A 225,471-nucleotide genomic window follows, 5' to 3' on the forward strand; every position below is an offset into this window, starting at 1 on the left:
CTCGTGAAGGCCGTCCACTTCGGCGCCGGCAACATCGGACGCGGGTTCGTCGGCCTCCTCCTGCACGAGGCCGGGTACGAGGTGGTCTTCGCCGACGTGAACGCCGAGCTCATCGACGCGCTCGCGGCATCCGACCGCTACACCGTGCACGAGGTGGGCGTCGGCGCGCGCGACCGGGTCGTCACCGGCTACCGGGCGATCAACAGCCAGGCGGATGCCGCGGTGCTCCTCGACGAGCTCCGGACCGCCGACGTGGCGACCACGGCGGTCGGCCCGACCATCCTGCGCTTCATCGCGCCGCACCTCGTCATGGCGCTGCGCGAGCGGCCGGCGGATGCCCCGCCGCTCGTGATCATGGCGTGCGAGAACGCCATCAACGCCACGAACCTCCTGCGCGACGAGATCATCGCGCTGTCGAGCCCCGAGGAGTGGCCCGAGCTCGAGGCGCGGGCGGTGTTCGCGAACACGGCCGTCGACCGGATCGTGCCCGGGCAGGCCGCCGACGCGGGCCTCGACGTGACGGTCGAGACGTTCTTCGAGTGGGCGATCGAGCGCCCGCCGTTCGGCGACGAGGCCCCCGACATCCCCGGGGCGCACTTCGTCGACGACCTCGCACCGTACATCGAGCGCAAGCTCTTCACGGTGAACACCGGCCACGCCGCAACGGCCTACTTCGGCGCGGCTGCCGGGCACAGCCGGATCAGCGACGCGCTCGCCGACCCGGCCGTCGCCGAGGCCGTCGAGCGCGCCCTGGAGGAGACGTCGGCGCTGATCGTCGCCAAGCACGACTTCACCGCCGAGGAGCAGGGCGCCTATCGGGCCACCATCCTGGAGCGGTTCCGCAACCCCGAGCTGCCCGACACGGTCGAGCGAGTCGGCCGACAGCCGCTGCGCAAGCTCGGCCGGCACGAGCGGTTCATCGGCCCTGCCGCCGAGCTCGCCGAGCTCGGACGCCCGGTGCGCGGCCTCCTGGCGGCCGTCGGCGCGGCGCTCCGCTTCGACGTGGCCGCCGATCCTGAGAGCGTCGAGCTGCATGCGCTGCTCGCGAGCCGGGAACCCGAGGTGTTCGTGCACGACGTCACGGGCATCGAGCCGGGGCATCCGCTCGAACCCGGCCTCGTCGAGGTCGTCGAGGCGGCGCAGCGCGGGGCCTGAGCGGGGCGGTCGCGGGGCCGGTCGGGACGCGGCATCCGTCGCGCGGCATGGTCTGCGCGGCATCCGCCGGCCCGACTGGCGAAGATGCCCGGAATCGCCTATAGTTGACCCTTGGTGTTCTGGCACGCCCGCTTCGGCGTGCCCGACGAGCGATCGTCGATGAGCACATCGCACGACCAGCATCCCAAACTCCAAGCGATAGTGAGGCTATGGCCAAGAAAGACGGCGTCATCGAGATCGAAGGCTCGGTCATCGAGGCACTCCCGAACGCGATGTTCCGGGTGGAGCTCACGAACGGGCACAAGGTCCTCGCGCACATCTCAGGGAAGATGCGCCAGCACTACATCCGGATCCTCCCCGAGGACCGCGTGATCGTCGAGCTGAGCCCGTACGACCTGACGCGCGGCCGCATCGTCTACCGCTACAAGTAAGGGCTGCCGGAAAGTAACGGCCCGCGGCACCCCGCGGGCACGAGGACAGCGAACCCAAGGAAACAACTGTGAAGGTCAATCCCTCCGTCAAGCGCATCTGCGACAAGTGCAAGGTCATCCGCCGCCACGGCCGCGTCATGGTGATCTGCGAGAACCCGCGCCACAAGCAGCGCCAGGGCTAGTCGCACGACTCGCGGGCCGTTCGACGGCCCGCACCCACAACTGAACACCGAATCGGCAACGCCAGAACCCACCGGCGATCTCGATACGCGACTTCGTCGCTACTCGATCAGCGGGATGGGGGACACCTCGGGTCGGAGGCCCGGGCACCGGCGCTGCTCCACACCTCCACTTCGAAACAGGAGATAGCCAACATGGCACGTCTGGCAGGAGTCGACATCCCGCGCGAGAAGCGCGTGGAGATCGCACTGACCTACATCTACGGCGTCGGCCGCACGCGAGCGCTCACCACGCTCGCCGAGACCGGCATCGACGGGAACATCCGCGTGAAGGACCTCAGCGACGAGCAGCTCGTCGCCCTCCGCGACTACATCGAAGGCAACTTCAAGGTCGAGGGTGACCTCCGCCGCGAGGTCGCCGCCGACATCCGCCGCAAGGTCGAGATCGGATCCTACGAGGGCCTGCGCCACCGTCGCGGCCTCCCGGTCCGCGGCCAGCGCACCAAGACCAACGCTCGTACCCGCAAGGGCCCGAAGCGCACCGTCGCCGGCAAGAAGAAGCCCGGCCGCAAGTAACCGCTCGCGCCAAGATCTAGGAGATTTCGAACATGGCAGCACCCAAGGCGGCTACTCGCAAGCCGCGCAAGAAGGAAAAGAAGAACATCGCCGTGGGCCAGGCCCACATCAAGTCGACGTTCAACAACACGATCGTCTCGATCACCGACACCACCGGTGCCGTGATCAGCTGGGCCTCCTCCGGTGGCGTCGGCTTCAAGGGCTCGCGCAAGTCGACGCCGTTCGCCGCGCAGCTGGCCGCCGAGTCGGCCGCCCGCCAGGCGCAGGAGCACGGCATGAAGAAGGTCGACGTCTTCGTGAAGGGCCCGGGTTCGGGTCGCGAGACGGCGATCCGCTCCCTCCAGGCCGCGGGCCTCGAGGTCGGCAGCATCAACGACGTGACGCCGCAGGCGCACAACGGATGCCGCCCGCCCAAGCGTCGCCGCGTCTAGTTCTCCGTCCTGCGGACCGGGGGGCCGCAGGCCGCGCCGAGATCCCCGAGGGATCATCGCGCCGTGCCCGCATCCGGGCCCCCCGGACCCCGCAGCATCCGTTCTCTCAACAACTCAAGATCCTCGACCTCGCAGGTGTCATATAGCGGACACCCTGCCGAAAGGAATCACACCGTGCTGATCGCACAGCGCCCGACGCTCACCGAAGAGAACATCTCGGAGTTCCGTTCGCGTTTCGTGATCGAGCCCCTCGAGCCGGGCTTCGGTTACACCCTGGGCAACTCCCTCCGTCGCACCCTCCTCTCGTCGATCCCCGGCGCGGCCGTGACCAGCATCCGCATCGACGGCGTGCTCCACGAGTTCTCGACCGTCCCCGGCGTGAAGGAGGACGTGACCGAGATCATCCTCAACATCAAGAACCTCGTCGTCTCGAGCGAGCACGACGAGCCCATCACCGCGTACCTCCGCAAGCAGGGCGCCGGTGAGGTCACCGCTGCCGACATCTCCGCTCCGGCCGGTGTCGAGGTGCACAACCCCGAGCTCGTCATCGCGACGCTCAACGACTCGGCCAAGTTCGAGCTCGAGCTCACGATCGAGCGCGGCCGCGGCTACGTCTCGGCCAGCCAGAACCGCAACGAGTACTCCGAGGCCGGCCAGATCCCGGTCGACTCGATCTACTCGCCGGTGCTGAAGGTCACCTACCGCGTCGAGGCCACCCGTGCCGGCGAGCGCACCGACTTCGACCGCCTCGTGGTCGACGTCGAGACCAAGCCCGCGATCTCGCCGCGCGACGCCATCGCCTCGGCCGGCCGCACGCTCACCGAGCTGTTCGGCCTCGCCCGCGAGCTCAACGTCGCCGCCGAGGGCATCGAGATCGGCCCCGCGCCGGTCGACGCCGTGCTCTCGAGCGAGCTCTCGATCCCGATCGAGGACCTCGACCTGTCCGTCCGCAGCTACAACTGCCTCAAGCGCGAGGGCATCAACACGGTCTCCGAGCTCGTCGCCCTGTCGGAGTCGCAGCTCATGAACATCCGCAACTTCGGCCAGAAGTCGGTGGATGAGGTCAAGGACAAGCTCACCGAGATGGGTCTTTCGCTGAAGGACTCCGTCCCCGGATTCGACGGCGCCCACTTCTACACGGGCTTCGACGACGAGAACTGAGTCGTTCCCCGACGTACCGACCCCCCACCACTGGAGATAACGAACCATGCCGAAGCCCACCAAGGGCCCCCGCCTCGGAGGCGGACCCGCGCACGAGCGGCTCCTGCTCGCGAACCTCGCCGCCGCGCTCTACACGCACGAGCGGATCACCACGACCGAGACGAAGGCCAAGCGCCTCCGTCCGCTGGCCGAACGCCTCATCACGTTCGCGAAGCGCGGCGACCTGCACGCCCGTCGCCGCGTCCTCGCCGTGATCGGCGACAAGGCCGTGGTGCACAAGCTCTTCACCGAGATCGCGCCGCAGGTGGCCGACCGTGAGGGCGGCTACACCCGCATCACCAAGATCGGCAACCGCAAGGGCGACAACGCGCCCATGGCGGTCATCGAGCTGGTGCTCGAGCCCGTGACCCCGAAGAAGCGCGCCGCCAAGCCGGCCGCCGCCCCCGTCGCCGACGAGGCCCCCGCCGAGGAGCCCGTGGTCGAGGAGACGCCCGAGGAGGTCGTGACCGAGGCCGAGGCCGCGGTCGACGAGGCCGCCGGCGCCGAGGCGTCGGAGGAGTCCGCCGAGGAGCCCGCCGAGGTCAAGTAGCCTCGCAACACCCGCGAAGGGCCGTGCTGCAGCAGCAGCGCGGCCCTTCGCCGTCCCGGGCCGGCGAGCGCGTCGCCGTAGGCTGGACGCATGTCCGAGACCGAGCCCATCGCCGAGACGGATGCCGCGGCATCCGTCGTGCGCGTGCGGCTCGGCATCGCCTACGACGGCACCGACTTCAACGGCTGGAGTCGCCAGCCCGGGCTCCGCACCGTGCAGGGCGTGCTCGAGGACGCCCTCGCCACGCTCTTCCGCCGCACGGGCACCGCGCCGCGCCTCACGGTCGCGGGCCGCACCGACGCGGGCGTGCACGCGCTCGGCCAGGTCGCGCACCTCGACGTGAGCGAGGACGCCCTCGCCGTCGTCGCACGGCCGCGCCGCGGGCAGGACCCCGACGCCTCGCCCGAGGCGGCGCTGGCGCGGCGCCTCACCGGCATCATCGGCGCCGACGCCGACGTGGTGATCACGCACGCCGAGCGGGCGCCCGAGGGCTTCGACGCCCGCTTCTCCGCGATCTGGCGACGGTACGAGTACCGGGTCGCCGACGCATCCGCGGTGCGCGACCCGCTCGAGCGTCGCCGCACGCTCGCCCTGCCCCGGCACCTCGACGAACGCGCGATGGATGCCGCGGCGGAATCCCTCGTCGGCCTCCACGACTTCGCCGCGTACTGCCGGCCGCGCGAGGGCGCGACCACGATCCGCACGCTGCAGTCCTACCGCTGGGCGCGCGCCGAGGACGGCGTGCTCGTCGCGTCGCTCCAGGCGGACGCGTTCTGCCACTCGATGGTGCGCGCCCTCGTCGGGGCGTGCGTCGCGGTGGGGGAGCGGCGACTCGAGGCATCCGACCCCGAGGGGCTGCTGCGGGCGGGCGAGCGGACCAGCGCATTCAAGGTGATGCCCGCGAAGGGGCTGGTGCTCACCGAGGTCGGCTACCCCGACGACCACGAGCTCGAGGCCCGCGCCGCCCAGACGCGCGCACGTCGCGAATTGCACGTGGAAGGCATCGTCGGCTAAGCTACCTCTTTGGTGCCGCCATCGCTGCTCCCTGAGCCCGTCGACGGGCGGCATCCGAAGTTGAGCCCTCCACCAGGGCGTTCGTCCGCATCGCGGTCGAACACCCATCGGAGTGGGATTCACGAACCCCTCACTCGATCAGAAAGCAGCACTTCCGTGACGCGCACCTACACCCCGAAGGCGAACGAGATCCAGCGCGACTGGGTCGTCATCGACGCCACCGACATCGTCCTCGGCCGCCTGGCCAGTCACTCCGCAGCCCTGCTGCGCGGCAAGCACAAGCCGATCTTCGCGAACCACGTCGACACCGGCGACTTCGTGATCATCGTCAACGCCGACAAGGTGGCCCTCACCGGCCAGAAGCTCGAGCAGAAGAAGGCGTACCGCCACTCCGGCTACCCGGGCGGCCTCAAGGCCGTCGGCTACGCCGAGCTCCTCGAGAAGAACCCCGTCCGCGCCGTCGAGAAGGCGATCCGCGGAATGCTCCCCAAGAACTCGCTCGGTCGCCAGCAGCTCAAGAAGCTGAAGGTGTACGCCGGCCCGGAGCACCCGCACGCGGCTCAGCAGCCCAAGCCGTACACCCTCACCCAGGTCGCCCAGTAAGCCCGGCGAACTCGACCTTCTCGAACTAAGGATTCACAACCACCATGGCGAAGATCGCAGACCAGATCGACCAGGCTCCCGAGAGCTACACGACCGAGAGCACGCCCGCCGCGGCTCCGGCCACGCCCCGCCCCGTCCTCAACGTCTCGGGTGCGGCCGTCGGCCGCCGCAAGCAGGCCATCGCCCGCGTGCGCGTCGTCCCCGGCGCCGGCACCATCACGGTCAACGGCCGTGAGTTCGCGGACTACTTCCCGAACAAGCTGCACCAGCAGCTCATCACCGACCCCTTCACCGTCCTCGAGCTCAGCGGCTCGTACGACGTGATCGCCCGCATCACCGGCGGCGGCCCCTCTGGCCAGGCCGGCGCGCTGCGCCTCGCGATCGCGCGTGCACTCAACGAGATCGACCGCGAGAACAACCGCCCGACCCTCAAGAAGTCCGGCTTCCTCACGCGTGACGCCCGCGTCATCGAGCGCAAGAAGGCCGGTCTCAAGAAGGCCCGCAAGGCGCCTCAGTTCTCGAAGCGCTGATCCGGGTTCCCGGTTCTCCGTATGCCCCGGCTCTTCGGAACCGACGGGGTCCGGGGCCTGGCCAACCGTGAACTCACGGCTGATCTGGCCCTGGGCCTCGCCCAGGCGGCTGCGGCCGTCCTCACGCAGGGACGCCACGCCGACGAACTCCGCGCGGCCGGTCGCCGGCCGACCGCGGTCGTCGCGCGTGACCCCCGGGTCTCGGGCGAGTTCCTGACCTCGGCGGTCGCCGCCGGCCTCGCGAGCTCCGGTGTCGACGTGCTCGACGCCGGCGTCATCCCGACGCCCGCGACCGCGTTCCTCATCGACTCCATCCACGCCGACTTCGGCGTGATGATCTCGGCGTCGCACAACCCCGCGCCCGACAACGGCATCAAGTTCTTCTCGTTCGGCGGCACGAAGCTGCCCGACGAGGTCGAGGACCGCATCGAGTCATACCTCGGCAAGCAGAAGCTCGCCCCCATCGGCGGGGGCGTCGGCCGCATCCGCCGCTTCTCCGACGCCGAGGACCGCTACGTCGTGCACCTGCTCGGCACGCTGCCGAACCGCCTCGACGGCCTCCACGTCGTGCTCGACTGCGCCCACGGCGCGGCCGCCGGCGTCTCGCCCGAGACGTTCCGCGACGCCGGGGCGAAGGTCACCGTCATCGGGGCCGACCCCGACGGCATGAACATCAACGACGGCGTCGGGTCCACCCACCTCGACAAGCTGCAGGCCGCGGTCCTCGAGCACGGGGCCGACGTCGGCATCGCGCACGACGGCGACGCCGACCGCTGCCTCGCCGTCGACGCCGAGGGCAACATCATCGACGGCGACCGCATCATGGCGATCCTCGCCGTGTCGATGCACGAGCGCGGCGTCCTCACGGACGACACGCTCGTCGTGACCGTGATGTCGAACCTCGGACTGCGCCGGGCGATGGCCGAGCGCGGCATCCGCGTGATCGAGACCAAGGTCGGCGACCGCTACGTGCTCGAGGCGCTCTCGGCCGAGGGACTCGCCCTGGGCGGCGAGCAGTCGGGCCACGTGATCATGACCGAGTTCGCCACGACGGGCGACGGTGTCCTCACCGGCCTGCACCTCGTCGCCGAGATGGCGCGCACGGGCAAGTCGCTCGCCGAGCTCGCGTCGGTCATGACCGTGTACCCGCAGGTGCTCGTCAACGTGCGCGGGGTCGACCACCACGCGCTGTCCGACGACGACGTCATCGCCGCCGCGGTCGCCGCAGCGGAGGCCGAGCTGGGCGACACCGGACGGGTGCTGCTGCGCCCGTCGGGCACCGAGCCCATGGTGCGCGTCATGGTCGAGGCCTCCGAGCAGGAGACCGCCGAGCGGCACTCCGCCTCGCTGGCCGAGGTCGTGCGCGAGCGCCTGGCCCTGCCCGCCTAGAGCCTCCGCTGCCCGCCTAGAGCTTCCGCAGCAGCACGCTCGACACGGTGTGGTCGGCGCTCTTGCGCAGCACGAGCGACGCCCGCGACCGGGTCGGGCGGATGTTCTGCAGCAGGTTGGGCTCGTTGATCGAGCGCCAGATCTCGCGTGCGCGCTGGCGCGCCTCGGTCTCGGTGAGGCTCGCGTAGCGGTGGAAGTACGAGCGCGGGTTCGAGAACGCGCCGCGCTGCAGCTTCAGGAACCGCTCCTCGTACCACCGCGCGATGTCGCTCGTGCGGGCGTCGACGTAGATCGAGAAGTCGAACAGGTCGCTGACGGCGAGGCGGTGGCCGGGACCGGGCGGCTGGAGCACGTTGAGGCCCTCGAGGATGAGCACGTCGGGTCGGCGCACCGTGACCTGCGCGTCGGGCACGATGTCGTACGCGAGGTGCGAGTAGAACGGCGCGCGCACCTCGGGGGCGCCGGCCTTCACCTCGCTCACGAAGCGGAGCAGCGCACGGCGGTCGTACGACTCGGGGAATCCCTTGCGCGTCATCAGGCCGCGTCGCTCGAGCTCGGCGTTCGGGAAGAGGAACCCGTCGGTCGTGACGAGCTCGACACGGGGCGTGTGCTCCCAGCGCGCGAGGAGCTCGCGCAGCAGGCGGGCGATCGTCGACTTGCCGACCGCGACCGAGCCGGCCACGCCGATCACGAACGGCGTCGCCTCCATGCGCTCGCGGAGGAACTCGCTCGTCACGCTGTGCAGCGACTTCATGCCGCCCACGTAGAGGTTCAGGAGCCGGCTGAGCGGCAGGTAGACCTCCGCGACCTCGCGGAGGTCGAGGGGCTCGCCGAGCCCGCGCAGCTGCACGATCTCGGTCTCGCGGAGCGGCGACGGCATCGATGGGGCGAGCGCCGCCCAGTCCGCCCGGTCGAGCTCGGTGAAGGGCGAGATCTGCGCGGCGTTCGTCGACGGGCTCAGCGGATCCAGCACCGTGTCAGTCTAGTGAAGGGCCGCCGGCCGGCCCGCGCATGAGGCTCCCAGCCCGCTGCGCATACAATCGAGCGCATGTGTGGAATCGTCGGATACGTCGGGGAGCGCAACAGCCTCGACGTGCTCATGGGAGGCCTTCGCCGCCTCGAATATCGCGGCTACGACTCGGCGGGGGTCGCGATCGTCGACGACGACGGCGTCATCGAGACGGCGAAGCGCGCCGGCAAGCTCCAGGTCCTCGCCGACGACCTCGCGGCCGCGCCGCTGCACGAGGGCAGCACGGGCATCGGCCACACCCGCTGGGCGACCCACGGCGGGCCCACCGACCGCAACGCGCACCCGCACCTCGGCGACGAGGGGCGGCTCGCGCTCATCCACAACGGCATCATCGAGAACTTCGCCGAGCTGAAGGACGAGCTCCTCGCCGAGGGCTTCACCTTCGAGTCCGAGACCGACACCGAGGTCGCCGCCGTGCTGCTCGGCCGCGAGTACCGCCGCATCGGCGAGCTCACCGAGGCGTTCCGGTCCACGGTCTCCCGCCTCGACGGCGCGTTCACCCTGCTCGCCGTGCACCGCAACCAGCCCGGCGTCGTGGTCGGCGCGCGCCGCAACTCCCCGCTCGTGATCGGCCTCGGCGAGGGCGAGAATTTCCTCGGCTCCGACGTCGCCGCGTTCGTCGAGTACACGAAGCGCGCCGTCGCGATCGGCCAGGATCAGATCGTCACGATCACCGCGGAGGGTGTCACGGTGACCGACTTCGAGGGCGCGGCCGTCGAGGTCGAGCCGTTCGACATCGCGTGGGACGCCTCCGCCGCCGAGAAGGGCGGCTGGTCCTCCTTCATGCGCAAGGAGGTGTCCGAGCAGCCCGAGGCCGTCGCGAACACGCTGCGCGGCCGCGTCGCCGACGGACAGGTGCACATCCCCGAGCTCGACGGCCTCGGCGACGAGGAGCTCCGCGGCATCCGTCGTATCACGGTCATCGCGTGCGGCACGGCCGCCTACGCCGGCATGGTCGCGAAATACGCCATCGAGCAGTGGGCGCGCGTGCCCGTCGAGGTCGAGCTCAGCCACGAGTTCCGCTACCGCGAGCCGGTCCTCGACGACGGCACCCTCGTCGTCTCGATCAGCCAGTCGGGCGAGACCATGGACACCCTCATGGCCGTCAAGTACGCGAGCGAGCACGGCGCCCGCACGATCTCCATCTGCAACACGCAGGGCGCGACCATCCCGCGCGAGTCCGACGCCGTCGTGTACACGCATGCCGGGCCCGAGGTGGCGGTGGCCTCCACGAAGGCGTTCGTGGCGCAGATCGCCGCGCTCTACCTCTTCGGCCTGCACCTCGCGCGGGTGCGCGGCACGCTCGACGACGAGGCGCTCGCCGAGAACCTCGCCGAGCTGCAGGCCGTGCCCGAGAAGCTCAGCACCGTGCTCGAGCAGGCCGAGCGCGTCGGGCAGCTCGCGCACTGGATGGCGGACACCCGCTCGGTGCTCTTCCTCGGTCGGCACGTGGGCTACCCGATCGCCCTCGAGGGCGCGCTGAAGCTCAAGGAGCTCGCGTACATCCACGCGGAGGGCTTCGCGGCCGGCGAGCTGAAGCACGGTCCGATCGCGCTCATCGAGCCGGGCCAGCCGGTCTTCGTGGTGGTGCCGAGCCCGCGCGGGTCGGCGAACCTCCACCCCAAGGTCGTGTCGAACATCCAGGAGATCCGCGCCCGCGGCGCCCGCGTCATCGCGATCGCCGAGGCCGGGGATGCCGCGGTGCTGCCCTTCGCCGACGAGGTGATCCGCATCCCGCTCGCCGCGCCGCTGTTCGAGCCGCTGCTCGCGGTCGTGCCGCTGCAGGTGTTCGCGATGGAGCTGGCGCAGGCGAGGGGCCTCGACGTCGACCAGCCGCGGAACCTCGCGAAGTCCGTGACGGTGGAGTGACGACGGGGCGGGAGGTCGTGTCGTGATCGTCGGGATCGGCATCGACGTGGTCGACATCGTGCGCTTCGAGCGCTCGATCACGCGCACCCCGGGCCTCGTCGAGCGCCTGTTCGCCGAGAGCGAACGCGATCGCCCCGCCCGGTCCCTCGCGGCCAGGTTCGCCGCGAAGGAGTCCCTCATCAAGGCGCTGGGCGGCCATACGATCATCCGCTGGCACGAGATGACCATCGTGTCGGACGTCGATGGCAATCCCGACTTCCGGCTCACTGGCGGCATGGCCGAGCACATCCGGCTGCTCGGCATCGACCGCGTGCACCTCTCGATGAGCCACGACGCGGGCATCGCGAGCGCGTTCGTCGTGCTCGAGTCCGATCGGAGCGCCGGGTGAGCGAGACCCCGTCGACGGATGCCGCGTCGCGTCCGTTCCGCGAGGCCGTCGTCGACCTCGACGCCGTGCGCGAGAACGTGGAAGCGCTGATCGCGCGGGTCGCGCCCGCGCGGGCCATGGTCGTGGTGAAGGCGGACGCGTACGGCCACGGCGCCGTCCCGGTCGCCCGGGCGGCGCTCGCCGGCGGCGCGGCGTGGCTCGGGGTCGCCGACCTCGACGAGGCGATCGCGCTGCGCGACGCGGGCATCGACGCGCCGATCCTCGCCTGGCTGCACGACCCCGACGCCGACTTCGCCCGGGCCGTGCGGCGGAACGTCGACGTCGGCGTCTCGTCGATCGGGCAGCTGCGGGCCGTCGCGGCGGCCGCGGCATCCGTCGACGGCATCGCCCGGGTGCACCTGAAGATCGACACGGGGCTCAGCCGCAACGGCGTCGCGCCCGAGGAGTGGGACGAGGCGGTCCGCATCGCCGCCACCCTCGAGGCCGAGGGCCAGGTGCGGGTGCGCGGCGTCTTCAGCCACCTCGCGAACACCTCGCCCGACGAGGACTCCGCGCAGCTCGCCGCCTTCGAGGCCGCGCTGGCCGCGGCATCCGGCGCCGGGCTCGACCCCGAGGTGCGGCACCTCGCCTCGACCGCGGGGGCGCTGCGCCGCCCCGAGTCGCGCTACGACCTGGTGCGCCTCGGCATCGGATGCTACGGCGTGCCGCCGTTCGGCGACGGCACGACGGCCGCCGAGCTCGGGCTCCGTCCCGTGATGACCCTGCGCGGGCGCGTCGCCGCCGTGCGCCGCATCGCACCCGGCACCGGCGTCTCGTACGGACACGTGTGGCGCGCCGACCGGCCCACGACGCTCGCGCTCGTGCCGCTCGGCTACGCCGACGGGGTGCCGCGGCAGGCGTCGGGACGTGCGGAGGTCTGGCTGGCCGGAGCTCGCCGCCCCGTCGTCGGCCGCATCGCGATGGACCAGTTCCTCGTGGAGGTCGGCGATGACGCCGTGGCCGTGGGCGACGAGGTCGTGCTGTTCGGCGACCCGGCGACCGGCGCGCCGTCGGCCGACGACTGGGGCGACGCGGCCGACACGATCGGCTACGAGATCGTCACGCGCGTCGGACCGCGAGTGCCGCGCACCTACGTCGGAGGCGCCTGATGCGTGTCGACGCGCCCGACGCGGCGGCGATGGAGGCGTTCGGCCGGGAGCTCGCCGCCGGGCTCCGCGCGGGCGACCTCGTGCTGCTCACGGGCCCGCTCGGCGCGGGCAAGACGACGCTCACGCGCGGCATCGGCGACGGCCTCGGCGTGCGCGGACCGGTGCAGAGCCCCACGTTCGTGCTCGCGCGCACGCACCCGAACCTCGTCGGCGGGCCTCCGCTCGTGCACGTCGACGCGTATCGGCTCGAGAGCGCGCTGTACCTCGACGACCTCGACCTCGACTTCGACCGCTCCGTGGTCGTCGTCGAGTGGGGCGCCGGGCTGGCCGACGGCGCGACCGACTCGTGGCTCGAGGTCGTCATCGAGCGGCCGGAGGGCATCGCGGTGGCGCCGGCGGATGTCGCGGACGCCGAGCACCTCGGTGCCGACGAGCCGCGCGTGCTCGAGCTCCGCGGGTACGGCCCGCGCTGGGCGGGAACCCCCTTCGAGGCGTCCCAGTAGGCTGGATCCATGCTCCTCGCGATCGACACCTCGACGGGCACGAGTGTCGCCGTCGTCGATCGCGACGGCGGCATCCTGGCCGAAGCCGGCACCGATGACACCATGCGGCACGCCGAGGTCGTGGGCGAGCTCATCCGCGACGCGCTCGCAGGTGCGGGCGTCCGCCCGGCCGACCTGTCGGGCGTCGCGGGCGGCATGGGCCCGGGGCCGTTCACCGGGCTCCGCGTCGGAATCGCGGCCGCGCACGCGTTCGCGGTCGGCATCGGCCGGCCGTTCGTGCCGGTCGTGAGCCACGACGCCGTGGCGTGGTCGTGGTACCGCGCGGGCAACGAGGGCCCGCTCCAGGTGCTGACCGACGCGCGCCGGCGCGAGTTCGCCGTGTCCGGCTACGACGGGCTCGACGACGACGAGCTGCCCGTGCGGGTCGAGGGCCCGGTGCTGTGTCCGCGCGACGACGTGCCCGACGCCGTCGGCACGCGGCTCGAGGCGCACTACGTGCAGGCGGGCGCCGTGGGCATGCTCGCCGAGCTCGCCTTCGCCGCGCGCCGCCTCCCGCTCGCCGAGGACGCGCCGCTCTACCTGCGTGCGCCCGACGTGACGCCGTCGCCCGGGAAGCGGGTGCTGCAGTGAGCGTGTTCATGCGACGGGCGAAGGTCGACGACCTCGAGGCGATCATGCGGCTCGAGCGCGAGACCTTCGTGAACGACGCCTGGCCCGAGGCATCCATGCGCCGCGAGCTCGAGAACCCCGACGCGTACTACCTCGTGGCCGTCGACGACGACGCCGAGGACCCCGAGCGGCGCCTCCTCGGCTACGCCGGCCTGCTCGCGCCGCCCGACGGCGGGCAGGGCGACATCCAGACCATCGCGGTCGCCGAGTTCTCGCGCGGGATCGGCCTCGGCCGGGGCCTCATGCATGCGCTCATCACGGCGGCCCGCCGCAAGCAGGTCGCCGAGATCTTCCTCGAGGTGCGCGCCGACAACCCGATCGCGCGCACGCTGTACCGCTCGCTCGGCTTCGTCGAGATCGGCGTGCGTCGCGGGTACTACCAGCCCGACGGCGTCGATGCGATCTCGATGCGGCTCGAGGTGCCGGCCGCCGTCACGCGCCCCGCGGCATCCGGGACCGGCGCATGAACCGCGCGGCGCCGCTCGTGCTCGGCATCGAGACGTCGTGCGACGAGACCGGGGTCGGCATCGTGCGCGGGACCGACCTGCTCGCGAACGTCATCGCGTCCTCGATGGAGGAGCACGCGCGCTACGGCGGCGTCGTGCCCGAGGTCGCGGCCCGCGCCCACCTCGAGGCGCTCGGCCCGACGATCGACGCGGCGCTCGCCGAGGCCGACGTGTCGCTGTCCGACGTCGAGGCGGTCGCGGTGACGAGCGGCCCAGGGCTCGCCGGTGCGCTCATGGTGGGCGTCGGCGCCGCCAAGGCGCTCGCGCTCGCGCTCGACCGGCCCGTCTACGCCGTGAACCACCTCGTCGGCCATGTCGGCGCCGACATCCTCGACGACGCGGCGCCGCTCGAGACGCCGACGATCGCCCTGCTCGTCTCGGGCGGGCACACCTCGCTGCTGCTCGTGCGCGACCTCGTCTCCGACGTGGAGCTCCTCGGCGAGACGATCGACGACGCCGCGGGCGAGGCGTTCGACAAGGTCGCGCGGCTGCTCGGGCTGCCGTATCCCGGCGGGCCCGAGATCGACCGCGCCGCGATCGGCGGCGACCCGGCGGCGATCCGGTTCCCGCGCGGGCTGACGCAGCCGAAGGACCTCGCCGCGCACCGCTACGACTTCAGCTTCTCCGGGCTCAAGACCGCTGTGGCGCGCTGGGTCGAGCAGCGCGAGGCGGCGGGCGAGCCCGTGCCGCTGGCCGACGTCGCGGCGAGCTTCCGCGAGGCCGTCGTCGACGTGCTCGTCTCCAAGGCGATCGCCGCCTGCACCGACCTCGGCGTGCCCCGCCTGCTGCTCGGCGGCGGCGTCGTGGCGAACGCGCGGCTCCGCGAGGTGGCCGAAGAGCGAGCGGATGCCGCGGGCATCGCGCTGCGCATTCCGCCCCTCTCGCTGTGCACCGACAACGGCGCGATGATCGCCGCCCTGGGGGCGCAGCTCATCATGGCCGGACACGGTCCGTCGAGCCTCGGCTTCGGCGCCGACTCGACGCTTCCGGTCACCGACATCCAGGCGTGACCGCACCGCGCGGAAGGCTGTGCGCGGCCGATCCGGAGCGATAGTGTGTGCAACGTAAGCGGATGTCGCGAATACGCGCGCCGCCGCCGGCGCCCGGGTGTGGCGCGGCGACCATGTGAATCCACAGCACCGAGGGGACAACGACCGTGACCGATCCGAACCTTCCCGAGCAGCAGCCCGGCGGCGCGGTGCCGCCGCCCCCGCCTCCGCCGCCGCCCGCTCCCGCGTACGGCGCGCCGCAGCCGCCGCAGGCCCAGCCGCCCGCGGCTCCCGCCTACGGCCAGCAGGCTCCCGCCTACGGCCAGCCCGCACCGGCCTACGGCCAGCCCGCGGCCGCCTACGGCGGCCCGCCCGCCAAGAAGACCAACGTGCTCGCGATCGTCTCGCTGATCGCCTCGATCGCCGGCTTCGTCATCGCCTGGGGCATCGGGTCCATCGTCGGAATCATCTGCGGGCACATCTCGCTCAGCCAGATCAAGAAGACCGGCGAGGAGGGACACGGCCTCGCCGTCGCGGGCCTCATCGTCGGCTACATCGGGCTCGCGCTGGCGATCCTGTCGGTCATCATCATCGCCATCGTGTTCGGTGCGATCGCCGCCAACGGCGGATTCGACCGGTACCAGTATTGAGCGCCGCCCACTCCGACCGCCGACTCCGACCACACGAAAGGCCGATGACATGAGCGATCCCAAGAACCCCGACGCCCCCGGACCCGAGGAGCCCACGGTTCCGACGCCCGAGGAGCCCACGGTTCCCTCGGAGCCCGAGCCGACGTTCCCGTCGCCGACGGAGCCGTCCGTCCCCGACGCGCCGTCGGCGCCGCCGGCCCCCGAGGCGCCCGGTGCTCCGGGTGCGCCCGAGGTGCCGTCCGCGCCGGTGCCGCCGTCCGCGCCCGAGCCTCCCGCCCCGCCCGCGCCGCCGAGTTACGGCGCCGCGACGCCGCCCCCGCCGCCGCCCCCCGCACCGGGCTACGGCGCGCCCGCGGCGGCGGCCGACCCCGGCTCGCCCTACGGCGCCCAGCAGCCCGCGTACGCTGCCCAGCAGCCGGCGTACGGCACGGGCCGCCCGCCCGGATACGGCGAGCCCGGCTACGTCGCACCCGCCGCGTACGGCACGGCCGCCCCGGCGAAGCCGACGCCCGTGTTCAGCCTAATCTCGCTCATCGCGGGCATCATCGGCGTGGTCGGCGGGTTCGCCGTGGTGTGGATCCCGATCGTGGGCGGCATCATGCAGCTCATCATCCCGGCCGGCGCCGTCGTGCTGGGCTTCATCGGCCGCCGGAAGGAGCCGGCCGCGAAGGGCATGTGGCTCACGGGCATCATCCTGGGCTTCGTCGGCATCGCCATGGCGCTGCTCTCCGTCATCTTCTGGAGCATCGCCTTCGCCACCTTCCCGAACTACGTCGACTACACGTACTGAGGACACCGATGACCGATCGCGAAGGGGTCCCGCCCTCGGGCGGGGCCCCCGACCGTTCTGAGGCCGAGGCATCCCCGGCCGCGGCATCCGATCGCGGCGACGACCGCTACGCACGCCGCGACCCCGCGCGTGACGCCGACCGCGACGCCGAGGCGTTCGTGTCGCCGCCGACCGAGCCGACGCTGCGCGCCGACCCCGCCGTTCGCGAGTTCGAGGTGCCGTTCGACACCGGCGAGCTGCAGCGGGTGCCGACCGGCCAGCTGCTCGTCGTGCATCGGCAGGAACTGCCCGACCGGGCGTCCGCCGACGACGAGGAGCAGGACGACACGCAGCGCCGCGTCTACAGCTGGGTGGCCGCGGTCATCGGCGTCATCGGCGCCGCCGCCTCGCTGTTCGTCGGCTGGATGCTGCCCCTGTCGATCGCCGCGCTCGTCTTCGGCGTGCTCGGCCTGCGCCGCGAGGAGGAGGGCCGCACGCTCGCGTTCGTCGGCATCGGCACCGGCATCGCCGGACTCATCTTCTCGGCCGTGTGGATCGGCTACTACGCCATCGTCTTCGGGGCGCTCCCGCACTGACGGCGGCTCAGACGCGCTCCACCAGGAGCACCACGTGGCGGCCCTCCTCGCGCGTGAGGACGATCGTCGCGCTCGCGTCGCCGCGCAGCTTCAGCCGCGTGCGCAGGCCCGCCGGGTCGACATCGACGCCGCGCTTCTTGATCTCGAGCGTGCCGATGCCGCGCGCCGCCAGCGCCTGACGCAGTTGCCGCTCGTCGGCGGGGAGGCGGTCCAGCACGCGGAAGCCGCGCGCGAACGGCGTCTCGAACGCGGTGTCGGCGGTGAGGTACGCGATGCCGTCGCTCAGCATCCAGGCGCCGTTCGCGCGCGCGAGGTCGCCGATGAGGCGGGCGCGGATGACGGCCCCGTCGGGCTCGTAGAGGTAGTCGCCGAGGGGACCCGTCGGCGCGTCCTCGCTGTCGGCCGGCGCCGTGAGCTCCGCGGCGCGGTCGTCGCGGATGACGAGCGCCGCCCGACCGATGCCGGGACGCGCGACGGCGCCGAGCCAGACGGCGAGCTCCACCACGTCGCCGTCGACCGACACCCACTGCGCCTCGGCTCCCTCGGGGATGACGTCGCGGTCGGTCCCGGGGCCGAGCTTCACGCCGACCGGCAGCCGGTCGGCCAGCCCGAACGCGAAGTCGAGGCTCGGCGAGTAGTCCGCGGCATCCGCGAGTCGTCGGGTCGTGCCGCCCGAGGTGGTGCGACGGGCCGGGTCGAGCCAGGCGCCGCCGATGCCGCCGAGGGGCACGTCCTCGGCGATGGCGTGCAGCACGCGCGCCTTCGGGAACGGCGTGAGGTTGAATGCGGCGATGGCGGCCGTCACCTCGTCGGCCTCGGCCGCCGTGACCTCGAGGTCGACGGCCGCGAGGGCGAGGGCGTCGCCGCCGATGCCGCAGCCGAGGTCGGCGACGTGGCCGATGCCGGCGCGCGCGAAGCGGCCCGCGTGCAGCGCCGCGACCTTCAGCCGGGTGGCCTGCTCGAGCCCCGCCTCGGTGAACAGCATGCGCGACGCGAACTCGCCGAACTTCGCGTGGGCCTTCGCGCGCAGCTTCGACTGGCTGAGCACGGCGGCCACGAGGCCGGGCGGATGCCCCTGCCGACGCAGTTCGGCGACGGTGCGCACGATGTCGGACTTGGAGTCCCACTCGGGGAGCTGGTCGAGGAGCCGCAGTCCCTCGGGGGAGAGGAGTTCGACGAGGTCGGCGCGGTCCACCCGGCCACGCTAGCATCGCGCACCGGGGGGTTCCGAGCACTGGCACTCACGTTGCACGAGTGCCAAATCGCGCCTAGACTCGGCTTAGCACTCTCGCAATGAGGCTGCTAATCAGTCTTCGCAAAGACAGTCACTCGCAAACAGAGAAGGGGTCAACCGTGTCGGTTTCCATCAAGCCGCTCGAGGATCGCATCGTCATCAAGCAGGTCGAGGCAGAGCAGACCACCGCGTCGGGTCTCGTGATCCCCGACACCGCCAAGGAGAAGCCCCAGGAGGGCGAGGTCGTGGCGGTGGGCCCCGGTCGCATCGACGACAACGGCAACCGTGTCCCGCTCGACGTGGCCGTCGGCGACAAGGTCATCTACTCGAAGTACGGCGGCACCGAGGTGAAGTTCGGCGGCGAGGACTTCCTCGTGCTGTCGGCCCGCGACGTGCTCGCGGTCGTCGTCCGCTAGGTCGACACGAACCATCCGAGGCCCGGACGCCCAGCGGCGTCCGGGCCTCGTCGTGTCCGTGGCGGGACGTGGAGGCACGTCGGCAGCCGCCCGGGCCCGGGGCATCCGACGCCGGGCGTAGTCTGAGCGGGTGTCATCCAGCTCCGAGACCGAGACCTCAGCTCCGCCCGCGCAGCACGGCGGGGTGAGTCGTTCGGGGCTCGCGTTCGCGATCGCGGCCTACGCGCTCTGGGGCTTCCTCCCCATCTACTTCATCGCCCTCGAACCGGCCGGACCGATCGAGATCGTCGGATGGCGCGTGCTGCTCTCGCTCGTCTTCTGCCTGCTGCTCCTCACCGTGACGCGCGCCTGGCGACCGTTCATGGCGCTCGTGCGCGATCGACGCGTCCTGTTCACGATGGGGCTCGCGGGCGTGCTCATCTTCGTGAACTGGTCGACGTACGTCTACGCGACCCTCACGGGCCAGGTCGTCGAGGCGGCGCTGGGGTACTTCATCAATCCGATCGTCACCGTGTTCCTCGGCGTGCTCGTGCTCCGCGAGCGTCTGAACGTCACCCAGTGGATCGCCGTGGGCATCTCGATCGTCGCGGTCATCGTGCTCGCCATCGGCTACGGCCAGCTCCCGTGGATCGCGCTGGTGCTCGCGTTCTCGTTCGGCTTCTACGGGCTCATCAAGAAGCGGGTGGGGCCGAAGGTCGACGCGGTGTCGGGGCTCACGCTCGAGACCGCGTGGCTCGCGCCGCTGGCGGTCGCGCAGCTCGTGTTCGTCGCGATGACCAGCGGGCTCACGATGGGCACGGTCAGCCCCTGGCACAGCGCCCTGCTGCTGATGGCCGGCGTGGTCACGGCCATCCCGTTGCTCCTCTTCGCCGCGGCATCCCGGCGCCTGCCGCTCATCTTCATGGGCTTCATCCAGTACTTCGCGCCGTTCATCCAGTTCCTCGTGGGCGTGTTCATCCTCCAGGAGCCCATGCCGCCCGAGCGATGGATCGGATTCGGACTCGTCTGGCTCGCGCTCCTGGTGCTCACGTTCGACCTCATGCGCAGCGCGCGATCGGCGCGGCGCGCCCCGGTCGAGCCGATCTGACGGGCCCGCGCGGACATCGGGCCCTCGTCCGGGGGCCACGCGCGATCTGCGCGTCGCGGCCGTCCCACACGACGATTCCGTGCGCGCCCGCGCAGGAAGGTGTCGGCCAGGTAACGATTCCGAGGGTGTTACACGGTTGTGACCGGGTTCCCTTGTTTCCTCCAGAGGCGGGCAATACTGTCAAAACCACGGCGTCTCCAGACGCTGCTTTGTGTACCAGTCCTTCAGTCCCAAGGAGCAACATGAGCGTATTCGCGAAGGCTACGGCCTCGCGCTCGGCTCGCGCAGTCTGGACGGGGGTCGCCCTCGCCGGCGTCAGTGCCCTCCTCCTCACCGCGTGCAGCTCGGGTGCCCCGGCCCCCGCCGAATCGGAAGCACCGACCGAGTCGGCCGGCGACGCCCTGCCCATCGAGGCCGGCGACCGCGACCTGACCCTCAAGGTCGGCACGATCCTCCCGCAGAGTGGAACGCTCGCCTTCCTCGGCCCGCCCGAGGAAGCCGGTGTGGCGCTCGCTGCGAAGGAGATCAACGAGGCCGACATGGGCATCAACGTCGAGGTCGTCTACCGCGACTCGGGTGACACCACCACCGACATCGCCACCGTCTCGGTGACCGACCTCCTCTCGCAGGACGTCTCGGCCATCATCGGTGCCGCGTCGTCCGGCGTGTCGTTCACCGTGATCGACCAGATCACCGCCGCCGGCGTCGTGCAGTTCTCGCCGGCGAACACGTCGCCCGACTTCACCGACTACGAGGACAACGGCCTGTACTTCCGTACCGCGCCGTCCGACCTCCTCCAGGGTGAGGTGCTCGGCAACCAGATCGCCGAGGACGGCGCTTCGACGCTCGGACTGCTGGTCCTGAACGACCCCTACGGCACCGGCCTCGCGGCCGCGACCAAGGAGGCCTTCGAGGCGGCCGGTGGCGAGGTCGTCGCCGAGGAGCTCTTCAACACGGGTGACTCGAACTTCGACGCGCAGCTCTCGTCGATCAACGCCGCGAACCCCGACGCCGTCGCCGTCATCACCTTCGATGAGGCCAAGGTCGTCGTTCCGGCGCTCGTCGGCTCGGGCTACCCGGGCGACCAGCTGTACTTCGTCGACGGCAACCTGGCCGACTACAGCGCGGACTTCGCGCCCGGCCTGATCGCCGGCGCCAAGGGCACGCTGCCCGGTCCGGTGCTGGAGGACGACTTCCGCGATCGCCTGCTCGAGATCAACCCCGACCTCGGAACGCAGTTCAGCTATGGTCCGGAATCGTACGACGCGCTGATGCTCATCGCGCTGGCGGCCTACGCGGCGAACAGCACCGATGGCACCGACATCGCGGAGTACCTCCGTCAGGTGTCGGGCGGCACGGGTGACGGCGAGGTCGTCAGCAACTTCGCCGACGCTGCGAAGCTCCTCACCGAGGGCCAGCAGGTCGACTACGACGGTGCGTCCGGTCCCATCACGCTCGACGAGCACGGTGACCCGACCGAGGCGACCATCGGCATCTACCAGTACAAGGACGACAACACGTACGAGCGCATCAACTAGTACGCGTCGTCTGGGAGGGCCCCGGCTTCGGCCGGGGCCCTTTCGCGTGCCCGGCGCTCAGCGCCGCGTCTCGTACCGGGTCAGGACCACGCCACCGGGAAACGTCCGCGTCTCCATCAGGTCCAGGTCCACCCAGCCGTCCAGCGCGGTGAAGAACGGCGTGCCGCCGCCCACCAGGACCGGGAAGGTGACGAGCCGGTACTCGTCGATCAGCCCGGCTCGCATGGCCGCCGCGGCGAGCATCGCGCCGCTCACGCTCATCGGGCCGCCGTCCTCGGCCTTGAGCCGGGTGATCTCGGCGACCGGGTCGCCGGTGACGACGCGGGTGTTCCAGTCGACCGTGTCGATCGTCGAGGAGAACACCACCTTCGGCGTGTCCCGCCAGTTCCGCGCGAACTCGATCCGCGCCGGGGTGGCGTCGGGCTGCTGGTCGCCGGTCGGCCAGTAGGAGCTCATCCCTTCCCACACCTTGCGCCCGTACAGCGACAGGCTGCTCGCCAGCTCCTGGTCGAGCCACCACTGGAACAGCTCGTCGTTCGTCCCGCCCCAGCCGATGTCGTCGCCGGCCGCGGCGATGTAGCCGTCGAGGGTCACGTTCATTCCGTAGGTCAGCCTCCGCATGGCGCCAGCCTTCCGTCGGACGCCCCCGAACGCAAGCGTCCCACCACGGCCCGCAGACACGCGAAGAGGGGCGGATGCCGCGGCATCCGCCCCTCTCCGTGATCGATCGGGTCTACTCGTCCTGGCCGAGCGTGCCCAGGTACAGGCCGATGACCTTCGGGTCGTTCAGCAGGTCGCGACCGGTGCCCGTGTAGGCGTCGTGGCCCTGGTCGAGCACGTAGCCGCGGTCGCAGATCTGCAGGCAGCGACGGGCGTTCTGCTCCACCATGATGGTGGTGACGCCGGCCCGGTTGATCTCCTTGACCCGCAGGAACGCCTCGTCCTGGCGCACCGGCGACAGGCCCGCGCTGGGCTCGTCGAGCAGCAGCACGTGCGGGCCCATCATGAGTGCACGGGACATGGCGACCATCTGCCGCTCACCGCCCGACAGCGATCCGGCCCGCTGGCCGAGGCGCTTGCCGAGCTCGGGGAAGATCTCGGTCACGAAGGCGAGGCGATCCTTGAGGCCCTTGGGCTTCTGGAACATCCCCATCTCGAGGTTCTCCTGGATCGTCAGCGAGGGGAAGACGTTGTTCGTCTGCGGCACGAAGCCGACGCCCTTCGCGACGAGCTTGTTCGCCTTGAGATTGGTGATCTCCTCGCCCTGCAGCCGGATCGCGCCCTCGCGCACGCGCACGAGGCCGAAGATCGACTTCAGCAGCGTCGACTTGCCCGCGCCGTTCGGTCCGATGATCCCGATGAGCTCGCCTTGCCTCGCGACGAGGGAGCACGAATTCAGGATGTTCACTCCGGGGAGGTAGCCGGCCGTGACGTTGTCCACCTCGACGACCGCGTCGGCCACGGGGTCGAGCACCGCGCCGGCGGCCGGTTCACTGTTCGTCATCGATGAGCTCCTTCATGGCCTCGACATGGTCGGTGTCGGTGGCACCGAGGTCGGTGTCGTGGTGGGCGCCGAGGTAGGCGTCGATCACGGCCTGGTCCTGCATGACGTTGTGCGGGTCGCCCTCGGCCACGATCTTGCCCTCGGCCATCACGATCACCCAGTCGGCGATGTGACGCACCATGTGCATGTCGTGCTCGACGAAGAGCACCGTCATGCCCTGGGCCTTCAGGTCGAGGATGTGGTCGAGCAGCGACTGCGTGAGCGCGGGGTTCACGCCCGCCATCGGCTCGTCGAGCATGACGAGCGTCGGGTCGCTCATGAGCGCCCGCGCCATCTCGAGGAGCTTGCGCTGACCGCCCGAGAGGCTCGCCGCGTAGTCCTCCTGCTTGGCATCGAGCTTGAACCGGGTGAGCAGCTCGACCGCCTTGGCGTCGATCTCCTCCTCCTGCTTGCGCCAGATGAAGGGCAGCACCGAGCGGAACAGGTTCTCGCCCGACTGGCCCTTCGCACCGAGCTTCATGTTGTCCATGACGGTGAGCAGACCCAGCGCCTTCGTGAGCTGGAAGGTGCGGATGAGGCCCATGCGCGCCACCCGGTAGGCCGGGACGTGCGCGAGCGAACGACCGTCGAACTCCCACTTGCCCTCGTCGGGCTTGTCGAAGCCCGTGAGCAGGTTGAAGAACGTGGTCTTGCCGGCGCCGTTCGGCCCGATGAGGGCCGTGATGGCCCCGCGCGGGATCTCGACGTGGGTGACGTCGACGGCGGTGAGGCCGCCGAACGTGCGCTTGACGCCGTCGGCGATGAGGATCGGGTCGACCTTCTGGACGCCCGGTGCGGCTTCGCCGACGTGGAGGCCGGTGGTCTTCACCGGCTTGGACGTGGGAGTGGTGTCACTTGACAAAGGCCAGCTCCTTCTTGTTTCCGAAGATGCCCTGGGGCCTGAATACGACGAGCAGCATGATCGCCACGCCGACGAGGATGAACCGGAGCTGACCGGCCTGCACCTGCGTCATGAACGGGAACCAACCGGCCTCGACCGCACGGGCGACGAAGCCCGAGAAGAACGAGAGCAGCACCCAGAAGATCATCGAGCCGACGACCGGCCCAAGGATCGTGGCCGCACCGCCGAGGAGCAGGATCGCGTAGATGAAGAACGTGAGCGACGTCTGGTAGTTCGCGGGCACGACCGCGCGCGGCATGATGAAGATCATGCCCGCGAGGGTGCCGTAGACGCCACCGATGATGAGGCTCTGCATCTTGTAGGAGTACACGTTCTTGCCGAGGGCGCGCACAGCGTCCTCGTCCTCGCGGATGCCCTTGATCACGCGGCCCCACGGGCTGCGCATGAGCAGCCAGGTGAGCAGGGCGAAGATCACGACGAGCGTCCAGCCGACGATCCGGATCCACCAGTCGTACGCGTTGTACGTGAACGGTCCGAAGCCGTAGGTGCCCGGCGGGATCGGGTTCAGGGCGGCGAAGCCGTCCTTGTAGCCCTGGAGGCCGCTCGCGGAGCCCGTGATGGCATCGAACGTGTTCGTGGTGAAGATGAGCCGCAGGATCTCCGCCGCCGCGATCGTGACGATCGCGAGGTAGTCGGCCCGTAGGCGCAGCGTCGGGATACCGAGGATCAGCGCGAAGATCACGGATGCCCCGACGCCGACGAGCACGGACGCCCACACGGGGAATCCGAAGCTCAGCGTGGAGATCGCGTAGCCGTACGCGCCGAGGGCCATGAAGCCCGCCTGACCGAAGTTCAGGAGGCCCGTGTATCCGAAGTGGATCGCCAGGCCGAGGGCGGCCAGGGCGTAGGCGGCAGTGGTGGGGCTGATGAGCTCCTGCGCCGCGTTGGAGAAGATCGCAATCCAGTCGATCATGTCGGGTTCCTCCTCAACCGATTCTCTCGCGGCGACCGAGGATTCCCTGCGGTCGGAACAGCAGCACCAGGATCAGCACGACGAGCGCGCCGACGTACTTCATGTCGGACGGCAGCCACAGCGTCGACAGCTCGATGAACAGGCCCACGATGAGGGAGCCGACGAGCGCGCCGAACGCGGTGCCCAGGCCGCCGAGGGTGACCGCGGCGAAGATGAGCAGGAGGATCTGGAAGCCCATGTCCCAGCTGACGCCGGGGCGGAAGTACGCCCAGAGGATGCCGGAGAGGCCGGCGAGCGCGCCGCCCGCGATCCACACGATGCGGATGACGCGGTCGACGTCGATGCCGCTCGCGGCCGCGAGGCTCGGGTTGTCGGAGACCGCTCGCGTCGCCTTGCCGATGCGGGTGCGCAGCAGGAAGAACGCGAAGGCGAGGAGCACCACGACCGAGGTGGCCATGCTCGCGACGTCGATCCACGAGAGCGTGATCGGCCCGATGTGGATCTCCGACGGCAGGGTCGCACCCGGCAGCTGCCGGGTCGCGCCGCCGTAGAAGAACTGGTACGTGTACCGCAGCGCGAGCGAGAGGCCGATGCTCACGATCATCAGCGGGATCAATGCGACCCCTCGCCGCCTCAGCGGTTTCCAGATGACGGCATCGAGGGTGTAGCCGAGTCCGGCGCTGAGGACGATCGCGATCGCGATCGCCAGCCAGATCGGCAACGCCAGGTCGACGCCGAACGTGAGCACCATCAACGCGCCGAACGTCACCATCTCCGCGTGCGCGAAGTTGGAGAGGCCGGTCGTGCCGAAGATGAGCGAGAGGCCGATCGCCGCCAGCGCGAGCAGGAGGCCGAAGTTGAGGCCGTTGACCACGCGGATCAGCACCTGGGCGCCGATGTCGGTCGTCGTGCGGGTGCCCTCACCGAGGAAGAAGTTCACCGCCTTGCGGTTGGTGAGGCCGAATTCGGCGGTCACCGTGGCCTGGCCCTCCTGGACGACGACGCCCTTGGGGAGGGTGTCCTCGTCGAGCGTGAGCTTGTACTCGGCCTTCTCGGGTACGCCGAGCTCCCATCGGCCCTCGGCGTTGGTCTTGGTCGAGGCCTCGTAGCCGTTGCCGTCGACCGTGATCTGCACGCCTTCGAGCGGCTTGTCGTCGAACTTGACGTTCCCGATGAAGAAGAACTCGAAATCTTCCTCGGAACTCGGGCTGGGCGTACTCCCATCCTCCGCCATCGCAGGGGACGCTGCGATGCCGGACAGAGTGAGTGCGGACAACAGAATTCCGAGGAGGATGAGCCACCTCCCGCGAGACCGTCTGGCGACTGTTTGCGTGGGTTCCACTGCACCTCCTGGGGTCCCGGGGGCTGTTGGCCGTCCGGGTCCGGTCTTTCCTGCCGACAACGTCGTCTGACAGTACGTGCCGATTATGTCCCATGTGTTTCGCACACAGGCACAATGGCCCTCGATTGTTATCCGGGGAATGCCCGCCGCGCAAACTCGCTTAACATTGATGCATCCCGGGAGCTCCACCACTCACGGGTGCGCCATGACTCGGAGAGACGAAGGGGAGAGATGGATCAGGCAGATCCGTTCGGATTCACAGGACTGACCTACGACGACGTCCTGCTGCTGCCAGGTCACACCGACGTGATCCCGAGCGAGGCCGACACGACCTCGCGACTGACGCGGCGCATCGACGTCGCGACGCCCCTGCTGTCCGCCGCGATGGACACCGTGACCGAGGCGCGCATGGCCATCGCCATGGCCCGCCAGGGCGGCATCGGCATCCTGCATCGCAACCTCTCCATCCAGGAGCAGGCCGACATGGTCGACCGGGTGAAGCGCAGCGAGTCGGGAATGGTCTCCAACCCGGTGACCACGACGCCCGACGCGACCGTCGCCGAGGTCGACCACCTGTGCGCCACCTATCGCGTGAGCGGCCTGCCGGTCGTCGACGGCGAGGGCGTGCTCGTCGGCATCATCACGAACCGCGACATGCGCTTCGTCTCCGACTTCGAGAAGCCCAGCACCTACGTGCGCGACGTCATGACGAAGGCGCCGCTCATCACCGGCCGTGTCGGCATGGACCCCGACGAGGCGATCGCGATCTTCGCGCAGCACAAGGTCGAGAAGCTGCCGCTGGTCGACGGCGCCGGCCGACTGACCGGCCTCATCACCGTCAAGGACTTCGACAAGTCCGAGCAGTACCCGAACGCCACGAAGGACGCCGAGGGCCGCCTGCGCGTGGGCGCGGCCATGGGATTCTTCGGCGACGCGTGGGAGCGCGCCGAGGCGCTGCGCGACGCGGGCGTCGACGTGCTCGTGGTCGACACGGCCAACGGCGAGAGCGCGGGCGTGCTCGACATCATCCGCCGCCTCAAGGCCGACCCGTCGTTCGCGCACATCGACGTGATCGGCGGCAACGTCGCGACGCGCGAGGGCGCCCAGGCGCTCGTCGACGCGGGCGCCGACGCCGTGAAGGTCGGCGTCGGGCCGGGCTCGATCTGCACCACGCGCGTCGTCGCGGGCGTGGGCGTGCCCCAGGTCACCGCCGTCTACGAGGCGTCGAAGGCCACGAAGCCCGCGGGCGTTCCCCTCATCGCCGACGGCGGCCTGCAGTACTCGGGCGACATCGCGAAGGCGCTCGTCGCGGGCGCCGACACCGTCATGCTCGGCTCGCTGCTCGCCGGCACCGCCGAGAGCCCCGGCGAGCTCGTCTTCCAGAACGGCAAGCAGTTCAAGGCCTACCGCGGCATGGGCTCGCTCGGCGCGCTGCAGACCCGGGGCAAGAAGACCTCGTACTCGAAGGACCGCTACTTCCAGGCGGATGTCCCGAGCGACGACAAGCTCATCCCAGAGGGCATCGAGGGCCAGGTGCCGTTCCGCGGCCCGGTGTCGGCCGTGGCGTACCAGCTCGTCGGCGGCCTGCGCCAGTCGATGTTCTACGTGGGCGCGCGCGACATCCCCGAGCTGAAGACGAAGGGCCGGTTCGTGCGCATCACGCCCGCGGGCCTGAAGGAGTCGCACCCGCACGACGTGCAGTTCGTCGTGGAGGCGCCGAACTACACGCGGTAGCCGGTGATCGAGTAGCGCCCGGCGGAGCCGGACGCGTATCGAGATCCTCCGTGGCGGCTGCATGCGGTCGGTTGATGCCGCGTCTCGATACGCGTCGCCTCCGGCGGCGCTATTCGACGACCGTTCGCGCCTCCGCGAGCCGCGTCACCGCCTCCGCCAGCACCTCCGGGGTGCAGGCGAAGTTGAGCCGGGCGTGGCCGCGGCCGACGGATGCCCCGAACTGGGGTCCGCTGCCGAGCGCGACCTTCGCGTGCTCGAGCGCGTGTGCGGCGGGGTCGTCGCCCCATCCCAGCGCGGACAGGTCGAGCCAGGCGAGGTACGTGGCATCCGGCATCCGATAGCGGACGTCGGGCAGTTCGTCGGCGAGGAGGTCGGCGAGCAGGCGACGGTTGTCGTCGAGGCTCGCGAGCACGCCGTCGAGCCAGTGGCCGCCCTCGCGGAAGGCGGCGATCGTGGCGATCGCGCCGAACTGGCTCATGCGCCACGAGACCTCCTCGGGCATCCGGGCGCGCACCGCGTCGCCGCGATCGCTCGCCGTGACGATGAGCGCCGCCTTGAGTCCGGCGATGTTGAACGCCTTGGTGGCGGCGGTGACGGCCACGCCCCATTCGCGCGCGGCATCCGACACCGTGAGGAACGCCGTGTACGGCGTCGTCGGCTGCGCGAGCGCGCCGTGCACCTCGTCGGACACGATCGTCACCCCGAACCGCGCGGCGAGCTCGGCCAGGGCGGCGAGCTCGGCGGGCGTCGGGTTGAGGCCGAGCGGGTTGTGCGGGTTGCAGAGGACCATGGCGCGGGCGCCGGCCGCGAAGGCCGCCTCGAGGCCGTCGAGGTCGAGCGACCAGCCCTCGTCGATGCCGCCGCGCATGGGCACGTGGACGGCGGCGCCGCCGGCCTCGGCGACGAGGCCGTAGAACGGCGGGTACACGGGTGGCGTGACGACGATGCCGTCGCCCGGCGCGGTGACCTGGCGCAGGACCTCGACGATGCCCATGCTGACGTCGGCGGTGGGGGTGGTGCGGGCCGGGTCGACGTCCCAGCCGAGCCGCGTGGCGGCGAAGCCCTGGAACGCCTCGGCGACCTCGCGCCCGCCCGACGCGTAGCCCGTGTCGGATCGCTCGATCGCGGCGTGCAGCGCGTGCGCGATGGGTTCGGCCAGCGGGTAGTCCATCTCGGCGACGGGCAGCGGCAGCACGTCGGGCGGGAACGTGCGCCACTTCACGCTGGTGCGGGTACGGAGGACGTCGAGGGGCTCTGCGGCGACGCGTTGCATGCGTCCAGCTTGCCGCACGGCGCCGGTCTGGCGTCGGGTCCCGCGGACCGGTAGTCTGATCGGCTGCCCGGCGGGCGGCGCGGCTCGCGCCGCGAACGGATCGGACACCTCCCATGGGCTTCATCGACGTCAACGGCGTCTCCTTCTCGCTCCCCGACGGACGGCCGCTGCTCGCCGACCTCGCGTTCCGCGTGACCGAGGGGCGCACGACCGCGCTCATCGGCGCGAACGGCGCGGGCAAGTCCACGCTGCTGCGGATCATCCGCGGCGACCTCCGCCCAGACGAGGGGAGCGTGCAGGTCGACGGCGGGCTCGGCGTGATGGACCAGTTCGTGGGCACCGGGCGGACGGTGCCGGGCGCCGCGCCGACCGTGGCGGGACTGCTGGTGTCGGTGGCGCCGAAGCGCATCCGCGACGCGGCGCTCGAGCTCGAGGCATCCGAGGACGCCCTCATCGAGCGCGACGACACCGAGACGCAGATGCGGTACGCCTCGGCGCTCGCCGAGTACGCCGAAGCCGGCGGCTACGAGCAGGAGGTCGTCTGGGACCACTGCACGATGGCCGCGCTCGGGATCCCGTTCGAGCGGGCGAAGTGGCGCGAGCTCGCGACGCTCTCGGGCGGCGAGCAGAAGCGGCTCGCGCTCGAGGCGCTGCTGCGCGGACCCGAGCAGGTACTCCTGCTCGACGAGCCCGACAACTCGCTCGACGTGCCCGGCAAGCGGTGGCTCGAGGCGCAGCTGCGCGCGACGCCGAAGACCGTGCTGCTCGTGTCGCACGACCGCGAGCTCCTCGCCCGGGCGGCCGACCGCATCGTGACGCTCGAGCTCGGCGCCGCGGGCAACACCGCGTGGGTGCACGGCGGCAGCTTCGAGGGCTACCACGAGGCCCGCGAGGAGCGCTTCGCGCGGCTCGACGAGTTGCGTCGGCGCTGGGACGAGCAGCACGACGCGCTCAAGACGCTCGTCGCGACGCTGAAGGTGAAGGCGACGTACAACGACGGCATGGCGTCGCGGTACCAGGCGGCCGTGACGCGCCTGCGCAAGTTCGAGGAGGCCGGCCCGCCCGAGGAGCGGCCGCCCGCGCGGACGGTGTCGATGCGGTTGCGCGGATCCCGCACGGGCAAGCGCGCGGTCGTGTGCGAGCAGCTCGAGCTGTCGGGACTCATGAGGCCGTTCGACCTCGAGGTCTGGTACGGCGACCGCGTCGCGGTGCTCGGCTCCAACGGGTCGGGCAAGTCGCACTTCCTGCGGCTGCTCGCGGGCGGCGGCACCGAGCCCGATCGCACGCTGGGCCACGTCACGACGGTGGGGGAGACGCTGGCGCGCGTGCTGCACGAGGGCCGCGCGGTGCTCGGGGCACGGGTCGTGCCTGGTTGGTTCGCCCAGAACCACGAGCACCCGGAGTTCCACGGCCGCACGCTGCTCGACATCCTGCACCGCGGCGACGCGAACCGGGAGGGCATGGCTCGCGAGGCCGCGAGCTCGGCGCTCGACCGGTACGGGCTCGCGGCGGCCGCGCAGCAGCGGTTCGAGTCGCTCTCGGGCGGGCAGCAGGCGCGGCTGCAGATCCTGCTGCTCGAGCTGTCTGGCGCCACGCTGCTGCTGCTCGACGAGCCCACCGACAACCTCGACCTCGTCTCGGCCGAGGCGCTGGAGGACGCGCTGTCGCGGTTCGACGGCACGGTCCTCGCGGTCACGCACGACCGGTGGTTCACGCGCAGCTTCGACCGGTTCCTCGTGTTCCGCTCCGATGGCGAGGTGGTCGAGGCGGATGCCCCGGTGTGGGACGAGGCGCGGGTGGTGCGGGCGCGATGACCGCCGGTGCGGCGCCGCGTGGGGGCATCCGTGTGCCCGTCGTGGCCCTTCGGTAGGGTTGACGGGTGACCCAGGAGATCGAGATCGGCCGCTCCAAGCGGGGCCGTCGTGTCTACGCGTTCGACGACATCGCGATCGTGCCGAGCCGGCGCACACGCGACCCCGAAGACGTGTCGGTCGGCTGGTCGATCGACGCGTACCAGTTCGACATCCCGTTCCTCGCCGCGCCGATGGACTCCGTGGTGTCGCCGCAGATCGCGATCATGATGGGCCAACTCGGCGGCCTCGGCGTGCTCGACCTCGAGGGTCTCTGGACCCGCTACGAGGACCCCGAGCCCGTGCTCGCCGAGATCCGCAACCTCGCGCCCGAGCAGGCGACGTCGCGCATGCAGCAGCTCTACGCCGAGCCGATCAAGCCCGACCTCGTCACCGCGCGCCTCGCCGAGATCCGCGCGGCGGGCGTGACCGTCGCGGGCGCCCTCTCGCCGCAGCGCACGCAGGAGCTCTACGAGACCGTCGTGGCCGCCGGCGTCGACCTCTTCGTCATCCGCGGCACCACGGTGTCGGCCGAGCACGTGTCGAAGAACGTCGAGCCGCTCAACCTCAAGAAGTTCATCTACGAGCTCGACGTGCCCGTCATCGTGGGCGGTGCGGCCACCTACACCGCGGCCCTGCACCTCATGCGCACCGGCGCGGCGGGCGTGCTCGTCGGCTTCGGCGGCGGCGCGGCCTCGACGACGCGCGCGACGCTCGGCATCCACGCGCCCATGGCGACGGCGGTGGCGGATGTCGCGGGCGCCCGTCGGGACTACCTCGACGAGTCCGGCGGTCGATACGTGCACGTCATCGCCGACGGCGGCGTGGGCAAGTCGGGCGACATCGTGAAGGCGATCGCCTGCGGCGCCGACGCCGTGATGCTCGGTGCGGCGCTCGCCCGCGCGACCGACGCGCCCGGCGGCGGGTACCACTGGGGCGCCGAGGCGCACCACTCGAAACTGCCGCGCGGCCAGCGCGTGCAGGTCGGCCAGGTCGCGTCGCTCGAGGAGGTGCTCTACGGGCCGGCTCCGGCCGCCGACGGCACCGCGAACCTCGTGGGCGCGCTGCGGCGGTCGATGGCGACGACCGGCTACTCCGACCTCAAGGAGTTCCAGCGCGTCGAGGTCGTCGTGGCGCCGTACCAGGGGGCCTGAGCACCCGTCGCGTCAGGCACGAGGGCGCGATTCCGGCGCGCTCGTGCTCCCGACTCGTCCTCCACAGCGCGGCGCGTCGCTCCGCGGCTGTGAGACGCCCGCGCGCCCGTTCCAAACGTCCCGGCGCTCGGGTAGCGTTGAAGCCGGATCACGCGGTCTCGCCGTGAAACCGCGGGGATGGGGTACGACGATGGCACGTCTCAAGTCGGTGACGCGTTCGACGAAGCTCGGACCCGAGGAGCGCGAGGCCGCGCTCGCCCGGCTCAAGGAGAAGGAAGTCGACATCCTCGTGGTCGGCGGCGGCATCGTCGGCACGGGCGCCGCGCTCGATGCGGTCACCCGCGGGCTCTCGACCGGCCTCCTCGAGGCCCGCGACTGGGCCTCGGGCACGTCGAGCCGATCGTCGAAGCTCGTGCACGGCGGCATCCGTTACCTGGAGCAACTGGACTTCCGCCTCGTGCGCGAGGCGCTCATCGAACGCGGCCTGCTGCTGCAGCGCATCGCGCCGCACCTCGTGAAGCCCGTGCGCTTCCTCTACCCCGTGCAGAAGCGCATCTTCGAGCGCTTCTACGTGGGCGCCGGCATGATGCTCTACGACATCTTCAGCTACACGGGCGGCCGCCCGCCGGGGGTTCCGCACCACCGCCACCTCTCCAAGCGCCAGGTGATGAAGGCCATCCCGTCGCTGTCGGAGGACGCGCTCGTGGGCGGCATCACCTATTACGACGCGCAGGTCGACGACGCGCGCTACGTCGCGAGCCTCGCCCGCACGGCGTCGTTCTACGGCGCGCACGTGGCGAGCCGGGTCAACGTCGAGGGCTTCGTCAAGGTCGGTGAGCGGGTCGTCGGCGTGAAGGCGCACGACCTGCAGACCGGCGAGCACTTCGAGATCCGGGCCCGCCAGGTCGTGAACGCCACCGGCGTCTGGACCGATGACACGCAGCGCATGGTCGGCGAGCGCGGCACGTTCAAGGTGCGCGCCTCGAAGGGCATCCACCTCGTGGTGCCGCGCGACCGCATCCAGTCCGCCATGGGCATGATCTTCCGCACCGAGAAGAGCGTGCTGTTCGTCATCCCGTGGGGCCGGCACTGGCTCATCGGCACGACCGACACGGACTGGAACCTGGACAAGGCGCACCCCGCGGCCACGGCGGCCGACATCGACTACCTGCTCGAGCACGTGAACTCGGTGCTGGCCGTGCCCCTCACGCGCGAAGACGTCGAGGGCGTGTACGCCGGGCTCCGGCCGCTGCTCGCCGGCGAGAGCGACCAGACGTCGAAGCTCTCGCGCGAGCACATCGTCGCGCACACGGTGCCCGGCCTCGTCGTCGTGGCGGGCGGCAAGTGGACGACGTACCGCGTCATGGCGAAGGACGCGATCGACGCCGCCGCCGACGCGATGGACGGCCGGATCCCGCCGTCGACGACGCAGGACATCCCGCTGCTCGGCGCCGAGGGCTACCAGGCCGCGTGGAACAAGCGCGGCAAGATCGCCCACGCGTTCGGCGTGCACAAGGTGCGCATCGAGCACCTGCTGAACCGCTACGGCACCATGACCGACGAACTGCTCGACCTCATCCGCGCCGATCCAGAGCTGGGGGAGCCGCTGCCGGGCGCCGACGACTACCTCGCCGCCGAGGTGGTCTACGCCGCCTCGCACGAGGGCGCGCTGCACCTCGACGACGTGCTCGCCCGTCGCACCCGCATCTCGATCGAGGCGTGGGACCGCGGCGTGTCGGCGGCCCCGGTCGCGGCGAAGCTCATGGGCAAGGTGCTCGGGTGGGACGAGGAGCGCGAGGCCCTCGAGACGGAGCGCTACCTGCAGCGCGTCGCCGCCGAGCGCGCGTCGCAGCAGCAGCCCGACGACGAGTCCGCCGACCGGGTGCGGCTCGCGGCCCCCGACATCGTGAAGGTCGACTGATCCGGCGCGGATAGACTGGACGGCGGGCCCATCGAGTCCGAGGAGAGCGCGCCATGGTTGATGTCCGCCGGGTCACCCTTCCCGGGGTCGGCGTGCTGCATTCCTTCGAGACGGCCGACGGCGCCGAGGTCGCGGTCGTCGCGCACCGCACCGGCTCCAGCGACCTGGTCAGCCGTCCTGCCGGCGCCCGCGACGACGACGATGCGGTGACGGTGCGCCTCGACGAGGAGGAGGCGCACACGCTCGCCGAGCTGCTCGGCGGAACGCGCATCGTCGAGTCCATCGCCGAGCTCGACGAGCTGCCCGGCGTGCCGATCGACTGGATGACGGTCGACGAGGGTGACGCGATCGTGGGCCGTCCGCTCGGCGAGGTGCCCGCGGCATCCGGCGTCGCGATCGTCGCGATCGTGCGTGACGACCACGCCCACCCGTCGCCCGGCGCCGACTTCGTCGTCGAACCCGGTGACACGGTCGTTGCGGTCGGTCCCACCGAGCTGATCGCCGAGGTGTTCCGCGTCATGAACGACGGCATGTCCCGAGGCGCCGAGGCCTGATGCTCCAGATGATGCTGCGCCCCCGGTGGGTGCTCGCGCTCCTCCTCGCCCTCGGCATCGCCGCCGGCTTCGCGCTGCTCGGCCAGTGGCAGCTCGAGCGCGCGGTCGAGCAGGCCGTCGTGCAGGAGCGGCCGACTGAGGACGTGCGCCCGCTCGCCGACGTCGCCCAGCCCGACGGTCCCACCCAGCAGGCCGCGACGGGCCAGCGCGTCGAGGTCACCGGCACGTTCGTGCCCGGCGACACCGTCATCGTCGAGGGGCGACTCAACGACGGCGTCGCGGGCTACTGGCCCGTTGCGCACCTCGAAGTGACGGATGCCGCGCCGGGCGGCCTGCCCATCGCCCTCGGTTGGGCACCCGACCTCGAGGCCGCGCAGCAGGCCGCCGACCGCTTCGACGCGCAGGCCGGCGGCGAGGTCACCGTGGTCGGACGCTTCCTGCCGAGCGAGGCGCCCATCGCGCCCGATGCCGAGGCCGACCCGAACTCGATGCAGACCGTCGCGGTGGCGCAGCTCATCAACGTCTGGGCGGACTACGACGACCGGCCCGTGTACTTCGGCTACGTGACGTCGGCGGAGCCGGCCGCCGGGCTCGAGGCCATCTCGTCCCCGCCGCCCGAGGAGTCCAAGGAGCTCAACTGGCTCAATGTGTTCTACGCCGTCGAGTGGGTCGTGTTCGCCGGCTTCGCGATCTTCCTCTGGTACCGCCTCGTGCGCGACGCGGTCGAGCGCGAGCGCGACGCGGCGGAGGAGGCGGCCGAGGCGGCCGAGGCGGATGGCACCGGTGCCGCCGCCGGGGCCGGGGCCGACGACGGCGACACCGGCACGGCTCCAGCGACGACCGAGGACGCCGGGACGCCCAGGAGCTAGGGCGCCCGACCGTTCCGCCCGGGGCGAACTCCGCCCTCGCTCGACCACGACGGGCGGATGATCGACGTGTGGACGAAGCAGACCCCCTCGACGCCTACTCGGCGGTGGTCACGCGGGTCGCGGCATCCGTGCTGCCGAGCGTCGCGAGCCTCGCGGTGCGCACGACGCGCGGCGAGGGCGCGGGCAGCGCGAGCGTGATCTCCACCGACGGCGTGCTGCTCACGAGCGCGCACGTCGTCTCGGGTGCGCGGTCGGCCGAGGCCACGTTCGCCGACGGCACGTCGGTCAGGGTCGACGTGATCGGCCGCGACGTGCTCTCCGACCTCGCGGTGCTCCGCGCCCGGGCGAGCGTGCCGGCGCCGGTCGAGCTCGGCGACGCCGCCGGCCTCCGGGTCGGCCAGCTCGTGGTCGCGCTCGGCAACCCCATGGGGCTCGCGGGCAGCGTCACCGCCGGCATCGTCTCGAACCTCGGCCGGTCGCTGCCGACCGCGTCGGGGCGCGTGATCGACGAGGTCATCCAGACGGATGCCGCGCTGAATCCCGGCAACTCGGGCGGCGTGCTCGCCGACGGCACGGGCCGCATGGTCGGCGTGAACACCGCGGTCGCGGGCGTCGGCCTCGGACTCGCCGTGCCGATCAACCGCGCGACCCGGGACATCATCGACACGCTCACGCGCGCCGGACGCGTGCGCCGCGCCTGGCTCGGCATCGTCGGCACCAAGGTGCAGCTCGCGCCCGACCTCGCGGCGCGGATCGGCTCGCCGACCGGACTGCAGGTCGCGGGCGTCGCGCCCGACAGCCCGGCGGATCTCGCGGACATCCACCGCGGCGACATCGTGGTCTCCCTCGACGGCAACGACGTCGTGACCTCGACGTCGATCCAACGCCTCATGGTCGAGGACGCGATCGACCGCCAGGTCGAGATGACGGTGTGGCGCAACGGCGCGCTCGTCGACGTGTTCGTGGTGCCGCGGGAGCTCGTGGACGCGTCGTAGGCGCGGGCGGGGTGCGTCTCGATACGCGTCGCCTCCGGCGGCGCTACTCGACGACCGGTGCGGCGGCGCTGCTCGACGACCGGGGCAGCGCGCGCCACGTAGACTGTTCGCATGCCCCTCGAGCCCAAACTCGCCGATCTGCCGCGCATTCGCGGGGCGCTCCGCTTCTACCAGGTGGCCGCGATCATCACCGGTGTGCTGCTCCTCCTGCTGTGCGCCGAGATGCTCATGAAGTACGCCTTCGGGCTCGAGCTCGAGCTCGGCGGCCCTGACGGCTTCCTCGCCTTCGTGCCGATCGACACCGTGACCGCCGTCAACCTCTCGACCGGCATCCTGATCGTGCACGGCTGGTTCTACGTCGTGTACCTGTTCAGCGACTTCCGCCTGTGGAGCCTCATGCGCTGGCCGTTCATGCGGTTCATCGTCATCGCGCTCGGCGGCGTGATCCCGTTCCTCTCGTTCATCCTCGAGGCCCGCATCGGCCGCGAGGTGCGCGCGTACCTCGAGCGACGCGAGTCCGAGGCATCCGCCGCACCGGCCGCCCCGACGGATGCCGCGACCGACCCCGCCGACTCCATGGAGGCCCAGCAGTGACCGACGCGTCCCCCGAGCAGCCCACCGAGCAGCGTCCCGTGCTCGTCGTCGACTTCGGGGCGCAGTACGCCCAGCTGATCGCGCGGCGCGTGCGCGAGGCATCCGTCTACTCGGAGATCGTGCCGCACACCATCACAGCCGACGAGGTCCGCGCGAAGAACCCGGTCGGCATCGTGCTCTCGGGCGGACCGTCGTCGGTCTACGAGGAGGGCGCGCCGGCGCTCGACGAGGGCATCCTGCAGCTCGGCGTGCCGACGCTCGGCATCTGCTACGGCTTCCAGGTCATGGCGCAGCAGCTCGGCGGCGAGGTCGCGCACACCGGCCACCGCGAGTACGGCTCGACCGCCGTGACCGCGCGCACCGACGACGACAACGCGCTGCTCTCCGGCCAGCCCGAGGCGCAGATCGTGTGGATGAGCCACGGCGACTCGGTCTCGCGCGCGCCCGAGGGCTTCGAGGTGCTCGCCTCCACGGCGACGACGCCCGTCGCGGCGTTCGCCAACGACGAGCGGTCGCTCTACGGCGTGCAATGGCACCCCGAGGTGAAGCACTCGGAGTTCGGCCAGCGCGTGCTCGAGAACTTCCTGCATCGTGCGGCCGGCATCCCCGCCGACTGGAACCCCGACAACGTCATCGCCGAGCAGGTCGAGCGCATCCGCGCCCAGGTCGGCTCCTCGCGCGTGATCTCTGCGCTGTCGGGCGGCGTCGACTCGGCGGTCTCCACCGCGCTCGTGCAGCGTGCCGTCGGCGACCAGCTCACCGCCGTGTTCGTCGACCACGGCCTGCTGCGACAGGGCGAGCGCGAGCAGGTGCAGCAGGACTACGTCGAGGCGACCGGCGTGCGGCTCGTGACGATCGACGCGGTCGACACGTTCCTCGACGCGCTCGCCGGGGTGACCGACCCCGAGGAGAAGCGCAAGATCATCGGCCGCGAGTTCATCCGCGCGTTCGAGCAGGCCGAGCGCGACCTCATCGCCGAGGCCGCGGCCGACGGCGAGCCGATCCGGTTCCTCGTGCAGGGCACGCTCTACCCCGACGTCGTCGAGTCGGGCGGCGGAACGGGCACCGCGAACATCAAGAGCCACCACAACGTGGGCGGCCTGCCCGAGGACCTGCAGTTCGAGCTCGTCGAGCCGCTGCGCACGCTCTTCAAGGACGAGGTGCGCGCCATCGGCCGCGAGCTCGGGCTGCCCGAGGCCATCGTCGGGCGCCAGCCGTTCCCAGGCCCGGGCCTCGGCATCCGCATCGTCGGCGAGGTCACCCGCGACCGCCTCGAAGTGCTGCGCCATGCCGACGCGATCGCGCGCGAGGAGCTCACCGCAGCCGGCCTCGACCAGGAGATCTGGCAGTGCCCGGTCGTGCTGCTCGCCGACGTGCGCTCGGTGGGCGTGCAGGGCGACGGCCGCACCTACGGCCACCCGATCGTGCTGCGTCCCGTCTCGTCGGAGGACGCCATGACGGCCGACTGGACCCGCCTGCCCTACGACGTGCTCGCGCGCATCTCGAACCGCATCACCAACGAGGTGCGCGAGGTGAACCGGGTCGTGCTCGACGTCACGTCGAAGCCGCCGGGCACCATCGAGTGGGAGTAGCGGGCCCGAAGCTCGCAGCGCGAAGGGCGCGGACCGTGGGGTCCGCGCCCTTCGTCGTTCGCGGGCTCAGTCGAGCGCGGCTCAGTCCAGCAACCGGCGGATGGCGCGACGGTGCGACGCGACGTCTACGGGCTCGTCGTGCCGGGCCGTGAGCTGGTGCAGCAGCACGCCGTCGGAGTAGTCCGCGAGCCAGCGCGACCGCTCCTCGGCGTCGTCGATCCCGGCCGCCTCGACCATGGCGCGGGCCACGCCCATGAAGCGGCGATGCCCGCCCACGACCGTCTCGGGATCCGTGAGCGAGAGGACGAACCGCGCCCGCGTGAGGTCGGCCTGCTCCGCCACGAACGCGGCGAGGTAGGTCGCGAGGCGATCGGCGAGCGCACCGGCGTCGGCCGGGGGCGGTGCGTCGGCGCCGGCCGACCAGAGCTCGAGGTCGCGCTGCTCCAGGCGATCGACCGCTGCGGCGACGAGCGCGGCACGCGTGCGGAAGTAGTTCGAGGTCGTGCCCGCCGGCGAACCGGATGCCGCGTCGACGGCGCGGTGCGTCAGCCCCTTCATGCCGTGCGCGGCGACCACGTCGAGGGCGGCATCGGCGACGAGCGTCCGGCGATCCATGCCGCGAGTGTATCGGATTCGACTACAGAAGTAGTGGAACTACTATTTTTGTAGTAACCTCCGCGTATGACCAGTCCGACTCGCATCCGCATCCTCGGCGGCGGCATCGCCGGCCTCGCCCTCGCGGCCTCGCTCGACCCCGAGCGATTCGACGTGACGCTCGTCGAGCAGCGCGGCGACCTGCCCGACGTCCGCACGATCCTGGCCATGTGGCCCGAGGCGGTCGACGCGCTCGAACGCCTCGGCGTGGCCGACCGGCTGCGCAGCATCAGCTCGTCGATCGACCGCTTCCCGCTCCGCAGCAGCACTGGGCGCAGCTGGTCGGAGCTCACGACCCCCGTCGGCGTCCTCGTCGCCCGCGACGACCTGCTCGCCGCCCTCGATTCGGCCGTCCCGGCATCCGTCGACCGCATCACCGAACGCGTCGATCGGATCGAGACCGAGCCGGGGGAGCTCGTCGTCGGTGCCGACGGCGTGCACAGCACCGTGCGGCGGTCGGGCTGGGGCGGTCGGGCGGATGCCGCGCTGACGCCGTTCCTGGCGGTGCGCGGCGTGCTGCCCGAGTTCCCGGCGGCCGAGGCGATGGGCGAGTACTGGGGTCGGGGACGCCTCTACGGCGTCGGACCGCACCGCTCGGGCACCAACTGGTACGCCTCCTTCCGCACCGATCTCGGGCCCCGCCACGTCGACGTCGCCGCCGCGCTCGAGCTCGCGCGCGAGGGCATCGACGATTTGGCGCCGGGCCTCGCCGGGGTCCTCGCTGCGGCCACTCCCGAGACCTCGCTCGCCCAGCGCATCTGGACGACGCCGCGACTCCGCTCCTACGTGCGCGGCCGGCTCGTGCTCGTGGGCGACGCGGCGCATGCCATGACGCCCAACCTCGGCCGCGGCGGCTGCGAGGCGCTGGTCGACGCCGTGACGCTGGGGCGGCTCCTCGGCGAGCTGCCCGTCGACCAGGCGCTCGTCGCGTACGACCGGGAACGCGTCCGCCCGTCGCAACGGCTGCGCGCGGCATCCGCTGCCCTCATGCACGTCGCGCTCGCCGAACGCACCCAGCCGGCGCGCGACGGGCTGCTCGGTGTCGTCAGCCGCGTCGCGGCTCGACGGGCGCGACGAACGCGACAGGATGCCGCGGGGCCGTCGGCCGCCGTTCCGAGCTGAGCGTCGCGACGAACCGGCGCGCGACCCCGCCCCACTGGCAGGATGGGCGCATGGGAGTCGTCGAGAACTCGAAGCTCACGGTCGTCGGCGCGGGCAGCGTGGGCGCCAGCCTGGCGTACGCCGCGCTGATCCGCGGCTCGGCGAGCGAGATCGCGCTCTACGACATCGCGGCCGAGAAGGTCGAGGCCGAGGTGCTCGACCTCGCCCACGGCACGCAGTTCACCGACGCGCGCGTGACCGGCGGCACCGACCTCGCCGTGGTCGAGGGATCGCACGTCGTCGTGGTGACGGCGGGGGCGAAGCAGCATCCGGGGCAGTCGCGGCTCGAGCTCGCCGACACGAACGTCCGCATCCTCGAGGGCCTGCTGCCGGCGCTGCAGCAGCGGGCGCCCGACGCGATCTTCCTGCTCGTGACGAACCCGGTCGACGTGCTGACGGTCGTGGCGCAGCGGATCACCGGCCTGCCGCCGAACCGCGTCTTCGGATCGGGCACCGTGCTCGACACGTCGCGCCTGCGGTGGCTCCTCGCCCGTCGCGCGGGCGTCGCGACCTCGAGCGTGCACGCCGACATCGTGGGCGAGCACGGCGACACCGAGTTCCCGCTGTGGTCGAACGCCCGCATCGGCCCGGTGCCGATCCTGGACTGGCGCGGCGGCGATCCGTTCACGCTCGGGCAGCTCGACGAGATCGCGCACGAGGTGCGCAACGCCGCCTACACGGTCATCCGCGGCAAGGGTGCGACGAACTCCGCGATCGGCCTCGCCGGGGCGCGCATCGTCGAGGCGATCCTCGACGACGAGCACGCGGTGCTGCCCGTGAGCACCGTGCTCGACGGTCAGCACGGGATCGAGGGCATCGCGCTGTCGGTGCCCTGCCTCGTCGGCGGCGACGGGGCGTTCCCGCTCGAGGGCGTGCCGTTCTCGTCCGACGAGGAGGGGCTGCTGCGGGCGTCGGCGGATGCGATCCGCGCGTCGGTGGAGTCGCTCGGGCGCTGACCCGTCGGGTGCGGCGTCGTCGCGGCATCCGCTCGACTGCGGCGCCGCGCCGTGGCATCCGCTCGGTGCACCCGGAAACGCGGAACGGCCGCCCCGAGGGGCGGCCGTCCGTGTGTCGATGCTGTCGCTAGTTCCGCGCGATGGCGAGGAAGCGCAGGATCTCGAGGTAGAGCCAGATGACGGTGACCATGATGCCGAAGGCGCCGGTCCAGCCGTACTTCTTGTGGGCGCGGTTGCGCACGCCGCGCTGGATCATGTCGAAGTCGAGCACGAGCGAGTACGCGCCCATCAGGATGACGAGCACGCCGATGATCAGGCCGAGCGGGATGCCGGCGATCTCGACGCCGCGGAGGCCCCACGGGTCCTGGTTCACGCCGGTCCACATGAGGATGACGTTCACGAGCGAGAACACGACGTAGCCGAGCAGCGCCACCATGAAGATCTTCGTCGCCCGCTTCGAGGCGCGGACCTTGCCGGTCGCGAACAGCGCGAGCGTCACGCCCACGACGGCCAGTGTGCCGATGACCGCCTGCGCGACGATGCCCGACCACTGGGACTCGAACATGAGCGAGATGCCGCCCAGGAACACGCCCTGCGCCGCGGCGTACGCGAGGATGAGGGCCGGCGAGGGCTCCTTCTTGAAGATGTTGACGAGCGCCAGCGCGAAGCCGACGAGCGACGCGACCCAGAACACCCAGGGCGCGGCCGGCGTGATCGTCCAGCCGACTGCGGCGAAGACGACGAGCACGCCGAACGAGGCCGCCGTCTTGGCGATGGTGTTCTCGACGGTGATGACCTCGCGGTCGGGGAGCGTCGCGGGCTGGTTGTACATCTCCTGGAGCTGCTGCGCCGACACGTCTTGTGCGACGGCATTGGCTCCCTGCGATGAGAAGGCGGAATTCCGCGAGAACGCGGGATTGTCGAGAGCCATGGGGTTCCTCTGCTTTCGGCTTTCGTCGGTGCGGGGGACGGGCATCGGATGCGGCATCCGCGCCATGCACCAATCTACCCGTCGTAGCAGTGATAACGCCCAGAGTTCTGCGCGGATTCCCGCGGTTGCGCGCGTCGCCGCCGCTACGCTGGGCCCATGCTGCACGACTCCGGCGCGCGCCCCCTCGTGATCGGGCACCGCGGCGCGTCGGGGTACCGCCCCGAGCACACCCGCTCGGCGTACGAGCTGGCGTTCGCGCTCGGCGCCGACGCGGTGGAGCCCGACATCGTGTCGACGCGCGACGGCGTGCTGGTGCTGCGGCACGAGAACGAGATCTCGGGCACGACGGATGTCGCGACGCGGCCCGAGTTCGCCGCGAAGCGAACCACGCGCGACGTCGACGGCAAGCCGCTCACGGGCTGGTTCACCGAGGACTTCACCTGGGCGGAGCTGTCGACGCTCCGCGCCCGCGAGCGGCTCGGCGCCCTCCGCCAGGCGAGCGCGAGCTTCGACGACCGCTACCCGGTGATCCGGTTGCGCGACCTGTTCGCGCTCATCGACACGGCCGCCGACGAGCAGCGGCGGCTCATCCGCATGGTCGCGGAGTTCAAGCACGCGTCCCACTTCGCGGCGCTCGGCCTGCCGCTCGACGAGCTCTTCGCCGCCGAGCTCGACGACGCGGGCTGGGGACGTGGTGACGAGCGGCTGGTCATGGAGTCGTTCGAGCTCGACGTGCTCGACCGGCTCGGGGCTCGCGGCATCCGTGGACCGAGGGTCTTCCTCGTGGAGGCGACCGGGGCGCCCGTCGACGTCGCGCTCGCGCAGGGCCGCAGCGCGTCGAGCTACGACCACTTCATGACCGAGGCCGGGCTGCTCGGCCTCGCCGGACGGGTCGACGGCGTGAGCGTCGGCAAGGCGCGGCTCGTCGGCCCGTGGAAGAAGGCCTCGCCGCTCACCGGTTCCGACCTCGTCGATGCCGCGCACTCGGCGGGGCTCGTCGTGTACACGTGGACGCTGCGGCCCGAGAACCGCTTCCTCGCCCCGGGATTCCGCCGCGGGTCGGCGCGATCGGCGTTCGGCGACTGGCTGGGGGAGTTCCGCGAGGTGATCGGCACCGGCGTCGACGGGATCTTCGTCGACCACCCCGACCTCGGCGTCGAGGCGCGGCGCGCGGCATCCGGCGTGCGCTGAGGCGGCGCCGCGCCGGCTGCCGGGCCGGCTGCGGAGTCGCCGAGTCACGACTTTCGGTCGCCTGTGTCACACGGATGCGACGAGAACACGTGACTCGATGGCCGTCACGGTCGCCAGCCACGCGACCTGAGGGCCGAGTCGAGCCAGTCGAGCGTCGCGGCATCCGTGGTGCCCTTGTGGATGCGGACCACGAGCCAGCCGTCGCGCGCGAGATCGTTCAGCCGGTCGACGTCGCGGATGGCCTGGCGGTCGTCGGTGCGATGGTGCACACCGTCGTACTCGAGGATCACGCGGTAGCGACGGAAGACGAGGTCGCCGTGCGTGAGCGCACCGGTGGACAGCCGGATGGGACCGTTGAGCTCGGGCTCGGGATACCCGGCCGGGGCACGGAGGACGAGCAGTCGAAGCCCCGTCTCGCGCGGCGAAGCGGATCGGGGCCGCAGCTCGTTGCGAGCTTCACGCAACGAGCGGATGCCGCGTGCCGACCCGAAGCGCTCGAGCGCCCCGTCGATCTCGCCGGCGCTCGCCAGCGGAGACGGCCAGCCGAGGAGCCGGTCGCCCGCCTGGATGAGCTCGTCCAGCGTGAGGCGACGAGTCCTCGACGGGTCGTCCGCCGCCGTCGGCAACCTCACGGCCGCGAGCTCGCACCACGCGTCGCTCGGGGCCACCACGGGAAGGCCCAGGTGGAAGCGGATGTCGCGGATCGCGGTGATCCGGTGCCCGATGACGCCGCGACGCGTCGGCTCGCGGCCGGCGGTGCTCACGTGCAGGCGTGGGTCCGTCCGCAGGCCCCGGGGGAGCGGTAACCCCCAGAGCCGGGCCGCGGTCGTGTGGCTGAAGTACTGGCCGGGCGCCATCACCGTGTCGAGCGCCGAGCACCGGGCGACGAGGTCCGCGGGGGGCGTGCTCGATCGCATCCCGCGGAACGGCGCGTGCAGGTCGGTCGCCCGGAGCCGGCGCGGGGTGATGCCGAGCTGCTCAGCCTCGGAGACGCGGAAGGGCGCCATGCGGAGCAGGTCGGGGAGCGGGCGCGCACGCGGCATCCGTCGACTGTGGCAGCCGGCGGGCTCGCGGGCCGCGAGCTGTCCACATTTCGGATCACAGGGGCATCGACTCACGAGTTCCGGTCGCCCGCGCGATCTGGATGCGACGAGAACTCGTGACTCGGCGCAGAGAACTGGGCGCGGCGGCGCGAAGCGCCCGCCGCAGGGCCGGCTGTCGGATGCCGCGCCTAGACTTGACGGGACATGACGCTGATCCTCGACCCCGACGACCCGGCCGGCTGGCGCGAGGCGCCGCCCGCGTCCGCCGCACCGCCCGCCGCCGCTCCGACCGGCACCGTGCCCTCCGCCGGCGACCGCCTCCTCGACGGGCTCAATCCCGAGCAGCGGGAGGCCGTCGAGTACCGCGGGCAGGCGCTGCTCATCGTCGCAGGCGCGGGCTCGGGCAAGACGCGCGTGCTCACGCACCGCATCGCGAGCCTCATCCAGAGCCGGGAGGCCTGGCCGAGCCAGATCCTCGCGATCACCTTCACGAACAAGGCCGCCGCCGAGATGCGCGAGCGCGTCGAGGCGCTGCTCGGCGAGGCTGCCGGCGGCATGTGGATCTCGACGTTCCACTCGGCGTGCGTGCGCATCCTGCGCCGCGAGGCCGAGTCGCTCGGGCTCTCGTCGACGTTCACGATCTACGACTCCGCTGACACCCGCACCGTGCTGAAGCGCATCATCAAGGAGCTCGACGCCGACACGATGGGCTTCACGCCCGCGAGCGCTCAGGCGAAGATCTCGCGGCTGAAGAACGAGCTCGCCGACGTCGAGACGTACGCGCGCAATGCCAACACGAACGACCCCAACGAGGTCATGTTCGTCGAGATCTTCCGGCAGTACACGCGTCGCCTGCGCGACGCGAGCGCCCTCGACTTCGACGACCTCATCGCCGAGACCGTCTACCTGTTCCGCGCGTTCCCGAAGGTCGCGTCGCTCTACCAGCGTCGGTTCCGGCACATCCTCGTCGACGAGTACCAGGACACGAACCACGCCCAGTACTCGCTCATCCGCGAGCTCACCCAGCCGGTCCCGGCCGACCGGGTGCACGAGATGGAGGGCCATGGCGTGAACGTGGCCGCATTGACGGATGCCTCGGGCGGCATCCCCGGCGCCAGCCTCACGGTCGTCGGCGACTCCGACCAGTCGATCTACGCCTTCCGCGGCGCGGACATCCGCAACATCGTGGAGTTCGAGCGCGACTTCCCCGGAGCGAAGGTGGTGCTGCTCGAGCAGAACTACCGGTCGACGCAGAACATCCTCTCGGCCGCCAACGCCGTCATCTCGAACAACTTCGACCGGAAGGACAAGAAGCTGTGGACGGCCGTCGGCGACGGCGAGCTCATCACCGGCTACACCGGTTACACGGCGCACGACGAGGCGCAGTTCGTCGCCGACGAGATCGAGTCGCTGCACCGCGCCGGCATCGCGTACCGCGACATCGCCGTCTTCTACCGCACCAACGCGCAGACGCGTGCACTCGAGGAGATCTTCGTGCGGTCGGCCCTGCCGTACCGCGTCGTCGGTGGCACGAAGTTCTACGAGCGCGCCGAGATCAAGGACGCGATGGCGTACCTCATCTCGGTGGCGAACCCGGTCGACGAGCTCGCGCTCCGCCGCATCCTGAACACGCCCAAGCGGGGCATCGGCCCGGCCACCGAGACCGCGCTCGCGAGCTTCGCGGAGCAGAACGGCATCTCGTTCCGCGAGGCGATGCGCAACGCCGATGCGCTCGGCCTCGGCCCGAAGGTCACCGGCGCGATCCTCGGGCTGGCCCGCGTGCTCGACGAGGCTGCCGCGATGCTCGTGCCGTCGTCGCGCGCCGTCGCCGAGGGCACCAACGAGGGTGCCTCCTCGGTCTCCGACGTGCTCGTGTTCCTGCTCGAGAGCTCGGGCCTCATCGACGCACTCCGCAACAGCCGAGACCCGCAAGACGAGACGCGGGCCGAGAACGTCGAGGAACTCGTGGCCCAGACCCGCGACTTCGACCGCGAGAATCCGGGCGCGACGCTCGTCGACTTCCTCACCCAGGTGTCGCTCGTGGCGGCGGCCGACGAGATCGACGACGCATCGGGCACCGTCTCGCTCATGACGCTCCACACCGCGAAGGGCCTCGAGTACCACGCGGTGTTCCTCACCGGACTCGAGGAGGGCCTGCTGCCGCACCAGATGTCGGCATCCGAGCCCGGTGGTCCCGCCGAGGAGCGCCGCCTGTTCTACGTCGGCATCACGCGGGCCCGCAAGCGTCTCTTCCTCTCGCTCGCGATGAGCCGCGCCCAGTTCGGCGAGGTCGCGGTGGCGATGCCGTCGCGCTACCTGCAGGAGATCCCCGAGGGGCTCATCGACTGGCGGCAGTCGCCGGGCATGGCCACGTCCCGCGGCGGCACCCAGCCGCGCGCGCTGAACGCCCGCCGCCCAGGTGGCGCCTGGGGCACGCGCGACCGCGACCTCGAGAAGTTCAGCGTGCTGAAGAGCGCCGCGCCCAAGGCCGAGTGGGCGAACCGGGTCACCGGCACCGTGCGCGACAACGGCGACCTCACGCTCGAGGCGGGCGATCGCATCCGGCACGTCGACTTCGGCGACGGTCGAGTGACCCAGGTCACCGGCGAGGGCACCAAGCGCATCGCGCACGTCGCCTTCGACACCGCTGGACAGAAGAAGCTCCTCATCAAGATCGCGCCCATCGAGAAGCTCTAGGGCTCGAGCGGATGCCGCGTTCCCAGCCGGCCCACAGGCGACCCATCGCTCGGCGATAGGGTCCGCCCGCACGATGGCGTCATGGCATTCCTCCTCCACGACGCCCGGCACCTCGAGCGGCCCGCCCGCTCGATGGCCGGACCCGAGCGGGAGCGTGCTCGCCGGCGGCTGTGGCGGAGCGACCTGCTCGCCGCCGGCGCGGTGGCATCCGCGGCGGTGGCGGTCGGACTGTTCCTCGCCGAGGGCGGGGCGAACCGGTTCGGCGACGTCGGCTCGGCACTGACCTCGCTCGGGATCATTGCGGGCCTCGTCGCGACCGACCTCGTGCTCGTGATGCTGCTCCTCGCGGCGCGGGTGCCGCTCATCGAACGCGCCGTCGGCCACGACGCCGCGATGGCGTTGCACGGCCGACTCGGGAAACCGGTCGTGTACCTCCTCGTGGCGCATGGCGTGCTGCTGCTCACGGGCTATGCCGTGGCCGACGGTGTCGACCTCGTCGCCGAGGCGGTGGCGATCTGGTCGCTGCCCGACCTGCCACTCGCGCTGCTGGGGTTCGGCCTCTTCGCGCTCGTCGTCGTTACCTCGCTCGTCGCGGTGCGCCGCCGCCTGCGGTACGAGACGTGGCACCTCGTGCACCTGCTCGCGTACGCGGCCGTGCTCGCCGCGCTGCCGCACCAGTTCAGCGTCGGCGGGCTCTTCGCCGAGGGCACGTGGCAGTACTGGTACTGGCTCGCCGTCACCTGGGGCACGCTCGGCGCCGTGGTCGTCTTCCGGCTCCTCGTGCCGCTCGCCGCGACGCTCCGTCACCGCCTGGTGGTCGAGGCCGTCGAGCCGATCGGCACGAGCGGCCAGGCCGTCTCCGTCACGATGCGGGGCGCGGACCTCGAGCGCCTGCGCGCCACGGGAGGGCAGTTCCTCGTCTGGCGGTTCCTCGCTCGCGGGCAGTGGTGGCAGGCGCATCCGTACTCGCTGTCGGCCGCACCGCGCGGCGGCAGGCTGCGCATCACCGTGCGTGCGCTCGGGGCGGGATCCGCGAGCCTCGCGGGCATCCGGCCCGGCACGCGCGTCGCGATCGAGGGTCCGTACGGCATCTTCAGCGAGGCGGCGCGCAGCCGGTCGCGCATCGCGTTCGTCGCGGCCGGCATCGGCATCACGCCCGTGCGGTCGCTGCTCGAGACGGCGACGTTCCGTCCGGGCGAGGCGACGGTCGTCGTCCGCACGCCCGAGCCCGCTGCCGGGTGGCTGCTCGACGAGCTCGGCGAGCTCTGCGCGGCGCGCGGCGCGACCCTCATCACGGTCCCGGGTCCACGCGGGCGGGGCTGGCTGACGGATGCCGCGGAGCACGAGGGCCTCTCGCTGGCGGCGTTCGTGCCGCGGCTCGACGACACCGACCTGTACGTCTGCGGACCGCGCGACTGGGCGGAGCGCGTCATCGCCGAGGCCCGCGCGGCGGGAATGGCCCCCGAGCAGGTCCATCACGAGAGGTTCGACTGGTGAGACGACGAGCGGTGATCCTGGCCTCCGCCGCCTCGGCGACGGCGATCCTCGGCGGCTGGCAGCTCGGGCTGCTGGGCACGCCCTCGGCGCCGGTCGCCGAGACGACGACGCAGACCGTCGGCGGGTCGAGTGGCGGCGCCGGTGGCAGCGGCAGCTCCGGCAGCGGCACCGGCGGCTCCGGGTCGACGGATGCCGCGACCTCTGCCCCGTCGACCGGCTCGGGGACCGACGCGAGCTCGGGCACGTCGACCGACTCGGGCACGTCGGGCGCTGCCGCCGCGGCCTCCGCCGACGGCACCTACTCGGGATCCTCGGTCGGCACGCGCTTCGGCGACGTGCAGGTGCAGGTCACGATCTCGGGGGGCGCGATCACCGACGTGACGGCCCTCCACCTCACCGATCACGACGGCCGCTCGGTGTCGATCAGCAACCGGGCGGAGCCGATCCTGCGCGACGAGGTGCTGCAGGCGCAGTCGTCCTCCGTCTCGCTCGTGAGCGGCGCCACGTACACGAGCGCGGCCTACCTGCAGTCGCTGCAGGCCGCGCTCGACGCGGCGGGCTTCTGATGGGCGCGCGGCCGACGGTCGAGCTCGCTGGCGGCACGTTCCACGCGATGGGCACGGTCGTCAGCGTCCGGGTGGGCGTGCAGCCGGGCGACGACACGGATGCCGCGGCCGCCGTTGCGGCGGTCGACGCCGTCTTCCGCCGGTGGGAGGCGCACTGCAGCCTGTTCGACCCGGCCTCGGAGCTCAGTCGGATCGGACGCGGCGAACTCGCGCTGCCCGAGGCCGGCGCGGACGTGCGCGACGCCTATGCCCTCGCGCTCGAGTGGCGTACGCGCACCGACGGCGCCTTCACGCCGCATCGCGGCGACGGGGTGATCGACCTGGATGGGGTGGTGAAGGCGCTCGCGATCGCCGAGGCGGGCGAGTTGCTCGCGCACGGCGGGTCTCCGCGGTGGGCGATCGATGCGGGCGGCGACGTGTTCGTGTCGCCGACGACCGCCGACGACGAATGGTCGGTCGGGATCGTGGACCCGGCCGATCGCGCGGCGCTGCTCGGCGGCATCCGCCTGGGTGCACGACGGCGCGCGGTCGCCACGTCGGGAAACGCCGAGCGCGGCGACCACATCTGGACCCGGCCGGGCGAGGGGCCGACCCCGTTCGTGCAGGTGAGCGTGGCGGCTGACGACATCGTCAGGGCCGACGTCATCGCGACGGCGATCGTGTCGGGCGGCCGCTCGAGCCTCGACGCGTGCGCCGACCGGTTCGACGTCGACGTGCTGGCCGTGGAGCACGACGGCTCGCTGCTCGCCACGCCGGGCTGGCCGCGAGCGGTCAGTGCTCCGGCGGCTCCGTGGCAGGCGACTCCGGCAGGCCCGCCGGCCGCGGGAGCCGCGCGATGAGCGCCATCGCGTCGAACGGCGCCCGCACCTTGATGTCGTTGTCGAAGTAGAGGAACGCGTCGCGACCCGAGTCGAGGTGCGCCCGGGTCCAGGTCGCCCAACGGTCGAGCGATGCGTCGTCGTACCCCGAGGCGTAGAGCTCCTCCTCGCCGTGCAGCCGCGCGTACGCGAAGTCGGCGGTCGTGCGGTCGATGCGCGGGTAGCGGCCCGCGGTGTCGGCGGTGACCGAGGCCACGCCGTGCCGGGCGAGCAGGTCGGCCCACTCCTCCTGCCGGTCCTCGAACTCCGGATGCCGCACCTCCACGGCATGGCGCAGCGGCCGGTCGACGATCGCCGCGGCGTCGAACCACGACTTCCCCTCCATCCGCTCGTCGTGCCCGGCCGCGAGCGCCGCGGCATCCGTCGTCGTTCGCGGCAGCAGGCCGAGGAAGCGGTCGGCGACCTCGGGATCGAACCCGAGGTTCGGCGGCAGCTGCCAGAGCACCGGACCGAGCTTCGACCCGAGCGCCAGCACGCCCGACGCGAAGAAGTTCGCGAGCGGCGCCCGGATGTCGCCGAGCCGCTTGATGTGCGTGATGAAGCGCGGGCCCTTCACCGCGAAGACGAAGCCGTCGGGTGTCGCGTCGCGCCAGCGCACCCAGTTCGCGGGCTTCTGCAGGGAGTAGAACGAGCCGTTCACCTCGATCGAGGTCATCCGCTCGGAGGCGTAGGCGAGCTCGTCGGCCTGGCGGAGGCCCGTCGGGTAGAAGCTCCGGCGCCAGTTCGGATAGAGCCAGCCCGAGATGCCGATGCGCGCCTCGGCCATGGCTACACGGCGGTCCCGAGGAGTGCGCCGATGACCCAGGTGACGACGAGTGCGAGCGCGCCGCCGACGACCACGCGCAGCACCGCGCGACCGCGAGGGCTCCCGCCGATCCACGCCGACAGCCAGCCCGTGATGGCGAGCGCGACGATGACCGCGACGAACGTCGTGGCGACGCGCCACTCGGGCGGCGGCAGGAGGATCGCGAGCATCGGCAGCACCGCGCCGACGAGAAACGACAACGCCGATGCCCAGGCCGCGTGCCACGGGTTCACGACGTCGTCCTGCGAGATGTGCAGCTCGGTCTCGAGGTGGGCGGCCAGCGCATCGTGCGCCGTGAGCTCGACGGCGACGCGCTCGGCCGTCTCGGCCGAGAGGCCCTTCGTGCGGTAGAGCGCGGTGAGCTCGGCCAGCTCCTGGGCGGGCATCGTCTCGAGCTCCCAGCGCTCCTTCGCGATCAGGGCGCGCTCGGTGTCGCGCTGGCTCGACACCGACACGTATTCGCCGAGCCCCATCGAGATGGCGCCGGCGAGCACCGCCGCGACGCCCGCGATGAGGATCGCGGCGAGGTCGGTGGTGGCGGCCGCGACGCCGACCACGAGCGCGGCGACCGAGACGATGCCGTCGTTCGCGCCGAGCACGCCCGCCCGCAGCCAGTTGAGCTTCGCGTGCACCGATCCGTCGTGGGGATCGGTGCGATGGATCGGTTCCACTGGGTCGACCATGCGGCCAGTCTCGCAGCGGGCCGGGGCACCCGCCAGCATGGCGAGCCTGTCTTCACCTGCGCTCGCCGCGGCATCCGCTTGCCCTCGCGGCCGTCGGATGCCGCCGCCGCACGTGCTCGCCGGCTGTCGTGCCTGCCCGCGCGCATGTCCGGGACCCCGGACATCCCGGTTCGGACGCCCCACGACGGGGGAGTACCATGGTCGTCGGCCCGCTATCTCGATATCGAGAGAATTCTCGATGTCGAGACAACATCCGGCCGGGCCTCTCATCCCACCATCCCTGCGCGATCACGCGCGGACCGATTGGAAGCAGAGCGTGGATCTTTACGAGTACCAGGCCAGAGACCTCTTCGAGAAGTACGGAGTGCCGGTGCTCGCCGGCATCGTCGCGGACACCCCCGAGGACGTGCGCAAGGCCGCCGAACAGCTCGGCGGCGTCGTCGTGGTCAAGGCCCAGGTGAAGACGGGCGGCCGTGGAAAGGCGGGCGGCGTCAAGGTCGCCAAGACCCCCGACGAGGCGGAGGAGGCCGCGAAGGCGATCCTCGGGCTCGACATCAAGGGCCACGTCGTCAAGCGCGTCATGGTCGCCGCCGGCGCGAAGATCGCCAAGGAGTTCTACTTCTCGGTGCTCCTCGACCGCGCCAACCGCTCGTACCTCTCGCTCACGAGCGTCGAGGGCGGCATGGAGATCGAGCAGCTCGCCGTCGAGAAGCCCGAGGCGCTCGCGCGCGTCGAGGTCGACCCCGGCACCGGCATCACTCCGACCAAGGCCCGCGAGATCGCCGAGGCCGCGAACTTCCCGGCCGAGCTGGTCGACAAGGTCGCCGACGTCTTCGTCAAGCTGTACGACGTGTACGACAGCGAGGACGCGACGCTCGTCGAGGTCAACCCGCTCATCCTCGACGAGGACGGCAACATCATCGCCCTCGACGGGAAGGTCACGCTCGACGAGAACGCCGAGTTCCGCCACGCCGGACACGCGCTGCTCGAGGACAAGGCCGCGGCCGACCCGCTCGAGGCGAAGGCCAAGGAGCTCGACCTCAACTACGTCAAGCTCGACGGCGAAGTCGGCATCATCGGCAACGGCGCGGGCCTCGTCATGTCCACGCTCGACGTGGTCGCCTACGCCGGCGAGAACCACGGCGGCGTGAAGCCCGCCAACTTCCTCGACATCGGCGGCGGCGCGTCGGCCGAGGTCATGGCCAACGGACTCTCGATCATCCTCGGCGACCCGCAGGTCAAGTCCGTGTTCGTGAACGTCTTCGGCGGCATCACCGCGTGCGACCAGGTCGCCAAGGGCATCGTCGGCGCGCTCGCCGAGCTCGGCTCCAGCGCGAACAAGCCGCTCGTCGTGCGCCTCGACGGCAACAACGTGGTCGAGGGCCGTCGCATCCTCGAGGAGGCGGCGCACCCGCTCGTCACCCTCGCCGACAACATGGACCAGGGCGCCGACAAGGCCGCCGAGCTGGCGAACGCGCAGTAAGGGATTCGAGACAAATGACGATCTTCCTCAACAAGGACAACAAGGTCATCGTCCAGGGCATCACCGGCGGCGAGGGCTCGAAGCACACCGCGCGCATGCTCGCGGCGGGCACCCAGGTGGTCGGCGGCGTGAACGCCCGCAAGGCCGGCACCACCGTGCTGCACAAGGACCAGGACGGTCACGACGTCGAGCTCCCCGTCTTCGCGTCGGTGACCGAGGCCATCGAGGCGACCGGAGCCGACGTCTCGATCGCGTTCGTGCCCCCGGCCTTCACGAAGGACGCCGTGATCGAGGCGATCGACGCCGAGATCCCGCTCCTCGTCATCATCACCGAGGGCGTGCCCGTGCAGGACTCGGCCGAGTTCTGGGCCTACGCCAAGGAGCAGGGCGACAAGACCCGCATCATCGGCCCGAACTGCCCCGGCATCATCAGCCCCGGAGAGGCCCTCGTCGGCATCACCCCGGCGAACATCACCGGCAAGGGCCCGATCGGCCTCGTCTCGAAGTCGGGCACGCTCACGTACCAGATGATGTACGAGCTGCGCGACCTCGGCTTCTCGACCGCCATCGGCATCGGCGGCGACCCGATCATCGGCACCACGCACATCGACGCGCTCGCCGCGTTCGAGGCCGACCCCGAGACGAAGGCGATCGTCATGATCGGCGAGATCGGCGGCGACGCCGAGGAGCGCGCGGCCGACTTCATCAAGGCCAACGTGACCAAGCCCGTCGTGGGCTACGTCGCCGGCTTCACGGCGCCCGAGGGCAAGACCATGGGCCACGCCGGCGCCATCGTGTCCGGCTCGGCCGGCACCGCGCAGGCGAAGAAGGAGGCCCTCGAGGCCGCCGGCGTCAAGGTCGGCAAGACGCCGTCCGAGACCGCGCAGCTGCTCCGCGAGGTGTACACGGCGCTCGGCGCGTAGCGCTCCGCGAAACGCGTGGAAGGGCCCCGTCGGCGATGCCGGCGGGGCCCTTCGTCTGCCATGTGCGGGCTCGACGTCGATCCTCACGGGAGTGGGATCGGCATCTGCTCAGCTCACTGGCTGCTCACCGTCCCTCCGTTCGCGATGGTCAGCGCCGACGTCTCGTGGCAGCTGTTGCCGATGTCCCGCTGGGCGGGGTTCGTGCTGTCGTAGCTCACCTTCCATGAGAACGACCCGGACACCTGCACCGCCGTGGTGTTGGACGTGGACACGGTCTGCGGCGAGGCGCCCGCCACCGTCGCAGTCGTGCTGTAGATGGCGGTGCCGGAGCAGTCGTCAGTCGCGTACAGGGCGAACGCGACGGTTCCCGCCATGGCGCCGCCCGCGCTGGCCGAGACCGTCACCGAGTCGTTCGGCACCCACTTCTGCGCGCTCGACAGCGACGACGGCACCGTGGTGACCACCACATCCTCGTCGTTGTCGGTGCACGCGGCGTTGTGAGTGGTCCCGTTGGTGTTCGGCGAGCTTCCGCTGTACACGGCGACCCAGTGATAGGTGCCGGCCGCGGTGGGCGCGAACTGCGGAGCAGGCGAGTTGTACGTGTTGTTCCCGCTGACTGCCACGGTCGGCGACGTGTACGCCAGCGTCGTGCAGTTGTCAGGCCCGTACAGCTTGAAGGTGATGGTGCCGCCGGCCGCAGCCCCACCGGTGCCGGTCAGGTTGATGACCGGGTCGGCCGGCTGGGTGGCCGTTCCGCCGAGGGTGGCCGAGTCCGTCACCGCGTTGCCGAGGAGGACGTCCGCACCGGCGGTGGTCGCCAGGGTCGGAGTGACGGGGTTCACGGTGAAGCACTCCGACGCACTCGAGTCGCTGGACCCGGGGATGCCGTTGGCGGAGTCGCCGCTGAACACCGCGCGCCAGCAGTACCGGCCGGCGGACGTGACGTACGCCGTCGGCGACGAGACCGTCAACGGGTACGACGCACCCGTGAGGTTCGTCGACCCGACGCTCGTGCCGCCGGTGGTGCAGAGGCCCGGTGAGTCCACCTTGCAGAGGGAGAACGCCACCGAACCCGCCGGGGTCGCGGTTCCGCCGGTCAGGCTCACCACGGCGGAGTCCTTCACCGCCACGACGCCGGTGCCGATCGAGAGGCCGCCGGCGGGGATGTTGGCCCCCGCGCCGTCCTTGGGCGTGGTCACCGTGGTGGAGGTGCAGTTGCTGATCGGCGGTGTCGTCGCCAGGATCGTGTCCTTGTAGTCCGCGGTGTCGGAGTTGCCGGTCACCGTGCTCGGAATGGTGTTGGCGAAGGCGAGGCACGCGGTGGACCCTCCGAAGATGGTGTCCGTCAGGTTGACGGCGGCTTCACCGAAGAACCCGTCGGCACTGTAGGCGGCCTGCGACACCGTGGAGTTGAGTTGCTGCGGCGCGCCCAGGGTCAGGTTCGGCGCGGTGCCGCTCCAGATCCTGAGGAACAGGTCGAGACTGCCGCCCTGCTGATCCCAGAGGATCATGAAGTCGCCGGCTTTGCGGTTGGCCCACGGGTTGCAGTTGGCGACCAATTGGTCCGGGGTCGCCGTCTCGTAGGCGCAGGCGGTGGGCGCCTTGTTCTGCATGAACTCGTACGCGATGAAGCCGCTGCCGGTGTTCTTGTCACGCTCCCAGGCGAAGTACAGCCAGTCCTTGCCGGACTCCCGCTCGGTGTCGAGCCAGGCTCGGCGCAGGTCGACCTGGGCGTTCGGGTTGGTGTCGCCCAGCGTGGGCACGGCATCACTGTGGATGACGCCGATCTTCGTGGTGCTCGAGTTGAGCGGTCCGAGCTCCTTCACGTTGCCGAAGGGATCGGTGATCTCGGTCGTGCCGGGATCCGGCACGGTGCCGTCGATGCTGTACGGACCGTCCGCCGCGAGCGCCGGGCCCGCGACCAGGATCATCGCGACGGCAAGACAGCTCGCCGCGCCTGCGGCGACCACCCGACGCGTCCTCGTGGACTTCTCGGATGTTCGAACTCGGGTTGTGAAAGGCATCATCGCCTCCGGGTGTTCCCAGGTTCGTCCGGTTCGGGTGAGCCGGACGCTTCCCTCCCGGGCGGTGCGCATGGCAAAGCGACGGCGCGCGGGCACGCGTCGAGGTGATGTCGTTCGATGCCGGGCCGCGGGTGTCGTTCCGGCCGCATCGTTCCCCGGAGGGGAGTCTCACGTTCTGGCCGCAGGGTACACCCGCGGGGTACTGCCCGGGCAAGATCGGTGAGGAATGCTCACCCACCAAAACAGGGGACAGCAGGCGGAACGGAGCCCCGCAGAAGCACCTGCGGGGCTCCTCCCTCGGTGGCGGACGTTCGGGGGGTCGCATCCGTCACCTCGTCACTCGACGGATCGAGGCGACCTCTTCGATGAAGGTTCCCTCTCGGTCGCAGCGTAGCTCTGGACGAGGGAACCGGACACAAAAAATGAGCAATGCTCACCCACCAATTCAGGGGTCAATGGAGCCCCGCCGTGAGAGGGTGAGTGCATGGTCGAGTCGCAGTCGGATGCCGCGGGCCGCGCGCCCGCCGGCCGTGCCAGCGCCACGTCGAAGATGCTCGCGCACCCGTTCATGCGCACGACGTTCGCGACCGAGGAGTCCGTCTACGGCGTCATCCTCGTCTCGGGCATGATCGTGGTCGCCGGCGGCCATGGCGAGTCCTCATGGTCGGTGTTCTGGACGGTCCTCATCACGGTGATCGTGTTCTGGGCGGCCCACGTCTACGCCGGCACGGTGGCGCGGCACGGCCTCGACCACGAGCGCAACATCGGGCTTCGCGAAGCGTTCCGCATCTCGTTCCGGCGGTCCCTCGGCCTGCTCGCCTCGGCGCTCATCCCGTCGGTCATCCTGCTGCTCGGCGCCACGCGGGCGATTCCCGACCAGTACGCGATCTGGACTGCGCTCTGGGTCGGCGTGGGAGTGCTCGCCGTGCTCGGCTGGATCGCCTTCTCGCGACGTGGGTCCCCCTGGCCCATCCGCGTCGCAGGGGCGCTCGGCACGGCGTCGTTCGGCATCGCGATGATCGTGCTGAAGGCCTTCATCCACTGAGGGCCTCTCCGACGGATCCCGACGGAATCCCCTCGAACGGGGGAACCGGAATCCGCGCGAATCTCCTGACCGCGCGAGCCCTCGGAGCGATATCGTCATCCCAATGGGGAGGGGGCCCGAGATGGCCGACATGAGTACGAGTGAGCTCCAGGCGCGGGTCGCCGAGCTCGAGGCGGAGAACCGGGCGCTCCGGTCGGATGCCGATGCCGCCGCGGCCGCGCTGGGCGCGACACCGTCCGAGGAGCCGCCGGCGCGCCGGGGTCGAGGCCGGGGCCGCACGGCCGCGGCGATCGTGCTGGTCGTCATCGGCCTGCTCCTCGTGCCCGTCGCCGTGATCGCCGGCTGGGCGCGGCTCGAGTTGGTCGACACCGACCGGTTCGTCGCGACCTTCGCACCGCTGGCCGAGGACCCCGACGTGCAGGCGTACATCGCCGACGAGGTGACGGCGGCCATCGAGGAGCAGGTGGACATCCCGGCCCTCACCGCCGACCTCTTCGACGGGCTCAGGGAGCTGAACCTGCCGCCGCGCGCCGAGACGGCGCTCGGCCTGCTCGAGCAGCCGGCGACGCAGGGACTGCAGAACCTCGTCTCGGGCGTCGTCGACCGCATCGTCACCTCCGACGCGTTCGAGGACATCTGGGCGGCGGCGCTCCGCGCGTCGCACACGCAGTTCATCGCGGCGATGCAGGGCAGTTCCGACGCAGCGCTCGAGATCGGCAGCGGCGGCACGCTCTCGGTGCAGCTCGGTCCGATCGTCGCGGCGGTGAAGCAGCGCCTCGAAGACCAGGGCGTCGGCTTCGCGTCCGCGATCCCCGACATCGACCGGAGCATCGTCGTCGCGCAGAACGACGCGTTCACGCTCGTGCAGACCGTGTACGCGCTCGCGGTCGCGGCCGGCACGTGGATCCCGTGGATCTGCCTGCTCCTCCTCGTGGCGGGCGTGCTCATCGCGAAGAACCGGCCGAAGGCGCTCGTGTGGACGGCCGGCGGCTTCGCCCTGAGCATGGGCCTGCTCGCCGCGGGGGTCGGCGTCGGCCGCCTCTACTTCGTGGGGGCGGTGAGTCCGTCGATCATGCCGAGGGATGCCGCGGAGTCGCTCTTCGACGGACTGGTCGAGCTCATGATCTCGACCATCCTCGCCCTCTTCGTGCTGGCGCTGCTCGTCGCCGTGATCGCCTGGTTCTCGGGGCCCTGGCGTCCGGCCCGCGCAGCACGCGACTTCGCCGGCTCGGGCTTCTCGGCCGTGCGGCGCTCCGCCGCGAAGCGCGGCATCACGACGGGCGCGTTCGGCGTCGCGCTCGACCGCTGGCGCGGCGTGGCCTACCTGCTGATCGCGCTCATCGCGGCGGCCGTGGTGTGGTTCAACCGCCCGGTGACCCTCGGCGTCGTGTTCTGGACGCTGGTGCTCGCGCTCGTCGTGCTGCTCATCGTCGAACTCCTGCGCCGCCCGGCCGACGAGGTCGCGGCCGAGGAGGCGGAGGCGGCCCTGGCCGGGGACGTCGAAGCCGAGGCGGCATCCGACGACGCGGACACGCTCGTGCTCGCCGATGCCGTCGTGGTCGACACGGGGGAGTCGACGCGACCGCCGGCGAGTCCGTCAGATCCCGCACGTCGCACCGACTGAGCCCGGCGGGCCGGGTTAGGCTCGCCGAGGAATGAGACGCACGACGATCGCCCTGCTGGCTGCCCTCGAGGCATCCGTCGCGGCGCTCATCGGACTCGGCATCGTGCTCGTGCCGCTCATGCTGCTGTGGGCGATGCACTTCGAGCTCGCCGTCGATGCGGGCGTGTTCCTGCGCACGTCGGCCGACGTCTGGCTGCTCGGCCACGGCGTCAACCTCGTGGTGCAGCTCGACCCGGTCACGGCCGGGCGCATCCCCGTCCCGGGCGCCGGCGACCCGTTCCCGATCACGATCGCGCTGCTCGGGTTCGCCCTCATCACCGTGGCCTTCGGGCGCCGCATCGGGCGCCGCTCGGCGGCGGGCGGTCACTCGTTCAGCGGCGGAGTCGCCGCCGTCGTCGTCTTCGTCGCGGTCGGCGTCGGGCTTGCGCTGCTCGCGGCCGACGAAGCCGCCCGCGCCGACGTCTGGCAGGCGGCGTGGCTCCCGGCGGCGATCGTGGCGCTCGGCGTCGTGATCGGCGCGGTCGGCGAGGTGCTGCGCACGTCGGGCACGACGGATGCCGCGACCGGGCTCGTGCGCCGGGCGCTCGCCGTGGTGCCCGCCGGCCTCGTGGCGGGCGGCCGCGCGGCCGTGCGGATCGGCGCGGGCGCGGTCTTCGGCGTGCTCGGGATCTCGGCCGTCCTCGTCGCCGTGCTCATCGCGCTCGACTACGCGACGATCGCGGGACTGTACCAAGCGCTCGGCGCCGGCGTCGACGGCGGGATCGCGCTGACCGTTGCGGAGCTCGCGCTCCTGCCGAACCTCGTGATCTGGGCGGCGGCGTGGCTGCTCGGGCCGGGCTTCGCGATCGGCACCGGGACACTGGTGTCTCCCGGCGGCACGCTGCTCGGCCCGGTGCCCGGCATCCCCGTTCTGGGGGCGCTGCCGACGGATGCCCCGGCGCTCGGCGCCCTCTGGCTCATCGTGCCCGTGCTGTTCGGCTTCGTCGGCGGGTGGCTCGTGGGCCGCGGCGAGGACCCCGACCGCGACGTGCCGCGCGCCGCCGGATGGTGGGCGCCGCTCGCGGTCGCCGTCGCGGCATCCGTCGTCGCCGGCGTCGTCATGGGCCTGCTCGCGTGGTGGTCGGGCGGGGCGGCCGGACCGGGTCGACTCGCGGACGTCGGCCCCATGCCGCTGCCCGTGGCCGGCGTCGCCGCGGCGACCGTCGGGATCGGCGCGCTCGTCGGGACCTATGCCGCCCGGTTCCGCGGCCGACGCGACGAATTCGACGAGCGCGGCGACGTCGAACCGCGGCCGAGCGCACTGGCCGACCTCGTCGACCACTGACCGCGAGGGCGTGCCCGCAGCCGCGGCATCCGAGCGACGGATGCCCCGCATGGTGCGCTTCCGCGCAGCGGGTAGGCTCGAGGAGTGCAGAAGCTCGTCGTGCTCATCTCGGGCACAGGGTCCAATCTCCGCGCCCTGCTCGAGGCCTCAGAAGACGCCGAGTTCCCGGCGCGCGTCGTCGCCATCGGCGCCGACCGCGAGGCCGACGGCCTCGTCCTCGGCGAGGAGTTCGGCATCCCGACCTTCACGGTCCCGTTCACGGCGTATTCCGAGCGGGAGTCGTGGGGTGCGGCGCTCATCGAGCAGGTGCGACACTGGGAGCCCGACCTCGTCATCCTCTCGGGCCTGATGCGGCTCGTGCCACCCGCCGTGGTCGACGCCTTCTCGCCGCACCTCATCAACACGCACCCCGCGTACCTGCCCGAGTTCCCCGGGGCGCACGGCGTACGCGACGCGATCGCCGCCGGCGTCGACCAGACCGGGGCGAGCCTCATCGTCGTCGACAACTCCGTCGACGGCGGGCCCATCATCGCGCAGGAGCGCGTGCCGGTGCTTCCCGACGACACCGAGTCGACCCTGCACGACCGCATCAAGCCCGTCGAGCGTCGCCTGCTCATCCAGGCCGTGCTCGACATCGCCAACTCGCATCTTGACCTGAAGGAACTGAGCAGAAGATGAGCAGCGGCCACTCGATCGACCCGAGCCTCTACCGGGAGCGCGACCGGGTGCCCGTTCGCCGTGCGCTCGTGGCGGTCAGCGACAAGCGCGGCCTCGTCGAGCTCGCGTCGGCGCTCGTCGACGCCGGCGTCGAGATCGTCTCGACGGGCGGCACGAGCGCCGCCATCGCCGAGGCCGGACTGCCCGTGACGCAGGTCGCCTCCGTCACCGGCTACCCCGAGCACCTCGACGGGCGCGTGCGCACGCTGCACCCGGCCGTGCACTCCGGCCTCCTGGCCGACCTGCGCCTCGAGCACCACGAGCGCCAGCTCGCCGAGCTCGCGATCAAGCCCTACGAGCTCGTGGTCGTGAACCTCTACCCGTTCGCCGAAACCGTCGCCGCGGGTGCCACGCCCGACCAGGCGGTCGAGCAGATCGACATCGGCGGACCGGCCATGGTGCGCGCCTCGGCGAAGAACCATGCGAACGTCGCCGTCGTCGTCTCGCCCGACCGCTACGACGAGCTCGTCGAGGCGGTCCGCGGCGGCGGCACGACGCTCGCGCAGCGCCGCGAGCTCGCCCGCGAGGCGTTCCGGCACACGGCGACCTACGACATCGCCGTCGCGTCCTACCTCGGCAGCGTCGTCGCACCCGACCAGGCCGTCGAGGTGTCGCCGTTCCCCGCCTGGGTCGGCGGCTCGTGGACGAAGACCGCCGACCTCCGCTACGGCGAGAACTCGCACCAGCGGGCGGCACTCTACTCGTCGCAGGGCGGTCGTCCCGGCATCGCGCAGGCCGTGCAGTTGCACGGCAAGGAGATGTCGTACAACAACTACGTCGATGCGGATGCCGCGGTGCGCGCCGCCTTCGACTTCGACGAGCCCGCCGTGGCGATCATCAAGCACGCCAACCCGTGCGGCATCGCGGTCGCGACGCCCGGGGCAGCCGACCCCATCGCCGACGCCCACCGCCGTGCGCACGAGTGCGATCCGGTGTCGGCGTTCGGCGGTGTCATCGCCGCGAACCGCACCGTGACGCTCGGCATGGCCGAGGCCGTGTCGGGGATCTTCACCGAGGTGCTCGTCGCGCCGGCGTTCGAGGCCGAGGCCGTCGAGCTGCTCACGCAGAAGAAGAACATCCGCCTGCTCACGCTGCCCGAGGGCTTCTCGCCCACGGCGGTCGAGCTCCGCCAGGTCTCGGGCGGGATGCTGCTGCAGCAGGCCGACCGCCGGTTCGCGTCCTCGGCGGAGTGGACGCTCGCCGCCGGCGACCCCGCCGACGAGGAGACCCTCGCCGACCTCGACTTCGCCTGGCGCGCGTGCCGGGCCGTCAAGTCGAACGCGATCCTGCTCGCCTCGGGCGGCGCATCGGTCGGCGTCGGCATGGGACAGGTCAACCGCGTCGACTCGTGCAAGCTCGCGGTCGAGCGCGCCGGCGACCGGGCCTCAGGGTCCGTCGCGGCATCCGACGCCTTCTTCCCGTTCGCCGACGGACTCCAGATCCTCATCGACGGCGGCGTGCGCGCGGTGGTGCAGCCCGGCGGATCGGTGCGCGACGAGGAGGTCGTCGCGGCGGCGAACGCGGCCGGCATCACCATGTACTTCACGGGGGAGCGGCACTTCTTCCACTGAGCGTCCTGCACGCCGGTCCCCGCCCGGCGTGCCACCCGCGCAGAGGGCTTCCAGGCCCATGTGTGCGAAGAACGGCGGAGATACGATCCGACGCGCCGTCGATCGAGGCGGCATGGCGGGGTGTCGGATCGTATCTCCGCGATGTTCGTCCGTCGGGCGTGCGGACCGCCGAGTGCCCTCGGCGGCGGTACCCTTGAGGGGAGGCGCTCAGAAGGCGCTCGCACGGTTCCGCCCACGAAGCGGATGGACAAGGAGACCGATCGATGACGATCACCCACGCCCCGGCCACCCCTGCAGCCGAGGTCAGCGCAGCACTTCCCACCGAGGCCCCCGAGCACGAGCGAGTGCTCATCACCCGCGGTCCCCGCTCCGGCCTCACCATCATCGTCGCCGTGCACTCCACGCGCCTCGGCCAGGCCCTCGGCGGTGCGCGCCTCTGGCGCTACGGACACTGGACCGACGCGCTCGCCGACGCCCTGCGCCTCTCGCAGGCCATGACCCTGAAGAACGCCGCGGCCGGCCTCGCGCGCGGCGGCGGCAAATCCGTCGTGTGCATCCCCTCGGGCGTCACGCTCGACGAGCCGACCACCATCGCCGCGATGCTCGACCTCGGCGACGCCGTCGAGTCGCTCGGCGGCGCGTACATGACCGCGGAAGACGTCGGGACGAGCGCCGAGCTCATGGCCGTCGTCGCCGAGCGCACCGCGCACGTCTGCGGCCTCCCGCCCGAGCAGGGCGGCGTCGGCGAGCCCGCCGACGCGACCGCCGCGGGCGTCTACGCCTCGATCGTCGCGACGCTCGGCCACGTGTTCGGCTCCGACGACGTCGCGGGTCGCCACTTCGTCGTCGCCGGCCTCGGCCAGGTCGGCGGCCGCCTCGCACGCAGCCTCGCTGCCGCGGGCGCCCGACTCACGGTGACGGATGTCGCGGAGTCCAAGCGCGCGCTCGCCGAGGAGCTCGGCGCCACGTGGGTGGCCCCCGAGGAGGCACACCTCGTCGAGGCCGACGTGTTCGTGCCCTGCGGCCTCGGCGGCGTGCTCACGCACGAGGTCGTCGACGCGCTGCGCGTGCGCGCGGTCGTCGGCGCCGCCAACAACCAGCTCGCCTCGCGCGACGTCGCCGCCCGCCTCACCGAGCGGCGGATCGTGTGGGCGCCCGACTTCGTCGCCAACGCCGGCGGCGTGATCTACCTCGATGTCGCGAGCGAGCCCGACGCCGACCAGGCCGCGCTCGACGCCCGGATCGCGGGCATCGGCGACACCGTGGCATCCGTGCTGCGGTCGGCCGAGGAGCACGGCACCACGACGCTCGCGGCCGCCGAGCGGCTCGCCCGCGGGCGCCTCGACGCCGCGCGCTGAGGGGCGGGCACCGGCCGATAGGCTCGGTGCCATGACGTCCCCCGCCGCCACGCCCCCGCCCGCCCCTGCCCGGTTCCGACCGGCGCCGAGCACGGGGCGGCGGGTGCTGGCGGTGCTCACGTCGTCCGCCGTGGTGGCGGTCTCGGCGCTGATCGTCGCGCTGTTCTCGTTCTTCGTCGGCAACGGCCAGGACCCGCGGATCTTCTCCCAGCTGTTCCCGCACTTCGCGCTCGTCGCACTCATCACGTGGCTGCTGCTCGCGATCGCGAACTCGCTCGGCGCGACGCGGGCGTGGTTCCTCGCGCTCATCACCGGCCTGACCTCGTCGTGCCTCGCGGCGCTGCTCGCCACCACCGTGACGGCGGCCGGCGCCGGCAACCCGCTCTCGGCCCAGCTCTACCTGTTCGTGGTCGGCTCGCTCGTGAGCCTCAACCTCGTGTTCGTGCTCGCGGCGACCGCGGCGGAGGTGTTCCTCGCGCCGAAGGTGCTGCGCGGCATCCTGCGGTACGCCCCGAACCGCGCCCCGCGTCGCATGGCGCTCGTGCGCATCCCCGCCTCGAACCTCGACGAGGGCCAGCTCACGCACCGCGAGCGCGTTCCGGTCGACACGGAGCTCGCCGACGAGCAGTGGGACAACTACTGCGCGGCGCTGCTCGCCGAGGGCTGGGAGACGCTCGAGATCGACGCGGCGCCCGAGCTCGCCGACTCGGTGTTCGTCGAGGACACGGTCGTGCTCTTCGGCGACCTCGCCGTGATCACGAGCCCCGGCGCGGAGTCGCGCCGCCCCGAGATCGAGGCGGTCGAGCGCACGGTGCGCGCCATCCCGGGGCTCACCGTGCAGCGCATCGAGCTGCCCGGGACGCTCGACGGCGGCGACGTGCTGAAGGTCGACTCCACGGTGTACGTCGGCGCGTCGAGCCGCACGAACGCCGAGGGCATCCGGCAGCTGCGCAACCTCCTCACGCCGCACGGCTACTCCGTCGTCGCCGTGCCCGTCACGAGGGCGCTGCACCTGAAGAGCACCATGACCGCGCTGCCCGACGGCACGATCATCGGCGACCCCGACCTCGTCGACGTGCCGAGCCTGTTCCCGCGGTTCCTGCCGGTGCCCGAACCCGAGGGCGTCGCCGTCGTCGAGCTGTCGCCCGAGTCACTGCTCATGTCGTCGGCCGCGCCGAAGACCGCGGCGATGCTCGCCGAGCTCGGCTACCGCGTCGTGACGGTCGACATCAGCGAGTTCGAGAAGCTCGAGGGCTGCGTCACCTGCCTGTCGGTGCGGGTCCGGTAGGAGACCCGATCAGGCGATCGACGGCGTCTTCACGCGTCCGTCGTGGAGCTCCAGCACGCGGTCGGCGCGGCGCACGAGCGCCGCATCGTGCGTCGTGACCACCGCGGCCACGCCGCGCGCGTGCACGAGCTCGCCGATGAGGTCCATCACGGTCGCCGCCGTGCCGCTGTCGAGCTGGCCGGTCGGCTCGTCGGCGAGCAGCAGCTGCGGACGGGCGGCTAGCGCCCGCGCGATGCCGACGCGCTGCTGCTGTCCGCCCGAGAGCTCGTAGGGGCGCTGGGCCGCGTGCCCGCCGAGGCCGACGAGCCCGAGCGCCTCGGCGACGCGCGCGTCGCGCTCGGCCGGGGGCATCCGCTGCAGCCGCAGGGGCACCTCGACGTTCTCGGCCGCCGACAGCACGGGGATGAGCCCGAACGACTGGAAGACGTAGCCGAGCCGGTCGCGGCGCACGGCGGCGAGCTCGTCCTCGCCGAGCGCGGACAGCTCGTCGTCGCCGAGGAGGACGCGACCCGCGGTCGGCCGGTCGAGGCCGCCGAGCAGGTTCAGGAGCGTGGTCTTGCCCGCGCCCGACGGTCCGGTCACGACGAGGAGCTCGCCGGGCCGCACCTCGAGCGAGACGTCCTGGACGGCGTGCACCGCCTCGCCGGCCGTCTCGAAGACGCGGCTCACCGCCTCGGCGCGCAGGGTGCTCATCGGTCCTCCTCGGGTGCGGCGCCGGCCACGGCGGCGGTGGGGGCGTCGGACGCCGGGGCGGCGTGGCGCCCTCGGTGCGGCACTGCCGCGTCGGGCACGGATGCCGCGGGCGGCATGCCGGCCGCGGGCGTGCGTCGAGGCGGGGCATCCGCCCCCTCGTGGCCCGGCCACACGCCCACGTGATCGGGCTCGAGCGCGAGCCGCACGCGATCGCGGAGGGCGAGGTTCTGCACGAACTCGTGGGGGAGCTGCAGGCGGCCGACCCGGTCGAGGACCGCGAACTCCTCGGCGACGTGCTCCTCGGCGCCGTGCTCGTCAACGCGCGTGGAGCGGAGCACCTCGGTCGACGTGCGTCCGTCGCGGATCTGCACGGTGCGGCGCACGTGCCCCGACACGGTCGGGTCGTGGGTCACGATGAGCGTCGTCACGCCGAGCTCCTCGTTGACGCCGCGCATCGCCTCGAGCACCGACGCCGACGTGGCCTCATCGAGCTCACCGGTCGGCTCGTCGGCGAGCAGCACGAGGGGGGCGTTCGCGAGGGCGACGGCGATCGCCACGCGCTGCTGCTGGCCGCCGGAGAGCTCGGCCGGGCGCCGATCGCGCGCCTCGCCCACGCCGGTCAGCTCGAGCAGCTCGTCGACCCGCCGCGCGCGCTCGGCGCCACGATGCGTGCGGGCGACGTTCATCGCGAGGGCGACGTTCTCGCCCGACGTGAGGTAGGGCAGCAGGTTGCGCGAGGTCTGCTGCCACACGAATCCGACCGTGCGCCGCTGGTAGGCCACGCGTTCGCGCGATCCCATGGTGAGCAGGTCGTGGCCCGCGACCCGGGCGACACCGGCCGTGGCGGTGTCGAGCCCCGAGAGGATCGTGAGCAGCGTCGACTTGCCGGAGCCCGAGGCGCCGACGACGGCGACCATCTCGCCCGGGTCGACGCGGAGGTTGAGCCCCTGCAGGGCCTGCACCTCGACGCCGTCGGCGGTGAAGATCCGCACGAGGTCGGTGCACAGGATGTGCGGTTCCTTCGTCGTCTCGGCCACGCCGATCATCCTTCCTCCTCCTTGCGCATCGCGCGAGCCGCGTTGACGCGGCTCCCGATGCGCGCCGCGGCCCATGCCGCCGCCACCGACGCGAGCACCGATCCGGCGAGCACCGCCGTGATGAGCCACGGGTCGTACGCGATGGCGGGCTGCGCATCGCCGCCCGTGAACGCGCGCAGGTCGACGCCCTGCAGCACGACGACGGGCAGCACGACGCCGAGTGCGGCGCCCACGACGACGGCCACGACGGCCACGGGGCCGACCTCCCAGGCCACGAGCGCCTGCTCGCCCCGGCGACCGAGTCCGAGCGTCGCGAGCAGCGGCAGGAGCCGTTCACGCGCCGGGCGGCCGACCACCAGCGTGAGCACGATCGCGAGCGCCGTGAGCAGGCTCGCGAGCACGATCGCGGCGACGAGGCCGATCACGAGGCCCTGCGCGGTGGCGCGGCCCGACAGCTCGTCGGCGAGGTCGTCGGGCGTGACCACGGTCGTGCCCTCGCCGGCGATGGACGCGAGGGCGGTCGTGACCGCGTGGGCGTCGGCGCCGGGCTCGAAGCGCACGAGCACCGTGCGCGGCACGAGCGTGTCGGTGAACGGCTCGGCGTTCGCCTTGTCCATGAGCACCCAGTTGGCGCGGGGGGAGTACGCCGTCCGGCCGTCGGCCACCCCGAGCACGCGGAACGCCTCGCCGTCGAGCTGCGCCGTGTCGGCCTGCTCGACGAGCCCGTCGACGATCCCCGAGAGGAGCACGGGAACGCCATCGTCGTGGGGCGCATCGCCGAGCGCCGCGGGCAGCGTGGTGGCATCGGCGCGGCCGGCCTGCACCGCGCGCATCTCGGCGGCGTCCACGACGATGAGGGTCGTCGAGCGCTGGCGGCCGTCCAGGGACAGGTCGGCGCCGCGCGTCGAGTACACGGGCGCGATCGCGTCGACCCCGGGCACGGCGCGGAATCCGTCGAGCTGCTCGAGGGTCAGGGGCATGCCCGACACCGCGGCATCCGCCCCGACCTGCTGGGCCGCGGCGCGATCGACGCCGGACTGCACCGTGCCGAGCAGGACGGCCGAGAACACGGCGACCGAGACGCCGACGACGACCGCGAGCACGGGCACGAGACCCGCGCTCGGGTCGCGCAGCGCCCGGGCCGAGCCGAGGAACGGCACGAGGCCCGATCGAGCCGCCGTGGCGCGCAGGAGCCGGGCGAGCGGGATCGGGTAGAGGCGGAGCACGACGATGCACGCCACCAGCGCGAGCAGGAGCGGCACCGCCGCGAGGAGCGGATCCACGCCGGTCTCGGCGGCGGACGTCGCGAGCCCGCGTCGCAGGAGCAGCACCACGGCCGCCGCGGCGAGCAGCACGACGACGAGTTCGACGATCCACCGGAGCCGGCCGCCGCGGGCCCCGCCGAGGTCGGCGCGGGCGCGCCGCAGCGGGCTGAGCGTGGGGGCCGACGCGACGAGCAGGATCGCCGGGGTCAGCGCGAACGCGGCGACGAGCAGCCAACCGCCCGGCCCGGCATCGGCGGCGACGGCCAGGGTGCCGACGATGCCGCCGAGCACGGCAGCGGGCACGCCGATCACGAGTCCTTCGAGGCCGAGGATGCCGCGGAGCTGGCCGGTCGAGGCGCCGCGCGCCGCGCCGAGCTCGAGTCCGGTGCGTCGCCGCTCGAAGACGACCCGGCCGCCGAGCACGAGCACGGCGATCATGACGCCGATCGGGCCCGACGCGATCGTCGCCAGGACGGCATCGCTCGCAGCCGCCGCGGCGGCCGCCTCGCCGAGCGCGTCGCCGAGCCCGCTGAGGAACCCCACGTCGCCGACGATCGGGACGAAGCCGTCGTACTCGCCCGATCCGAGGCGGTGCACGGCGCTCGAGAACTCGCCGAGCTGCCCGCGCAGCTCCGCGGTCTCACCGGCGACGACCCGGTCGGGCTCGATGGGGATCCACGCCTGCATGATCGTCGGGAGGCTGACCTCCGCGAGGGCGGGCCACGATCCGGGGTCGACGAAGACGACGCCCGTGATGACCGGCGGCGCGAGCCCGTTGTCGACGACCGACGGCGTCAGCGCGCTCGTGAGGTGGGTCCAGATGCCGGCGTCGGGGTCGACCGCCGCGGCGGTGCCGATGAGCCGGATGGGCTGGTCGAGTGCGCCCTGGCCGAAGTACCGCACCTCCCCGAGCTCCCAGTCCATGCGGTCGGCGACGGCGTCGATGAGCACCACGTCGAGCGGCGTCACGCCGTCGAGGCTGCCCTCGACGGGCGCGGGCCACTCGCCCGACGTCAGCTCCACATGCTCGCGAAGCCGCGGGTCGAGGCCGGGCATCACGCGGTAGACCGGGGAGCTCGGGCTCGCGCCGGGCACCCGCGCCTGCACCGGCCCCATGGTCAGCGCGGCGAGCGGCTCGCCCGTGACGCCCCGGAGCGGTTCTGGCAGGTCGTCGCGGATGCCGAGGAGGAGCTCCTCCTGGCGACCCCACTCCGCGTCGACGTCGTCGGCGAGCGTCGTGCCGCCGGTCGAGGGACCGGCGTCGGGGTGCGCGCGCGTCTCCATGGTGAGGTCGAGCTCGTTCGCCGGGAACCGGGCGAGGTGCTCGGCCAGCGCGGCGTCGTGCAGCGCGGCCACGGCTCGGGGGACCGCGGTCGCGAGGAACGCCCCGACGAACACGAGCACGGCCAGCGCGATGGAGGCGCCGGGGCCGGCGAGGAACTGCCGGCGCAGCAGTCCGAGGACCGACAGGTGCGAACGGTGCCCGCTCATCGCTCCTCCTCCCGCAGGCCGGGCCGTGCAGCCACGCGACGTACGGATGCCGCGGCGCCCGCGCCGATCGCCGCGGCGAGGCCGAGGAAGGCGACGAGCACGACGGCCCAGGGCAGCCAGTCCACGTGGGCGGCGACGGGGAGTGCGGCCGGTGCTCCGGCGACGGACGCGCGCGCGAGCTCGCGCGCGGTCACGAACGCCGTCAGGGCGCCGACGAGCACGCCCACGGCGCTCGCGGCGAGGACGGCGGCGGCGAGCTCGGCGAAGCGCGAGCGAGCCTGGAGCGCGGCGGGCACGCCCACCACGCGCAGCACGACGACCTCGCCGAAGCGGGCGCGGGCGAGCGCGGCGACGAGGGCGACGACGGCCACGAGTGCGAACAGCAGCGCGCCGACGGCGCCGACCCAGAGCGCGGCGAGGGCGGTCGCGATGAACGCCGAGGAGGAGGCATCCGCCGCCGTGCGCGTGGTGAGCGCTGCGGTGCGATCGCGTTCGATCGTCGCGGCGACCCGGTCGGGCTCGGCCGTCGCGAGCCAGCGCTCGGAGAAGGCGGGCACGCCCGCGTCGGCGTCGAACGCGGCTCGGCTCAGCGCGCCGAGGTCGGCGACGATGCCGGCGTCGCCCACGCCCGGGACGGTGTCGACGACCCCGGCGACCACAGCGTCGACGTCGGCGCCGCCGGTGAGCAGGCGGAACGCGAGCGGGTCGCCGGGCCCGGCGTGGATCTCGTCGGCGAGGGCCGCGCCGAGCAGCACGGGAAGGGGGGCCGCGGGATCGCCCGTGGTCGGGATCCGCCCGCTCGGGCGGGTCGACGAGAGCTCGACCGTGCCGTCCACCGCGAGGCCGCCCGCGTCGGCGCTGTCGCCGTCGGTTGCGACGTCGTCGATCGCCACGGTCACGTCGTCGGCATCCTGCGCGCCCGAGACCGACGCGGCGAAGCCGAGCAGGCGCAGGCCCGACGCATCGGGCAGCTGCGCCTCGGCCGTGCCGCCGCCGTCGGCGACCGCGAACTCACCGGCCGGCAGGCGACTCGCCGCGCCGCCCGCGCCGAGCACCCACGCCGACACCGCCACTGAGCCGGGCGTGCCGGCGGGCGCGTCGATGCGGACGCGGGCGGTCACGGCCTCTGCGCCGTCGGGAAGCGCGGGTGCGGCGGCCTCGCCCGAGGTGACGAGCTCCTCCACGGCCTCACCGCCACCGTCACCCGCGACGTCGCCGCCGTCATGCTGCCCGGCCTGCGCCGACCACGCCCCGACGGGCAGCGCCACGATCGTCGTGGGCTCCGAGCCGATCCGCGCCTCGCCGCGGGCCACAGGCACGCTCGCCGTGACGCCCTCGACCTCGGCGAACGGATCGAGGAGCGCGAGCGGATCGTCGTCGCGCACCACGTCGCGCCCGGCGAGGACCACGCGCACGTCGCCCCCGGTCTCCACGGCCGACGCCGCCCGGTCGAACGCCTGCCAGCTCCCGGCGAACACCGCGGCGAGCGTGATCCCCGCGACGCCGAGCATCGCGACGAGCGACGCCGAGGAGTACGACGCCGCACGGCGGGCCAGCTGGCGCATGGGCAGCGCCGGTACGAGGCCCGACGGCCGCGCGCCGACGCGCTCGAGCAGCACCCCGATCGGACGCGTGAGCAGCTGCGCGGCGAGGCAGAGGGCGACGAGCACGAGCACGGGCGCGAGTACGGCCAGCGGGTCGACCTCGACCGTGCCCGCCGCGCTCCGCACGAGCGGCGAGCCGTAAAGGCGGAACTGCCACAACGACACCGCGGCGGCGACCGCGAGGAGCACGGCGCCGCCCAGGGCGGCGAGGCGCGGCATCCGCCCGACCTCGTCGCCCGAGCCGCGCACCACGGGGCGGGTCGCGTCACGCCAGGCCCGCCCGGCCGCGAAGAGCACGGCACCTGCGAGCGCCACGGATGCCGCGACGAGCGCGAGCGGCCACACGCGGGCCTCACCGGGGCGGAGGAACCCGAGCACGGCCTCGGCGGCCACCGCGCCGACGGCCCCCGCGGGGATGCCGACCGCGAGCACCTCGAGCGCCGTGTCGCGCGCGAGTCGACCCGCGGAGGCGCCGCGGGCGCGCAGCAGCACCGTCTCGCCGCGGCGCGACGAGGCGAGCAGCGCGGCGAGCCGGTCGAGCGCGGCGAACCCGGCGAACGCGAGCAGGAGCAGGGGGAGCGGGGCGATCGCGCGTACGGCGCCGAGCCCGGCGAGCATGCGGTCGAGGGTGGCGCCGAGTCCGCCGAGCGCGACGAGCCCGTCGGTGCCGATCGCCTCCTCCGCGCGGAGCGCCGGCTCCACGTCGGGCAGCGACGAGCGCAGCGCGGCGGCGGCTTGGGGGGTCAGGTCGCCAGCGTCGACGGTGGCCGTCCAGCGGACGATGGTGGCGGCGGGGAGGTCGTCCATCGCGTGGTCGCCCACGAGGAAGGGGCCGTCGCCGCCCTCGACCGCGCCGGTCGCGACGACCGGCTCGCCGAACCAGGCGGGCTCGGTGGGGTCGACCGGCGACCAGGTGCCGACGACGAGCAGTCGCCGCGGACCGTCGCCGTCCTGCAGCACGACGACGTCGCCGACGCCGAGGCCGAGCGCATCGGCGGCGGCCGCGTGCAGCGTCGTCGGCTCGGCGTCCGCGTCGGCGGCGGCGGACACCGCCTCGTCGGCGTCGGGCCACGATCCGCTCGCGAGCTCCGCCCGGTCGGGCACGCCCGCATCGGCGAGCAGCACGGCGCCGAACGCGGTGCCGTCCTCGGTGACCGCATCGACGGGCGCGGTCTCGACCGTGCGGGTCCAGGCCGCGCCGTGCGGCACGATCATGCGGTCGAGCACGGATGCCGCGGCATCCGCCTGCGCGTCGGCGTCGCGTGCGAGGCGGATCTGCCAGCGCGCGGCGGCGTCGGTGCCGGTGGTCGAGGCGAGCTCGGCGCGCAGGCCCGAGGTCGAGGCGCCCGCGAGCGCGTCGGCGACGCCCGCGCCCAGGCCGGCGAGGAGGAGCACCACGGCCGCGATCGACCCGAGCACGCCCGCGCGCGCGGCGGCGCGCGCGAACGCGATGCGCAATGCTCCCACGGGGTCTCCTCGTGACGTCGGTCCGGTCGCGCGAGGGCGTGGTGTAGGGCACCGCCTCGCACGTCGACGAGTTCGCACAGCGTACCCCGCAGATCGGTCTTGCATGCGACGTCCCGATCCCCATAAGCTGTAGGGCTGGCCTGCGCGAGAGATCGCCGGCCGCGAGGTTCGAGACGACGACGCAGGAGGACACCATGACGACAGACAGCTACGCCCGCACGGTCGCGGTCGGCGGCGCTGCCCGTCCGGCGTTCCTCGTGCACGAGGGCATCTCCGGGTAGCACCCACCCCAGCCCCGCAGGCGACGCCTGCACGATGCGCGGCATCCCGCCCGCGCCCTGACGCGCCCACTCGCGTGTCGCTCGATCCAGCACGCCGCTCGGCGTCCCACGAGGACCCCAGCAGCGCCTTCCGGAAGGAACCGGCTTGTCAGCCACCCCGCTCCACCAGGACCCCTCCGTCGCACGCGTCGGCACCGTTCGTGCGCTGTCCCGGCTGCGCACGTACATCGGTCCGGCCATGGTCGCGATCGTCGCCAGCATGGCGGCCTACCTCGTCGCGCAGCTCATCGCGCTCGCCATCCCGCAGGTGCTCGAGACGATCGTCGACGGCCCGCTGGCCGACGGCGACCGCGCTGCGGTCGTGCCGCTGTCGCTGCTCGTGCTCGCCCTCGGCGTCGGCGAGGCGGCGATGTTCGCGCTGCGCCGGTGGCTGGTGCTCACGCCGACCACCCGGGTCGAGGCGCGCATGCGCAACGCGCTCTACGCCAAGCTGCAGGACCTCCCCGTGAGCTTCCACGACCGCTGGCCGAGCGGGCAGCTGCTCTCGCGCGCCGTGAGCGACCTCGGACTCATCCGCCGCTGGCTCGCCTTCGGCCTCGTGCTGCTCGTCGGCAACCTGCTGGTGCTCATCGTCGGCGCGGTCGTGCTCATCTCGATGAACTGGGTGCTCGGGCTCGTCTTCCTGGCCTGCTCGGTGCCGCTGTGGATCGTGGGCTACCGCTTCGAGGGCCGCTACTCCGAGGTGTCCCGGCGCAGCCAGGACCAGTCGGGCGACCTCGCGACGGCGGTGGAGGAGTCGGTGCACGGCATCCGCGTCCTGAAGGCGTTCGGACGCGGCAAGCACGCGCTGTCGTCGTTCCGTGCACAGGCCGAGCAGCTCCGCTCGACCGAGATCGAGAAGGCGCGCCTCGACGCGAACATCTGGGTCTGGATCCTCATCGTGCCGACGGTCGCGCTCGCGATCTGCCTCGTGCTCGGAGTCTGGCTCGCGTCGCAGGGCGAGCTCACGATGGGCCAGCTCGTCGCGTTCTTCGCGACGGCGGCGGTGCTCGCCTGGCCGATCGAGTCGATCGGGTTCCTGCTCGCGTTCTCGCTCGACGCGCGTACGGCGACCGACCGGTTCTTCGACATCATGGACAGCCGCAACGACGTGACCGACCCCGAGCGCCCGGTCTCGGTCGAGCGCCCGCGCGGCGAGCTCGCGTTCGACGGCGTGCACTTCCGCTACCAGGACTCGCCCGACCGCTTCGGTGACCTGCTCGACGGCGTCGACCTCGTGCTGCAGCCCGGCGAGACCATGGCGCTCGTGGGACTCACGGGCAGCGGCAAGACGACGATGACGGCGCTCACGACGCGCCTCTACGACGTCACGTCGGGCTCGGTGACGCTCGACGGCGTCGACGTGCGCGCGCTCACGCGCGAGGAGCTGCGCCGGCACATCGCGATGGCGTTCGAGGATGCGACGCTGTTCTCCGCGTCGGTGCGCGAGAACGTGCTGCTCGGCCGCCCCGAGCTCGCCGGCGAGGATCCCGCCACCCGCGCCGAGGCGCAGAGCGTGCTCGAGGAGGCCCTGCGCATCGCGCAGGCCGGCTTCGCGTACGACCTGCCCGACGGCGTGGAGACGAAGGTGGGCGAGGAGGGCATGAGCCTCTCGGGCGGCCAGCGCCAGCGCCTGGCGCTCGCGCGCGCGGTCGCGGCCAAGCCGTCGGTGCTCGTGCTCGACGACCCGCTCTCGGCGCTCGACGTCACGACCGAGGCGAAGGTCGAGGCGGAGCTGCGCACCGTGCTCGCCGACACGACCGCGCTCATCGTCGCGCACCGCCCGTCGACGGTCATGCTCGCCGACCGGGTGGCGCTCCTCGAGGAGGGCCGCATCACCGCGGTCGGCACCCATTCGGAGCTCCTGCGGGAGTCCGAGCACTACCGCTTCGTCATCTCGAGCCTCGAGGACGAGGAGCGTCGCGCCCAGGCGGAGGCATCCGACCTGATCGACGATGACGAACTGGCGGAGACGGCCGCGACGGCCGTCACGACACCACCGGAGGAGAAGAACGTGCGAGAGGAGGCGATCCGATGAGCACCGTGACCGGCGTGCAGGGCGAGGAGCGCCACGAGTACACGAAGGCCGAGTCGCGCCAGATCCGGACGCGGAGCCTGCGCCTGCTCGGGTCGCTGCTGCACCCCCTGCGGGCGCAGCTGTGGGCCACGATGGCGATCATCGTGGTCTCCACGGGCGCGCAGGTGGCCGGACCGGCGATCATCGCGTACGGCATCGACCAGGGCCTGCCCGCGCTCATGCAGCAGGACTGGATGCCGGTGGGCCTCGCCGGCCTGGCCTACCTCGTGACGGGCGCCATCGGCGCGTTCCTCATCGCGTGGTACATCCGGCTGTCGGCTCGGGTCAGCCAGGCGGTGCTCATCGACCTGCGCACACGGGTGTTCCTGCACACGCAGAAGCTCTCGCTCGAGTTCCACGAGTCGTACACGTCGGGTCGCATCATCTCGCGGCAGACGAGCGACCTCGACGCGATCCGGGAGCTGCTCGACGAGGGCATCAACCAGCTCGTGCGCGGCGTGCTCTACATGGTGTTCACCGCGATCGCGCTCGTGTGGCTCGACTGGGTATCGGGCCTCGTGCTGGTGGCCACGCTGCTGCCGCTCGCGCTGCTCACCCGGTGGTTCCAGCTGCGCTCGCAGAAGCTGTTCCGGCGCTCCCGCGTCGCGAGCGCGAAGCTCATCGTGCAGTTCGTCGAGACCATGACGGGCATCCGCGCCGTGCAGGCGTTCCGCAAGGAGCGTCGCAACGAGCGCGAGTTCGGCGACCTCGTCGAGGACTACCGCGACGTGAACGCGCGCGTGCTCGGCCTCTTCGCGATCTACAACCCGTCGCTCGCGCTCATCGGCAACATCGCGGTCGCGGCCGTGCTGCTCATCGGCGGCTTCCGGGTCGTCGACGGCGCCCTCGAGGTCGGCGTGCTGCTCGCGGCGGTGCTCTACACCAAGCGCTTCTTCGACCCGATGGAGGAGCTCGCGATGTTCTACAACTCGTACCAGTCCGCGGCATCCGCCCTCGAGAAGATCTCGGGCGTGCTGGAGGAGCAGCCGAGCGTGCCCGACCCGGCGCACCCGGTCGACCTCTGGACCGCCGACGGCGGCGTGCGGTTCGAGCGCGTCGAGTTCGCGTACACGGCCGATCGCGTCGTGCTGCCCCGGTTCGACCTCGAGATCCCGGCCGGGCAGACGGTCGCGCTGGTGGGCTCGACGGGCGCCGGCAAGTCGACGCTCGCGAAGCTCATCGCCCGGTTCTACGACCCGAGCGACGGCGTCGTGGAGCTCGACGGCGTCGACCTGCGACGACTGCACCCGAAGGACCTGCGCCGCGCGATCGTCATGGTCACGCAGGAGGCGTACCTGTTCTCGGGGTCGGTCGCCGATAACATCGCCCTCGGGCGGCCCGACGCGTCGTTCGACGAGATCGTGGCCGCTGCGAAGGCGGTGGGCGCGCACGAGTTCATCGAGTCGCTGCCGAACGGGTACGACACCGACGTGAACAAGCGCGGCGGACGCGTGAGCGCGGGCCAGCGCCAGCTGATCTCGTTCGCGCGCGCGTTCCTCGCGAACCCGGCGGTGCTGATCCTCGACGAGGCGACCTCGTCGCTCGACATCCCGAGCGAGCGCCTCGTGCAGGAGGGGCTGCAGTCGCTGCTCGCCGACCGTACGGCCGTCATCATCGCGCACCGCCTCTCGACGGTCGCGATCGCCGACCGCGTGCTCGTCATGGAGCACGGCCGCATCGTCGAGGACGGCGCACCCGCCGACCTCATCGGCGGGGAGGGCCGGTTCGCCGCGCTGCACGCGGCCTGGCGCGATTCGCTCGTCTAGGGGGCGACGACGAGCGGGGCGGATGCCGCGGGCACGGGCTCGCGGCATCCGCTCAGGTCATGCGGGGCGCGCTGGCGCCGGCCCGCGGCATCCGCTCACGCCGGCACCACGACGACGGGCGTCGGCGCGAAGCCGTTGAAGCCCGTCGCCGTGGCGAGCGTGTAGGCGCCCATCATGGGGCTGACCAGCAGGTCGCCCGCCCGCAGCGTGGGCAGCGGCATGTCCCTGGCGATGACGTCGAGGCTGTCGCAGGTCGGTCCCGCGAGGGTGACCGGGCGGTGCCGGCGCGCCCGCAGCCGCCGCTCGACGCGCGCCCGCTCGGGCTCGCGCACGGGCTGCGCGTCGAGCTCGGCCGCGGCGAAGACGAGCGGATGCGTCTGCTCCGACGGGATGTTCGAGTACGCGCCGTAGACGCCGTCGTCGAGGTAGGCCCACGCGCCGTCGGCCCGCTCGGTCGTGCCGACGACGCGCGTCGCGAGCATCATCGCGGGCGCCGAGACGAAGCGGCCCGGCTCGACGAGGATGCGATAGCGCGAAGGCGCGGCCGCCAGGGCCGAGCGGATGCCGCGTGCGAGGTCGGCGAACGCCGGCACGGGCTCGTCGTAGGCGATCGGGAAGCCGCCGCCGATGTCGAGCGTGTCGAACCGGATGCCGTGCGCGTGCTCGAGGCGTCGCATGAGCCCGAGCGTGCGGTGGATGGCGCGCATCCACGGCCGCGCCGAGACCGTCTGGCTGCCGACGTGGAACGTGAACCCGGCGACGCGGAGCCCGGCGCGCAGGCAATGCGCGACGAGTGCGTCGGCCTCCTCGGGCGCGACGCCGAACTTCGACGAGAGGTCGCACGTGACCGCCGGGTTGGGGAACGAGAGCCGCACGAGCACGGCGACGTCGGCGGGGAGCCCGCGGAACTTGCCGACCTCCGAGTGGCTGTCGACGACGAAGGTGCGGATGCCGCGGAGGTACGCGCCCGTGATGTCGGCCACGGTCTTCACCGGGTGCGTGTGCAGGCACTGCTCGATCGCGACGCCCTCGCGCTCGAGCAGGTCGATCTCGCCGCGCGACGCGACCTCGAAGGTCGCCCCGAAGGCGTCGACGGCGCGGATCACGGCGGGGTGGGGGAGCGACTTCGTCGCGAAGTGGATCTGCACGCCGGGCAGCTCGCGGCGGAGCGCGAGCAGCTGCGTCGTCACGCGGTCGACGTCGAGCACGAACAACGGGCTGCCGTGCTCGCGCACGAGGTCGGTCACCCGCACGCGCGCGGCGTAGGCGGCGAGCTCGCGCCGCACCTCCTCGCGGTGCGTCGGCTGCTCGAGCGGGGTCGCGTCGGGTTCGGTCCTGGTGGTGCGGGCGGCACGCTCGGCGATGCGCCGGGTCCGTTCCGCGATCGTGGTGGTCATCGCAGTGCCCCTTCACGCTGGGGTTCGGAGAGGAGGGCGGCGGCGGATGCCTCGGAGGACCGCCCGCCGTCGGGGAGGATGATGCGGCGACCGGTCTCGAAGGAGGCGATCGCGACCGTGTAGAACACGACGTCGGCGGCGAGCTTGCCGACGAGCCAGGCGACCGGGGCGGCGCCCCAGATCGCGGACGCGGCCCACAGCAGCGCGGGCCGCACGAGGACGGTGTCCACGAGCTCGGCCGGGCCGAACTCGGCGGCGACCGATCGCGCGGTGAGCCACGTGGTGGCCCAGGCGCGGCGTGCGATGCCCGGCAGCAGGCGGACGCGGGCGGATGCCGCGTGGCCGCGCGCCGATCGCACGACCACGAGCGCGTAGTACCCGACGCTCTCGCCGAGTGACCCGGCGATCGCGGCGATCGCGAGCGAGCCGGATGCCTCGTACGCCGCCCAGGCCGCGACCAGCGCGGCGATCGTGCCGAGCACCTCGAGCGGGAAGTAGCGCACCACCCAGCCCTTCACCCGTACCCGGTCGATCGTGGACATGCCCTCGATGCTGCTCGGAGGCCGCCGCAGCCGGATCCGGGCGGTCACCCCGAATGCGTGCGGGCTGCCCCTGAACGTCCGCTCGTGCCCGTCCTGAGTGCCGCCCGCGGCGGAAACACGCGGATCAACCCCCAGAACTGGGTGAAACCGCGCCTGCGGCGGACGCGATACAGTCGGCACAGGCGGGTGGCGTCCCCCGAACGGTCGCCCCTGCCTTCGGACGGAGGTGCGATGAACGACGCACGACCCCTGCGCGTCGCGATCGCGGACGACGCGCTCCTGCTGCGCGAGGGTATCGCGAAGGTCCTCGAAGGCGGTGGCATCGAGGTCGTGGCCTCGGTCGGCACCGGCGATGAACTGCTCGAAGTGGTGAGCGAGGGCGGCATCGACGTCGCCGTCCTCGACATCCGGATGCCGCCGAGCCACCGCGACGAGGGCATCGTCGCCCTCGAGCAGATCCGCGAGAGCGGGTCCACGATCGGCGTCCTGCTGCTGTCGATGTACGCGACGCCCGAGTACGCGCTGCGCGTCATGGGCGCCGGCAGCGGCACGGGCTACCTGCTGAAGGAGCGCGTGTCCGAGCCGCAGACGCTCGTGCGCGCCGTCGAGACGGTCGCGTCGGGCGGTTCCGTGGTCGACCCCGAGGTGGTCGAGCAGCTCGTGAAGCGCACCCGCGCCGACGACCCGCTGTCGCGCCTCACCGAGCGGGAGCGATCGGTGCTCGAGCTCATGGCGCAGGGCTACTCCAACGGCGGCATCGCCCAGACGCTGTTCCTCGGCCTGAAGACGGTCGAGACGCATGTGCGGAGCATCCTGCAGAAGCTCGACCTCGAGGAGTCGCCCGAGCATCACCGCCGCGTGCTCGCCGTGCTCACGCTCCTCGGCGAACGGTGATGGCCTCCGGCCGCAGAGGCCGGATCGCCAGGCGCACCGCGATCATCGTCGCGGTCATCGCGTTGAGCCTGTGGATGGAGATCGCCGGATTCATGGCGACGCCCGCCGGCGAGCGCCCCGAGGTCTCGTACACGACCCTGCACACCGTCGTGCCGCTCGTCTTCGCCGCGTGCGCCGGCGTCGCGTGGCGCACCGCCCCGACGCCCGTGCCCGCGCGGCTCATGGTGACGTTCGTGGTGCTGTGGATCCCGCAGTCGATCTACTGGGTCATCGGCGGCATCGACTGGCTCTGGCCCATCGTGCGCGGCGTCGACCTCGGCTGGGCCGTCGTCGCCGGCATCCTCGTGATGGTCTACCCGAAGGGCTACCTCAGCGACCGCTTCGACCGATGGATCGCCGGCATCGCGCTCGTCGCCACGGTCGTGAACTTCCTCGCCGTCGTGCTGCTCGCGACCCCCGAGAACGTGTCGTGCGGCTGCGTCGCGCCGAACCCCTACCAGGTCGCCGACGCCCCGACGCTCTTCGCACTCATCGACATCGGCTACCGCATGGTCGGCGGCGCGCTCGCGCTCATCATCGCCGCCCGGCTGCTCGTGCGCTGGGTGCGCGGCAGCGTGCCGGCGCGCACGGTCGCGTTCCTCATGCCACTGGCGCTCTTCGCGTGGGCGACGACGCTCGCCGCGCAGGCGGTGACCTATGCGGTGCAGAGCACGGCCGACACCGTGCTCGCCACCGTCTCGCTCATCGCGATGGCGTCGATCCCCGTGTGCTTCGACGCCGGCGTGGCGCACACGCGCAACATGCGCGCCCGCGTCGCCGACCTCATGCGCATCACGCGTGAGGGCGCCGACCGAGGTCTCTGGGCCGAGTCGCTGGCCCGCACCCTGCGCGACGCGTCGGTGCGCGTCTACTGGTGGGACGAGGAGAAGGGCCGGTACGCGGATGCCGCGGGCACGCCCATCGACGCGGCGGACGCCGACCCCCGGGGCAGCCACAGCATCCTCCCCGTCGCGTCGCCCCTCGGCGCCCCGATCGCGCTCATCCGGCACGACCGCGTGCTCACCGACAACTCCCGCCTCCTCGACGGCGTGTCGAGCGCTCTCCGGCTCTCGGTCGACAACGGACGGCTGCGCTCCGAGATCGAGCGCACGCTCGAGCAGGTCCGCCAGTCCCGCCAGCGCATCGTCGAGGCGGGCGTCGAGGCGCGGCGGCGCATCGAGCGCGACCTGCACGACGGCGCGCAGCAGCACCTCGTGTCCCTCGGCATGCGCCTGCGGCTCGCGGCGAACGAGGCCCGCGACACCGACGAGCTGGAGCTCGCGACCGAGCTCGAGGGCACGATCCAGATGCTGAACATGGCGCTGCGCGAGCTGCGCGAACTCGCCCACGGCATCCACCCGAGCCTGCTCTCGTCGGGCGGGCTCGCGCTCGCCGTGCCCGAGCTCGCCGGGCGCTGCCCGGTGCCCGTCGAGGTCAGCGTGCAGGCCGAGGGGCGCCTGCCCGAGCTCATCGAGTCGACGGCGTACTTCGTGCTCTCCGAGGCCCTCGCGAACGTGGCGAAGCACTCCGGCGCGAGCCGGGCGTGGGTGCGCGCCTACGTCGAGGGCGACGACCTCGAGCTCGTGGTGCGCGACAACGGCGTCGGCGGGGCATCCCTCGACAAGGGAACGGGCATGCTCGGCGTCTCCGACCGCGTCGACGCGGTCGGCGGCACGCTCGACGTCGACAGCCCCGAAGGGGCGGGCACGACCCTCACCGTGCGGATCCCGCTCGGCCAGCCGCTCGACGGGGACTGACCGGCGTCACGGCCGCCAGCGGCACGCGGCGATGACGATGCGGTAGCCGTCCTCGTCGGTCGTCGCGACGAGCGGCGTCCCCTCGGCGTCGTAGTGCGGACGCGCCGAGGCGGCGTGCCCCGACGGCGGACGACCGCCCGCGCGCACGACGCGCCACCACGGGGCATCCGAGCCGTACCTGGCCATGACCTGCCCGACGGCGCGCGCGCCGCGCGACCCGAGGATCGCGGCGACGTCGCCGTACGTCGCGACGCATCCCGGCGGGATGTCGTCGACGACGGCGAGCACGGCCTCGACGAAGCCCGCCGGCGGCTCGGGAGCCCGACGTGCGGCAGCAGGCTGCGGCATCCGTGGGCCCTGCGGCATCCGTCGGCTGGGTTCGGTTCGACCGGGTGCTGGCCGGCTCAGAGCGCGAGGGCGCCGATCACGTCGCCGTACTGCGTCTCGCCGACGTCCTGGAAGCCGATGCGGTGGAAGAACTCGCCGGGGCCCTCGGCGCCCGGCTCCCACAGCACCGTGATGCGGTCGAAGCCGCGGCGCTTGGCCTCCTCGGCGAGGGCGTGCGCGAGGAAGCGGCCGACGCCCTTGCCCTGGACCTCGGCGTCGACGTTGATACGCCAGATGCAGGCGCGGAACTCCTCGTGGACGTTCTCGGGGTCGAAGTTGCCGTGGATGAACCCGACGACGCGCTCCTCGGAGAGGGCGACGCGCTGCCATGCGGTGTCGGGGTTCACGACCGAGGCCTCGGCGGCGTAGGTGACCGGGGCGATGAACTGCTCCTGCCCGGGCTTCAGCGACAGGTTGTTCGCGGCCACGATGTTCGTCGCGTTCAGTTCTTCGAGTCGCAGATTAGCCATGCCGCTAAGGCTAACCCGTGGCGGCCCGGGTCAGGTAGCAGAGCTTGCGGACGGGTGCCTGCGAGCTGCACCGATGCCGTGAGTTGTCTCGATGTCGAGATATTCACGCGACGCGGTAAGCTGGCAGGCGGCGTGTCCGCCCACGAGACTTCCTCATTCCCCACGAGAGATCCAAGGAGAACTCAACTTGTCCAAGATCAAGGTTGAAGGCACGGTCGTCGAGCTCGACGGCGACGAGATGACCCGCATCATCTGGCAGGCCATCAAGGACCAGCTCATCCACCCGTACCTCGACGTGAACCTCGAGTACTACGACCTCTCGATCCAGAAGCGCGACGAGACCGACGACCAGATCACGATCGACGCGGCGCACGCCATCCAGAAGCACGGCGTCGGCGTCAAGTGCGCGACCATCACGCCCGACGAGGCCCGCGTCGAGGAGTTCGGCCTCAAGAAGATGTGGCGCTCGCCCAACGGCACCATCCGCAACATCCTCGGCGGCGTGATCTTCCGCGAGCCGATCATCATCTCGAACATCCCGCGGCTCGTGCCCGGCTGGAACAAGCCGATCATCGTCGGCCGCCACGCGTTCGGCGACCAGTACCGCGCCACCGACTTCCGCTTCGAGGGCGAGGGCACGCTCACGATGACCTTCACCCCGAAGGACGGCTCGGAGCCGCAGTCGTTCGAGGTCTTCCAGTCGCCGGGCTCGGGCGTCGCGATGGGCATGTACAACCTCGACGAGTCCATCAAGGACTTCGCGCGCGCCTCGCTCAACTACGGCCTCGACCGCAACTACCCGGTGTACCTCTCGACGAAGAACACGATCCTGAAGGCCTACGACGGCCGCTTCAAGGACCTGTTCCAGGAGGTCTTCGACACCGAGTTCAAGGAGAAGTTCGACGCCGCGGGCCTCACCTACGAGCACCGCCTCATCGACGACATGGTCGCCGCCTCACTCAAGTGGGAGGGCGGCTACGTCTGGGCCTGCAAGAACTACGACGGCGACGTGCAGTCCGACACCGTCGCACAGGGCTTCGGCTCGCTGGGCCTCATGACCTCCGTGCTGGCCACGCCCGACGGCAAGGTCGTCGAGGCCGAGGCGGCCCACGGCACGGTCACGCGCCACTACCGCCAGCACCAGCAGGGCAAGCCCACCTCGACGAACCCGATCGCCTCGATCTACGCGTGGACGCGCGGCCTGTCGCACCGCGGCAAGCTCGACGGCAACCAGGAGCTCATCGACTTCTCGCACACCCTCGAGGACGTCGTGATCACGACCGTCGAGTCGGGCGCCATGACCAAGGACCTCGCGCTCCTCGTCGGCCCCGAGCAGCCGTACCAGACGACGGAGGAGTTCCTCCAGACGCTGAGCGACAACCTCAAGGCGCGCCTGGCGGCCTAGTCGCCGTTCGCCCCACCGGTCGAAGGGGTCGGATGCCGCGGCATCCGGCCCCTTCGCCATACCCGGGGTCCGCGGCATCCGCCCGGCCTCGCCCCAATGTCGTTCGCGGATGTGTGCAATTCAGGCCGGCCGCGGCGTGTCGGCCCGACACGCGGCGCTCGGGGTGCGACACGCAGGTCGCGACCTGAATTGCGCACGGCGTGGGGAGGGCCGGCGCCCGCATCGGGCCCACGGCGGGCAGGATGGGAGGCATGGGTCGCCTCCTCCGGATCGCCCGCCGCTACTGGGTCGTGACGCTCACGCTCGCGATCGGGCTGCTCGGGATCGTGCTCGCGCTCACCGGTGCCGGCGCGGCCGTGCCGTGGATCTTCAGCGGCTACGCGCTCGCGATCGCGGCCTGGCAGGCGGTCGGCATGGTGCGCGACATCCTGCGCGGGCACTGGGGCCTCGACATCCTCGCGGTCACCGCCATCGTCGCCACGGTGCTCGTGGGGGAATACGTCGCGGCGCTCCTCGTCGTGCTCATGCTGACGGGCGGCGAGGCGCTCGAGGACTACGCCAACCGGCGCGCCAAGCGCGAGCTCGACGCCCTGCTCACCCGGGCGCCGCAGCTCGCGCACCGCATGGAGGGCGACGAGATCGTCGAGGTCCGCGCGGACGAGGTCCGCCCGGGCGACGTGCTGCTCGTGCGCCCGAGCGAGATCGTGCCCGTGGACGCGACGATGCGCTCTGCGGAGGCCGCGGTCGACGAGTCCTCGATCACGGGCGAAAGCGTGCCCGTCGAGAAGGTGGCGGGCGACGCCGTGCTGAGCGGCTCGGTGAACGGCCAGGTCGCGGTCGAGGTCGTCGCGACGGCGACGGCCGCCGACAGCCAGTACCAGCAGATCGTCGCCCTCGTCACCGAGGCCGCGGCGTCGAAGGCGCCGGTCGTGCGGCTCGCCGACCGCTACGCCGTACCGTTCACGGTGTTCTCGCTCGCGCTCGCCGGCGTCGCCTGGTGGATCTCGGGCGATCCCGTGCGGTTCGCCGAGGTGCTCGTGCTCGCCACCCCGTGTCCGCTCCTCATCGCCGCGCCCGTGGCGTTCATCGGCGGCATGAGCCGGGCCGCGCGCAACGGCGTGATCGTGAAGGGCGGCGGCGTGCTCGAGCAGCTGTCGTCGGCGAGGACCGCCGTGTTCGACAAGACCGGCACGCTCACCCACGGGTCGCCGACGCTCGTGGCGATCCGCCCCGAGAACGGGTTCGGCGAGGACGAACTGCTCACGGCCGTCGCGTCCGCCGAGCAGTACTCGTCGCACGTGCTCGCGACGTCGATCATCGCCGCCGCGCACGACCGCGGACTGCGCCTCGGCGAGGCGGAGTGGGCGCGCGAGGCCGCCACGAACGGCGTGCAGGCGCGCGTCGGCGGCCGCGAGGTCGTGGTCGGCAAGTTCCGCTTCGTCGCCGAGCATGCACCGGATGCCGCGCGCACGCCCATCGCGCCGGGTGAGCTCGCCGTGTACGTGGCGATCGACGGCCGCTTCGCCGGCGCCCTTCTCGCGAGCGACCGCCTGCGCGACAACGCCCGCACGACGCTCGAGCGGCTCGACGAGCTCGGCGTGCACCAGACGATGATGCTCACCGGGGACGCGCAGGCGACCGCCGACCACATCGCCGCCGAACTCGGCATCACGCGCGTGCGCGCCGACTGCCTCCCCGCCGACAAGGTGCAGGAGGTCGCGGGCATCGCCGAGCGGCCCGTGATCATGGTGGGGGACGGCGTCAACGACGCGCCCGTGCTCGCCGCGGCGGACGTCGGCATCGCGATGGGGGCGAAGGGCGCGACCGCGGCGAGCGAGTCCGCGTCGGCGGTGATCCTCGTCGACGACATCTCGCGCACGGCGAAGGCCGTCGAGATCGGCCGGGACACCGTGCGCATCGCGCTGCAGAGCATCTGGCTCGGGATCATCGTGAGCGTCGCGCTCATGATCGTCGCGGCGTTCGGCGTCATCCCCGCGACCGTGGGCGCCCTGCTGCAGGAGGTCGTCGACCTCGCCACGATCCTCGCGGCGCTGCGCGCCATCGGCGGACGCCTCGACGCGAAGGCGCCGGCACCCGCGGCGCCGGTGCCCGCGGCATCCGCCCGCTGACGGCCCCAGGTCACAAGTCGGTAACACCGATGCCAAGCGGCATACGAAGCTTGCATCTGGTTTGTTCGTAAGCTTTACTAACAAACGTGACGACGGACGCGCAACGAGGCCCCATCGAGGCCGGCACCCCCCACCAGGCCGGTGGCGACGTGCTCACCGTGCCGTTCGTCGACGCCCCGATCTTCACCCGGTCGCGGGCCCTGCGCCCCACCGGCAAGGTGCTCCCCGAGCACGCGCGCAGCCACAACCGTGCGTTGGTGCTGCAGACGCTCTATACGTCGGGCGCGCGCAGCCGGGCGGATGTCGCGCGCGAGACCGGGCTGACCCGGGTCACGGTGTCCGACCTGGTCGCCGAGCTCATCGCCGAGGGCCTCGTGATCGAGCTCGGCCAGCGCGAGGACGCCCGCCCCGGCAAGCCCGCGACCCTCATCGACGTCGACCGCGGCGCGTTCCAGATCGTCGGCGTCGACCTCTCGGAGCACCAGCGGTTCCTCGGTGCGGTCGTCGACCTCGACGGCGGCATCGTGGCCCGTGACGAGGTCGCCTGCGACGGCGCGAGCGGCGACTACGCCGTCGAGCTCGTCGTCGAGCTCGTGCGCCGGCTGCTCGCCGCCGCGACCACGCCGGTGCTCGGCATCGGCGTGGGCTCGCCCGGTGTCGTCGACCCGCTCGGCGTCGTGCGCTCCGCCCCGAACCTCGGCTGGAACGACGTCGCCCTCCAGGCCCGCCTGCAGCGCGAGTTCGGCGTGCCGGTGCACGTCGCGAACGACGCCAACGTCGCGGTGCTCGCCGAGCACGGCGCCACGCCGCTCGACGACCTGCTCCTCGTGAAGATCGGGCACGGTGTCGGCGCGGGCCTCATCGTCGGCGGCCGGCCGGTGATCGGCGGCGGCTTCGCCGCGGGCGAGATCGGCCACGTCGTCGTCGGCACCGACGGCGGCCCGCGCTGCGCGTGCGGCAAGGACGGATGCCTCGAGGCCTGGCTCGCCGTGCCGAGGCTCACCGCCCAGCTCGACGCGATCGACCCCGAGTCGCCCGGCGCGGCATCCGCTCGCGACGAGATCCTGCACGAGGCCGGCCGCCGGCTCGGGATCGTGCTCGCCCCGGTGGTCGGGGCCCTGAACCTGTCGGAGGTCGTGCTCAGCGGCCCCGCGGAACTGCTCGACGGTCCGCTCCACGAGGCGACCGTCGACACGCTCCGGATGCGGACGATGGCGGAACACAACCGTGATCTGAGGCTCCGGATGACCGAGCAGGCGGAGGACATCGTCCTCCGCGGCGCGGCCGTCATGGTCCTGTCCGGACAACTCGGGGTCTCGTGAGGGACTCCAACGCACCAAGGGCACAGCGAACCCCCGCTGCTTCCCTCCACCCCATGAAAGGAATCGACAAATGAGGAAACTCGGCATCGTGGCGCTCGGCGCCGCGGCTGCGCTCACCCTCGCCGGTTGCGCCTCCGGAGGCAGCGGAGCCTCGGACGAGGGCGCCGAGATCCGCGTCTGGCTGGTCGGCACCGACACGCCCGACGAGGCGCGTCAGTACCTCATCGACACGTTCGAGGAGGAGAACCCCGGCTCGACCCTCGTCATCGAGGAGCAGTCGTGGGACGGCCTCGTCGACCGCCTCACCACGAGCCTCTCCGGCTCGGACAGCCCCGACGTCGTCGAGGTCGGCAACACGCAGGCGTCGGCGTTCACGTCGGCCGGCGCGTTCCTCGACCTGACCGAGTACTACGACCAGCTGGGCGGCGACGACCTGCTCCCCGGCTTCGTCGAGGCCGGTTCGTACGACGGCAAGTTCTACGCGGCCCCGCTCTACTCGGGCGCCCGCCTCGTGTTCTACAAGAAGGACGCGCTCGCCGCGTCGGGCCTCGCGGTCCCGACGACGCTCGACGACTACATCGCCAACGGCGAGAAGCTCGCGGCGGACAACCCCGGCAAGTCGGGCATCTGGTGGCCCGGCCAGGACTGGTACAACGCCCTGCCCTACATCTGGGAGAACGGCGGCGAGGTCGCGGTTCCCGACGGTGAGGAGTGGGACGCGCAGCTGAGCTCCGACGAGTCGATCGCCGGTCTCGAGCAGGTGCAGCAGGTCATGACGAACGCCTCGCGCGCTCCGAAGGACGGCAACGAGACGAGCCCCGAGGTCGGCTTCTGCGACGGCACCACGCTGCAGCTGTCGGCCCCGAGCTGGGTCAAGTGGTCGATCCTCGCCCCGGCCGACGCCGAGGCGCCCGGCTGCCCCGACCAGGAGGCCAACCTCGGCGTCTACGCCCTCCCGGGCAAGGACGGCGGCGCGGCGCAGGTCTTCGCCGGCGGCTCGAACATCGGCGTGTCGGCCAAGTCGGCGCACCCCGAACTCGCGGTGAAGGCGCTGGAGATCATCCTCTCGGACGAGTTCCAGACGATCTACGGCGAGAACGGCCTCGTGCCGGCCAAGCTCTCGCTCGCCAAGACCCTCGGCACCGACGAGGTCGCCCAGGCGATCGCGGCGGCCGCGGGCAACGCGAAGCTCACCCCGGCGTCGCCGAAGTGGGCCGACGTCGAGGCCGCGGGCATCCTGCAGGACCTCTTCGTGAACATCGCGCAGGGTGGTGACGTGAAGGCGCTCGCCGAGCAGGCCGACACGGACATCGAAGCCATCCTCAACGGCTAGTCGGACCCGTCCGGCTCGCGCGGTGCGGCGGCGATCCCTTCCCGCCGCCGCACCGCACTCCATCCCCGGGCGCGCCGACCACACACGGCGCATCCGGACCGGGGGCGGGCCTCATCCCCCGCCCCCACCCCTCGACTTCAGGAGCACCACCATGACCACGGTCGACCGCGGACTCGACCCCGCACCGAGCGCCTTCGAGGGCGAGCGCCTCCTGGCGCCGAACCCGAAGCCCGCCGGCCCGCGCCGCCGCCGCCGCGGCGGGCTCGCTCCCTACGCGCTGCTCGGCCCGGCGATCGTCATCCTGGCGCTCATCACGGGCTGGCCGCTCATCCAGCTGATCATCACGTCGTTCCAGCAGTTCGGACGCGCCCAGGTCTTCGGCGCCCCGCCGGAGTGGGTCTGGTTCGAGAACTACGTGAACGTCCTCACCGATCCGGTGTTCTACGACGTGCTCGTGCGCACGCTCGTCTTCTCGGCCGCCTGCGTGGTCGTCACCATGCTCCTCGGCACGCTCGTCGCCCTCATGATGGTGCGGCTGCCGAAGCCCTTCCGCATGCTCCTCTCGGTGGGCATGCTCCTCGCCTGGGCCATGCCCGCCCTCACCGCCACCGTCGTGTGGGGCTGGATGTTCGACACGGCCTACGGCGTCATCAACTACGTGCTCGTGAACTGGTTCGGCCAGGAGCAGTACTTCCAGCACTCCTGGCTCATCGACCCGCTGAGCTTCTTCCTCGTCGCCGGCATCATCATCGTCTGGGGTGCCGTGCCGTTCGTGGCGTTCACCCTCTACGCCGGCCTCACCCAGGTGCCCGACGAGGTGCTCGAGGCCGCGCAGCTCGACGGCGCCGGCGGCGTCAAGCGGTTCCGGCTCATCATCTTCCCGTACCTCAAGCCGATCTTCCTGATCGTCACGATCCTGCAGGTCATCTGGGACCTGCGCGTCTTCACGCAGATCTTCGCGCTGCAGGACATCGGCGGCATCCGCGCCCTCACCAACACCCTGGGCGTGTACATCTACCAGATCTCGATCGCGGGCGGCGAGTTCGGCCAGGGCGGTGCGATCGCGGTCATCACGGCGATCCTGCTCATGTCCATCTCGATCTACTACATCCGCCAGGTCACCAAGGAGGAGGAGCTGTGAGCGCCACCGTCGCCCCCGGCCAGCAGGTCGGCGGACTCATCGCCGAGACCGGGCGCACCCGCGACGCCCGTCGCTCGGGCGGCGGACGCCGTCGCGTGACGACATGGCTCCTCAGCGCCCTCTCCGTCCTGCTCTTCGTGATCTTCGTCTTCCCCGTCTACTGGATGGTGAACACCTCGTTCCAGCCGAACAACGAGATCCGCGGCTCCGAGATCCACTTCTGGCCCGACAACTTCACCCTCCGCAACTACGAGACCGTGCTGTTCGACCCGGGTCGCACGCCGTTCCTCCCGGCGGCGGCGAACTCGCTCGTCGTCACGATCCTCACCGTCATCGTCGCGCTCGTGTTCGCGTTCCTCGCGTCGATCGCGGTCACGCGGTTCCGGTTCAAGACCCGTCGCCTGTTCATCGTCACGATCCTCGTCGTGCAGATGATCCCGGGCGAGGCGATGATCGTCTCGATCTTCCGGGTCATCGACGGCTGGCACCTGCTCAACACCATCCTCGGCCTCACGATCGTGTACATCGCGACGGTGCTGCCGTTCACGATCTGGACCCTCCGCGGGTTCGTGAACGGCGTCCCGGTCGAGCTCGAGGAGGCCGCGATGATCGACGGATGCTCCAGGGCAGGCGCCTTCTGGCGGGTCACGTTCCCGTTGCTCGCGCCCGGCCTCATCGCCACCGGGGTCTTCGGGTTCATCCAGGCCTGGAACGAGTTCATCATGGCGCTCGTGCTCAACGCCCGGCCCGAGATGATGACACTGCCCGTGTGGCTGCGCACCTACCTCGTGGCGAACGGCACGACGAACTGGGCGGCGATCATGGCGGGCTCGACCCTCATGGCGATCCCGGTCATCGTGTTCTTCCTCATCGTCCAGGGCCGCATGACGAGCGGACTCGTGAGCGGGGCCGTCAAGGGATGACCGAGCCGCACCCCACCGGCGCGGGCGACGACCTGCGCCGGGACATCCTCACGACCCTGCTCCCGGGCTTCCCGGGCGTGGCGGCGCCCGAGTGGCTGCTGCGGCGGCTGCGCGACGGGCTCGGCGGCGTGTGCCTCTTCGGGCAGAACCTCGCCTCGGCCGAGCAGCTCCTCGAACTCAACACCGCGCTCCGGCGGGTGAACCCCCTCGCGGTCGTCGCCATCGACGAGGAGGGCGGCGACGTCACGCGCCTGTTCTACGACCGCGGCGCGCCCTACCCGGGCAACGCGCTGCTCGGCCGGATCGACGACGTCGACCTCACCGAGCGGGTCGCCCGCGCGGTCGGCGAGGCGCTCGCGGCCCTCGGTTGCACGGTCACCTTCGCGCCCGACGTCGACGTGAACTCGAACCCCGACAACCCCGTGATCGGCGTCCGCAGCTTCGGGGCCGACCCCGCGCTCGCGGCACGGCACTCCGCGGCCTGGGTGCGCGGCGTGCAGTCGACCGGCGTCGCCGCGAGCGCGAAGCACTTCCCGGGGCATGGCGACACCGCCACCGACTCGCACCTCGCGCTGCCGGTGGTCGACGTGGCGCTCGAGACCCTCCGCGAACGCGAGCTCGTGCCGTTCCGCGCGGCCGTCGCCGCGGGCACGCGCACGATCATGACCTCCCACATCCTCCTGCCCCGCCTCGACGCGGAGCAGCCCGCGACCCTCTCCCCGCACATCGTGCAACGCCTGCTCCGCGGGGAGCTGGGGTTCGAGGGCGTCATCGTCACCGACGCCCTCGACATGCACGGGGCGAGCGGCGTGCACGGTATCCCCGAGGCCGCCGTGCTCGCCCTCGCCGCCGGCTGCGACCTGCTCTGCATCGGCAGCGACAACACCGACGCGCAGCTCGACGAGATCGTGGCGGCCGTGGAGGCCGCCGTCGCGGCGGGCCGACTTCCGGCCGAGCGCGTCCGCGAGGCCGCCGCGCGCGTGCGCGGGCTCGGTGCCTCGGCGCCGGCGCTGCCCGCCTCCGTCGCGTCCGCCTCCCTCGAGCCGGTGCACGACGCGGGCGAGCTCGTCCGCATCGCCGCCGCGTTCGACGTGACGGATGCTGCGCGCGATCGCCTCGCGGCATCCGACCGGCTCGGCACCGTCGTGCGGGTCGACACGGTCGCGAACATCGCGATCGGCGTCGCGCCGTGGGGGCCCTTCGCGGTCGGCGCGGTCGCGGGCACCGGCGCGACCGCGGGCGCGCGGTGGCCGGATGCCGCGGACGTCGTCGTCGTCTCGGCGGAGACGCCCCTGAGCGAGCCCGCGTCGCTGCGCGGACCCGTGCTCGTCGTGGGCAAGGACCTGCACCGGCATCCGTTCGCCGTCGAGGCGATCACCGCGCTGCGGGCCGTGCGCGACGACGTCGTGACCGTCGACATGGGCTGGCCGTCGGATGATCGTGCGCTCGCCGACATCGCGACGTTCGGCGCCTCCCGCCTGGTGGGGGAGGCGCTCATCAGGCTGCTCGACGCGACGCTCGCGGCGCCCGCCGTCGTGGCATCCGCGCCGGCGCCGGTCGCGGTGGACGCGACATGAGGCTCGGCATCGACATCGGCGGCACGAAGACCGCCGCGGTCGCGATCGGCGCCGACGGCGAGCTCAGCGACCAGGTGCGCATGCCCACGGGCTTCGGCGCCGACGAGGTCGTCGCCACGGCGCTGCGGACCGTCGAGCGCATGACCGAGCTCGCGGGCGTGGCGCCGGGGGCGTTCACGTCGATCGGCATCGGCATCCCCGGCGCGGTCGACAGCTCGACGGGGCGTGTCACCCACGCGGTGAACCTCGGCCTCGAGGGCCTCGACCTCGGTCCGCGCCTCGCCGACCGGCTCGGCGTCGACGTGCGCGTGGAGAACGACGTGAAGGCGGCGGCGCTCGGCGCCCACCACCTGCTCGGCATCGCCGACGGGCTGCGCACGCACTCCATGGCGTACCTCAATCTCGGCACGGGACTTGCGGCGGGCATCGTGCTCGATGGGAAGCTGCTCAGGGGCGGGCACGGCGTCGCGGGCGAGATCGGCCACATCCCGGTCGACCCGGCCGGCGAGCCCTGCGGCTGCGGCCAGCGCGGATGCCTCGAGACCCTCGCCTCGGGCTGGGCGATCGCGCGCGACTGGCCGACGACGGGACGCCACCCCGCGCGCGACCTCTTCGACGCGGCGACGGCGGGCGACTCGCGCGCCGTGGACGTGCGCGAACGGTTCCTCACGGGCGTGGCGGCGGCCGTGCGACTGCTCGTGCTCACGACCGACGTCGACGACGTGGTCATCGGCGGCGGGCTCGCCGCGCTCGGCGGCGAACTCCTGGGTGGGACGCACCGTATCCTGAACGGGTGGGCCGAATCGTCGGCCTTCCTCGCATCCCTCGACCTCGCCGCTCGCGTGCAGGTCATCCCACCAGGATTCCCGGCGGCCGCCGTTGGTGCCGCCCTCGTAGGAGGACACCGATGGCCGAAGTCGTGATCGTCGCCGATGAGGACGCCGCGGGCGCCCTCGTGGCCGACGCGATCGTCTCCCTCATCCGGCAGAAGCCCGACGCCGTGCTCGGGCTCGCGACGGGCTCGACGCCGCTCGCGAGCTACCGCGCGCTCGCCGACCGCATCGCCGGCGAGCGCATCGACGTGCGCGGCGTGCGCGGCTTCGCCCTCGACGAGTACGTCGGCCTGCCCGCCGGACACCCCGAGAGCTACCGCTCCGTCATCTCGCGCGAGGTCGTCGAGCCACTCGGCCTCACGCCCGAGCTCGTGCGGGTGCCGAACGGCGACCCGGCGACGATCCGCACGGCCGGGTCCGACTACGAGGCCGCGATCGACGCGGCCGGCGGGGTCGACCTGCAGATCCTCGGCATCGGCCGCACGGGGCACATCGGGTTCAACGAGCCCGGATCCTCGCTCGCGTCGCTCACTCGCGTGAAGACCCTCACCGAGCCGACCCGCGTCGACAACGCGCGGTTCTTCGACTCGCCCGACGACGTGCCCATGCACTGCATCACGCAGGGCATCGGCACGATCCTGCGCGCCCGGCACCTCGTGCTGCTCGCGTTCGGCGAGGCCAAGGCGCACGCCGTCGCGGCGGCCGTGGAGGGCCCGGTCACGGCGAGCCAGCCGGGCTCGGCGATCCAGCTGCATCCGCACACGACGGTGATCGTCGACGAGGCGGCCGCGGTCGAGCTCGAGAACCTCGACTACTACCGCCACGCGTGGGCGAACAAGCCCGCCTGGCAGGGCATCTGAGCCGGCCTCGTCGTCGCGGCATCCGCATGCACCCTGGTGAGCGGATGCCGCGTGCCCGGCGTCAGTGCGGCAGCAGCTCGGGCAGCGCCCGCAGGTAGGCCTCCTCGTCGAAGCCCTCGATGATGGCGCGCTGCACCATGAAGCCCGGGCCGAGCCCCAGCACGACGGGGGCCATCCGGGCCGCCCACTCGTCGGGATCGTCGTCGACGTGGCCGGGCACCGCCGCCCACTCCGCGAGCCCCGCCTCCACCGCGCCGCGGAGTCGGCGGAACACCTCCTGCACGAGGTCGCGGATGGCGGGGTCGACCGACGCCTCCGCCCAGAGCTGCACGATCACGTGGCCGAAGGGCTCGCCGCGCATGCCCTCGAGCAGCGTGGCGACGACCATGCCGGGGGACAGCGGCTCGCCCGTGCTGCCGCGGCGCGCCTCGAGCTCGCTGCGCCGGGCCTCGAGCACGCGGCCGGCGACCGCGGCGAACAGCTCCTGCTTGCCCGCGAAGTGCCCGTAGATCGCGCCGGCCGACAGGCCGGACTCCTCGATGATGTCGGACATCGACGTGCGCTGGTAGCCCTTCTCGGCGAAGCAGCGCAGCGCGGCGGCGATGATCTCGTCGCGGCGCGCGGTGCGATAGGCCTCGGTCACTCGCGGCATCCGTGCACCCCATTCCAGCCAAACCGAATGAACGTTCTTGACAAGCATAGGCGGTGGTCGCAGACTAATAAAGAACGAACATTCGCTTTTTTTGGAGGAACCATGGCACACGCGGATGCCACGACCGAACGCACCCCGCTCGGTCGGGTGATCGGCCTCTCGCTGGCCCTCGCGGCGGTCCTCGCCGTGATCGTGCTGGCGTTCGCCTGGCCGTCGGTGACGGCCGAGCCCAAGGACCTGCCCATCGCCATCACCGGCCCGGCCGAGGCGGTCTCCGCCGCGGAGGGCGCCGTCGACCAGGAGTCGCCCGGCGCCATCGCGTTCCAGGAGGTCTCCGACCGGGCCGCCGCGGTCGACGCGATCGAGGCCCGCGAGGCCTACGGCGCGATCGTGCTCGGCCCGGAGCCCGAGGTGCTCACCTCGTCGGCGTCGAGCCTCGCCGTCGCGCAGCTGCTGGGGAACGTCGCCCGCCAGCTCGAGGAGGGCGTCAACGCGCAGGCCGCCGCAGCTGCCGCCGCAGCCGGGGCTCCGGCAGCACCGCCGCACATCGCCGTCCCCGTCACCGACGTGGTGCCACTCGCGTCGAGCGACCCGCGCGGCACGGGCCTGACTGCGGCGCTGTTCCCGCTCGTGCTCGGCGGCATGATCGGGGGCATCGCCATCTCGCTCGTCGTCATCGGCGCGATGCGTCGCGTGGCCGCCGTGCTGGTCTACTCGGCCGTGGGAGGCGTCGTGCTCGCGGCGATCCTGCAGGGCTGGTTCGGCGCGCTGCAGGGCGACTACTGGCTGAACTCCGCGGGCATCGCGCTCGCGCTCGCCGCCATCGCGGCGCCGATCACGGGCTTCGTCGCCCTGATCGGCCGCGCGGGCATCGCGGTCGGCCCGATCGTGATGCTGCTGTTCGCCAACCCGATCTCCGCTGCGGCGATCCCGAAGGAGTTCCTCCCCGTGCCGTGGGGCGAGGTGGGCCAGTGGTTCCCGCCGGGCGCCGCCGCGACGCTCATGCGCGAGCTGTCGTACTTCCCGTCGGCCGACACCACGTTCCCGTGGCTCGTGCTCACCGGATGGGCGGTCGGCGGCATCCTGCTCTCGGTGCTCGGGCACTTCCGCAACGCGGGCGGTGCGGAGCCCGACGACGAGGCGGCGCACGCCGACGACGTCGCAGGCGATGGGGCCGGGCTCAGGCAGGATCCGCGCGTTCCGGCCTGATTCGAGAACGATCGCCCGAATCCGGATGGGCGTCGGCGCGAGCCGGCGCCCATCGGCGTGTGTGCGGCGTGTGCGCAGCGGCCGGCGGGCGGGCGCCCGGCTTCAGCCGGCGAGCTGCTTGCGACCGTGCAGGATGCCGCTGACCGCCGCGACGACGGCGAACACGATCGCGACCACGGGCTGGCCCATCAGCCACCACGCGATCGCCGCGGCCGAGAACACCCCGATCTCGACGAGCGCCTGCCCGAACGGGTCGATGTGGAACACGGCCTTCGGCGAGAGGAAGAGCGCCCACGCCAGGATGGCGAGCGCCGGCGCGCCGAGCCCGATGAGCACGCCCGGCCACGGCAGCGGGAACGCCGTGAAGCCCCAGATGCCGAGGCTCACGAAGGCGAAGAGCTCCAGCACGAAGCGAAGGACGTCGTTCGGGCCGATCTTCGGCTGGGACTGCGGGGGAACTGCGGTGCTCACGGCTCTCCAGCCTACTTCGCCCGCGACGGGCCGTGGCTCAGCGGAAGATGATCGTGCGCGCGCCGTCGAGGAGCACGCGCCGCTCGGCGAACCACTTCACCGCCTGGCTCAGCGTGCGGCTCTCCTCGTCCTGGCCGATCGCGACGAGCTCGGCGACCGAGCGGGAGTGGTCGACGCGCACGACGTTCTGCTCGATGATCGGGCCCTCGTCGAGATCGCTCGTCACGAAGTGCGCGGTGGCGCCGATGAGCTTCACGCCGCGCGCGTGCGCCTGGCGGTAGGGGTTGGCGCCCTTGAAGCCGGGGAGGAACGAGTGGTGGATGTTGATGCAGCGTCCGGCGAGGGCGTCGCAGAGCTCGGGGGTGAGGATCTGCATGTACCGGGCGAGCACGACGAGCTCGATGTCGTGCTCGTCGACCGCGGCGAGCACGCGCCGCTCGAACGCGGCCTTCGACGCGGCATCCGTCACCGCAGCCGACTCGAAGGGCACGCCGTAGAAGTCGACGAGGTCGCGCAGCGTGCCGTGGTTCGACAGCACCAGCGGGATCTCGACGGGCAGCTGGCCCGCGTGCTGGCGGAACAGGAGGTCGTTCACGCAGTGGCCGGCGGTCGAGGCGAGCACCAGCGTGCGCAGCGGACGGCCGACCTCGTCGAGGTGCCAGGTCATGCCCCACCGCTCGACGACGGGCGCGAGCGCCGACTCGAACTCCGCGCGGCCCGCGGGCGACTCGACCTGCACGCGCATGAAGAAGCGGCCCGTGTCGAGGCTCGCGAACTGCTGGCTCTCGGTGATGTTGCCGCGCGCGGCGACGATCGCCCCGCTCACGGCGTGCACGATGCCGGGCCCGTCGGTGCAGGCGAGCGTCACGACCCAGTGGTACAGGTGGGTGGCGGCATCCGTGGTCATCCGCCCAGAGTAGTGCGTCCGGTACTCTGGTTCGTGGTCGGCGGACAACGCATGGCCCTGGGCGCGCACATAGCGCGTAGTCGACCCGCGCGGTGAGGTTTCCCGCGGCGGGGAACGCCGTCGGAGAGACATTCCAATGTCCGTCGCCGAATCCGCGCGCGTGCGCGCACCCCGACTGCCCTGGCCCGGCCTCCTGCTGCTGGCCGCGGGCGTCTTCCTGTCCATCACCATCGAGATGCTGCCTACGGGCCTGCTGCCCGAGATGAGCGAGGGCCTCGGCGTCGCCGAGCCGTTCATCGGGCTGCTCGTCTCGGTCTTCGCCTTCACCGTCGTCGTCACGTCGACGCCGCTCACGGCGCTCACCAGCCGGATGCCGCGACACGGCCTCCTCGTGCTCGTGCTCGCGATGCTCGGGCTCACGACGCTCGCGTCCGCGTTCGTGCCCGAGTACTGGATGCTCGCCTCCGTGCGCGTGGTCGGCGGCGTGGCGCACGGCCTGTTCTGGGCCATCGTCGCCGCATACGCCTCGCGGCTCGTGCCCGAGGACCGGATCGGTCGCGCGATCTCGGTCACGCTCGGCGGCGGCACGCTCGCGCTCGTCGCCGGCGTCCCCGCCACCACCGTGCTCGGGCAGGTGATCGGCTGGCGCCCCGTCTTCGCCATCGTCGCCGGCCTGACGCTCGTCGGCGCGCTCGCCGTGTGGCGGTTCCTGCCGCCGGTGGCCGTCGAGGCCGGCGCGACCGCTGCGCGCTTCCGTCGCGGTGACGCTGCCCTCGGCCCGGTGCTGCTGGTCTGCGCCGTGACGGCCGCCACCATGCTCGGCCAGTACGCGGTGTTCACCTACGTCGCCCCGCTCATCACCGATGTCGTCGGCCTCGAGCCCGGCGCGGTCGGCCCGCTCCTCTTCGTCTACGGCGTGACCGGCGCCATCGGCCTCGTCATCGCGGGCTCACCGCTCGCCCGGCGCCCGACGACGGCGATCGTGACCGCCATGGTCGTCGCCGCGGCGGCGCTCGTCGTGCTCGGCCTCGCGCCCGGCGTCGTGGCGTCGCTCATCGCGTTCGCGGTGTGGGGCCTCGCGTTCGGCGCGGTCCCCCCGCTGCTGCAGACGCGCCTGCTGCAGGCCACGCCGGCGCGCCAGCGGGATGCCGCGAGCGCCCTGTACACCACGGCGTTCAACGTCGGCATCGGCGGCGGCGCGCTCGTGGGCGCCGTGCTCTTCGAGCGGATCGGCGTGCAGGGCCTGCCGCTGCTCTACGCGGTGGTGCTGGTGCTCGTCGCGGTCGTGCTCGTCGGCACGTCGACCCGTCACGCCCGACGCATGCGTCAGCCGCGCTCGAACGTCGCCGTGGAGACCGGTCCCGTGCGAGCGTCGACCGCGTAGCGCACCTCGACCAGGCTCTCGGGCGTGATCCAGCCGAAGCCGATGTAGCGGGCCGACCCGTTGCGGTCGAGCGTCACGGTGGCGGCCGGCGCGCCGTCGATGAACAGCTGCACGTCGGCGGATGCCGCGCCGGCGAACGTCAGGTGCCACACGATCGGGCCGCTCGGCCGCACGGCGAGCGACGGGGTCGACAGCTCGACCACGACCGGGTCGCTCGCGGCGGACGCGTTGCCCGCGACGTCCACCTGGGCGGCCGTGAGGCGGGTGCTGCCCGCCGGGAGTCCGTCGGCGACGAGGCTCCACGCGCCCGCCGCGTCGGCGGTCGTGGACCAGGTGCGTCCGTCGCCCGAGGTCATGGCGATCGCCGCGCCCGCCTCGGCGCTGCCCGTGAGCAGCGGATCGACGAGGCCGCCCGCCGTGTCGGCGGTGAACGCCGGCGGGAGGGCGACGGCGTCGACCGGCTCGGGCTCGGGCTCGGGGGTCGGGGTGGGGGTGGGTGTCGGCGCGGGCGTCGGGCCGGGCCCGGGAGCGGGCGTCGGGCCGGGTGCCGGTGGTGCCTTCTGCGACGCCGGCGGCGCGGCATCCGTGCCCTCGTCGTCGGCGTCGTCGGCCGCGGGGGCGTCGGGAACCAGTGGCGGCGCCGGGAGCGGCGTGGGCAGCACCGGCACGCCCAGACCCGGCAGGTCGATCGCCGGGGCGTCGACATCGGGGTCGGCCTGCGCGACGACCGCCGTGGGCGCCTGCTCGGCGTTCGCGAGCGTCGGGATCACGATGACCGCCGTGACGGCCGCCGCCGCGAGGGCGACGGCGCCGATCCCGGCACCGATCGCGACGCCGTTGGCGCCGGTCGCGCCCGCCGTGGTCGCGCCGGCAGCGCCCGCGGAGCCTCCGCTGGACGAACCGGCGGACGCACCCGCTCCCGCTCCGGCACCGGCACCGGCCGATCCCGCCCCGGACCCGGCGGCGACGTGCCCAGCGAGCACCGGCGGCAGCCCTGCTGCGCCCATGGCGACGTGCGCGACCGGCGCGCCCTGCGAGAGCCACGCCGAGTACGCGGTGGCCCCGCCGACGCCTGCCGCGAGCGGCAGCAGCACGAGCGCGAGCCGCGAGCCGACCTCGCGGGCCTCGGCGGCGACGATGGTGCACCGGGCGCAGTCGTCGAGGTGCGTCTCGAGTCGCGCCGTGTCACGCGTGCGGAGGCGTCCGCGCGTGTAGCTCCCGAGGCGGTCGATCGTCCAGCGGCACTCGGGCTCCTCGGCGTTGCGCAGGTGCGCCTGGATCCACGCCTGCCGCAGCCCCTCGCGAGCGCGGTAGGCGAGCGCGGCCGTGGCGTTCGCGCTCATGCCGACGAGCGGGGCGACCTGCGCGGGCTGCATGCCCTCGACCTCGGTGTACCAGAGCACCTCCTGCCAGCGCGTGGGCAGCGAGCGGAACGCCTGCGCGGTCGTCGACCGGTCGAGCGCGTCGAGGGTCGCCGACTCGCTCGTCGCCGGGTCCTCGAAGGACTCGAGCGTCTCCAGGGTCGTCTCGTGGCGTGCGCGTCCCCAGCTCGCGGCCGTGTTGCGCACCGTCGTGAAGAGGTACGGGCGGAACGCGCCGGTCGGGCCGCGCCCGGCGAGAATCGCGTCGTAGATCCGCGTGAACGACTCGGCCACGAGGTCGTCGGGGTCGAGCGAGCTGAACGAGCGGGCCACGGTGCGCGCGGACGGCGCGTGGCGCTGCCAGAGCTCGCCGTAGGCGGCACGGTCGCCGCGGCGCGTGCGCTCGATGAGCGCGCCGTCGGACAGGTCGGTGCGCAGGGGTGGCACGTCGCCTCCATGGGTGGGGGGAATGGGCGTCATGGAAGAGACGTGGAGCAGGGGCGATCATGACGCGCCGCGCGGGGATTCGACCAATTCCAGCAGATTTTCCGCGAACGCGCGTCATGGATGCGCGGGGTCCCCGTCTCTCAGGGTGAAGGCCCGTGCACGGGCCGGATCGAACCGCCGCCTCCGCGACCCGAACGCGAGGCGGGGCCGGCGCAGCCGGCGTGCGGCTCCGCGTCGGGGGGTCGAGGCGGCGCCACGGAACGGGCGGAGGTCCGGAGGCGATGGGGAACACGCCTCCGGACCCCGCCATGACCGGACCTGCGCGTGGCGCAGGCGATGCGTCAGGCCAGCCGAGCCCCCGCGCCCCAGACCGCCTCGATCTCGAGGTCGTCGGTGAGCAGCACCGCGTCCGCCGCGAAGCCGGTGTCGAGGCGTCCGAGATCGCCCGACCGCCCGATCGCCGCCGCGGGCGCGACGGTGAGCGCCCCGACGGCCTCGTGCAGCGGGATGCCGCCGTCGATGACGGCGCGGCGCAGGGCGACGTCCTGCGTGAGCGTCGAGCCCGCGATCGAGCCGCCCTCGACGAGGCGTGCGACGCCACCGTCGACGACGACCTCGAGCGAGCCGAGGAGGTACCGTCCGTCGGCTGCGCCCGCCGCGGCCATGGCGTCGGTGATGAGCGCGACGCGTCCGGGCGCTCCCGAGAACGCCAGGCGCACGACGTCGGGGTGCACGTGCACGCCGTCGTTGATGACCTCGAGCGTCACGTGGTCGGCGTGCATGGCGGCGACGACCGGACCCGGCGCCCGGTGGTGGATGCCGCGCATGCCGTTGAACGCATGGGTGAGGATCGACGCGCCCGCCTCGAACGCCGCGAGCGCCGTGCCGAAGTCGGCGCCCGTGTGCCCGACGGCCACGGCGACGCCCGCGTCGACGAACCGGGCGATGGCCTCGGGCGCGCCGTCGTGCTCGGGCGCGATGGTGACCTGGCGCAGCACGCCCTCCGATGCGGCGAGCAGGCGCTCGACCGAGGCGGCGTCGGCGGTGCGCAGCAGCGCGGGGTCGTGCGCGCCGCGGAACTCGCGGTCGAGGAACGGGCCCTCGAGGTGCGCGCCGAGCACGCGCGGGTCGGATGCCGCGACGCTGGCGATCGTCTCGAGATGCCCTTCGAGCAGCTCGACGGGCGCCGTCACGAGCGAGAGGACGCTCCGGGTCGTGCCGTGCGCCGTGTGGACGGCGAGCGCGCGCTCGATCGCGGCCTCGCCCTCCTCGACGGAGGCGCCGCCGGCGCCGTGGCAGTGCAGGTCGATGAAGCCGGGCACGAGCGTGCGGCCCGCGGCATCCGTCACCGTCGTGTCGGCGTCGAGCGCGGTACGCCAGTCGTCGCCGATGCCGCGCGCGGCCACCCGATCGCCCTCGAACCGGACCCACGCGTCGGCCACCGTGTCGCGGCCGGTCACGAGGCGGGCGGAGTGGATGACCGTCGAGGGGGTGCTCACCTACGCAACGATAACGTCGTAGCCGCTGTCGGCGAGGCGCTGGCGCTGCTCGAGGGTGGCCGAGGCATCCGTGATGACCGTGGGGAACAGCCGCCGGTGGCCGATGGCCGCGAACGCGCGCTTGTCGATCTTCGACCCGTCGGCGACGAGCACGGGGTGGGCCGCCCGCGACGCCATGAGCGCGTTCACCGCGGCCTCGCGCTCGTCGTGCGACGTCGGGCCGACCATCGCATCGAGGCCGTTCACGCCGATGAACGCGAGGTCGAGCGTGATGCTGCCGAGCACGGCGTCGGCGTAGGCGCCCACGAGCTCGTACGAGCGCGCGTGCACGACGCCGCCCGTGACCACGGTGCGGATCTGCGGCCGCATGGCGAGCTGCATCGCGATGTTGATGGCGTTCGTGACGACCGTGAGGCTCGGCTCGTGCGAGGGCTCCATGATGTCGGCGCGCGACATGAGCGCGTCGGCGATGGCCGTCGCCGTCGTGCCGCCGCACAGGCCGATGACGGCACCGCGCGGCACGAGCGCGCTCGCCGCGCGGGCGATCGCCGCCTTCGCCTCGGGGTTCTGCTGGTTCTTGTACCGGATGGGGAGGTCGTAGGCGACCGAGTGCGCCACCGCGCCGCCTCGCGTGCGCGTGAGCAGCTGCTGCTCGGCGAGGGCGTCGAGGTCGCGACGCGCCGTGGCCGGCGAGACGTCGAGCCGTTCGACGATCTGGTCGACGTCCACCTGGCCGCCCTCGGCGAGCAGGTCGAGCACGGCGCTGAGCCGTTCGGCGCGGTTCATGCGGGCTCCTTCTCGGTGGCGTGCTCGGTCGATGCGAACAGGACGAGGAGACGGGCGGCCTCGTCGCGCACCGCCGCGCGACCCGCTGCGACGTACGTGCGCGAGTCTACGGCCGACGGATGCGCCGTCAGGTAGGACCGCACCGCGCCGGTGAACCCCGCGTTGAGGTGCGTCGAGACGTTGACCTTCACGAGCCCCGCGCGGATGCCGCGCACGATCGTCTCGTCGGGCACGCCCGAGGAGCCGTGCAGCACGAGGGGCACCGGCACCGCGTCCGCGAGCCGAGCGACGAGGTCGAGGTCGATGGCGGCGACGCGCTCCGTCATGGCGTGCGACGAGCCCACGGCGACCGCGAGCGCGCCGACGCCGGTCTCGGCGACGAACCGGGCGGCCTCGTCGGGGTCGGTGCGCACGCCGGGCGCGTGGGCGCCGTCCTTCCCGCCGATCTCGCCGAGCTCGGCCTCGACGAGGACGCCCGCGGCATCCGCCCGCTCGACGACCCGTCGCGTCGTGGCGACGTTGTCGGCGAAGTCGAGCTTCGCGCCGTCGTACATGACCGAGCCGAAGCCGCGGTCGATCGCGCGCAGGGCGAGCTCGGGCTCCTCGGCATGGTCGAGGTGCACGGCGATGCGGGCCGACGACGCCTCGGCGATCGCGAGCGTCGCGAGGGCGATCGGGTCCAGCGCGCCGTGGTACCGCACGCAGTTCTCGGAGATCTGCAGGATCACGGGCCGGCCAGCGTCCTCGGCGGCGCCCGCGAGGGCCTCGGCGGTCTCGAGGTGCACGACGTTGAACGCGCCGATGCCGCGGCCGGCGGCGCGTGCCTCGTCGAGCAGCGTGCGGGTGGGCGTCAGCGTCATTCGGCGTCCTCGTCCTCGTCTTCGTCTTCGTCGATCGTCGTGATGTCGACCTCGTCCGCGAGCGCGGCGTGGTCGGGCGACAGCTCGCCCGCGAGCGGCATGAGCACCGCGCTCGCCGACCACGCCGTGGCGCGCCGGGCGAGCCGGGCCCTTGCGTCGGCCGCGGCATCCGTGTCGGACCACAGGTCGTCGCCCTCGGCGAGCGAGACGGCGATCGCGGCGACCACCGCGTCGCCCGCGCCCGTCGCGTTGCCGTGCAGCACCCGCGGGAGTCGACCGCGCACCGGCGCGCCGTCGCGGCCGACGACGAGCAGCCCGTCGGCGCCGAGCGACACCACCACGACTCGCGCGCCGCCCGCGAGCAGGGTCCGGGCGCCGTCGAGCGGGTCGTCGAGGCCCGTCGCGGCCGCGAGCTCCTCGCGGTTCGGCTTCAGCGCGGTCGCGCCGGCGGATGCCGCGGCGAGGATGCCGGGGCCGCTGGTGTCCACGACCACCGGCACGCCCGCGTCGACGAGCCGCTCGACGAGGGCGCCGAGCTTGCCGCGGCCGAACCCGGGCGGCAGGCTGCCGCTGATCGCCACGGCGTCGGCGTCGCGACCGAGCTCGGCGGCGGCATCGGCCAGGGCCCGCGCCTCGGCCGACGGGAGGGAGGCGCCGAGCTCGTTGAGGATCGAGGTGTCGCCCGCGCGCTCGTCGACGATGGCGACGGTACGACGGGTGGCCGCCCGCGTCGGCACGAGCCGGTGCGGCACGCCGGATGCCTCGAGGTCGGCGCGCAGCTCGTCGCCGGTCGCGCCGCCCGCCGTCGCGACCGCCAGCACGTCGTGGCCCGTCGCGTGCAGCACCCGCGCCACGTTCAGGCCCTTGCCGCCCGCGCGGGAGGCACCCGTGGTCACGCGGTGGGTGGCGCCGGGCTGCAGCGCGTCGACATGCCACGTGAGGTCGACGGCCGGATTCGGCGTGACCGTGAGGATCATGCGCGGACGCTCTCTCGGGCGATGATCGCGGCGCCGAGGAGGCCGGCATCACCGCCGAGCTGGGCGGGCACCAGCAACGGGCGGCGGTGGAAGCTGAGCCGGGCGTCGACGCGCTCGGCGAGCGGGACGAAGAGGGCGTCGCCCGCGCGGGAGAGCCCGCCGCCGATCACGATCGCTTCAGGCGCGACGGTCGCCGCCAGCTGCGCCACGGAGAAGGCGAGCGCGTCGAGCGCCGCCTCCCACACCGCTCGGGCATCGTCGTCGCCGGTCTCGGCGCGGGCCAGCACCTCGCGGGCGCCCTCGACGGTCTCGCCGGTGCGCTCGGCGTAGCGGCGCACGATCGCGCCCGCCGAGCCGATGGCCTCGAGGCATCCGCGCGCACCGCACGGGCACAGCGGCTCGTCGGCGACTGGGGAGTGCCCGATCTCGCCGGCGTAGCCGCCGCCGAGGTGCGGGCGCCCGTCGAGGATGATGGAGCCGGCGATCCCCGTGCCGATGACGAGCACCACGACGTCGTCGAACGCGCGCGCGGCGCCGAGCCGGTGCTCGGCCCAGCTCGCCGCGGTCACGTCGTGGTGGAAGGCGATCGGGAGCCCCGTGGCGCGCTCGGCGAGGTCGCGGATCGGCGCATCGCGCCAGCCGAGGTTGCTCGCGTACACGCCGACGCCGCGCTCGGCGTCGACGATGCCCGGCACGAGGAGTCCGGCCGCGACGGGGCGCACATCGGGATGCTCGTCGCGGAGCTCGGTGGCGAGCTCGGCGACCCGCTCCACGACGGACTCGGCCGTGCGTGCGCCGTCGAGCGGCGTGGGCGTGCGGCGCAGGCTCAGCACGCGTCCGTCGGCGTCGACGAGCGCGGACTTGGTGTCGGTGCCGCCGACGTCGAACGCCAGCACGGCCTCGCCGGGCCCGAGGGGCGCCGGCGCGGCATCCGTCGTCGTGGTCACGCCCGTCAGCCCTCGAGGATGACCGAGCGCGTGAGGTTGCGCGGCGAGTCGGGGTCGAGGCCGCGGTCGAGCGCGCGGGCGAGGGCGACGCGCTGCGCCCGGACGAGCTCGGCCATCGGGTCGAGCGAGCCGGCCTCGAAGCGGGCGCCCGTCGCGGCGACGTCGTCGGCGAGGCCGGCGGGCGGCTCGCCGAAGTGCCAGGTCACACGGCCCGGCGCCGCGATCGAGATCGGGCCGTGGCGGTACTCCATCGCGGGGTAGGACTCGGTCCAGGACTGCGAGGCCTCTCGCATCTTGAGCGCGGCCTCGTGCGCCAGCCCGACGGTCCAGCCGCGGCCGAGGAAGGCGTACTGCTCGGCGGCGACGAGCTCGGGGTCGAGGGCCTCGTCGACCGCGCGGCGGGCGTCGGCGACCGCGCCCGCGAGGTCCTCGCCGAGCGAGGCGCGGAAGAGCGCGAGCGCGGTCGTCGCGAAGCGCGTCTGCACCACGGACTGCTCGTCGGCGAACGGCAGGGTCACTGCTTCGTCGACCAGGCCGACGAGCGGCGAGGTCGGGTCGCCGATGACGCCGACGGTGGGCACGCGGCCGCGCAGCCGCTCGACGAGCTCGAGCACCTCGGTCGTCGTGCCCGACCGCGTGAGCGCCACGACCGCGTCGTAGCCGCGGTCGACGAAGGCCTCGGATGCCGCGAACGCGTCGGTCTCGCCGTGCCCGCCGGTCTCGCGCAGCCACGCGTACGACTGGGCGATGAACCACGAGGTGCCGCAGCCGACGACGGCGATGCGGGCGCCGCGGGCGGGGAGGAGGGACTGCTCGTCGCGCAGCGTCGCCGCACGCGCCCAGGTCTCGGGCTGCGAGGCGAGCTCGGCGGCCATGTGCGCCCCGGGCGCGCCCGCGCCGGCTGCGTGGTCGACGTGGTCGGCGGGCGGTGCGGCGTCGATGCCGTGGGTCATCGTGGTTCCTCCGGAGGGGCGTGAGTCGAGCGAGCAGATCAATGATTGCAAATGAGCGATGCGACTGTCCAGTGATCATCTGGGTGAGCGAGAGGACGACCGTCTCCGGTTCGAGTCGTGGCGGCATCCGCTTGGTAACGATCATGCAGCCGGTACTTGACGGATCGACCATCGCTCCGCCATCATCGTGACCACGAAGTGACTGGAACTGATCGTTGCCTGCTGTTTCGCGTCAGTTTCATGCACACGGCGGAGAGACTCCGCCACCCACCGCACCGGCGCGGCCATCGCGGCGCCTGTGATCACACCATGCACAGTGAGGAAGCACGAATGAAGAAGTCGCAACGCCTCGGCGCCGCGATCGCGCTCGCGGCCGCCGCATCGCTCACGCTCGCGTCATGCGGGTTCGGCGGCGGCGGTTCCGGCGGCGAATCCGAGGGCGGCACCACGCTGGACCTGCTGGTCCCGAGCTACTCCGATGCCACGCAGGGTCTCTGGGAGGACGTGATCGACGGGTTCCAGAAGGAGAATCCCGACATCACGGTCAACCTCGAGGTGCAGTCGTGGGACAACCTCGAGAGCGTGATCACCACGAAGATCCAGGGCGGTGAGGCTCCCGACATCTACAACGGTGGTCCGTTCGCGGGCTTCGCGGCCGACGGGCTGCTGTACCCGGCCGAGGAGGTCGTCTCCTCCGACACGTACAAGGACTTCCAGGAGTCGTTCCTCGCGAACGCCGAGGTCGACGGCACCGCGTACGCGCTGCCGCTGATCGCGTCGGCGCGTGCGCTGTTCGTGAACAACGCCCTGCTCGAGCAGGCCGGCGTCGCGGCGCCGCCCACCACGTGGGACGAGCTGCTCGACGCGGCGACGAAGATCTCCGCGCTCGGCGGCGGCATCGCCGGCTACGGCATGCCGCTGGGCTCCGAGGAGGCGCAGGCCGAGGCGGCCGTGTGGCTCTGGGGCGGCGGCGGCACGTTCGGCGACGCCGAGGCGATCACGGTCGACGACCCGGCGAACCTCCCGGGCGCCGACCAGATCAAGAAGATGATCGACGCGGGCGCGACCCAGGCCGACCCCGGCTCGACCGACCGGTCGCCGCTGATGGACATCTTCATCCAGGGCAAGATCGGCATGCAGGTCGGCCTCCCGCCGACGGTGGGCCAGATCGCGGACAACAACCCCGACCTGGACTACTCGATCGTCCCGATCCCCACGAAGGACGGCAGCCCCTTCACGCTCGGCGTGATGGACCAGCTCATGGCCTTCCAGAACGACGGCGACAAGCAGGACGCGATCACGAAGTTCTTCGACTACTACTACTCGTCGGACGTGTACGTGCCGTGGGTGCAGGCCGAGGGCTTCCTGCCCGTCACGAAGTCGGGTGCTGAGGCGCTCGGCGGCGAGGAGTCGCTCGCACCCTTCCTCGAGGTCCTGCCCGACGCGCAGTTCTACCCGTCCACGAACCCGAAGTGGTCGGCGACGGATGCCGCGTTCAAGGCGCTCTTCGGCCAGATCCAGACCAAGCCGGCACAGGACGTGCTGACCGAGATCCAGGCCCAGGTCGACGCCGGCTGACGCCGCGGCATCCGTTTCGAATCGCACCACCGGAGGGAATCGGTGACCATCGCACCATGAGCACCTCGACCGATACGTCATCGACCCCCGCGGGGGCGGCCACCGGCCGCCCCCGCACCGGCGGGGGCAAGGCCGACGGGCCGGCCGCGCGCAAGCCCGGCGGCCGCGACCTGCTCGCCTCGCTGCCCTGGATCGGCCCCGCGCTGATCCTGATCCTCGGCGTCGTGCTGTTCCCGGCCGTCGTCATGTTCTACAACTCCACCCGGGACATCTCGATCTCGGGCCTCGACAAGGGGTCGGTCGGCTTCGACAATTACGTCGAGGTGTTCTCGTTCCCGTACTTCTGGCCGATCTTCGGGCGCACCATCGTCTGGGTCGTCGTGGTCGTCGCCGCGACCGTGCTCATCTCGCTCGGGCTCGCGCAGATCCTCGACAAGGCGTTCCCGGGCCGGCGGATCGTGCGCCTCGCGGTGATCATCCCGTGGGCGGCGTCCGTGGTCATGACCACCCTGGTCGTCTACTACGGGCTCGAGCCGTACTTCGGCATCATCAACAAGTTCCTCGTCGACGTCGGCCTGATCGACACCCCCGAGGGCTACGGCTGGACCCGCAACCCCACGACCGCGTTCGCCTGGTCGATCGTCGTGGCCGTGTTCGTGTCGCTGCCGTTCACCACGTACACGATCCTCGCGGGCCTTGCGACTGTGCCCGGCGACGTCGTCGAGGCCGCGAAGATGGACGGCGCCGGACCCGTGCGCACCTACTTCAGCGTGGTCCTCCCGCAGCTGCGCGGCGCCCTCTCGGTGGCCGTGCTGATCAACATCATCAACGTGTTCAACTCGCTGCCGATCCTGAAGGTGATGACCGGGTCCATCCCCGGCTACGACGCCGACACGATCATGACCCTGATCTTCAAGTACATCCAGAACCAGCACAAGGTCGACGTCGCCAGCGCCCTGTCCGTCGTCGCCTTCCTGATCGTCATCGTGATCGTCGCGGTGTACGTGAGGGTCGTCAAGCCCACCCGAGAGGTCTGACCCGTGGCCGTCACCGCACCCGCGTTCGAGACGATCGGCACCCCCGCCCCGGTCAACCGGCGACGCCGATACACCGAGGACCAGGTCTCGATCTGGCGCGTGCTGCTCCGCATGTTCGCCGGCGCGATCGTGCTCGTCGTGTTCATCCTCCCGTACACGATCATGTTCTTCGGCTCGGTCAAGACGAAGTCCCAGATCCGCTCGGTCGACCCCACCTACTTCCCCACGGAGTGGCACTGGGAGAACTACATCACGATGTGGTCCACCCCCGAGACGCCGCTGCCGCAGAACCTGATCTCGACCATCGTCATCTCGGTGTTCGCGACCCTGCTCGTGCTCGGCGTCGCCCTCCCCGCGGCGTACTACACCGCACGGTTCCGGTTCCCCGGCCGGTTCGTGTTCCTGTTCCTCGTCATCGTCACCCAGATGCTCCAGCCCGCCGTGCTCACCTCGGGCCTCTTCCGCCAGTTCGTCACCCTCGGCCTGATCGACACCTGGGCCGCGATGATCTTCATCAACGCCGCGTTCAACCTCTCGTTCGCGGTCTGGATCATGCACTCCTTCTTCGCCGGCGTCCCCAAGGAGATCGACGAAGCCGCGCAGATCGACGGCGCCGGACGCCTCACCGTCCTGTTCCGCATCCAACTCCCACTGGTCTGGCCCGGCATCGTCACCGCGATCGTGTTCACCTTCGTGGCCTGCTGGAACGAGTTCGCCGCCTCCCTCGTGATCCTCTCCACCGCCGGCAACCAGCCGCTCTCCGTCGCCCTCACCAAGTTCGTCGGCCAATACGAGACCTCATGGCACTACGTCTTCGGCGTCTCAATCGTCGCGATCATCCCCGTCGTCATCCTCTTCATGCTCATCGAGAAGCGCCTCGTCGGCGGCCTCACCGCCGGCAGCGTGAAGTAGCGCGGGGCTGCGCTCGCCGGCGCGACAGCCGGCATCCGTCAGATCACCACGGCAGGTCGCTCGAGCGGTGGAAGTTCACCCCCAGCACCTCGAAGTGCTGGAGGAACGAGACGAGACGCGGAGCGAACTCCTCGAAGTCGCGCCCGGCGCCGTCCTCGGGCTCTGGCGACCATGCGACCTCCGCGAGGGCGCCGAGCCGCGGGAACGCGAGGTACTCGGCGTCCTCGATCGAGGTGACCGTCTCGGTCCAGAGCGGCGCCTCGATGCCCAGGATCTGGTCGTCGCCCACGCCGTCGAAGATGTCGGCCGGATCCCAGGTGTAGGACTCCTCCACATCGTGCACCGGGGCCCAGTCCAGTCCGAGGTACGCGTCGTCGGGATAGACCTGGTCGACGTAGGCCACGTCGGGCGGCGACATGATGATGCGACCGCCCTGGTCGAGGAACGAGTGCACGAGCTCGATCCCCGACTCGTTCGGCTCGGTGTAGCCCCAGTACTGTCCGATCGTGCCTTCGGGCAGGGAGTCGGACACGCCCAGCTCCTGCCAGCCGATCGGGATCTTGCCGGCGTCGACGACCGCCTGGGTCGTCAGCCCCATGAAGTAGATGTACTCGTCGTCGGTGTATCCGGACACCTCGTCACCGCCGAAGTGCACGTAGGGACCGGGGGCCAGGGCGGCGAGCTGCGTCACCACGTCGACGGCCATCTGCTCGGCCGCGAGGCTCGTCGGGCAGAGTGAGCTGCCGCCGCCCGCGGCGAGGGTGTGCGGCTGGGGCGCCTCGCCGTCGCAGGTGAGCTCGCCGTAGGCGGTGAGCGCGGCGTGCGTGTGGCCGGGCATGTTCGCCTCGGGGACGATCATGACGTTCCGTGCCGCCGCGTAGTCGACGATCCCGCGGAACTCCTCCTGCGTGTAGTACCCGCCGGGACCGGCATCCACCTCGAACTGCCCGCCGACCTCGGTGAGGAGGGGCCAACCCTCGATCTCGATGCGCCAGCCCTGGTCGTTCGCGAGATGCAGGTGGAGGGTGTTGATCTTGAGCATGGAGATGTCGTCGATGTACCGCTCGACCTCCTCGATGCTCATGAAGTGCCTCGCGACGTCGAGCATCGCGCTGCGGTAGGCGAACCGTGGATAGTCCGTGATCTCGACGGCGACGACCTCGATCGCATCGCCCAGCGGCTGGCCCGACTCGATGGCCGCCGGGAGCAGCTGGCGGAGCGTCTGGACGCCGTTCCACAGTCCGCCGGAGGCGCTGGCACCGATGCGGACGCCCTCGCGTTCGACGCGGAGCGTGTAGCCCTCGTCGGCGTGGCCCTCGGGCGCCTCGTCGTCCGCGATGACGAGCGAGATGTCGGCCGTCCGGGGCTCCTCGCCTGAGACCACGGGGATCTCGAACCCGCTGGCCGGCCGGAGCATCGCGGCGAGGAGCTCCGCGGTGCCGGCCGCGGCGGGGTCCTCGGCGTCCACGACGATCCGCGTGCCGGATTCCAGCGTGTAGTCGTCGCCGCGGACGCCGGAGATCTGCACGGGCTGGGGAACGACCGCGATGTCGGGCGGGGCCGGCACCGTCGCCCACGACGCGCCGACCAGTGCGCCGGCGGCGATCACGGCTCCCGTCGCCGCGGCCACCGCCGTGATCGTCCATGCCGTTCGACGCTGCACGTCGGCCTCCTCCGCGGGTTCGAGGTGAGTATAGGCTGCGCCGCCGTGTGCGGGCCTCGGGGGTCCGATGCGGTCGGTCCTACTCCGCCCAGGGCACCCCGCGCACGCGGTGGTACGCGACCCCGAGCGCATCGAGGTGCCGCCCCACGGCGGCCACGCGCCCGAAGAACTCCGCGATGTCGCCGTCGCCCCGCACGCCGGTGTCCGACGCGGGACGCGGCGACCACCCGATCTCGGCGATCGCGAGGATCCGCGGGAACGCCATGAACTCGACCTCGGAGTGCGCGCGGATGGTCTCCGTCCAGAGCGGGGCCTCGACGCCGAGGAGCTCGTCGTCGCCGATGCCGGGCACGACCGCCGCCGGATCCCACTTGTACGCCTCGTCGAGCGACGTCGGGCCCTTGGCCCAGTCGAGTCCGAGCCGGCCGCCGAGCGGCCCCTGAGGGTTGTCGACGTACTCCATGTCGAGGTACGCGACGTCGGCGGGCGACATGATCACGCGTCCGCCCTGCTCGATGAACGACTGCGTCTGCGCGACTGCGTCGCCCTCGGGCTCCACGAAGCTCCAGTACTGCCCGATGGTGCCGGGCGGCAGCTCCCGCGACGCGCCCATCTCGTGCCAGCCGATCACGGTCTTGCCCGTCGCGGCGCCGGCCGCGCCGATGCGGCGGACGAGGTCGAGGTAGTCCTCGGTGCTCGTCGAGAGCGACTCGTCGCCGCCGAGGTGGAGCCACGGCCCGGGCGTGAGCTCCGCGACCTCGCGCGTGACATCCGCGAGGAACCGATCCGTCACCGCGGCCCGCTCGGGCGAGGCGCACAGCGACGAGAACCCGACCTCGGTGCCCTCGTACGGCTCGGGCGCGACCCCGTCGCAGTTCAGCTCGGGGTACGCGCTCAGCGCGGCGTTCGTGTGCCCGGGCAGGTCGAGCTCGGGCACGATCGTGATGAAGCGGGCCGCGGCGTAGTCGACGATGCGGCGGTAGTCGTCCTTCGTGTAGAAGCCGCCGCCGTCCCCGCCGACCGACGTCGAGGCGCCGATCCCCGTGAGCTCGGGCCACGAGTCGATCTGCAGGCGCCAGCCCTGGTCGTCGGTGAGGTGCAGGTGCAGCACGTTGAGCTTCACGAGCGCCATCGCGTCGAGGTAGGCGAGCACGTCCTCGACGGGGAAGAAGTGCCGCGCGACGTCGAGCATCGCACCGCGGTAGGCGAACCGGGGCGCATCGGCGACGGATGCCGCGGGCACGGTCCATCCGCCGTCGGGCTCGCCGCCCGCGGCATCCGTGCGCTCGATCGCCGGGGGCAGCAGCTGCCGCAGCGACTGCGTGCCCCGGAACAGCCCCGCCGCCGTGTCGGCCGCGATCCGTAGGCCGTCGTCGCCGGCCTCGAGCACGTAGCCCTCCTCGGCGCGGTCGGGCGCCGTTCCGGCGGCCACGACGAACTCGAGATCGGCGCGAGCCGAAGCGGATGCCCCGTCCTCCGCGTCGACCACCGGCAGCTCGAACCCGGTGGCCCGCCGCGCCTGCTCGGCGAACACGTCCGCGACTGCAGCGGCGCCCGCGCCCGACGCGACGATGCGCGACGACGCGTCGAGCCGGAACGGCGCCGCGTCGGGGTACTCGGCGGACGTGGGGGCGGGGACGATGCCGGTCACGGCGTCTCCGTTCTCTGGTGCGGTGCAGGCGGTCAGGGCGCCGAGCACGGCTGCGGCCACCGCGACGGCGGCGAGTGCGGCGGTGCCTCGGCGGGCGGTGCGTCGATGCATGCGTCCCCTGGGTCGTGGCGGCCGGCGTCGGGCCGGACCATCCGACGCGACGGTCCCCCACCGATAAGGCAGGAGTCCTAACAAACATGTGCGTCCACCATCCTGCCACGCCTCGACGTCGAATGACAGCGTCGCCGGATGACGGGTGCGGATGCCGCCGACACGGCCGCGCGCGGCATCCGTTGCTATGCTTGCCACCGTCGCGACTGGCGTTGAGATGGGCACCCATCGGGGAGCGACTGGCACGGACCGACCGCACGCCTGGGCCGGTGCGCCTGCTGCCGCGCGAGTCGCGCTCGCAGCAGCACCCTTCAGGTCCGCATGTCATAAGGAGCCAGTCTTGGCCGAATCCGTCTTCAATGCCCCGCTGTCCGAGGTCGACCCCGAGATCGCCGAAGTTCTCGAGCTCGAGCTCGGACGCCAGCGCGACTACCTCGAGATGATCGCGAGCGAGAACTTCGTCCCGGTGTCGGTGCTGCAGTCCCAGGGCTCGGTGCTCACCAACAAGTACGCCGAGGGCTACCCCGGCCGTCGCTACTACGGCGGCTGCGAGTTCGTCGACATCGCCGAGTCGCTCGCCATCGAGCGCGCGAAGAGCCTCTTCGGCGCCGAGTACGCGAACGTCCAGCCCCACTCGGGCGCCACCGCCAACGCGGCCGTGCTGTCGGCCATCGCCACGCCGGGCGACACCATCCTCGGCCTCGAGCTCGCGCACGGCGGCCACCTCACGCACGGCATGAAGCTCAACTTCTCGGGCAAGCTCTACAACGCCGTGTCCTACGGCGTCGACCCCGAGACGTTCCTCGTCGACATGGACGTGGTGCGCGACAAGGCCCGCGAGCACAAGCCGCAGGTCATCATCGCCGGCTGGTCGGCGTACCCTCGTCACCTCGACTTCGCCGCGTTCCGCGAGATCGCCGACGAGGTCGGCGCGAAGCTCTGGGTCGACATGGCGCACTTCGCGGGCCTCGTGGCCGCGGGCCTGCACCCGTCGCCCGTGCCTCATGCCGACGTCGTGTCGTCGACCGTGCACAAGACGATCGGCGGCCCGCGTTCGGGCTTCATCGTCGCGCGCGACATGGAGCTCGCGAAGAAGCTCAACTCCAACGTGTTCCCGGGCCAGCAGGGCGGCCCGCTCATGCACGTCATCGCGGCCAAGGCCACGGCGTTCAAGATCGCGGCATCCGCCGACTTCAAGGACCGCCAGGAGCGCACCATCCGCGGCGCGCAGATCCTCGCCGAGCGCCTCACCGCCGACGACTCGCGCGCCGCCGGCGTCGACGTGCTCACGGGCGGCACCGACGTGCACCTCGTGCTCGCCGACCTGCGCAACTCCGCGATGGACGGCCAGCAGGCCGAAGACCTGCTGCACGACGCGCTCATCACCGTGAACCGCAACGCCGTGCCGTTCGACCCGCGCCCGCCGATGGTCACCTCGGGCCTGCGCATCGGCACGCCCGCGCTCGCGACCCGCGGCTTCGGCGACGCCGAGTTCACCGAGGTCGCCGACATCATCGCCCTCGCGCTGCAGGGCGGGGCGGATGTCGCGGCGCTGCGCTCGCGCGTCGAGGCGCTCACGGCGGAGTTCCCGCTCTACCCCGGCCTCCAGCAGTAGGGAGCGGCATGACGGCGATCACCCTCGACGGCGTCGCCACCGCGTCGTCCGTCAAGAACGAGCTGAAGAGCCGGATCGCGCTGCTGCGCGCCCACGGGGTCGTGCCGGGACTCGGCACGCTCCTCGTGGGCGACGACCCGGCGTCGCGGTCGTACGTCGCGGGCAAGCACCGCGACTGCGCCGAGGTCGGCATCGAGTCGATCCGCATCGACCTCCCGTCGTCGGCGACCACCGCCGACGTGCGGGCGGCGATCACGGACCTCAACTCCTCGCCGGCGGTCACTGGCTACATCGTGCAGCTGCCGCTGCCCCCGGGCCACGACGAGAACGCGATGCTCGAGCTCATCGACCCCGACAAGGACGCCGACGGGCTGCACCCGACGAACCTCGGCCGGCTCGTGCTCGGCATCGAGGGTGAGCTGCACTCGCCCCTGCCGTGCACGCCCGCCGGCATCGTCGAGATGCTGCGCCGCTACGACGTGCCGATCCGCGGCCGTCACGTCACGGTCATCGGACGCGGCCTCACGGTCGGTCGTCCGCTCGGGCTGCTGTTCACCCGCAAGGGCCTCGACGCCACCGTCACGCTCACGCACTCGCGCACGGCCGACCTGGCCGCCGAGGTGCGCCGCGCCGACATCGTCGTGGCCGCCGTGGGCGTGCCGCACCTCGTGCAGCCCGACTGGATCAAGCCGGGCGCCGCGGTGCTCGACGTGGGCATCACGCGCGTGCAGGACGAGGAGACCGGCAAGGGCAAGCTCACGGGCGACGTCGACCCGGCCGTCGCCGAGGTGGCGGGTCACCTCTCGCCGAACCCCGGCGGCGTGGGCCCGATGACCCGCGCGATGCTCCTCGCCAACGTCGTGAAGGCGGCCGAGCAGCGCCTGAACCGCTAGTCGCGGTTGGTCAGGATACTGACGAAGGGGTCGCAGCCAGCGGCTGCGACCCCTTTCTGATCCGTACGGCGTGAGATCCGGATTACTTGTATCGAGCGACTGCAGCGCGGATCTCGTCGGCGTAGGTATAGATGTCCTCGAGACCGTCGATGGGATGGCGCGATTCCACCTTTTCTTCATCGAGCAGACCCAAGTACTTCTGCTTCCGCGAGTTGAAGTGAAGGCGTGCGATAGGCCGGCGATTGTTGTCGTCGAGCAGAATCGCGAAGTACGACTTCGAGTCGCGCTGCGAGATTCGCTGCGGCTTCACTTCGCTGCAGGCGATCGCCTTCACGATCTGGTAGGCCTCGAGTTCCTCAAGTGTCGTCTCGATTTCCGTGTCTCGGTCCAGATCCTGGTCCGATACCGCCTTGCTCGGGATTTCGGCTTCAGTCTCGCTTGCAGGGGCGTAATTGCTGCCTCGCAGAGCAGACTTCAGGCGGTCGTTCACCTGATCGTTGATGAACTGAGCACTGGCCTTTGCGACCAGCGGGGCGAACTGGTCTCTGACCTTCTGCGTGATCGAACCGTCGTAGACCCGGCCGATGAAGAACCGTGCCCACTCATCAGAGGGCGAACGGAACTGCTCAGCGATCTCACGCTTGATGTGACCGATGTACTTGAGCTCGCCTGCGGCGCTGATGACTGAATCGAGGTCGAAGCGCTCTTTGGTGAGCTTCTTCAACTCTCCGACCAGGGACTCATCGATGTTGAGGAGGTCGAGAACCAGGAACGGCTTCTCGTCCATCTTGTTCGGAGCGTCGAGGTCCGTGAAGAAGTGGTAGTTCTGGCCGTTCGTAAGCACCGCAATGCGAGCGTTCGTGACAGCGAAGTAGCGGAAGAGCTGCGACGCGTGCTCGAGCTTCAGGGGCGCGGTCGAACTCTTGCATTCGATCAGCATCTGGACTTCGTTGTCCCGCATGATCGCGTAGTCGATCTTCTCGCCGCGCTTGATGCCGACGTCGGCTGTCAGTTCGGGCACCACCTCGAGCGGATCGAAGACGTCGTAGCCCAGGACCGTCGAGATGAACGGCATGACGAATGCGTTCTTCGTCGCCTCTTCCGTGAGGATTGCATCCTTCTGGTTCTGCACCTTCTGCGCCAGAGCGGCGAGTGCATCGTTGAAGTCCATCGTCACCTTTCATTTGGAACCCAGGTGACTCTATCGATGTGCATGGATCCTTTCGGTGATCGACGCGGTTTGTCTTCCGGTCTGGATACGTTCGTCTTCCGGTTCGGACCGAGCTGCTTTCTGCAGCTCCGATCGCCTCGATCGCGGGTGGTTCGCGATCACCGAAGGGACCCCGAGTTCCGGTGGCCATTTCGCTCGATCGGCGCGCCTTTCCGTCCGTCCCCCACCCCGCAATCGATCGTTCACCCCGCGTGCACGATCGCGCCACCGTCGCGGCATAGCTTCGCCGCATGGACCGCGACCAGCCGAGCGCCGACCGCGCGCACGCCGTGGCGATCATCCCGGCGCGGGGCGGCTCGAAGGGCCTGCCCGGCAAGAACGTGATGCGCGTCGGCGGGATCCCGCTCGTCGCCCGGGCGGTGGCCGCGGCACGTGCCGCGCGCACCGTGGGCCGCGTCGTCGTCACGACCGACGACGGCGAGATCGCGCGCGTCGCCCGCGAGGCGGGCGCGTCCGTCGTGCAGCGTCCCGCCGATCTCGCGGGCGACACCGCGTCGTCGGAGTCGGCGCTGCTGCACGCGCTCGACGCGTTGCGGGGGAGCGGTCGGGACGAGGCATCCGTCACGCTCTTCATCCAGGCGACGTCGCCCTTCATCGAGCCCGAGGACCTCGACGGGGCGGTCACGGCCGTCGCGAACGGCGAAGCCGACAGCGTCTTCGCAGCCGTGCCGAGCCACGCCTTCATCTGGCGCGACGAGCACGGCCGCAACTCGCGCGGCGCGTTCGGCGTGAACCACGACGCCGGCGTCCGCCTGCGGCGGCAGGACCGCCCGGCCGAGTTCCGCGAGACGGGCGCGTTCTACGCCGTGCGCACGAGCGGCTTCCGCGAGGCGCGGCACCGGTTCTTCGGCCGCATCGCCGTGCACCTCGTGCCCGACCTGCACGGCGTCGAGATCGACACCGCCGCCGACCTCGTTGTCGCGCAGGCGCTCGCGAACCTCATCGACGGCCCGACGCACGCGATCGACGTCGACGCCGTCGTCACGGACTTCGACGGCGTGCACACCGACGACACCGCCATCGTGGGGGAGGCGGGCGTCGAGTTCGTGCGGGTCAGCCGCAGCGACGGGCACGGCGTCGCGCGCCTGCGCGAGGCCGGCATCCCGATGCTCATCCTCTCCGCCGAGACGCACCCTGTCGTGAGCGCCCGCGCCGCCAAGCTCGGCGTCGAGGTGCGACAGGGCGTCGCCGACAAGGCGACGGCGCTCGCCGACTGGGCGAGCGCCCGCGGCATCCGCCTCGACCGCATCGCGTACCTCGGCAACGACCGCGGCGACCTGCCCGCGCTCGAGCTCGTCGGATGGCCCGTCGCGGTCGCCGACGCGATCCCCGAGGTCAAGCGGCTCGCCCGCGTCGTGCTCGAGCGAGCCGGCGGCCTGGGCGCGGTGCGCGAGCTCGCCGACGCCGTCGTCGCCGCACGTGCTGCAGCTTCCCCCGTCCTCACCACCGCCCTCGAAGGAGCCTGACCAATGTCAGCAGTGCGCATCGGCCGTTCGGTCGTCGGACCCGGCATGCCCGTCTACGTCATCGGCGAGATCGGCCTCAACCACAACGGCGACGTCGAGATCGCCAAGCGGCTCATCGACGTGGCCGCCGAGTCCGGCGCGCAGGCGGTGAAGTTCCAGAAGCGCACGCCCGAGATCGCGACGCCCGAGCACATGCGCGACGTGCTCCGCGAGACGCCGTGGGGCACCATGACCTACCTCGACTACCGCCGTCGCGTGGAGTTCGGCGAGGCCGAGTACCTCGAGATCGCGTCGTACGCGCTGCGTGCGGGCGTCGACTGGTTCGCCTCCCCGTGGGACGTGCCCTCGGTCGAGTTCCTCGAGCGACTCGACGTCGTGGCGCACAAGATCGCGTCGGCGTCGGTCACCGACCTCGAGCTGCTCGAGGCCGTCGCCGCGACCGGCAAGCCCGTGATCCTCTCGACCGGCATGTCGACGCTCGACGAGATCGACCGAGCCGTCGACGTGCTCGGCACCGAGCGGCTCGTGCTCATGCACGCCACGTCGAGCTACCCGATGCCGGCGAACGAGGCCAACCTGCGCATGATCCCGGCGCTCGAGGGCCGGTTCCCGGGCGTGCCCGTCGGCTACTCGGGGCACGAACGCGGACTGCAGATCTCGCTCGCGGCGGTCGCACTCGGCGCGGTCGCGGTCGAACGGCACATCACGCTCGACCGCGCGATGTGGGGCAGCGACCAGGCCGCCTCGCTCGAGCCGCAGGGCCTCGAGCACCTCGTCCGCGACATCCGCATCATCGGCGAGGCCATGGGCGACGGCGTGAAGCGCGTCTTCCCCGGCGAGGAGGCCCCGCGGGCGAAGCTGCGCCGGGTCCCGGCGTGACGGGCGGCTTCGAGCGGGCGGATGCCGCGATCGCGGCCGATCCCGAGTGGGCGGATGCCGCGACGCGACGCCTCCTCGTCCTCGCCGACTCCGACTCCTACGTGAAGTGGGGCGCGGCGCTCGCCTCGACGCTGCCCGATTCGTGGACGGCCCGGCTCGTGATCGTCGCCTCGCCCGTGATGCCGAGCGGACGTCAGCTGGCCGACGCGCTCGCCGGCACACGGTTCACGAGCGGCGACGTGCACGTCGTCCACCTCGACGACCTCGACGCGCTCGTCGACGAGGCGCAGCCGCATGCGGTGCTGCTCTCGCTCCGAGGACCGTTCGTGCGCGTCGTCGCGCCCCTCCTGCAGCGCCGCGACGACCGGCCAGCGCTCCTCAGCGGGTTCCCCGGGCTCACGATCCCGGCGGTGCCGAAAGCCGTGATCTACCGCGAGCAGACCGACCTCATCGTGCTGCACAGCCGCCGGGAGGTGCGCGAGTTCGAGGCCAACGCGTTCGACCTCGGCGTCGACCCGGCGCTCGGGCTCGCGACGCTGCCGTTCTTCGCGACGAGGGCGCGCGGGGTTGTCGGCGCGGGTGGGGGCGGCTCGGGAAGGTCGGGCGGCTCCGGCACGTCGGGCGCCTCGGGTACAACGGGCGGCTCGGCCTCGACGGGCGAGGTCGTGCCCGCGACATCCGATGGCGACGTCGTCTTCGCCGCCCAGGCGAAGGTGCCCGCGCAGCTCGAGGATCGCGTGCGCGTGCTCGCGGCCCTCGCGGAGCACGCCCGCCGGAACCCCGAGCGGCGCGTGATCGTGAAGGTGCGTGCGCGGCGCGGCGAGGCGCAGACCCACCGCGAGGAGCACGACTACGCCGAGCTCGTCGAGGAGCTGGGCTCGGCCGCGCCGCCGAACCTCGTGGTCGAGCATGGACCCATGGCCGCGAAGCTCGCACGGGCCGGCGCGCTCGTGACCGTCAGCTCGACGGCCGCGCTCGAGGCCGTGGCGATGGACCTCCCCGTGCTCCTCCTCGACGACTTCGGCGTCTCGCCCGCGATGATCAACACGGTGTTCGAGGGCTCGGGCCTGTTCGGCTCGACGCGCGACCTCGTCGCCGGCCGCTTCCGGCACGCGGCACCCGCGTGGACCGCCGACAACTACTTCCACGGCATCGACGGCGACGACTGGACCGGGCGGCTCGACGCGCTCGTCGCCGCCCGCGAGATCGTGCCCCTGCGGCCGATCGAGCGCCGTCACGACACGAGCGGCGGCGCGCTCCGGACCGCCTACGAGCGGCGCCGCATGCTCGGCGACTACGACCGCGATCCGGTCGGCACGGTGGCGTGGACGTTCGGCGTCGCGGCTCGCACCGCGGTGCGGCGTGCGCGTCGGCTGCGCCGGTGGCTGCAAGGTGCGACGGATGCCGCGACCGGCCGCACGGGCTCAGTCGACGGGCGCGGTGTGCTCCTCGACGTGCCGCAGGTAGGCGGCGGCGTTGCGGCGGATGCCCTCCCGCTCCGCGTCGGAGAGCTCACGCCGGACCTTGCCGGGCACGCCCGCGACCAGTGACCCTGGCGGCACCACGGTGCCCTCGAGCACAACGGCGCCGGCGGCGACGAGCGACCCCGAGCCGATGACCGCGCCGTTCAGCACGGTCGCGCCCATGCCGATGAGGCACTCATCCTCGACGGTGCAGCCGTGCAGCACCGCGCCGTGGCCCACGGAGACGCCGCGTCCGATCGTGAGCGGGAAGCCCGCGTCGACGTGGCAGACGACCGTGTCCTGCAGATTGGCGTCGGCGCCGAGCACGATGGGCTCGGCCTCGGCGCGCAGCACGGCGTTGTACCAGACGCTCGAGCCCGGCTCGAGGCGCACGTTCCCGACGATCACGGCGCCGGCGGCCACGAACGCGTCGTCGTCGACGACCGGGGCCGGGATGCCGGCGATGGTGAGGATGCGGGCTGAGGGGTCTGCGCTCATGGCGCCAGCCTATTCGGCCGCGTCCGTCCCCTCGGTGGGACGGGCGGTCCCTGATCCCCGACGGCGGCGCAGCGCGAGGACGACGAGGCGCACGAGCGCGCCCACGGCGAAGACGACGAGGCCGCCCACGACCGCCTCGATCGGCAGGGTGGCGACGAGCACGAGGCATCCGATCGCGCCGGCGATGCTGAGCCACCGCGGCACCCGTCGCTCCTCGCGCGGCTGCGTCACGGCGGAGAGATTCGCGATCAGGTAGTAGACGAGCACGCCGAAGCTCGAGAAGCCGATGGCGCCGCGCAGGTCGGCGACGAGCACGAGCGCGATGACGGCGACCGCCACGACCACCTCGGCGACCCAGGGCACGTGCGAACGCGGATGCACCGTGGCCAGCGGCGTGGGCAGCTCGCGGTCGCGCGCCATCGCGAGCGCGGTGCGGCCGATCCCGGCGACGAGCGCGAGCAGGGCGCCGAGCGCGGCGATCGCCGCCCCGACCTGCACGACGGGTGCGGCGCATCCCCAGCCGCTCACGACGACCAGGTCGGCGAGCGGTGCGTCGACCGAGGAGGCGAGGTACGCCGGACCGAGGACCAGCAGCAGCACGAGCGCGAGCGCCGCGTACAGGACGACGACGATGCCGAGCGCGATCGCGATCGCGCGGGGGATCGTGCGCGCCGGATCGCGCACCTCCTCGCCGAGCGTCGCGATGCGGGCGTACCCCGCGAACGCGAAGAACAGGAGGCCGGCGGACTGCAGCACGCCGTACCAGCCGACGTCGGGCGTGCCCGCGGCCTGCTGCGGCGCGACGCCCGCCTGGAACAGGTGCGTCGCGCCGGCCGCGAGCACGAGCGCCAGCACCGCCAGCACCACGACCACGATGATCGTGGCCGCCCGCGCCGTGCGCGTGATCCCGAGGAGGTTGACGCCGGCCAGCACGACCACCGCGAGCACCGCGACGGGGCGCTCCCACTCCGTCGGCACCAGGTAGTCGGCCGCCGTCATGGCCATCGCCGCGCAGCTCGCGGTCTTGCCGACCACGAACCCCCAGCCCGCGAGGAAGCCCGGCCACGCGCCGAGTCGCTCGCGCCCGTACCGGTAGGCGCCCCCCGACTCGGGGTAGCGTGCCGCGAGCTGGCCGGTCGAGCTCGCGTTCGCGTAGGCCACGAACGCCGCGACCGCGAGGCCGACGAGGAGCCAGGCTCCGGCCGCCTCGGCCGCCGGATGCCACACCGCGAACACGCCGGCGCCGATCATCGACGCGAGGCCGATCGCGATCGCGTCGCGGAGCCCGAGTCGCCGGGCGAGTGAGGGCTGCTGGGCGGTCACGCGGGCACCCTACTCCACCGCGGTGAATCGCGTCCGCCGGGCCTGCCGTAGGATCGACGCATGCCCGCCGAGCAGACCAGCACGCCATCGCACGCCGCCGTCGACCGCGTCACCGAGGCGCTCCACGCGCAGGGCGTCACGCCCGAGGTGGTGTGGTTCGACGACGCAGTCACCACCGCCCAGCTCGCCGCCGACGCCCTCGGCGTGCAGGTCGGCCAGATCGCGAACTCGCTGGTGTTCACGCTCGACGACGAGCCCATCCTCGTGCTCACGTCGGGCGCGCACCGGGTCGACACCGAGTGGCTCGGCGGCGAACTCGGCGGCGTTATCGGCCGTGCGTCGAAGGAGGTCGTGAAGTCGGCCACCGGCCAGGTCATCGGAGGCGTCGCACCGGTGGGGCATCCGTCGCCGGTTCGCACGTTCGTCGACACCGACCTCGCGCAGTACGACGAGGTGTGGGCCGCGGCAGGCCACGCCAAGACGGTGTTCCCCACGACCTTCGACGAGCTCGTGCGCATCACCGACGGCACACCGCGCGCGGTCGAGCCGAACGCGGCCACGGCGTGACGCCGCACGTCGCCTGGCCACGACCGGCCGGGGTGCTCGAGCTGCGGCCGCCGACCGACGAGGACCTCGACGCGGTGCTCGCGTGGCGCAACCGGCCCGAGGTGACGCGCTGGCTGCTGCGCACCACCGTCGATCCCGAGGCTTACCGCCGGGCATGGTCGGCCGGCGCCGACGACCCCCACGACCACGCGGTCGTCGCGGTGGTCGACGGCGCGGTCGTCGGCACCGGGTCGCTCGAGGTGAGCGACGCGATGGGCCAGTTCGACGGCGCGGATGCCGCTGACGGCCCGTCCGCTGCGGCCCCGTGGCGACGCAGGGAGGGCGAGCTCGGCTACCTCATCGACCCCGACCACGCCGGCCGCGGATATGCGACGGCGATCTCGCGCGCGCTGCTCGACCTCGCGTTCGGCGAGCTCGGCCTGCACCGCGTCACGGCCGGGTGCTTCGCCGACAACGTCGCCTCCTGGCGCGTGATGGAGAAGCTCGGCATGCGCCGCGAGCAGCATGGCGTCAGGGACTCGTGGCACGCCGAGCTGGGCTGGGTCGACGGGTTCACCTACGGGATCCTCGCCGACGAGTGGGTCACGCGTCGCGACGTGCGCCCTGGCTCGGGTGCACCGTGAACACCGAGGGCTCGCGGTAGCCGCGCTCCGCGAACGCCGAGCGCACCGCCCGGGTCAGGTCGGGCACGAGCTCGTCGGCGATGAGCGCGATGGCCGAACCGCCGAAGCCGCCGCCCGTCATGCGGGCGCCGACGGCGCCGTTGGCCTGCGCGGTCTCGACCGCGAGGTCGAGCTCGGGCACCGAGATCTCGAAGTCGTCGCGCATCGACACGTGCGACGCGTCGAGGAACGACCCGATCGCGCCCGGGCCCCGCTCGCGCAGGGCGCGCACGGTGTCGAGCACGCGCTGGTCCTCGGTGACCACGTGCCGCACGCGGCGGAACGTCTCGTCGTCGAGGAGCGCCTGCGCGCGCGGCAGGTCGTCGGGCCGGAGGTCGCGCAGCGACTCGACGCCGAGCGCCCGCGCGCCGGCCTCGCACGAGGCGCGCCGGGCCGCATAGCCGCCCGAGGCGTGCGCGTGCTCCACCCGGGTGTCGACGACCAGCAGCGACAGCCCGTGCGCCGCGAAGCCGAGCGGGATCACGTCGGCGTCGAGGCTGCGGCAGTCGAGGAAGACGCCGGCGTCGGCCTCGCCGAGGAGCGACGCCGACTGGTCCATGATGCCCGTGGGGGCGCCGACGACGCGGTTCTCGGCGAGCTGCCCGACCTTCGCGAGCGTGGGCCGGTCGAGGTTGAGGCCCCAGTGCTCGTCGAGGGCGAGTGCGACCGCGGACTCGATGGCGGCCGAGGAGGAGAGGCCCGCGCCGATCGGCACCGAGCTGGTGATGTAGAGGTCGACGCCGCGCACGTGCTCGAGGTCGGCCCCGTGCTCCCCGAGCGCCCAGGCGACGCCGAGCGGGTACGCCGCCCAGCCGTCGACGGCGTCGGGCGCGAGCTCGTCGAGGTGCACCTGCACCGGCTCGGCCGCGAAGCTCGAGGCGACGCGGAGGACGCGGTCGTCGCGGTCGCCGAGGGCGACGGCGGTGCGCTGGTCGATCGCGAACGGGAAGACGAAGCCGTCGTTGTAGTCGGTGTGCTCGCCGATGAGGTTCACCCGGCCCGGTGCGGACCATGCGCCGACGGGGCGCCGTCCGTACCACTCGGCGAATCCGTGCATCGCCTCGGCGACCTCGTTCATGCCTCGACCTCTCCGACCTCGTCGATCGCTCGGCGCAGGTCCTCGGCCTGCGTCTCCGGGGGGACGTCCCCGATCCATGCTCCCATCGCCGCCTCGGAGCCGGCGAGGTACTTCAGCCGGTCGGCGGCACGGCGCGGGCTCGTGAGCTGGAGCATGAGCCGCACGTCGTCGCGGTGCTCGTGCACGGGCGCCTGGTGCCAGGCGGCGATGTACGGCGTGGGGGTGTCGTAGAGCCGGTCGACGCCGCGCAGGAGCCGCAGGTAGAGCCCGGCGAGCTCGTCGCGCTCCTCGAGCGTGGTCTCGGCGAAGTCGGGCACGTGCCGGTGGGGGAGCAGGTGCACCTCGATGGGCCAGCGGGCCGCGAACGGCACGAACGCCGTCCAGTGCTCGCCGCTCAGGAGCATCCGCGGGCCGTTGCGCTCGCGCTCGAGGACGTCGCCCATGAGCGTGGGGCCGTAGGCGTCGATCGACGCGAGGAGCCGCTCGGTGCGCGGCGTGACGTAGGGGTAGGCGTAGATCTGGCCGTGCGGGTGCGGCAGCGTGACGCCGATCTCGCGGCCGCGGTTCTCGAACGGGAAGACCTCCTCGACGCCCGGCAGCGCCGACAGCGCGGCGGTGCGCTGCGCCCACGCCTCGATCACGGTGCGGGCACGCGATCGGCTCAGCGTGCCGAAGGAGCCCTCGTGCTCGGGGCTGAAGCAGACGACCTCGCAGCGACCGACCGAGGGGCGCGTGCGCTCGAGGCCGACCTCGCGGAAGGCCGCCAGCGCGTCGGCGCTCGACGCGTCGGCCGGGGCGAGCTCCGGCCCGAACGACGGCGAGCGGTTCTCGAACACCGCGACGTCGTAGCTGCTCGGGATCTCGGACGGGTTGGTCGGCGTCTGCGGCGCGAGGGGGTCGGCGTCGGCCGGCGGCAGGAACACGCGGTTCTGCCGGGCGGCGGCGATCGAGATCCACTCGCCGGTGAGCGGGTCCTGCCGCATCTGGGCGGTCGCGGGCCGGGGGTCGAGGGCTCGCGCGTCGATCGCGCGCTCGGGCGGGAGCTGTGTGTCGGCGTCGTCGAAGTAGATGAGCTCGCGGCCGTCGGCGAGCTTCGTCGGGCGCACGGCGATGCGGGGGTGGGTCTGCACGCGGCCACGATACGCGACTTTCGTTTCGCAAACAACCGGGTTTCGTATTGCAAAGTACGCCGTGGGCGCGCATGATGCCGGTATGACGCATGCCCCAGCCGTGACGAACGCGCCCATCGACGCGCCGCGGCGCCGCGAGCTGGCCCTCGCGCTGGTCGCCGAGCGCGGCTTCGTGCGCGTCGCGGAGCTCAGCACCGCGTTCGGCGTCACCACCGTCACCGCCCGCGCCGACCTCGACGCGCTCGAGCGCCAGGGCGCCATCCGCCGGGTGCACGGCGGCGCCGTCCCGCTCTCGTCGGCCGTCGAGGCCGAGCGCCCCGACCGCGAACCGTCGTTCGAGGAGGCGCTCGCGGCATCCGTCGAACCCAAGCGACGCATCGGCGAGCATGCGGCCGCCATGGTGCGCAGCGGTCAGAGCATCATCCTCGACGTGGGCACCACGACCCTCCAGGTCGCGCGCGCCCTGCGCGCCCGAACCGACCTCGAGGACCTCGTCGTGTTCACGAACGGGCTGTCGATCGCGCTCGAGCTCGAGGACGAGATCCCGCGCTTCACCGTCGTCGTCACGGGCGGCACGCTGCGGCCCAAGCAGCACTCGCTGGTGCATCCGCTCGCCGGCTCGATGCTCGACGAGGTGCACGTCGACCTCGCGTTCATCGGCTGCAACGGCGTCGACCCGGTGCACGGCGTGACGAACGCCAACCTGCCCGAGGCGGCCGTGAAGGCGCTCATGCTGCGGGCCGCAGCACGCTCGGTCGTTGTCGCCGACGGCTCGAAGCTCGGCGAGGTGCACCTCGGTCGCATCGCCCCGATCGACGCGTTCGACGTGCTCGTGACGGATGCCGCAGCGCCCACGCCGCTCGTCGCCGAGCTCGAGGTCTCGGGGCTCGCGGTGCAGCTGGCGCAAGACCCTAGAGTGGACGCATGACTCTTCCCACGGGCGAGCAGTTCGAGCTCGAGACGTCGACCGCGAGCGGCGACCTGAAGGCGACGATCACCGCGGTGGCCGCGGGCATCCGCACCCTCAGCATCAACGGCATCGACCTCGTGCCCGCCTACGGGGAGGACCAGGCGCCGCCCATGGGCGCCGGCATCGTGCTCGCGCCGTGGCCGAACCGCATCCGCGACGGGCGGTGGACCCACGACGGCGTCACCCGCCAGCTCGCGATCACCGAGCCCGCGCGCGACAACGCCATCCACGGGCTCCTGCGCTACACCGAGTACACGCCCATCGCGCGCGAACGCGACTCCGTGACGCTCCGCGCCGTGATCTACCCCCAGCTCGGCTACCCGTTCCTGCTCGGCACGGCCGTGCACTACGAGCTCGTGTCCGACGGCCTGCAGGTCACCCACTTCGTGGAGAACCTCGGCGTCGAGGCCGCTCCGGTGGCGATCGGTTCGCACCCCTACCTGAAGATCGGCGGCGTGCCGACGGCCGACCTCTCGCTGCGGCTCGACGCCGCGAGCCACATCGAGGTCGACGACCGCCTCCTGCCCACGGGCGAGGTGCCGGTCGACGGCACCGAGTGGGACTTCCGCGAGGGTCGCCGCGTGGGCGACGTCGACCTCGACGACGCGTTCGGCGAGCTCGCGAGCGAGGACGGCCAGGTGCTGCACACGCTCACCGCGCCCGACGGCCGCAGCGTGTCCATCTGGGCCGACGACGAGTTCGACTACGTGCAGGTGTTCACGACGCGCGAGTTCCCCGGCGAGCACGGCGACGTCGCGATCGCCGTCGAGCCGATGACGGCGCCCGCCGAGGCGTTCAACTCCGGTCGCGGCCTCCGCTGGCTCGGCCCGGGCGAGGACTGGCAGCTCAGCTGGGGCATCCGCTTCGAGGGCTTCAGCGCCGACTGACGCGGGCGCGTCCGCTCACGCCGCTTCGCCCACGGGTCGTCAGCCGAGGCACGAGCCCGAGTCGACGGGCTCCTCGAGCGACGCCGCCTGGTCGGCCAGCGGCCGCAGCGTCGACACCGGGATGGCGAAGCCGACGTTCTCGACCGAGTCGGACTTGGCGAACACCACGCCGCCGACCGACCCTTCGCCGGTGAGCACCGGCCCGCCGGAGTTGCCGTGGTCGACGTCGGCCGCGAGGGTCACGATGTCGCGGACCGACGTGCGGCCCGACTCCTCGATCGTGATCGGGCCGATCGACATCACCCGCGCGGGCCGCACCTCGAGCGGTCCGCCGAACGGGTAGCCCGCCACGGCGACCTCGTCGCCCGAGGCGGGCTCGGCGATCGCGAGGGGCGGCGTCGCCAGCCCCGAGACCGCGATGAGGGCGAGGTCGTTCGCGTCGTCGTAGGCGACGACGCGGCCCTGCACGGCCGGCTGGCCGGGCGCCTCGACGATCGGCTCGGTGACGCCGGCGACCACGTGGGCGTTGGTCACGATCCGGTCCTCGGCGACGACGAAGCCGCTGCCCGAGAGGTTGCTGCCGCACTGGTACGCGGTCCCCGTGATGCGCACCACGGAGTTCGACGCAGCGGCGAGGGCGCCGTCGTCGAGGCCGCCGGCGGGCAGCTGGGGCGCCTCGGTGGGGCCCTCGAGCACCTCGACCAGCCACGGGATGCCCTCGCCGAGTGCGGCCGTGCGCAGCTCCGCGAGCAGCGTGCGCGCCGGCGCCGGCGTGACGAGGTCGAGCGTCGAGAGCACGCGGGAACCCGCGACCGTGGGCGAGAGCACCGGGACGCCCATCGCGGAGATGCCCGACCCCACGAGCGCCACGACGAACGCGGTCACGAGCAGGTTGCCGATCGCGCCGAGGATGCGGTCGATCACGGCGAGCTTCGCGGCCTCGGCGCCGTGCCGGAGCGCGCGGCCGACGACCGCGCCGAGCCACGCGCCGAGCGACAGCAGCACGAGCGCGGTGAGCACCGCGACGGGTGCGCGCCACTGGGGCACCGGGATGAGGTTCGCCACCCAGGGCATCACGAAGTACGCGGCGATGCCGCCGAGGACGAGTCCGACGAGCCCGGCGGCGGTGCGCAGCAGGCCCGATCGGTAGCCGTTCACGACCGCGCCGATGAAGACGAGCACGAGCAGCACGTCGAGCACGATGCTCCACACCATGTCGGCTCCGTCCACTCGTCGGGTCGCGGCCTCCAGCCTGCGGCATCCGCCTTCGAGACTGCTGCGAGTGGGCGCCGGTGGTGCGGGGCTCGACCGGGGGAGCGGGCCGGTCGGCAGGCACGCGGACGGGCGGCCACGAGGTCCCCCCGTCGTGGCCGCCCGCGTCGATGGCGCCGCCGCACGGTCACATCGGCATGAGCACCGTGTCGATCAGGTACACCGTGGCGTTCGCCGTGTGCACGCCGCCGCAGATCACCGCCGCGTCGTTCACCTTCAGGTCGTCGCCGGAGCCGGTGACCTCGACGGTGCCGCCCTGCACGGTGGTCTGCGTGCCGACGACCTCATCGGGCGAGAGCTGTCCGGGAACGACGTGGTACGTGAGGATCGACGTGAGCGTCGCGGAGTCCGTCTTCAGGGACTCGATCGTGGCGGCGTCGATCTTCGCGAAGGCGTCGTCGACGGGCGCGAACACGGTGAACTCGTCGCCGTTCAGGGTGTCGACGAGGTTCACGTCCGGGTTCAGCTGGCCGGAGACCGCGGCCACGAGGGTCGTGAGCAGCGGGTTGTTCGACGCCGCGACGGCAACGGGGTCGGTGGACATGCCGACGACCGAGCCGGGGCCGTCGGGCACCTGCTCCGCGTAGGCCGCGCAACCGGGACCGACCAGGTCGGCCGCGGGGTCCATCTCCATGGCCTCCTCGGTCGGCTCGGCGGACTCGGTCATGGCCGGCGCGTCGCTCTCGGCGGCGTTCCCCCCGGACATGCTGCAGCCCGAGAGGCCGAGCATCGCGAGGGCGACGACGGAACAGGCGGCGAGGGCCGCTCGGGTGCTGCGGGTTGAGGATCGCATCGGTTCACTCCTTCGTCAGGCGGCCACGAGCTGGGCCGTTGCGAGGGATTCGAGACCGAGCACCGACCGGATTGGAACCGACGGCGACCAATCGCATCCGCGCACCGCTGCGAATCACGGGTGACCTCGAGAAAGCAGGACCTCCGTGATCACGCTCGCGCTCATCGGCCTCCTCGGCGGCCTCATCACCGGCATCTCGCCGTGCATCCTCCCGGTGCTCCCGGTGATCTTCCTCTCGGGCGGCGCGCAGAGCGCGAGGGGCACGACGGATGCCCCGCAGGCGAGCCGCTGGCGTCCCTACCTCGTGATCGCGGGGCTGGTCCTCAGCTTCAGCGTCTTCACCCTCGTCGGCTCGCTCGTGCTGGGCCTCCTCGGACTGCCGCAGGACGTGCTGCGCTGGGCGGGCATCGTCGTGCTCGTGCTCATCGGGATCGGACTCATCGTGCCGCGGTTCGAGGAGCTGCTCGAGAAGCCGTTCTCGTGGATCCCGCGGAAGGACGTCGGCACCGAGCGCGGCGGGTTCGCGCTCGGCTTCGCCCTCGGCGCGGTGTACGTGCCGTGCGCCGGGCCCGTGCTGGCCGCGATCACGGTCGCCGGATCCACCGGCCGCATCGGCGTCGAGACCGTGGTGCTCACCGTCTCGTTCGCGGTCGGCGCCGCGCTGCCGCTGCTCGTCTTCGCGCTCGCGGGCCGGCGGGTCGCGGAGCGGGTGCGGACCTTCCGGACGCACCAGCGCGGCATCCGCATCGCCGGCGGCGTCGTGATGATCGCGCTCGCGGCAGGTCTCGTGCTCAACCTGCCGCAACTGCTGCAGCGTCTCGTGCCCGACTACACGAGCGCCTTCCAGGACCAGCTCGCCGACTCGGAGGAGGTCACCCGTGCGCTCGACCTCGGCGGCCTCGTGACCGACGAGAACGCGGAGCTCGACCGGTGCACGAACGGCGCGGCGGAGCTCGAGTCGTGCGGCACGGCCCCGTCGCTGCGGGGCATCCAGCAGTGGTTCAACACGGACGACGGCGCGGCCGTCGACCTGGCCGGATTGCGGGGGCGGGTCGTGCTCGTCGACTTCTGGGCGTACTCGTGCATCAACTGCCAGCGCTCGATCCCGCACGTCGTGGCGTGGGACGAGGCGTACCGCGACGCCGGCCTCACGGTGGTCGGCATCCACTCGCCCGAGTACGCGTTCGAGAAGGAGCCGCGCAACGTCGCGGCCGGCATCGCCGCGTTCGGCATCGACTACCCGGTGGGGCTCGACAACTCGCTCGCGACCTGGACGAACTACCGCAACCGGTACTGGCCGGCGCACTACCTCATCGACGCCGAGGGCACCGTGCGGCACATCTCGTTCGGCGAGGGGAACTACGTCGCCACCGAGGGCCTCATCCGCGAGCTGCTGGTGCAGGCCGATCCCGCGGTCGCACTGCCCGCGGCCACCGAGCAGGCCGACGACACCCCCGAAGCCGGTTCCACGACGCCCGAGACGTTCCTCGGCACCACCAAGCAGGTCAACTTCGCGGGCGAGGAACCCTACCGGCGGGCGACCACCGCATTCGCGTTCCCCGAGCGGATGCCGGCCGACGCCTTCGCGCTCGACGGCGCGTGGGCGCTCGACACCCAGTCGATCGCTCCAGCCGACGACGCCGCCCGCGTGCGCCTGTCGTACACCGGACGCGAGGTCCGCATGGTGCTCGGCGGCACCGGATCCGTGACCATCGACGACGGCAGCGGCGAGGCGCGTCGCATCGAGGTCTCCGGCGTGCCGCGCTCGTATCTCCTCGTCCGAACGGATGCCGCGGCATCCGGCACTCTCACCGTCACCGTGTCGGCCGGAGTCGACGCCTACTCGTTCACGTTCGGATGACGACCCATGTGCTGGCTCGGAAGACCGGACCGCGGACGGATGCGGCCCCCGCACGTTCTGTCATGCTGGGACACGTGGCAAGTGACGGCGACCGGACGTCGGCGTCGCAGCCGACCGTCGACGAGTTGCTCGTCGCAATCGGTCGGGGCGACCGGACGGCGTTCGGCGAGCTCTACGACGAGACGTCGCCGCGCGTCTTCGGGCTCGTGCGGCGCCTCGTCGTCGACGCCGCGCAGGCCGAGGAGGTGACCCAGGAGGTGTACCTCGAGATCTGGCAGCACGCGCCGCGATTCGACGCGGCGAGGGGCAGCGCGATCGCCTGGATGTTCACGATCGCGCATCGCCGCGCGGTCGACCGCATCCGCTCGGCCCAGGCCGCGCACGACCGCGACCTGCGCATCGGTGCGCGCGACGTCGACGTCCCGGTCGACACCGTCGCCGAGGCCGCCGAGACGAGCATCGAGCACGAGCGGGTCGTGGGCGCGCTCGGCGAGCTCAGCGACCTCCAGCGCGAGTGCGTCGCGCTCGCCTACTATGGCGGCCTCACGCAGAGCGAGATCGCCGAGCGGCTCGACGTGCCGCTCGGTACCGTGAAGACACGACTTCGTGACGGGATGATCCGCCTCAGGAACGCATTGGGGGTGACCACATGAGCGATCGCGAGGATGAGCTGGACCGCGAACGCCGCGCATCCGAGACGGGCGCCGACCGACCCGCGTCGATCGAGGCGTTCCGCGGGCTGGCCGCCGCCTACGCCCTCGACGCGCTCGACGCCGACGAGCGCGCCGCGTTCGAGCGCGCCCTCGCCGATTCCCCCGAGCTCCGCGAGGAGGTGGACACGTGGACCGGGTCGACCCGGCACCTCGCCGAGCAGGTCGAGCCCGTCGCCCCGCCGTCGTCGGTTCGCCAACGCCTCATGGCCGGCCTCGACTCGGTGCCCCAGGTGACGGCGGATGCCCCTGCGCCGGCGTCGGCGGCGGAGGTATCCACGACGTCCGAGGAGCTGCCGCCGACCCCGCGCGCCGATGAAACGGACACCCCTCCGCCGCCGGGTGCGCCTCGGCCCGCTCCCGTCGGCCCGGCGGAGGAGACCGCGCGCCGACGCTGGTTCCAGCGTCCGGGCGCCATCATCGCGGCGGCCGCCGCCGCCGTGGTGCTCATCGCCGGGGTCGTCCTCGGCATCGGCTGGCCCGGCCCGAACGGCTGGGGCGCCCAGCGAGAGATGGCCCGACTCGCCGCCGCGCCCGACGCGCAGTCGCAGGTCCACGAGGTGCCTGGCGGCGGGGAGGTCACCCTCGTCTCCTCCGCCGAGCAGGGACGCTCGGCCGTCGTCCTCGAGGGACTCCCCGAACTCGGCGCCGACCAGACCTACGAGCTCTGGTACATCGACGAGGCCGGGGCCGCCCCGGCCGGCACGTTCGACGTCCGCGGCCCCGAGACGTGGCGCGTCCTCGACGGGACGTTCAGCCCGGGGGTGGTCGTCGGCATCACGGTCGAGCCCGCCGGCGGTTCGCCGCAACCCACGACCGAACCGATCGTCGCCATCGAGACGTAGTCGGGAGTCCACAATCGACGGGGTCGGCGCACGACCGTCCGTTATGGTTCGAGGTGCCCGACGGCATCGGCGCCGGGCGCAGCACACGACGAGGGAGTGACGGATGCGCGTCGGCATGTTCCTGAACTACGCGGGCGGCTTCCGGGAGGTCGCCGACGAGGTGGCCGAGCTCGAGGCATCCGGCGTCGACCTCGTCGCGGTGCCCGAGGCGTACTCGTTCGACGCGGTCAGCCAGCTCGGGTTCCTCGCGGCCCGCACGAGTCGCATGACGCTCATGTCCGGCATCCTGCAGCTGTACACGCGCACGCCGACGCTCACGGCGATGACCGCGGCCGGCCTGGACTACGTGTCCGACGGCCGCTTCGAGCTCGGCGTCGGGGCATCCGGACCGCAGGTCGTCGAGGGCTTCCACGGCGTGCCGTACGACGCGCCCGTCGGCCGCATCCGCGAGCTCGTCGACGTCTGCCGCCAGGTCTGGCGACGGGAGCCGGTCGTGCACGAGGGGCGCCACTATCGCATCCCGCTGCCCGCGGGCCAGGGGACCGGGCTCGGCAAGCCGCTGAAGCTCATCAACCACCCGGTGCGCGAGCGCATCCCGATCACGGTCGCTGCGCTCGGACCGAAGTCCGTCGAGCAGACCGCCGAGATCGCCGACGGCTGGCTGCCGATGTTCTTCCACCCCGAGCGCGCCGCGGCCGTCTGGGGCGACGCACTGGCGGCGGGCGCGGCGAAGCGGCAGGCCGACCTCGCGCCGCTCGACATCTTCGCGAGCCCGGCGCTCGCGATCACCGACCGACCCGAGGCCGTGCTCCCGCTCGTCAAGCCCCAGCTCGCGCTCTACGTCGGCGGCATGGGCGCTCGCGGCAAGAACTTCTACAACGACCTCATCGCGAGCTACGGCTTCGAGGCCGAGGCCGCGCTCGTGCAGGACCTCTACCTCGACGGGCGGCGCGACGAGGCCATCGCGGCGATGCCCGACGAGCTGGTGCGGGCGATCTCCCTCATCGGCCCGGCGTCGTACGTGGCCGAGCGCGTCGCCGCCTTCCGCGAGGCGGGCGTCACGACGCTGGCCGTGGCGCCCCTCGCGCGCGACTCGGCCGAGCGGGTCGCGTTGATGTCGGGTTTCCGGCGGCTCGTGGGCTGACCGGATGCCGCGGCATCCGCCCGACACCGCGGAAGTACCCCAAAACGGGGCACGATGCTGGCGCGGGAACGCGCTCGGGATTAGCGTTTGTGTCACCCGCACGATGCCGTGGGGGAAGGGGAACCTGGGGAGGAGCCGCCGTGGCGGGGACGTTCGAGCTCTGAGCCTGGGTCGCACCCGACTCGACACTCGAACCCCCGTCTGGCGGTGCCCACGGGAACGGCCGGGGATCCGCGTGATCCCGGGGCAGGCGGGCCGACGATCGGCCGCCGTCGCTCAGCCCGATCGCGTCAGTCGACGAACGAGGTGCGGTCGAGGCGCACCGTGATCGCGGCGACTGCGGCCTCCATCGTGGAGTGCCGGTACACGACGCCCGGATGCGGTCGCATCCACAGCATCTCGAACTCGCCGTCGAGGTCCTGGAGGTACCCCACGATCCGGCGTCGGTCGCCCGCGTCGAAGCGGTCGTCGCACACGCGCCATGTCTTGTCGCTGAGCGGCGTGAGCTCGACGTGGGAACGAGTCGCCGTCTGCGGTTGCGAGAGCATCTCGCACACTCCCCATCGAATGGAAATGATGGCGGACCGGCACCGGTCGACACGTCCTGGGATGCGCGTGGTCGATTGCGCAGCGTCGGCCGGTCCGGCCCGCCTCTTCGGGCCGCTCGGACCCGTGCGAACATTCAACGCCCCCGCGAACGGGGGGCGATAGGGCTTGACACGGTGCCCGCGAGATGCATCCGGCGCGTTTCGCGGTACCTCGCAGCCTCTTCGCTCGCACCGATATCGACGGTGCCCCCACAGGGACTCGAACCCTGGACCCACGGATTAACCTGCTGCACTGGGTTTCCCCAGCCACCGTTCGACGGCTTGCAGTCTGGACTATCTCACCACCTTCGACCGAGTCGGTCAGGTGCGCCGCGTATAGTCTCTGAGGTTCCCTTGCGGTTACCTGCTGATTGCCCAATCCGGTCCGATTGTCACTGCTCGCGGAAGGCGAACGAGTACGGCCGGCTCTCAGGGTGTTCCAGCATATAGCGGCGTTCATCCGACGCATTTCGGCGCCGGCGCTCCATTGTTCTGTTGAAGTCCGTTGCTCTAACCAACTGAGCTATAGGGGCGTTGACCACCCTAACAGGCACCGCAGCGGAGGTCGTCGGCCGCTCGATACTCGCCCTCGGGACGGCCGAGTTCGATGTCGTCGGCCGTCGATAGCGTGACCGCATGAAGGTGTGCTCGACCTGTCGGCGATCGCTGCCGTTCGACGCCTTCAACCTCCGCTCGGCCTCGCCCGACCGGCGCCAGGCGGTCTGCCGCGAGTGCAACGCCGCGCGCTCGCGCCGGTACTACACCGAGAACCTCGAGAAGCACCGCCGCGCGGTGGCCGCGCAGGTGGCGCGCACGCGGGCCACGAATCTCGAGCGCATCGGCGCGTTCCTCCTCGAGCATCCCTGCGTGGACTGCGGCGAGGCCGACCTTCGAGTGCTCGACTTCGACCATCGCGAGGGGACGGAGAAGTCCGCCGAGGTGATGAAGCTCGCGAAGGCCGCGTACTCGTGGGCCCGCGTCATGGACGAGATCGCGAAGTGCGACGTCCGGTGCCGCAACTGCCACGCGAAGGTCACCTACGAGCGCATGGGCGACACGTGGCGCACCGCGCTCATGCGACGGGCCGGTGAGGCCACGTGAGTCACCACACCCGCCCCACCCGCCGGGCCAGCGTGCGGCGGCGAGGAGTATCGTGGCCGCGATGGCTTCCGACTACCACCGACCCACCCGCATCCCGCCCGGCATGTTCGAGGGCTTCGTGGGCGGCGACGATCCGGCGATGCTGAGTCGCGTCGCGCACGACACCGCAACGGCGATCCTCTCCCGCGTGCGAGAGAACCCCGACCCCGTCATCGTCCAGCGGCTCATCACCTACACCGACGAGCACGGCATCGACGCGATCGCGGAGCTGTGGTCGCAGTCGTCCGCCAAGAGCCTCCCCGGCGCACTCTGGCGCGTCTACCTCCTGCGCACGCTCATCCGCCAGGACCCGCTCGGCGTCAGCCACGCGTTCCAGCGAGGCACCGAGGTGTCGCACACGATCGACCAGGTCGTCGCCGGCGCCGCCATCCCCGCCGGCCCCACCGAGGTGCAGGAGCTCGCCGACCGCATCCTGCACGGCGTGTTCACGGGCGACTTCGCCGTCGCGCTCGAGCGCGCGGCGGCCTTCTGCCGGGTCGTGGCCGCGGGGTTCGCGAGCCTAGCCGACGACGCGGATGCCGCGGATGCGGCGCATCCCGATCGACCCACCGAGCTCACCCAGCGCGCCCTGCGCCTCACCCAGCTCGCCGACGAGTTCACTTCGTGCGCGCGGCTCTGGCGGCGCGACGCGCTCGACTGACGGGGAGCGCGGCGCCGGCCCCGGCCGCGAGCCGCCGCGACGGCGCGCACCCGCTCGCACCAGCTTGCGCGATCGGATCCGTGGAGTCGGGAATGAACCACCACCGACCGTCGTTTAGACTTTTTGTGCCGGGCCGCAGTAACCCCGGGCTCCAATATTCGCCGCTCCGAGCGGCCTCGCGCCGAGAGGCGTTCTGCGGCCCGGTATCTCCATGTCCGGGGGCGGGCTCCCGCGGCATCCGTGCGCATTCGCAGACCTGTCGGGCCGCGTAGCATCGGAGGATGCCCGACACGGTCACCCTGCTCATCGAGCCCCTCGCTGCCGCCGCCGACGCCACCGCGGTCGACGGCACGTTCCGGGAGGTCGACGCGTCCGCTCCCGCCCTGCGCGTCGGCGAGCTGTCGACGCAGCGCGGCGACGGCATCTTCGAGACCATCGGCGTCGTCGACGGGCACGCGCAGGAGGTGCGACCGCACCTCGAGCGCCTGCGCAACTCGGCACGCATCTGCGAACTCCCCGAGCCGAACCTGGCGCAGTGGGAGGCGGCGGTCGCCCGCGCGGTCGCCGCACTGCCTACGACCGGGGAGTTCGCCCTCAAGCTCGTGCTGAGCCGCGGCGTCGAGCACGGCCCGGCGCCCACGGCATGGCTGCACGTCTCACCAGCGGCGGACTTCAGCGCGCCGCGGGAGCGCGGCATCCGCGTGGTCACCCTCGACCGCGGCTACGACCGCGGCACGGCCGAGCGGGCGCCCTGGCTGCTGCTCGGCGCGAAGACCCTGAGCTACGCGGTCAACATGGCCGCGCTGCGCGAGGCACACCGACGCGGCGCCGACGACACGATCTTCCTCACGAGCGACGGCTACGTCATGGAGGGGCCGACGTCGAGCGTCATCCTGCGCCACGGCGACGCATGGTCGACGCCCGCCCCGTCGGGCGCGATCCTGCACGGCACCACCCAGCTCAGCCTCTTCGAGCACCTCGAGGCGACCGGGCGTCGCACCGAGTACCGCGACATCCCCGTCGACGAGCTCCGGTCGGCGGATGCCGCGTGGCTCGTGTCGAGCGTCCGGCTCGCGGCCGGCATCACCGAGCTCGACGGCGAGCCGATGCCGTACGACGCGGAGGAGACGCGCGGCCTCAACGACTACCTGCTCAGCCCCCGGGACTGACGCACCGGCATCGACGCCGAAGGGCGGCCGTGCCGCAGCACGACCGCCCTCAGGTCACGAACGCCGCGCACGCGGCATCCGACGGTTCCTGAGCCCGTCGAAGGATGGTTCCCGAGCCCGTCGAAGGATCCTGAGCCCGTCGAAGGTTCGTGAGCCCGTCGAAGGATCAACCGAAGCGGCCCGAGACGTAGTCCTCGGTGGCCTTGACCGACGGGTTCGAGAAGATCGTCGTCGTGTCGTCGTACTCGATGAGGTTGCCCGGCTTGCCGGTGCCCGCGATGTTGAAGAACGCCGTCTTGTCGGAGACGCGGCTCGCCTGCTGCATGTTGTGGGTCACGATCACGATCGTGTAGTCGAGCTTGAGCTCCTCGATGAGGTCCTCGATCGCGAGCGTCGAGATGGGGTCGAGGGCCGAGCACGGCTCGTCCATCAGGATGACTTCGGGCGACACCGCGATGGCGCGGGCGATGCAGAGACGCTGCTGCTGGCCGCCCGAGAGGCCCGAGCCTGGGCGGTCGAGGCGGTCCTTGACCTCGTTCCAGAGGTTCGCGCCCTGCAGCGACTGCTCGACGAGGTCGTCGGCGTCGGACTTCGAGATGCGGCGGTTGTTGAGCTTCACGCCCGCGAGCACGTTGTCGCGGATCGACATCGTGGGGAACGGGTTCGGGCGCTGGAACACCATGCCCACCTGCCGGCGCACGAGCACCGGGTCGACGGCGGCGTCGTAGAGGTTGTTGCCGTCGATGAGCACCTCGCCCTCGACGCGCGCGCCGGGGATGACCTCGTGCATGCGGTTGAGCGTGCGGAGGAACGTCGACTTGCCGCAGCCCGACGGGCCGATGAAGGCGGTGACGCTGCGGGGCTCGATCTCGAGGTTCACGCCCTCGACGGCGAGGAACTTGCCGTAGTAGACGTTGAGATCGCGGACTTCGATGCGCTTGGACACGGGTTTCCTAACTGGCGGGTTCAGCGGCCGAACTTGGGGGCGAAGGCCTTGGCGACGACCCGCGCGACGAGGTTGAGCAACATGACGATGAGGATGAGGGTGAGGGCGGCGGCCCACGCGCGGTCGAGGTACGCCTCGGGCGGATTGCCCTGGTTGGCGTACTGCGTGTAGACGAACACCGGGAGCGACGACATTCGACCGTCGAAGAGGTTGTAGTTCATGCTGGCGGTGAAGCCCGCCGCGATGAGCAGCGGTGCGGTCTCGCCGATGACGCGTGCGATGGAGATCATGATGCCGGTGGTGATGCCGGCGATCGAGGTGGGCAGCAGGACCTTCACGATCGTGAGCCACTTCGGCACGCCGAGCGCGTATGCGGCCTCGCGCAGCTCGTTCGGCACGAGCCGCAGCATCTCCTCGCTCGAGCGCACGACGACCGGGATCATGAGCACCGACAGGGCGACGGCGCCGGCGATGCCGGTGCGCGTGCCGGGGCCCCAGAAGATCGCGAACAGCGCGTAGGCGAAGAGGCCGGCGACGATCGAGGGGATGCCGGTCATGACGTCGACGAGGAAGGTGATGCCCTGCGCGAGCTTGCCGCGGCCGTACTCGACGAGGTAGATCGAGGTCATGAGCCCGATCGGGATCGAGATGAGCGCGGCGGTGCCAGTCATGAGCAGCGTGCCGACGATCGCGTGCAGCGCGCCGCCGCCCTCGCCCGTGACGTTGCGCATCGACATCGAGAAGAAGTCGAGGTCGAAGCGGTTGAGGCCGAACGTGACGACCGTGATGGTGAGCGAGACGAGCGGGATCATCGCGATCACGAACGCGCCCGTCACGAGGGCGGTGACGAGGCGGTCCATGGCGCGGCGGCGGCCCTCGACGAGCATCGAGAACAGCCAGATCGACGGGATGTAGAGGATCGCGCCGACCAGGAGCGCGCCGCCCCAGTTCAGGCCGGTGCCGGCCGCGAGCGCCATGACGCCGAACACGGCGAACGACACGGCGATCGCGGCGCCGAGGATGATCCACGGGACGGGCGTCGGCAGGCGACCCGCGGTGAGCGAGTTCGCGATGGGGGTGCCGGTGGCCGGCTCGGGCTTCATCGTCATGGTCATCAGTTGGCTCCCGAGAATTCCTTGCGCCGGCTGACGATCCAGCGGGCGATCGCGTTGACGATGAAGGTGACGATGAACAGGATGAGGCCGGTCGCGATGAGCACGTTGACGTTCATGCCGTACGCCTCGGGGAAGCTCAGCGCGATGTTCGCGGCGATCGTGGTCGGGTTCACCGAGGTGAGCAGCTGGAACGTGACGACGCCGGTCGCCGAGAGCACCATCGCGACGGCCATCGTCTCGCCGAGTGCCCGGCCGAGGCCGAGGACGGAGGCGGAGATGATACCCGAGCGGCCGAACGGCAGCACCGCCGTGCGGATCATCTCCCAGCGCGTTGCGCCGAGCGCGAGGGCGGCCTCCTCGTGGAGGACCGGGGTCTGCAGGAACACCTCGCGGCAGATGGCGGTCATGATCGGCAGGACCATGACGGCCAGCACGAGGCCCGCGGTGAGGATGGTGCGGCCGGTGCCCGAGACCGGGCCGGCGAAGAGCGGGAACCAGCCGAGGTTGTCGACCATCCAGGAGTAGATGGGCTGCACGGCCGGGGCGAGCACGCCGATGCCCCAGAGGCCGAAGACGACCGAGGGCACTGCGGCGAGCAGGTCGACGATGTAGCCGAGCACCGAGGCGAGCCGTCGAGGTGCGTAGTGCGAGATGAAGAGCGCGATGCCGATCGAGATCGGCACGGCGAAGAGCAGGGCGAGCGCCGCGGCCCAGACGGTGCCGAAGACGAGCGGGCCGACGTACTCCCAGAAGTTGGTGTCGAGGATCGACGCGTCCTCGTGGCTCGCGACGAGCGCCGGGATGCTCTGGATGATCAGGAAGAGCGCGACGGCGGCGAGGGTGACGAGGATCATGGAGCCGGCGAAGACCGCCGAGCCGGAGAATGCCCGATCGCCGGGACGCTGCTTCGCCTTGATGACGGTGGGTGTGGTGCTCATCTGGCGCTTACCCTCGGGATTCTGTGGTGGTTCAGGGACATGGTCGTGCCCGACCCCGTCGGATACCGATCGATCCTCGGGGGTCGGGCACGTTCCGTACTACTGGATCGAGTCGATCGCAGCGTTGACCTGGTCGCGAAGCGAGTCCGAGATCGGGGCGGAGCCGGCGGCCTCGGCCGCGGCATCCTGGCCCTCGGCGCTGGCGACGTAGGAGAAGTACGACTTCACGAGCTCGACGTTCTCCGAGTCGGCGTACTGCTGGCAGCCGATGAGGTAGCTCACGAGGATGATCGGGTAGACGCCCGCCTCCTCGGTCGCGTGGTCGACCTCGATCGCGAGGTCGCCCTCCGAGCGGCCCTCGGCGAGCGGAGAGGCATCGACGATGGCCGCAGCGGCCTCGGGCGAGTAGGACACGTACTCGTCGCCGACCTTGATCGAGACGGTGCCGAGGTCACCGGCGCGCGACGCGTCGGCGTAGCCGATGGTGCCGGTGCCGTTGGTCACGGCGTCGACCACGCCGGAGGTGCCCTGCGCGCCCTCGCCGCTCTCGAGCGGCCACACGCCGTCGGGCTCGAAGGTCCACACCTCAGGCGCCGTGGCGGCCAGGTAGTCGGTGAAGTTCTCGGTCGTGCCCGAGTCGTCCGAGCGGTGCACCGGGGTGATCGCCTGGTCGGGGAGCGTCGCGTCGGGGTTCTGCGACGCGATGGCCGGGTCGTTCCACTTGGTGATCGTGCCGGCGAAGATGCCCGCGACAGTCGCGGCGTCGAGGTCGAGCGAGTCGACGCCCTCGACGTTGAAGATCACGGCGATCGGGGAGATGTAGACGGGGAGCTCGACGATGTCGGTGTCGGGCGCGCACTTGGCGAAGCCGCCCGCGGCGATCTCCTCGTCCTTGAACGCGCGGTCGGAACCGGCGAAGTCGCTCGCGCCCTCGAGGAAGGTCTCGCGGCCCGCGCCCGAGCCCGAGGGGTCGTAGTCGATCGTGACATCGGGGTTCGCCGTCTGGAAGGCGGCGATCCAGGCCTGCTGGGCGGCATCCTGCGAGGACGCGCCGGCGCCGACGAGGTTGCCCGAGAGCGACGAGGCCGACTCCGAGGGGGCGGAGGCGCCGGCCTCGTTCGAGGCGCAGGAGCTGAGCGCGATCGCCGCGGTGACGGCGATGACGGCGGGCACGCCGAAACGCTTGAGGTTCACGTGATTCCCTTCCGGGGTTTCGATTGCAGGGTTCGGGCCGGGTGCCGACCCGCCTGCGACGCTAGGACTCGCGCCTTACGAGCTTCCGCCACGACGGTAAACGGGAGGTGAACGAGACTTGTCGGCTCCGGGCGCCCCCGATGAGAGCCCGATTCAGCACTGTCCACCCCCGTGGGTTGAGGAGGCGCGAGCGCCGTCTCGAAACCCGCCTGCCGCGGTCCGTGGAAAGATGCGGGGCCCACCCCGCGGGTTGAGGAGGCGCGCAGCGCCGTCTCGAAACCCGCCCCCGGGACTCGTCCTCCCGATCCGCGACGGCGTGTCGACGCCGGCCATCGCCCGCTCGGTCGCCACCTTGTCTCGTCCGGACTCGGCGACGATGACCGGATGCCCCACATGTACGTCCTCCGATGCAACGACGGTTCCTACTACGTCGGAAGCACCTGGGACCTCGAGGTTCGACTCGAACAACACGCCGCCGGTACGGTTCCCTCGTACACGAGCTCGCGACTGCCGGTCGAGTTGGCGTACGCCGAGGAGTACGACCGGATCGAGCACGCATACGCCCGGGAGAAGCAGGTGCAGGGCTGGAGCCGGCGGAAACGGGAGGCGCTGATCGCGGGGCGATTCGACGACCTGCCGGGGTTGAGCGGACGGGCATCGGGCGGGAACTGAGCCCGCGCAGGCGGGTTTCGAGACGGCGCTGCGCGCCTCCTCAACCCGCGGACCTCGCGCGGGCGGGTTTCGAGACGGCGCTGCGCGCCTCCTCAACCCGCGGACTACGCGCGCGGCGCGTGCGTCTCGATCGCGATGAGGCCCGAGCCCGAGTTCGTGGCGGAGAGGTGCACGACGCTGAACGCGCCCGGCTCGAGGCCCGCGGCATCCGTCACGTACGAACCGAGCGGCGTGCCCGTCGCGAGCGCGATCTCGCGGATCATCTCGGGCAGCACCGGGCCGTGTCCGCAGAGCACCGTCGTCTTGCCGGCGCGCACGCGCTTCCCGACGACCCGCCTGACCTCGTCGTGGCCCGACTCCCACGCGTCCTGGCTGATGCCCTCTTCACGCTTGATCGTCATGCCCGTCGCGGCGGCGAGCGGCGCGACCGTCGTGACGCAGCGCACCGCAGGGGAGGAGACGATGCGCTTCGGCGCCCAGGCCGTCAGCGTGTCGACCATCGCCGCCGCCTGCTGCACGCCGCGCTCGACGAGCGGCCGCGCGGCATCCTCGGCCTTCCAGCCGCTGCGACCCACGGCCTTGCCGTGCCGCACCAGGAGCAGCGCGAACGTCGACGTGACGCCCTGGTCGACGAGCTTCGCGAAGTTCTCGAGGATCTCGACGTCGGGCTCGTAGCTGAGGTACGTGCGGGCGCGCTTGATGGTGACCCACTCGAGCGCGGCGATCTCGGCGTTCGGCTTGAACGTCGAGCGCTGCACCGCCTTGTCGCTCACCTCGGCGGCCCAGTAGTGCACGATCTTCTCGCGGCCGCTCGGCAGCGGGTACCGCGAGATGCCGAGCGGCACGCCGAGCGCGACCTCGAGGCCCGTCTCCTCGGCGATCTCGCGCACGGCCGTGCGGGGGAGCGATTCACCCGGGTCGACCTTGCCCTTCGGGATCGTCACGTCACCATAGACCGTGCGGTGCACCACCAGCACGTGGATCCGCCCGTCGATGACGCGCCAGCAGACGGCGCCGGCGGCGTAGATCGCGGTCGTCACCGTCGCTTCCCCGAACGGGTACGCTGGCCCGTCTGCTGCATGAATCGGGTCTGCGAGTCGTCCAGCGGATGCCCCGCCTCGTCGACCGAGTGCCGGATCCAGTCGCCCGTCCCGTCGAGCCACCACGAGCTCGTGCGGTCGTCCATGGCGAGGTCCCAGAACGTATCGATCTCCGCCAGGTGGTCAGGGTCGGTGAGCCGCACGAGCGCCTCGATGCGGCGGTCGAGGTTGCGGTGCATCATGTCGGCCGAGCCGATGTACAACTGCGGGTCGCCGTCGTTGTGGAACGAGAAGATGCGCGAATGCTCGAGGTATCGCCCGAGGATCGAGCGCACCCGGATGTTCTCGCTGAGGCCCTCGATGCCGGGTCGGAGGCTGCAGATGCCGCGTACCCAGATGTCGACGGGCACGCCCGCGTTCGAGGCGCGGTAGAGCGCGTCGATGATCGACTCGTCGACCATCGAGTTGACCTTGATGCGGATGCGCGCCGGCCGCCCGGCCTCGGCGTTGTGGACCTCGCCCGCGATGAGCTTGAGCAGCCCCTTGCGCAGGTGCAGAGGCGCGACGAGCAGCCGCTTGAACTTCTTCTCGATCGCGTAGCCAGAGAGCTCGTTGAACAGCCGCGTGAGGTCCTTGCCGACCTGGTCGTCGGCGGTGAGGAGCCCGAGGTCCTCGTAGATGCGGCTCGTCTTGGGGTTGTAGTTGCCCGTGCCGATGTGGCTGTAGTGCCGCAGCCCGCCCTTCTCCTGGCGGATCACCAGCGCGAGCTTGCAATGCGTCTTCAGCCCGACGAGGCCGTAGACCACGTGCACGCCCGCCTTCTCGAGCTTGCGCGCCCAGGTGATGTTCGCGGCCTCGTCGAAGCGCGCCTTGATCTCGACGAGCGCGAGCACCTGCTTGCCGGACTCGGCGGCGTCGATGAGGGCCTCGACGATCGGGCTGTCGCCCGAGGTGCGGTAGAGCGTCTGCTTGATGGCGAGCACGTCGGGGTCGGCCGCGGCCTGCTCGAGGAACGCCTGCACGCTCGTCGCGAAGGACTCGTACGGGTGGTGCAGCAGCACGTCCTTGCGCGAGACGGCGGCGAAGATGTCGGCCGGCCGGTTGGGCTCGGCGGGCTGCAGCTGGCGGTTCGTCGCCGGCACGTGGGTCGGGTAGTGCAGGTCGGGCCGGTCGATCCGGGCGAGGTCGAAGAGCCCGCCGAGGTCGAGCGGCGCGGGCAGTCGGTAGACCTCCTGGTCGGAGATGTCGAGCTCGCGCACGAGCAGGCCGAGCGTCACCTCGTCCATGTCGTCGGTGATCTCGAGGCGGATGGGCGGCCCGAACCGACGGCGGAGCAGCTCCTTCTCGAGCGCCTTGATGAGGTTCTCGGTCTCGTCCTCCTCGACCTCGACGTCCTCGTTGCGCGTCACGCGGAAGACGTGGTGCTCGATGATCTCCATGCCGGGGAAGAGGTCCTCGAGGTGGTTGGCGATGAGGTCCTCGAGCGCGATCCACCTGGCGTCCTCGATGGACTCGTCGGGGTCGACCTGCACGAAGCGCGGCAGCATCTGCGGCACCTTCACGCGCGCGAACTCCTGACGCCCGGTGCGGCTGTTGCGCACGCGCACGGAGAGGTTGAGCGAGAGGCCCGAGATGTAGGGGAACGGATGCGCCGGGTCGACCGCGAGCGGCATGAGCACAGGGAAGATCTGTCGCGAGAAGTACCCGTGCAGGTGCTCCTGCTCGCGCTCCCCGAGCTCCGCCCAGGTCACGATGCGGATGCCGGACTCCGCGAGCGCCGGCTTCACGAGCTCCTGGTAGGCCGCGGCGTGCCGCTCCTGCAGTTCGTGCGCCTTCTTCGAGATGTCGCTCAACACGTCGATGGGCGCGCGCCCGACGTTGGTCGGCACGGCCAGGCCGGTGTTGATGCGGCGCTTCAGGCCCGCCACACGGACCATGAAGAACTCGTCGAGGTTCGACGCGAAGATCGCGAGGAAGTTGGCCCGTTCGAGCACGGGGATGCGCGGATCCTCGGCGAGTTCGAGCACGCGCTGGTTGAAGGCGAGCCAGCTCAGCTCGCGGTCGAGGTAGCGCTCGGCGGGCAACTCGGGCGCGCCTTCGATGTCGAAGGGCTCGAAGTCGTCGTCGAAGTCGCTCGCGGTGCGGTCTTCGTCGAGGGCGGCGTCCGTCATCCCAACATCATGCCACTGGGCACCTCGCCGAGGGTGAGGACCGTGTGAACGGCTCGTGACGGCCGCCGTCAGCGGGTGCTGACGGGCGTGGCGCCCTGGTCGTCCTCTTCGTGCACGTTGAAGCGGTAGCCGACGTTGCGCACCGTGCCGATGAGGCTGTCGAGGTCGCCGAGCTTGGCGCGCAGGCGCCGCACGTGCACGTCGACCGTGCGCGTGCCGCCGAAGTAGTCGTACCCCCACACCTCGCTGAGCAGCTGCTCGCGGGTGAACACGCGAGACGGATGCGCCGCCAGGAAGCGCAGCAGCTCGAACTCCTTGTACGTCAGGTCGAGCGTGCGACCGTGCACCTTGGCCGAGTAGCTCGCCTCGTCGATCACGACGCCCGACGTCTGGATGCGCTCGGACGGCTGGTTCGACTGCGCCCGGCCGAGGGCGAGGCGGATGCGGGCGTCGACCTCGGCGGGGCCGGCGTCGACGAGCACGACATCGTCGACGCCCCAGTCGGGCGTGACGGCCGTGAGGCCGCCCTCGGTGACGATGAGGACGAGCGGGACGGACAGGCCCGTGGTGCGCAGGATCTGCGAGAGCGCCTTGGCGCCGGCGAGGTTGGTGCGCGCGTCGAGGAGGACGAGATCGGATTCGGGCGCTCTGACCAACTGCTCAGGCGATGCGGGGATGATCCGCACGCGGTGAGTCAGGAGTGACAGAGCCGGAAGAACGTCATCGTTGGCCGCCGGCGACAGGATCAGCAGCTGCGCCACGCACACCCTCCAGTAGTAAGGTGCGGTCAATACTACGTGACGACGGCGGTCGGCTGCGCGAGGCGAACGGGGAGACGATGCAGGCGGGTTCTGAGACGCGGGGCGGATGGCCCGGGATCGTGCTCGTGTGGATCATCGCGGCGGTCGGTGCGATCGTCGTCGTGACACTGGCGTACTCGGGCTCGTCGGACTGGTTCGACGACCCCGCGTCGCTCGGCGTGTACGGCGCGCTCGGCATCGTCTTCGCGGCATCCGTGCTCGGCGCGCTCATCGTGCAGCTGGCCACTCGACGGCCCGGGGGATACGTCACGCGGGCGAGCGCGAGCGTGGCCGGCGCCGCCGTGATCGTCGCCGTGGCCGCCCTCGCGGTGGCGCCGTCGGCCCTCGGGTGAGCGGGTAGACTCGGACCATGTCGCAGCTGCTCGCCCTCGAACTCCTCTTCATCGGCCTGCTCGGGCTCGCGAGCCTCGCGATCGCCTGGATCAGCGGCGTCGTCGTCTACAAGCTCTTCAAGGGGCAGCGCTGATCGCATGATCGAGCTTCCCGTCGACCTTCCGGCCGAGCTCGTCCCGCTCTCCTGGCTCATCGGGGTCTGGGAGGGGTCGGGCGTCATCGACTACAAGGTCGGCGACGAGTCGGTCACCCACGAGTTCGGGCAGCGCGTGAGCTTCAGCCACGACGGGCTGCCGCACCTCAACTACACGTCGTACACCTGGCTCTTCGCCGACGAGCCCGGCGGCGACCCGAAGCCGCTCGCGACCGAGACCGGGTACTGGCGCATCGAGCGCGAGCTGGGCACGGGCGACGTCGGCCCGGGCCTGCTCCCCGCGGTCGGCGACCCCGAGTACCCCGACGCCGAGTCGGTCGAGACGCTGCGCAATGCCGACGGCGGGTTCGACCTCGAGGTCTCCCTCGTGCACCCGGGCGGCGTCGCCGAGCTGTACCTGGGCCAAGTGAAGGGCCCGCGCATCGACCTCGCCACCGACGCCGTGATGCGCACGGCCGGCGCCAAGGACTACGCCGCGGCGACCCGCCTCTACGGGCTCGTCGAGGGGCACCTGCTGTGGGCGTGGGACATCGCCGCGCTCGGCCAGGACCTGCGGACGCACGCGTCGGCGCGACTCGCGAAGGTCGACTGATGACGGGCTCGCCGTTCCTGGCGCTCGACGGCGCGGTGCCCGCCGAGGGCATCGACGAGGGCGTGCCGGGACACTACGGCAACCCGATCGTCGAGCAGCGGCGCCTCGAGCGCGGCGAGGCGATCGTCGACCTGTCCGACCGCGGCGTCCTGACCGTCACGGGGCCCGACCGGCTGAGCTGGCTGCACTCGATGGCCAGCCAGGCGCTCGACCGCCTCGCGCCCGGCGCATCCGCCGAGGCCCTCTTCCTCGACGCGGCGGGTCACATCGAGCACGTGGCGCACGTCGTCGACGACGGCGAGACCACCTGGCTCGTCGTCGAGGGGGCGGATGCCGCGCCGCTGGCCGCATTCCTCGACCGCATGCGCTTCATGCTCAGGGTCGAGGTCGCCGACCGCTCGGCCGAATTCGGCGTCGTCGCCGCGGCGTCCGTCGCCGCACTGGATGCCGCGGCGCCCGCGTCCGCGCCGAACGGCGTGCCGCTCGACTGGACCGACCCGTGGAGCGAGCCCGCCGCCACCGCGCACCGGTACGCGCCCGACGCCGGCCACCCGGCATCCGAATGGCACTGGATCGAGCGGATCGTGCCGCGCGACCAGCTCGCGAACGCCGCCGACGCCGTGCGCGGCGGTCGAGTGCCGGTGGCCGGATCCCTCGCCGCCGAGGCCCTGCGCATCGCGGCGTGGCGCCCGCGGCTCGCGTCCGAGGTCGACGAGAAGACCATCCCGCACGAGCTCGACTGGCTGCGCACCGCCGTCGACCTCGGCAAGGGCTGCTACAAGGGCCAGGAGACGGTCGCCAAGGTGCTGAACCTCGGCCGGCCACCGCGACGGCTGGTGCTGCTGCACCTCGACGGCAGCGACACGGTGCTGCCCGCGCGCGGCGACGTCGTGGTCGGCGAGAAAGTGCGCCCCGAACCCGCCGAGGGCGAGGAGCCCGAGCGCCGGCCCGTCGGCCGCATCACGTCGAGCGCGATGCACCACGAGCTCGGCCCGGTCGCGCTCGCCGTGGTGAAGCGCACCGTGCCCGCCGGCCTGCCGCTCATCGTGGAGAGCCACGGCATCGACGTGGCCGCCGCGCAGGTCGAGATCGTGCCGGCCGATGCCGGCGCCGCGGTCGAGGTGCCACGACTGCCCCGGCTCGGCATCCGGAAGTGAACGCGGCCGCCGGGCTCTCCGCGCGTCTCGCGGACGGGTCCCGGCGGCTCCGCGACTCCGTGCCCGCGATCCTGCAGGTCACGATCACGGCCGTGGCCGCGTACGCCTTCGCCGTGTACGTGCTCGGCCACGACGAGCCGCTCATCGCGGCGATCGTCGCGATCACGGCACTCGGCTTCGTGCGCGACGCCCGACCCGTGCGCGTGCTCGAGACGGTCGTCGCGATGACGCTCGGCATCGCGCTCGCCGAGGTGCTCCTCATCGCCGCCGGCCCCGGCCTGCTGCAGTACGGCGCCGCGCTCGCGCTGACCCTCGCCGTGGCCCGGCTGGTCTCGGCGAACGCGGCCTTCGCCATCGCGGCCGCGGTGCAGTGCTCGCTCGTCATGCTCGTGCCCGCGCCGCCCGGCGGTCCGTTCGTGCGCACGCTGGACGCGGTGGTCGGCGGCGCGTTCGCGCTCGCGGCGACCGCGGTCATCCCGCGCGACCCGCGGCGCACGGCGGTGCGCGACGGCCGCCGGCTCATCGACGAGCACGTGGCCGTGCTGGGCGAGCTCGCCGACGCGCTGCGAGCGGGGCGAACGGATGCCGCGGGCCGGGCGCTCTCGCGCGCCCGCGCCACCCAGCCCCTCGTCGAGTCGTGGACCGCGTCGGTCGACTCGGGACTCGCCATCGCCCGGGTGTCGCCCTTCGTGCGCCGGTCGCGGTTCGACCTCGAGCGACTGCTCGTGATGTGCTCGGGCCTCGACCTCGCCACGCGCAACCTCCGCATCATCGCGCGGCGCATCGAGTGGGTGCTGCGCGACGGGCGCCCGCGGCCCGAGATCGCCGACGTGCACGCGCGCATCGCGACCGCGCTCGCGCTGCTCGCCGACTCGCTCCGCGACGTCTCGGCGCAGCCGGTCGCCCGACAGGCGTTCTCCGAGATCGCCCGGCACCTGGACCCGATCGCGATCCTGCCCGACGGCCCCGTGGGGGACCGGAACACGATCACCGCCCTGCGGCCGTACCTCGTGGACCTGCTCACCGCGACGGGGCTCGAGCTCGACGCGGCGCGGTCGCTGCTGCCGGCGGACTGAGCCAGGGCGCGCGGAGCACGGACGCGCGAGCACGGCGGCGCGGCATCCGTCAGTCCGGCGCGACCGCCTCCCAGGGCAGGGTGAGTTCGCCCAGCCGCGTGCGCCGCGGCCCGCCGATGATGTGCCAGCCCTCGTGCCGGAGCGTGGCGACCGCGGCGATCCAGCGCTGCGACGGGCCGTAGACCGACATCGGCGCGTGGACGCGCCAGGCGAGGTCGAACGCGGTGAGGAGCTCGTGGATGCGCTCGCCGGGGACGTTCCGGTGGATGAGCGCCTTCGGGAGACGCTCGGCGACGATCGAGGGCGCCTCGAGGCCCGACCGCCGCAGGCTCATGGTGAAGGTGCGCGGGCCCGACGCCGTGACCCCGACCCAGCTCGCGACCCGGCCGAGCTCGTCGCACGTGCCCTCGACGAGCAACCCGCCGGGCGCCAGCCGCGCTGCCATGCGCTGCCACGCCTCGGGGACCTCCGACTGGTCGTACTGGCGCAGCACGTTGAACGCCCGGATGATGGCCGGCCTGCGTCCGCCCGGCGTCGGGACCTCGAACCCGCCGAGCCCGAACGCGACCGGCAGGTCGGTGGGGAAGTGCCCGTCGCCCTCGCGGATGCGCTCGAGCTGCTCGCGCGCCGTGCGCACGCGCGCCGGGTCGATCTCGAGGGCGAGCACCTCCACGTCGGGTCGCGTCCGCGTGAGCCGCGCGGCGAGCTCGAACGTCGTGACGCCGCTCGCGCCGTAGCCGAGGTCGACCACGAAGGGATCTGCGGCATGACGGAGCGCGGCCTGCTCGCCGATCCATCGGTCCACACGGCGGAGCCGGTTGGTGTTCGTCGTGCCGCGGGTGATCGATCCGACGGGCATGCCCCCAGTCTCGCAGCACCGCGGCGGCGGCCGACGCCGCGGGGTCGTGCGTCGCCGGGCGAAACGCGGCATGGGCACGGATGCCGCCCCGGCTAGGCTGTTCCCCATGCCTCACACGCTCGTGCTGCTGCGCCACGGCAACAGCGAATGGAACCAGAAGAACCTGTTCACCGGTTGGGTCGACGTGCGGCTCAGCGACATCGGCACGGAGGAGGCGAACCGCGCCGGCGAGCTCCTCGTCGAGCAGGGCGTGCTCCCCGACGTGCAGCACACCTCGGTGCTCACGCGCGCGATCCAGACCGCGAACATCGCGCTCGACGTCGCCGACCGGGCGTGGATCCCCGTGCGCCGCTCGTGGCGGCTCAACGAGCGCCACTACGGCGCGCTGCAGGGCCTCGACAAGGCCGAGACCCTCGAGAAGTACGGACCCGAGCAGTTCCAGCTCTGGCGCCGCTCGTTCGACGTGCCGCCGCCCCCGCTGCCCGACGACGCGGAGTGGTCGCAGGTCGGCGACCCGCGCTACGCCGACCTGACCGACGACGAGCTGCCTCGCACGGAGTGCCTGAAGGACGTCATCGCCCGCATGCTGCCGTACTGGGAGACCGACATCATCCCCGACCTCGCCGCAGGCAAGGTCGTGCTCGTCACCGCCCACGGCAATTCGCTGCGCGCGCTCGTGAAGCACCTCGACGGCATCTCCGACGAGGACATCGCCGAGCTGAACATCCCCACCGGCATCCCGCTCGTCTACGAGCTGGGCGACGACTTCATGCCGCTCAGCCCCGGCCGATACCTCGACCCCGAGGCGGCCGCCGCCGGAGCCGCCGCCGTCGCGGCGCAGGGCAAGAAGTAGCCCGGGGCCACCCGGGAACGCCGAAGGGCGGAGGATGTCGCATCCTCCGCCCTTCGTGCGTCTGCGGGTCTCGAAGCCGGTCGCCGCGTCTCGATACGCGTGCCGCTTCGCGACGCGCTACTCGACGACCGGGGGCGTCAGGCCGCCGACTGGTCCCAGTCGCCGGTCGCGAGGTACTGCACCATCTTCGCGATCGCGACGGCGTGGTCGGCGAAGCGCTCGTGGTAGCGGCTCGCGAGGGTGGCGTCGACCGTGTCGACGGCCTCGCCCTTCCACTTCTCGCCGAGCACCTTGTCGAACACCGAGAGGTGCAGCGCGTCGACCTTGTCGTCCTCGTTGCGGATCTCCTCGGCGAGCTGCACGTCCTCGCTGCGGAGCAGCGAGGTGAGCTTGTTCGCGATCTCGACGTCGAGCGCCCCCATCTCGGCGAAGGTCGAGCGCAGCGACTTCGGCACGACCTTGTCGGGGAAGCGGTAGCGCGCGAGCTGCGAGATGTGCGTCGACAGGTCGCCCATGCGCTCGAGCGAGGCGCTGATGCGCAGCGCGCTCACGACGATCCGGAGGTCGCGGGCGACGGGCTGCTGCCGCGCGAGGATCGTGATGGCGAGCTCGTCGAGCGCGACGGTCGCCTGGTCGATGCGCGGATCCTCGGCGATGACCTCTTCGGCGAGGCTCACGTCGGACTCGTTGAACGCCCGCGTCGCCTTGTCGATCGAGATCGCGACGAGCTCGGCGATCTCCACGAGTCGGTCCTGGACCTCACGTAGTTCCTGCTGGAACACCTCACGCATGTCACGAATCCTTGTCTGCTCGATCCCGCGCCGGAGCGCGCGCGGATGCACCGGTCGAATCCGGCCTCTGGCATCCTCCCCGGAGGAGGTGAACAACAGGTGCCCGGACCCTGAACACTCGTTAACCTACCGCCGGAACCTCGGGGCGGTCGGCGTCACAGCAGGCTGAGCAGGGCCTCGGACTGGTTATGGTGAAGCCATGGACTCCATGTGGTTGGTGCTCACCGCACTGGCCTTCGGCATCTTCCTCGGTGCCGCCTTCATGATCGTGCTGCACGTGGCCGAGCGCCGTGGTTCGAGCGCCGCCCGGGTGGTCGCGCCGACCGTTCCCGACGGGATCGACCAGGTGCTCGAGGTGCTGGAGTCCGCCGGCGTCGTGCTCGATCCGTCGAACAACGTGCTCAAGGCATCGCCCGGCGCGCTCGCGATGGGTCTCGTGCGCCAGGCGCAGCTCATGCATCCCGAGCTCGTGGAGCTCGTCGGCCTCGTGCGCCGTTCGGGCGAGACCGTGGCCGAGGAGCTCGACGTCGCGCGCGGGCCGTACGGCGAGTCGACCATGCGCCTGCACGTGCGCGTCGCACGGCTCGGCACCCGGTTCATCCTGCTGCTCGCCGAGGACCGCACCGAGGCGCACCGCCTCGACGAGGTGCGCCGCGACTTCGTGGCGAACATCAGCCACGAGCTGAAGACGCCCATCGCGTCGGTGAGCCTGCTCGCCGAGGCGCTCGACCAGGCGGCCGACGAGCCCGAGCAGGTCCGTCGGTTCGCCGGGCGGCTCTCGGTGGAGGCGGCTCGACTCGCGCACATCACGAGCGAGGTCATCGAGCTGTCGCGGCTGCAGGCGCGCGACGCGCTCCGACCCGACGTGCTCGTGCCCGTCGACGAGGTCATCGCCGCCGCGGTCGACCAGAACCGCGTCATCGCGACCGCGAAGCACGTCGACATCGTGGTCAAGGCGTCCACCAAGGCGCAGGTCTACGGCGATCGAGCGCTCATGGTCGTGGCCGTGCACAACCTCGTCTCGAACGCGGTCGCCTACTCCAACGAGGGAGGACGTGTCGGCGTCGGCGCGAAGGTGTCCGACGGCACCGTCGAGATCGCGATCACCGACCAGGGCATCGGCATCGACGGCGAGGAGCTCGATCGCATCTTCGAGCGCTTCTACCGCGTCGACCAGGCCCGCTCCCGCAACACCGGCGGCTCGGGCCTCGGCCTCAGCATCGTGAAGCACACCGTGCAGAACCACGGCGGCGACGTGCGCGCGTGGTCGAAGCCGGGGCGCGGCTCGACGTTCATGATCCGGCTCCCGGTCGCCGAGACGGTGCCCGAGCCCGAGGTGGACGACGCGCGGCGCGAGCATGCCGCATCCCAGCTCCCACCGGCATCCGCCGGCAAGCCCAAGCGCGGCGCACGACGCACGTCCCGCGCGACCGAGTCGGCGACGCGCATCGCCACCCCTGACCGAGGAGACCGTACGTGACCCGCATCCTGCTCGTCGAGGACGAGATCGCCCTCAGCGACCCGCTGAGCTTCCTGCTCGAGCGCGAGGGCTACGAGGTGGAGGTCGCCGCCGACGGCCCGTCGGCCGTCACCGCCTTCGACCAGCGCGGCGCCGACCTCGTGCTGCTCGACCTCATGCTCCCCGGCCTGCCGGGCACCGAGGTGTGCCGGGAGCTGCGCGCCCGCTCGACCGTGCCGATCATCATGCTCACGGCGAAGGATTCCGAGATCGACATCGTCGTGGGCCTCGAGCTCGGCGCCGACGACTACGTCACGAAGCCGTACTCGACCCGCGAGCTCCTGGCGCGCATCCGGGCGGTGCTCCGCCGCCGGCTCGAGGTCGAGGACTTCGACGAGGCGATCCTCGAGGGCGGCCGCGTGCGCATGGACGTCGACCGCCACACGGTCGAGGTCGACGGCGAGCCCACGGCCATGCCGCTGAAGGAATTCGAGCTGCTCGAGCTGCTCATGCGCAACCCGGGCCGCGTCCTCACCCGCGGCCAGCTCATCGACCGCGTGTGGGGTTCCGACTACTTCGGCGACACCAAGACGCTCGACGTGCACATCAAGCGCATCCGGTCGAAGATCGAGAGCCAGCCGTCGGAGCCGGTGCAGCTCGTCACCGTGCGCGGCCTCGGGTACCGCTTCGAGGCCTGACGCGCGATTCGGGTTCCGCGCCCGTCGGTGTGTCGACGGGCGGTCGTACGCCGGTCAGGGCATGCGAGCGCATGCGGCAGCACGGATGCCGCGGCATCCGCTCGCGAACGCCGGGCGGCGCCGCCTACGGGGCGAGGTGGGCGTACTCGGGGAGGCGCGAGTCGAGCACGGGGACCTGCTTCTCGAGGCCCTCGGCGTCGCCCGCCTGGAAGAAGAGGACCGCCAGGCCGCCGACCTCGGCGTCGAGGCCCTCGAGCACGACCTTCTTCTCGTCCTCGCCGCCGAGCACCACGGTCTCGCCGGCCTCGACCTCGATTTCGGTGACGTCGCCGCCGCCCTCTCCGACCTGCACGCCGAGCGTCGCGTCCTTCTCGCCGGTGTTGACGACGGTCATCACGAGGGTGCCCTCGTCGCCGTCCTCGCTGACGAGGAGGATGTTGCGGAGGTCGAGGTCGCCGATGTCGGCCGAGACGCCGTCGCTCGCGTCGTACTTCTCGGTGGTCGCCTGGTACGTGAGCATCGCGCAGCCGCTCGCGCCGAGCGCGAGAACGATTGCCAGGGCAGCGGATGCCGCGAGACGCGCCTTCACAGAACCTCCAAGAGCGAGCGTGCGCGCGAACGGATGCGAGCCCGCGCGAAGGGGATCGATCCGAGTGTAGCCTACGGCGCAGGCGCCTCCCGGGAGGGGTGGCGAACCTTAGCATGATCTCGAATGTGATATCCTGAAAGTTGCCGAAAGGACATTCATTCATGCTTTTTGAGGTTGGCGAAACCGTCGTTTACCCCCACCACGGAGCCGCAACGATCACCGAGGTCAAGAAACGGATCATCAAGGGTGAAGAGAAGCTCTACCTCAAGCTGAACGTCACGCAGGGCGACCTCGTCATCGAGGTTCCGGCCGAGAACGTCGACCTCGTCGGCGTGCGCGACGTCATCGGCAAGGAAGGCCTCGACAAGGTCTTCGAGGTGCTTCGCGCCCCCTTCACCGAGGAGCCCACGAACTGGTCCCGGCGCTACAAGGCGAACCTCGAGAAGCTCGCCTCCGGCGACGTGATCAAGGTGTCCGAGGTCGTGCGCGACCTGTGGCGGCGCGACCAGGACCGCGGCCTGTCCGCCGGGGAGAAGCGCATGCTCGCGAAGGCTCGCCAGATCCTCATCTCCGAGCTCGCCCTCGCCGAGAAGACCGACGAGGAGCAGGCCTCGACCGTGCTCGACGAGGTGCTCGCCTCCTAGCGCGGAGCACCCGCTCACCGTCCCACCGCACCCGGCCTCGCGCCGGGTGCGGCGCGATACGCTCGACCCATGAGCGCGTCAACGGTCGCCGTCATCGTCGTCGCCGCGGGCAGCGGCACGCGGCTCGGGCACACCGAGCCCAAGGCGTTCGTGCCGCTCGGCGATGACACCATCCTCGGCGTCGCCATGGATGCCGTGCTCGGCATGCACGAGACCCCGCACGTGGTGCTGGTGGTGCCGGGCGACCGCGTCGACGAGACGCGGGCCCGATTCGCCACCGTGGCAGCCGCGGCATCCGCACCGCTCGACGTCGTCGCGGGCGGCGACTCCCGGCAGCAGTCGGTCGCCGCGGGGCTCGCGGTGCTGCCGCACCTCGTCGACACGGTGCTCGTGCACGACGCGGCCCGTCCGCTGACGCCCGCCATCGTCTTCGACGAGGTCGTCGCGGCGGTCCGGTCGCGGGGGCACGGCGTGATCCCCGCCCTCGACGTGGTCGACACGATCAAGCGCGTCGGCGCGCACGGGCGTGTGCTCGAGACGATCGACCGGTCGGAGCTCGCCGCGGTGCAGACCCCGCAGGGCTTCCCGCGTTCGGCGCTCGACGCCGCCTACGCCGCCGCGACGACGGAGTTCACCGACGACGCGGCGCTCGCGGCATCCGCCGGACTCGCCGTCGACGTCGTGCCGGGCGACGCGCGCTCGTTCAAGGTCACGCTGCCCGCCGACCTGCGCCGGGCCGAGGCGATCGTCGCCGAGCGCGAGGCCCGCGTCGTGCGGGCGGCGACCCAGGCGACGGATGCTGCGCCGGTCGACGTCGAGGCACCCGAGGCGCCCGCGTTCGTCGCCCCGCGCATCGGCACGGGCGTCGACGTGCACGCCTTCGCCGACGACCCGCGCACCCCGCTGTGGCTCGCGGGCCTGCACTGGGAGCACGAGCGCGGGCTCGCCGGGCACAGCGACGGCGACGTCGCCTGCCACGCGATCTGCGACGCGCTGCTCGCCGCGGCGGGCCTGGGCGACGTCGGCGGGGTGTTCGGCACGGGCGATCCGCGCTTCGAGGGCGCGCACGGCGAGGTGTTCCTCGCCGAGACGCTGCGCCTGCTGCAGGAGGCCGGGCTCGCCGTCGGCAACGTGTCGGTGCAGGTGCTCGGCAACCGCCCCAAGCTCGCGCCACGGCGCAGCGAGGCCGAGGCGTTCCTCTCCGGCATCCTCGGCGCCCCGGTGAGCGTCGCGGCGACGACGACCGACGGACTGGGATTCACGGGCCGCGGCGAGGGGATCGCCGCGATCGCGACCGCGGTGGTCGTGCCCGCCTGAGGTCGTCGCGTCACGCGAGTGGCGGCGCGACGGCCGCCGGTAGGCTTGGCGGGTGACCGTGCGACTCTACGACTCGAAGGCCCAGGCCCTGCGTGACTTCGTGCCCCTCCGCGAGGGGCGCGTCGGCATGTACGTCTGCGGCCCGACGGTGCAGTCCAGCCCGCACATCGGCCACCTGCGCAGCGCGCTCGCCTACGACATCCTGCGTCGCTGGTTCTCGTATCGCGGCTACGACGTGACGTTCGTGCGCAACGTCACCGACATCGACGACAAGATCCTCGCGGCCGCCGATGAAGCGGACTCGAAGACCGAGGAGTGGTGGGCGCTGGCCTACCGGGTCGAGCTCGAGTTCACGTCGGCCTACGCCTCGCTCGGCATCCTCGCGCCGACCTACGAGCCGCGCGCGACGGCGAGCGTGCAGCAGATGCAGGAGCTCATCGCGCGCCTCATCGCGAAGGGCCATGCGTACGCCGCGCCCGACGGCTCGGGCGACGTCTACTTCGACACGTCGAGTTGGCCGGCCTACGGCGAGCTGACGCGGCAGTCGCGCGACCACATGGAGGCCGCGGCCGACGCCGATCCGCGCGGCAAGCGCGACCCGCGCGACTTCGCGCTCTGGAAGGGACGCAAGCCCGAGGAGCCCGCGTCGGCGGCGTGGGCGTCGCCGTGGGGTCCCGGCCGTCCCGGCTGGCACATCGAGTGCTCGGCCATGGCCGCCCGCTACCTCGGCGAGGAGTTCGACCTCCACGGCGGCGGGCTCGACCTGCGCTTCCCGCACCACGAGAACGAGCTCGCCCAGTCCACCGCCGACGGCCAGGCCTTCGCGCGCTACTGGGTGCACAACGGGCTCGTCAACGTGGGCGGGCAGAAGATGTCGAAGTCGCTCGGCAACTCGGTCTACGCGAGCGACCTGCTCGAGCTGGCCACCCCGCTGGCCGTGCGCTACCTGCTCGGTGCGGCGCACTACCGCTCGACGCTCGACTACCAGCCCTCGTCGCTCGCGGAGTCCGAGGCGGCCGTCGACCGCATCCGCTCCTTCCTCGTGCGCGTCGAGCGGCGCCTCGCCGGCACGCGCTTCGCAGGCGTCGGCAGCCCCGTCATCCCCGACGCGTTCGCCGAGGCGATGGACGACGACCTCTCGGTGCCGCAGGCGCTCGCCGTGCTGCACGACACCGTGCGCGCAGGCAACCAGGCGCTCGACGCAGAAGAGCTCCACGACGCGGCGACGCTGCACGGCCAGGTCGTCGCGATGGTCGAGGTGCTCGGCATCGACCCGCGCGACCCGCACTGGGCGCCCGACGCGGGGCCTGCGGCATCCGCGCTCGACGTGCTCGTCACCCGCCTCATCGAGGACCGCCAGGCCGCACGGGCCGGGCGGGACTTCGCCGCGGCGGACCGCATCCGCGCGGAGCTCACCGCCGCGGGCATCACCATCGAAGACAGCCAGACCGGAACGCATTGGAGCCTCGGATCATGAAGGGCAGCAGCGGCAAGTCGCGCGCCGGAGCGGTGCGCAAGAGCAAGGGCAAGCAGGTCGGCTCCGGCGGCCAGGGCCGGCAGGCGCTCGAGGGCAAGGGCCCGACGCCCAAGGCGGAGGACCGCGCCTGGCACCCCGCCGGCAAGCGGAAGGCGGCCGAGGAGCGCTACCGCGCCTCGGGCGGCAAGGGCAAGCCGGGCCAGAATGTCGCCGGCCAGCGCGGCGGTGCTCCTCGCGGCGCCTCCGGCGCGTCACGCCGGGCGAAGACGGGCGACGAGTCCGAGATCGTGACGGGCCGCAACTCGGTCGTCGAGGCGCTGCGCGCGCGCATCCCGGCGACCACGCTCTACGTGGCCGCTCGCGTCGAGATGGACGACCGGGTCAAGGAGGCGATGAAGATCGCCACCAACCGCAACATCCCGATCCTCGAGGTCATGCGGCCCGAGCTCGACCGCCTCGCGGGCGAGGGCGGCGTGCACCAGGGCCTCGCGCTCAAGGTGCCGCCCTACGAGTACGCCCACCCGATCGAACTGCTCGACGAGGTGCTCGCGCGCGACGAGACGCCGCTCCTCGTGGCGCTCGACGGCATCACCGACCCCCGCAACCTCGGCGCGATCCTGCGATCGACGGGGGCCTTCGGCGGACAGGGCGTGATCGTGCCGCAGCGCCGTTCGGTGAGCGTCAACGCCGCGGCATGGAAGACCTCGGCGGGTGCCGCCGCCCGCGTGCCCGTGGCGATGGCCGCCAACCTCACGCAGACCCTGAAGTCGCTCAAGGAGCGCGGCGTCTTCGTGCTCGGCCTCGACGGCGACGGCGACGTGTCGCTGCCCGGGCTCACCTGGGCGGACCGTCCGATCGTCGTCGTGGTCGGCAGCGAGGGCAAGGGCCTCTCCCGGCTCGTCGCCGAGACGTGCGACGCGATCGTCTCGATCCCCATCGAGTCGTCGACCGAGTCGCTGAACGCGGGCATCGCGGCATCCGTGACGCTCTACGAGATCTCGAAGCTGCGCGCGACGGAGTAGGCGCGGCTGTCAAGGCCTCGATCGGCGGCGGCCGCCTGCGTAACGTGGCCCGGCATGAGCGACCGCATGGATGACCTCCGGGACGACCGGGCCGCAGCCGAGCCCGCGCGAGCCGAGCTCGCGGACCCGCCGCCCGACTCCGAGGACGAGCGCGAGCTGATCACGAAGCTCGTCACGAGCGCCGACACCGCCCTCCTCACGAGCCGCGGCGCCGACGGCACGCTGCACGCGCGACCGCTCGCGGTGCTGCAGAAGGACTTCGACGGCGTCGTGCGGTTCCTCGTGCAGCATCCGAGCGAGAAGACGCTCGAGATCGAGGCGGACCCGATCGTGAACGTGTCGTTCGCGTCGCGGCACGGCTACCTCTCCATGGCCGGCCGCGCCTCGGTCGTTCGCGATGACGCGATCATCGACGAGCTGTGGAACCCCGCCGCCGAGGCGTGGTTCCCGCAGGGCAGGGACGACCCGCGCATCGCGGTCGTCGAGGTGGCTGGCGACGGCGCCGAGTACTGGGCGAAGACCGAGCCCGGCGTGTTCTCGCTCGTCAAGGCCGCCGCGGCCATCGTGACGCGGCGCCCGCCCGACATCGGCGAGAACCGGTCCGTCGCGCTCTGAGCGCGCTCACTCCCGCGTCGCGTCGGCCAGCAGGCCCACGTTCGCGGGGGCGGGCTCGAGCTCGCCGCGCTCGATGCGGTGGCCGAGCTCGACGACCGCGCGGTTCACCGGCGTGGGCACGCCGAACCGCTCGCCCTCCGCGACGACCGTGCCGTTGAGGTCGTCGACCTCGCTGCGCCGGCCCTTGCGCCAGTCCTGCAGCACGGTCGTCGTGGCGCCGGGCACGACGAAGCGGTCGTAGAGCACGTCGAGCATCGTCTCGACGACGTGGGCGGGTCGGTCGAGGTCGGATGCCGCGAGTCCGAAGATCGGGAGGATGTCGCGTCTGCCGGCACGTCCGACGTCGAGCGCCTCCTGCCCCGCGCGGAGCATGAGCTCGCGCATGCCCGGAACGGCGATCGCATCGAGCATCGGCATCCCGAGGCTCGCGGTCGTGACGAGCGTGGTGGCGTTGCTCACGAGCTTCATCCACTTCGCGGCGGCGATGTCGGCGAAGCGGTCGACACGTCCCGAGTGCGCGAGCAGCGCCGCGACCGCGTCGGCGGCCGGGTCGGCGTCGACCGCGAACCAGGAGCGCGCCGGCGGCGTGTGCCGGTGCACGATGCCCGGCTCGGTCATGGTCGCCGACACCTCGATGACGGTGCCCACCGCGCGGGCGGGTCCGACCACCCCTGCGACCGCCTCGGTCGTCATGCCGTTCTGCACGGCCGCGACGACGCCGCCATCGGCGAGCACCGGGCGGATGAGCCGCGTCGCCCACTCCGAGTCGTACGCCTTCATCACGAGCAGCACGACGTCGAACGGATGCCGCAGCGTCGCGACCTCGCACAGGTGCACGACGCGCGGCCGCACGTCGAGGTCGCCGTCGGCCATGCGGATCACGAGCCCGCGCTCGCGCATCGCCTCGACGTGCGCCGGCCACTGCTCGACGAGCGTCACGTCGACGCCCGCCGCGGTGAGGTCGGCGCCGATCGAGGCGCCGTTCGCGCCGGCGCCGAGCACCGCGACGCGCAGGCCGGTCACGCCATCGGTCATGCCGCCTCCTCCGATCGGCCCGGGAACACGCTCGAACGCCGAGGCTACAGTCACATTGAACACCCGGGCAAGAAATGGTTGCAAACGGCCCATGATCGGGGGCAGAGTGTTGATTGCAGCTGAACATTCTCGAAGAGGAGAAGTGATGAGCGCAGCCGATGCGGCCTCCGCCCGAGCCCCCCGTCCCGACGAGTTCACCGCGGATCGACCGTTCGTCTTCCGCAATGCCACCGTCATCACCGTCGACTCGCCCGGCGTCATCGAGGGCGGCGACGTCCTCGTGCGCGGCGACACGATCGAGGCCGTCGGCCCGTCGCTCGAGGTGCCCGAGGGCACGCTCGAGATCGACGGGTCGGGCGGCATCCTGACCCCCGGATTCGTCGACACGCACCGCCACATGTGGCAGACCGCGCTGCGCGGCTACGGCGGGGACTGGGCCCTCAGCCAGTACTTCGTCTTCTACTACCTGCAGTGGGGCGAGGTGTTCCGCCCCGAGGACGTGTACGCCGGCAACCTGCTCAGCGCGCTCGAGTCGGTCGACACGGGCGTGACGACCACGCTCGACTGGTCGCACGGCCTGCGCAACCCCGACTACGGTGAGGCGGCCCTGCAGGCGCTCCGCGAGATCCCGGGCCGGTTCGTGCTGGCCTACGGCAACTACCTCGCCGGGCCGTGGGAGTGGTCGAACACCCCCGAGTTCCGGAAGTTCGTGTCCGACAACTTCTCGTCGCCCGACGACATGATGCGGCTGCAGCTCGCATTCGACGTGCCCGGCTCCGCCGAGTTCCCCGAGCGCGCCGCGTTCGAGGCCGCCCGCGAGCTCGGGCTGCGCGTCACCACGCACGCCGGCGTCTGGGGCGCCACGACCGACACCGCGATCACGCAGATGTACGACGCGGGCTTCATGACGCCCGAGATCACGTACGTGCACGCGGCATCCCTCAACGAGCAGAGCTACCAGAAGATCGCCGCCACCGGCGGCACCATCTCGATCGCGACCGAGTCGGAGCAGAGCGCCGGGCAGGGCTACCCGTCGAGCTGGGTGGCGCGCCGCTACGGCATCCCGACCTCCATCTCGATGGACACGAGCGTCTGGTGGAGCGCCGACTTCTTCTCGGCGATGCGGGCCACGCTCAGCGCCGACCGCTCGCGCGACCACCTCGAGGCGCACGCCGTGAACGAGACGATCGTCGCCAACCGCCTCCGCGCGGAGGACGTCGTTCGCATGGCGACCATGGGCGGCGCGAAGGCGCTCGGCATGGAGGACGTCATCGGCTCGATCACGCCCGGCAAGAAGGCCGACCTGCTGCTCATCAAGAACGACGACTCCCCGGCGATGACGCCGATCCTGCACCCGTACGCGCACGTCGTGTACCAGGCGGGCACGGCCGACGTGCACACCGTGGTCGTGAACGGACGCGTCGTGAAGTACGCGGGGAAGCGCATCGGGCTCGAGCTCGCGCCGATCGCCGACAAGGTCGCGGCATCCGTCGAGTACGTGCGCTCGAAGCTCGGAGAGCAGGCCTGGGACGAGGGCATGCACCCCGAGCTGCCGCCCGCCGAGCAGATCGAGAACCCGTACACCTACACCGAGGGCGACGCCCACGTCACGGCGGCGACGGGAGACCGATGATCCTGCACCTCGCCGCGTTCACCTGGAAGGACGACGTCACCGCCGACGACATCGCCGAACTCACCTCGCAGCTGCGCGACATGGCTGCGCAGATCTCCGAGTTGCGGTCGTACCACTGCGGGCCGAACCTGCGGGTGCGTCCGAGCCCAGCCGACTACGGCGTCGCCGCGACGGTCGAGGACACCCGGGCCCTCGAGGCCTACCTCGACTCGCCGGTGCACGCCGCCGTCTACGAACGCCTGCTCGGCCGCATGATCGCCGACCGCGTCGCGGTGCAGCTCGACCTGGGTGCGGACGCCGGCCCGTGACCGGGACCATGCGTGCGGCGGTCCTCCACGCGGCGGGCGACCTGCGCGTGGAGGACCGGGAGGTGCCGACTCCGGGGCCCGGCGAGGTGCTCGTTCGTGTCGCCGTGTGCGGCGTGTGCGGCACCGATGCGACCGAGTACGACCGCGGGCCCGTGCTCACGGTGCCGCCCGTCGTGCTCGGGCACGAGTTCACGGGCGTGGTCGAGGCCGTCGGCGAGGGCGTCGAGGGGCTCGAGCCGGGCGCGGTCGTCGTCTGCGGCGCCGGCGTCAGCTGCGGTGTGTGCAAACGCTGCCGGGAGGGCCGGACGAACCTCTGCCGCGAGTACCGCACGCTCGGCCTGCAGCTCGACGGCGGGCTCGCCGGCTACGTCGTGGCGCCCGCCGGCATCCTCCTCGACGTCTCGGACTCCGGGTTGCCGCTCGACACACTGGGCCTCGTGCAGCCCATGGCCATCGCGGTGCACGTCGTGTCGCGCAGCGGCCTGCGGGCGGGTCAGGACGCCGTGGTCGTCGGCGTCGGCGGCATCGGCTCGTTCATCACGTTCGCCGCCGCGGCATCCGGAGCCCGCGTCGTGGCGGTCGACCGCAGCGCAGCGCGACTGGAGCTGGCTCGGGACCTGGGCGCCTCCGACGCGGTGCTCGCCGACGAGCCGCTGCCCGACCAGCTGCGGCGGCTCGGCGTGGAGCCCGACGTGCTCTTCGAGGTCAGCGGTTCGCCGGCCGGCCTCGAGGCCGTGTTCGCGGCGGCCGTTCCGGGCTCGGTCATCGTGCCGGTCGGCGTGCAGAAGACCGAGGTCGCCGTGCCGCTCGGATCATGGACCCTGCGCGAGCTCGCCGTCGTCGGCAGCGTCGCCCACGTGTTCGCGACCGACGTGCCAGAGGCCGTGCGCCTGCTCGGCACCCGGACGGACTGGTCGGACCTCGCCGCGGAGGTGCTCCCGCTCGACGGCCTCGTCGACGACGCGCTCGCCCCCCTGCTGCGCGGCGGCGGCCGGCAGATCAAGACGCTCATCGACCCGTGGATCGATGCATCCCGGCCGGCCGTGCACGCCCGCTCGTCGACGTCACTCTCGTCCACGTCATCGTCGGGGGAGTCGTGATGCCGCAGCGCTCGCCGGAGCGACCCGGGTCAGCGGGACAGGCCGTCCATCGCCCGCAGCACGTCGACCGCGGAGTTGAGCGGCGCCGCGGCGTCGAACTCGGGCGCGTCGGGCGCGTCGGGGAGGGTGCGGTTCTGCTCCCGGCGGCCCACGATGAACCAGATGCCCCGGGCGGGCGCCGTGCCGCGGTTCGAGTAGAGGTGCGGTCGCACCGAGTCGAAGTGCAGCGAGTCGCCGGGCCCGAGCACGAACGTGTCGAAGTCGAGCTGCATGGTGAGCTCGCCCTCGAGGATGAACGCGTACTCGACGCCGGAGTGGCGCATGAGCCGACCCTCGACGGAGCTCGACGCGCCGGGCTCGTAGGTCACCAGCAGGGCGTCGGCGCTGCCGTCGCCCACGGCGAGGCGCTCCCAGCGCACGCCGTTCTCCATCTCGAGCACCGGGTTGTCGCCCGCGCGCTGCACGGGGCTCGGCTGCGCGGCGTCGCGCGGGGCCGCCGGTCCGACGCCGAGCAGCTCGTCGAGCGAGACGCCGAGCTGGCTCACGATCGCGTAGAGGGTCGAGACCGAGGGCTGCGTCTTGCCCGTCTCGACCTGGGAGATGAGGCTCGGCGAGACGCCGAGCGACTTCGCGAGCCCGCGCAGGCTCAGGCCCTGGCGGAGGCGAGCGTCGCGCAGCCGCTCGCCGATGTCCTCCGCGGCCATGCCGACTCCGTTCCCTCGCACCCCTCGTGGTGGCGAGGATACACCGCAAATCGTTCAGCGAAGCTGCACAACGTTCGGCAACGACACACGGATGCCGCGACGACGAGAGGAGGGCGACCATGAAGGACACCGGCACGACGGGGATGAACGCCGTCGACTGGGAGGCTCGCGTCGACATGGATCGGTTGCGCTGGGATCGGCTCGGCCGGCTGAAGGCCGAGCTCGAGCGCTCCGACCTCGGTGCACTGCTTGCGTTCGACTTCTCGAACATCCGCTACATGACCTCGACCCACATCGGCACGTGGGCGATGGACAAGCTGATCCGGTTCAGCCTGCTCACGCGCCAGTCCGACCCGATCTCGTGGGACTTCGGATCGGCGGCCCGCCACCACGCGCTGTACAACCCGTGGCTCGACGTGACGACCGCCGAGCTCGACGCCGACCCGAATGCCCCGCACGAGGGTGCACGGCGGCCGCGGCTCGAGCGCGGTGCGCGTGCGGGCATCTCGACGCTGCGTGGCGCGTTCACGCCCGACGCCGGCATCGCCGAGGAGCTGGCGCGCAAGATCAAGCGCGAGCTCGAGAAGTTCGGCGTCGCCGACCAGCCGCTCGGCGTCGACGTCGTCGAGCTGCCGGTGCTGTTCGCGCTGCAGCAGCAGGGCATCGAGGTCGTCGACGGGCAGCAGGTCTTCATGGAGGCCCGGCGCATCAAGACCTCCGATGAGATCCGGCTGCTCACGCAGGCGTGCTCGATGGTGGATGCCGCGTATGAGGACCTCTACCGCTTCCTCCGGCCGGGCGTGCGCGAGAACGAGGCCGTCGGGCTCGTCGCCAAGACGCTGTACGACCTCGGATCGGAGTACGTCGAAGGCGTGAACGCCATCTCGGGCGAGCGCTGCTCGCCACATCCGCACGTGTTCTCCGACCGGCTGATCCGCCCCGGCGACCCGGCCTTCTTCGACATCCTGCACAGCTACAACGGCTACCGCACCTGCTACTACCGCACATTCGCGGTCGGCTCGGCGAGCTCGGCGCAGCGCGACGCCTACACGCGGGCACGCGAGTACATGGATCGGGCGATCGCGCTCGTGCGGCCGGGCGCGACGACGGCGGACATCGTCGAGGTGTGGCCGGAGGCGCAGGAGTTCGGCTTCGCCGACGAGGAGGCCGCGTTCGCGCTCCAGTACGGCCACGGCGTCGGGCTCTCGATCTGGGAGAAGCCGATCTTCTCGCGGCTCGTCTCGCTCGAGCATCCCGAGGTGCTCGAGGAGGGCATGGTCTTCGCGCTCGAGACGTACTGGCCGGCATCCGACGGCTGGGGCGCGGCCCGCATCGAGGAGGAGGTCGTCGTGACCGCCGACGGATGCGAGGTCATCACGAAGTTCCCGGCCGAGGAACTGCTCGTGGCCGGCCGCCGCTACTACACGGTCGACGGTCCGCTCGACCTGCGCCGCGACAGCCAGTCGCACCTGAACACCACGTGGGGACGCGGCGAGGCGTGAGCGCGCTCGCACGCGGCATCCGATGACCTCGAGGCACGGAGGACGGACGAGATGACGGAACGAACGATCGTCGTGATCGGCGGCACGTCGGGGATCGGCCTGGAGCTGGCGCGCAGCCTCGTCGCGCGCGGCGACCGGGTCGTGCTGACGGGGCGCCACCAGGCGAAGGCCGACGCCATCGCCGCCGACGTCGGACCGGGCGCGTCGGCCGTCGCGGTCGACATCTCGGAGCCCGCGACGATCGCCGGCGCGCTCGCCGCGATCGAGGGACCGGTGCACGGGCTCGTGCTCGCGGCGATCGAGCGCGACGCGAACACGATCCGCGACTACGACCTGGCGCGAGCCCAGCGCCTCATCACGCTGAAGCTGGTCGGCTACACCGAGACGGTGCACACGCTGCTCGACCGGCTGGAGCCGTCGGGCCGTACGGGCATCGTGCTCTTCGGCGGCCGTGCGAAGGACATGCCGTACCCCGGCTCGACGACGGTCTCGACGATCAACGGCGGCGTCGAAGGCCTCGTGAACACGCTCGCGCACGAGCTCGCGCCGATCCGCGTGAACGCGCTGCACCCGGGCATCATCGGCGACAGCCCGTTCTGGTCGGCCAAGCCCGAGGGCGTGCTCGACCAGTATCGGAGCCGTACGCCGGGCGGTGAGCTCGCGACGATGGCCGACGTGGTGGGCGCCGTGCAGTTCCTGCTCGACAACCGCGGGGTGTCGGGCACGAGCGTCTACGTCGACCGGGGGTGGCGCCTCACCTAGTCGCGCCGGAGGCGCCGCCGCGTGATCTCGGCGATGGCCGACCAGTCGGCGTCGTGCAGCTCGGGATCGGCGAGCGCCTCCTCGAACACGCCGCGGAGCGCCTGGGCCGTCGGGAGCTCGACGCCGGCCGCCGCGGCGATGTCCTCGGCGAGCCCGAGGTCCTTGAGGCCGAGCGAGATGTCGAAGCCCGCGGGGTGGTACCTGCGGTTGGCGATGAGGTCGCCGTACGAGGTGTAGACGATCCCCGCGAACAGCGTGCTGCGCAGCAGCTCGACGAACTCGTTCGCGTCGACGCCCTCGGACTCGACGAGGGTGAGCGACTCGCCGATGGCCTGCATCGCGTGGATGATGTCGTAGTTCACCGCCGCCTTCACGACGTTCGCCGTGCGCGGGTTCGGGCCGAGCACCCAGACGCGCTTGCCGATCACGTCGAGGAACGGCCGGGCCCGCTCGAGGTCGTCGGGGTCGCCCGCGACGAGCAGGTTCAGTGCGCCCTCGGCGGCGACGGTCGGACGCCCGAGCACGGGGGAGGCGAGGTAGTGCACGCCCGCGCCGGCGGCCACGGCGGAGATGCGGTCGGCGGCGTCGGGACTGATCGATGCGGTCACGACGTGCAGCCGGCCGGGCTCGCCGGCGAACGCCTCGGCCGTGAGCACCGACTCGGCCGCCTGGTCGTTGGCGAGCATCGAGAACGACACCGGTCGCTGCAGCGCCTCGGCGGCGCTGTCCGTGGCGGTCGCACCGGCGGCGACATGCGGCTCCGTCGCCTCGGGCGACCGGTTCCAGACCAGGACGTCGTGACCCGCCGCCACGAGCCGGGACACCATCGCGCTGCCCATGTTCCCGAGGCCCAGGAACCCCACTTCCGCCATCGCATGCTCCTCACGCGGTCGGCTCGGCCGTTCAGCCCAGCTTCACTGTAGCGACGCCGTCCCGGCGCCGTCGAAGACCTCCGGATGCTTCGCCAGCGCGAGCCGCGTGCGCCGGATGTGCCCGAGCAGCACGCGTTCGGCATCGTCGGCGTCGCCGGTCTCGATGGCGTGCACGAGCAGGTGGTGCTCGTGGTGCACCGCCCGGGCCGCGTGCCGGAGGAACAGGCGGGAGTAGACCCGGCGATACGCCTGCGTGCGATTCCACAGCTGCGCGACGGTGTCGCCGAGCATGAGCGTCTCCGCGCCCCGGTAGGTGAGGTCGTGGAACTCGCGGTCGAGGCGCACGAACTCGTCGGCGTCGGCCGCGGCCTCCATGGCGTCGGCGAGCCGCGCGAGCTCCGCGGCATCCGCCTCGTCGAGGCCGGGGATGCTCATGCGGATGAGCAGCGGCTCGATGCGTTCGCGCACGCGGTAGAGCTCGTCGCACTCGGCGAGGCTCAGTCGCGACACCCACGCTCCGGTGTTCGCCACGACCGTGACGAGCCCCTCGCCCTCGAGCACCCGGATGGCCTCGCGCACGGGCACGCGGCTCGCGCCGTACTCCTCGGCGAGCCGCTCCTGGCGGATGCGGGTGCCGGGGGCGAGCACGCCGTCGAGGATGTCGCGGCGCAGCGCGTCCGCGATCCGGCGGCCGGCGGCGCCGTGCGCCGCGGTCTCGGGGTCGGCTGCGATGGGGGTCGCCGTCGGTTGGGGCATGGTGCTCATGCCTCGGGATGCGACGGATGCCACAGGAGCACCGCGGCGTCCGCCTCGTAGGCCTTGCCCTGCGGGAAGCTGACCAGCTCGAACTGCATGCCCCACGGCGCGCGGAAGTACACCCAGCGCTGCCCCTCGCTGGCATTGCGGCTCGCGACGGGCTCGCCCATGACCTCGACCCCGAGCGACCGGAGGTACTCGACCGCCGCGTCGAGGTCGTCGACGTAGATCGCGAGGTGATGCCCGCCGAGGTCGCTGTTGCGCGGCACCGGCTTCTGCCCGTCGGCGGCCTCGTACTGGAACACCTCGAGGTTGGTGCCGTGGCCGAGGCGGTAGAAGCGCAGCTCGCGCATGACCGTGCGGGGATGCACGCCGAGCTGCTCCTGCATCCAGTCGTCGTCACGCTGGAACGGCCCGAGCGTGTAGACGTACTGCGCGCCGAGCACGTCGACGAGGAACTCGTGCGCCTCCTCGAGATCGGGCACCGTGATGCCGAGGTGGTCGGCGCCGCGCAGTCCGGGTAGTGGCATGGTCGCGTCCTCGCGTTCCGGTCTCCCGGGGTCGGTCGAGCCGAGCCCGGCGGGTCGTATTGGATCCAGTATCTCGCTGCCTATGCCGGATTGCGAGCATCCGGCGCCGAATCCATTGAGATTGGATGCAACGCGGCCTATGCTGGCGGCACGTGACGCCCGCGTCGATGCGGCGCCGCGCGCCCCGTCGACGGAGAGGAGGGCGTGATGCCCACCCGCGAGCCCCTCGCCCCAGGCGCCCCGTGGATCGAGCTGCGCTCGACGGAGGAGGACTGGCGCGCCGCCGATCCCGCGCTGCTCACGGGTATGCTCGCCGAGCTGCACCTCATCCGCGCGTTCGAGGAGGCGGTGCTCGACCTCGCCGGAGCCGGCCTCGTGCACGGTCCGGCGCACTCGAGCATCGGGCAGGAGGGCGGCGCGGTCGGCTCCATCATCGGGCTGCGGTCGACGGACGCCGTGAACGGCTCGCATCGCGGGCACCACCAGTTCCTCGCGAAGGCGCTCACGCACGTCACGGGCGGCCGCTTCGCGCTCGACGCGGTCGTGACGCCCGACGTGGCCGAGGTGCTCCGGCGCACGCTCGCCGAGATCCTCGGACTCGCGCAGGGGTACTGCCGCGGACGCGGAGGCTCGATGCACCTGCAGTGGCTCGAGGCCGGGGCGCTCGGGACGAACGCCATCGTCGGCGGCGGCGTCCCCGGCGCGGCGGGCAGCGCCTGGGCGCAGCGTCACGCAGGCACGAGCGACGCGACCTTCACCTACTTCGGCGACGGCGCGGTGAACATCGGCTCGGTGCTCGAGACGATGAACCTCGCGTCGGCGTGGGACCTGCCGCTCGCGTTCTTCATCGAGAACAACCTCTACGCCGTCGCGACGCGCATCGACGAGGTCACTCGCGAAAGGCGCCTTTCGGCGCGCGGCCTCGGGTTCGCGACGCCGGCCTGGCGCGTCGACGGCATGGACCCCCTCGCCGTGCACCTCGCCACCGCCGAGGCACTCGAACTCCTCCGCACGGGCGGCGGCCCGGTCGTGATCGAGGCGGAGGTGTACCGCTACTTCCACCAGAACGGGCCCTTCCCCGGCAGCGCGTTCGGCTACCGCACGAAGGACGAGGAGCAGTCGTGGCGCGACCGCGACCCGATCGCGCGGTTGGAACGAGAGCTGCGCGCGCTCGGGCACGTCGACGAGGCCGGGGTGGCCTCCGTGCGCGAGCAGGCCGTGCAGGCGATGCGCGAGACCGTCGCCCAGCTCGTCGAGGACGACCCCGAGACGGAGGCGCAACGCCGCATCGTCCCGGCGCTGTGGCCCGATCCGTCGTTCGTCGACGTGGGCATCCGCGGGGACGCGAGCGAGCTCGCCGACGCGCGCGTGGCCGACCCGGCGGCATCCGCCGGACCCGACGACGACACCGGCGCGGAGGAGGAGACCCGGTTCGTCGACGCCATCGCGGCCGTGCTCGACCGCCGCATGTCGCAGGACGAGCGCATCGTCGTGCTCGGCGAGGACATCCACCGGCTCGCGGGCGGCACGAACGGCGCGACGAAGGGCCTCGCCACGACGTACCCGGGTCGCGTGCTCGGCACGCCGATCAGCGAGAACGCCTTCGCCGGGCTGGCGGGCGGCCTCGCGCTCGACGGGCGGTTCCGGCCGATCGTCGAGTTCATGTACGCGGACTTCACATGGGTCGCGGCCGACCAGGTGTTCAACCAGATCGGCAAGGCGCGGCACATGTTCGGCGGCGACAACCCGATCCCGCTCGTGCTCCGCACGAAGGTCGCGATGGGATCGGGCTACGGCTCCCAGCACCTCATGGACCCGGCGGGCGTCTTCTCGACGAGCCCGGGCTGGCGCATCGTCGCGCCGTCGACCGCGGCCGACTACATCGGCCTCATGAACGCGGCGCTCGCCCTCGACGACCCCGTGCTCGTCATCGAGCACGTCGACCTGTACGCGCGGCGCGACCCCGTGCCGGCGGGTGATCTCGACTACGTGCTGCCGCCGGGTCGCGCGGCGATCCGGCGCGAGGGCGCCGAGGTCACGGTCATCAGCTACCTCTCGATGGTCGGCCACTGCCTCGAGGCGATCGAGCAGTCGGGCACCGACGCGGAGCTCGTCGACCTGCGCTGGCTCGACTTCGCCTCGCTCGACTGGGAGACGATCGGCGCGAGCATCCGCAAGACGAACAACGTGCTCATCGTCGAGCAGGGCGCCCGCGGCACGTCGTACGGCGGCCGGCTCGCCGACGAGCTGCAGCGCCGCTTCTTCGACTGGCTCGACCAGCCCATCGAGCGCGTGACGGGCGGCGGGGCGAGCCCGAGCATCTCGAAGGTGCTCGAGCGCGCCGCGATCGCCCGCACCGAGGAGGTCGTGGCCGGCCTCGAGCGCATCCGCGTCGGGCGAGGCGGTGCCTGATGGCCATCGTCGTGCGGATGCCGGCGGTTATGGCCGGTGCGACCGAGGCGTCGTTGCAGTCATGGCTCGTCGCCCCGGGCGATGACATTGCGCTCGGCCAGCCGGTCGCCGAGATCGAGACCGAGAAGGCCGTGGTCGAGTACGGCGCGGAGGACGCCGGGACCGTCGCCGCGCTGCTCGTGGGCGCGGGGGATGCGGTCGCGGTGGGGTCGCCGATCCTCGTGCTCGCCGAGGCCGGGGAGTCGGCCGACGACGCGCGGCGCGCGGCCGACTCCGAATCCGTCGCGGCGACCGCCGGGTCAGGGTCGACGGATGCCGCGGCGCCCGTGCCGGCGCCGACGGACCCCGAGTCCGGGGCACCCGTGCTCGAGGACGTGCCCGCGCCGCCCCCGGCCGAGACGACGGATGCCGCTGCCTCCGCGGCGGGGCCGGACACGCCCATCGCCGCCGCCGAGTCGGCGACCACGCCCGAGACGCCCACCGGGCGACGGTTCATGAGCCCGCTCGTGCGTCGCCTCGCGCGCGAGCACCACCTCGACCTCGCCGACGTCTCGGGCAGCGGGCCCGGCGGACGCATCGTGCGCCGCGACGTCGACGAGCTCCTGGCGGCCGCGGCCGTGACGGCCGAGGCCGCTGCGACCGCCGGGCCCGAGGCCGAGCCGGCTGCCGCACCGACCCCGCCCGCGGCATCCGCCCGCGCTGCCGACGCGACAGCGGAGGTCGGCTTCACCGACGAACCGCTCACGCCCATGCGCCGCGCGATCGCCCGCCGGCTCACCGAGAGCGTCACGACCGTGCCGCACTTCGAGGTGCGGGCCGACTGCCGCGTCGACGCGATGGTGCGCCTGCGGACGGACCTCCTCGAGCAGACGGGGGAGCGGATCTCGCTCAACGACTTCGTGGTGAAGGCCGTCGCACTGGCGCTGCGCGAGGTGCCCGAGGCGAACGCGATCTTCCTCGGCGACGCCATCCGCAGGTTCGACGGGGTCGACGTGGCGATCGCCGTGGCACTCGACGACGGGCTCATCGCGCCCGTCCTCCGCGACGTCGACCGGATGCCGCTCGCCGACCTCGCCCGCGCGACGCGCGACCTCGCCGACCGCGCCCGCTCGGGGCACCTGCGTCCGGCCGAGCTCTCCGGCGGGGCGTTCTCGGTCTCCAACCTCGGCATGTACGGCACGACGGAGTTCACGGCGATCATCGACCCGCCGCGCTCGGGCATCCTCGCGGTGGGGGCTGCGACGCCGCGACCCGTCGTCGTCGACGGCGCGCTCGTCGCCGCGACCGTCATGACCGTGACGCTCTCGGCCGATCACCGCGTGCTCGACGGCGCGGTCGGCGCGCGCTGGCTCGCGGCCTTCACGGCGCTGGTGGAGCATCCCCTGCGGCTGCTGGTGTGACGGCGCTGCGCCAAGCCAAGCCAAGCCAAGCCAAGCCAAGCCAAGCCGGGCCGGGCCGCGCCGCGGACCGCCGCCGTCGCGCCCGGCTCAGACCTTGAGGCGCCAGTCCTCCTCGTCATCGGGATCGACGACGGCGATGGCCGAGGTCTCGGGCGCGACCAGGTCGAGCGTCGCCGTCGACCCCGTCGGCGGCCCGATGACCGTCGCCTCGTCGCGCCGATGCCGCAGCACGGTGTTGACGTAGGAGGAGACCGCCTCGGCGAGCGGGATGTCGTGCCCCGCCTGCTGCGCCATGAACCAGCGGTGCTCGAGCAGCTGGTGGAACACCTCGGCGGGCTCGAGCTTGCCGCGGAGCTCGACCGGGATCGCGCGCACGACCGGCTCGAAGACGCGCATGAGCCACTCGTGCGCGACCATCTCCTCGTCGAGGTCGGCCTTGCCGTACGCCGCGCGGTAGGAGTCGAGGTCGTTGAGCAGACGGCGGGCCTGGTTCTCGCCGGCGTCGAGACCGGTGAGCCGCAGGAGGCGCCGCTGGTGGTGCCCGGCGTCGACGACCTTCGGCTGGATCCGCACGGTCGTCCCCGTGTCGTCGGTGCGGATCGCGAGCTCCTCGATGTCGAACCCGAGGTCGTTGAGCCGGTTGACCCGCTCGTTGATGCGCCACCGCTCCGCCGTCGAGAACGACTCCGAGCCGGTGAGCTCTTTCCAGAGGCTGCGGTACGCCTCGACGATGCCGTTCGAGATGCGCACCGGGTCGAGCTCGTCGGCCACGCGGCCGCCCGCCTCGAGGTCGAGCAGCTCGCCGGCGATGTTCACGCGCGCGATCTCGAGGTCGTTCTCGCGCTGGCCGTTCGAGAGGCCGCCCTCGTAGAGCTTCCCGGTCTCGGCGTCGACGAGGTACGCCGCGAAGGCGCCGGCGTCGCGACGGAACAGCGTGTTCGAGAGCGACACGTCGCCCCAGAAGAACCCGACGATGTGCAGGCGCACGAGGAGCACCGCGAGGGCGTCCACGAGGCGCGTCGCCGTGTCGGGGCGCAGCGTCTGCGAGAAGAGCGCACGATAGGGGAGGGAGAAGCGCAGGTGCCGGGTGACGAGCACGGGCTTCAGCTCCTCGGCCTCGGCGTCCGTGCGGTTGGTGATGACGGCAACCGGGTCGACGCACGGGATCTCGAGCCGCTGCAGCATCCGCAGCATCTCGTACTCGCCCTTGGCCATCTCGGCCGTGGTCTCCTTGATCGCCACGACGTGCCCCGCCAGGTGGGCGAAGCGCACGAGGTGCCGGGAGATGCCCTTGGGCAGCGCGGCGATCGTGTCGTTCGGCCACGACTCCAGGGGAAGATCCCACGGCAGGTCGAGCAGGGCGGGGTCGGCCATGGCCGACGTGATCGAAAGTGAACCGCTCATCGTCGTTCAGCGTAGCCGGGCGGCACGGATGCCGCAGGCACGGCGATGGCGCGGAAACGGCGATGCCGGCCGGGGCGAACCCCGGCCGGCATCATCGGATGTCGCGTCGTGGACGTCAGGCCACGACCGGCTTCTTGCTGAGGCGCTCGCCCGTCTCCGAGTCGAAGATGTGGACGTGGTTCGGCGTGGCGGTGAGGTAGACGCGCTCGCCGGCGTTCGGGTGGTTGCGGCCGTCGACGCGCGCGACGATGTCGGTGCGCTTGCCCTCGACGGTCGAGTGGCCGTAGAGGTAGCCGTCGGCGCCGAGCTCCTCGACGAGGTCGACGTCGACCGCGAGGCCTTCACCCTCGTGGGGCGAGACGGTGATGTCCTCGGGACGCACGCCGATCGTGGCGACCTTGCCGCTCGACTCGGCGAGCGTCTCGCGGTCGACCGGCACGGTCGCGGTGCCGAACTTGATGCCGTCGTCGACCAGGTCCGCGTGGAACAGGTTCATGGCCGGCGAGCCGATGAAGCCGGCGACGAACACGTTCTGCGGCTGCTCGTAGAGGTCGCGCGGGGTGCCCACCTGCTGGAGGACGCCGTCCTTGAGGACCGCGATGCGGTCGCCCATGGTGAGGGCCTCGGTCTGGTCGTGGGTGACGTAGACCGTGGTGACACCGAGGCGGCGCTGGAGCGACGCGATCTGGGTGCGGGTCTGCACGCGGAGCTTGGCGTCGAGGTTCGACAGCGGCTCGTCCATGAGGAACACCTGCGGCTGGCGCACGATCGCGCGGCCCATGGCGACGCGCTGGCGCTGGCCGCCCGAGAGCGCCTTCGGCTTGCGGCTGAGGTACGGCTCGAGGTCGAGCAGCTTCGCGGCCTCGAGGACCCGAGCGGCACGCTCCTCCTTGCCGACGCCCGCGATCTTGAGCGCGAAGCCCATGTTCTCGGCGACGGTCATGTGGGGGTACAGCGCGTAGTTCTGGAAGACCATGGCGATGTCGCGGTCCTTCGGCGGCACGTCGGTGACGTTGCGGTCGCCGATGAAGATGTTGCCCTCGTTCACCTCTTCGAGGCCCGCGAGCATGCGGAGCGAGGTGGACTTGCCACAACCGGAGGGGCCGACGAGGACGAGGAACTCGCCGTCTGCGATGTCGAGGTCGAGCTTGTCGACCGCGGGGCGGGTGCCACCGGGATAGAGCCGGGTGGCCTTGTCGAACGTGACCGTTGCCATGGTTCTGCTTCTCCTTCACCGGCAGGTACGTGCCGGACGATCCGTAGTGAATGGATGAGTGCGTCGCCGTCGACGCCCGCTCAGTATCGCATACGCGAAAGCGGGGTCCGAATCGGGGTCGGCACGCCCGGCTCCAGTGGTCGCGCGGAGGCGCCGCGGGACGTGGGGCGTTCTCCCATGTCGGACGCGGCCCGCACGCGGCATCCGCTTGGGTGATTCCCAGACACGCTTCCTACTATCGTGGGTGCGTTCGCATGCATTCGCGCGCGCCCACACAGCGACCGGAGTTGACCATCTGATGACCTACGGCGGATCCAATCAGCCACGCCAGACCCGTAACGAACGCAGGGACGCGGCCCGGGAGAAGGCCCGGATCCTCCGGGAGGAGCAGAAGAAGCGGGAGCGTCGCAACAAGGTCCTCATCCAGGGCGGCATCATCGTCGCGGTCATCGCCATCGCCGCACTCGTCGGCACCCTGATCTTCCAGAGCGTGAAGCCCGCCGGCCCCGGCCCGCAGAACATGGCGAGCGACGGCATCGTGCTCACCGCCGGCGAGGACGGCGGCATCGTGGCCGTCGAGACGCCCGCGCTCAAGGCCGGCGAGGACCCCACGCCGACTGTTCCCGACGAGAGCGGCGAGGTCGCCAACATCGTCATGTACATCGACTACCTGTGCCCGTTCTGCGGCCAGTTCGAGGCGACGAACTCGGATTCGATCCGCACCATGGTCGAGTCGGGGGCCGCCACCCTCGAGGTCCACCCCATCGCGATCCTCACGAACAAGTCGGCCGGCACGCAGTACTCGCTGCGCGCGGCCAACGCCGCGGCGTGCGTCGCGAACTCGTCGCCCGACTCGTTCTTCGACTTCAACGCGATCCTCTTCGAGAACCAGCCCGAGGAGGGCACGTCGGGCCTCACCAACGAGGAGCTGAAGTCGCTCGCCGGCGACGCCGGCGTCTCGAGCCAGTCGACCATCGAGCAGTGCATCGACGACGTGCAGTTCAAGTCGTGGGTGCAGGATGCCACGAACCGCGCGCTCACCGAGCCGATCCCGAACACCGACCCCGAGCTGCCCTCGGTCACGGGCACCCCGACGGTGCTCGTGAACGGCCAGCAGTACGGCGGCTCGCTCGAGGACCCGCAGGAGTTCCAGGCGTTCGTCCTCCAGGCCACGAGCGCGACGTTCAACGACTCCGAGTCGACCCCGACGCCCACGCCGACGCCCTCGCAGCAGTAGGGCGCCGTCGGCTTCACCGACTGCATCACCGAAGGCCCGGCACCGTGCCGGGCCTTCGTGCTGTCGATAGGATGTCGGGAAGGCATCGCGCCCTCGCCGGCTTGGCGCAATTGGTAGCGCACCGCTCTTGTAAAGCGGTGGTTGCGGGTTCGAGTCCCGCAGCCGGCTCTTGACCGAGAATCCCAGCACGGATGCCGCGGCCACGGCCGCCCCGTCCGAGCACCAGCACCGCCATGCCCACGTGGAGCGCACCCGCCTCCCGATGTGGCTCGCGATCGTCTTCGCGCTCGCCTGCGGCGCCCTGACCGCGCTGCAGTCGCGCATCAACGGGCAGCTCGCGCACGCGATCGACGACCCCTACACCGCCGCGGCGATCTCGTTCGGCAGCGGGCTCGTGATCCTGCTCGTCGTGCTCGCCGCGTGGCGGCCGGGTCGCCAGGGCTTCGGCCGGGTGGCGCAGGCCCTGCGCGAGCGGCGGCTCGCGTGGTGGATGGTGCTCGGCGGCCTCGCCGGCGCGTGGTTCGTGATCACGCAGGGGCTCTCGGCGGGCGTGGTCGGCGTCGCCCTCTTCACCGTGGCGATCGTGGCGGGCCAGACGCTCGGCGGCATCGTGTTCGACCTCGTCGGACTCGGTCCGGGCGGGCGCCGCCCGCTCACGCCGAACCGCGTGATCGGCGCAGTGCTCGCCCTCGCCGCGATCGGCTGGACGGTGTCGGCGCAGCTCGCGCACGACGTGCCCATCCTGCTCATGCTCCTGCCGTTCGTCGCCGGCATCGGCGCGGCCTGGCAGCAGGCGGTCAACGGCCGGGTGCGCAGCGCCGCCGAGAGCGCGCTGACGGCCACCGTCTTCAACTTCGGCGTGGGCACCTCGGCGCTCGTCGTGGTCATGCTCGTGCACGCGGCATCCGCCGGCTGGCCCGAGGCGATGCCGACCGAGTGGTGGCTGTACGCGGGCGGGGCTATCGGCTGTGTCTTCATCGCCGGCCAGGCCGTGCTCGTGCGCATCGTCGGCGTGCTGGTGCTCGCCCTGTGCGGCGTCGCCGGCCAGCTCGCGGCTGCCCTGTCGCTCGACCTGCTCCTGCCCACGGCCGGCCGGCCTGTGGACTTCGCCACCATCGGCGGCACGGTGCTCGCGCTCGTCGCGGTCGTCATCGCGAGCGTCGGCTGGACGCGTCGCCGGCACGCGATCCCGCCGACGCCGCGCACGGGCGCGATCCCCGTCGTCGCGCCCGACGGCACCCCGCCGAAGCACGCCGGGTCGGAGCCCGGGTCGGAGCCCGCCGAGGCCGATCGCGCCTAGTCGAGCACCGTGAGGCGGCTCGCCGCGATGCGATCGGTGCGGCGCTCGCCGCGGCGCCCCTCGGGCAGGCCTCCGACGTAGAGCCAGCCGAGCAGGTGCTCGTTCGCGGCGAGGCCGTGCACCTCGGCGACGAGCGGATGCCGCGTGTACGGGCCCGTTCGCCACATCACGCCCCAGCCGGCCTCGTCGAGCAGCAGGCTCAGCAGGTGGGCGACGCCGGCCGCCGATGCTTCCTGCTCCCACACGGGGACCTTCTCGTGGTCGGGGACCGTCACCGCGACGACCCCGAGCAGGAGCGGCGCCCGGAGCGGCTTGCCCGCGAGCTTCGCCGCCGCGTCGCCCTCCGCACCCGCCGCCGCCGCGAGCGCGGCACCGAGCCGCTCCCGCGCGGCGCCGCGCAGCGCGACGATGCGCCACGGTCGAAGCGACGCGTGATCGGCGACGCGCGACGCCGCCTCGAGCAGCTCGAGCAGGGCCGCGTCGTCGGGTGCGGCATCCGTCACCTTCGAGGCGGAACGCCTGGCGAGCGCCGCCTCGAGCGCCGAGGTCATGCCGAGGACTCCGGCGTGAAGTCGAGGGCGATCGAGTTCATGCAGTACCGGTCGCCCGTGGGCGTGCCGAAGCCGTCGGGGAACACGTGGCCGAGGTGCGAGCCGCAGTTCGCGCAGCGCACCTCGGTGCGCGTCATGCCGAGGGAGGTGTCCTCGATGAGCTCGACGGCCTCGGGTCGCACGGACTCGTAGAAGCTCGGCCAGCCGCAGCCCGAGTCGAACTTCGTGCCGCTCTTGAACAGCTCGGCGCCGCACGCCGCGCAGGCGTAGACGCCGGCGCGCTCCTCGTCGAGGAGCTCGCCCGTCCACGGACGCTCGGTCGCCGCCTGGCGCAGCACCGCGTACTGCTCGCCGGCGAGCTCGGCGCGCCACTCCTCGTCGGTCTTCTCCACGCGATACGCCACGGGGCGCTCCTTCCGATCTGCTGCCGTGATGGCCGGCATCCATGCTCGCAGGTCTTCCTGCAAGCGGGTGCAACGCCCGGCGGATGCCCCGTGTTCCGCGCACGGGCGACGCACACGCCGCGACGCTCGGCCGACACTCGGCGTCCGGTCCCTAGGATGTGCTGCAGGCGGCGACCGCCCGCCGGGGACGGGAGGACGCATGACCGCCGAGCGCGTGCCCGCCCGCGACGACGGCGGGACCGGCCTCGACGACCGCGCGAGGCGCGTGCTCGCGTTCGAGGGCCGGGCGTGGCAGCAGGCCGGCCTCAAGGCGGAGGCGATCCGCGAGGAGTTCGGGATCTCGGCCGCCCGTTACTATCGGATCCTCGGCGAGCTCATCGATTCGCCTGCAGCGCTCCGGCACGACCCCATGCTGATCAAGCGCCTGCAGCGGATGCGCGAGGCACGCGCGGCGACGCGCGCGCGTCGCTCGCTCTCGATCGGCCGACCGCTCGACTGAGCACGGCCCCCGACCCCCGACGACTGGACCCCATGGCGCAGAAGTTCCCCCGCGATCGATTCGACTCCATCCCGCACGGCATCGAGCGGGTGGGGGCCCACCGTGCTCCGGCGCGGCGTGGTGCGCGCTGGGTGGCGTTCGGCTGGGCCGCGCTCGCGACCGTCGTGCTCGTCGCCGTGGGGATCGGCGCCGTGATCGTGTTCAACGACCGACTGAACTTCGGCGACACCGGGGTGGCCACGCCCACGCCGACGCCCGTCGCCACGGTCGCTCCGACCGTCGCGCCCGACATCCCGGTCACCGTCCTCAACGGCACCACGACGAGCGGTCTGGCCGCGCGCGCCGCGGAGACGCTGACGGCCGCCGGCATCCCGGTCGGCACGACCGCGAACGCGAGCGAGCAGGACCTCGAGGAGACGGTCGTCTACTACGCGACGGCCGACCTCGAAGGTGCGGCGCGAGGCGTCGCCGCCGCGATCCCCGAGGCGGACGTGCGCCTCGACGCGAAGTTCGCCGAGGTGGGCACTCCGCTCGTGCTCGTGGTGGGATCCGACTACGCAGCCGCCACCGGCGGTTGATCGCGACCGAATCGTTGCCATTCTGCGACATTTCCTTGCGTCCGGCCTCTTGTGCCGCGACGTCACGTCGTTAGTATCTGGAATTGGTCGCTCTATCCCGTGTGAAACGCCCGGTGCCGAACGAGGTGCCTCGTCAGCACGAACGAGGGGGCCCGGTACAGGCGACAGGCACGTGCTGATCGACACACGGCAACATGGGAGCAACGCATGGCGAACGGAACCGTCAAGTGGTTCAACGCTGAAAAGGGATACGGGTTCATCACGGTCGACGGGGGCCAGGACGTGTTCGTCCACTACTCCGCGATCGACATGGCGGGCTACAAGGTCCTCGAAGAGGGCCAGCAGGTCGTCTTCGAGGTCGGCACGGGCGCCAAGGGTCCGCAGGCCGAGGCCGTCCGCCCCGCCTGATCCCCACGAGCTTGAACGCGCCGCCGGTTCGCCGGCGGCGCGTTCGTGCATCCCTAGGCGGATGCCGCGCACACCCGTGTGCCCGGTTCTGGGGGTGCGCGGGGCCCATCGATCGGTGCGCCGGACCTCCCCGGGGGTACTCCCGCATGGTTAGCATGGCGCCATGGCACGGCGTGCCCGCCCGGTCCTGGGGCGCAGGGGTGTGCCGCTGGTCGCGATCGCGGCATCGGCACTGCTCCTCTGCGCCTGCGACGCGGGCTCCGTCGACCTGATCCTGCCGACCCCGACGCCCACGCATGAGGCGCGTCCCGCGGTCGACGCCGTGCCGATCGGGATCGCGTTCGCCCCGCTGCGCGGCACCCCGGCGGACGCCGCGGCGCTGCGGCACCCGTCGCTCGCCGCGAAGATCGACAACCACTGGGACGCACGCCCGCAGATCGCGCTCAACCGCACCGACCTCGTCTACGAGGAGCTCGTCGAGGGCGGGCTGACCCGGTACCTCGCGGTGTGGCACTCCGACGTGCCCGACGAGGTCGGCCCCGTTCGATCGGTACGCCCGATGGACCCGCTCATCGCCGCCCCGCTCGGCGGCATCATCGCGTACTCGGGCGGGCAGCAGTACTTCGTCGACCTGATGCATTCGACGCCGCTGCTCAACCTCGTCGGCGACGAGGACGATGGCACCTACTTCGATCGCGCCGACGATCGGGAGATTCCGCACGACATGATCCTCGCCGCGGCCGCCGCCGTCGCCGCGAACGCCGGGCTCGCCCCGCCGCCCGTGCAGTTCGCCTACGGCACGGCCGACCCGCTCGCCGCCCCCGCGCTCGCCGCGACGCCGACGTCGCGCATCGACCTCGTGTTCTCGGAGACGAGCAGCCCGTCGTGGGAGTGGGATCCGACGACCTCCGTGTGGCTGCGCTCGCAGGAGGGCACGCCCGACCTCGAGGCGTCGGGCGACCGCATCAAGGCGACGAACGTCGTCACCCTGCGCGTCGCGATCGAGTGGCCCTATGAAGAGGTGCCGTTCACCGCGCTCACCGGCACCGGGGAGGCGTGGGTGTCGACCGCCGGGCGGACCGCACACGGCACGTGGACGAAGCCCGACGCCGACGCGAGGATCACGCTCACGGCCGACGACGGCTCGACGCTCCGGCTCGCGCCGGGCAACACCTGGATCGAACTCGTTCCGAACGAGGGCTCCGCCGCCTTCGCGCCCTGATCGAGCGACGGATGCCGCGACGCCGCGTCGCGCCGGGCGACCGCGCCGTCACGCGCAGGGCGAACACGGCGCCGACGGCACCGCGCGGCATCCGTGCTCGCTTGCACTCGTGGCGGTCGAGTGCCAGAATCGTCTTTAGCACTCACGCGATTCGAGTGCTAAACCCCAAGATTCTTGGACGTCCGGGAAGGGACGAGAGACACACATGGCAAAGATCATTGCTTTCAACGAGGAGGCCCGCCGCGGTCTCGAGCGTGGCCTCAACACGCTCGCCGACGCGGTCAAGGTGACCCTCGGCCCGCGCGGTCGCAACGTCGTGCTCGAGAAGAAGTGGGGCGCTCCCACCATCACGAACGACGGCGTGTCGATCGCCAAGGAGATCGAGCTCGACGACCCGTACGAGAAGATCGGCGCCGAGCTCGTCAAGGAGGTCGCGAAGAAGACCGACGACGTCGCCGGTGACGGCACCACGACCTCGGTCGTGCTCGCCCAGGCGCTCGTGCGCGAGGGCCTTCGCAACGTGGCCGCCGGCGCAGACCCCATCTCGCTGAAGCGCGGCATCGAGAAGGCCGTCACGGCCGTCTCCGAGGAGCTCCTCGCCGCCGCCAAGGAGGTCGAGACCAAGGAGGAGATCGCCGCCACCGCGTCCATCTCGGCCGCCGACCCCCAGATCGGCGAGATCATCGCCGAGGCGATCGACAAGGTCGGCAAGGAGGGCGTCGTCACCGTCGAGGAGTCGAACACCTTCGGCACCGAGCTCGAGCTCACCGAGGGCATGCGCTTCGACAAGGGCTACCTGTCGGCGTACTTCGTCACCGACCCCGAGCGCCAGGAGGCGGTCTTCGAGGACCCCTACATCCTGATCGTCAACAGCAAGGTCTCGAACATCAAGGACCTGCTGCCCATCGTCGACAAGGTGATCCAGACCGGCAAGCAGCTGCTCATCATCGCCGAGGACGTCGACGGCGAGGCGCTCGCGACCCTGATCGTGAACAAGATCCGCGGCATCTTCAAGTCGGTCGCCGTCAAGGCCCCCGGCTTCGGCGACCGTCGCAAGGCGCAGCTCCAGGACATCGCGATCCTCACCGGCGGCCAGGTCATCTCCGAGGAGGTCGGCCTCAAGCTCGAGAACGTCACCCTCGACCTGCTCGGCCAGGCGCGCAAGGTCGTCATCACCAAGGACGAGACGACCATCGTCGAGGGCGCGGGCGACCCCGAGCAGATCGCCGGCCGCGTGGCCCAGATCCGCTCGGAGATCGAGAACACCGACTCCGACTACGACCGCGAGAAGCTCCAGGAGCGCCTCGCGAAGCTCGCCGGCGGCGTGGCCGTCATCAAGGCGGGCGCGGCCACCGAGGTCGAGCTCAAGGAGCGCAAGCACCGCATCGAGGACGCCGTCCGCAACGCGAAGGCCGCCGTCGAGGAGGGCATCGTCGCCGGTGGTGGCGTGGCCCTCATCCAGGCCGGCCAGAAGGCATTCGCCAACCTCGAGCTCGTGGGCGACGAGGCGACCGGTGCCAACATCGTGAAGGTCGCCATCGAGGCGCCGCTCAAGCAGATCGCCCTCAACGCGGGCCTCGAGCCGGGCGTCGTCGCGGCGAAGGTCGCGGAGCTCCCCGCGGGTCATGGCCTCAACGCCGCGACCGGCGAGTACGGCGACCTCGTCGCCCAGGGCATCATCGACCCCGCCAAGGTGACCCGCTCGGCGCTGCAGAACGCCGCGTCGATCGCCGGCCTCTTCCTCACGACCGAGGCCGTCGTCGCCGACAAGCCCGAGAAGAACCCGGCTCCGGTCGGCGACCCGACGGGCGGCATGGACTTCTGACCTGAAGGTTGAGGCTTCGCAGAAGGCTCAACCGAAAGGTCGGGGTTGAGTAGGCCCGCGAAGCGAGCCGTATCGAAACCCAGTCCGCACACCTCAGGGCCTCGTGCCCGAACGCGATGGGCGTCTCCTCCGGGAGGCGCCCATCGTCGTGTTCGGGGCGCGGCCGTCGTCCCACGTGCGGACCCCCTTTCCCCGTGTCGCGGCCGCGTACCCATGGGGGACACCTGCACGCCGACGGCCCAAGCAGCCAGCACCCCCAGAACTGGCGGCAGTGCGAGCGTCGGCGCCGGTCTAGCATCGTCCTGAGCGCACGCCCGACCCGAACCCCGAGCACGAGATCGCCGTCTCTCGGAGTCGGACGCCCGTTCCCTGGGGTATACCGATGAGTTTCTCGATCGCGACCGCGAAGGCCGACATCACGCCTGCGGCCGGCGTCAACCCGTACATGGGCGGATACGGGGTACAGGGCCCCCTCCGCGTCGTGACGAGCAACACCCCGCAGCTGCATCCGCTCTGGGCGCGCTGCATCGTCCTCTGGGAGGACAGCTCCCCGCACGTGATCGTTTCGCTCGACATCCTGGGGATCCCCCGCAGCATGCACCAGGCGCTCCGGCCGCGACTCATCGCGCTCGCGAGCTGGACCTCGGCCGACATCGTGTTGGTGGCGAGCCACACGCACAACGGGCCCGCCGTCGGCGACATGCTCGACCCGTTCATCGCCTACGACATCAGCAATCGCGATCAGATCGAGGCCTACACGAGCTGGTTGCAGGACCGCGTCGTCACGCTCGTGAAGGACACGCTCGCCGCGTCACGCACCACGGTCACGCTGGACTACCGCGTGGGTTTCGCCGGGTTCGCCTTCAATCGAGTCGGCCTGCCGACGGTCGAGACGGCCGTCCCGATGATCACGGCGCGGGCGTCGAACGGATCGCGCCGCGCGATCATCTACAGCTACGGATGCCACCCGGTGAGCGCCGGATGGCAGGAGGAGTGGGACGGCGACTGGCCCGCTGAGGCCAGCGACATCATCGAGGACGACGCGGGCGCGTTCGCGCTCTTCCTCCCCGGGCCCGCCGGCGACCAGGATCCGGCGGGGGACCGCGGGTGGGACCTCCGCAACGAGCACGGTGCGACGATCGGCAACCTCGTCGTGAGCGCGTCCGGATCGGCCGGTCGCGCGCTCACCGGTCCGATGCGGACGCAGTTCCGTGAGGTGTCCCTGCCGCTCGACATCGTGGCCACACCTGCCAACCTCGCCGCCGTGCGCGCCGCTTTCGTGACGCGCATGCAGAATCCCGACGGTCAGCCCGCGTGGTACCAGCGTCACGCCGAATCCATGATCACGCGGATCGACAGCGGGACGTACGCCACGAGCATCCCCAACCCATCGCAGGTGTGGCGGTTCGGCGGGAGCCCCCAGCTCAAGATGGCGTTCGTGGGCGGCGAGCTGGTCAGCGGCTACGCCGCATATTTCCGCAATCGGCAGGGTGGATCGAACGCGCTCTTCATCGGCGGCTACGCCAACGAGACGTCGTGCTACGTCCCGGCGAACAACTTCCTGCCCCCGCTCGCGCCGTCGTTCGGCAGCTACGAGGGCGGCTGGGACCCCGACTACCCCGGCATCGCGGGCGGAAGCATGGTCGTGTACCCGCAGATCGCGCATTTCCGCGCCGGATCCTCCGGGGTCGAGAGCGCCGTCATCGGGGCGCTGACGGAGCAGCTCGCCTGAGCCGCCCTGCCGGATCCGGTCAGGCGGTCGCCTCGAGCCATGCGGCGAACGCGCGCGCCTGCGGCGCCTGCGGGGCGAGGGCGAGCGAGCCGGCGACGATCCCGCGACCGAGCTGGCGCAGCTTCGCATCCAGGTTCGCCGGCGGGATGCGCGTGCTGGCCGCGAGCACGGTGAGGTAGGTGGTCTCGCGATCCGCGACCGGACCGTCGACCGACTCGACCACGTCGACGATCGCGGACTCCTCGGCCGTCAGCCGGAACTCGGTCGCGCCGACGTAGCTGACGGTGCAGTCCGTCACGGCGAGGTAGTACGGCGCGGCCCAGACTTCTTCGAGCCGGGCGAGCGGCGCGAGGTCGGGGACGGGCGTCTTGACCGCGAACCGGTAGCGCGGTTCGGCGGGAGCCGCGGCCTTCGCCGTCCGTACGCGTGTTGGCAGAGCGGTCGCCGGCTCGGCTCGGGAGGTCGTGGCGATTCCGACGGACAGCACGGCGGCCGCCCCCAGGCCCAGGAGTGCGCGCCGACTGATCATCGTGGCGTCGGCATCGAGTCGTCGAGGCTTCATGAGATCACCGTCATTCCACCCCAACCGGTGCCGATGAGGCGCACCGTCCGCCATCCGCCGGCGCCGTTGCCAGGGTAGAGCAGCAACTGCCCGGAGCCGTCGCGTGCGACCACGTCCCGGTTCCCGTCGCCGTCGACGTCGCCGGGCCCGAGGATCGCCGTCATGACGTTCCAGCCGCTGCCGATCGTGCGCGAGGCCTTCCATCCGCCGGTGCCGTTGCCGGGGTAGAGGAGCAGCGCGCCGCCCGAGTTGCGTGCGATGACGTCTGGGCTGCCGTCGCCATCGAAGTCGCCGGGCCCGAACACGGACGTCATGACGTTCCAGCCGGTGCCGACCTGTCGCGCGGTGCCGAGCCCGCCGGTGCCGTTGCCCGGGTAGAGCATCAGGTTCCCCGCCGCGTCGCGGGCGAGCAGGTCGCGCTTGCCGTCGCCGTCCCAGTCACCGGGGCTGAAGATCATCGACAGCCCGCCCCAGCCGGTCGCGATGACCTCGGCTGCGCCGATGCCGCCGGCGCCGTCGCCGCGATGCAGCCGGAGCTCGCCGTTCGTGGCGCGGGCCAGCACGTCGGGACGAGCGTCACCGGTCCAGTCGCCGACCGCGATGACGGCGTTCACGCCGGTCCAGCCGCTGGCGATCTGGCCCCACCCGAGCCATCCGCCCGTTCCGTTCCCGCGGTACAGCCAGAGCTGGCCCGAGGAGTTCAACGCGAGCAGGTCGATCCTGCCGTCGCCGTCGTAGTCGTGCGGTTCGGTGGAGGTCGGCTTCGGTCGCACGACGTACGCCTGGGAGACCACGGTCGACGGGTTCCCCGCGGTGTCGATGGCGAGGAATCGCAGCGTGACGTTGGCGTTCAGGACGATCGGCGACGTGTACCGCGTCGAGGACGCCGTCGGCGTGCTGCCGTCGGTCGTGTAGTAGATGCTGGCCGGTTCGTCGGCCGACAGGGTCACCTGCTGGCCGACGTCGTACGTGCCGGCGCCGGGAGTGGCGCTCACGACGGGTGCGCGCGTGTCGGGCACGACGAACTGGAAGCCGCGCGTCGCCGTCGCCGTGTTGCCCACGGCGCTGCGCGCCTCGACGGTGAAGGTGTGGGCGCCGGCCGTCAGCCCGGTGTAGCTCTTCGGCGACGTGCATGCCTCGAACGCCTGCGAATCGATGCGGCAGCGGAAGGTGACACCCTGCGCCGAGCCTGCGTTGAATTCGAACGTCGCCGTGCTGGTCATCGTCTGCCCGTCGGCGGCCGGCGCCGTGATGACCGGCGACGGCGCCGCGAGGTCGACCGTGAAGGTCGAGGTGCGTGCGGGACCGACGTTGCCCGCCGCGTCGGTCGCGATGATCCGCAGCACGTGCTGGCCCGCCGTGGTGAACGTCAGGGTCTGCCCCGTCGTGCAGACGGTGCCGGCGACGGACTCGGCGGCGTCGATGGCGCAGCGCAGGACCGCGCCCGCCTCGGCGACCACATCGAGGGCGACCGTCTTGCCGATGGTCGAGCCGTTGGCCGGCACGCGGATCTCGGGCGCCGCAGGTGCGGTCGCGTCGACGGTGAAGGCGCGTTCGACGGGAGTCCCCACGGCTCCGACGCGCACGCCGAAGCGGTGCGGCCCGTCGGCGAGCGCGGGCGATGCCGTGACGACGCCCGGCGAGCAGGAGGTCCAGTTGACGTTGTCGAAGGCGCACTGCAGCGGCACCTGACCGGCGACGGCGATCGTGAACGACGGGGTGGCGTCGTTCGTGACGGCCGGGTTGGGCGACGGCGTGCCGTCGGCGTTCGTGGGACCGGAGACGATCGTCGGCAGCAGCTCGCCGAGCTCCCACACGGTTCCCTTGGCGGTCTGGACCGGGTTCGCCAGAAGGCCCGGGTCGTCGGCCACGAGGGCGAGGTCGCGCCGCAGCGCGAGGCCGCCGATCCGGCTGTACCCGGTCGCCCAGTTCGCCTCGACCTGTCCGGTCTTCGTCATCACGCGGGTGACGGTGTCCGTGCCGGCGGATGTGGCCGAGGCCGTGCCGGCGTACAGGATCCCGGTCGTCTGGTCGAACAGCAGCCGGGAGGGGCTGCCGATGGCGTACGAGGCGGTGGGCGACCCCGTGCCGCCGCCGGAAAGGGGCGCGAGGAACGAGGTCAGGCCCGAGGCCTCAGCGACGTAGACCCGGACGCGCCCGGACTCCGTCGCCCCGGCCGCCACCGCGCGCGCGCCGGTGTTCGCGAGGAACGCGATGGTCTGCACGGAGGGCTGGTTGGCGACGGGATCGGGCACGCGCACGACGGTGCGGGCGCGTTCGAACACGACGTAGGCGCTGAGGTCGGGACCGACCGAGACGGCGACCGGCCGCAGGTCGCCGCCGAAGAGCGTCAGGCTGCTCGCGTACTTGAAGGTCGCCGTCGCCGGGTCCCACTTCGCGCGGACGACCTTGGCCGAGTTCACCGCGGCGTCGGGGACGAGGGCGAGCTCGTCGCCGCTGCCCTTCGCAGTCGGCGTCGGGTCGAGCAGGGCTGCGGCGCCGGGCTTCTGCGGGCCCTTCTGCACGCCCGTCGTGCCGCCCAGGCAGGTCGCGGGCTCGATCGCGCCCGGGCTCGTGACCGAAGCCTCGGCGATGCGGCAGAACCCCTGCACGGCGTCGGAGACCCAGACGCGGCCTGCGGGGTCGACCAGGAGCCCGCCGGGGGCGGTGACGCCCTGTGCGATGGCCCGTTTCGGCTGGTCGGCCCAGGCGGACGTCGGACCGACGAGGACCATGGCGAACGTGGCGAGGACGGTCGCGATCACGCTGACCGCGCGACCGACCCCCGGACGTCCTGCGCGTGCATCGGAACGCACGCGCGTCCGGACAGGGGCTGCTGTGCTCCCAGGCATGACACGCTTTCACGGTGGTAGGGACTCGGGTTCGAGGTGTGATTCAGGCTACGCTGCGGGCGAGCCTCTCCGCGTACCCCGATCCGGGGGGTAGGGAGCGACCGGCGCGCCGTCTGCGAGGTGCGACCCGAGGTGCCCGGTCGAGGCGCCGATCACCGCAGGAACAGCCGTGCATTGGCGTGCTCCGCCTCCGAGTACTGGGTCGCGGCGATGCCGAGGGCGTGGCTGAGCTGCGCGAGGCTCTGTTCGACATGCATTTGTGTCCCCCGCCAGTCGGCGACCGCCGCCTGGAAGGCCGTGGCGGCCTGGCCGGTCCACGACGACTGCAGGCCGGTGAGCTGCGCGACAAGCGATCCCACCTCCGACTGGATGCGGCCGATGGTGCCCTGCACCGACTGGGTGGCGGCGGACACCTGCGCGGCGTCGACGTGATAGGTGGTCATCGTGGTCCCTTCATCGGTGGGTGGGGACCCCACGGTAGGTCGACGCCTCGTGGCCCGATCTCGCGGCGGGGACGTGCGGTACGCGGCATCCGCTCGACCGCCGATGTCGAGGACGAGTGACCCGACGCCGCGCGCGAACGCGGCGGTCGACGCGACGCCGGGCGCTCAGGCCGACGTGACCGACTGCGGCGCCGCCGACGAGCCCGCGAGCGGCAGCGACACGCGGAACGTCGCGCCGCCGCCCGGCGTCTCCACGACGTCGACCGAGCCGTTGTGCGCCGCGATGATCGACGACACGATCGCGAGCCCGAGGCCCGACCCGCCGGTCTCGCGCGTGCGCGACGTGTCGGCGCGCCAGAAGCGCTGGAAGATCTTCTCGCGGATCTGCGGCGGGATGCCCTCGCCGTGGTCGACGACCTCGATCATGGCGCGCTCCGCCGCGTCGTTGACGGACACCCGGATCTCGATCGGGCTGTCATCGGTCGTGAACCGGATCGCGTTCGCCATCAGGTTCGTGATGACCTGGCGGATCTTGTTCTCCTCGGCGAGCACCACTGCGCGTCGCACGGGCGCGATGACCGTGCCGTCGGTCACGGTCGTCGCGGGCAGCGACTCGTCGCCCTGCGGCTCGACGGTCGGGTAGGTCGTGATGCGGGCGTCGGCGGTCGACGAGGTGCGCGCCCGGGCCGACTGGCCGCGACGCGATCCGGATGCCGCGGCGCCTGCGCGCTGGCCCGCCCCGCGTCGCGCGGTACCCGACGTCGGCGACTCGCCGCCGCCGCGGGGGCGCCGTCCGCGCAGCCGCGCCAGGGTGGCGCCCGCGAAGGAGATCGCGCCCGCCGCCGGACGGTCGGGCTCCAGCTCGACCTCGAGCTCTGGGGTCGCCTGGCCCGCGGCATCCGCACCGCCGAGCTCTTCGGGTGCGATCACGGTGACCGTGCGGCCGGGGTTCGCAGCCATGGCGTCGAGCGCTGCGTCGCGGGCGAGCGGCACGAGGTCGACCTCGGCGAGCTCGAGCGGCTTCGCCTCGTCGAGCCGCGCGAGGGCCAGGAGGTCCTCGACGAGGCCGCCCATGCGGATGGCCTCCTTCTCGATGCGGTCCATCGCCTGCGCGACCTCGTCGGGCGTCTGGAGCGCGCCCATGCGGTAGAGCTCGGCGTAGCCGCGCACCGAGACGAGCGGCGTGCGCAGTTCGTGCGAGGCGTCGCCGACGAACCGGCGCATCTGCTCGATGGTGCGCGCGCGGTCGCGGAACGCCCGGTCGATGCGGTTGAGCATCGTGTTGAGCGAGCGGTTCAGGCGCCCGACCTCGGTGTTCGGGGTGGCGCCGCCGAGGCGCTGGCCGAAGTCGCCGTCGGCGATGGCCGCGGCCGTGCGCTCGACCTCGCGCAGCGGGGTGAACGTCGAGGTCACGAGCATGCGCGTGAGCAGGGCGCCGACGAGCACCACGCCGAGGCCGAAGCCGAGGAAGATCGTGAGGTACACGGCGAGCAGCCGCTCGGTGTCCTTCGACGAGATCGCGATGATGATCGGCGCGTAGTTGCCGTGCTGGTCGGCCGTCATGAGCGCGCTCACCGCGCGGAAGGTGGGCTGGCCGCTCTCGTCCTCGAGCTGGTAGACGGTGTACTTGCCGCTCTGGCTGCGCTCGTTCGTGACGTTGACCTCGGCGACCGTGAGGCTCGACGGGATCTCGGGGTAGGACCCGCTGTCGCGCGCCTCCCAGTTGTGGTCGTAGAGCTTCGCCGTGATCGGGTCGTAGATCGCGACGAACACGTCGTCGGACGACGCGAACGAGAGGTCGTCGAGGTTCGCCTTCGCACCGGGCATGTTCTGGCCCTCGAAGTACTTGTCGAGGCTGCCCGCGGCGATGGTGTCGAGCTTGGACGCCATCTGGTCCTCGACGTAGGAGCGCAGCATGGCCGCGGTCCCGATGCCCGAGACGAGCAGTCCGAGGGTCAGCATCAGCACCGTCACCCCGGTGATCTTGGTGCGCAGCGAGATGCGGTTCCACCGCTCGGAAATCGTCTGATGCATGGCGGGCCGAGTCTAGGCGGCGAAGCCTGAGTCAGGGCTTGGAGGACTTCAGCATGTACCCGAATCCTCGCTTCGTCTGGATGAGCGGCTCGCTGGAGTGCTGGTCGAGCTTGCGGCGCAGGTAGGAGATGTAGCTCTCCACGATGCCGGCGTCGCCGTTGAAGTCGTACTCCCAGACGTGGTCGAGGATCTGGGCCTTCGACAGCACGCGGTTGGGGTTGAGCATGAGGTAGCGCAGGAGCTTGAACTCGGTGGGGGAGAGCTCGACGGGCACGTCGCCGACGAGGACCTCGTGCGTGTCCTGGTCCATCGTGAGCTCGCCGGTGCGGATGACCGCGTCCTCCTCGGCGTGCATCGTGCGGCGCAGGATCGCCTTGATGCGCGCGACGATCTCGTCGAGGCTGAACGGCTTGGTGACGTAGTCGTCGCCGCCGACCGTGAGGCCGGTGATCTTGTCCTCGGTGTCGTCCTTCGCGGTGAGGAAGAGGATCGGCGCCGTGTACCCGGCCGACCGCAGGCGCTTGGTCACGCCGAAGCCGTTCATGTCGGGCAGCATCACGTCGAGGATGATGAGGTCGGGCTCCTCCTCGAGGACTGCGCTGATGGTCTGCGCGCCATTGCCCACGGCGCGCACCGCGAACCCGGCGAACCTGAGGCTCGTCGTGAGGAGGTCGCGGATGTTGGGCTCGTCATCGACGATGAGAATGCGGGGTCCATCGCTCATGACCCTCATTCTCTTGAAGTTCGCTGTGATTCGTCTGAGAGTCAGTTGGATGAATCGAATGACCCGGCGATGCGAAGGCAGCAGCCGCCGGCGCCCGGGTCGAGCTGCACGCGATCGGATGCCGCGCCGACCTCGTCGGCCATGGCGCACACGAGCGCGTGGTTGAGGTCGCAGACGACGCCCGGATGCTGCTGCGCCAGCTTGTGGAACGGGCACGTGCCGAGCACGGTGTCGTCGCCCTCGGCGCGGGGCTCGAAGCCCTCGCGCAGGAGCGCTCCCTCGAGGTCCGTCGCTCCGGACGCGAGCCGATGCCCCGCCCGGTTCGCGGCGTCGTGCAGTGCGGCCTTCGGAGAGGCGCCCGCGGCAGCATGCTCGATCGCCTCGGCCATCACGCCGCCCGCGACCGCGTAGAGCCGGCGGGGCACGCTCAGCGCGAACTCGGAGTCGCCGCGGCGGTACAGCTTCGCGGGACGCCCGGCGCCGGGGCCCGACCGTCCGTTGACGCGCCGGAACTCCACGGCCAGGAGGCCGGCCGCGGCGAGGCGCTCGAGGTGGAACGCCGCCGTCGAGCGGGCCAGGTCGAGCTCCTGCGCGACCGCCTCGCGGGTCACGCCGTCGTCGTGCTCGACGACGGCGGCGTAGACGCGCCGCCGCAGGGGGTCGGCGAGCAGTGCGGCGGCCGACCAGCGGCCGCCGGCTTCAGGGCCGCCGTCGGATGCCATGCCCGTCACTCTACTCTAAAAACAGGATCCGTTGACAGAACTCGGAGCCCGACCTAGCGTCGATTGCACAGGGTGTCGAGGGCGCATCGCCGAGGTGGACGCCAGGAGGAGGTGCGGGATGAGCTCCGAGGGAACGCCGGCGATCGTGTCGCTGCACGCCGTCACCGACGACGAGGAGGTGCGGCCGGTCATCGACCGCGACCGTGCGCGGGCCGCCGTGGCGGACCTGCTCGTCGCGCTCGGGCAGGACCTCCGCTCGCCGCACCTCGCGGAGACGCCCCGCCGCGCCGCGGACGCGCTCATCGAACTCCTCACGCGCGAGCCGTTCCGCGCGACGACGTTCCCGAACGACGAGGGCTACGACGACCTCGTCGTCGTCGCGGGGATCCCGTTCCACTCGCTCTGCGAGCACCACCTGCTGCCGTTCCGCGGCGTCGCCCACCTCGGTTACCTGCCCGGCGACCGGCTCGTCGGCCTGTCGAAGCTCGCCCGCATCGTGGAGCAGTTCTCGCGGGCGCTCCAGGTGCAGGAGCGGATGACGCGGCAGCTCGCCGAGTGGCTCGAACACGAGCTCGCGCCGCGCGGCACCGGTGTCGTGCTCGAGGCCGAGCACCTCTGCATGTCGCTGCGGGGGCCACGTATCGTGGGCAGCGTGACCACGACCAGGAGCTTCATGGGGCTCCTCCGAGACGACGCACGCCTCCGCCGCGAGTTCGAGTCGCGGTGCGACGCGGCGGGAAGGGAGCGCACGCGATGAGCAGCGAGCACGGCATCGTCATCGTCGGGGGCGGCCTCGCGGGGGCCCGCGCCGCCGAGGGCGCGCGGGCAGCGGGGTACGACGGGCCCGTGCGCATCGTCGCGGCCGAGGACGCCATGCCCTACATCCGTCCGCCGCTGTCGAAGGAGTTCCTCAACGGCACGGGCACGCGCGAGTCCGTCGACGTGCACCCCGCCGAGTGGTACGACGAGCACCGGGTCGAGGTGCTCCGCGGCATCCGTGCGACCTCGCTCGACCTGCCCTCGCACCGCGTGCGGCTCGACGACGGCCGCGACCTCGGCTACGACCGCCTGCTGCTCGCGACCGGCTCGGCGCCCCGGCACTGGCCGGGCGCCGGCGCCGAGCTCGAGGGCGTGCACGTGCTGCGCACGATCGGCGACTCCATCGCCCTGCGCGACCTGCTCTCGCCGGGCGGACGCCGCATCGTGCTGATCGGCTCCGGCTGGATCGGCCTCGAGGTGGCCGCCGCCGCGCGCGGGTACGGCAACGAGGTCACGGTCGTCGCGCCCGAGGCGGTGCCGCTGCAGGCGGCGATCGGCCCCACCGCGGGCGAGGTGTTCGCACGGCTGCACCGCGAGCACGGCGTCGACCTGCGCATGTCCACCAAGGTCGACGGCATCGTCGGCGACGGCGGACGGGCGACCGGCGTCGCGCTCGAGGGCGGCGAGGTCGTGCCCGCCGACGCGGTCATCGTCGGCATCGGCGCGGTGCCGCTCACCGCGCTCGCCGAGGAGGCCGGCATCTTGGTCGACAACGGCGTGGTGACGGATGCCGCGTTCCGCACGAGCGCCGACGAGATCTACGCCGTGGGCGACGTCGCGAGCGTCTACCAGCCGTTCCTCGGCTCGCACCTGCGCACCGAGCACTGGGCCACCGCCGAGAACCAGGGGCCGGCGGCCGGACGCTCGATGGCGGGCGAGGCGGTCGAGTACGACGAGCCGCCCTACTTCTACACCGACCAGTACGATCTCGGCATGGAGTACTCGGGCTACGGGCCCCTCATGGCGGGCGTCGAGCCCGTGTTCCGGGGCGACGTGCCCGGGCGCGAGTTCATCGCGTTCTGGCTCGCCGACGACCGGGTCGTGGCCGGCATGAACGTCAACGTGTGGGACGTGAACGAGCAGGTGCAGGAGTTCATCCGCTCGCGCGCCCGCGTCGACGTCGAACGACTCGTCGACCCCGAGGTGCCGCTCGACGTGCTGCTCCAGGAGGCCCGCGTATGAGGCGCGCCTCCGGAGCCGCGGCGTGAGTCTCCCGCTCGGCTGGGTCGAGCCCGAGTACGCGCACCCCGTGCGTCGCATCGCCGGACGCGACGTCGACTTCCGGCGCACGATCGCCGTGATGGCGGTCGTGAACCGCACCCCCGACTCGTTCTACGACCGCGGCGCGACCTTCGGCCTGGACGCCGCGGTCGCCGCGGGCCGGCGCGCCGTCGAGCAGGGCGCCGCGTGGATCGACATCGGCGGCGCAAAGTTCGGACCCGGCCCGGCGATCCCCGTCGCGGAGGAGATCGACCGCGTGGTGCCCGTCGTCGAGGCGCTCGCCGGCGTGGGGGCGGCGCTCTCGGTCGACACGTTCCACGCCGAGGTCGCGGCCGCCGCGATCGCCGCGGGCGCGCACGTGATCAACGACACGACGGGCGTGCACGACCCGGCGCTCGCCGACGTCGTCGCGGCATCCGATGCGACCCTCGTCATCACCCACAGCCGCGCCGAGCCGCGGCAGTGGTTCCCGCGGCCGCAGTACGACGACGTGATCGCCGAGGTCGCGGCGTTCCTCGAGGAGCGCACGGCGCTCGCGGTCGCGCACGGCGTGCCCGAGGAGCGCATCGTGCTCGACCCGGGCCACGACCTCAACAAGAACACCCGGCACAGCCTCGAGCTCACGCGTCGCTTCGGCGAGCTCACGCGACTCGGCTTCCCGCTCGTGGCTGCCGTCTCGAACAAGGACTTCGTCGGCGAGGCGCTCGACCGGCCGCGCGAGGAGCGACTGGCCGGCTCGCTCGCGGCGGCGGTGTTCAGCGTCGCCCAGGGCGCGCGCATCCTCCGCATGCACAACGTGCCCGAGTCGGTCGACGCGGCGCGCATGGTCGAGGCGATCATGGGATGGCGCGAGCCCGCGCACCTGCAGCACAACGTGGTGGACGGACCGAACGAGGAGTCATGAGCGCACCGACGCGGGAGCAGCTGCTCGAGGCCTACGCGATCGACGACCGCGCGACGCCACGAGTTCGGATGAACTTCGTGATGAGCCTCGACGGCGCCGTGACGCTCGAGGGCCGCAGCGGCGGGCTCGGCGACGAGCACGATCGGCTCGCGATGCAGGTGCTGCGCACCCTCGCCGACGTGGTGCTGATCGGCGCCGGCACGGTGCGGGTCGAGGGCTACGGCGGGCTGCAGGTCGGCGAGGCGGATGCCGCGTGGCGGCGTGCGCACGGCCTCCCCGCGCAGCCCAGGGTCGGCGTGGTATCGGCGCGGCTCGGCCTGTCGCCCGAGCATCCGTTCTTCGCGGACGCGGTGGAACGCCCGATCGTCGTGACCGACGCCGCCGCGCCCGCGGACCGGCGCGAGGCGCTCGCCGAGGTGGCCGACGTGATCGTGTGCGGCGAGGCATCCGTCGACGTGCGCGGGATGGTGGACGCGCTCGCCGACGCCGGGATGCCGCAGGTGCTCTGCGAGGGCGGCCCGCACCTGTTCGGCTCGCTCATCGAGGCCGACCGGGTCGACGAGCTGTGCCTGAGCCTCAGCCCGAAGCTCGTGGCGGGCGAGGCCGGGCGGATCGTCCGCGGCGCGCCCGAGGTCGACCGGTCGATGCGGCTCGTGCACGCGATCCCGGCGGGCGACCTGCTGCTGCTGCGGTATTCGCGCTCGCGCTGAGGTCAGCGCACCGGTCGGTAGACGAGGTGCGTCACGAGCGACGTGCCGCGCACCGACACCTGCTCGAACCGCTGCCGCGGCACGCCCTCGAAGAGGCGCTCGCCGGCGCCCAGGATGACCGGGGTCACGTGCACGCGGAGCTCGTCGATGAGGCCGGCGGCGAGGAACTGGTTCACGGTCGATGCGCCCCCGGCGACGGCGACGTTGCGGTCGCCCGCCGCGGCGCGTGCCCGCTCGAGCGCCGCGTGGACGCCGTCGGTCACGAAGTGGAACGTGGTGCCGCCGTCCATCGCGACGGGCTCGCGATCGCGGTGGGCGAGCACGAACACGGGCCCGTGGTAGGGCGGGTCGTCGCCCCACCAGCCCTTCCAGTCGAGGTCCCATTCGCCACGGTCGGGCCCGAACATGTTGCGGCCCATGATGAACGCGCCGGCGTCGACGATGGCGTCGACCTCGGCCTGGTTCTCGTCGGCCCCGTCGAACATCCAGGCGTGCAGCCACGTCTCGTCGATGTCGCCGAGCGGCTGCTCGAGGCTCTGGTCGGTCCCGGCCGAATAGCCGTCCATGGATACCGAGATGTCGCACGTGACGATGGACATGGGGTTCCTCCTCGAACGGTCCGCGATCCACGACTGGTGCGAGCCTACGAGGAACCCCCGACGCCGGCGATCAGGCCGCGATGGCGTGCGCGTCGAGGATCGTGTAGCTGTAGCCCTGCTCGGCGAGGAACCGCTGGCGGTTCTGCGCGAAGTCCTGGTCGACGGTGTCGCGGGCGACGAGCGTGTAGAAGTTCGCGGAAAGGCCCGACTCCTTGGGCCGCAGCAGGCGGCCGAGGCGCTGGGCCTCCTCCTGTCGCGAGCCGAACGAGCCCGACACCTGGATGGCGACCGTCGCCTCGGGGAGGTCGACCGAGAAGTTCGCGACCTTCGATACCACCAGCACGGGCGTGCGCCCGTCGCGGAACTCCTGGAACAGGCGCTCGCGCTCGTCGACCGGCGTCGCGCCGGTGAGCTGCGGGGCGTCGAGCGCCTCGGCGAGCTCGTCGATCTGGTCGAGGTACTGGCCGATCACGAGGATGCGCTCGCCCTCGTGGCGTGCGACGAGCTGCCGCACCACGTCGAGCTTCGCGGGCGCGGTGGCGGCGAGCCGGTAGCGCTCGTCGTCGGCGGATGCCGCGTACGCGAGCCGCTCGGACTGCGGCAGGTCGATGCGCACCTCGTAGCAGGCCGCGGGCGAGATGAAGCCCTGGGCCTCGATCTCCTTCCACGGGGCGTCGAACCGCTTGGGACCGATGAGCGAGAAGACGTCGCCCTCGCGGCCGTCCTCGCGCACGAGCGTCGCGGTGAGGCCGAGCCGGCGGCGGGCCTGGAGCTCGGCGGTCAGCTTGAACACCGGTGCCGGCAGCAGGTGCACCTCGTCGTAGACCACGAGGCCCCAGTCGAGCGCGTCGAGCAGCGCGAGGTGGGCGTACTCGCCCTTCCGCTTCGCGGTGAGGATCTGGTACGTCGCGATCGTGACGGGCTTGACCTCCTTGACCTGGCCCGAGTACTCGCCGATCTCGTCGGCGGTGAGGCTCGTGCGCTTGAGGAGCTCGTCGCGCCACTGCCGGGCGGAGACCGTGTTCGTGACGAGGATGAGCGTGGTGGTCTTCGCGGTCGCCATCGCGCCGGCGCCCACGAGGGTCTTGCCGGCGCCGCAGGGGAGGACGACGACGCCCGAGCCGCCGTCGAAGAAGTTGTCGACGGCCTTCTGCTGGTAGTCGCGCAGGTGCCAGCCGTCCTGGTCGAGGTCGATCTCGTGCGGGGTGCCCGGCGTGTACCCGGCGAGGTCCTCGGCGGGCCAGCCGAGCTTGACGAGCTCCTGCTTGAGCTGGCCGCGCGCCCACGCCTCCACGAGGAAGCTCTGGTCGTCGAGGCGCTCGGTCAGGAGGGGCGCGATCCGCTTCGCGTTCGCGATCTCAGTGAGTACCGCCAGGTCGTCGCTGTGCAGGCGCAGGGCGCCGTCCTCGGTGCGGTCGACGACGAGCCGGCCGTAGCGCGCGACGGTCTCGCGCATGTCGACGGACACCGTCTGCGGCACCGGGAACTTCGCGTAGCGCTCGAGCGTGCCGAGCATGTCGTCGGCGTCGTGTCCGGCCGCCCGTGCGTTCCACAGGCCGAGCCGCGTGATGCGGTAGGTGTGGACGTGCTCGGGTGCGCGCTCGAGCTCGGCGAAGACCGCGAGGTCGTGCCGGGCGTCCTCGGCGAGGGGATGCGCGACCTCGAGGAGCACGGTCCGGTCGCTCTGCACGATGAGGGGGCCGTCTGACATAACCGTCGAGTCTACGCCTGCTTCATGAAGGCACGGCCGTCCCCGCGGGTTGAGGAGCGCCCGGCGCAGCCGGACGCGTCTCGAAACCCGACCCCGCGCCTACACGTTCGTCGGCGCCGGCGACACCGCGGCGATCGCCGACAGCGGCAGCGTGCGCTCGATGTCGGCCTTGCGGTCGCGAGCGCGCAGCCGCCCGTTGGCGACGCTCGCCGGCGCGAGGAGGTAGTCGGCGGTCTGGCCGCCGGGCATGCGCACGGTGACGGTGAGCGTCTCCTTCGCGCGCGCCGCCGCCTCGAGCTGCCGCGCGAGCCACGCCTGCTCGGTCGCGCCCTCGTCGCCGGTCGCGAGCACGCGGTCGAGCATCGCGGCGATCGGGTCGGTCTTCGGCGGCGGGGGCGGCGCCGGCGCGAGCCGGTGGCGCTTCAACCGGATGATGTCGCCGTTCGCGTCCTCCGCGGCCACGGGGTACTTCGCGTCGGAGAGCGCCCAGAACACGACGTCGGGCGTGAACCGCGAGAGCAGGCGGTGTGGCCCGATCTGCCGGAGCCCGAGCGACGTGAGCGACTGGTCGACCGCGAGCGTGCGCACGAGCTGCTCGTCGTCGGACCGGATGGACGCCCGCGCCGGGACATCCGTCTCGTCGGCTGCGGCGACCCGCACCGAGCCGAACCGCGTCGACGCCTCGGCCACGAGGTACTCGAGCGGCTGCGGGATGCCCGTGAGCGAGAGCCCGCCGAGGAACTCGAGGATCGACTCGGCCGACTCCCCGGCGGCCAGGCCCCGGTTCACGGATGCCGCGTTGATGCGGTACGTCGACGCCAGGTCGCGCCCCTCGACGTCGGCGAACCCGCGCAGCCGGGCGTCGAGCGCGGGCTCGAGCGGACCGGGGGACACGACCGTGAGGTCGTGCTGCAGGTAGACCTTGTCGACCTGCGCGGGGAAGTGCGCCGCGAGCGCTCGCGCGGCCCGGTCGATGTCGCCCGCGAGCACGAGACGTCCCGGCTCGATCGGCTCGCCCGCCACCGCGAGCCCGAGCGCCTCGGCCTCGGCGACGAGCCGGTCGAGCCCGTCCTCGATCCAGCGGCCGCCCGCCGGGTAGAACCAGTGCACGTCATCGCGCAGGTCGGTGGCGGTGAGGTTCTCGCTGCGCCGGGCGACGAGTTCGCGCAGGGGGGCGGGCACGCGGTCGCGCCAGCACTCCGCGAGACGCCGCCAGCGACGAGCGGCGCTCTGCTGCGTCCACTCCGCGCCCAGGTCGGACTCCAGCCAGAAGGCGCCGTCGCGCACCACGAGGCCGGCCTCGTCGGCGCGGTGGAAGAGCCGGGGGAGCGACTCGAGCGCGACGCCGCTCACCTCGGCGAGGCGCTTCGAGTCGGGCAGCGCCAGGCCGCCCTTCGCGAGCTCGCGGGCGGGCTGGTTGCCGAGCTCGGCGAGCAGCTCGGCCGTCGCGGCGACGGTGGCGTAGGCGGTCTCGGCGGCCCGCCGCTCGAGCAGGCTCCGGTCGACGTCGTCGACCCCGACGAGCACGGGCGGCGCGGGCGCCGCGAGCTCGTCGGCGGGCGGGATGTCGCGCGGGGTGTGCATGGCGATGCGGCCGGTGACCGCGTTGGGCACGTGCACGTGGTCGTCGGAGTGCACCACGATCAGCAGCGCGGCCAGCTCGTCGACGAGGGCGGGCGCGGCATCCGCCAGCTCGTCGGTGGCCCCGAGCTCCTGCAGCCGACCGCCGACGGCCTCGAGCGTGGAGTCGCCGTGCTCGTCGGCCACCTCGGAGGCCGCGGCGAGCACGGCGAGGTGTCGCCGGTCGAGGCGGCTCAGCGCATGGTCGACCGAGTCGGGCGCGAGCAGCACCTCGGCGAGGTCGAAGAGGTCGCGGACGCCGGAGGCGTCGAATTCGCGCGCCTGCAGTGCCGACGCGAGTTCGGGTCGCGGCAGCCCCCTGAGTCGTGCGGCGAGCTCGAGCATCGGCCGCCGGTCAGCTCGATCCGGCCCGGCCGGCGCGGGCTCGACGGACGCCGTTGACGATGAGGAGCGCGATGAGGAGGAGGAACGCGATGGGCAGCCCGAACAGCGGGAGCGTCAGCACGAGGGGCCAGATGCCCTGGCTGAAGCCGTCGTTCGCGCCGGCCCCGACGGCCGTGCCGATCATGACGGCGATGAACGCGAGGATCGAGAGCCCCACGATTGCGACGAACATGTACGCGAGGATGCGCTCGGCGCGGTGCTGGGTCACGGGACCGGAATCGCTCACTTTCCCAGAATAGGGCAGCGGACCGTCCTCGGGGTCGAGGACTCCTAGACTGGATGGAGCACGGCGACGCGGTCCAGCGCGCCCTCCGACGCGAGCGAGGTTCACACGATGCCCACCGGCAAGGTCAAGTTCTACGACGAGGAGAAGGGGTTCGGCTTCATCAGCTCCGATGACGGCCAGGAGGTCTTCCTCCACGCGTCCGCCCTCCCCGCCGGCGCGACCGTGCGCAGCGGCACCCGCCTCGAGTTCGGCGTCGCCGAGGGCAAGCGCGGTGCGCAGGCGCTCTCGGTCCGCGTGCTCGACGCGCCCGTGAGCCTCACCAAGATCAACCGCAAGCCCGCCGACGACATGGCGATCATCGTCGAGGACGTCGTGAAGGTGCTCGACGGCATCGGCGCCGACCTGCGCCGCGGCCGCTACCCCGACAAGTCCAAGGCGCGCACGGTCGCAGCGGTGCTGCGCAAGGTGGCAGACGATCTGGATGCCTGAGCCGACCGAGCAGACCGAGGCGCCGACCGAGGCGGTCGAGACGCCGGTGTCGACGGATGCCGCTGAGGCGGTCGAGTCGACGGATGCCGCTGAGGCGAAAGCGTCGACGGATGCCGCGGCGCCGATCGAGTCGACGGATGCCGCGGCGCCGATCGAGTCGACGGATGCCGCGGCGCAGATCGAGTCGACGGATGCCGCGGCGCCGGCCGAGTCGCCGGCTCCGGTGTTCGAGCCCGACGCCGTCCTCCTCGACGCGGTCGACCTCGCACGGCGCGCGCTCCTCGAGGTGACCGCTCCCGAGACCGTCGGATCGGTCGTGGGCCACGTCGCCGAGGACGAGCACGTGCTCACGCTGTTCTTCGCCGCCGACCTCGCCGGGTATCCGGGCTGGCGCTGGAGCGTCACGATCGCCCGCGTCGACGACGCCGACCCCACCGTGCTCGAGACCGAGCTCATGCCCGGTGACGCCGCGCTGCTGGCGCCCGAGTGGATCCCATGGTCGGAGCGCCTCGCGGACTACCGCGCCGCCCAGGAGGCGGCCGCCGCGGCCGCAGCCGAGGCGGCCGGCGACGACGAGGAGTCCGAGGCCGAGGGCGAGCCCGACGAGGACGACGAGAACGAGGACGAGTCCGACGACGAGGACGAGGATCTCGACGAGGACGAGGACGAGGACGACGAGGACGACGACGAGTCCGACCTCGACGACGACGTCGAGCTCGACGCCGCGTTCGGCCACGACGACGGGCACGACGAGTTCGACGGCATCGACATCGACGCGCTCGACGACTCCGACGAGTCGGACGACGAGGACGCGGACTCCGACGACCCCGACGCCGACGCCGAGGATCAGCCGGCCGACCCGGCCTCCTGACGCGCGGCGCGCCGTCGGATCACCTGCACCGAGACGAGCCCGATCACGCCGAGCACGAGCCCGGTGACGGCCGCCCACAGCAGCCAGCCGAGCCCGGCGGCCTCGAGCGGCGTTCGGAAGACGAGCGACACGACGAGGGCCACGAGCCATGCGAGCGTGCCGACGAGCACCGCCTTGCGCGCGTCCGCCCGTGCCGGCGCCGGATCGGGGCGCCGCTCCGACTCGTTCAGCCAGAGGCGCACGGGGCTCAGTCCATCCGCTCGAGCACGTAGTCGATCGACGCGGTGAGCGCGCGCACGTCGTCGGGCTCGATGGCCGTGAACGTCGCGACGCGCAGCTGGTTTCGGCCGAGCTTGCGGTAGGGCTCCGTGTCGACGATGCCGTTCTCGCGGAGGATCGACGCGATGCGCGCGGCATCCGTCGACTCGTCGAAGTCGATGGTGACGACGACCTGCGAGCGGTCCGCGGCATCCGTCACGAAGGGGGTCGCGACCGGCGTGCGCTCGGCCCAGTCGTAGAGGACCGACGAGGACTCGCGGGTGCGGGCGTCGGCCCAGGGGAGGCCGCCCGAACCGTTCATCCAGTCGAGCTGGCTCTCGAGCAGGAGCAGCGTCGCAAGGGCCGGCGTGTTCAGCGTCTGGTTGAGGCGGGAGTTGTCGACCGCGTTCTTCAGCGAGAGGAACTCGGGGATGTAGCGGTCGCTCGCGGCGAGGCGCTCGACGCGCTCGATCGCGGCGGGGGAGAGGAGGGCGAACCAGAGCCCGCCGTCGGACGCGAAGTTCTTCTGCGGCGCGAAGTAGTAGACGTCGAACTCGGCGGGGTCGACCGCGACGCCGCCGGCGGCGCTCGTGGCGTCGATCACCGTGAGCGCGCCGGCGTCGCCGGCGACCCGGCGCACCGGAGCCATGACGCCCGTGGAGGTCTCGTTGTGGGGCCACGCGTAGACGTCGACGCCGTCGACGGCCTCGGGGTTCGAACGCGTGCCCGCGTCGGCCCTGCGCACGTCGGGCGCCTCGAGCCACGGCGCACCCGCGGCCGCGGCGAACTTCGCGCCGAACTCGCCGAACGAGCACAGCTGCGCCCGGCGGTCGATGAGTCCGGATGCCGCGGTGTCCCAGAAGGCGGTGGAGCCGCCGTTGCCGAGCACGACCTCGTAGCCCTCGGGCAGCGAGAAGAGGTCGGCGATGCCCGTGCGGACGCGGCCGACGAGGTCCTTCACGGGAGCCTGGCGGTGCGACGTGCCGAGCAGGCGGGGGCCTTCGGCGGCGAGGTGCGCGAGCTGCTCCTGGCGGACCTTCGAGGGCCCGCAGCCGAATCGTCCGTCGGCGGGCAGGAGGTCGCTGGGGATGACGAGGCTCGGCATGCGACGAGTCTAGCGAGGGGGCGGTGGCCGCTAGGCTTGATGACGGGCTGCGACAGGGAGGGCTTCTGGTGACCGATCTCATCGACACGACGGAGATGTACCTCCGCACGATCCTCGACCTCGAGGAGGAGAACATCGTGCCGCTGCGCGCCCGCATCTCCGAGCGCCTCGGCCACTCCGGCCCCACCGTGTCGCAGACGGTCGCGCGCATGGAGCGCGACGGCCTCGTGGTCGTCTCGGGCGACCGCCACCTCGAGCTCACGCCCGAAGGGCGCAGCAAGGCCGTGCACGTCATGCGCAAGCACCGCCTCGCCGAGCGGCTGCTCGCCGACGTCATCGGACTCGACTGGGAATACGTCCACGACGAGGCATGCCGCTGGGAGCACGTGATGAGCGAGCAGGTCGAGCGCCGCCTCATCGAGCTGCTCGGCCAGCCGCGCGAGTCGCCGTACGGCAATCCGATCCCGGGGCTCGAGGAGCTCGGGGTCCCGGCTGCCGACCCGTTCATGTCGGGTGTCGTCCGTGTGCTCGACGCGGTGTCCGCGAGCGACCAGCCCGTGCGTGGCGTGGTGCGGCGCCTCGGCGAGCCCGTGCAGTTCGACCCCGAGTTGCTCGCCCAGCTCAAGCAGGCCGGCGTCGTGCCCGGCGCCAAGGCGGTCTTCAGCACCGCCGGCCCCTACGTGCTCGTAGAGGTCGACGGCGTCGACGGCGGGCTCGAGCTGCCCAGCGAGGTCGCGGGCCACATCTTCGTCGCCGAATAAGCCCTGATCACGGCCACTCCGTGATCGGAATGTGACATTCGGGCGATCGTCGCGTATCGTCGAACGGGTTCGCCGGCACGAAGCCGGTCGGCGGAACAGCATCGAGATCGCCCCCAGGCACCCACCGCTCGATGCAGAACCCGTGACGCGCCGCGTGCGCACGAGGTGGGACGACCGGAACCCGGGTCGTGGGGCGGCGGAGGACACGTTTTGGCTCGAATCTCCCGGCGAGGCGCCACCCGTACCGGCGCTCGCAGGGCCCTCGTGACGGCGAAGGCCGCACCCAAGGCCCTGGCCCCCCAATCCACCGACCTCGCTGAGAAGGTCTCCGCGGTGCCGCTCCCCTCGACCACCCGCCGCCTGCGTCGCGGCGGTGTCGCGAACGTCGTGGTCATGACCGTGGCCGCCGGCATCGTCGGCACGCTCGCGATCCCGGCCTACGCGATGGCCCCCGGCTCGCAGGGTCCGCAGTTCGGCACGAGCGCCGAGACCTCGCTCACCAAGGCGCAGGCCCAGTCGATCGAGGTGACCGACGACGTGGCCGTCGCCCAGGCGTCGAAGGACACGTTCTCCGTCACCACGGGCGAGGAGATCCGCGCCGCCGCCGAGGCCGAGGCGGCCCGTGTGGCCGCCGAGGCGCAGATGGCCGCCTACGCGGCGGCGTACTCCGGGCTTTCCGCCGATGAGCTGGCCGCATCGCCGGTCTACGGGTCGGCGGATCCCGCCAGCTTGTTCTCGGTCGCCCAGCAGTACCTCGGCGTGCCCTACGTCTACGGCGGCGCCACGCCGGCCGGCTTCGACTGCTCCGGCCTCGTCAAGTACGTCTACGCGCAGTTCGGCATCAGCCTGCCCCACTCATCCTCTGCGCAGGGCGCGGCCGGCACCCGGATCTCCGAATCCCAGGCCGTCCCCGGGGACCTCGTGGTGATGGACGGGCACATCGGCTTCTACGCCGGCAACGGCCAGATCCTGCACGCACCGTACGAGGGCACCTCGGTGCGCATCCAGCCGATCTGGACCAGCGACTACTACATCGTGCGCATCTGAGATGTGAACATCGCGTGACGCGAGCTGTGAATGGCGTGCCGGGAGGACCCGGCACGCCATTCGTGCCTTAGCCTTGAACCCTGACGATCCGAGAACCGGGCAGGGGAGAGCCGATGGTCGCGACGCGCAGCATCCATTCCACGGATGCGCGCGCGCAGTTCCACCAACGGCACAGCAGTCAGCCGAGCACGATCCGGGCGACCACGCCGACGGGCACTGTCTTCACGACGGTGCCCGTTCTGCGTTTTCGGACCCTGGTCGCGGCGACGGCACCACTCCCTCCGGTGCGCCACGACGCGCGCTCGTCGTCGATCCGTTCACGCGGCTGGAAGCCATCCAGCCCCGATCGAAAGGCACCCCATGCGCACACTCGTGCTCAACGCGGGCTATGAGCCCCTCGCCGTCGTCTCGTTCAAGCGCGCCCTGCTCCTGGTCATGAACCAGAAGGCCACCGTGCTCCTCCACGAGGAGGGCAATCCGGTGTACGCGACGAGCGGTTCGTGGGAGCGCCCCAGCGTCATCCTGCTCACGCGCTACGTGCGAACACCCCGGGTGCACGCCGTGCCGGTGAGCCGGCGCGGGGTGCTGCGACGCGACGAGCACCGGTGCGCGTACTGCGCGCGCTCGGCGGCGACGATCGACCACGTGCTCCCGAGATCACGCGGCGGCCGGGACACGTGGGAGAACCTCGTCGCCTGCTGCCTGCGCTGCAACAACACCAAGGGCGACCACACGCCGGCCGAGATGGGCTGGCAGCTGCGCTTCACGCCGGGGATGCCGCAGGGTCGCAGCTGGGTCGTGCGCGGGTTCGAGCGGCCGCTTCCGCAGTGGGACGAGTACCTCGCCACGGCCGCCTGAACGGTCCGTGACTTCCCTGCGCCCGTGCCCTATGGTGGAACGAGTCCGGAGACCCCCTGACCTCCGGCGCTCCCGATGAAGCCACCCCGTTCCGGGCTGCACTGCGGCCTCCGACGGGACCCGGAGGTCCGACTGTTGCACGGTGACGAGAACGACGCCCCCGAGCTCACACGCTCCGAGCGCCGAGCGGCCGACCGCGGTCGCGCACGTCGCACCGCGGCGAAGCCGGCCCGTCGCGCCCGAGCGGCCCGAGCGGATGCCGCGGCCGTCGCACCCACGTCCCGTGACGTCGCGGCATCCGACGGCTCGGCTCGCGACGTCGCGGCCGCACCCCGCGCGCCCCGCCGCAACGGCCCCGCGCGCGTGTTCGCGACCGTGCTCGTCGTGCCGGCGATCGTGGGCACGGTGGCGCTGCCCGCCTACGCGATGATCCCGGGCGGCGGGTTCGAGGCATCCGGTGCGTTCAGCCTGGCGAGGGCCGAGGCGCAGAACGTCGACGTGTCGGCGCTCGCGAGCGGCAAGCCCGTGTCGAGCGACGCCTACTCGATCACGACGAAGGCCGAGATCGACGCCGCCGCGGCCGAGGCCGAGCGTGCGGCGTACGGCGCGCAGCTCAACCGCTCGGGGGCGTTCTACACGCCCGCCCAGCAGGCCGAAGGCGACGACTACCCCTGGTGGAACGAGACCCCCGACGACTACGGCGGGGGTCTTTCGCCGCTCCGGTACTACTACCGGGAGTGCGTCGACTTCGTGGCATGGCGGCTCAACCGCGATGCCGGCGTCACGAGTGGGCCGTGGAAGTGGACGTGGAGCAACCTGGCCTCGGGCAGCGCGTATGCGTGGGCCGACGAGTGGGTCCGGCACGGCTGGGCCACGAGCAGCGACCCGATCGTGGGCTCGGTGGCGTGGTTCCCCTACAACCACGTGGCCTACGTGCAGGCGGTGAACGGCGACGGCACGGTCACGATCGAGGAGTACAACCAGAACAGCGACCACTCCTACCACGTGCGCACCATCCCCACCGGGTCGGCGATCTACCTCTACCCGCCCGTCTGACGGACGTCTTGTCGACGCCGTGGCGAAAACAGCACCCAACGTTGGACGACTCGGACAGTGACCCGTGCCGCACCACTCCCGTAACGTGGGACCTCATTCCACGGAGGAGCAGGTGACGGCGATGACGCAGCCCTTGGACGAGGCACGACTCGAGGAGATCGGGTTCGTCGACGAGCTCGCGCCCACGACCTCCGCGATCGTCGTCCTCGGCTACAACTGACGCCCACGCTCCCCGGCTGACGCGCCGCTTCCGGCGCCGGTCGCCTGTCGCTTCTCGCTTCCGGCGCCGGCCTCAGGGAACGCGTGCGAGGCACGCGGGCGCCGGCGTGCCGACGATGCCGACGACCTCGGTGGGCACGCCGTCCTCCAGGCGCACGACCGCGATCGAGTCCGACTGCTGGTCGGCCACGAGCGCGTGCCGCTCGTCGTGCGTGACGTGCAGGTCGCGCGGGTGGCGTCCGCCGGTGGGCACGGACGCCGCGTGCTCGAGCGTGCGCGCGGCGAGGTCGAAGCGCAGGGCGACGAGGGCGTCCGCATCACGGTCGCCGACGAGCACCGTGCCCGCGCGCGTGAGGCGGATCGCCGAGAGGCCGAGTCCGCGCGCTTCGACGCGCTCGTCGACCGGGAACGCCGCGAGCTCGCGGCCCTCGACGAGGTCGACCACGCTCGCGGTGCGATCGAGCTCGTTCGCGACGATCGCGACGTCGCCGGCGATCACGAGGTGACGCGGACCGGCGCCCGCGTGGAGCACCACGTCGTCGGCCTCGTCGTGCGGCAGTTCTGCGGGCAGCCCGTCCAGTGCGAGCACGCGGATCCGGTCGGAGCCGAGGTCGGGCACGAGCAGCCGGCCGCGCTCAGCGTCGACCACGGCCTGATGCGGATGGGGTGACGACTGGCGCTCGGCGTTCGGTCCCGACCCCGCGAAGGCGATCGAGAACACGGCCGACGCCGCGACGTCCGGTGCCGACGGGTGGGCCGTGAGCCGCCCGCCCGAGTAGTTCGCCGCGAACGCCCACGCGCCCGACTCGTCGAACGCGACATGGCAGGGGTCCGCGGCATCCGTCGCCCCCGGCAGCCCGAAGGGCAGCACGTCGTCGCCCTCGAGGGTCCACGTCGACACGGCGCCCTCGGCGACCTCGTGCACGATCGCGAGCACGCCCGTCGCGGCGGAGATGGCGAGGAACATCGGGTTGGCACCGACGTCGACCGGCTCGCCGAGCGTCGTCGAGCCGTCGGCCGCGACGTCGAGCGGGCGGATGCCGCGGGCCGCGGATCCGAGTGCACCCGCCGTGGACGCGCCCACCCAGAACCTCGTGGTCTCCGCTGCCGACATGGTCGCTCCTCCTGCGGCCGTGCCGCGTCCGCGGGCGCCGCGCGCACCGCTGGACACGCTACCCGAGCCGGTAGACTCGTGCGGTCAGCCTCTGTAGCTCAATGGAAGAGCAGCTCCGTCCTAAGGAGAGGGTTGGGGGTTCGAGTCCCTCCAGGGGCACCGCGAAGCGGACGCGGCGACGGTAGCGCCGTCGCGCCTCCCGACCTATCCCTGCCCGATGCTCAGCCACGCGTCGGGTCCGCCGCGCCGCTCGGAACCCGTGACGTCGGGGGAGCCGCCGCCGCGCATCACCTCGAGCTGACGCTCGACCTCGGCCTGCGCGGCGATGACCGAGAGCTGGCGCTCGATGTCGGCGTCGGGCGCCGCTGTCAGGTCCTTGAGCGCACCGCTGGCCAGCAGTTCGTCGGTGGCCTGCGCGCGCGCCTGCATCTGGGCGACGCGGTCGCGCGCCCGGTCGAGGCTCGTGCCGACGTCGTGGATGCTGGCGCCGAGTCCGGCGACCGCCTCGTTCGCGCGCACCTGCGCCTCGGACGCGGTGTAGGTGGCCTTGATGGTCTCCTTCTCGATGCGGAAGGCGGCGATCTGCTCGGAGAGCCGGCGTTCGCGGTCCTGCAGTTGCGCCGTCTGCTGCTGGAGCGACGAGTACTGGTCCTGCAGCTTCGCGACCTGTCCTTCGAGCAGGGAGCGGCGTTCGAGGGCGGCCCGTGCCAGGTCCTCGCGCCCCTGCACGACGGCCTCGTTCGCCTGGGCGCCGAGGCGTGCGTAACGCTCGCCCATCTCCTGCCCCTGCAGCTCGATGCGCTTCTTCGCGGTCGCGACCTCGGCGACCGCCTGGCGCACCTGCTGCAGGAGCTTCACCTGCTGCTCGTAGTTGTCGTCGAGCGTCTCGCGAGGGTCCTCCATGCGGTCGATGGCCTTGGAGGTCTTGCTCCGGAAGATGGTGCGCATCCGTGCGGTGTTGCTCATGATGGGGTCTCCTTCTCTCTGACGGTGGAAGCGATGGGTCGGTGGGCGTCGGGCCGGTTGAGCGCGTGCAGCTCCTCGATGCCGGCGTGCAGCGCGGCGACCTCGCGGTCCATGTCGTCGCGCAGCGTGGTCAGGGCGTCGTCGCTCGGTCCGGTCAGCCCGGATGCCACGGCGGCACGCAGGTGGCGGACGAGCACGGCGACCTGGTCGACGCGATACCGGGCGGCGGGCACCTCCGCGGCGAGCACAGCCTGGTCGGTCTCGCTCTCGAGGAGGCGCAACTGCGCGTCGAGCGCGACCCCCTCCTGCCGGATGCGCGTGAAGAGCCGGGGGAGCTCGCCGCGCGGCCCGGCGCCCTGCGCCGCCAGGTCGACCGCCGCCTGCCCGCTGGCGAGGAGGTCGCCGAGCCGCACGCGCAGGGTGAGGACCGTGCGCTGCGGTCCTCGGCTGAACTGCGCGCGGGTCCGCAACGTCGCGCCGCTGACCCGCCGGTTGCGGCGGATGCGCCGGAACACCGCCCGGATGACGAGGACGACGGCGACGATCGTGAGGACGCCCATCAGGATGACGATCCCGAGCGCGGCGAGCACCCATTCGAGGCCGGTCATGCCGACCATCCCCGCCGGTTCCTCGCGGTGGGCCGTGCGTCGTGGTTCAGGTCCATGGGTCCGCCTTCGTGAGCACCTTCGATTCGGTGATCGCGAGCATGGGACGCGATATAACGCGACGCCATGACGCGATATAACGCAAACCTACGCCGAAGGCGGCGGGGGTGCGAGCGTTCGGAGCGAATTCCCATGCCACCGGCCCTCGAACGGGTGGCGTGGAGGTGCGCCAGGGCCCCTCAGTCGCCGTTCGACGCGTCGTCGATCGGGATGGGCGGCTCGGGCACGACGACGAGCCCGCCCGACGAGCTCGCCACGAGGGCCAGCTCCTCGAGCCACGCGCGATTGAGCTTCGGTCGCCGGTTGCCGTGGAAGACGAACGCGAGCGGCGTCGCCGGGCTGATCCAGACCGTCATCGCCCGACGGTCGTCGCTCCAGGTGAACGGGAAGCTCTCGAGGCGTCGCAGCTTGTTCACGATGATGACCTGCAGGTGGGCGAGGGTCCGGTCGTCGAACTCCGCCGCATGGTCGTCGTCGTACACCAGCGAGCCCATGGGCACTCCGTTCCGCGCGCCGGCGAAGGGTGGTGCGCGGGTGGTGCGCTGCGAGCCGGGCCGGATCATCCTCTCCGCCGCGACGGAATCACGGGAGGGTCTTGACTTGGGCCCTCGCGATCAGGAACGTTCCGACTTGGTCGCCGACTCGGCGACGACCCTCGCCACCGCGCGCTCCGAGAGCGAGCCGCTGAGGGGTCCGATGACGAACAGCAGCGCCCAGCTCCAGCGCGCGGCATCCGCACCCCAGGTGTAGGCGATCGGGATCGACAGGAGGAAGACCGCCGGCGTCGTGAGCGTGTTGAGGAACCGGATGTGGTCGGCCCGGCGCGGCAGGGGGTCCGCGATCATGCCGTCATGGCGGGCCACGTAGAACACGACCGACTGTGCGAGCACGGCGCAGGAGATGTTCACCGCGTAGAGCGCGATGGCGAGCGGCTCGGCTGAGGTCTCGAGGTCGGCGATGCCCTGCGTCGTGAACGGGATGAGCACGACGAACGCGATGGCCACGAGGTTCGCGACGATCGTCGCCGAGCTGAATCCGCGGAACCCGGCGACGAGGCGGTGGTTGACCCGCCAGAAGACGGCGATCACGACGAAGCTGATCCCGAACCCGAGGAGCTGCCATTCGAGCCCGCTGGTCATCAGCTTCGAGAGGCTCGTCCAATCGGATGCCGCGGGCGGGTCGATGTTGACGACGAGCAGGGTCACCGCGAACGCGTACACCGCGTCGAAGAACGCGATCGCGCGGGAGAACTCGACGCTGTCGCGCCCGTACTCCTCAGCGGAGGCCCCCCGGTCCGTGCCCACGACAGGAGTGTGCCGTGCGGCGGGGGCCGCGGGGCATCCGACGCGCCGACGCGCGCCCGTCAGGTCCAGTCGACGGCGTGCACCCAGCCGGCGATGTAGGCCCGCTCGTTCGAGCCGAGCCGGAGGTCGCCCCGGGGGAGCGGCTCGTCCTCGAGCTCGCAGAGCTCGAAGATGCGGCGCACGACGTAGACGCGCAGGGGCGCGTGGAGGTTCTCGAGCACCTCGCGCTGCAGCGGGCGCTCGAGCATGGGCCACCAGATGCCGATCGGCGGGAGTCCGTGCCGGGGTTTCGGCCGGTCGTCGTGGGCCGGCTGGTCGACGATGGCACTCATTGCGCCGGCTCCTCGGCCACGTGCCCGGTGTCGGGGTCGCGCACGACGACGTGCTCGTCGGCGTCGGCGTCCTCCTCGGCCTGCTGGTGCTGCTCGGCGGCGTCGACCGCCTCGTCGAGTTCGTCGGCCGCGCTCGGGTCGGTAGGGTTCGGATCGCTCATCTCAGACTCCTCGCTCGCACGGCCGACCTCCCCCATGGGACCGGCCGATTCCGACGGTACGTCGGCAGCGCTCACCAGGGGCAGGGGATTGACCCCGTTCGGGGGCGGTGCTACCCGAGGCCTCCTCGCGTCCACGGTCGCTCGACGGGTGCGGAACGGCGCCGCCGCCACCATGATGGACGGATGGACCTCCCGGTGATGCCGCCCGTCGCTCCCATGCTGTCGAAGTCGGTGAAGGAGATCCCCGACGTGGGCCACGTGGAGCCCAAGTGGGACGGGTTCCGCACGATCGTGTTCAAGGACGGCGATGAGATCGAGCTCGGCAGCCGCAACGAGCGGCCGATGACGCGGTACTTCCCCGAGCTCGTCGAGGCGCTGCGCGAGAACCTGCCCGAGCGGTGCGTGGTCGACGGCGAGATCATCCTCGCGATCGACGGGCGGCTCGACTTCGACGCGCTCCAGCAGCGGATCCATCCCGCCGACAGCCGGGTGCGCATGCTCGCCGAGCGAGCGCCCGCGTCGTTCGTCGGCTTCGACCTGCTCGCGATCGGCGACGAGGACCTCATGGGCCGACCGTTCGTCGAGCGGCGCACGCGGCTCGAGGAGGCGCTCGCCGCGGCATCCGACCCCGTCTTCCTCACGCCCGCCACCGCCGACCTCGCCGAGGCGCGCGACTGGTTCGTGCGCTTCGAGGGCGCCGGGCTCGACGGCGTGGTGGCGAAGCCCCTCGACGGCACCTACCAGCCCGACAAGCGCACGATGTTCAAGGTCAAGCACGAGCGCACGGCCGACTGCGTCGTCGCCGGCTTCCGCTGGCACAAGACGGGCGGCATCATCGGCTCGCTGCTGCTCGGGCTCTACGGCGACGACGGGCGGCTCCATCACGTGGGGGTCGCCGCGTCGTTCCCGATGGCGAAGCGGAAGTCGCTGGTGGCCGAGCTCGAGCCGTACGTCGCGGACGACCTGTCGCAGCATCCGTGGGGCGAATGGGCCGACCAGGAGGCGCACGCCTCGACGCGGATGCCAGGCGCGGTGAGCCGCTGGAGCGCCGGCAAGAACCTCTCGTTCGTGCCGCTGCGGCCCGAGCTCGTGGTCGAGGTCGCCTACGAGAAGATGGAGGGCGACCGGTTCCGGCACACGGCGCAGTTCCGCCGGTGGCGCCCCGACCGCACCCCCGAGAGCTGCACGTACGAGCAGCTGGAGTCGCCCGACGACCTCGAGCTCTCGGAGATCCTGCCGCTGCAGGGCTGAGGCTCAGATCACGGCGCGCAGGCCCGCCGACAGCGCCGTGTGGTGCTCGAACACGAGGTTCGTCTCGGTGAGCGCGACGGCCGGGTTGGCCGAGAGGTTCTTCAGCACGAACTGCCGCACGTGCTCGCTGTCGCGCACGCGCACGTGGATGAGGAAGTCCTCGGTGCCGCCCAGGAAGAACAGCTGGGCGACCTCGGGCTCGCGGCGGAGCTCGTCGGAGATCTGCTCCATGAGGTGGCGGGCGCCGGGCCGGATGCGCACGCTGACGAGCGCCTGCAGCGTGAACCCGAGCGCCACGGGGTTGATCTCGGCGGTGTAGCGCACGATCACCCCGCGCTCGCGCAGCGAGCGGACGCGGGCGAGGCACGTCGAGGGGGAGATGCCCACCTCGCGCGCCAGCTCGACGTTCGGGATGCGCGCGTTCTCGTGCAGGATCGTCACGATCTGCCGGTCGAGGTCGTCGAGCTCGACGCGGCCCGGTGCGCTGATCTGCGGTGCATCGGCCACGGGCGAGGCTCCTTCCGAACAAGTGAATGAATCGAGTGCATTCTACCGAACAGGATTCGGAAGGTCTTCCAATCCGTCGAACGACACGTCACCATGGAGGCAATCCCACCCCACAGCATTCGGAGATCACCATGCACGTCGGCGTGCCCGCAGAGGTCAAGAACAACGAATTCCGCGTCGCGATGACGCCGGCGGGGGTGCACGCCCTCGTCGGGCGCGGCCACCGCGTCGACATCCAGGCCGGTGCCGGCCTCGGTGCCGGCTACACCGACGAGGAGTACCGCGAGGCCGGCGCGACGATCGTCGGCACCGCCGCCGAGGCGTGGTCGGCCGAGCTCGTGCTCAAGGTGAAGGAGCCGATCGAGCAGGAGTACGGCTTCCTCCGCGAGGACCTCACGCTCTTCACCTACCTGCACCTCGCCGCCGACCTGCCGCTCACGCGCGCCATCCTCGACTCCGGAGTCACGGCCATCGCCTACGAGACCGTGCAGCTGGCCGACCGCTCGCTGCCGCTGCTCACCCCGATGAGCGAGGTCGCCGGCCGGCTGGCGCCGCAGGTGGGCGCCGCGTCGCTGCACGCGTCGAAGGGCGGCCGCGGCGTGCTCCTCGCCGGCGTGCCCGGCACCGCGCCCGCCAAGGTCGTCGTGATCGGCGGCGGCGTCGCCGGCGAGCAGGCCGCCGCGACCGCGATGGGCATGGGCGCCGACGTCACCGTCTTCGACATCTCGCTGCCGAAGCTGCGCGAGCTCGACGCGCGCTACGAGCACCGCATCAAGACGCTCGCCTCGTCGTCGTACGAGATCGCCCGCCAGCTCAAGGACGCCGACCTCGTCGTCGGTGCCGTGCTCGTCCCCGGCGCCGCGGCGCCCAAGGTGGTCACCGACGACATGGTCGCCCAGATGAAGCCGGGCGCCGTGCTCGTCGACATCGCCATCGACCAGGGCGGATGCTTCGAGGGCTCGCACGCGACGACCCACGCCGACCCGACCTACCGGGTCCACGACGCCATCTTCTACTGCGTCGCGAACATGCCCGGCGCGGTCCCGGCCACCTCGACGCCCGCGCTCACGAACGCGACGCTGCCCTACGCCATGCGGATCGCCGACCTCGGCTGGCAGGCCGCCCTCGCCGAGGACGCCGCCCTCGCGAAGGGCCTCAACGCGACCCGCGGCCGCCTCACCAACGAGGGCGTCGCGAAGGCGCACGGCCTGGAGCTGCACGCCGCGCTCTGATCCCGATCAGGACGAGCACGAAGCGCCGGCCCGATCTCGGGTCGGCGCTTCGGCGTCGTCGCGGACTCGGAACGTCGCGGTGACTGCGAGGTCAGGCGACTCCGCGTGTCAGGAGAGCGAGAGGAAGAGCTTCTCGAGCTCGTCGAACGTCAGCGGCTCGGAGGCCTCGGCGCCGTCGGCACGGCGTGCACCCCCGGATCGGGCGGGCGTCGCGGCATCCGTCGCGCAGTCGCGCATCGCCGACGAGATGATCGCGAAGCCGGCGCGGTCGAGCGCGCTCGAGACCGCCGCCAGCTGGGTGACGACCGTGCGGCAGTCGCCGCCGGCCTCGACGGCGTCGATCACCGCGTTCAGCTGGCCGCGGGCGCGCTTCAGGCGGTTGAGGATGCGCCGCTGGGCGTCCTGCTGCTCGGTTCCGACGGTGCTCATGCGATGGTGCCTGCCTTTCCGCTGTCCACGATGCTCATGATGGAGCCCCGGCGACGACGGGGAGTCCGGATCGATGCCACGCCGTGATGCCGCCGTCGATGTTGACGGCGTCGACGCCCTGTGCGGCGAGGAACTGCGTGGCTTGCGCGCTCCGGCCGCCGACGGCGCACATGAGGTAGACGGTGCGGTCGCGCGGCACCTCGTCGAGGCGCGCGACGAGCGAGCCGAGCGGGATGTGCACGGCGCCGTCGACGCGTGCGCGGGCGACCTCCTCGGGCTCGCGCACGTCGATGATGTACGCGTCGCCGAGGGCGTGCGCCGCGGTGGGGGAGATGGTCTGCATGTCGGGTCCTTCAGGGGTCAGCGGTCGGTTCGTTCGGGTCAGGGGTCGGTTCGTTCGGGTCAGGCGGCGCGCAGGTCGGCGGTCGTGGCGTCCGCGGCGTGCTCATGGGCTCGCGCACGCATGCCGTCCCGCCACGTGAGGTAGCCGCCGTCGAGGTTGACGACGTCGTGGCCGAGGCTCGCGAGCAGTCGCGCCGCGGTGTGCGCGCCCTGCCCGATGCGGCAGTGGACGACGATCCGGCGCCCGGCGTAGGCGTCGGCGCGCTCGCGCAGCTCCTCGACGGGGATCCAGGTCGCCCCCGGGATCGCGCCCTCCGCGAGTTGGCCCGCCGCGCGCACGTCGAGCAGGACGGCGCCGTCGGCGACCGCGTCGTCGAGTTCGTGCCACTGGATGGTCGCGTCCTCGCCGTCGGCGAGGTTGCGCGCGATGTAGCCCAGCATGTTCACGGGATCCTTCGCCGACCCGTACTGCGGTGCGTAGGCCAGCTCGAGGTCGGCGAGGGCGGATGCCGCGAGGTCCGCCGCCATCGCGGTCGCGATGACGTCGATCCGGCGCGCGACGCCCTCGGTCCCCACCGCCTGCGCACCGAGGATGCGATCGGTGCGCGCGTCGACCACGAGCTTCAGCGACATCGGGCGCGCGCCGGGGAAGTAGCCCGCGTGCGACAGCGGGTGCGAGTGGATGACCCGGACCTCGATGCCGCGCGACCGCGCGTGCTCCTCCGACCAGCCGGTCGACGCCGCCGTCAGGCTGAGCACGTCGATGACGGCCGTGCCGAGGGCGGACGCTGAGATAGACGGGCGACCCGCGATCGCGTCGGCGACCGCGCGGCCGTGCCGGTTCGCCAGGCCCGCCAGCGGCACGAGGCGCGCGGAGCCGTCGACCCGGTCGCGCTTCTCGGCGACATCGCCGATCGCGTAGATCGCGGGGTCGCTCGTGCGGTGCGCGTCGTCGACGACGATGCCGCCGGTCGCCCCGATCTCGAGGCCTGCTGCGCGAGCGAGTCCGGACTCGGGCACGACGCCCATCGCGGCGATCACGAGGTCGGCGGGCAGCACGCTCCCGTCGTCGAGCACGACGCGACGCGCCTCCACCGCCGTGACGGTGTTCCCGAACCGCAGGCCGAGTCCGCGCTCGAGCACGTGCTCGGCGAGCGGAGCCGCCATCTCGGGATCGAGCCCGCCGATGAGGCGCGACGAGCGCTGCACGATCGTTGTCGCGAGGCCGCGACGGTGCAGGTTGTCGGCCATCTCCACGCCGATGTACCCGCCGCCGATGACGACGGCCCGGGCGCCCGAGGGCAGCCCGTCGACCGCGACCATGACGGCGTCGAGGTCGTCGAGCGTGCGCAAGGCGTGGAGCGGGGCATCCGGTGCGACGCGATCGGGGAGGCGCGGCGCCGCACCCGGCGAGAGGACGAGCTCGTCGTAGCCGAGCTCGTAGTCGGCGCCGTCGGCGGGCCGGACCGTGACGCGGCGTGCGGCGCGATCGATGGCGACGACCTCGCTGCGCACGCGGGCGTCGATGCGGAAGCGGGCGGCGAGGCGGGCGGGGTCCTGCAGCTCGAGCGCCGCCCGCTCGGGGATGACGCCGGACACGTGGTAGGGGAGTCCGCAGTTCGCGAACGACACCGCGCCGCTGCGCTCGAGCACGAGGATCTCGCGGTCCTCGTCGAGCCGGCGCAGGCGCGTGGCTGTGGACATGCCGCCGGCGACGCCGCCGACGATGACGGTCACGGGTGCGGGTGCGGGTGCGGGTGCGGGTGCGAGGTGGTGCGGGGTGGAGCGATGGTGCATACCCCGAGGGTATACGAATACCCCAAGGGTATCCAAAACGAGCCGGAGCCCGGCGAGGGTCCCGGGAATCCGCGCGATCGCACGTATGGTGTCGGTGTGTGGCGGCTCGATCGGAACCATGACGAGGAGGACTTCCTCGGTCCCGAGGCGGATGCCGCATCCGATGGAGCGACTCCGGAACCCATGCGACAGGACATCACCAGCCCAGACGGCGTGAGCCTCGGCAACCCCGAGCTCGTCGCCGGGAACGTCGCCGAGCCCTCCTGGCGACGCTGGCACGGCGAGCTCGCCGAGGTCGGCGGACGGTCGCCCCTCGTCCGCTTCGTCGACACTCCGCGCACGCGCATCGAGCTCTCCACGACGCATCCGGGCGGGCTGCCGCAGTTCATCACCGGCAAGTCGACCCTGCTCTCGAGCCTCATCCGCGACGAGCTCGCCCTGCGCAACGCGCGGCTCGCGGCCGCCGAGATCACGCAGAAGGGCGTCGAGCTGCGCTCGGTGCGCGGCATCGAGTCGGTGCACCTCGCGATCGGGCTCGCCTCCTGGCGCAACGGCGGCGAGGAGTTCCTCGCACCGGTGCTGCTGCGCCCGCTCGCGATCCGCCGCTACGGCCGCGACTTCGAGCTCAAGCTGAAGGGCCAGCCGTTCCTCAACCCGGCGCTCGCGCGCGAGCTCCGGGAGCAGTTCCGCATCACGCTCGACGCCGACGCGTTCGTCGCGCTCGCGATCACGAACGGCGTGTTCAAGCCGCAGCCCGTCATCGACCGGCTGCGCGGCCTGACCTCGCACCTGCCGTGGTTCCACGTCGCGCCGCGCCTCGTGGTCTCGTCGTTCGCCGAGGTCGGCCCGGCGATGGCCGCGGATGTCGCTGAGCTCCACCACCCGGTCATCGACGCCGTCGCCGGCAACAAGGCGGCCCGCGCGGCGATCGCCCAGCAGGGCGAGCGCGTGCGGCCCGTGCCGCAGGACGAGCGGCCCCCGTCGACCGACACGCTGCTGCTCGACGCCGACTCCGAGCAGGAGCAGGTCGTCGCCGAGATCGAGGCCGGCACCTCGCTCGTCGTGAAGACGCTGCCGGGCACCGGCGGCACGCAGACCATCGTGAACGCCATCGGCGCGCTCGTGGCGAAGGACAAGCGCGTGCTCGTCGTCGGCGCGCGGCGCGCGAGCCTCGACGGCATCGTGCACCGGCTCGGCCAGGTCGGCCTCGGGGGCGCGGCGGTGACGACCGCGGGCCTGCGACGCGACCTCATCCAATCGATCTCGCGTAACGAGAAGGTCGAGCAGCCCCGCGTCGCCGACGTCGACGACGCCCTCGTGCGCCTGCGCAAGGTCCTCCTCGACTACCGCTCCGCGCTCACCCGGCGCGACCCCGAGCTGAAGGTCTCGGTGCTCGACGCCCTCGGCGAGCTCGCCCGCCTCGCACTGCTCGACCGCCCGCCGTCGACGACCGCACGGCTCGACCATGCTGCGCTCGTCGGTCTCGCGACGGGTCGCGAGCAGGTGGCCCGCGACCTCGCGCGCGCGGCCGAGCTCGGCGAGTTCCGCTACGGACCGGGGGACTCGCCCTGGTACGGCGCCTCGTTCACCTCGTCGGAGGAGGCGGCCCACGCGCACGAGCTCGCGAAGCGCCTCAGCACGACGGAGCTGCCGCGCCTGCTCGAGCGCGGTCGCGCGCTCATCGCGCAGACCCGGCTCCGCACGTTCGAGTCGGTCGCGGAACTCGGCGTGTTCCTGCGGCTGCTCCTCGACGTGCGCGACACGCTCGACAAGTTCCTGCCCTCGGTGTACGACCGGCCGCTCGGCGAGCTCATCGCGGCGACGTCCTCGCGGCGCGACTCGCCCGGGATGTCGGGCGCGAACCGCCGCCGGCTGCGCCGCCTCGCGCAGGAGTACGTGCGCCCCGGCGTGCACGTCGGCGACCTCAACGGGGCGCTCCGCGGCATCCAGCAGCAGCGCACGCTCTGGCAGCGCTACTCGGAGGCGGGTGCCATCCCCGCCGTGCCGGTGGGCATCGACGACGTGCACGTGGCCTACCGCACAGTCGCGACCGACCTCGCCGCGCTCGACGCCCCGCTCGGCGTGGTGGGCACGCCGCGTCAGCTCGCCGCGCGTCCCGTGCGCGAGCTCGAGGCGAACCTGGCCGGCCTCGCCGCCGAGTCGGAGGTGCTCACCAACCTGCAGGAGCGCACGGCCGTGCTCTCGCGGCTCCGCGACCTGGGCCTCGACCCGCTGCTCGTCGACCTCGCGAAGCGCCACGTGCGCGAGCGCGCGGTCGCCGCCGAGCTGGAACTCGCCTGGTGGCAGTCGGTGCTCGAGCTCATGCTCGCGGGCGACAAGGCGCTGCTCGGCGCGAACACGACCGTGCTCGACCGGCTCGAGGGCGACTTCCGCCTCGTCGACGAGGCGCACGCGTCGGCCGCGGGTCCCCAGCTGGCCTGGCACCTGGCCGAGAACTGGAAGGTCGCGCTCGTCGACCACCCCGACGAGGCCCAGCAGCTGAAGCGGATGCTGCGCGGCGATCGCGTGCGTCCTGCAGCGCTGCACGACGAGACGCCGCACCTGTTCCGGACGCTCGCCCCGATCTGGCTCGCCTCGCCGTACGAGGTGCCCGAGATCGACGACGACATCGCGTTCGACGCCGTCGTGCTCGTCGACGCCGGATCGACGACGATCGCCGAGAACCTCGGCGCGATCCGTCGCGCCCGTCAGGTCGTCGCGTTCGGCGACCCGGTGACGCAGACGCCCACCCTCTTCGAGACCGGCCTCGACGACGGCGACCGCGAGGGCCGCTCGACGGAGCACGGCGTGGACGCGCTGCACGCCGACTCGGCGCTCGCGCGGCTCGGCGAGCTGCTGCCCACGCTCACGCTCACGCGCAGCTACCGCGCCGGCGGCGAGGACCTCGCCGAGCTCGTGAACCGCCGCTTCTACGCCGGCCGCATCGAGTCGCTCCCGTGGGCGGGCAGCTACCTCGGGCACGGCAGCCTCGGCCTGCACTACGTGCGCGGCAACGGCCTGCCCGACGCCGTGACCGGCACCGTCGAGAGCATCGACCCCGAGGTCGCGAAGGTCGTCGAGCTCGTCATGGAGCACGCCGTCAAGCGCCCGCGCGAGTCGCTCATGGTCATCACCGCGAGCACGAAGCACGCGGCACGCGTACACCAGGCCGTGCTCGCCGCGTTCGCGAAGCGCACCGACCTCTCGGACTTCATCCTCAAGGACCGCGCCGAGCCGTTCACGGTGCTCACGCTCGAGCAGGCCGTGGCGCAGAGCCGCGACCGCGTGATCTTCTCCGTCGGCTACGGGCGCACGCCGCACGGGCGCCTGCTCTCGAACTTCGGCTCGCTCGGCGAGCCGGGCGGCGACCGGCTGCTCGCGGTCGGCATGACCCGCGCGCGTCGCTCGATGGACCTCGTCTCGGCGTTCCGCCCCGAGGACATCGACGCCGACCGGCAGGCCCACGGCGTGCTCGCGCTCGCCGAGATCCTGAGCCAGACCGAGGAGCGGGCCGCCGGGAACGACCACGAGGACGCCGGCGAGTCGATGCTCGGCGACCTCGCGCGCCGGCTGTCGCGCCGCGGCATCCGGGTCAGCGTCGGCCACCGCGGCCGGCTCGCCCTCGCGGCCGCGCACGCCGGCAAGGCCGTCGTCGTCGAGACCGACGAGGCGTTCACCGGGCTCAGCCTGCGCGAGTCGCTGCGGCTGCGCCCCGACGTGCTGCGCCGGCTCGGCTGGCACTACCTGCGCGTGCACAGCTTCGAGCTGTTCGGCAACCCCGAGGCGGTCGCGACGCGCGTCGCCACGCTGCTCGGCAAGCCCGAAGCACGACCCGCGGATGCCGCGGCGGGCTGATGGCCGAGGACGAGCGCCAGCACGTCGAGCGCGCCGGCGGCCGCGCCCGACGTGCGCGGCTGACGCCCGCTCCGGGCACCGATCCGACGCCCGAGGCGCCCGTGCCGGGCGCGGGCGAGGACGGCGAGGCGCGGCCGGCGAAGCGGAAGCCCGGTGCCAAGGGCGACCCAGACGACGACCGCATCACGCGGGAGCGACCGCCGCACTGGTGAGGTGCGCGGGTACGGCGCGCGGCTCGGCTAGTCGCGCCGGCCGGCGCCCTCGCGCTCGCGCTCCGCGGCGAGCAGGTCGCGGATCTCGGACAGCAGCGTGAGCTCGGTCTCGGGTGCGGCCGGGTCGGGCTCGCCCGTCTTCCGCTTCTGCTCGGCCCGGTCCTTCAGGGTGTTCATCGGCAGCACGAAGACGAAGTACACGACCGTCGCGACGATGGCGAAGGCGATGATGGCGCCGAGCACCGCGCCGAACTTCACCTCGGCGACGCCGCCCGTCAGGGTCGGGATCTCGAGCACGAGCGCGGTGTCGAGGCTGTCGGCCTGGAAGATCACGCCGATCAACGGGTTGATCAGGTTGTTCACGATCGAGTTCACGACGGCGGTGAACGCGGCGCCGATGACGACCGCGACGGCCAACTCGATCACGTTCCCGCGAAGGATGAATTCCTTGAAGCCCTTGAGCACGGTCCCTCCCAGACGATCGGTCTCCGACGGCACGTCAGGCCACGCTAGCGGAGGATCCCGACGAGGTCGAACCCGAGGAGGAGCCGCCGCCCGAGGAGGAGGAGCTCGACGAGGAGGAGTCGGACGACCCCGAGGACGAGCTCGACGAGGAACCGCCCGACGAGGCATCCGACCCGCTGGACCCACCGGAGCCGCCGGCCCCGCCCTTGCCGCCCTCGCCGCGCGAGTCGGTGCGGTAGAAGCCCGAGCCGTTGAAGGTCACGCCGATGGTGTTGAAGAGCTTGCGCAGGCGGCCGCCGCACACGTCGCAGACGGTGAGCGCGTCGTCGGTGAACGCCTGGTGGATGTCGAAGGCGTTGCCGCACTCGGTGCAGCGGTAGGAGTACGTGGGCATGTGGGTCTGACTCTTCCGGATCGTGGCGCGCCGCTCAGAACGCGATGATGCGCGTGGGCGTCACGACCCCGTTCACGGGCTGGTCGTGCACCTCTCGCGGCACCTCGTCGACGAACTCGCTGTCGAAGACGACGGCGTACACCGGAGGACATTTTTCCATCGAACCGAGGGTCTTGTCGAAAAAGCCCCGTCCCCACCCGAGCCGCATGCCCGTCTGGTCGACCGCTGCGGCGGGCACGAGGATGAGGTCGACGTCGTTGATGGCCATGGGCCCGAGCAGCTCGCCGTCGGGCAGCGGCACGCCGTGCAGCCCGATCGACTCGGTCTCGTCCTCGCCGACGGTCCAGTCGAGCAGGCCGTCCTCACGGGTGACGGGGAACAGCACGCGGATGCCGCGGGCCTCCGCCCAGTTCACGAACGGCCGGGTGTTCGGCTCGTTCGGCATCGACAGGTAGCACGACAGCGACTCGGCCTCGGTGGTCCCGACGAGCTCCTCGAGGCGGGCCGTGAAGCCCTCGGTCGCGAGCTCCCGCTCGTGCGCCGGCATGTTCTGCCTGCGCTCTCGGAGCTCGGCGCGGAGCACGCGCTTCTGGACGTCCGGATCGTCGGGCATGCCACACATCCTAGGGCGGTGCAACGTGACGCCCGGCCCCTGCGCCCCGCCGGGTCATGCGGATACGCTGTCCGCATGACTCAACGGATCACGAAGGCCGTCATCCCTGCGGCGGGCCTCGGCACGAGGTTCCTCCCGGCGACCAAGGCGATGCCGAAGGAGATGCTCCCCGTCGTCGACAAGCCCGCGATCCAGTACGTGGTCGAGGAGGCCGTGGCCGCCGGGCTCGACGACGTCCTCATGATCATCGGCCGCAACAAGAACGCGCTCGCCAACCACTTCGACCGCGTCGCCGAGCTCGAGTACACGCTCGAGACGAAGGGCGACAACTCCAAGCTCTCGACGGTGCAGGAGTCGAGCGACCTCGCCGACGTGCACTTCGTGCGCCAGGGCGACCCCAAGGGTCTCGGCCACGCGGTGCTGCGAGCCCGCAAGCACGTGGGCGACGAGTCATTCGCTGTGCTCCTCGGCGACGACCTCATCGACGCCCGCGACCCGCTGCTCACGCGCATGCTCGCCGAGCACGGCAAGCGGGATGCCACGATCGTCGCCCTGCTCGAGGTCGACCCGGCCTCCATCCACATGTACGGCGCGGCCGAGGTCGAGGCCACCGACGACCCCGACGTCGTGCGCGTCACGGGCCTCGTCGAGAAGCCCGCCGCCGACGTGGCGCCGTCGAACCTCGCGGTCATCGGCCGCTACGTGCTGAAGCCAGAGGTGTTCGACATCCTCGAGCGCACGCGCCCGGGCAAGGGCGGCGAGATCCAGCTCACCGACGCGCTCATGGAGATGGCGGGCGACGTCGACGGCGCGGGCGGCGTGTACGGCGTCGTGTTCCGCGGCCGTCGCTACGACACGGGCGACAAGCTCGACTACATCAAGGCGGTCATCCAGCTGGCCGCCGATCGCGACGACCTCGGCCCCGAGCTCAAGCCGTGGCTCGTCGAGTACGTCGCCGGCCTCGAACGGAGCTGACGATGGCGACGGCCGCGATCCCCACGCTGCGTGACGGGGACGTCACCCTGCGGCCGATCCGTGCGCGCGACGCCAAGGTGCTCGAGCGCGTGCTGCTCGACAACCGCTCGTGGCTGCGCCAGTGGGAGGCGACCTACCCAGGCGGGGGCACGGTGATCGACACGCGCGCGAGCATCCGCAACCTGCTCGCCCACGCGCGCACCGGGCACGCCCTGCCGTTCGTGATCGAGGTCGACGGCGAGCTCGTCGGCCAGCTCAACGTCTCGTCGATCACGTTCGGATCGCTGTCCTCGGCCTCGATCGGCTACTGGGTGTCGCAGGCGCACGCCGGGCGCGGCATCACGCCGGCCGCCGTCGCCCTCGCGACCGACTACTGCTTCTCGACCCTGCGCCTGCACCGCATGGAGATCTGCATCCGCCCCGAGAACGCGCCGTCGCTGCGCGTCGTCGAGAAGCTCGGCTTCCGCTACGAAGGACTGCGGCGGCGGTTCATCCACATCAACGGCGACTGGCGCGACCACTTCTCGTTCGCGCTCGTGGCCGAGGAGGTGCCGCGGGGCGTGCTGCGCCGCTGGCACGAGGGACGCGTGCCCGAGGATGCCGCGCGCATCAGCG

214 protein-coding genes, 2 tRNA genes and 2 pseudogenes (2 of these 218 cut by a window edge) are annotated in these 225,471 nt (G+C 72.0%); 130 read left to right on the forward strand and 88 right to left on the reverse strand.

Annotated elements, in window-relative coordinates; all coding sequences use genetic code 11:
- The 12 genes from ACFVN5_RS06360 to glmM form a co-directional block, all read left to right on the forward strand.
- Window positions 1-7, forward strand: partial view of a PTS sugar transporter subunit IIA gene (locus ACFVN5_RS06360; RefSeq protein WP_376953984.1) — the 3' end only. Its footprint begins 434 nt before the window's first position; only the last 7 of its 441 coding nucleotides appear in the window; the start codon falls outside the window, past its left edge; it ends in the stop codon at window positions 5-7.
- On the forward strand, window positions 4-1,155 hold the full coding sequence (locus ACFVN5_RS06365) for a mannitol-1-phosphate 5-dehydrogenase (protein WP_376953986.1): 1,152 nt from the start codon (window positions 4-6) through the stop codon (window positions 1,153-1,155). The genes ACFVN5_RS06360 and ACFVN5_RS06365 overlap by 4 nt, the downstream gene beginning before the upstream one ends.
- A 209-nt stretch (window positions 1,156-1,364) precedes the next feature.
- Entirely contained in the window at window positions 1,365-1,586 is a 222-nt protein-coding gene (gene infA, locus ACFVN5_RS06370; protein WP_011186713.1) for a translation initiation factor IF-1, read from the forward strand.
- Between the two features lie 68 nt (window positions 1,587-1,654).
- Window positions 1,655-1,768, forward strand: coding sequence for a 50S ribosomal protein L36 (gene rpmJ, locus ACFVN5_RS06375; RefSeq protein ID WP_056734976.1), 114 nt, complete (start codon window positions 1,655-1,657; stop codon window positions 1,766-1,768).
- Window positions 1,769-1,960: 192 nt separating this feature from the next.
- The gene (rpsM, locus tag ACFVN5_RS06380) at window positions 1,961-2,341 is read left to right on the forward strand and encodes a 30S ribosomal protein S13 (RefSeq protein ID WP_148733835.1); all 381 of its coding nucleotides are present in this window, start codon (window positions 1,961-1,963) and stop codon (window positions 2,339-2,341) included.
- Window positions 2,342-2,373: 32 nt separating this feature from the next.
- A complete protein-coding gene (rpsK, locus tag ACFVN5_RS06385; RefSeq protein ID WP_092668574.1) occupies window positions 2,374-2,772 on the forward strand; it encodes a 30S ribosomal protein S11 in 399 nt (132 codons plus the stop codon).
- A gap of 174 nt (window positions 2,773-2,946) precedes the next feature.
- Entirely contained in the window at window positions 2,947-3,933 is a 987-nt protein-coding gene (locus ACFVN5_RS06390) for a DNA-directed RNA polymerase subunit alpha (protein WP_148733836.1), read from the forward strand.
- A 46-nt stretch (window positions 3,934-3,979) separates the two neighbouring features.
- Entirely contained in the window at window positions 3,980-4,522 is a 543-nt protein-coding gene (gene rplQ, locus ACFVN5_RS06395; protein WP_376953987.1) for a 50S ribosomal protein L17, read from the forward strand.
- A gap of 90 nt (window positions 4,523-4,612) precedes the next feature.
- Entirely contained in the window at window positions 4,613-5,536 is a 924-nt protein-coding gene (gene truA / locus ACFVN5_RS06400) for a tRNA pseudouridine(38-40) synthase TruA (RefSeq protein WP_376953988.1), read from the forward strand.
- A 156-nt stretch (window positions 5,537-5,692) separates the two neighbouring features.
- Window positions 5,693-6,139, forward strand: coding sequence for a 50S ribosomal protein L13 (gene rplM / locus ACFVN5_RS06405; protein WP_148733840.1), 447 nt, complete (start codon window positions 5,693-5,695; stop codon window positions 6,137-6,139).
- A 44-nt stretch (window positions 6,140-6,183) separates the two neighbouring features.
- Window positions 6,184-6,669, forward strand: coding sequence for a 30S ribosomal protein S9 (gene rpsI / locus ACFVN5_RS06410; RefSeq protein WP_376953990.1), 486 nt, complete (start codon window positions 6,184-6,186; stop codon window positions 6,667-6,669).
- Between the two features lie 21 nt (window positions 6,670-6,690).
- The gene (gene glmM / locus ACFVN5_RS06415) at window positions 6,691-8,058 is read left to right on the forward strand and encodes a phosphoglucosamine mutase (protein ID WP_376953991.1); all 1,368 of its coding nucleotides are present in this window, start codon (window positions 6,691-6,693) and stop codon (window positions 8,056-8,058) included.
- A 16-nt stretch (window positions 8,059-8,074) separates the two neighbouring features.
- On the opposite strand, the gene coaA is transcribed toward glmM, so the two are convergent.
- Window positions 8,075-9,031, reverse strand: coding sequence for a type I pantothenate kinase (gene coaA, locus ACFVN5_RS06420; protein ID WP_376953993.1), 957 nt, complete (start codon window positions 9,029-9,031; stop codon window positions 8,075-8,077).
- A gap of 75 nt (window positions 9,032-9,106) precedes the next feature.
- Here coaA and glmS point away from each other — a divergent pair, with 75 nt between their 5' ends.
- The 10 genes from glmS to ACFVN5_RS06470 all read left to right on the forward strand — a co-directional run bounded on the left by glmS (window position 9,107) and on the right by ACFVN5_RS06470 (window position 17,175).
- Window positions 9,107-10,957, forward strand: a complete 1,851-nt coding sequence (glmS, locus tag ACFVN5_RS06425) for a glutamine--fructose-6-phosphate transaminase (isomerizing) (protein ID WP_376953995.1) — start codon at window positions 9,107-9,109, stop codon at window positions 10,955-10,957.
- A gap of 22 nt (window positions 10,958-10,979) precedes the next feature.
- On the forward strand, window positions 10,980-11,345 hold the full coding sequence (locus ACFVN5_RS06430; protein WP_376953996.1) for a holo-ACP synthase: 366 nt from the start codon (window positions 10,980-10,982) through the stop codon (window positions 11,343-11,345).
- A complete protein-coding gene (gene alr, locus ACFVN5_RS06435; RefSeq protein ID WP_376953998.1) occupies window positions 11,342-12,493 on the forward strand; it encodes an alanine racemase in 1,152 nt (383 codons plus the stop codon). The genes ACFVN5_RS06430 and alr overlap by 4 nt, the downstream gene beginning before the upstream one ends.
- Window positions 12,493-12,996 carry a tRNA (adenosine(37)-N6)-threonylcarbamoyltransferase complex ATPase subunit type 1 TsaE gene (tsaE, locus tag ACFVN5_RS06440; protein ID WP_376954000.1) on the forward strand — a complete coding sequence of 168 codons (504 nt, stop codon included), beginning with the start codon at window positions 12,493-12,495 and terminating at the stop codon, window positions 12,994-12,996. Before alr ends, tsaE begins: the two co-directional genes overlap by 1 nt.
- A 9-nt stretch (window positions 12,997-13,005) precedes the next feature.
- On the forward strand, window positions 13,006-13,626 hold the full coding sequence (gene tsaB, locus ACFVN5_RS06445) for a tRNA (adenosine(37)-N6)-threonylcarbamoyltransferase complex dimerization subunit type 1 TsaB (RefSeq protein ID WP_376954002.1): 621 nt from the start codon (window positions 13,006-13,008) through the stop codon (window positions 13,624-13,626).
- A complete protein-coding gene (rimI, locus tag ACFVN5_RS06450; RefSeq protein WP_376954003.1) occupies window positions 13,623-14,132 on the forward strand; it encodes a ribosomal protein S18-alanine N-acetyltransferase in 510 nt (169 codons plus the stop codon). The genes tsaB and rimI overlap by 4 nt, the downstream gene beginning before the upstream one ends.
- Window positions 14,129-15,181 (forward strand): tRNA (adenosine(37)-N6)-threonylcarbamoyltransferase complex transferase subunit TsaD, encoded by a 1,053-nt coding sequence (tsaD, locus tag ACFVN5_RS06455; RefSeq protein WP_376954004.1) that lies wholly within the window; start codon window positions 14,129-14,131, stop codon window positions 15,179-15,181. Before rimI ends, tsaD begins: the two co-directional genes overlap by 4 nt.
- A gap of 146 nt (window positions 15,182-15,327) precedes the next feature.
- Entirely contained in the window at window positions 15,328-15,810 is a 483-nt protein-coding gene (locus ACFVN5_RS06460) for a DUF4190 domain-containing protein (protein ID WP_376954005.1), read from the forward strand.
- Between the two features lie 49 nt (window positions 15,811-15,859).
- Window positions 15,860-16,600 (forward strand): DUF4190 domain-containing protein, encoded by a 741-nt coding sequence (locus ACFVN5_RS06465; protein ID WP_376954006.1) that lies wholly within the window; start codon window positions 15,860-15,862, stop codon window positions 16,598-16,600.
- Window positions 16,601-16,608: 8 nt separating this feature from the next.
- The gene (locus ACFVN5_RS06470; RefSeq protein ID WP_376954007.1) at window positions 16,609-17,175 is read left to right on the forward strand and encodes a DUF4190 domain-containing protein; all 567 of its coding nucleotides are present in this window, start codon (window positions 16,609-16,611) and stop codon (window positions 17,173-17,175) included.
- A 7-nt stretch (window positions 17,176-17,182) separates the two neighbouring features.
- Here ACFVN5_RS06470 and ACFVN5_RS06475 read toward each other — a convergent pair whose 3' ends face one another.
- Window positions 17,183-18,370, reverse strand: a complete 1,188-nt coding sequence (locus tag ACFVN5_RS06475) for an SAM-dependent methyltransferase (RefSeq protein ID WP_376954008.1) — start codon at window positions 18,368-18,370, stop codon at window positions 17,183-17,185.
- Window positions 18,371-18,528: 158 nt separating this feature from the next.
- On the opposite strand from ACFVN5_RS06475, the gene groES reads away from it, so the two are divergent.
- The 3 genes from groES (at window position 18,529) to ACFVN5_RS06490 (ending at window position 21,450) form a co-directional block, all read left to right on the forward strand.
- On the forward strand, window positions 18,529-18,825 hold the full coding sequence (gene groES / locus ACFVN5_RS06480; RefSeq protein ID WP_022889766.1) for a co-chaperone GroES: 297 nt from the start codon (window positions 18,529-18,531) through the stop codon (window positions 18,823-18,825).
- Between the two features lie 130 nt (window positions 18,826-18,955).
- Window positions 18,956-19,912: an EamA family transporter RarD gene (rarD, locus tag ACFVN5_RS06485; protein WP_376954009.1), complete on the forward strand. Its 957-nt coding sequence runs from the start codon at window positions 18,956-18,958 to the stop codon at window positions 19,910-19,912.
- 242 nt (window positions 19,913-20,154) lie between these two features.
- Window positions 20,155-21,450, forward strand: a complete 1,296-nt coding sequence (locus tag ACFVN5_RS06490) for an ABC transporter substrate-binding protein (RefSeq protein ID WP_376954010.1) — start codon at window positions 20,155-20,157, stop codon at window positions 21,448-21,450.
- Between the two features lie 57 nt (window positions 21,451-21,507).
- On the opposite strand, the gene ACFVN5_RS06495 is transcribed toward ACFVN5_RS06490, so the two are convergent.
- The 5 genes from ACFVN5_RS06495 to ACFVN5_RS06515 all read right to left on the reverse strand — a co-directional run bounded on the left by ACFVN5_RS06495 (window position 21,508) and on the right by ACFVN5_RS06515 (window position 26,062).
- Window positions 21,508-22,071: a dihydrofolate reductase family protein gene (locus tag ACFVN5_RS06495; protein WP_376954012.1), complete on the reverse strand. Its 564-nt coding sequence runs from the start codon at window positions 22,069-22,071 to the stop codon at window positions 21,508-21,510.
- Window positions 22,072-22,183: 112 nt separating this feature from the next.
- Window positions 22,184-22,954, reverse strand: coding sequence for an ABC transporter ATP-binding protein (locus tag ACFVN5_RS06500; RefSeq protein WP_376954013.1), 771 nt, complete (start codon window positions 22,952-22,954; stop codon window positions 22,184-22,186).
- Window positions 22,941-23,855, reverse strand: a complete 915-nt coding sequence (locus tag ACFVN5_RS06505) for an ABC transporter ATP-binding protein (RefSeq protein WP_376954014.1) — start codon at window positions 23,853-23,855, stop codon at window positions 22,941-22,943. The genes ACFVN5_RS06500 and ACFVN5_RS06505 overlap by 14 nt, the downstream gene beginning before the upstream one ends.
- Entirely contained in the window at window positions 23,845-24,825 is a 981-nt protein-coding gene (locus ACFVN5_RS06510) for a branched-chain amino acid ABC transporter permease (RefSeq protein WP_376954331.1), read from the reverse strand. Before ACFVN5_RS06510 ends, ACFVN5_RS06505 begins: the two co-directional genes overlap by 11 nt.
- 16 nt (window positions 24,826-24,841) lie before the next feature.
- A complete protein-coding gene (locus ACFVN5_RS06515) occupies window positions 24,842-26,062 on the reverse strand; it encodes a branched-chain amino acid ABC transporter permease (RefSeq protein ID WP_376954015.1) in 1,221 nt (406 codons plus the stop codon).
- A gap of 339 nt (window positions 26,063-26,401) precedes the next feature.
- On the opposite strand from ACFVN5_RS06515, the gene guaB reads away from it, so the two are divergent.
- Window positions 26,402-27,904: an IMP dehydrogenase gene (gene guaB / locus ACFVN5_RS06520; protein ID WP_376954016.1), complete on the forward strand. Its 1,503-nt coding sequence runs from the start codon at window positions 26,402-26,404 to the stop codon at window positions 27,902-27,904.
- Window positions 27,905-28,013: 109 nt separating this feature from the next.
- Here the strand turns inward: guaB and ACFVN5_RS06525 are convergent, their stop codons facing one another.
- Entirely contained in the window at window positions 28,014-29,177 is a 1,164-nt protein-coding gene (locus ACFVN5_RS06525) for a MalY/PatB family protein (protein ID WP_376954017.1), read from the reverse strand.
- Between the two features lie 113 nt (window positions 29,178-29,290).
- Between ACFVN5_RS06525 and ACFVN5_RS06530 the strand changes: the two genes are divergently transcribed.
- The 8 genes from ACFVN5_RS06530 (at window position 29,291) to guaA (ending at window position 38,706) form a co-directional block, all read left to right on the forward strand.
- Window positions 29,291-30,991 carry an ABC-F family ATP-binding cassette domain-containing protein gene (locus ACFVN5_RS06530; RefSeq protein ID WP_376954018.1) on the forward strand — a complete coding sequence of 567 codons (1,701 nt, stop codon included), beginning with the start codon at window positions 29,291-29,293 and terminating at the stop codon, window positions 30,989-30,991.
- A 65-nt stretch (window positions 30,992-31,056) separates the two neighbouring features.
- Window positions 31,057-32,181 (forward strand): GuaB3 family IMP dehydrogenase-related protein, encoded by a 1,125-nt coding sequence (locus tag ACFVN5_RS06535; protein WP_376954020.1) that lies wholly within the window; start codon window positions 31,057-31,059, stop codon window positions 32,179-32,181.
- Window positions 32,182-32,371: 190 nt separating this feature from the next.
- Window positions 32,372-34,102 (forward strand): glycerol-3-phosphate dehydrogenase/oxidase, encoded by a 1,731-nt coding sequence (locus tag ACFVN5_RS06540; RefSeq protein WP_376954021.1) that lies wholly within the window; start codon window positions 32,372-32,374, stop codon window positions 34,100-34,102.
- 53 nt (window positions 34,103-34,155) lie between these two features.
- A complete protein-coding gene (locus tag ACFVN5_RS06545; RefSeq protein WP_376954022.1) occupies window positions 34,156-34,656 on the forward strand; it encodes a cation:proton antiporter regulatory subunit in 501 nt (166 codons plus the stop codon).
- On the forward strand, window positions 34,656-35,525 hold the full coding sequence (locus ACFVN5_RS06550) for an SURF1 family protein (protein ID WP_376954023.1): 870 nt from the start codon (window positions 34,656-34,658) through the stop codon (window positions 35,523-35,525). The genes ACFVN5_RS06545 and ACFVN5_RS06550 overlap by 1 nt, the downstream gene beginning before the upstream one ends.
- A 68-nt stretch (window positions 35,526-35,593) precedes the next feature.
- The gene (locus ACFVN5_RS06555) at window positions 35,594-36,520 is read left to right on the forward strand and encodes a S1C family serine protease (protein WP_376954024.1); all 927 of its coding nucleotides are present in this window, start codon (window positions 35,594-35,596) and stop codon (window positions 36,518-36,520) included.
- 111 nt (window positions 36,521-36,631) lie between these two features.
- The gene (locus tag ACFVN5_RS06560) at window positions 36,632-37,114 is read left to right on the forward strand and encodes a DUF3817 domain-containing protein (RefSeq protein ID WP_376954025.1); all 483 of its coding nucleotides are present in this window, start codon (window positions 36,632-36,634) and stop codon (window positions 37,112-37,114) included.
- Window positions 37,111-38,706: a glutamine-hydrolyzing GMP synthase gene (gene guaA / locus ACFVN5_RS06565; RefSeq protein ID WP_376954026.1), complete on the forward strand. Its 1,596-nt coding sequence runs from the start codon at window positions 37,111-37,113 to the stop codon at window positions 38,704-38,706. The genes ACFVN5_RS06560 and guaA overlap by 4 nt, the downstream gene beginning before the upstream one ends.
- 81 nt (window positions 38,707-38,787) lie before the next feature.
- On the opposite strand, the gene ACFVN5_RS06570 is transcribed toward guaA, so the two are convergent.
- Window positions 38,788-39,321, reverse strand: a complete 534-nt coding sequence (locus tag ACFVN5_RS06570) for a TetR/AcrR family transcriptional regulator (protein ID WP_376954027.1) — start codon at window positions 39,319-39,321, stop codon at window positions 38,788-38,790.
- A gap of 66 nt (window positions 39,322-39,387) precedes the next feature.
- Here ACFVN5_RS06570 and ACFVN5_RS06575 point away from each other — a divergent pair, with 66 nt between their 5' ends.
- Window positions 39,388-40,482, forward strand: coding sequence for an FAD-dependent monooxygenase (locus ACFVN5_RS06575; protein ID WP_376954029.1), 1,095 nt, complete (start codon window positions 39,388-39,390; stop codon window positions 40,480-40,482).
- A gap of 50 nt (window positions 40,483-40,532) precedes the next feature.
- Window positions 40,533-41,477, forward strand: coding sequence for an L-lactate dehydrogenase (locus ACFVN5_RS06580; protein ID WP_376954030.1), 945 nt, complete (start codon window positions 40,533-40,535; stop codon window positions 41,475-41,477).
- A gap of 127 nt (window positions 41,478-41,604) precedes the next feature.
- On the opposite strand, the gene ACFVN5_RS06585 is transcribed toward ACFVN5_RS06580, so the two are convergent.
- A complete protein-coding gene (locus ACFVN5_RS06585; protein ID WP_376954031.1) occupies window positions 41,605-42,408 on the reverse strand; it encodes a Bax inhibitor-1/YccA family protein in 804 nt (267 codons plus the stop codon).
- Between the two features lie 156 nt (window positions 42,409-42,564).
- Between ACFVN5_RS06585 and ACFVN5_RS06590 the strand changes: the two genes are divergently transcribed.
- Window positions 42,565-43,599 carry a glycerophosphodiester phosphodiesterase family protein gene (locus ACFVN5_RS06590; protein ID WP_376954032.1) on the forward strand — a complete coding sequence of 345 codons (1,035 nt, stop codon included), beginning with the start codon at window positions 42,565-42,567 and terminating at the stop codon, window positions 43,597-43,599.
- 104 nt (window positions 43,600-43,703) lie between these two features.
- Here the strand turns inward: ACFVN5_RS06590 and ACFVN5_RS06595 are convergent, their stop codons facing one another.
- Window positions 43,704-44,642: a hypothetical protein gene (locus ACFVN5_RS06595; RefSeq protein ID WP_376954034.1), complete on the reverse strand. Its 939-nt coding sequence runs from the start codon at window positions 44,640-44,642 to the stop codon at window positions 43,704-43,706.
- A gap of 204 nt (window positions 44,643-44,846) precedes the next feature.
- Here ACFVN5_RS06595 and ACFVN5_RS06600 point away from each other — a divergent pair, with 204 nt between their 5' ends.
- From ACFVN5_RS06600 to ACFVN5_RS06615, 4 genes are all read left to right on the forward strand, one after another.
- The gene (locus ACFVN5_RS06600; protein WP_376954035.1) at window positions 44,847-47,339 is read left to right on the forward strand and encodes an ATP-dependent helicase; all 2,493 of its coding nucleotides are present in this window, start codon (window positions 44,847-44,849) and stop codon (window positions 47,337-47,339) included.
- A gap of 81 nt (window positions 47,340-47,420) precedes the next feature.
- Window positions 47,421-48,836, forward strand: a complete 1,416-nt coding sequence (locus ACFVN5_RS06605) for a ferric reductase-like transmembrane domain-containing protein (protein ID WP_376954036.1) — start codon at window positions 47,421-47,423, stop codon at window positions 48,834-48,836.
- Complete coding sequence (locus ACFVN5_RS06610) at window positions 48,833-49,402, forward strand: FMN-binding protein (RefSeq protein ID WP_376954038.1); 570 nt, start codon at window positions 48,833-48,835, stop codon at window positions 49,400-49,402. Before ACFVN5_RS06605 ends, ACFVN5_RS06610 begins: the two co-directional genes overlap by 4 nt.
- On the forward strand, window positions 49,402-50,241 hold the full coding sequence (locus tag ACFVN5_RS06615; RefSeq protein WP_376954039.1) for an FAD:protein FMN transferase: 840 nt from the start codon (window positions 49,402-49,404) through the stop codon (window positions 50,239-50,241). Before ACFVN5_RS06610 ends, ACFVN5_RS06615 begins: the two co-directional genes overlap by 1 nt.
- Here ACFVN5_RS06615 and ACFVN5_RS06620 read toward each other — a convergent pair.
- Together ACFVN5_RS06620 and ACFVN5_RS06625 are read right to left on the reverse strand one after the other, a co-directional pair.
- On the reverse strand, window positions 50,174-51,046 hold the full coding sequence (locus tag ACFVN5_RS06620; protein WP_376954041.1) for a DUF72 domain-containing protein: 873 nt from the start codon (window positions 51,044-51,046) through the stop codon (window positions 50,174-50,176). The genes ACFVN5_RS06615 and ACFVN5_RS06620 overlap by 68 nt on opposite strands.
- Window positions 51,047-51,048: 2 nt before the next feature.
- Entirely contained in the window at window positions 51,049-51,768 is a 720-nt protein-coding gene (locus tag ACFVN5_RS06625) for a VIT family protein (protein ID WP_376954042.1), read from the reverse strand.
- Between the two features lie 316 nt (window positions 51,769-52,084).
- On the opposite strand from ACFVN5_RS06625, the gene sucC reads away from it, so the two are divergent.
- Both sucC and sucD read left to right on the forward strand, forming a co-directional pair.
- Window positions 52,085-53,251: an ADP-forming succinate--CoA ligase subunit beta gene (gene sucC / locus ACFVN5_RS06630; protein WP_376954043.1), complete on the forward strand. Its 1,167-nt coding sequence runs from the start codon at window positions 52,085-52,087 to the stop codon at window positions 53,249-53,251.
- 14 nt (window positions 53,252-53,265) lie between these two features.
- Window positions 53,266-54,174, forward strand: a complete 909-nt coding sequence (gene sucD / locus ACFVN5_RS06635; protein ID WP_376954045.1) for a succinate--CoA ligase subunit alpha — start codon at window positions 53,266-53,268, stop codon at window positions 54,172-54,174.
- A 113-nt stretch (window positions 54,175-54,287) separates the two neighbouring features.
- Here the strand turns inward: sucD and ACFVN5_RS06640 are convergent, their stop codons facing one another.
- Window positions 54,288-56,294, reverse strand: coding sequence for a hemagglutinin (locus ACFVN5_RS06640; RefSeq protein ID WP_376954047.1), 2,007 nt, complete (start codon window positions 56,292-56,294; stop codon window positions 54,288-54,290).
- A 388-nt stretch (window positions 56,295-56,682) separates the two neighbouring features.
- On the opposite strand from ACFVN5_RS06640, the gene ACFVN5_RS06645 reads away from it, so the two are divergent.
- The 7 genes from ACFVN5_RS06645 (at window position 56,683) to ddaH (ending at window position 65,125) form a co-directional block, all read left to right on the forward strand.
- Window positions 56,683-57,243: a hypothetical protein gene (locus tag ACFVN5_RS06645; RefSeq protein ID WP_376954048.1), complete on the forward strand. Its 561-nt coding sequence runs from the start codon at window positions 56,683-56,685 to the stop codon at window positions 57,241-57,243.
- 130 nt (window positions 57,244-57,373) lie between these two features.
- Window positions 57,374-58,867 (forward strand): hypothetical protein, encoded by a 1,494-nt coding sequence (locus ACFVN5_RS06650; RefSeq protein ID WP_376954049.1) that lies wholly within the window; start codon window positions 57,374-57,376, stop codon window positions 58,865-58,867.
- Between the two features lie 31 nt (window positions 58,868-58,898).
- Window positions 58,899-60,191: a DUF6350 family protein gene (locus ACFVN5_RS06655; protein WP_376954051.1), complete on the forward strand. Its 1,293-nt coding sequence runs from the start codon at window positions 58,899-58,901 to the stop codon at window positions 60,189-60,191.
- 84 nt (window positions 60,192-60,275) lie between these two features.
- On the forward strand, window positions 60,276-60,869 hold the full coding sequence (purN, locus tag ACFVN5_RS06660; protein WP_376954052.1) for a phosphoribosylglycinamide formyltransferase: 594 nt from the start codon (window positions 60,276-60,278) through the stop codon (window positions 60,867-60,869).
- Window positions 60,866-62,479 (forward strand): bifunctional phosphoribosylaminoimidazolecarboxamide formyltransferase/IMP cyclohydrolase, encoded by a 1,614-nt coding sequence (gene purH, locus ACFVN5_RS06665; RefSeq protein WP_376954053.1) that lies wholly within the window; start codon window positions 60,866-60,868, stop codon window positions 62,477-62,479. Before purN ends, purH begins: the two co-directional genes overlap by 4 nt.
- A gap of 263 nt (window positions 62,480-62,742) precedes the next feature.
- Window positions 62,743-63,837, forward strand: a complete 1,095-nt coding sequence (locus ACFVN5_RS06670) for a Glu/Leu/Phe/Val dehydrogenase dimerization domain-containing protein (protein ID WP_376954054.1) — start codon at window positions 62,743-62,745, stop codon at window positions 63,835-63,837.
- A 31-nt stretch (window positions 63,838-63,868) separates the two neighbouring features.
- On the forward strand, window positions 63,869-65,125 hold the full coding sequence (ddaH, locus tag ACFVN5_RS06675; protein ID WP_376954055.1) for a dimethylargininase: 1,257 nt from the start codon (window positions 63,869-63,871) through the stop codon (window positions 65,123-65,125).
- A 9-nt stretch (window positions 65,126-65,134) separates the two neighbouring features.
- Here the strand turns inward: ddaH and ACFVN5_RS06680 are convergent, their stop codons facing one another.
- The 4 genes from ACFVN5_RS06680 to ACFVN5_RS06695 are packed head-to-tail and all read right to left on the reverse strand — an operon-like array spanning window position 65,135 to window position 72,682.
- A complete protein-coding gene (locus ACFVN5_RS06680; RefSeq protein WP_376954057.1) occupies window positions 65,135-65,818 on the reverse strand; it encodes an ABC transporter ATP-binding protein in 684 nt (227 codons plus the stop codon).
- A complete protein-coding gene (locus tag ACFVN5_RS06685; protein ID WP_376954059.1) occupies window positions 65,815-66,855 on the reverse strand; it encodes an ABC transporter ATP-binding protein in 1,041 nt (346 codons plus the stop codon). Before ACFVN5_RS06685 ends, ACFVN5_RS06680 begins: the two co-directional genes overlap by 4 nt.
- A gap of 5 nt (window positions 66,856-66,860) precedes the next feature.
- Window positions 66,861-69,611: an FtsX-like permease family protein gene (locus ACFVN5_RS06690; RefSeq protein ID WP_376954061.1), complete on the reverse strand. Its 2,751-nt coding sequence runs from the start codon at window positions 69,609-69,611 to the stop codon at window positions 66,861-66,863.
- Window positions 69,608-72,682: a hypothetical protein gene (locus tag ACFVN5_RS06695; RefSeq protein WP_376954063.1), complete on the reverse strand. Its 3,075-nt coding sequence runs from the start codon at window positions 72,680-72,682 to the stop codon at window positions 69,608-69,610. The genes ACFVN5_RS06690 and ACFVN5_RS06695 overlap by 4 nt, the downstream gene beginning before the upstream one ends.
- Before the next feature lie 426 nt (window positions 72,683-73,108).
- On the opposite strand from ACFVN5_RS06695, the gene ACFVN5_RS06700 reads away from it, so the two are divergent.
- Together ACFVN5_RS06700 and ACFVN5_RS06705 are read left to right on the forward strand one after the other, a co-directional pair.
- Window positions 73,109-75,040 (forward strand): ABC transporter ATP-binding protein, encoded by a 1,932-nt coding sequence (locus tag ACFVN5_RS06700; RefSeq protein ID WP_376954064.1) that lies wholly within the window; start codon window positions 73,109-73,111, stop codon window positions 75,038-75,040.
- The gene (locus ACFVN5_RS06705) at window positions 75,037-76,845 is read left to right on the forward strand and encodes an ABC transporter ATP-binding protein (RefSeq protein WP_376954065.1); all 1,809 of its coding nucleotides are present in this window, start codon (window positions 75,037-75,039) and stop codon (window positions 76,843-76,845) included. Before ACFVN5_RS06700 ends, ACFVN5_RS06705 begins: the two co-directional genes overlap by 4 nt.
- A gap of 95 nt (window positions 76,846-76,940) precedes the next feature.
- On the opposite strand, the gene ACFVN5_RS06710 is transcribed toward ACFVN5_RS06705, so the two are convergent.
- On the reverse strand, window positions 76,941-78,242 hold the full coding sequence (locus tag ACFVN5_RS06710) for a type III PLP-dependent enzyme (RefSeq protein ID WP_376954066.1): 1,302 nt from the start codon (window positions 78,240-78,242) through the stop codon (window positions 76,941-76,943).
- Window positions 78,239-78,784: a hypothetical protein gene (locus ACFVN5_RS06715; protein ID WP_376954068.1), complete on the reverse strand. Its 546-nt coding sequence runs from the start codon at window positions 78,782-78,784 to the stop codon at window positions 78,239-78,241. Before ACFVN5_RS06715 ends, ACFVN5_RS06710 begins: the two co-directional genes overlap by 4 nt.
- Before the next feature lie 231 nt (window positions 78,785-79,015).
- On the opposite strand from ACFVN5_RS06715, the gene ACFVN5_RS06720 reads away from it, so the two are divergent.
- Together ACFVN5_RS06720 and ACFVN5_RS06725 are read left to right on the forward strand one after the other, a co-directional pair.
- Window positions 79,016-79,678, forward strand: a complete 663-nt coding sequence (locus ACFVN5_RS06720) for a response regulator (protein WP_376954070.1) — start codon at window positions 79,016-79,018, stop codon at window positions 79,676-79,678.
- Complete coding sequence (locus ACFVN5_RS06725) at window positions 79,678-81,474, forward strand: histidine kinase (RefSeq protein ID WP_376954071.1); 1,797 nt, start codon at window positions 79,678-79,680, stop codon at window positions 81,472-81,474. The genes ACFVN5_RS06720 and ACFVN5_RS06725 overlap by 1 nt, the downstream gene beginning before the upstream one ends.
- Before the next feature lie 6 nt (window positions 81,475-81,480).
- Here the strand turns inward: ACFVN5_RS06725 and ACFVN5_RS06730 are convergent, their stop codons facing one another.
- Window positions 81,481-81,822 carry an MGMT family protein gene (locus ACFVN5_RS06730; RefSeq protein ID WP_376954073.1) on the reverse strand — a complete coding sequence of 114 codons (342 nt, stop codon included), beginning with the start codon at window positions 81,820-81,822 and terminating at the stop codon, window positions 81,481-81,483.
- A 56-nt stretch (window positions 81,823-81,878) separates the two neighbouring features.
- Complete coding sequence (locus ACFVN5_RS06735) at window positions 81,879-82,331, reverse strand: GNAT family N-acetyltransferase (protein WP_376954074.1); 453 nt, start codon at window positions 82,329-82,331, stop codon at window positions 81,879-81,881.
- Window positions 82,332-82,518: 187 nt separating this feature from the next.
- On the opposite strand from ACFVN5_RS06735, the gene ACFVN5_RS06740 reads away from it, so the two are divergent.
- The 9 genes from ACFVN5_RS06740 to nagB all read left to right on the forward strand — a co-directional run bounded on the left by ACFVN5_RS06740 (window position 82,519) and on the right by nagB (window position 93,854).
- Window positions 82,519-83,736, forward strand: coding sequence for an NADP-dependent isocitrate dehydrogenase (locus ACFVN5_RS06740; RefSeq protein ID WP_376954076.1), 1,218 nt, complete (start codon window positions 82,519-82,521; stop codon window positions 83,734-83,736).
- A 251-nt stretch (window positions 83,737-83,987) separates the two neighbouring features.
- Window positions 83,988-85,865: a heavy metal translocating P-type ATPase gene (locus ACFVN5_RS06745; RefSeq protein WP_376954078.1), complete on the forward strand. Its 1,878-nt coding sequence runs from the start codon at window positions 83,988-83,990 to the stop codon at window positions 85,863-85,865.
- A gap of 149 nt (window positions 85,866-86,014) precedes the next feature.
- Window positions 86,015-87,187: an ROK family transcriptional regulator gene (locus tag ACFVN5_RS06750; RefSeq protein WP_376954332.1), complete on the forward strand. Its 1,173-nt coding sequence runs from the start codon at window positions 86,015-86,017 to the stop codon at window positions 87,185-87,187.
- Window positions 87,188-87,257: 70 nt separating this feature from the next.
- Window positions 87,258-88,520, forward strand: coding sequence for an extracellular solute-binding protein (locus tag ACFVN5_RS06755; protein WP_376954080.1), 1,263 nt, complete (start codon window positions 87,258-87,260; stop codon window positions 88,518-88,520).
- 151 nt (window positions 88,521-88,671) lie between these two features.
- The gene (locus ACFVN5_RS06760) at window positions 88,672-89,661 is read left to right on the forward strand and encodes a carbohydrate ABC transporter permease (protein WP_376954081.1); all 990 of its coding nucleotides are present in this window, start codon (window positions 88,672-88,674) and stop codon (window positions 89,659-89,661) included.
- Entirely contained in the window at window positions 89,658-90,584 is a 927-nt protein-coding gene (locus ACFVN5_RS06765; protein ID WP_376954082.1) for a carbohydrate ABC transporter permease, read from the forward strand. Before ACFVN5_RS06760 ends, ACFVN5_RS06765 begins: the two co-directional genes overlap by 4 nt.
- Window positions 90,581-92,161, forward strand: a complete 1,581-nt coding sequence (locus ACFVN5_RS06770) for a glycoside hydrolase family 3 protein (protein ID WP_376954083.1) — start codon at window positions 90,581-90,583, stop codon at window positions 92,159-92,161. The genes ACFVN5_RS06765 and ACFVN5_RS06770 overlap by 4 nt, the downstream gene beginning before the upstream one ends.
- A complete protein-coding gene (locus tag ACFVN5_RS06775; RefSeq protein WP_376954084.1) occupies window positions 92,158-93,084 on the forward strand; it encodes an ROK family protein in 927 nt (308 codons plus the stop codon). The genes ACFVN5_RS06770 and ACFVN5_RS06775 overlap by 4 nt, the downstream gene beginning before the upstream one ends.
- Window positions 93,069-93,854, forward strand: coding sequence for a glucosamine-6-phosphate deaminase (nagB, locus tag ACFVN5_RS06780; protein WP_376954085.1), 786 nt, complete (start codon window positions 93,069-93,071; stop codon window positions 93,852-93,854). Before ACFVN5_RS06775 ends, nagB begins: the two co-directional genes overlap by 16 nt.
- Before the next feature lie 61 nt (window positions 93,855-93,915).
- Here nagB and ACFVN5_RS06785 read toward each other — a convergent pair whose 3' ends face one another.
- Complete coding sequence (locus ACFVN5_RS06785) at window positions 93,916-94,497, reverse strand: TetR/AcrR family transcriptional regulator (protein WP_376954086.1); 582 nt, start codon at window positions 94,495-94,497, stop codon at window positions 93,916-93,918.
- Between the two features lie 111 nt (window positions 94,498-94,608).
- On the opposite strand from ACFVN5_RS06785, the gene ACFVN5_RS06790 reads away from it, so the two are divergent.
- Complete coding sequence (locus tag ACFVN5_RS06790; protein WP_376954087.1) at window positions 94,609-95,715, forward strand: ABC transporter permease; 1,107 nt, start codon at window positions 94,609-94,611, stop codon at window positions 95,713-95,715.
- A 102-nt stretch (window positions 95,716-95,817) separates the two neighbouring features.
- Here the strand turns inward: ACFVN5_RS06790 and ACFVN5_RS06795 are convergent, their stop codons facing one another.
- Together ACFVN5_RS06795 and purU are read right to left on the reverse strand one after the other, a co-directional pair.
- Entirely contained in the window at window positions 95,818-96,186 is a 369-nt protein-coding gene (locus tag ACFVN5_RS06795) for a YrdB family protein (RefSeq protein ID WP_376954088.1), read from the reverse strand.
- A 37-nt stretch (window positions 96,187-96,223) separates the two neighbouring features.
- Window positions 96,224-97,093 carry a formyltetrahydrofolate deformylase gene (gene purU, locus ACFVN5_RS06800; RefSeq protein ID WP_376954089.1) on the reverse strand — a complete coding sequence of 290 codons (870 nt, stop codon included), beginning with the start codon at window positions 97,091-97,093 and terminating at the stop codon, window positions 96,224-96,226.
- Between the two features lie 136 nt (window positions 97,094-97,229).
- On the opposite strand from purU, the gene ACFVN5_RS06805 reads away from it, so the two are divergent.
- Complete coding sequence (locus ACFVN5_RS06805; RefSeq protein WP_376954090.1) at window positions 97,230-98,477, forward strand: MFS transporter; 1,248 nt, start codon at window positions 97,230-97,232, stop codon at window positions 98,475-98,477.
- Here the strand turns inward: ACFVN5_RS06805 and ACFVN5_RS06810 are convergent.
- The 7 genes from ACFVN5_RS06810 to ACFVN5_RS06840 form a co-directional block, all read right to left on the reverse strand.
- Window positions 98,420-100,285 carry a sigma-70 family RNA polymerase sigma factor gene (locus ACFVN5_RS06810; RefSeq protein ID WP_376954091.1) on the reverse strand — a complete coding sequence of 622 codons (1,866 nt, stop codon included), beginning with the start codon at window positions 100,283-100,285 and terminating at the stop codon, window positions 98,420-98,422. The two genes, ACFVN5_RS06805 and ACFVN5_RS06810, sit on opposite strands and share 58 nt — an antisense overlap.
- A 341-nt stretch (window positions 100,286-100,626) precedes the next feature.
- Window positions 100,627-101,784: an N-acetylglucosamine-6-phosphate deacetylase gene (gene nagA, locus ACFVN5_RS06815; protein WP_376954093.1), complete on the reverse strand. Its 1,158-nt coding sequence runs from the start codon at window positions 101,782-101,784 to the stop codon at window positions 100,627-100,629.
- The gene (locus ACFVN5_RS06820) at window positions 101,785-102,570 is read right to left on the reverse strand and encodes a DeoR/GlpR family DNA-binding transcription regulator (RefSeq protein WP_376954094.1); all 786 of its coding nucleotides are present in this window, start codon (window positions 102,568-102,570) and stop codon (window positions 101,785-101,787) included. It abuts the gene before it with no gap.
- Window positions 102,567-103,430, reverse strand: coding sequence for a class II fructose-bisphosphate aldolase (locus tag ACFVN5_RS06825; protein ID WP_376954096.1), 864 nt, complete (start codon window positions 103,428-103,430; stop codon window positions 102,567-102,569). Before ACFVN5_RS06825 ends, ACFVN5_RS06820 begins: the two co-directional genes overlap by 4 nt.
- Complete coding sequence (locus ACFVN5_RS06830) at window positions 103,427-104,407, reverse strand: 1-phosphofructokinase family hexose kinase (protein ID WP_376954098.1); 981 nt, start codon at window positions 104,405-104,407, stop codon at window positions 103,427-103,429. Before ACFVN5_RS06830 ends, ACFVN5_RS06825 begins: the two co-directional genes overlap by 4 nt.
- Window positions 104,404-105,354: an ROK family protein gene (locus ACFVN5_RS06835; protein WP_376954099.1), complete on the reverse strand. Its 951-nt coding sequence runs from the start codon at window positions 105,352-105,354 to the stop codon at window positions 104,404-104,406. Before ACFVN5_RS06835 ends, ACFVN5_RS06830 begins: the two co-directional genes overlap by 4 nt.
- Window positions 105,355-105,359: 5 nt before the next feature.
- Entirely contained in the window at window positions 105,360-106,229 is an 870-nt protein-coding gene (locus tag ACFVN5_RS06840) for an SIS domain-containing protein (protein ID WP_376954334.1), read from the reverse strand.
- Window positions 106,230-106,637: 408 nt separating this feature from the next.
- Between ACFVN5_RS06840 and ACFVN5_RS06845 the strand changes: the two genes are divergently transcribed.
- The 3 genes from ACFVN5_RS06845 to ACFVN5_RS06855 are packed head-to-tail and all read left to right on the forward strand — an operon-like array spanning window position 106,638 to window position 109,834.
- Window positions 106,638-107,885 carry an extracellular solute-binding protein gene (locus ACFVN5_RS06845; protein WP_376954100.1) on the forward strand — a complete coding sequence of 416 codons (1,248 nt, stop codon included), beginning with the start codon at window positions 106,638-106,640 and terminating at the stop codon, window positions 107,883-107,885.
- A gap of 56 nt (window positions 107,886-107,941) precedes the next feature.
- Entirely contained in the window at window positions 107,942-108,922 is a 981-nt protein-coding gene (locus ACFVN5_RS06850; protein ID WP_376954101.1) for a carbohydrate ABC transporter permease, read from the forward strand.
- Window positions 108,923-108,925: 3 nt separating this feature from the next.
- Window positions 108,926-109,834 (forward strand): carbohydrate ABC transporter permease, encoded by a 909-nt coding sequence (locus ACFVN5_RS06855; protein WP_376954102.1) that lies wholly within the window; start codon window positions 108,926-108,928, stop codon window positions 109,832-109,834.
- 43 nt (window positions 109,835-109,877) lie between these two features.
- Here the strand turns inward: ACFVN5_RS06855 and ACFVN5_RS06860 are convergent, their stop codons facing one another.
- Window positions 109,878-111,497: a beta-N-acetylhexosaminidase gene (locus ACFVN5_RS06860; protein WP_376954103.1), complete on the reverse strand. Its 1,620-nt coding sequence runs from the start codon at window positions 111,495-111,497 to the stop codon at window positions 109,878-109,880.
- Window positions 111,498-111,576: 79 nt separating this feature from the next.
- The gene (locus tag ACFVN5_RS06865; RefSeq protein ID WP_376954104.1) at window positions 111,577-113,259 is read right to left on the reverse strand and encodes a family 20 glycosylhydrolase; all 1,683 of its coding nucleotides are present in this window, start codon (window positions 113,257-113,259) and stop codon (window positions 111,577-111,579) included.
- 340 nt (window positions 113,260-113,599) lie between these two features.
- Here ACFVN5_RS06865 and glyA point away from each other — a divergent pair, with 340 nt between their 5' ends.
- Together glyA and ACFVN5_RS06875 are read left to right on the forward strand one after the other, a co-directional pair.
- Entirely contained in the window at window positions 113,600-114,874 is a 1,275-nt protein-coding gene (gene glyA / locus ACFVN5_RS06870) for a serine hydroxymethyltransferase (RefSeq protein ID WP_376954105.1), read from the forward strand.
- Window positions 114,875-114,882: 8 nt separating this feature from the next.
- A complete protein-coding gene (locus ACFVN5_RS06875) occupies window positions 114,883-115,767 on the forward strand; it encodes a bifunctional methylenetetrahydrofolate dehydrogenase/methenyltetrahydrofolate cyclohydrolase (protein WP_376954106.1) in 885 nt (294 codons plus the stop codon).
- 82 nt (window positions 115,768-115,849) lie between these two features.
- Here the strand turns inward: ACFVN5_RS06875 and ACFVN5_RS06880 are convergent, their stop codons facing one another.
- Window positions 115,850-116,938 carry a type I restriction enzyme HsdR N-terminal domain-containing protein gene (locus ACFVN5_RS06880; protein ID WP_376954107.1) on the reverse strand — a complete coding sequence of 363 codons (1,089 nt, stop codon included), beginning with the start codon at window positions 116,936-116,938 and terminating at the stop codon, window positions 115,850-115,852.
- Window positions 116,939-117,228: 290 nt separating this feature from the next.
- Here ACFVN5_RS06880 and ACFVN5_RS06885 point away from each other — a divergent pair, with 290 nt between their 5' ends.
- The 3 genes and pseudogenes from ACFVN5_RS06885 to ACFVN5_RS06895 all read left to right on the forward strand — a co-directional run.
- Window positions 117,229-118,464: a cytidylyltransferase domain-containing protein gene (locus ACFVN5_RS06885; protein WP_376954108.1), complete on the forward strand. Its 1,236-nt coding sequence runs from the start codon at window positions 117,229-117,231 to the stop codon at window positions 118,462-118,464.
- A 3-nt stretch (window positions 118,465-118,467) separates the two neighbouring features.
- Window positions 118,468-119,343 (forward strand): N-acetylneuraminate synthase family protein, encoded by an 876-nt coding sequence (locus ACFVN5_RS06890; protein WP_376954109.1) that lies wholly within the window; start codon window positions 118,468-118,470, stop codon window positions 119,341-119,343.
- Window positions 119,340-120,521, forward strand: a pseudogene (locus ACFVN5_RS06895) (DUF6716 putative glycosyltransferase); the annotation flags it as partial. The gene ACFVN5_RS06890 and the pseudogene ACFVN5_RS06895, both read left to right, overlap by 4 nt.
- Window positions 120,522-120,767: 246 nt before the next feature.
- Here ACFVN5_RS06895 and ACFVN5_RS06900 read toward each other — a convergent pair.
- Window positions 120,768-121,304, reverse strand: a complete 537-nt coding sequence (locus ACFVN5_RS06900; protein WP_376954111.1) for a gamma carbonic anhydrase family protein — start codon at window positions 121,302-121,304, stop codon at window positions 120,768-120,770.
- Window positions 121,305-121,313: 9 nt separating this feature from the next.
- Window positions 121,314-122,627 (reverse strand): APC family permease, encoded by a 1,314-nt coding sequence (locus ACFVN5_RS06905; RefSeq protein ID WP_376954112.1) that lies wholly within the window; start codon window positions 122,625-122,627, stop codon window positions 121,314-121,316.
- 60 nt (window positions 122,628-122,687) lie between these two features.
- Here ACFVN5_RS06905 and ACFVN5_RS06910 point away from each other — a divergent pair, with 60 nt between their 5' ends.
- A complete protein-coding gene (locus ACFVN5_RS06910; protein WP_376954113.1) occupies window positions 122,688-123,194 on the forward strand; it encodes a YbaK/EbsC family protein in 507 nt (168 codons plus the stop codon).
- On the forward strand, window positions 123,191-123,817 hold the full coding sequence (locus ACFVN5_RS06915) for a GNAT family N-acetyltransferase (RefSeq protein WP_376954114.1): 627 nt from the start codon (window positions 123,191-123,193) through the stop codon (window positions 123,815-123,817). The genes ACFVN5_RS06910 and ACFVN5_RS06915 overlap by 4 nt, the downstream gene beginning before the upstream one ends.
- Here the strand turns inward: ACFVN5_RS06915 and galK are convergent.
- Both galK and galT read right to left on the reverse strand, forming a co-directional pair.
- Window positions 123,777-124,934: a galactokinase gene (gene galK / locus ACFVN5_RS06920; RefSeq protein ID WP_376954116.1), complete on the reverse strand. Its 1,158-nt coding sequence runs from the start codon at window positions 124,932-124,934 to the stop codon at window positions 123,777-123,779. The two genes, ACFVN5_RS06915 and galK, sit on opposite strands and share 41 nt — an antisense overlap.
- Window positions 124,931-126,064, reverse strand: coding sequence for a galactose-1-phosphate uridylyltransferase (gene galT, locus ACFVN5_RS06925; RefSeq protein WP_376954118.1), 1,134 nt, complete (start codon window positions 126,062-126,064; stop codon window positions 124,931-124,933). The genes galK and galT overlap by 4 nt, the downstream gene beginning before the upstream one ends.
- An 82-nt stretch (window positions 126,065-126,146) precedes the next feature.
- Here galT and ACFVN5_RS06930 point away from each other — a divergent pair, with 82 nt between their 5' ends.
- Entirely contained in the window at window positions 126,147-126,992 is an 846-nt protein-coding gene (locus tag ACFVN5_RS06930; protein WP_376954119.1) for a DeoR/GlpR family DNA-binding transcription regulator, read from the forward strand.
- A complete protein-coding gene (locus tag ACFVN5_RS06935) occupies window positions 126,989-127,921 on the forward strand; it encodes an aldose 1-epimerase family protein (RefSeq protein ID WP_376954121.1) in 933 nt (310 codons plus the stop codon). The genes ACFVN5_RS06930 and ACFVN5_RS06935 overlap by 4 nt, the downstream gene beginning before the upstream one ends.
- Before the next feature lie 39 nt (window positions 127,922-127,960).
- Here ACFVN5_RS06935 and ACFVN5_RS06940 read toward each other — a convergent pair whose 3' ends face one another.
- Together ACFVN5_RS06940 and ACFVN5_RS06945 are read right to left on the reverse strand one after the other, a co-directional pair.
- Window positions 127,961-129,136 carry a MarP family serine protease gene (locus tag ACFVN5_RS06940; RefSeq protein WP_376954122.1) on the reverse strand — a complete coding sequence of 392 codons (1,176 nt, stop codon included), beginning with the start codon at window positions 129,134-129,136 and terminating at the stop codon, window positions 127,961-127,963.
- A 184-nt stretch (window positions 129,137-129,320) separates the two neighbouring features.
- On the reverse strand, window positions 129,321-129,986 hold the full coding sequence (locus ACFVN5_RS06945) for a fasciclin domain-containing protein (RefSeq protein ID WP_376954124.1): 666 nt from the start codon (window positions 129,984-129,986) through the stop codon (window positions 129,321-129,323).
- Window positions 129,987-130,131: 145 nt separating this feature from the next.
- Between ACFVN5_RS06945 and ACFVN5_RS06950 the strand changes: the two genes are divergently transcribed.
- The 4 genes from ACFVN5_RS06950 (at window position 130,132) to ACFVN5_RS06965 (ending at window position 134,546) form a co-directional block, all read left to right on the forward strand.
- Entirely contained in the window at window positions 130,132-131,847 is a 1,716-nt protein-coding gene (locus ACFVN5_RS06950) for a cytochrome c biogenesis protein DipZ (RefSeq protein ID WP_376954126.1), read from the forward strand.
- Between the two features lie 62 nt (window positions 131,848-131,909).
- A complete protein-coding gene (sigK, locus tag ACFVN5_RS06955) occupies window positions 131,910-132,500 on the forward strand; it encodes an ECF RNA polymerase sigma factor SigK (protein ID WP_376954128.1) in 591 nt (196 codons plus the stop codon).
- Complete coding sequence (locus ACFVN5_RS06960) at window positions 132,497-133,402, forward strand: anti-sigma factor domain-containing protein (RefSeq protein ID WP_376954129.1); 906 nt, start codon at window positions 132,497-132,499, stop codon at window positions 133,400-133,402. The genes sigK and ACFVN5_RS06960 overlap by 4 nt, the downstream gene beginning before the upstream one ends.
- Before the next feature lie 103 nt (window positions 133,403-133,505).
- The gene (locus tag ACFVN5_RS06965) at window positions 133,506-134,546 is read left to right on the forward strand and encodes an LLM class F420-dependent oxidoreductase (RefSeq protein ID WP_376954130.1); all 1,041 of its coding nucleotides are present in this window, start codon (window positions 133,506-133,508) and stop codon (window positions 134,544-134,546) included.
- 290 nt (window positions 134,547-134,836) lie between these two features.
- Here ACFVN5_RS06965 and ACFVN5_RS06970 read toward each other — a convergent pair whose 3' ends face one another.
- The gene (locus tag ACFVN5_RS06970) at window positions 134,837-135,094 is read right to left on the reverse strand and encodes a hypothetical protein (RefSeq protein ID WP_376954131.1); all 258 of its coding nucleotides are present in this window, start codon (window positions 135,092-135,094) and stop codon (window positions 134,837-134,839) included.
- A gap of 675 nt (window positions 135,095-135,769) precedes the next feature.
- Here ACFVN5_RS06970 and ACFVN5_RS06975 point away from each other — a divergent pair.
- The 3 genes from ACFVN5_RS06975 (at window position 135,770) to ACFVN5_RS06985 (ending at window position 138,103) form a co-directional block, all read left to right on the forward strand.
- Entirely contained in the window at window positions 135,770-136,234 is a 465-nt protein-coding gene (locus ACFVN5_RS06975) for a hypothetical protein (RefSeq protein WP_376954133.1), read from the forward strand.
- 61 nt (window positions 136,235-136,295) lie between these two features.
- Window positions 136,296-136,934: a DNA-directed RNA polymerase subunit beta gene (locus ACFVN5_RS06980; RefSeq protein ID WP_376954134.1), complete on the forward strand. Its 639-nt coding sequence runs from the start codon at window positions 136,296-136,298 to the stop codon at window positions 136,932-136,934.
- Between the two features lie 281 nt (window positions 136,935-137,215).
- Entirely contained in the window at window positions 137,216-138,103 is an 888-nt protein-coding gene (locus ACFVN5_RS06985; protein WP_376954135.1) for an aminodeoxychorismate lyase, read from the forward strand.
- A 166-nt stretch (window positions 138,104-138,269) separates the two neighbouring features.
- Here ACFVN5_RS06985 and pstB read toward each other — a convergent pair whose 3' ends face one another.
- The 4 genes from pstB to pstS form a co-directional block, all read right to left on the reverse strand.
- Window positions 138,270-139,049: a phosphate ABC transporter ATP-binding protein PstB gene (gene pstB / locus ACFVN5_RS06990; RefSeq protein WP_376954136.1), complete on the reverse strand. Its 780-nt coding sequence runs from the start codon at window positions 139,047-139,049 to the stop codon at window positions 138,270-138,272.
- 20 nt (window positions 139,050-139,069) lie between these two features.
- Window positions 139,070-140,164, reverse strand: a complete 1,095-nt coding sequence (gene pstA, locus ACFVN5_RS06995; protein ID WP_376954137.1) for a phosphate ABC transporter permease PstA — start codon at window positions 140,162-140,164, stop codon at window positions 139,070-139,072.
- Window positions 140,164-141,102 carry a phosphate ABC transporter permease subunit PstC gene (gene pstC, locus ACFVN5_RS07000; protein ID WP_376954138.1) on the reverse strand — a complete coding sequence of 313 codons (939 nt, stop codon included), beginning with the start codon at window positions 141,100-141,102 and terminating at the stop codon, window positions 140,164-140,166. The genes pstA and pstC overlap by 1 nt, the downstream gene beginning before the upstream one ends.
- Before the next feature lie 99 nt (window positions 141,103-141,201).
- The gene (gene pstS, locus ACFVN5_RS07005; RefSeq protein ID WP_376954139.1) at window positions 141,202-142,296 is read right to left on the reverse strand and encodes a phosphate ABC transporter substrate-binding protein PstS; all 1,095 of its coding nucleotides are present in this window, start codon (window positions 142,294-142,296) and stop codon (window positions 141,202-141,204) included.
- A gap of 393 nt (window positions 142,297-142,689) precedes the next feature.
- On the opposite strand from pstS, the gene ACFVN5_RS07010 reads away from it, so the two are divergent.
- On the forward strand, window positions 142,690-142,968 hold the full coding sequence (locus tag ACFVN5_RS07010) for a GIY-YIG nuclease family protein (protein ID WP_376954140.1): 279 nt from the start codon (window positions 142,690-142,692) through the stop codon (window positions 142,966-142,968).
- Window positions 142,969-143,072: 104 nt separating this feature from the next.
- Here the strand turns inward: ACFVN5_RS07010 and ACFVN5_RS07015 are convergent, their stop codons facing one another.
- The 3 genes from ACFVN5_RS07015 to ACFVN5_RS07025 all read right to left on the reverse strand — a co-directional run bounded on the left by ACFVN5_RS07015 (window position 143,073) and on the right by ACFVN5_RS07025 (window position 146,940).
- The gene (locus ACFVN5_RS07015) at window positions 143,073-144,008 is read right to left on the reverse strand and encodes an NUDIX domain-containing protein (RefSeq protein ID WP_376954141.1); all 936 of its coding nucleotides are present in this window, start codon (window positions 144,006-144,008) and stop codon (window positions 143,073-143,075) included.
- Window positions 144,005-146,179, reverse strand: coding sequence for an RNA degradosome polyphosphate kinase (locus ACFVN5_RS07020; RefSeq protein ID WP_376954142.1), 2,175 nt, complete (start codon window positions 146,177-146,179; stop codon window positions 144,005-144,007). The genes ACFVN5_RS07015 and ACFVN5_RS07020 overlap by 4 nt, the downstream gene beginning before the upstream one ends.
- A gap of 68 nt (window positions 146,180-146,247) precedes the next feature.
- Window positions 146,248-146,940, reverse strand: a complete 693-nt coding sequence (locus ACFVN5_RS07025; RefSeq protein WP_376954143.1) for a DNA-binding response regulator — start codon at window positions 146,938-146,940, stop codon at window positions 146,248-146,250.
- 77 nt (window positions 146,941-147,017) lie between these two features.
- Here ACFVN5_RS07025 and ACFVN5_RS07030 point away from each other — a divergent pair, with 77 nt between their 5' ends.
- The 4 genes from ACFVN5_RS07030 (at window position 147,018) to ACFVN5_RS07045 (ending at window position 150,312) form a co-directional block, all read left to right on the forward strand.
- Window positions 147,018-147,332, forward strand: coding sequence for a hypothetical protein (locus ACFVN5_RS07030; protein ID WP_376954145.1), 315 nt, complete (start codon window positions 147,018-147,020; stop codon window positions 147,330-147,332).
- 138 nt (window positions 147,333-147,470) lie between these two features.
- Window positions 147,471-148,079: an FABP family protein gene (locus tag ACFVN5_RS07035; protein WP_376954147.1), complete on the forward strand. Its 609-nt coding sequence runs from the start codon at window positions 147,471-147,473 to the stop codon at window positions 148,077-148,079.
- The gene (locus tag ACFVN5_RS07040; RefSeq protein ID WP_376954148.1) at window positions 148,079-149,236 is read left to right on the forward strand and encodes a YgfZ/GcvT domain-containing protein; all 1,158 of its coding nucleotides are present in this window, start codon (window positions 148,079-148,081) and stop codon (window positions 149,234-149,236) included. Before ACFVN5_RS07035 ends, ACFVN5_RS07040 begins: the two co-directional genes overlap by 1 nt.
- Window positions 149,233-150,312, forward strand: coding sequence for an FUSC family protein (locus ACFVN5_RS07045; protein ID WP_376954150.1), 1,080 nt, complete (start codon window positions 149,233-149,235; stop codon window positions 150,310-150,312). Before ACFVN5_RS07040 ends, ACFVN5_RS07045 begins: the two co-directional genes overlap by 4 nt.
- 49 nt (window positions 150,313-150,361) lie before the next feature.
- Here the strand turns inward: ACFVN5_RS07045 and ACFVN5_RS07050 are convergent, their stop codons facing one another.
- Entirely contained in the window at window positions 150,362-151,171 is an 810-nt protein-coding gene (locus ACFVN5_RS07050) for a class I SAM-dependent methyltransferase (protein WP_376954152.1), read from the reverse strand.
- A 106-nt stretch (window positions 151,172-151,277) separates the two neighbouring features.
- Here ACFVN5_RS07050 and ACFVN5_RS07055 point away from each other — a divergent pair, with 106 nt between their 5' ends.
- On the forward strand, window positions 151,278-152,024 hold the full coding sequence (locus ACFVN5_RS07055) for a phosphoglyceromutase (protein ID WP_376954154.1): 747 nt from the start codon (window positions 151,278-151,280) through the stop codon (window positions 152,022-152,024).
- A gap of 137 nt (window positions 152,025-152,161) precedes the next feature.
- Here the strand turns inward: ACFVN5_RS07055 and phoU are convergent, their stop codons facing one another.
- The gene (phoU, locus tag ACFVN5_RS07060; RefSeq protein WP_148733944.1) at window positions 152,162-152,815 is read right to left on the reverse strand and encodes a phosphate signaling complex protein PhoU; all 654 of its coding nucleotides are present in this window, start codon (window positions 152,813-152,815) and stop codon (window positions 152,162-152,164) included.
- A 199-nt stretch (window positions 152,816-153,014) separates the two neighbouring features.
- Here phoU and ACFVN5_RS07065 point away from each other — a divergent pair, with 199 nt between their 5' ends.
- A complete protein-coding gene (locus tag ACFVN5_RS07065; RefSeq protein WP_376954156.1) occupies window positions 153,015-154,295 on the forward strand; it encodes a sensor histidine kinase in 1,281 nt (426 codons plus the stop codon).
- On the forward strand, window positions 154,292-154,972 hold the full coding sequence (locus ACFVN5_RS07070; protein ID WP_376954157.1) for a winged helix-turn-helix domain-containing protein: 681 nt from the start codon (window positions 154,292-154,294) through the stop codon (window positions 154,970-154,972). Before ACFVN5_RS07065 ends, ACFVN5_RS07070 begins: the two co-directional genes overlap by 4 nt.
- Window positions 154,973-155,096: 124 nt before the next feature.
- On the opposite strand, the gene ACFVN5_RS07075 is transcribed toward ACFVN5_RS07070, so the two are convergent.
- A complete protein-coding gene (locus ACFVN5_RS07075; protein ID WP_376954159.1) occupies window positions 155,097-155,561 on the reverse strand; it encodes a hypothetical protein in 465 nt (154 codons plus the stop codon).
- A gap of 161 nt (window positions 155,562-155,722) precedes the next feature.
- Here ACFVN5_RS07075 and ACFVN5_RS07080 point away from each other — a divergent pair, with 161 nt between their 5' ends.
- The 5 genes from ACFVN5_RS07080 (at window position 155,723) to ACFVN5_RS07100 (ending at window position 160,636) form a co-directional block, all read left to right on the forward strand.
- Window positions 155,723-156,205, forward strand: coding sequence for a CarD family transcriptional regulator (locus ACFVN5_RS07080; RefSeq protein WP_056734541.1), 483 nt, complete (start codon window positions 155,723-155,725; stop codon window positions 156,203-156,205).
- Between the two features lie 69 nt (window positions 156,206-156,274).
- On the forward strand, window positions 156,275-157,522 hold the full coding sequence (gene ispD / locus ACFVN5_RS07085; RefSeq protein ID WP_376954160.1) for a 2-C-methyl-D-erythritol 4-phosphate cytidylyltransferase: 1,248 nt from the start codon (window positions 156,275-156,277) through the stop codon (window positions 157,520-157,522).
- Window positions 157,523-157,574: 52 nt separating this feature from the next.
- On the forward strand, window positions 157,575-158,999 hold the full coding sequence (cysS, locus tag ACFVN5_RS07090; protein ID WP_376954162.1) for a cysteine--tRNA ligase: 1,425 nt from the start codon (window positions 157,575-157,577) through the stop codon (window positions 158,997-158,999).
- Complete coding sequence (rlmB, locus tag ACFVN5_RS07095; RefSeq protein ID WP_376954163.1) at window positions 158,996-160,021, forward strand: 23S rRNA (guanosine(2251)-2'-O)-methyltransferase RlmB; 1,026 nt, start codon at window positions 158,996-158,998, stop codon at window positions 160,019-160,021. The genes cysS and rlmB overlap by 4 nt, the downstream gene beginning before the upstream one ends.
- A gap of 66 nt (window positions 160,022-160,087) precedes the next feature.
- Window positions 160,088-160,636, forward strand: a complete 549-nt coding sequence (locus ACFVN5_RS07100; protein ID WP_376954165.1) for a pyridoxamine 5'-phosphate oxidase family protein — start codon at window positions 160,088-160,090, stop codon at window positions 160,634-160,636.
- 6 nt (window positions 160,637-160,642) lie between these two features.
- Here ACFVN5_RS07100 and ACFVN5_RS07105 read toward each other — a convergent pair whose 3' ends face one another.
- Window positions 160,643-161,671 (reverse strand): ketopantoate reductase family protein, encoded by a 1,029-nt coding sequence (locus ACFVN5_RS07105; protein ID WP_376954167.1) that lies wholly within the window; start codon window positions 161,669-161,671, stop codon window positions 160,643-160,645.
- 145 nt (window positions 161,672-161,816) lie between these two features.
- Here ACFVN5_RS07105 and ACFVN5_RS07110 point away from each other — a divergent pair, with 145 nt between their 5' ends.
- The 3 genes from ACFVN5_RS07110 to ACFVN5_RS07120 are packed head-to-tail and all read left to right on the forward strand — an operon-like array spanning window position 161,817 to window position 164,712.
- Window positions 161,817-163,304 (forward strand): amidohydrolase family protein, encoded by a 1,488-nt coding sequence (locus ACFVN5_RS07110; RefSeq protein ID WP_376954168.1) that lies wholly within the window; start codon window positions 161,817-161,819, stop codon window positions 163,302-163,304.
- Complete coding sequence (locus tag ACFVN5_RS07115; protein ID WP_376954170.1) at window positions 163,301-163,612, forward strand: Dabb family protein; 312 nt, start codon at window positions 163,301-163,303, stop codon at window positions 163,610-163,612. The genes ACFVN5_RS07110 and ACFVN5_RS07115 overlap by 4 nt, the downstream gene beginning before the upstream one ends.
- The gene (locus ACFVN5_RS07120) at window positions 163,609-164,712 is read left to right on the forward strand and encodes a zinc-binding dehydrogenase (protein WP_376954172.1); all 1,104 of its coding nucleotides are present in this window, start codon (window positions 163,609-163,611) and stop codon (window positions 164,710-164,712) included. Before ACFVN5_RS07115 ends, ACFVN5_RS07120 begins: the two co-directional genes overlap by 4 nt.
- A 29-nt stretch (window positions 164,713-164,741) precedes the next feature.
- On the opposite strand, the gene ACFVN5_RS07125 is transcribed toward ACFVN5_RS07120, so the two are convergent.
- The gene (locus ACFVN5_RS07125; protein ID WP_376954173.1) at window positions 164,742-165,416 is read right to left on the reverse strand and encodes a helix-turn-helix domain-containing protein; all 675 of its coding nucleotides are present in this window, start codon (window positions 165,414-165,416) and stop codon (window positions 164,742-164,744) included.
- A 119-nt stretch (window positions 165,417-165,535) separates the two neighbouring features.
- Between ACFVN5_RS07125 and ACFVN5_RS07130 the strand changes: the two genes are divergently transcribed.
- Window positions 165,536-166,918: a M24 family metallopeptidase gene (locus ACFVN5_RS07130; protein ID WP_376954174.1), complete on the forward strand. Its 1,383-nt coding sequence runs from the start codon at window positions 165,536-165,538 to the stop codon at window positions 166,916-166,918.
- 51 nt (window positions 166,919-166,969) lie between these two features.
- Window positions 166,970-167,680: an SDR family NAD(P)-dependent oxidoreductase gene (locus ACFVN5_RS07135; protein WP_376954176.1), complete on the forward strand. Its 711-nt coding sequence runs from the start codon at window positions 166,970-166,972 to the stop codon at window positions 167,678-167,680.
- Here ACFVN5_RS07135 and ACFVN5_RS07140 read toward each other — a convergent pair.
- From ACFVN5_RS07140 to ACFVN5_RS07155, 4 genes and pseudogenes are all read right to left on the reverse strand, one after another.
- A complete protein-coding gene (locus ACFVN5_RS07140) occupies window positions 167,677-168,108 on the reverse strand; it encodes an NAD-binding protein (protein WP_376954336.1) in 432 nt (143 codons plus the stop codon). The two genes, ACFVN5_RS07135 and ACFVN5_RS07140, sit on opposite strands and share 4 nt — an antisense overlap.
- Window positions 168,097-168,579, reverse strand: a pseudogene (locus ACFVN5_RS07145) (NAD(P)-dependent oxidoreductase); the annotation flags it as partial. The gene ACFVN5_RS07140 and the pseudogene ACFVN5_RS07145, both read right to left, overlap by 12 nt.
- 15 nt (window positions 168,580-168,594) lie before the next feature.
- Window positions 168,595-169,317, reverse strand: a complete 723-nt coding sequence (locus ACFVN5_RS07150) for a GntR family transcriptional regulator (protein ID WP_376954177.1) — start codon at window positions 169,315-169,317, stop codon at window positions 168,595-168,597.
- Window positions 169,314-169,838, reverse strand: coding sequence for a VOC family protein (locus ACFVN5_RS07155; protein ID WP_376954179.1), 525 nt, complete (start codon window positions 169,836-169,838; stop codon window positions 169,314-169,316). Before ACFVN5_RS07155 ends, ACFVN5_RS07150 begins: the two co-directional genes overlap by 4 nt.
- 207 nt (window positions 169,839-170,045) lie before the next feature.
- Between ACFVN5_RS07155 and ACFVN5_RS07160 the strand changes: the two genes are divergently transcribed.
- Together ACFVN5_RS07160 and ACFVN5_RS07165 are read left to right on the forward strand one after the other, a co-directional pair.
- Window positions 170,046-172,250, forward strand: coding sequence for a thiamine pyrophosphate-dependent enzyme (locus ACFVN5_RS07160; RefSeq protein ID WP_376954180.1), 2,205 nt, complete (start codon window positions 170,046-170,048; stop codon window positions 172,248-172,250).
- Entirely contained in the window at window positions 172,250-173,650 is a 1,401-nt protein-coding gene (locus ACFVN5_RS07165) for a dihydrolipoamide acetyltransferase family protein (RefSeq protein ID WP_376954181.1), read from the forward strand. Before ACFVN5_RS07160 ends, ACFVN5_RS07165 begins: the two co-directional genes overlap by 1 nt.
- A gap of 87 nt (window positions 173,651-173,737) precedes the next feature.
- On the opposite strand, the gene ACFVN5_RS07170 is transcribed toward ACFVN5_RS07165, so the two are convergent.
- The gene (locus tag ACFVN5_RS07170) at window positions 173,738-175,054 is read right to left on the reverse strand and encodes a DUF4032 domain-containing protein (RefSeq protein WP_376954183.1); all 1,317 of its coding nucleotides are present in this window, start codon (window positions 175,052-175,054) and stop codon (window positions 173,738-173,740) included.
- A gap of 115 nt (window positions 175,055-175,169) precedes the next feature.
- Window positions 175,170-176,270, reverse strand: coding sequence for an ABC transporter ATP-binding protein (locus ACFVN5_RS07175; RefSeq protein WP_376954184.1), 1,101 nt, complete (start codon window positions 176,268-176,270; stop codon window positions 175,170-175,172).
- Between the two features lie 298 nt (window positions 176,271-176,568).
- On the opposite strand from ACFVN5_RS07175, the gene ACFVN5_RS07180 reads away from it, so the two are divergent.
- From ACFVN5_RS07180 to ACFVN5_RS07190, 3 genes are all read left to right on the forward strand, one after another.
- Complete coding sequence (locus tag ACFVN5_RS07180; RefSeq protein WP_376954185.1) at window positions 176,569-177,507, forward strand: DsbA family protein; 939 nt, start codon at window positions 176,569-176,571, stop codon at window positions 177,505-177,507.
- A gap of 95 nt (window positions 177,508-177,602) precedes the next feature.
- Window positions 177,603-177,675 (forward strand) — tRNA-Thr (locus ACFVN5_RS07185).
- Between the two features lies 1 nt (window position 177,676).
- A complete protein-coding gene (locus tag ACFVN5_RS07190) occupies window positions 177,677-178,807 on the forward strand; it encodes a DMT family transporter (protein WP_376954187.1) in 1,131 nt (376 codons plus the stop codon).
- On the opposite strand, the gene ACFVN5_RS07195 is transcribed toward ACFVN5_RS07190, so the two are convergent.
- A complete protein-coding gene (locus ACFVN5_RS07195; protein ID WP_376954188.1) occupies window positions 178,804-179,358 on the reverse strand; it encodes a nitroreductase family protein in 555 nt (184 codons plus the stop codon). The genes ACFVN5_RS07190 and ACFVN5_RS07195 overlap by 4 nt on opposite strands.
- Complete coding sequence (gene msrB / locus ACFVN5_RS07200; protein WP_376954190.1) at window positions 179,355-179,762, reverse strand: peptide-methionine (R)-S-oxide reductase MsrB; 408 nt, start codon at window positions 179,760-179,762, stop codon at window positions 179,355-179,357. The genes ACFVN5_RS07195 and msrB overlap by 4 nt, the downstream gene beginning before the upstream one ends.
- Window positions 179,763-179,961: 199 nt before the next feature.
- Between msrB and ACFVN5_RS07205 the strand changes: the two genes are divergently transcribed.
- From ACFVN5_RS07205 to ACFVN5_RS07230, 6 genes are all read left to right on the forward strand, one after another.
- Window positions 179,962-180,261, forward strand: coding sequence for a DUF3263 domain-containing protein (locus ACFVN5_RS07205; protein ID WP_376954192.1), 300 nt, complete (start codon window positions 179,962-179,964; stop codon window positions 180,259-180,261).
- A gap of 32 nt (window positions 180,262-180,293) precedes the next feature.
- Complete coding sequence (locus tag ACFVN5_RS07210; RefSeq protein ID WP_376954194.1) at window positions 180,294-180,839, forward strand: LytR C-terminal domain-containing protein; 546 nt, start codon at window positions 180,294-180,296, stop codon at window positions 180,837-180,839.
- A 207-nt stretch (window positions 180,840-181,046) separates the two neighbouring features.
- Window positions 181,047-181,247: a cold-shock protein gene (locus ACFVN5_RS07215; protein WP_376954195.1), complete on the forward strand. Its 201-nt coding sequence runs from the start codon at window positions 181,047-181,049 to the stop codon at window positions 181,245-181,247.
- Between the two features lie 163 nt (window positions 181,248-181,410).
- A complete protein-coding gene (locus ACFVN5_RS07220; protein ID WP_376954196.1) occupies window positions 181,411-182,469 on the forward strand; it encodes a DUF3048 domain-containing protein in 1,059 nt (352 codons plus the stop codon).
- A 205-nt stretch (window positions 182,470-182,674) separates the two neighbouring features.
- Window positions 182,675-184,294, forward strand: a complete 1,620-nt coding sequence (gene groL, locus ACFVN5_RS07225) for a chaperonin GroEL (protein WP_376954197.1) — start codon at window positions 182,675-182,677, stop codon at window positions 184,292-184,294.
- A 382-nt stretch (window positions 184,295-184,676) separates the two neighbouring features.
- Window positions 184,677-186,026, forward strand: a complete 1,350-nt coding sequence (locus ACFVN5_RS07230; protein ID WP_376954199.1) for a hypothetical protein — start codon at window positions 184,677-184,679, stop codon at window positions 186,024-186,026.
- Between the two features lie 19 nt (window positions 186,027-186,045).
- Here the strand turns inward: ACFVN5_RS07230 and ACFVN5_RS07235 are convergent, their stop codons facing one another.
- The 6 genes from ACFVN5_RS07235 to ACFVN5_RS07260 form a co-directional block, all read right to left on the reverse strand.
- Entirely contained in the window at window positions 186,046-186,588 is a 543-nt protein-coding gene (locus ACFVN5_RS07235) for a hypothetical protein (RefSeq protein WP_376954200.1), read from the reverse strand.
- The gene (locus tag ACFVN5_RS07240; RefSeq protein ID WP_376954201.1) at window positions 186,585-189,353 is read right to left on the reverse strand and encodes an FG-GAP-like repeat-containing protein; all 2,769 of its coding nucleotides are present in this window, start codon (window positions 189,351-189,353) and stop codon (window positions 186,585-186,587) included. Before ACFVN5_RS07240 ends, ACFVN5_RS07235 begins: the two co-directional genes overlap by 4 nt.
- 239 nt (window positions 189,354-189,592) lie before the next feature.
- Window positions 189,593-189,883, reverse strand: coding sequence for a WXG100 family type VII secretion target (locus ACFVN5_RS07245; RefSeq protein ID WP_376954203.1), 291 nt, complete (start codon window positions 189,881-189,883; stop codon window positions 189,593-189,595).
- A 165-nt stretch (window positions 189,884-190,048) separates the two neighbouring features.
- Complete coding sequence (locus ACFVN5_RS07250; RefSeq protein ID WP_376954205.1) at window positions 190,049-191,917, reverse strand: ATP-binding protein; 1,869 nt, start codon at window positions 191,915-191,917, stop codon at window positions 190,049-190,051.
- 31 nt (window positions 191,918-191,948) lie between these two features.
- On the reverse strand, window positions 191,949-192,641 hold the full coding sequence (locus tag ACFVN5_RS07255) for a response regulator transcription factor (RefSeq protein WP_148733976.1): 693 nt from the start codon (window positions 192,639-192,641) through the stop codon (window positions 191,949-191,951).
- Between the two features lie 41 nt (window positions 192,642-192,682).
- The gene (locus tag ACFVN5_RS07260) at window positions 192,683-193,363 is read right to left on the reverse strand and encodes a helix-turn-helix transcriptional regulator (protein ID WP_376954206.1); all 681 of its coding nucleotides are present in this window, start codon (window positions 193,361-193,363) and stop codon (window positions 192,683-192,685) included.
- A 118-nt stretch (window positions 193,364-193,481) separates the two neighbouring features.
- On the opposite strand from ACFVN5_RS07260, the gene folE reads away from it, so the two are divergent.
- Genes folE through ACFVN5_RS07280 form a run of 4 tightly spaced genes read left to right on the forward strand, consistent with a single transcriptional unit; the run spans window position 193,482 to window position 197,017 of the window.
- A complete protein-coding gene (folE, locus tag ACFVN5_RS07265) occupies window positions 193,482-194,120 on the forward strand; it encodes a GTP cyclohydrolase I (protein ID WP_376954208.1) in 639 nt (212 codons plus the stop codon).
- On the forward strand, window positions 194,117-195,364 hold the full coding sequence (locus tag ACFVN5_RS07270; protein WP_376954209.1) for an NAD(P)/FAD-dependent oxidoreductase: 1,248 nt from the start codon (window positions 194,117-194,119) through the stop codon (window positions 195,362-195,364). The genes folE and ACFVN5_RS07270 overlap by 4 nt, the downstream gene beginning before the upstream one ends.
- 22 nt (window positions 195,365-195,386) lie before the next feature.
- Window positions 195,387-196,307, forward strand: a complete 921-nt coding sequence (folP, locus tag ACFVN5_RS07275; protein ID WP_376954210.1) for a dihydropteroate synthase — start codon at window positions 195,387-195,389, stop codon at window positions 196,305-196,307.
- Window positions 196,304-197,017, forward strand: coding sequence for a pyrimidine reductase family protein (locus ACFVN5_RS07280; RefSeq protein WP_376954212.1), 714 nt, complete (start codon window positions 196,304-196,306; stop codon window positions 197,015-197,017). Before folP ends, ACFVN5_RS07280 begins: the two co-directional genes overlap by 4 nt.
- A gap of 2 nt (window positions 197,018-197,019) precedes the next feature.
- Here the strand turns inward: ACFVN5_RS07280 and ACFVN5_RS07285 are convergent, their stop codons facing one another.
- The 4 genes from ACFVN5_RS07285 to ACFVN5_RS07300 all read right to left on the reverse strand — a co-directional run bounded on the left by ACFVN5_RS07285 (window position 197,020) and on the right by ACFVN5_RS07300 (window position 201,578).
- Complete coding sequence (locus ACFVN5_RS07285; protein ID WP_376954213.1) at window positions 197,020-197,616, reverse strand: dihydrofolate reductase family protein; 597 nt, start codon at window positions 197,614-197,616, stop codon at window positions 197,020-197,022.
- 70 nt (window positions 197,617-197,686) lie between these two features.
- A complete protein-coding gene (locus ACFVN5_RS07290; protein ID WP_376954214.1) occupies window positions 197,687-199,327 on the reverse strand; it encodes a DNA repair helicase XPB in 1,641 nt (546 codons plus the stop codon).
- Between the two features lie 99 nt (window positions 199,328-199,426).
- Window positions 199,427-201,292, reverse strand: coding sequence for a helicase-associated domain-containing protein (locus ACFVN5_RS07295; protein WP_376954215.1), 1,866 nt, complete (start codon window positions 201,290-201,292; stop codon window positions 199,427-199,429).
- 10 nt (window positions 201,293-201,302) lie between these two features.
- Complete coding sequence (locus ACFVN5_RS07300) at window positions 201,303-201,578, reverse strand: multidrug ABC transporter ATPase (protein WP_376954216.1); 276 nt, start codon at window positions 201,576-201,578, stop codon at window positions 201,303-201,305.
- A gap of 108 nt (window positions 201,579-201,686) precedes the next feature.
- Here ACFVN5_RS07300 and ACFVN5_RS07305 point away from each other — a divergent pair, with 108 nt between their 5' ends.
- Together ACFVN5_RS07305 and ACFVN5_RS07310 are read left to right on the forward strand one after the other, a co-directional pair.
- The gene (locus tag ACFVN5_RS07305; protein WP_148733984.1) at window positions 201,687-202,067 is read left to right on the forward strand and encodes a cold-shock protein; all 381 of its coding nucleotides are present in this window, start codon (window positions 201,687-201,689) and stop codon (window positions 202,065-202,067) included.
- Complete coding sequence (locus ACFVN5_RS07310) at window positions 202,060-202,938, forward strand: DUF3027 domain-containing protein (protein ID WP_376954217.1); 879 nt, start codon at window positions 202,060-202,062, stop codon at window positions 202,936-202,938. Before ACFVN5_RS07305 ends, ACFVN5_RS07310 begins: the two co-directional genes overlap by 8 nt.
- Here the strand turns inward: ACFVN5_RS07310 and ACFVN5_RS07315 are convergent.
- Entirely contained in the window at window positions 202,914-203,180 is a 267-nt protein-coding gene (locus tag ACFVN5_RS07315; protein ID WP_376954218.1) for a DUF2530 domain-containing protein, read from the reverse strand. The genes ACFVN5_RS07310 and ACFVN5_RS07315 overlap by 25 nt on opposite strands.
- Before the next feature lie 5 nt (window positions 203,181-203,185).
- The gene (serC, locus tag ACFVN5_RS07320; RefSeq protein ID WP_376954220.1) at window positions 203,186-204,301 is read right to left on the reverse strand and encodes a phosphoserine transaminase; all 1,116 of its coding nucleotides are present in this window, start codon (window positions 204,299-204,301) and stop codon (window positions 203,186-203,188) included.
- 68 nt (window positions 204,302-204,369) lie between these two features.
- Here serC and ACFVN5_RS07325 point away from each other — a divergent pair, with 68 nt between their 5' ends.
- From ACFVN5_RS07325 to ACFVN5_RS07340, 4 genes are all read left to right on the forward strand, one after another.
- Window positions 204,370-205,062 (forward strand): metal-dependent transcriptional regulator, encoded by a 693-nt coding sequence (locus ACFVN5_RS07325; protein ID WP_376954221.1) that lies wholly within the window; start codon window positions 204,370-204,372, stop codon window positions 205,060-205,062.
- A gap of 264 nt (window positions 205,063-205,326) precedes the next feature.
- A complete protein-coding gene (locus ACFVN5_RS07330; RefSeq protein ID WP_376954222.1) occupies window positions 205,327-206,109 on the forward strand; it encodes a C40 family peptidase in 783 nt (260 codons plus the stop codon).
- A 360-nt stretch (window positions 206,110-206,469) separates the two neighbouring features.
- Complete coding sequence (locus tag ACFVN5_RS07335) at window positions 206,470-206,967, forward strand: HNH endonuclease (protein WP_376954223.1); 498 nt, start codon at window positions 206,470-206,472, stop codon at window positions 206,965-206,967.
- Between the two features lie 135 nt (window positions 206,968-207,102).
- Complete coding sequence (locus ACFVN5_RS07340; protein ID WP_376954225.1) at window positions 207,103-208,023, forward strand: CHAP domain-containing protein; 921 nt, start codon at window positions 207,103-207,105, stop codon at window positions 208,021-208,023.
- Between the two features lie 292 nt (window positions 208,024-208,315).
- Here ACFVN5_RS07340 and ACFVN5_RS07345 read toward each other — a convergent pair whose 3' ends face one another.
- Entirely contained in the window at window positions 208,316-209,356 is a 1,041-nt protein-coding gene (locus ACFVN5_RS07345; protein ID WP_376954226.1) for a lactonase family protein, read from the reverse strand.
- An 87-nt stretch (window positions 209,357-209,443) separates the two neighbouring features.
- On the opposite strand from ACFVN5_RS07345, the gene ACFVN5_RS07350 reads away from it, so the two are divergent.
- Window positions 209,444-209,515, forward strand: a tRNA-Arg gene (locus ACFVN5_RS07350).
- A gap of 45 nt (window positions 209,516-209,560) precedes the next feature.
- Here the strand turns inward: ACFVN5_RS07350 and ACFVN5_RS07355 are convergent.
- The 6 genes from ACFVN5_RS07355 to ACFVN5_RS07380 all read right to left on the reverse strand — a co-directional run bounded on the left by ACFVN5_RS07355 (window position 209,561) and on the right by ACFVN5_RS07380 (window position 212,784).
- Window positions 209,561-210,322 (reverse strand): PspA/IM30 family protein, encoded by a 762-nt coding sequence (locus ACFVN5_RS07355; protein WP_376954227.1) that lies wholly within the window; start codon window positions 210,320-210,322, stop codon window positions 209,561-209,563.
- Window positions 210,319-210,930 (reverse strand): hypothetical protein, encoded by a 612-nt coding sequence (locus ACFVN5_RS07360; protein WP_376954228.1) that lies wholly within the window; start codon window positions 210,928-210,930, stop codon window positions 210,319-210,321. Before ACFVN5_RS07360 ends, ACFVN5_RS07355 begins: the two co-directional genes overlap by 4 nt.
- Window positions 210,931-211,166: 236 nt before the next feature.
- Entirely contained in the window at window positions 211,167-211,481 is a 315-nt protein-coding gene (locus ACFVN5_RS07365; protein WP_376954230.1) for an ATP-dependent DNA ligase, read from the reverse strand.
- 120 nt (window positions 211,482-211,601) lie between these two features.
- Complete coding sequence (locus tag ACFVN5_RS07370; protein WP_376954231.1) at window positions 211,602-212,291, reverse strand: TMEM175 family protein; 690 nt, start codon at window positions 212,289-212,291, stop codon at window positions 211,602-211,604.
- Between the two features lie 59 nt (window positions 212,292-212,350).
- Window positions 212,351-212,623 carry a hypothetical protein gene (locus ACFVN5_RS07375; protein WP_376954232.1) on the reverse strand — a complete coding sequence of 91 codons (273 nt, stop codon included), beginning with the start codon at window positions 212,621-212,623 and terminating at the stop codon, window positions 212,351-212,353.
- Window positions 212,620-212,784 carry a hypothetical protein gene (locus ACFVN5_RS07380; protein WP_376954233.1) on the reverse strand — a complete coding sequence of 55 codons (165 nt, stop codon included), beginning with the start codon at window positions 212,782-212,784 and terminating at the stop codon, window positions 212,620-212,622. Before ACFVN5_RS07380 ends, ACFVN5_RS07375 begins: the two co-directional genes overlap by 4 nt.
- A gap of 183 nt (window positions 212,785-212,967) precedes the next feature.
- On the opposite strand from ACFVN5_RS07380, the gene ACFVN5_RS07385 reads away from it, so the two are divergent.
- Window positions 212,968-214,035: an ATP-dependent DNA ligase gene (locus tag ACFVN5_RS07385; protein ID WP_376954235.1), complete on the forward strand. Its 1,068-nt coding sequence runs from the start codon at window positions 212,968-212,970 to the stop codon at window positions 214,033-214,035.
- A gap of 3 nt (window positions 214,036-214,038) precedes the next feature.
- Here ACFVN5_RS07385 and ACFVN5_RS07390 read toward each other — a convergent pair whose 3' ends face one another.
- Window positions 214,039-214,542 carry an Lrp/AsnC family transcriptional regulator gene (locus tag ACFVN5_RS07390; RefSeq protein ID WP_376954236.1) on the reverse strand — a complete coding sequence of 168 codons (504 nt, stop codon included), beginning with the start codon at window positions 214,540-214,542 and terminating at the stop codon, window positions 214,039-214,041.
- 131 nt (window positions 214,543-214,673) lie between these two features.
- Here ACFVN5_RS07390 and ald point away from each other — a divergent pair, with 131 nt between their 5' ends.
- Window positions 214,674-215,774, forward strand: a complete 1,101-nt coding sequence (ald, locus tag ACFVN5_RS07395; RefSeq protein WP_376954237.1) for an alanine dehydrogenase — start codon at window positions 214,674-214,676, stop codon at window positions 215,772-215,774.
- A gap of 108 nt (window positions 215,775-215,882) precedes the next feature.
- Here ald and ACFVN5_RS07400 read toward each other — a convergent pair whose 3' ends face one another.
- The 3 genes from ACFVN5_RS07400 to ACFVN5_RS07410 are packed head-to-tail and all read right to left on the reverse strand — an operon-like array spanning window position 215,883 to window position 218,342.
- The gene (locus ACFVN5_RS07400; protein WP_376954238.1) at window positions 215,883-216,203 is read right to left on the reverse strand and encodes a metal-sensitive transcriptional regulator; all 321 of its coding nucleotides are present in this window, start codon (window positions 216,201-216,203) and stop codon (window positions 215,883-215,885) included.
- 34 nt (window positions 216,204-216,237) lie between these two features.
- On the reverse strand, window positions 216,238-216,546 hold the full coding sequence (locus ACFVN5_RS07405; protein ID WP_376954239.1) for a rhodanese-like domain-containing protein: 309 nt from the start codon (window positions 216,544-216,546) through the stop codon (window positions 216,238-216,240).
- Window positions 216,547-216,605: 59 nt separating this feature from the next.
- Window positions 216,606-218,342, reverse strand: a complete 1,737-nt coding sequence (locus ACFVN5_RS07410) for an FAD-dependent oxidoreductase (RefSeq protein ID WP_376954241.1) — start codon at window positions 218,340-218,342, stop codon at window positions 216,606-216,608.
- Window positions 218,343-218,438: 96 nt separating this feature from the next.
- Between ACFVN5_RS07410 and ACFVN5_RS07415 the strand changes: the two genes are divergently transcribed.
- Window positions 218,439-222,197, forward strand: a complete 3,759-nt coding sequence (locus tag ACFVN5_RS07415) for an AAA family ATPase (protein ID WP_376954242.1) — start codon at window positions 218,439-218,441, stop codon at window positions 222,195-222,197.
- On the forward strand, window positions 222,197-222,409 hold the full coding sequence (locus ACFVN5_RS07420) for a hypothetical protein (protein WP_376954243.1): 213 nt from the start codon (window positions 222,197-222,199) through the stop codon (window positions 222,407-222,409). Before ACFVN5_RS07415 ends, ACFVN5_RS07420 begins: the two co-directional genes overlap by 1 nt.
- Window positions 222,410-222,436: 27 nt before the next feature.
- Here the strand turns inward: ACFVN5_RS07420 and mscL are convergent, their stop codons facing one another.
- From mscL to ACFVN5_RS07435, 3 genes are read right to left on the reverse strand one after another with little or no spacing between them, the layout of a single operon-like run.
- On the reverse strand, window positions 222,437-222,874 hold the full coding sequence (mscL, locus tag ACFVN5_RS07425) for a large conductance mechanosensitive channel protein MscL (protein ID WP_376954244.1): 438 nt from the start codon (window positions 222,872-222,874) through the stop codon (window positions 222,437-222,439).
- A 34-nt stretch (window positions 222,875-222,908) separates the two neighbouring features.
- A complete protein-coding gene (locus ACFVN5_RS07430) occupies window positions 222,909-223,268 on the reverse strand; it encodes an FmdB family zinc ribbon protein (RefSeq protein ID WP_376954245.1) in 360 nt (119 codons plus the stop codon).
- 34 nt (window positions 223,269-223,302) lie between these two features.
- Window positions 223,303-223,881, reverse strand: coding sequence for a 5-formyltetrahydrofolate cyclo-ligase (locus ACFVN5_RS07435; protein WP_376954246.1), 579 nt, complete (start codon window positions 223,879-223,881; stop codon window positions 223,303-223,305).
- 75 nt (window positions 223,882-223,956) lie between these two features.
- Between ACFVN5_RS07435 and galU the strand changes: the two genes are divergently transcribed.
- Complete coding sequence (gene galU, locus ACFVN5_RS07440; RefSeq protein ID WP_376954247.1) at window positions 223,957-224,856, forward strand: UTP--glucose-1-phosphate uridylyltransferase GalU; 900 nt, start codon at window positions 223,957-223,959, stop codon at window positions 224,854-224,856.
- A gap of 2 nt (window positions 224,857-224,858) precedes the next feature.
- A protein-coding gene (locus ACFVN5_RS07445; protein ID WP_376954248.1) for a GNAT family N-acetyltransferase crosses the window boundary here: on the forward strand, window positions 224,859-225,471 show its 5' portion. Its footprint extends 50 nt past the window's final position; only the first 613 of its 663 coding nucleotides appear in the window; its start codon is at window positions 224,859-224,861; its stop codon lies beyond the right edge, outside the window.

It is taken from the genome of Agromyces sp. NPDC057865, assembly GCF_042796995.1.
GTDB lineage: Bacteria > Actinomycetota > Actinomycetes > Actinomycetales > Microbacteriaceae > Agromyces.

Bases quoted from the DNA above. Each gene is read 5' to 3' on its own strand.
- infA (WP_011186713.1), top strand. From the start codon at position 1,365: ATGGCCAAGAAAGACGGCGTCATCGAGATCGAAGGCTCGGTCATCGAG.
- rpsM (WP_148733835.1), top strand. From the start codon at position 1,961: ATGGCACGTCTGGCAGGAGTCGACATCCCGCGCGAGAAGCGCGTGGAG.
- rpsK (WP_092668574.1), top strand. From the start codon at position 2,374: ATGGCAGCACCCAAGGCGGCTACTCGCAAGCCGCGCAAGAAGGAAAAG.
- rplQ (WP_376953987.1), top strand. From the start codon at position 3,980: ATGCCGAAGCCCACCAAGGGCCCCCGCCTCGGAGGCGGACCCGCGCAC.
- truA (WP_376953988.1), top strand. From the start codon at position 4,613: ATGTCCGAGACCGAGCCCATCGCCGAGACGGATGCCGCGGCATCCGTC.
- rpsI (WP_376953990.1), top strand. From the start codon at position 6,184: ATGGCGAAGATCGCAGACCAGATCGACCAGGCTCCCGAGAGCTACACG.
- glmM (WP_376953991.1), top strand. From the start codon at position 6,691: ATGCCCCGGCTCTTCGGAACCGACGGGGTCCGGGGCCTGGCCAACCGT.
- glmS (WP_376953995.1), top strand. From the start codon at position 9,107: ATGTGTGGAATCGTCGGATACGTCGGGGAGCGCAACAGCCTCGACGTG.
- tsaE (WP_376954000.1), top strand. From the start codon at position 12,493: ATGCGTGTCGACGCGCCCGACGCGGCGGCGATGGAGGCGTTCGGCCGG.
- tsaB (WP_376954002.1), top strand. From the start codon at position 13,006: ATGCTCCTCGCGATCGACACCTCGACGGGCACGAGTGTCGCCGTCGTC.
- tsaD (WP_376954004.1), top strand. From the start codon at position 14,129: ATGAACCGCGCGGCGCCGCTCGTGCTCGGCATCGAGACGTCGTGCGAC.
- ACFVN5_RS06465 (WP_376954006.1), top strand. From the start codon at position 15,860: ATGAGCGATCCCAAGAACCCCGACGCCCCCGGACCCGAGGAGCCCACG.
- ACFVN5_RS06470 (WP_376954007.1), top strand. From the start codon at position 16,609: ATGACCGATCGCGAAGGGGTCCCGCCCTCGGGCGGGGCCCCCGACCGT.
- ACFVN5_RS06490 (WP_376954010.1), top strand. From the start codon at position 20,155: ATGAGCGTATTCGCGAAGGCTACGGCCTCGCGCTCGGCTCGCGCAGTC.
- ACFVN5_RS06495 (WP_376954012.1), bottom strand. From the start codon at position 22,071: ATGCGGAGGCTGACCTACGGAATGAACGTGACCCTCGACGGCTACATC.
- ACFVN5_RS06500 (WP_376954013.1), bottom strand. From the start codon at position 22,954: ATGACGAACAGTGAACCGGCCGCCGGCGCGGTGCTCGACCCCGTGGCC.
- ACFVN5_RS06515 (WP_376954015.1), bottom strand. From the start codon at position 26,062: ATGGCGGAGGATGGGAGTACGCCCAGCCCGAGTTCCGAGGAAGATTTC.
- guaB (WP_376954016.1), top strand. From the start codon at position 26,402: ATGGATCAGGCAGATCCGTTCGGATTCACAGGACTGACCTACGACGAC.
- ACFVN5_RS06525 (WP_376954017.1), bottom strand. From the start codon at position 29,177: ATGCAACGCGTCGCCGCAGAGCCCCTCGACGTCCTCCGTACCCGCACC.
- ACFVN5_RS06530 (WP_376954018.1), top strand. From the start codon at position 29,291: ATGGGCTTCATCGACGTCAACGGCGTCTCCTTCTCGCTCCCCGACGGA.
- ACFVN5_RS06540 (WP_376954021.1), top strand. From the start codon at position 32,372: ATGGCACGTCTCAAGTCGGTGACGCGTTCGACGAAGCTCGGACCCGAG.
- ACFVN5_RS06545 (WP_376954022.1), top strand. From the start codon at position 34,156: ATGGTTGATGTCCGCCGGGTCACCCTTCCCGGGGTCGGCGTGCTGCAT.
- ACFVN5_RS06550 (WP_376954023.1), top strand. From the start codon at position 34,656: ATGCTCCAGATGATGCTGCGCCCCCGGTGGGTGCTCGCGCTCCTCCTC.
- ACFVN5_RS06560 (WP_376954025.1), top strand. From the start codon at position 36,632: ATGCCCCTCGAGCCCAAACTCGCCGATCTGCCGCGCATTCGCGGGGCG.
- ACFVN5_RS06570 (WP_376954027.1), bottom strand. From the start codon at position 39,321: ATGGATCGCCGGACGCTCGTCGCCGATGCCGCCCTCGACGTGGTCGCC.
- ACFVN5_RS06575 (WP_376954029.1), top strand. From the start codon at position 39,388: ATGACCAGTCCGACTCGCATCCGCATCCTCGGCGGCGGCATCGCCGGC.
- ACFVN5_RS06580 (WP_376954030.1), top strand. From the start codon at position 40,533: ATGGGAGTCGTCGAGAACTCGAAGCTCACGGTCGTCGGCGCGGGCAGC.
- ACFVN5_RS06585 (WP_376954031.1), bottom strand. From the start codon at position 42,408: ATGGCTCTCGACAATCCCGCGTTCTCGCGGAATTCCGCCTTCTCATCG.
- ACFVN5_RS06590 (WP_376954032.1), top strand. From the start codon at position 42,565: ATGCTGCACGACTCCGGCGCGCGCCCCCTCGTGATCGGGCACCGCGGC.
- ACFVN5_RS06595 (WP_376954034.1), bottom strand. From the start codon at position 44,642: ATGCCGCGTGCGCGCCCGCTCCCCGACCTGCTCCGCATGGCGCCCTTC.
- ACFVN5_RS06600 (WP_376954035.1), top strand. From the start codon at position 44,847: ATGACGCTGATCCTCGACCCCGACGACCCGGCCGGCTGGCGCGAGGCG.
- ACFVN5_RS06605 (WP_376954036.1), top strand. From the start codon at position 47,421: ATGGCATTCCTCCTCCACGACGCCCGGCACCTCGAGCGGCCCGCCCGC.
- ACFVN5_RS06615 (WP_376954039.1), top strand. From the start codon at position 49,402: ATGGGCGCGCGGCCGACGGTCGAGCTCGCTGGCGGCACGTTCCACGCG.
- ACFVN5_RS06620 (WP_376954041.1), bottom strand. From the start codon at position 51,046: ATGGCCGAGGCGCGCATCGGCATCTCGGGCTGGCTCTATCCGAACTGG.
- ACFVN5_RS06625 (WP_376954042.1), bottom strand. From the start codon at position 51,768: ATGGTCGACCCAGTGGAACCGATCCATCGCACCGATCCCCACGACGGA.
- sucD (WP_376954045.1), top strand. From the start codon at position 53,266: ATGACGATCTTCCTCAACAAGGACAACAAGGTCATCGTCCAGGGCATC.
- ACFVN5_RS06645 (WP_376954048.1), top strand. From the start codon at position 56,683: ATGGTCGAGTCGCAGTCGGATGCCGCGGGCCGCGCGCCCGCCGGCCGT.
- ACFVN5_RS06650 (WP_376954049.1), top strand. From the start codon at position 57,374: ATGAGTACGAGTGAGCTCCAGGCGCGGGTCGCCGAGCTCGAGGCGGAG.
- ACFVN5_RS06655 (WP_376954051.1), top strand. From the start codon at position 58,899: ATGAGACGCACGACGATCGCCCTGCTGGCTGCCCTCGAGGCATCCGTC.
- purH (WP_376954053.1), top strand. From the start codon at position 60,866: ATGAGCAGCGGCCACTCGATCGACCCGAGCCTCTACCGGGAGCGCGAC.
- ACFVN5_RS06670 (WP_376954054.1), top strand. From the start codon at position 62,743: ATGACGATCACCCACGCCCCGGCCACCCCTGCAGCCGAGGTCAGCGCA.
- ddaH (WP_376954055.1), top strand. From the start codon at position 63,869: ATGACGTCCCCCGCCGCCACGCCCCCGCCCGCCCCTGCCCGGTTCCGA.
- ACFVN5_RS06680 (WP_376954057.1), bottom strand. From the start codon at position 65,818: ATGAGCACCCTGCGCGCCGAGGCGGTGAGCCGCGTCTTCGAGACGGCC.
- ACFVN5_RS06690 (WP_376954061.1), bottom strand. From the start codon at position 69,611: ATGAGCGGGCACCGTTCGCACCTGTCGGTCCTCGGACTGCTGCGCCGG.
- ACFVN5_RS06705 (WP_376954065.1), top strand. From the start codon at position 75,037: ATGAGCACCGTGACCGGCGTGCAGGGCGAGGAGCGCCACGAGTACACG.
- ACFVN5_RS06710 (WP_376954066.1), bottom strand. From the start codon at position 78,242: ATGACCACCACGATCGCGGAACGGACCCGGCGCATCGCCGAGCGTGCC.
- ACFVN5_RS06715 (WP_376954068.1), bottom strand. From the start codon at position 78,784: ATGTCCACGATCGACCGGGTACGGGTGAAGGGCTGGGTGGTGCGCTAC.
- ACFVN5_RS06720 (WP_376954070.1), top strand. From the start codon at position 79,016: ATGAACGACGCACGACCCCTGCGCGTCGCGATCGCGGACGACGCGCTC.
- ACFVN5_RS06725 (WP_376954071.1), top strand. From the start codon at position 79,678: ATGGCCTCCGGCCGCAGAGGCCGGATCGCCAGGCGCACCGCGATCATC.
- ACFVN5_RS06730 (WP_376954073.1), bottom strand. From the start codon at position 81,822: ATGCCGCAGCCTGCTGCCGCACGTCGGGCTCCCGAGCCGCCGGCGGGC.
- ACFVN5_RS06735 (WP_376954074.1), bottom strand. From the start codon at position 82,331: ATGGCTAATCTGCGACTCGAAGAACTGAACGCGACGAACATCGTGGCC.
- ACFVN5_RS06745 (WP_376954078.1), top strand. From the start codon at position 83,988: ATGGGTCGCCTCCTCCGGATCGCCCGCCGCTACTGGGTCGTGACGCTC.
- ACFVN5_RS06755 (WP_376954080.1), top strand. From the start codon at position 87,258: ATGAGGAAACTCGGCATCGTGGCGCTCGGCGCCGCGGCTGCGCTCACC.
- ACFVN5_RS06760 (WP_376954081.1), top strand. From the start codon at position 88,672: ATGACCACGGTCGACCGCGGACTCGACCCCGCACCGAGCGCCTTCGAG.
- ACFVN5_RS06770 (WP_376954083.1), top strand. From the start codon at position 90,581: ATGACCGAGCCGCACCCCACCGGCGCGGGCGACGACCTGCGCCGGGAC.
- ACFVN5_RS06775 (WP_376954084.1), top strand. From the start codon at position 92,158: ATGAGGCTCGGCATCGACATCGGCGGCACGAAGACCGCCGCGGTCGCG.
- nagB (WP_376954085.1), top strand. From the start codon at position 93,069: ATGGCCGAAGTCGTGATCGTCGCCGATGAGGACGCCGCGGGCGCCCTC.
- ACFVN5_RS06790 (WP_376954087.1), top strand. From the start codon at position 94,609: ATGGCACACGCGGATGCCACGACCGAACGCACCCCGCTCGGTCGGGTG.
- purU (WP_376954089.1), bottom strand. From the start codon at position 97,093: ATGACCACGGATGCCGCCACCCACCTGTACCACTGGGTCGTGACGCTC.
- ACFVN5_RS06805 (WP_376954090.1), top strand. From the start codon at position 97,230: ATGTCCGTCGCCGAATCCGCGCGCGTGCGCGCACCCCGACTGCCCTGG.
- ACFVN5_RS06820 (WP_376954094.1), bottom strand. From the start codon at position 102,570: ATGAACCGCGCCGAACGGCTCAGCGCCGTGCTCGACCTGCTCGCCGAG.
- ACFVN5_RS06825 (WP_376954096.1), bottom strand. From the start codon at position 103,430: ATGACGCTGACGCCCACCCGCACGCTGCTCGACGAGGCACGCGCCGCC.
- ACFVN5_RS06830 (WP_376954098.1), bottom strand. From the start codon at position 104,407: ATGATCCTCACGGTCACGCCGAATCCGGCCGTCGACCTCACGTGGCAT.
- ACFVN5_RS06840 (WP_376954334.1), bottom strand. From the start codon at position 106,229: ATGGCCGCCGAGCTCGCCTCGCAGCCCGAGACCTGGGCGCGTGCGGCG.
- ACFVN5_RS06845 (WP_376954100.1), top strand. From the start codon at position 106,638: ATGAAGAAGTCGCAACGCCTCGGCGCCGCGATCGCGCTCGCGGCCGCC.
- ACFVN5_RS06850 (WP_376954101.1), top strand. From the start codon at position 107,942: ATGAGCACCTCGACCGATACGTCATCGACCCCCGCGGGGGCGGCCACC.
- ACFVN5_RS06865 (WP_376954104.1), bottom strand. From the start codon at position 113,259: ATGCATCGACGCACCGCCCGCCGAGGCACCGCCGCACTCGCCGCCGTC.
- ACFVN5_RS06875 (WP_376954106.1), top strand. From the start codon at position 114,883: ATGACGGCGATCACCCTCGACGGCGTCGCCACCGCGTCGTCCGTCAAG.
- ACFVN5_RS06880 (WP_376954107.1), bottom strand. From the start codon at position 116,938: ATGGACTTCAACGATGCACTCGCCGCTCTGGCGCAGAAGGTGCAGAAC.
- ACFVN5_RS06885 (WP_376954108.1), top strand. From the start codon at position 117,229: ATGGACCGCGACCAGCCGAGCGCCGACCGCGCGCACGCCGTGGCGATC.
- ACFVN5_RS06890 (WP_376954109.1), top strand. From the start codon at position 118,468: ATGTCAGCAGTGCGCATCGGCCGTTCGGTCGTCGGACCCGGCATGCCC.
- ACFVN5_RS06900 (WP_376954111.1), bottom strand. From the start codon at position 121,304: ATGAGCGCAGACCCCTCAGCCCGCATCCTCACCATCGCCGGCATCCCG.
- ACFVN5_RS06910 (WP_376954113.1), top strand. From the start codon at position 122,688: ATGCCCGCCGAGCAGACCAGCACGCCATCGCACGCCGCCGTCGACCGC.
- galK (WP_376954116.1), bottom strand. From the start codon at position 124,934: ATGAACGAGGTCGCCGAGGCGATGCACGGATTCGCCGAGTGGTACGGA.
- ACFVN5_RS06930 (WP_376954119.1), top strand. From the start codon at position 126,147: ATGACGCATGCCCCAGCCGTGACGAACGCGCCCATCGACGCGCCGCGG.
- ACFVN5_RS06935 (WP_376954121.1), top strand. From the start codon at position 126,989: ATGACTCTTCCCACGGGCGAGCAGTTCGAGCTCGAGACGTCGACCGCG.
- ACFVN5_RS06940 (WP_376954122.1), bottom strand. From the start codon at position 129,136: ATGGTGTGGAGCATCGTGCTCGACGTGCTGCTCGTGCTCGTCTTCATC.
- ACFVN5_RS06945 (WP_376954124.1), bottom strand. From the start codon at position 129,986: ATGCGATCCTCAACCCGCAGCACCCGAGCGGCCCTCGCCGCCTGTTCC.
- sigK (WP_376954128.1), top strand. From the start codon at position 131,910: ATGCTGGGACACGTGGCAAGTGACGGCGACCGGACGTCGGCGTCGCAG.
- ACFVN5_RS06960 (WP_376954129.1), top strand. From the start codon at position 132,497: ATGAGCGATCGCGAGGATGAGCTGGACCGCGAACGCCGCGCATCCGAG.
- ACFVN5_RS06965 (WP_376954130.1), top strand. From the start codon at position 133,506: ATGCGCGTCGGCATGTTCCTGAACTACGCGGGCGGCTTCCGGGAGGTC.
- ACFVN5_RS06970 (WP_376954131.1), bottom strand. From the start codon at position 135,094: ATGCTCTCGCAACCGCAGACGGCGACTCGTTCCCACGTCGAGCTCACG.
- ACFVN5_RS06975 (WP_376954133.1), top strand. From the start codon at position 135,770: ATGAAGGTGTGCTCGACCTGTCGGCGATCGCTGCCGTTCGACGCCTTC.
- ACFVN5_RS06980 (WP_376954134.1), top strand. From the start codon at position 136,296: ATGGCTTCCGACTACCACCGACCCACCCGCATCCCGCCCGGCATGTTC.
- ACFVN5_RS06985 (WP_376954135.1), top strand. From the start codon at position 137,216: ATGCCCGACACGGTCACCCTGCTCATCGAGCCCCTCGCTGCCGCCGCC.
- pstA (WP_376954137.1), bottom strand. From the start codon at position 140,164: ATGACCATGACGATGAAGCCCGAGCCGGCCACCGGCACCCCCATCGCG.
- pstC (WP_376954138.1), bottom strand. From the start codon at position 141,102: ATGAGCACCACACCCACCGTCATCAAGGCGAAGCAGCGTCCCGGCGAT.
- ACFVN5_RS07010 (WP_376954140.1), top strand. From the start codon at position 142,690: ATGTACGTCCTCCGATGCAACGACGGTTCCTACTACGTCGGAAGCACC.
- ACFVN5_RS07020 (WP_376954142.1), bottom strand. From the start codon at position 146,179: ATGACGGACGCCGCCCTCGACGAAGACCGCACCGCGAGCGACTTCGAC.
- ACFVN5_RS07030 (WP_376954145.1), top strand. From the start codon at position 147,018: ATGCAGGCGGGTTCTGAGACGCGGGGCGGATGGCCCGGGATCGTGCTC.
- ACFVN5_RS07035 (WP_376954147.1), top strand. From the start codon at position 147,471: ATGATCGAGCTTCCCGTCGACCTTCCGGCCGAGCTCGTCCCGCTCTCC.
- ACFVN5_RS07040 (WP_376954148.1), top strand. From the start codon at position 148,079: ATGACGGGCTCGCCGTTCCTGGCGCTCGACGGCGCGGTGCCCGCCGAG.
- ACFVN5_RS07050 (WP_376954152.1), bottom strand. From the start codon at position 151,171: ATGCCCGTCGGATCGATCACCCGCGGCACGACGAACACCAACCGGCTC.
- ACFVN5_RS07055 (WP_376954154.1), top strand. From the start codon at position 151,278: ATGCCTCACACGCTCGTGCTGCTGCGCCACGGCAACAGCGAATGGAAC.
- phoU (WP_148733944.1), bottom strand. From the start codon at position 152,815: ATGCGTGAGGTGTTCCAGCAGGAACTACGTGAGGTCCAGGACCGACTC.
- ACFVN5_RS07065 (WP_376954156.1), top strand. From the start codon at position 153,015: ATGGACTCCATGTGGTTGGTGCTCACCGCACTGGCCTTCGGCATCTTC.
- ACFVN5_RS07080 (WP_056734541.1), top strand. From the start codon at position 155,723: ATGCTTTTTGAGGTTGGCGAAACCGTCGTTTACCCCCACCACGGAGCC.
- ispD (WP_376954160.1), top strand. From the start codon at position 156,275: ATGAGCGCGTCAACGGTCGCCGTCATCGTCGTCGCCGCGGGCAGCGGC.
- rlmB (WP_376954163.1), top strand. From the start codon at position 158,996: ATGAAGGGCAGCAGCGGCAAGTCGCGCGCCGGAGCGGTGCGCAAGAGC.
- ACFVN5_RS07100 (WP_376954165.1), top strand. From the start codon at position 160,088: ATGGATGACCTCCGGGACGACCGGGCCGCAGCCGAGCCCGCGCGAGCC.
- ACFVN5_RS07105 (WP_376954167.1), bottom strand. From the start codon at position 161,671: ATGACCGATGGCGTGACCGGCCTGCGCGTCGCGGTGCTCGGCGCCGGC.
- ACFVN5_RS07110 (WP_376954168.1), top strand. From the start codon at position 161,817: ATGAGCGCAGCCGATGCGGCCTCCGCCCGAGCCCCCCGTCCCGACGAG.
- ACFVN5_RS07115 (WP_376954170.1), top strand. From the start codon at position 163,301: ATGATCCTGCACCTCGCCGCGTTCACCTGGAAGGACGACGTCACCGCC.
- ACFVN5_RS07125 (WP_376954173.1), bottom strand. From the start codon at position 165,416: ATGGCCGCGGAGGACATCGGCGAGCGGCTGCGCGACGCTCGCCTCCGC.
- ACFVN5_RS07130 (WP_376954174.1), top strand. From the start codon at position 165,536: ATGAAGGACACCGGCACGACGGGGATGAACGCCGTCGACTGGGAGGCT.
- ACFVN5_RS07135 (WP_376954176.1), top strand. From the start codon at position 166,970: ATGACGGAACGAACGATCGTCGTGATCGGCGGCACGTCGGGGATCGGC.
- ACFVN5_RS07150 (WP_376954177.1), bottom strand. From the start codon at position 169,317: ATGAGCACCATGCCCCAACCGACGGCGACCCCCATCGCAGCCGACCCC.
- ACFVN5_RS07155 (WP_376954179.1), bottom strand. From the start codon at position 169,838: ATGCCACTACCCGGACTGCGCGGCGCCGACCACCTCGGCATCACGGTG.
- ACFVN5_RS07160 (WP_376954180.1), top strand. From the start codon at position 170,046: ATGCCCACCCGCGAGCCCCTCGCCCCAGGCGCCCCGTGGATCGAGCTG.
- ACFVN5_RS07165 (WP_376954181.1), top strand. From the start codon at position 172,250: ATGGCCATCGTCGTGCGGATGCCGGCGGTTATGGCCGGTGCGACCGAG.
- ACFVN5_RS07170 (WP_376954183.1), bottom strand. From the start codon at position 175,054: ATGAGCGGTTCACTTTCGATCACGTCGGCCATGGCCGACCCCGCCCTG.
- ACFVN5_RS07175 (WP_376954184.1), bottom strand. From the start codon at position 176,270: ATGGCAACGGTCACGTTCGACAAGGCCACCCGGCTCTATCCCGGTGGC.
- ACFVN5_RS07180 (WP_376954185.1), top strand. From the start codon at position 176,569: ATGACCTACGGCGGATCCAATCAGCCACGCCAGACCCGTAACGAACGC.
- ACFVN5_RS07195 (WP_376954188.1), bottom strand. From the start codon at position 179,358: ATGACCTCGGCGCTCGAGGCGGCGCTCGCCAGGCGTTCCGCCTCGAAG.
- ACFVN5_RS07205 (WP_376954192.1), top strand. From the start codon at position 179,962: ATGACCGCCGAGCGCGTGCCCGCCCGCGACGACGGCGGGACCGGCCTC.
- ACFVN5_RS07210 (WP_376954194.1), top strand. From the start codon at position 180,294: ATGGCGCAGAAGTTCCCCCGCGATCGATTCGACTCCATCCCGCACGGC.
- ACFVN5_RS07215 (WP_376954195.1), top strand. From the start codon at position 181,047: ATGGCGAACGGAACCGTCAAGTGGTTCAACGCTGAAAAGGGATACGGG.
- ACFVN5_RS07220 (WP_376954196.1), top strand. From the start codon at position 181,411: ATGGCACGGCGTGCCCGCCCGGTCCTGGGGCGCAGGGGTGTGCCGCTG.
- groL (WP_376954197.1), top strand. From the start codon at position 182,675: ATGGCAAAGATCATTGCTTTCAACGAGGAGGCCCGCCGCGGTCTCGAG.
- ACFVN5_RS07230 (WP_376954199.1), top strand. From the start codon at position 184,677: ATGAGTTTCTCGATCGCGACCGCGAAGGCCGACATCACGCCTGCGGCC.
- ACFVN5_RS07235 (WP_376954200.1), bottom strand. From the start codon at position 186,588: ATGAAGCCTCGACGACTCGATGCCGACGCCACGATGATCAGTCGGCGC.
- ACFVN5_RS07245 (WP_376954203.1), bottom strand. From the start codon at position 189,883: ATGACCACCTATCACGTCGACGCCGCGCAGGTGTCCGCCGCCACCCAG.
- ACFVN5_RS07250 (WP_376954205.1), bottom strand. From the start codon at position 191,917: ATGCATCAGACGATTTCCGAGCGGTGGAACCGCATCTCGCTGCGCACC.
- ACFVN5_RS07255 (WP_148733976.1), bottom strand. From the start codon at position 192,641: ATGAGCGATGGACCCCGCATTCTCATCGTCGATGACGAGCCCAACATC.
- ACFVN5_RS07260 (WP_376954206.1), bottom strand. From the start codon at position 193,363: ATGGCATCCGACGGCGGCCCTGAAGCCGGCGGCCGCTGGTCGGCCGCC.
- folE (WP_376954208.1), top strand. From the start codon at position 193,482: ATGAGCTCCGAGGGAACGCCGGCGATCGTGTCGCTGCACGCCGTCACC.
- ACFVN5_RS07270 (WP_376954209.1), top strand. From the start codon at position 194,117: ATGAGCAGCGAGCACGGCATCGTCATCGTCGGGGGCGGCCTCGCGGGG.
- ACFVN5_RS07280 (WP_376954212.1), top strand. From the start codon at position 196,304: ATGAGCGCACCGACGCGGGAGCAGCTGCTCGAGGCCTACGCGATCGAC.
- ACFVN5_RS07285 (WP_376954213.1), bottom strand. From the start codon at position 197,616: ATGTCCATCGTCACGTGCGACATCTCGGTATCCATGGACGGCTATTCG.
- ACFVN5_RS07290 (WP_376954214.1), bottom strand. From the start codon at position 199,327: ATGTCAGACGGCCCCCTCATCGTGCAGAGCGACCGGACCGTGCTCCTC.
- ACFVN5_RS07295 (WP_376954215.1), bottom strand. From the start codon at position 201,292: ATGCTCGAGCTCGCCGCACGACTCAGGGGGCTGCCGCGACCCGAACTC.
- ACFVN5_RS07305 (WP_148733984.1), top strand. From the start codon at position 201,687: ATGCCCACCGGCAAGGTCAAGTTCTACGACGAGGAGAAGGGGTTCGGC.
- ACFVN5_RS07310 (WP_376954217.1), top strand. From the start codon at position 202,060: ATGCCTGAGCCGACCGAGCAGACCGAGGCGCCGACCGAGGCGGTCGAG.
- serC (WP_376954220.1), bottom strand. From the start codon at position 204,301: ATGCCGAGCCTCGTCATCCCCAGCGACCTCCTGCCCGCCGACGGACGA.
- ACFVN5_RS07335 (WP_376954223.1), top strand. From the start codon at position 206,470: ATGCGCACACTCGTGCTCAACGCGGGCTATGAGCCCCTCGCCGTCGTC.
- ACFVN5_RS07345 (WP_376954226.1), bottom strand. From the start codon at position 209,356: ATGTCGGCAGCGGAGACCACGAGGTTCTGGGTGGGCGCGTCCACGGCG.
- ACFVN5_RS07355 (WP_376954227.1), bottom strand. From the start codon at position 210,322: ATGAGCAACACCGCACGGATGCGCACCATCTTCCGGAGCAAGACCTCC.
- ACFVN5_RS07360 (WP_376954228.1), bottom strand. From the start codon at position 210,930: ATGACCGGCCTCGAATGGGTGCTCGCCGCGCTCGGGATCGTCATCCTG.
- ACFVN5_RS07365 (WP_376954230.1), bottom strand. From the start codon at position 211,481: ATGGGCTCGCTGGTGTACGACGACGACCATGCGGCGGAGTTCGACGAC.
- ACFVN5_RS07375 (WP_376954232.1), bottom strand. From the start codon at position 212,623: ATGAGTGCCATCGTCGACCAGCCGGCCCACGACGACCGGCCGAAACCC.
- ACFVN5_RS07380 (WP_376954233.1), bottom strand. From the start codon at position 212,784: ATGAGCGATCCGAACCCTACCGACCCGAGCGCGGCCGACGAACTCGAC.
- ACFVN5_RS07385 (WP_376954235.1), top strand. From the start codon at position 212,968: ATGGACCTCCCGGTGATGCCGCCCGTCGCTCCCATGCTGTCGAAGTCG.
- ald (WP_376954237.1), top strand. From the start codon at position 214,674: ATGCACGTCGGCGTGCCCGCAGAGGTCAAGAACAACGAATTCCGCGTC.
- ACFVN5_RS07400 (WP_376954238.1), bottom strand. From the start codon at position 216,203: ATGAGCACCGTCGGAACCGAGCAGCAGGACGCCCAGCGGCGCATCCTC.
- ACFVN5_RS07405 (WP_376954239.1), bottom strand. From the start codon at position 216,546: ATGCAGACCATCTCCCCCACCGCGGCGCACGCCCTCGGCGACGCGTAC.
- ACFVN5_RS07410 (WP_376954241.1), bottom strand. From the start codon at position 218,342: ATGCACCATCGCTCCACCCCGCACCACCTCGCACCCGCACCCGCACCC.
- ACFVN5_RS07420 (WP_376954243.1), top strand. From the start codon at position 222,197: ATGGCCGAGGACGAGCGCCAGCACGTCGAGCGCGCCGGCGGCCGCGCC.
- ACFVN5_RS07430 (WP_376954245.1), bottom strand. From the start codon at position 223,268: ATGCCCACGTACTCCTACCGCTGCACCGAGTGCGGCAACGCCTTCGAC.
- ACFVN5_RS07435 (WP_376954246.1), bottom strand. From the start codon at position 223,881: ATGCCCGACGATCCGGACGTCCAGAAGCGCGTGCTCCGCGCCGAGCTC.
- galU (WP_376954247.1), top strand. From the start codon at position 223,957: ATGACTCAACGGATCACGAAGGCCGTCATCCCTGCGGCGGGCCTCGGC.